174 protein-coding genes and 8 pseudogenes (1 of these 182 running past the window's edge) are annotated in these 230,686 nt (G+C 61.1%); 96 read left to right on the top strand and 86 right to left on the bottom strand.

Translation table 11 applies throughout. From position 1 onward, the window contains the following. Window positions 1-428: 428 nt before the first annotated feature. Window positions 429-743 (top strand): isochorismate lyase, encoded by a 315-nt coding sequence (locus ACLEJR_RS01420; RefSeq protein WP_440792409.1) that lies wholly within the window; start codon window positions 429-431, stop codon window positions 741-743. 130 nt (window positions 744-873) lie between these two features. Here ACLEJR_RS01420 and ACLEJR_RS01415 read toward each other — a convergent pair whose 3' ends face one another. The 5 genes from ACLEJR_RS01415 to ACLEJR_RS01395 all read right to left on the bottom strand — a co-directional run bounded on the left by ACLEJR_RS01415 (window position 874) and on the right by ACLEJR_RS01395 (window position 6,855). Further along, window positions 874-1,095 (bottom strand): formate dehydrogenase subunit delta, encoded by a 222-nt coding sequence (locus tag ACLEJR_RS01415; protein WP_440792407.1) that lies wholly within the window; start codon window positions 1,093-1,095, stop codon window positions 874-876. Next, entirely contained in the window at window positions 1,092-3,968 is a 2,877-nt protein-coding gene (gene fdhF, locus ACLEJR_RS01410; protein WP_440811682.1) for a formate dehydrogenase subunit alpha, read from the bottom strand. The genes ACLEJR_RS01415 and fdhF overlap by 4 nt, the downstream gene beginning before the upstream one ends. After that, window positions 3,965-5,524, bottom strand: a complete 1,560-nt coding sequence (locus tag ACLEJR_RS01405) for a formate dehydrogenase beta subunit (RefSeq protein ID WP_440811680.1) — start codon at window positions 5,522-5,524, stop codon at window positions 3,965-3,967. Before ACLEJR_RS01405 ends, fdhF begins: the two co-directional genes overlap by 4 nt. Then, window positions 5,518-6,000, bottom strand: a complete 483-nt coding sequence (locus tag ACLEJR_RS01400) for a formate dehydrogenase subunit gamma (RefSeq protein ID WP_238962161.1) — start codon at window positions 5,998-6,000, stop codon at window positions 5,518-5,520. The genes ACLEJR_RS01405 and ACLEJR_RS01400 overlap by 7 nt, the downstream gene beginning before the upstream one ends. Window positions 6,001-6,339: 339 nt before the next feature. Further along, window positions 6,340-6,855 carry a hypothetical protein gene (locus ACLEJR_RS01395; protein ID WP_440811677.1) on the bottom strand — a complete coding sequence of 172 codons (516 nt, stop codon included), beginning with the start codon at window positions 6,853-6,855 and terminating at the stop codon, window positions 6,340-6,342. A 327-nt stretch (window positions 6,856-7,182) separates the two neighbouring features. On the opposite strand from ACLEJR_RS01395, the gene ACLEJR_RS01390 reads away from it, so the two are divergent. Next, on the top strand, window positions 7,183-8,052 hold the full coding sequence (locus tag ACLEJR_RS01390) for an AraC family transcriptional regulator (protein WP_440811675.1): 870 nt from the start codon (window positions 7,183-7,185) through the stop codon (window positions 8,050-8,052). Window positions 8,053-8,087: 35 nt separating this feature from the next. Here the strand turns inward: ACLEJR_RS01390 and ACLEJR_RS01385 are convergent, their stop codons facing one another. The 3 genes from ACLEJR_RS01385 to ACLEJR_RS01375 all read right to left on the bottom strand — a co-directional run bounded on the left by ACLEJR_RS01385 (window position 8,088) and on the right by ACLEJR_RS01375 (window position 11,686). Beyond that, entirely contained in the window at window positions 8,088-8,915 is an 828-nt protein-coding gene (locus ACLEJR_RS01385; protein WP_440811673.1) for a gamma-glutamyl-gamma-aminobutyrate hydrolase family protein, read from the bottom strand. Window positions 8,916-9,128: 213 nt separating this feature from the next. Further along, window positions 9,129-9,509, bottom strand: coding sequence for a response regulator (locus ACLEJR_RS01380; protein WP_440792396.1), 381 nt, complete (start codon window positions 9,507-9,509; stop codon window positions 9,129-9,131). A gap of 2 nt (window positions 9,510-9,511) precedes the next feature. Continuing rightward, window positions 9,512-11,686, bottom strand: a complete 2,175-nt coding sequence (locus tag ACLEJR_RS01375) for a PAS domain-containing sensor histidine kinase (protein WP_440811672.1) — start codon at window positions 11,684-11,686, stop codon at window positions 9,512-9,514. A gap of 437 nt (window positions 11,687-12,123) precedes the next feature. Between ACLEJR_RS01375 and ACLEJR_RS01370 the strand changes: the two genes are divergently transcribed. Then, entirely contained in the window at window positions 12,124-13,476 is a 1,353-nt protein-coding gene (locus ACLEJR_RS01370) for a S8 family serine peptidase (protein WP_440811670.1), read from the top strand. 58 nt (window positions 13,477-13,534) lie between these two features. Here ACLEJR_RS01370 and ACLEJR_RS01365 read toward each other — a convergent pair whose 3' ends face one another. The 3 genes from ACLEJR_RS01365 to ACLEJR_RS01355 all read right to left on the bottom strand — a co-directional run bounded on the left by ACLEJR_RS01365 (window position 13,535) and on the right by ACLEJR_RS01355 (window position 16,549). Then, the gene (locus tag ACLEJR_RS01365; RefSeq protein ID WP_440811668.1) at window positions 13,535-14,365 is read right to left on the bottom strand and encodes an amidohydrolase family protein; all 831 of its coding nucleotides are present in this window, start codon (window positions 14,363-14,365) and stop codon (window positions 13,535-13,537) included. A gap of 27 nt (window positions 14,366-14,392) precedes the next feature. After that, a complete protein-coding gene (locus tag ACLEJR_RS01360) occupies window positions 14,393-15,682 on the bottom strand; it encodes an MFS transporter (protein ID WP_440811666.1) in 1,290 nt (429 codons plus the stop codon). 135 nt (window positions 15,683-15,817) lie between these two features. After that, on the bottom strand, window positions 15,818-16,549 hold the full coding sequence (locus ACLEJR_RS01355; RefSeq protein WP_440811664.1) for a GntR family transcriptional regulator: 732 nt from the start codon (window positions 16,547-16,549) through the stop codon (window positions 15,818-15,820). 265 nt (window positions 16,550-16,814) lie between these two features. Between ACLEJR_RS01355 and ACLEJR_RS01350 the strand changes: the two genes are divergently transcribed. Both ACLEJR_RS01350 and ACLEJR_RS01345 read left to right on the top strand, forming a co-directional pair. Beyond that, on the top strand, window positions 16,815-18,533 hold the full coding sequence (locus ACLEJR_RS01350) for an amidase (protein ID WP_440811661.1): 1,719 nt from the start codon (window positions 16,815-16,817) through the stop codon (window positions 18,531-18,533). Window positions 18,534-19,011: 478 nt separating this feature from the next. After that, entirely contained in the window at window positions 19,012-20,352 is a 1,341-nt protein-coding gene (locus ACLEJR_RS01345; RefSeq protein WP_440811658.1) for an OprD family porin, read from the top strand. Window positions 20,353-20,358: 6 nt separating this feature from the next. Here the strand turns inward: ACLEJR_RS01345 and ACLEJR_RS01340 are convergent, their stop codons facing one another. Beyond that, window positions 20,359-21,213, bottom strand: coding sequence for a LysR family transcriptional regulator (locus tag ACLEJR_RS01340; RefSeq protein WP_440792380.1), 855 nt, complete (start codon window positions 21,211-21,213; stop codon window positions 20,359-20,361). Between the two features lie 74 nt (window positions 21,214-21,287). Here ACLEJR_RS01340 and ACLEJR_RS01335 point away from each other — a divergent pair, with 74 nt between their 5' ends. Then, window positions 21,288-22,250 carry a DMT family transporter gene (locus tag ACLEJR_RS01335; protein WP_440811657.1) on the top strand — a complete coding sequence of 321 codons (963 nt, stop codon included), beginning with the start codon at window positions 21,288-21,290 and terminating at the stop codon, window positions 22,248-22,250. A gap of 4 nt (window positions 22,251-22,254) precedes the next feature. Here ACLEJR_RS01335 and ACLEJR_RS01330 read toward each other — a convergent pair whose 3' ends face one another. After that, on the bottom strand, window positions 22,255-23,187 hold the full coding sequence (locus ACLEJR_RS01330) for a LysR family transcriptional regulator (RefSeq protein WP_440811654.1): 933 nt from the start codon (window positions 23,185-23,187) through the stop codon (window positions 22,255-22,257). A gap of 138 nt (window positions 23,188-23,325) precedes the next feature. Here ACLEJR_RS01330 and ACLEJR_RS01325 point away from each other — a divergent pair, with 138 nt between their 5' ends. Further along, a complete protein-coding gene (locus tag ACLEJR_RS01325; RefSeq protein WP_440811651.1) occupies window positions 23,326-24,522 on the top strand; it encodes an MFS transporter in 1,197 nt (398 codons plus the stop codon). Here the strand turns inward: ACLEJR_RS01325 and ACLEJR_RS01320 are convergent. After that, entirely contained in the window at window positions 24,484-25,056 is a 573-nt protein-coding gene (locus ACLEJR_RS01320; protein WP_440811648.1) for a DUF488 domain-containing protein, read from the bottom strand. The two genes, ACLEJR_RS01325 and ACLEJR_RS01320, sit on opposite strands and share 39 nt — an antisense overlap. A 138-nt stretch (window positions 25,057-25,194) precedes the next feature. Then, window positions 25,195-25,542 carry a carboxymuconolactone decarboxylase family protein gene (locus ACLEJR_RS01315; RefSeq protein ID WP_440792373.1) on the bottom strand — a complete coding sequence of 116 codons (348 nt, stop codon included), beginning with the start codon at window positions 25,540-25,542 and terminating at the stop codon, window positions 25,195-25,197. A gap of 110 nt (window positions 25,543-25,652) precedes the next feature. Between ACLEJR_RS01315 and ACLEJR_RS01310 the strand changes: the two genes are divergently transcribed. Then, complete coding sequence (locus tag ACLEJR_RS01310; protein WP_440811645.1) at window positions 25,653-26,558, top strand: AraC family transcriptional regulator; 906 nt, start codon at window positions 25,653-25,655, stop codon at window positions 26,556-26,558. A gap of 9 nt (window positions 26,559-26,567) precedes the next feature. Here the strand turns inward: ACLEJR_RS01310 and ACLEJR_RS01305 are convergent, their stop codons facing one another. The 6 genes and pseudogenes from ACLEJR_RS01305 to ACLEJR_RS01280 all read right to left on the bottom strand — a co-directional run bounded on the left by ACLEJR_RS01305 (window position 26,568) and on the right by ACLEJR_RS01280 (window position 33,927). Further along, window positions 26,568-28,622, bottom strand: a complete 2,055-nt coding sequence (locus ACLEJR_RS01305; RefSeq protein WP_440811642.1) for a 2Fe-2S iron-sulfur cluster-binding protein — start codon at window positions 28,620-28,622, stop codon at window positions 26,568-26,570. A 207-nt stretch (window positions 28,623-28,829) separates the two neighbouring features. Next, window positions 28,830-29,303, bottom strand: a pseudogene (locus ACLEJR_RS01300) (methyl-accepting chemotaxis protein); the annotation flags it as partial. Between the two features lie 114 nt (window positions 29,304-29,417). Beyond that, window positions 29,418-30,095: pseudogene (locus tag ACLEJR_RS01295) on the bottom strand (PAS domain-containing protein); the annotation flags it as partial. A gap of 259 nt (window positions 30,096-30,354) precedes the next feature. Further along, a complete protein-coding gene (locus ACLEJR_RS01290; protein ID WP_440811640.1) occupies window positions 30,355-31,131 on the bottom strand; it encodes an EAL domain-containing protein in 777 nt (258 codons plus the stop codon). A 123-nt stretch (window positions 31,132-31,254) separates the two neighbouring features. Continuing rightward, the gene (locus tag ACLEJR_RS01285; RefSeq protein WP_440811637.1) at window positions 31,255-32,577 is read right to left on the bottom strand and encodes an APC family permease; all 1,323 of its coding nucleotides are present in this window, start codon (window positions 32,575-32,577) and stop codon (window positions 31,255-31,257) included. Between the two features lie 393 nt (window positions 32,578-32,970). Then, entirely contained in the window at window positions 32,971-33,927 is a 957-nt protein-coding gene (locus tag ACLEJR_RS01280) for a threonine dehydratase (protein WP_440811634.1), read from the bottom strand. A 96-nt stretch (window positions 33,928-34,023) separates the two neighbouring features. Here ACLEJR_RS01280 and ACLEJR_RS01275 point away from each other — a divergent pair, with 96 nt between their 5' ends. Then, window positions 34,024-34,821, top strand: coding sequence for a helix-turn-helix transcriptional regulator (locus ACLEJR_RS01275; protein ID WP_440811631.1), 798 nt, complete (start codon window positions 34,024-34,026; stop codon window positions 34,819-34,821). Between the two features lie 30 nt (window positions 34,822-34,851). On the opposite strand, the gene ACLEJR_RS01270 is transcribed toward ACLEJR_RS01275, so the two are convergent. Further along, complete coding sequence (locus tag ACLEJR_RS01270; protein WP_440792363.1) at window positions 34,852-35,448, bottom strand: TetR/AcrR family transcriptional regulator; 597 nt, start codon at window positions 35,446-35,448, stop codon at window positions 34,852-34,854. A 384-nt stretch (window positions 35,449-35,832) separates the two neighbouring features. Between ACLEJR_RS01270 and ACLEJR_RS01265 the strand changes: the two genes are divergently transcribed. From ACLEJR_RS01265 to ACLEJR_RS01210, 12 genes are all read left to right on the top strand, one after another. Continuing rightward, entirely contained in the window at window positions 35,833-36,846 is a 1,014-nt protein-coding gene (locus ACLEJR_RS01265; RefSeq protein ID WP_440811628.1) for an SDR family oxidoreductase, read from the top strand. Window positions 36,847-36,927: 81 nt separating this feature from the next. Further along, the gene (locus tag ACLEJR_RS01260; RefSeq protein ID WP_440811625.1) at window positions 36,928-38,430 is read left to right on the top strand and encodes a class I adenylate-forming enzyme family protein; all 1,503 of its coding nucleotides are present in this window, start codon (window positions 36,928-36,930) and stop codon (window positions 38,428-38,430) included. Then, the gene (locus ACLEJR_RS01255) at window positions 38,420-39,031 is read left to right on the top strand and encodes an HAD-IB family hydrolase (RefSeq protein ID WP_440792360.1); all 612 of its coding nucleotides are present in this window, start codon (window positions 38,420-38,422) and stop codon (window positions 39,029-39,031) included. The genes ACLEJR_RS01260 and ACLEJR_RS01255 overlap by 11 nt, the downstream gene beginning before the upstream one ends. Before the next feature lie 3 nt (window positions 39,032-39,034). Beyond that, a complete protein-coding gene (locus ACLEJR_RS01250; protein ID WP_440811622.1) occupies window positions 39,035-40,798 on the top strand; it encodes an FAD-dependent monooxygenase in 1,764 nt (587 codons plus the stop codon). Between the two features lie 130 nt (window positions 40,799-40,928). Then, complete coding sequence (locus ACLEJR_RS01245; protein WP_440811619.1) at window positions 40,929-42,011, top strand: acyl carrier protein; 1,083 nt, start codon at window positions 40,929-40,931, stop codon at window positions 42,009-42,011. A gap of 78 nt (window positions 42,012-42,089) precedes the next feature. After that, window positions 42,090-45,503: a beta-ketoacyl synthase N-terminal-like domain-containing protein gene (locus tag ACLEJR_RS01240; RefSeq protein WP_440811616.1), complete on the top strand. Its 3,414-nt coding sequence runs from the start codon at window positions 42,090-42,092 to the stop codon at window positions 45,501-45,503. A gap of 40 nt (window positions 45,504-45,543) precedes the next feature. Beyond that, window positions 45,544-46,020, top strand: coding sequence for an SRPBCC family protein (locus ACLEJR_RS01235; protein ID WP_440811613.1), 477 nt, complete (start codon window positions 45,544-45,546; stop codon window positions 46,018-46,020). Between the two features lie 65 nt (window positions 46,021-46,085). Beyond that, entirely contained in the window at window positions 46,086-46,784 is a 699-nt protein-coding gene (locus ACLEJR_RS01230; RefSeq protein WP_440811610.1) for an outer membrane protein, read from the top strand. A gap of 176 nt (window positions 46,785-46,960) precedes the next feature. Further along, a complete protein-coding gene (locus ACLEJR_RS01225; protein WP_440811608.1) occupies window positions 46,961-48,625 on the top strand; it encodes a diguanylate cyclase domain-containing protein in 1,665 nt (554 codons plus the stop codon). Window positions 48,626-48,854: 229 nt separating this feature from the next. Continuing rightward, on the top strand, window positions 48,855-50,561 hold the full coding sequence (locus ACLEJR_RS01220) for a molecular chaperone HscC (RefSeq protein WP_440811604.1): 1,707 nt from the start codon (window positions 48,855-48,857) through the stop codon (window positions 50,559-50,561). Continuing rightward, window positions 50,558-52,222, top strand: coding sequence for a J domain-containing protein (locus ACLEJR_RS01215; RefSeq protein ID WP_440811602.1), 1,665 nt, complete (start codon window positions 50,558-50,560; stop codon window positions 52,220-52,222). The genes ACLEJR_RS01220 and ACLEJR_RS01215 overlap by 4 nt, the downstream gene beginning before the upstream one ends. Continuing rightward, window positions 52,219-53,172 carry a DUF3829 domain-containing protein gene (locus ACLEJR_RS01210; protein WP_440811599.1) on the top strand — a complete coding sequence of 318 codons (954 nt, stop codon included), beginning with the start codon at window positions 52,219-52,221 and terminating at the stop codon, window positions 53,170-53,172. Before ACLEJR_RS01215 ends, ACLEJR_RS01210 begins: the two co-directional genes overlap by 4 nt. 176 nt (window positions 53,173-53,348) lie before the next feature. On the opposite strand, the gene ACLEJR_RS01205 is transcribed toward ACLEJR_RS01210, so the two are convergent. The 3 genes from ACLEJR_RS01205 to ACLEJR_RS01195 all read right to left on the bottom strand — a co-directional run bounded on the left by ACLEJR_RS01205 (window position 53,349) and on the right by ACLEJR_RS01195 (window position 56,778). Further along, complete coding sequence (locus ACLEJR_RS01205) at window positions 53,349-53,849, bottom strand: GNAT family N-acetyltransferase (RefSeq protein WP_440811596.1); 501 nt, start codon at window positions 53,847-53,849, stop codon at window positions 53,349-53,351. 567 nt (window positions 53,850-54,416) lie between these two features. Then, on the bottom strand, window positions 54,417-55,655 hold the full coding sequence (locus ACLEJR_RS01200; RefSeq protein ID WP_440811794.1) for a saccharopine dehydrogenase family protein: 1,239 nt from the start codon (window positions 55,653-55,655) through the stop codon (window positions 54,417-54,419). A 25-nt stretch (window positions 55,656-55,680) separates the two neighbouring features. Continuing rightward, the gene (locus ACLEJR_RS01195) at window positions 55,681-56,778 is read right to left on the bottom strand and encodes a carboxynorspermidine decarboxylase (RefSeq protein WP_440792339.1); all 1,098 of its coding nucleotides are present in this window, start codon (window positions 56,776-56,778) and stop codon (window positions 55,681-55,683) included. Between the two features lie 510 nt (window positions 56,779-57,288). Between ACLEJR_RS01195 and ACLEJR_RS01190 the strand changes: the two genes are divergently transcribed. After that, the gene (locus ACLEJR_RS01190; protein WP_440811594.1) at window positions 57,289-58,896 is read left to right on the top strand and encodes an inorganic phosphate transporter; all 1,608 of its coding nucleotides are present in this window, start codon (window positions 57,289-57,291) and stop codon (window positions 58,894-58,896) included. A 42-nt stretch (window positions 58,897-58,938) separates the two neighbouring features. Here ACLEJR_RS01190 and ACLEJR_RS01185 read toward each other — a convergent pair whose 3' ends face one another. Further along, on the bottom strand, window positions 58,939-59,862 hold the full coding sequence (locus ACLEJR_RS01185; protein WP_440792336.1) for a LysR family transcriptional regulator: 924 nt from the start codon (window positions 59,860-59,862) through the stop codon (window positions 58,939-58,941). 117 nt (window positions 59,863-59,979) lie between these two features. Here ACLEJR_RS01185 and ACLEJR_RS01180 point away from each other — a divergent pair, with 117 nt between their 5' ends. From ACLEJR_RS01180 to yghU, 5 genes are all read left to right on the top strand, one after another. Continuing rightward, window positions 59,980-60,975, top strand: a complete 996-nt coding sequence (locus ACLEJR_RS01180) for an aldo/keto reductase (RefSeq protein ID WP_440792335.1) — start codon at window positions 59,980-59,982, stop codon at window positions 60,973-60,975. A 117-nt stretch (window positions 60,976-61,092) separates the two neighbouring features. Beyond that, entirely contained in the window at window positions 61,093-61,851 is a 759-nt protein-coding gene (locus ACLEJR_RS01175) for a substrate-binding periplasmic protein (RefSeq protein ID WP_440792333.1), read from the top strand. A 1-nt stretch (window position 61,852) separates the two neighbouring features. After that, the gene (locus tag ACLEJR_RS01170; RefSeq protein WP_440811591.1) at window positions 61,853-63,196 is read left to right on the top strand and encodes a GGDEF domain-containing protein; all 1,344 of its coding nucleotides are present in this window, start codon (window positions 61,853-61,855) and stop codon (window positions 63,194-63,196) included. Between the two features lie 24 nt (window positions 63,197-63,220). Continuing rightward, a complete protein-coding gene (locus tag ACLEJR_RS01165) occupies window positions 63,221-63,955 on the top strand; it encodes a substrate-binding periplasmic protein (protein ID WP_440792329.1) in 735 nt (244 codons plus the stop codon). Between the two features lie 80 nt (window positions 63,956-64,035). Further along, window positions 64,036-64,875 carry a glutathione-dependent disulfide-bond oxidoreductase gene (gene yghU, locus ACLEJR_RS01160; protein WP_440811589.1) on the top strand — a complete coding sequence of 280 codons (840 nt, stop codon included), beginning with the start codon at window positions 64,036-64,038 and terminating at the stop codon, window positions 64,873-64,875. Window positions 64,876-65,066: 191 nt separating this feature from the next. Here the strand turns inward: yghU and ACLEJR_RS01155 are convergent, their stop codons facing one another. Further along, window positions 65,067-67,028 carry a methyl-accepting chemotaxis protein gene (locus ACLEJR_RS01155; protein ID WP_440811587.1) on the bottom strand — a complete coding sequence of 654 codons (1,962 nt, stop codon included), beginning with the start codon at window positions 67,026-67,028 and terminating at the stop codon, window positions 65,067-65,069. Between the two features lie 413 nt (window positions 67,029-67,441). On the opposite strand from ACLEJR_RS01155, the gene ACLEJR_RS01150 reads away from it, so the two are divergent. Then, a complete protein-coding gene (locus tag ACLEJR_RS01150) occupies window positions 67,442-68,431 on the top strand; it encodes an MBL fold metallo-hydrolase (RefSeq protein ID WP_440811584.1) in 990 nt (329 codons plus the stop codon). A 182-nt stretch (window positions 68,432-68,613) separates the two neighbouring features. Continuing rightward, window positions 68,614-69,840, top strand: a complete 1,227-nt coding sequence (locus ACLEJR_RS01145) for a zinc-dependent alcohol dehydrogenase (RefSeq protein ID WP_440792321.1) — start codon at window positions 68,614-68,616, stop codon at window positions 69,838-69,840. A 204-nt stretch (window positions 69,841-70,044) separates the two neighbouring features. Here ACLEJR_RS01145 and treA read toward each other — a convergent pair whose 3' ends face one another. The 4 genes and pseudogenes from treA to ACLEJR_RS01125 all read right to left on the bottom strand — a co-directional run bounded on the left by treA (window position 70,045) and on the right by ACLEJR_RS01125 (window position 73,190). Beyond that, on the bottom strand, window positions 70,045-71,676 hold the full coding sequence (gene treA / locus ACLEJR_RS01140; protein WP_440811581.1) for an alpha,alpha-trehalase TreA: 1,632 nt from the start codon (window positions 71,674-71,676) through the stop codon (window positions 70,045-70,047). 270 nt (window positions 71,677-71,946) lie between these two features. Continuing rightward, a complete protein-coding gene (locus ACLEJR_RS01135; RefSeq protein ID WP_440792317.1) occupies window positions 71,947-72,354 on the bottom strand; it encodes a VOC family protein in 408 nt (135 codons plus the stop codon). Window positions 72,355-72,388: 34 nt separating this feature from the next. Continuing rightward, window positions 72,389-72,472, bottom strand: a pseudogene (locus tag ACLEJR_RS01130) (YciI family protein); the annotation flags it as partial. A gap of 217 nt (window positions 72,473-72,689) precedes the next feature. Further along, the gene (locus tag ACLEJR_RS01125) at window positions 72,690-73,190 is read right to left on the bottom strand and encodes a winged helix-turn-helix transcriptional regulator (protein ID WP_440811791.1); all 501 of its coding nucleotides are present in this window, start codon (window positions 73,188-73,190) and stop codon (window positions 72,690-72,692) included. A gap of 201 nt (window positions 73,191-73,391) precedes the next feature. Between ACLEJR_RS01125 and ACLEJR_RS01120 the strand changes: the two genes are divergently transcribed. The 4 genes from ACLEJR_RS01120 to ACLEJR_RS01105 all read left to right on the top strand — a co-directional run bounded on the left by ACLEJR_RS01120 (window position 73,392) and on the right by ACLEJR_RS01105 (window position 76,013). Next, on the top strand, window positions 73,392-74,018 hold the full coding sequence (locus ACLEJR_RS01120; protein ID WP_440811580.1) for an isochorismatase family cysteine hydrolase: 627 nt from the start codon (window positions 73,392-73,394) through the stop codon (window positions 74,016-74,018). 11 nt (window positions 74,019-74,029) lie between these two features. After that, the gene (locus tag ACLEJR_RS01115; RefSeq protein WP_440811578.1) at window positions 74,030-75,223 is read left to right on the top strand and encodes an MFS transporter; all 1,194 of its coding nucleotides are present in this window, start codon (window positions 74,030-74,032) and stop codon (window positions 75,221-75,223) included. 92 nt (window positions 75,224-75,315) lie between these two features. Next, window positions 75,316-75,534: a tautomerase family protein gene (locus ACLEJR_RS01110; RefSeq protein WP_440792311.1), complete on the top strand. Its 219-nt coding sequence runs from the start codon at window positions 75,316-75,318 to the stop codon at window positions 75,532-75,534. Continuing rightward, the gene (locus ACLEJR_RS01105; protein ID WP_440811575.1) at window positions 75,531-76,013 is read left to right on the top strand and encodes a DoxX family protein; all 483 of its coding nucleotides are present in this window, start codon (window positions 75,531-75,533) and stop codon (window positions 76,011-76,013) included. The genes ACLEJR_RS01110 and ACLEJR_RS01105 overlap by 4 nt, the downstream gene beginning before the upstream one ends. 18 nt (window positions 76,014-76,031) lie before the next feature. On the opposite strand, the gene ACLEJR_RS01100 is transcribed toward ACLEJR_RS01105, so the two are convergent. The 5 genes from ACLEJR_RS01100 to ACLEJR_RS01080 form a co-directional block, all read right to left on the bottom strand. Next, window positions 76,032-77,774: an OPT family oligopeptide transporter gene (locus tag ACLEJR_RS01100; protein WP_440811572.1), complete on the bottom strand. Its 1,743-nt coding sequence runs from the start codon at window positions 77,772-77,774 to the stop codon at window positions 76,032-76,034. A 111-nt stretch (window positions 77,775-77,885) separates the two neighbouring features. Then, window positions 77,886-78,260: a fe2+ zn2+ uptake regulation protein gene (locus ACLEJR_RS01095; RefSeq protein WP_440811789.1), complete on the bottom strand. Its 375-nt coding sequence runs from the start codon at window positions 78,258-78,260 to the stop codon at window positions 77,886-77,888. 69 nt (window positions 78,261-78,329) lie between these two features. Further along, on the bottom strand, window positions 78,330-80,555 hold the full coding sequence (locus ACLEJR_RS01090) for a TonB-dependent receptor (RefSeq protein WP_440811570.1): 2,226 nt from the start codon (window positions 80,553-80,555) through the stop codon (window positions 78,330-78,332). 91 nt (window positions 80,556-80,646) lie between these two features. Then, on the bottom strand, window positions 80,647-81,054 hold the full coding sequence (locus ACLEJR_RS01085; protein WP_440811567.1) for a ParB N-terminal domain-containing protein: 408 nt from the start codon (window positions 81,052-81,054) through the stop codon (window positions 80,647-80,649). Between the two features lie 26 nt (window positions 81,055-81,080). Next, on the bottom strand, window positions 81,081-81,971 hold the full coding sequence (locus tag ACLEJR_RS01080; protein WP_440811565.1) for an HpcH/HpaI aldolase/citrate lyase family protein: 891 nt from the start codon (window positions 81,969-81,971) through the stop codon (window positions 81,081-81,083). Window positions 81,972-82,582: 611 nt separating this feature from the next. Here ACLEJR_RS01080 and ACLEJR_RS01075 point away from each other — a divergent pair. The 12 genes from ACLEJR_RS01075 to ACLEJR_RS01020 all read left to right on the top strand — a co-directional run bounded on the left by ACLEJR_RS01075 (window position 82,583) and on the right by ACLEJR_RS01020 (window position 97,711). Then, on the top strand, window positions 82,583-83,977 hold the full coding sequence (locus ACLEJR_RS01075; protein ID WP_440811563.1) for a Y4yA family PLP-dependent enzyme: 1,395 nt from the start codon (window positions 82,583-82,585) through the stop codon (window positions 83,975-83,977). 14 nt (window positions 83,978-83,991) lie between these two features. Continuing rightward, entirely contained in the window at window positions 83,992-85,035 is a 1,044-nt protein-coding gene (locus ACLEJR_RS01070; RefSeq protein ID WP_440811562.1) for a PLP-dependent cysteine synthase family protein, read from the top strand. A 28-nt stretch (window positions 85,036-85,063) separates the two neighbouring features. Beyond that, window positions 85,064-86,212, top strand: coding sequence for an NAD/NADP octopine/nopaline dehydrogenase family protein (locus ACLEJR_RS01065; protein WP_440811559.1), 1,149 nt, complete (start codon window positions 85,064-85,066; stop codon window positions 86,210-86,212). Between the two features lie 44 nt (window positions 86,213-86,256). Then, window positions 86,257-88,107: an IucA/IucC family protein gene (locus ACLEJR_RS01060; RefSeq protein WP_440811555.1), complete on the top strand. Its 1,851-nt coding sequence runs from the start codon at window positions 86,257-86,259 to the stop codon at window positions 88,105-88,107. A 16-nt stretch (window positions 88,108-88,123) separates the two neighbouring features. Beyond that, window positions 88,124-89,371 (top strand): MFS transporter, encoded by a 1,248-nt coding sequence (locus ACLEJR_RS01055; RefSeq protein WP_440811553.1) that lies wholly within the window; start codon window positions 88,124-88,126, stop codon window positions 89,369-89,371. A gap of 12 nt (window positions 89,372-89,383) precedes the next feature. Then, window positions 89,384-90,568, top strand: coding sequence for an aminotransferase class V-fold PLP-dependent enzyme (locus ACLEJR_RS01050; protein ID WP_440811550.1), 1,185 nt, complete (start codon window positions 89,384-89,386; stop codon window positions 90,566-90,568). 84 nt (window positions 90,569-90,652) lie between these two features. Beyond that, entirely contained in the window at window positions 90,653-91,168 is a 516-nt protein-coding gene (locus tag ACLEJR_RS01045; RefSeq protein WP_440811548.1) for a sigma-70 family RNA polymerase sigma factor, read from the top strand. Further along, window positions 91,169-92,146, top strand: coding sequence for a FecR domain-containing protein (locus ACLEJR_RS01040; protein ID WP_440811547.1), 978 nt, complete (start codon window positions 91,169-91,171; stop codon window positions 92,144-92,146). A 100-nt stretch (window positions 92,147-92,246) separates the two neighbouring features. Then, entirely contained in the window at window positions 92,247-94,658 is a 2,412-nt protein-coding gene (locus ACLEJR_RS01035; protein ID WP_440811544.1) for a TonB-dependent siderophore receptor, read from the top strand. Window positions 94,659-94,722: 64 nt separating this feature from the next. Continuing rightward, a complete protein-coding gene (locus tag ACLEJR_RS01030; RefSeq protein WP_440811541.1) occupies window positions 94,723-95,904 on the top strand; it encodes an ABC transporter substrate-binding protein in 1,182 nt (393 codons plus the stop codon). Continuing rightward, complete coding sequence (locus ACLEJR_RS01025; RefSeq protein ID WP_440811540.1) at window positions 95,901-96,962, top strand: FecCD family ABC transporter permease; 1,062 nt, start codon at window positions 95,901-95,903, stop codon at window positions 96,960-96,962. The genes ACLEJR_RS01030 and ACLEJR_RS01025 overlap by 4 nt, the downstream gene beginning before the upstream one ends. Beyond that, window positions 96,956-97,711: an ABC transporter ATP-binding protein gene (locus ACLEJR_RS01020; protein ID WP_440811537.1), complete on the top strand. Its 756-nt coding sequence runs from the start codon at window positions 96,956-96,958 to the stop codon at window positions 97,709-97,711. Before ACLEJR_RS01025 ends, ACLEJR_RS01020 begins: the two co-directional genes overlap by 7 nt. A gap of 121 nt (window positions 97,712-97,832) precedes the next feature. Here the strand turns inward: ACLEJR_RS01020 and ACLEJR_RS01015 are convergent, their stop codons facing one another. From ACLEJR_RS01015 to ACLEJR_RS00975, 9 genes are all read right to left on the bottom strand, one after another. Continuing rightward, complete coding sequence (locus ACLEJR_RS01015; protein ID WP_440792305.1) at window positions 97,833-98,846, bottom strand: GlxA family transcriptional regulator; 1,014 nt, start codon at window positions 98,844-98,846, stop codon at window positions 97,833-97,835. 17 nt (window positions 98,847-98,863) lie between these two features. Next, the gene (locus ACLEJR_RS01010; protein ID WP_440811535.1) at window positions 98,864-99,862 is read right to left on the bottom strand and encodes a 4-hydroxyproline epimerase; all 999 of its coding nucleotides are present in this window, start codon (window positions 99,860-99,862) and stop codon (window positions 98,864-98,866) included. A gap of 13 nt (window positions 99,863-99,875) precedes the next feature. Continuing rightward, window positions 99,876-100,712 carry an ABC transporter permease gene (locus tag ACLEJR_RS01005; protein ID WP_440792302.1) on the bottom strand — a complete coding sequence of 279 codons (837 nt, stop codon included), beginning with the start codon at window positions 100,710-100,712 and terminating at the stop codon, window positions 99,876-99,878. Beyond that, complete coding sequence (locus ACLEJR_RS01000) at window positions 100,709-101,557, bottom strand: ABC transporter permease (RefSeq protein ID WP_440811532.1); 849 nt, start codon at window positions 101,555-101,557, stop codon at window positions 100,709-100,711. Before ACLEJR_RS01000 ends, ACLEJR_RS01005 begins: the two co-directional genes overlap by 4 nt. After that, window positions 101,554-102,672 (bottom strand): quaternary amine ABC transporter ATP-binding protein, encoded by a 1,119-nt coding sequence (locus ACLEJR_RS00995; protein WP_440811530.1) that lies wholly within the window; start codon window positions 102,670-102,672, stop codon window positions 101,554-101,556. The genes ACLEJR_RS01000 and ACLEJR_RS00995 overlap by 4 nt, the downstream gene beginning before the upstream one ends. Before the next feature lie 74 nt (window positions 102,673-102,746). Further along, window positions 102,747-103,595 (bottom strand): glycine betaine ABC transporter substrate-binding protein, encoded by an 849-nt coding sequence (locus ACLEJR_RS00990; RefSeq protein WP_440811527.1) that lies wholly within the window; start codon window positions 103,593-103,595, stop codon window positions 102,747-102,749. Window positions 103,596-103,667: 72 nt separating this feature from the next. Continuing rightward, window positions 103,668-105,014: an NAD(P)/FAD-dependent oxidoreductase gene (locus ACLEJR_RS00985; protein WP_440792295.1), complete on the bottom strand. Its 1,347-nt coding sequence runs from the start codon at window positions 105,012-105,014 to the stop codon at window positions 103,668-103,670. Continuing rightward, window positions 105,011-106,528, bottom strand: coding sequence for an aldehyde dehydrogenase (locus tag ACLEJR_RS00980; RefSeq protein WP_440811525.1), 1,518 nt, complete (start codon window positions 106,526-106,528; stop codon window positions 105,011-105,013). The genes ACLEJR_RS00985 and ACLEJR_RS00980 overlap by 4 nt, the downstream gene beginning before the upstream one ends. Next, window positions 106,521-107,432, bottom strand: a complete 912-nt coding sequence (locus tag ACLEJR_RS00975) for a dihydrodipicolinate synthase family protein (protein WP_440811523.1) — start codon at window positions 107,430-107,432, stop codon at window positions 106,521-106,523. Before ACLEJR_RS00975 ends, ACLEJR_RS00980 begins: the two co-directional genes overlap by 8 nt. 126 nt (window positions 107,433-107,558) lie before the next feature. Between ACLEJR_RS00975 and ACLEJR_RS00970 the strand changes: the two genes are divergently transcribed. Next, window positions 107,559-107,828 (top strand): hypothetical protein, encoded by a 270-nt coding sequence (locus tag ACLEJR_RS00970; RefSeq protein WP_440811522.1) that lies wholly within the window; start codon window positions 107,559-107,561, stop codon window positions 107,826-107,828. Here the strand turns inward: ACLEJR_RS00970 and ACLEJR_RS00965 are convergent. Beyond that, window positions 107,818-108,774: a LysR family transcriptional regulator gene (locus tag ACLEJR_RS00965; protein ID WP_440811519.1), complete on the bottom strand. Its 957-nt coding sequence runs from the start codon at window positions 108,772-108,774 to the stop codon at window positions 107,818-107,820. The two genes, ACLEJR_RS00970 and ACLEJR_RS00965, sit on opposite strands and share 11 nt — an antisense overlap. A gap of 347 nt (window positions 108,775-109,121) precedes the next feature. Here ACLEJR_RS00965 and ACLEJR_RS00960 point away from each other — a divergent pair, with 347 nt between their 5' ends. Then, entirely contained in the window at window positions 109,122-110,825 is a 1,704-nt protein-coding gene (locus ACLEJR_RS00960) for an AMP-binding protein (protein WP_440811517.1), read from the top strand. A gap of 47 nt (window positions 110,826-110,872) precedes the next feature. Here the strand turns inward: ACLEJR_RS00960 and ACLEJR_RS00955 are convergent, their stop codons facing one another. From ACLEJR_RS00955 to ACLEJR_RS00930, 6 genes are all read right to left on the bottom strand, one after another. Continuing rightward, window positions 110,873-111,274 carry an ExbD/TolR family protein gene (locus ACLEJR_RS00955; protein ID WP_440811515.1) on the bottom strand — a complete coding sequence of 134 codons (402 nt, stop codon included), beginning with the start codon at window positions 111,272-111,274 and terminating at the stop codon, window positions 110,873-110,875. Between the two features lies 1 nt (window position 111,275). After that, window positions 111,276-112,001 carry a MotA/TolQ/ExbB proton channel family protein gene (locus ACLEJR_RS00950; protein WP_440811513.1) on the bottom strand — a complete coding sequence of 242 codons (726 nt, stop codon included), beginning with the start codon at window positions 111,999-112,001 and terminating at the stop codon, window positions 111,276-111,278. Between the two features lie 84 nt (window positions 112,002-112,085). Next, complete coding sequence (locus ACLEJR_RS00945; protein ID WP_440811511.1) at window positions 112,086-112,892, bottom strand: energy transducer TonB; 807 nt, start codon at window positions 112,890-112,892, stop codon at window positions 112,086-112,088. A gap of 46 nt (window positions 112,893-112,938) precedes the next feature. Further along, complete coding sequence (locus ACLEJR_RS00940) at window positions 112,939-113,985, bottom strand: ABC transporter substrate-binding protein (RefSeq protein WP_440811509.1); 1,047 nt, start codon at window positions 113,983-113,985, stop codon at window positions 112,939-112,941. Continuing rightward, the gene (locus ACLEJR_RS00935) at window positions 113,978-114,790 is read right to left on the bottom strand and encodes an ABC transporter ATP-binding protein (protein WP_440811507.1); all 813 of its coding nucleotides are present in this window, start codon (window positions 114,788-114,790) and stop codon (window positions 113,978-113,980) included. The genes ACLEJR_RS00940 and ACLEJR_RS00935 overlap by 8 nt, the downstream gene beginning before the upstream one ends. A 1-nt stretch (window position 114,791) precedes the next feature. Next, entirely contained in the window at window positions 114,792-115,673 is an 882-nt protein-coding gene (locus ACLEJR_RS00930) for an ABC transporter permease (protein WP_440811504.1), read from the bottom strand. A gap of 383 nt (window positions 115,674-116,056) precedes the next feature. Here ACLEJR_RS00930 and ACLEJR_RS00925 point away from each other — a divergent pair, with 383 nt between their 5' ends. Further along, the gene (locus ACLEJR_RS00925; RefSeq protein WP_440811502.1) at window positions 116,057-117,145 is read left to right on the top strand and encodes an LLM class flavin-dependent oxidoreductase; all 1,089 of its coding nucleotides are present in this window, start codon (window positions 116,057-116,059) and stop codon (window positions 117,143-117,145) included. Between the two features lie 195 nt (window positions 117,146-117,340). On the opposite strand, the gene ACLEJR_RS00920 is transcribed toward ACLEJR_RS00925, so the two are convergent. Both ACLEJR_RS00920 and ACLEJR_RS00915 read right to left on the bottom strand, forming a co-directional pair. Beyond that, complete coding sequence (locus tag ACLEJR_RS00920; protein WP_440811500.1) at window positions 117,341-118,135, bottom strand: class II aldolase/adducin family protein; 795 nt, start codon at window positions 118,133-118,135, stop codon at window positions 117,341-117,343. Window positions 118,136-118,239: 104 nt separating this feature from the next. Further along, window positions 118,240-119,145 (bottom strand): LysR family transcriptional regulator, encoded by a 906-nt coding sequence (locus ACLEJR_RS00915; protein WP_440811497.1) that lies wholly within the window; start codon window positions 119,143-119,145, stop codon window positions 118,240-118,242. Between the two features lie 220 nt (window positions 119,146-119,365). Here ACLEJR_RS00915 and ACLEJR_RS00910 point away from each other — a divergent pair, with 220 nt between their 5' ends. From ACLEJR_RS00910 to ACLEJR_RS00855, 12 genes are all read left to right on the top strand, one after another. Further along, complete coding sequence (locus tag ACLEJR_RS00910; RefSeq protein WP_440811494.1) at window positions 119,366-119,974, top strand: cysteine dioxygenase; 609 nt, start codon at window positions 119,366-119,368, stop codon at window positions 119,972-119,974. After that, a complete protein-coding gene (locus ACLEJR_RS00905; RefSeq protein WP_440811491.1) occupies window positions 119,971-121,554 on the top strand; it encodes a rhodanese-related sulfurtransferase in 1,584 nt (527 codons plus the stop codon). Before ACLEJR_RS00910 ends, ACLEJR_RS00905 begins: the two co-directional genes overlap by 4 nt. 95 nt (window positions 121,555-121,649) lie before the next feature. Next, window positions 121,650-122,603 (top strand): ABC transporter substrate-binding protein, encoded by a 954-nt coding sequence (locus tag ACLEJR_RS00900; protein ID WP_440811489.1) that lies wholly within the window; start codon window positions 121,650-121,652, stop codon window positions 122,601-122,603. A gap of 12 nt (window positions 122,604-122,615) precedes the next feature. Continuing rightward, window positions 122,616-123,968, top strand: a complete 1,353-nt coding sequence (locus ACLEJR_RS00895) for an LLM class flavin-dependent oxidoreductase (protein ID WP_440811486.1) — start codon at window positions 122,616-122,618, stop codon at window positions 123,966-123,968. A 13-nt stretch (window positions 123,969-123,981) separates the two neighbouring features. Beyond that, window positions 123,982-124,992, top strand: coding sequence for an ABC transporter substrate-binding protein (locus ACLEJR_RS00890; RefSeq protein ID WP_440811484.1), 1,011 nt, complete (start codon window positions 123,982-123,984; stop codon window positions 124,990-124,992). A gap of 60 nt (window positions 124,993-125,052) precedes the next feature. Then, window positions 125,053-126,240 carry an acyl-CoA dehydrogenase family protein gene (locus ACLEJR_RS00885; RefSeq protein WP_440811482.1) on the top strand — a complete coding sequence of 396 codons (1,188 nt, stop codon included), beginning with the start codon at window positions 125,053-125,055 and terminating at the stop codon, window positions 126,238-126,240. Continuing rightward, on the top strand, window positions 126,237-127,196 hold the full coding sequence (locus ACLEJR_RS00880; protein ID WP_440811480.1) for a D-isomer specific 2-hydroxyacid dehydrogenase family protein: 960 nt from the start codon (window positions 126,237-126,239) through the stop codon (window positions 127,194-127,196). Before ACLEJR_RS00885 ends, ACLEJR_RS00880 begins: the two co-directional genes overlap by 4 nt. Before the next feature lie 451 nt (window positions 127,197-127,647). Next, window positions 127,648-129,780, top strand: coding sequence for a TonB-dependent receptor (locus ACLEJR_RS00875; RefSeq protein WP_440811477.1), 2,133 nt, complete (start codon window positions 127,648-127,650; stop codon window positions 129,778-129,780). A 34-nt stretch (window positions 129,781-129,814) separates the two neighbouring features. After that, window positions 129,815-131,389, top strand: coding sequence for a flavin monoamine oxidase family protein (locus ACLEJR_RS00870; protein ID WP_440811474.1), 1,575 nt, complete (start codon window positions 129,815-129,817; stop codon window positions 131,387-131,389). 38 nt (window positions 131,390-131,427) lie between these two features. Then, entirely contained in the window at window positions 131,428-131,925 is a 498-nt protein-coding gene (locus ACLEJR_RS00865) for a RidA family protein (protein WP_440811472.1), read from the top strand. A gap of 36 nt (window positions 131,926-131,961) precedes the next feature. Then, window positions 131,962-134,463: a TonB-dependent receptor plug domain-containing protein gene (locus ACLEJR_RS00860; protein ID WP_440811469.1), complete on the top strand. Its 2,502-nt coding sequence runs from the start codon at window positions 131,962-131,964 to the stop codon at window positions 134,461-134,463. Between the two features lie 110 nt (window positions 134,464-134,573). After that, complete coding sequence (locus ACLEJR_RS00855) at window positions 134,574-135,551, top strand: aliphatic sulfonate ABC transporter substrate-binding protein (protein WP_440811467.1); 978 nt, start codon at window positions 134,574-134,576, stop codon at window positions 135,549-135,551. Between the two features lie 36 nt (window positions 135,552-135,587). On the opposite strand, the gene ACLEJR_RS00850 is transcribed toward ACLEJR_RS00855, so the two are convergent. After that, entirely contained in the window at window positions 135,588-136,466 is an 879-nt protein-coding gene (locus ACLEJR_RS00850; protein ID WP_440792283.1) for a LysR family transcriptional regulator, read from the bottom strand. Between the two features lie 182 nt (window positions 136,467-136,648). Here ACLEJR_RS00850 and ACLEJR_RS00845 point away from each other — a divergent pair, with 182 nt between their 5' ends. The 17 genes from ACLEJR_RS00845 (at window position 136,649) to ACLEJR_RS00765 (ending at window position 156,310) form a co-directional block, all read left to right on the top strand. Next, a complete protein-coding gene (locus tag ACLEJR_RS00845; protein WP_440792607.1) occupies window positions 136,649-137,779 on the top strand; it encodes a serine hydrolase domain-containing protein in 1,131 nt (376 codons plus the stop codon). Window positions 137,780-137,955: 176 nt separating this feature from the next. Beyond that, complete coding sequence (locus ACLEJR_RS00840; protein WP_440811465.1) at window positions 137,956-139,104, top strand: acyltransferase family protein; 1,149 nt, start codon at window positions 137,956-137,958, stop codon at window positions 139,102-139,104. A 27-nt stretch (window positions 139,105-139,131) separates the two neighbouring features. Continuing rightward, window positions 139,132-140,298 carry an efflux RND transporter periplasmic adaptor subunit gene (locus ACLEJR_RS00835; RefSeq protein WP_440792279.1) on the top strand — a complete coding sequence of 389 codons (1,167 nt, stop codon included), beginning with the start codon at window positions 139,132-139,134 and terminating at the stop codon, window positions 140,296-140,298. Beyond that, window positions 140,298-143,471, top strand: a complete 3,174-nt coding sequence (locus ACLEJR_RS00830) for an efflux RND transporter permease subunit (protein ID WP_440811463.1) — start codon at window positions 140,298-140,300, stop codon at window positions 143,469-143,471. Before ACLEJR_RS00835 ends, ACLEJR_RS00830 begins: the two co-directional genes overlap by 1 nt. Before the next feature lie 80 nt (window positions 143,472-143,551). Continuing rightward, on the top strand, window positions 143,552-144,553 hold the full coding sequence (locus ACLEJR_RS00825; protein WP_440811461.1) for a zinc-dependent alcohol dehydrogenase family protein: 1,002 nt from the start codon (window positions 143,552-143,554) through the stop codon (window positions 144,551-144,553). After that, window positions 144,550-145,740: an MFS transporter gene (locus ACLEJR_RS00820; protein WP_440811459.1), complete on the top strand. Its 1,191-nt coding sequence runs from the start codon at window positions 144,550-144,552 to the stop codon at window positions 145,738-145,740. The genes ACLEJR_RS00825 and ACLEJR_RS00820 overlap by 4 nt, the downstream gene beginning before the upstream one ends. 90 nt (window positions 145,741-145,830) lie before the next feature. After that, the gene (locus ACLEJR_RS00815) at window positions 145,831-146,751 is read left to right on the top strand and encodes a LysR family transcriptional regulator (RefSeq protein WP_440792271.1); all 921 of its coding nucleotides are present in this window, start codon (window positions 145,831-145,833) and stop codon (window positions 146,749-146,751) included. Between the two features lie 325 nt (window positions 146,752-147,076). Beyond that, on the top strand, window positions 147,077-148,099 hold the full coding sequence (locus tag ACLEJR_RS00810; protein ID WP_440811456.1) for an aldolase catalytic domain-containing protein: 1,023 nt from the start codon (window positions 147,077-147,079) through the stop codon (window positions 148,097-148,099). Continuing rightward, window positions 148,099-149,310 (top strand): isocitrate/isopropylmalate dehydrogenase family protein, encoded by a 1,212-nt coding sequence (locus ACLEJR_RS00805; protein WP_440811453.1) that lies wholly within the window; start codon window positions 148,099-148,101, stop codon window positions 149,308-149,310. The genes ACLEJR_RS00810 and ACLEJR_RS00805 overlap by 1 nt, the downstream gene beginning before the upstream one ends. Continuing rightward, the gene (locus ACLEJR_RS00800; RefSeq protein ID WP_440811450.1) at window positions 149,307-150,011 is read left to right on the top strand and encodes an RraA family protein; all 705 of its coding nucleotides are present in this window, start codon (window positions 149,307-149,309) and stop codon (window positions 150,009-150,011) included. The genes ACLEJR_RS00805 and ACLEJR_RS00800 overlap by 4 nt, the downstream gene beginning before the upstream one ends. Window positions 150,012-150,052: 41 nt before the next feature. Then, window positions 150,053-151,222 carry an LLM class flavin-dependent oxidoreductase gene (locus tag ACLEJR_RS00795; protein WP_440811448.1) on the top strand — a complete coding sequence of 390 codons (1,170 nt, stop codon included), beginning with the start codon at window positions 150,053-150,055 and terminating at the stop codon, window positions 151,220-151,222. Next, window positions 151,219-151,779 (top strand): flavin reductase family protein, encoded by a 561-nt coding sequence (locus tag ACLEJR_RS00790; RefSeq protein WP_440811446.1) that lies wholly within the window; start codon window positions 151,219-151,221, stop codon window positions 151,777-151,779. Before ACLEJR_RS00795 ends, ACLEJR_RS00790 begins: the two co-directional genes overlap by 4 nt. A 26-nt stretch (window positions 151,780-151,805) precedes the next feature. Further along, window positions 151,806-152,174, top strand: a complete 369-nt coding sequence (locus ACLEJR_RS00785) for an antibiotic biosynthesis monooxygenase family protein (RefSeq protein WP_440792259.1) — start codon at window positions 151,806-151,808, stop codon at window positions 152,172-152,174. Between the two features lie 63 nt (window positions 152,175-152,237). Further along, entirely contained in the window at window positions 152,238-153,227 is a 990-nt protein-coding gene (locus tag ACLEJR_RS00780) for an NAD(P)H-dependent flavin oxidoreductase (RefSeq protein ID WP_440792257.1), read from the top strand. 14 nt (window positions 153,228-153,241) lie between these two features. Continuing rightward, window positions 153,242-154,018, top strand: coding sequence for an alpha/beta hydrolase (locus ACLEJR_RS00775; protein WP_440811444.1), 777 nt, complete (start codon window positions 153,242-153,244; stop codon window positions 154,016-154,018). Next, on the top strand, window positions 154,015-154,887 hold the full coding sequence (locus tag ACLEJR_RS00770; protein ID WP_440792254.1) for a DUF6282 family protein: 873 nt from the start codon (window positions 154,015-154,017) through the stop codon (window positions 154,885-154,887). The genes ACLEJR_RS00775 and ACLEJR_RS00770 overlap by 4 nt, the downstream gene beginning before the upstream one ends. A gap of 214 nt (window positions 154,888-155,101) precedes the next feature. Continuing rightward, entirely contained in the window at window positions 155,102-156,310 is a 1,209-nt protein-coding gene (locus ACLEJR_RS00765) for a multidrug effflux MFS transporter (protein ID WP_440811441.1), read from the top strand. On the opposite strand, the gene ACLEJR_RS00760 is transcribed toward ACLEJR_RS00765, so the two are convergent. Next, window positions 156,302-157,243: a transcriptional regulator GcvA gene (locus tag ACLEJR_RS00760; RefSeq protein WP_440811439.1), complete on the bottom strand. Its 942-nt coding sequence runs from the start codon at window positions 157,241-157,243 to the stop codon at window positions 156,302-156,304. The two genes, ACLEJR_RS00765 and ACLEJR_RS00760, sit on opposite strands and share 9 nt — an antisense overlap. A gap of 124 nt (window positions 157,244-157,367) precedes the next feature. Between ACLEJR_RS00760 and gstA the strand changes: the two genes are divergently transcribed. The 8 genes and pseudogenes from gstA to ACLEJR_RS00720 all read left to right on the top strand — a co-directional run bounded on the left by gstA (window position 157,368) and on the right by ACLEJR_RS00720 (window position 165,276). Further along, window positions 157,368-157,979: a glutathione transferase GstA gene (gene gstA, locus ACLEJR_RS00755; RefSeq protein ID WP_440811437.1), complete on the top strand. Its 612-nt coding sequence runs from the start codon at window positions 157,368-157,370 to the stop codon at window positions 157,977-157,979. A 71-nt stretch (window positions 157,980-158,050) separates the two neighbouring features. Next, window positions 158,051-159,814, top strand: a complete 1,764-nt coding sequence (locus ACLEJR_RS00750) for a S8/S53 family peptidase (protein WP_440811435.1) — start codon at window positions 158,051-158,053, stop codon at window positions 159,812-159,814. Between the two features lie 215 nt (window positions 159,815-160,029). Beyond that, window positions 160,030-161,319 (top strand): MFS transporter, encoded by a 1,290-nt coding sequence (locus ACLEJR_RS00745; protein WP_440811432.1) that lies wholly within the window; start codon window positions 160,030-160,032, stop codon window positions 161,317-161,319. Window positions 161,320-161,418: 99 nt separating this feature from the next. Continuing rightward, a complete protein-coding gene (gene yfcF / locus ACLEJR_RS00740) occupies window positions 161,419-162,051 on the top strand; it encodes a glutathione transferase (RefSeq protein WP_440811430.1) in 633 nt (210 codons plus the stop codon). Window positions 162,052-162,186: 135 nt separating this feature from the next. Beyond that, a complete protein-coding gene (gene gcvA, locus ACLEJR_RS00735; RefSeq protein ID WP_440792242.1) occupies window positions 162,187-163,092 on the top strand; it encodes a transcriptional regulator GcvA in 906 nt (301 codons plus the stop codon). 76 nt (window positions 163,093-163,168) lie between these two features. Continuing rightward, a complete protein-coding gene (locus ACLEJR_RS00730) occupies window positions 163,169-163,996 on the top strand; it encodes an EamA family transporter (RefSeq protein ID WP_440792240.1) in 828 nt (275 codons plus the stop codon). A gap of 37 nt (window positions 163,997-164,033) precedes the next feature. Beyond that, the gene (locus ACLEJR_RS00725) at window positions 164,034-164,795 is read left to right on the top strand and encodes a glucose 1-dehydrogenase (RefSeq protein WP_440811428.1); all 762 of its coding nucleotides are present in this window, start codon (window positions 164,034-164,036) and stop codon (window positions 164,793-164,795) included. 90 nt (window positions 164,796-164,885) lie between these two features. Next, window positions 164,886-165,276 (top strand): annotated as a pseudogene (locus tag ACLEJR_RS00720) (ester cyclase). A gap of 229 nt (window positions 165,277-165,505) precedes the next feature. On the opposite strand, the gene ACLEJR_RS00715 reads toward ACLEJR_RS00720, so the two are convergent. Then, on the bottom strand, window positions 165,506-166,936 hold the full coding sequence (locus ACLEJR_RS00715; RefSeq protein WP_440811426.1) for a diaminobutyrate--2-oxoglutarate transaminase: 1,431 nt from the start codon (window positions 166,934-166,936) through the stop codon (window positions 165,506-165,508). Between the two features lie 37 nt (window positions 166,937-166,973). Further along, entirely contained in the window at window positions 166,974-167,189 is a 216-nt protein-coding gene (locus ACLEJR_RS00710; protein WP_440792232.1) for an MbtH family protein, read from the bottom strand. 199 nt (window positions 167,190-167,388) lie between these two features. Here ACLEJR_RS00710 and fhuF point away from each other — a divergent pair, with 199 nt between their 5' ends. Then, window positions 167,389-168,120, top strand: a complete 732-nt coding sequence (fhuF, locus tag ACLEJR_RS00705) for a siderophore-iron reductase FhuF (protein WP_440811423.1) — start codon at window positions 167,389-167,391, stop codon at window positions 168,118-168,120. A 7-nt stretch (window positions 168,121-168,127) separates the two neighbouring features. Here the strand turns inward: fhuF and ACLEJR_RS00700 are convergent, their stop codons facing one another. From ACLEJR_RS00700 to ACLEJR_RS00655, 10 genes are all read right to left on the bottom strand, one after another. Continuing rightward, a complete protein-coding gene (locus ACLEJR_RS00700; protein ID WP_440811420.1) occupies window positions 168,128-169,771 on the bottom strand; it encodes a cyclic peptide export ABC transporter in 1,644 nt (547 codons plus the stop codon). Next, the gene (locus ACLEJR_RS00695) at window positions 169,768-173,556 is read right to left on the bottom strand and encodes a non-ribosomal peptide synthetase (RefSeq protein WP_440811418.1); all 3,789 of its coding nucleotides are present in this window, start codon (window positions 173,554-173,556) and stop codon (window positions 169,768-169,770) included. The genes ACLEJR_RS00700 and ACLEJR_RS00695 overlap by 4 nt, the downstream gene beginning before the upstream one ends. After that, window positions 173,553-182,612, bottom strand: a complete 9,060-nt coding sequence (locus ACLEJR_RS00690) for an amino acid adenylation domain-containing protein (protein WP_440811416.1) — start codon at window positions 182,610-182,612, stop codon at window positions 173,553-173,555. The genes ACLEJR_RS00695 and ACLEJR_RS00690 overlap by 4 nt, the downstream gene beginning before the upstream one ends. Before the next feature lie 2 nt (window positions 182,613-182,614). Further along, window positions 182,615-192,079: an amino acid adenylation domain-containing protein gene (locus ACLEJR_RS00685; RefSeq protein ID WP_440811413.1), complete on the bottom strand. Its 9,465-nt coding sequence runs from the start codon at window positions 192,077-192,079 to the stop codon at window positions 182,615-182,617. A 67-nt stretch (window positions 192,080-192,146) separates the two neighbouring features. Then, on the bottom strand, window positions 192,147-196,964 hold the full coding sequence (locus ACLEJR_RS00680) for a condensation domain-containing protein (RefSeq protein WP_440811411.1): 4,818 nt from the start codon (window positions 196,962-196,964) through the stop codon (window positions 192,147-192,149). A gap of 70 nt (window positions 196,965-197,034) precedes the next feature. Further along, entirely contained in the window at window positions 197,035-197,988 is a 954-nt protein-coding gene (locus ACLEJR_RS00675; RefSeq protein ID WP_440792220.1) for a TauD/TfdA family dioxygenase, read from the bottom strand. Window positions 197,989-198,145: 157 nt separating this feature from the next. Continuing rightward, a complete protein-coding gene (locus tag ACLEJR_RS00670; protein ID WP_440811409.1) occupies window positions 198,146-199,120 on the bottom strand; it encodes an ABC transporter substrate-binding protein in 975 nt (324 codons plus the stop codon). A 15-nt stretch (window positions 199,121-199,135) separates the two neighbouring features. Beyond that, entirely contained in the window at window positions 199,136-200,182 is a 1,047-nt protein-coding gene (locus ACLEJR_RS00665; protein ID WP_440811407.1) for a FecCD family ABC transporter permease, read from the bottom strand. After that, entirely contained in the window at window positions 200,182-201,165 is a 984-nt protein-coding gene (locus tag ACLEJR_RS00660) for a FecCD family ABC transporter permease (protein WP_440792214.1), read from the bottom strand. Before ACLEJR_RS00660 ends, ACLEJR_RS00665 begins: the two co-directional genes overlap by 1 nt. Continuing rightward, the gene (locus ACLEJR_RS00655; protein WP_440811404.1) at window positions 201,162-201,965 is read right to left on the bottom strand and encodes an ABC transporter ATP-binding protein; all 804 of its coding nucleotides are present in this window, start codon (window positions 201,963-201,965) and stop codon (window positions 201,162-201,164) included. The genes ACLEJR_RS00660 and ACLEJR_RS00655 overlap by 4 nt, the downstream gene beginning before the upstream one ends. A gap of 288 nt (window positions 201,966-202,253) precedes the next feature. Here ACLEJR_RS00655 and ACLEJR_RS00650 point away from each other — a divergent pair, with 288 nt between their 5' ends. After that, window positions 202,254-204,482, top strand: a complete 2,229-nt coding sequence (locus ACLEJR_RS00650) for a TonB-dependent siderophore receptor (RefSeq protein ID WP_440811401.1) — start codon at window positions 202,254-202,256, stop codon at window positions 204,480-204,482. 147 nt (window positions 204,483-204,629) lie between these two features. Here the strand turns inward: ACLEJR_RS00650 and ACLEJR_RS00645 are convergent, their stop codons facing one another. From ACLEJR_RS00645 to ACLEJR_RS00630, 4 genes are all read right to left on the bottom strand, one after another. Beyond that, window positions 204,630-207,029, bottom strand: coding sequence for a TonB-dependent siderophore receptor (locus tag ACLEJR_RS00645; RefSeq protein ID WP_440811399.1), 2,400 nt, complete (start codon window positions 207,027-207,029; stop codon window positions 204,630-204,632). 126 nt (window positions 207,030-207,155) lie between these two features. After that, the gene (locus tag ACLEJR_RS00640) at window positions 207,156-208,082 is read right to left on the bottom strand and encodes a FecR family protein (RefSeq protein ID WP_440811397.1); all 927 of its coding nucleotides are present in this window, start codon (window positions 208,080-208,082) and stop codon (window positions 207,156-207,158) included. Beyond that, window positions 208,079-208,585 carry an RNA polymerase sigma factor gene (locus ACLEJR_RS00635; protein ID WP_440792205.1) on the bottom strand — a complete coding sequence of 169 codons (507 nt, stop codon included), beginning with the start codon at window positions 208,583-208,585 and terminating at the stop codon, window positions 208,079-208,081. The genes ACLEJR_RS00640 and ACLEJR_RS00635 overlap by 4 nt, the downstream gene beginning before the upstream one ends. 58 nt (window positions 208,586-208,643) lie before the next feature. Continuing rightward, window positions 208,644-209,579: a LysR family transcriptional regulator gene (locus ACLEJR_RS00630; protein ID WP_440811395.1), complete on the bottom strand. Its 936-nt coding sequence runs from the start codon at window positions 209,577-209,579 to the stop codon at window positions 208,644-208,646. A gap of 119 nt (window positions 209,580-209,698) precedes the next feature. On the opposite strand from ACLEJR_RS00630, the gene ACLEJR_RS00625 reads away from it, so the two are divergent. Next, a complete protein-coding gene (locus ACLEJR_RS00625; RefSeq protein ID WP_440811393.1) occupies window positions 209,699-210,439 on the top strand; it encodes an SDR family oxidoreductase in 741 nt (246 codons plus the stop codon). A 184-nt stretch (window positions 210,440-210,623) separates the two neighbouring features. Here the strand turns inward: ACLEJR_RS00625 and treS are convergent, their stop codons facing one another. Both treS and ACLEJR_RS00615 read right to left on the bottom strand, forming a co-directional pair. Beyond that, entirely contained in the window at window positions 210,624-212,690 is a 2,067-nt protein-coding gene (gene treS / locus ACLEJR_RS00620; protein ID WP_440811390.1) for a maltose alpha-D-glucosyltransferase, read from the bottom strand. Between the two features lie 177 nt (window positions 212,691-212,867). After that, a complete protein-coding gene (locus tag ACLEJR_RS00615; RefSeq protein ID WP_440811388.1) occupies window positions 212,868-213,695 on the bottom strand; it encodes an SDR family oxidoreductase in 828 nt (275 codons plus the stop codon). Between the two features lie 111 nt (window positions 213,696-213,806). Here ACLEJR_RS00615 and ACLEJR_RS00610 point away from each other — a divergent pair, with 111 nt between their 5' ends. Then, the gene (locus ACLEJR_RS00610; RefSeq protein ID WP_440811385.1) at window positions 213,807-214,721 is read left to right on the top strand and encodes a LysR family transcriptional regulator; all 915 of its coding nucleotides are present in this window, start codon (window positions 213,807-213,809) and stop codon (window positions 214,719-214,721) included. 870 nt (window positions 214,722-215,591) lie between these two features. After that, window positions 215,592-215,803: pseudogene (locus ACLEJR_RS00605) on the top strand (hypothetical protein). Between the two features lie 130 nt (window positions 215,804-215,933). Here the strand turns inward: ACLEJR_RS00605 and ACLEJR_RS00600 are convergent. Next, a complete protein-coding gene (locus ACLEJR_RS00600) occupies window positions 215,934-216,182 on the bottom strand; it encodes a hypothetical protein (protein ID WP_047738982.1) in 249 nt (82 codons plus the stop codon). A 135-nt stretch (window positions 216,183-216,317) separates the two neighbouring features. Here ACLEJR_RS00600 and ACLEJR_RS00595 point away from each other — a divergent pair. Next, window positions 216,318-216,431: pseudogene (locus tag ACLEJR_RS00595) on the top strand (IS30 family transposase); the annotation flags it as partial. 304 nt (window positions 216,432-216,735) lie between these two features. Here ACLEJR_RS00595 and ACLEJR_RS00590 read toward each other — a convergent pair. The 11 genes and pseudogenes from ACLEJR_RS00590 to ACLEJR_RS00540 form a co-directional block, all read right to left on the bottom strand. Continuing rightward, on the bottom strand, window positions 216,736-217,710 hold the full coding sequence (locus ACLEJR_RS00590) for a methyl-accepting chemotaxis protein (RefSeq protein ID WP_440811383.1): 975 nt from the start codon (window positions 217,708-217,710) through the stop codon (window positions 216,736-216,738). Window positions 217,711-217,718: 8 nt separating this feature from the next. Then, window positions 217,719-218,351 carry an MCP four helix bundle domain-containing protein gene (locus ACLEJR_RS00585; protein ID WP_440811381.1) on the bottom strand — a complete coding sequence of 211 codons (633 nt, stop codon included), beginning with the start codon at window positions 218,349-218,351 and terminating at the stop codon, window positions 217,719-217,721. A gap of 1,422 nt (window positions 218,352-219,773) precedes the next feature. Continuing rightward, window positions 219,774-220,760, bottom strand: coding sequence for a helix-turn-helix domain-containing protein (locus ACLEJR_RS00580; protein ID WP_080964361.1), 987 nt, complete (start codon window positions 220,758-220,760; stop codon window positions 219,774-219,776). A gap of 328 nt (window positions 220,761-221,088) precedes the next feature. Next, window positions 221,089-222,162, bottom strand: a complete 1,074-nt coding sequence (locus tag ACLEJR_RS00575; protein ID WP_144419457.1) for a polyamine ABC transporter substrate-binding protein — start codon at window positions 222,160-222,162, stop codon at window positions 221,089-221,091. Window positions 222,163-222,206: 44 nt separating this feature from the next. After that, on the bottom strand, window positions 222,207-222,548 hold the full coding sequence (locus tag ACLEJR_RS00570; RefSeq protein WP_047738985.1) for a cupin domain-containing protein: 342 nt from the start codon (window positions 222,546-222,548) through the stop codon (window positions 222,207-222,209). Beyond that, a complete protein-coding gene (locus tag ACLEJR_RS00565) occupies window positions 222,545-223,969 on the bottom strand; it encodes an NAD(P)/FAD-dependent oxidoreductase (RefSeq protein ID WP_047738986.1) in 1,425 nt (474 codons plus the stop codon). Before ACLEJR_RS00565 ends, ACLEJR_RS00570 begins: the two co-directional genes overlap by 4 nt. A 58-nt stretch (window positions 223,970-224,027) precedes the next feature. After that, on the bottom strand, window positions 224,028-224,828 hold the full coding sequence (locus tag ACLEJR_RS00560) for a helix-turn-helix domain-containing protein (protein WP_047738987.1): 801 nt from the start codon (window positions 224,826-224,828) through the stop codon (window positions 224,028-224,030). 136 nt (window positions 224,829-224,964) lie between these two features. Next, window positions 224,965-225,492: pseudogene (locus ACLEJR_RS00555) on the bottom strand (transposase). 53 nt (window positions 225,493-225,545) lie between these two features. Next, window positions 225,546-225,611, bottom strand: coding sequence for a hypothetical protein (locus tag ACLEJR_RS00550; protein WP_267886035.1), 66 nt, complete (start codon window positions 225,609-225,611; stop codon window positions 225,546-225,548). A gap of 28 nt (window positions 225,612-225,639) precedes the next feature. Beyond that, window positions 225,640-226,088, bottom strand: a pseudogene (locus tag ACLEJR_RS00545) (transposase). A gap of 166 nt (window positions 226,089-226,254) precedes the next feature. Next, window positions 226,255-227,085, bottom strand: coding sequence for a DMT family transporter (locus ACLEJR_RS00540; RefSeq protein ID WP_234407909.1), 831 nt, complete (start codon window positions 227,083-227,085; stop codon window positions 226,255-226,257). Window positions 227,086-227,357: 272 nt separating this feature from the next. On the opposite strand from ACLEJR_RS00540, the gene ACLEJR_RS00535 reads away from it, so the two are divergent. The 5 genes from ACLEJR_RS00535 to ACLEJR_RS00515 form a co-directional block, all read left to right on the top strand. Further along, the gene (locus tag ACLEJR_RS00535) at window positions 227,358-227,975 is read left to right on the top strand and encodes a TetR/AcrR family transcriptional regulator (RefSeq protein ID WP_047738989.1); all 618 of its coding nucleotides are present in this window, start codon (window positions 227,358-227,360) and stop codon (window positions 227,973-227,975) included. Between the two features lie 183 nt (window positions 227,976-228,158). Continuing rightward, window positions 228,159-229,466 (top strand): sulfite dehydrogenase, encoded by a 1,308-nt coding sequence (gene soxC, locus ACLEJR_RS00530; RefSeq protein WP_047738990.1) that lies wholly within the window; start codon window positions 228,159-228,161, stop codon window positions 229,464-229,466. Beyond that, window positions 229,453-230,028: a c-type cytochrome gene (locus ACLEJR_RS00525; RefSeq protein WP_047738991.1), complete on the top strand. Its 576-nt coding sequence runs from the start codon at window positions 229,453-229,455 to the stop codon at window positions 230,026-230,028. Before soxC ends, ACLEJR_RS00525 begins: the two co-directional genes overlap by 14 nt. A gap of 62 nt (window positions 230,029-230,090) precedes the next feature. Then, window positions 230,091-230,480, top strand: a complete 390-nt coding sequence (locus tag ACLEJR_RS00520) for a DUF2946 family protein (RefSeq protein ID WP_047738992.1) — start codon at window positions 230,091-230,093, stop codon at window positions 230,478-230,480. 71 nt (window positions 230,481-230,551) lie between these two features. Beyond that, window positions 230,552-230,686: the start of a TonB-dependent receptor gene (locus tag ACLEJR_RS00515; RefSeq protein WP_047738993.1), read on the top strand. It continues 2,016 nt past the right edge of the window; only the first 135 of its 2,151 coding nucleotides appear in the window; its start codon is at window positions 230,552-230,554; its stop codon lies off the right edge, out of view.

The raw sequence follows: 230,686 nt of genomic DNA, 5'->3' as shown, positions 1-230,686 counted from the left end.
ACATCAGGTTAACTGCGTCAACCTGATTACGACTGCTGCGCAGCCGAGCGGGAGCAAGCTCCCTCGCCACAGGGGTATATGGTCTCCCGAAAGTCTCGACGACAATCGGTGACAGAGACCTGGCCTTCTGAAAATCTCGTAGGAATTCTCCACCCGTGGCGAGGGAGCTTGCTCCCGCTGGGGTGCGTAGCAGCCCCAAACCGGTCGCCTTGTTTCCCCAGGCACACCGCGGGCCCCGGCTTTGCGTTGACTGCGTCACCGAGCGGGAGCAAGCTCCCTCGCCACGGGGATCGGGGGCGTCCTACAGGGGACGTGACCGACATGTTTGCCGTCATCGAACGCCGCGGCCTCGAAGACTAGCCCCTCGCCACAAAGCTCATACTTGCGCCGACCCACATCGGCCCGAATCAACATATGGAGAGATTCACATGGAAGTCCGTAACCCGCTGCAACCTTCGCAATGCACCAACATGGAGGACATTCGTGGCGAAATCGATGCTTTGGATAAAGCCGTTATCAAACTTCTGGGCAAACGCTTTCAGTACGTGCTGGCGGCCTCGAAGTTCAAGACCTCGGCCACTTCAGTGCGTGCGCCGGAACGTTTCAAGGCAATGCTGGCGACGCGCCGTGAGTGGGCCGAGGCCGAGGGCCTGAATCCGGATGCGGTCGAGAAGATGTACAGCGATCTGGTGAATCATTTCATTGCCGAGGAGATGAAGCACTGGGCTGCGCGTCAGCCCTGAAACAGGCGCACTCCCATTCTGGACCCCTACGTCACCGTCAATAACCAATAACTGAAACCACAAAGCCCCGACCAGCGTCCTCGTCGAAACGAGGGACGACGGCCGGGGCTTTATGCATCGATTGTGATGACTAGGAGGTTTCACCACCCTCCGTCAACGCCGCCAGCAACAGCGGATGCAACACCGCCTCTGGATGCTTCTGCTGCCAGGCCGACAATTCCCTGCGCATGCCCGGCGTCCAGAAGCTCTGGATGTGCTGGCGCACGCCCTTCACCGCCAGGGTGTTGTCCGGTTCGCTGGAGAAATACTGGGCGATCTGGTTGGCCATCTTGATCAGGCTTTCAGAACTCATCGGCACACCTCGGCTTTCTCCGCATGACGGCGTTCACGCAGCAGGCGCACTTGTTCATCACTGAATGCCTGATAGCGCTTCTGCCATTCGGAAGGCTGGCTGACCCGCACGATTTCCACGGCCGTTACCTTGTATTCCGGGCAGTTGGTGGCCCAGTCGGAGTTGTCGGTAGTGATCACGTTGGCCCCTGATTCGGGGAAGTGGAAGGTGGTGTACACCACCCCCGGCGCGACCCGCTCGGTGACTTTCGCCCGCAGTACGGTCTGCCCGGCGCGGCTGCCGATGCCGACCCAATCGCCATCGACGATGCCACGGTTCTCGGCGTCGGTCGGGTGGATTTCCAGGCGGTCTTCCTCATGCCAGGCCACGTTCTCGGTGCGCCGGGTCTGGGCGCCGACGTTGTACTGGCTGAGGATCCGGCCAGTGGTGAGCAACAGCGGATAGCGGTTGTTGACCTTCTCTTCGGTGGGCACGTAGCCGGTGAGCATGAAGCGTCCCTTGCCGCGTACGAATTGCTCGATGTGCATGGTCGGCGTGCCGTCCGGTGCGGCATCGTTGCATGGCCATTGCAGGCTGCCGTGGCGCTCCAGTTCGGCGTAGCTGACACGGGTGAAGGTCGGCGTCAGGCGGGCGATCTCGTCCATGATCTGTGATGGATGGCTGTAGTCCATCTTGTAACCCAAGGCGTCGGCCAGGGCGATGGTGGCTTCCCAGTCGGCCTTGCCGGCCAGGGGCTCCATCACCTTGCGTACCCGGGAGATCCGGCGCTCGGCGTTGGTAAAGGTGCCGTCTTTTTCCAGGAACGAGCTGCCCGGCAGAAACACGTGGGCGAACTTGGCCGTCTCGTTGAGGAAGATGTCCTGCACGATCACGCACTCCATGGCGCTCAGGGCTGCGGTCACGTGCTGGGTGTTGGGGTCGCTCTGGGCGATGTCCTCACCCTGGCAGTAAAGCGCCTTGAAGGTGCCGTCCAGCGCGGCCTCGAACATGTTCGGAATACGCAAGCCCGGGTCGGGCTGCAGGGTCACGTTCCAGGCCTGTTCGAACTGGGCGCGTACGGTTTCGTTGGAGATGTGCCGATAGCCAGGCAGTTCGTGGGGGAACGAGCCCATGTCGCACGAGCCCTGGACATTGTTCTGCCCGCGCAACGGGTTCACGCCGACACCTTCGCGACCGATGTTGCCGGTGGCCATGGCGAGGTTGGCAATGCCCATGACCGAGGTACTGCCCTGGCTGTGCTCGGTGACGCCGAGGCCGTAATAGATGGCTGCGTTACCGCCGGTGGCGTAGAGCCGGGCAGCAGCGCGGATCTGTTCGGCAGGCACGCCGCACACCGGGCCCAAGACCTCCGGTGAGTTTTCCGGCAGGCTGACGAAATCGCTCCAGCGGGCGAAATCCGCCGGTTCGCAGCGCTCGTCGACGAAGTCCTGCTTGACCAGTCCTTCAGTGACAATCACGTGGGCCAACGCGTTGAGCATCGCCACGTTCGTGCCGGGACGCAGTTGCAAGTGGAGCTCGGCGCGGGCATGCGGCGAATCCACCAGGTCGATGCGCCGTGGGTCGATGACAATCAGTCGCGCACCCTGACGCAAGCGGCGCTTGAGCTGCGAGCCGAACACCGGGTGAGCGTCGGTGGGGTTGGCGCCCATCACCAGGATCACGTCGGCCTTCATCACCGAGTCGAAGTTCTGGGTCCCGGCCGATTCGCCCAGGGTTTGCTTCAGGCCATAGCCGGTGGGCGAATGGCAGACGCGGGCGCAGGTGTCGACGTTGTTGTTGCCGAACGCGGTGCGCACCAGTTTCTGCACCAGGTAGGTTTCTTCGTTGGTGCAACGGCTAGAGGTAATGCCACCGATGGAATCGCGCCCGTACTTGAGCTGGATGCGCCGTAACTCGCTGGCCGCATAGGTGACCGCCTCGTCCCAACTGACCTCCTGCCACGGGTCGTTGATATGCTTGCGGATCATCGGCTTGGTGATGCGATCCGGGTGCGTGGCATAGCCCCAGGCGAAACGACCCTTGACGCAAGAGTGGCCGTGGTTGGCCTGGCCGTTCTTGTCCGGAACCATGCGTACCAATTGCTCGCCCTTCATTTCAGCGCGGAACGAGCAGCCGACACCGCAGTAGGCGCAGGTGGTGATGACACTGCGTTCCGGCTGGCCGATTTCCACTACGCTCTTGTCGATCAGCGTAGCGGTCGGGCAGGCCTGGACGCAGGCGCCGCAGGACACGCATTCGGAGTCGAGGAAGTTGTCACCGCCGGCTGCTGCCACACGGGAATCGAAACCGCGCCCGGTGATGGTCAGGGCGAAGGTGCCTTGGATCTCTTCACAGGCACGCACGCAGCGGCTACACACGATGCATTTGCTCGGGTCGTAGTCGAAATAGGGGTTGGAAACATCCTTGGTCTCGGCCAGGTGATTGGCGCCGTCGTAGCCGTAGCGCACCTCGCGCAGGCCGACCTGCCCCGCCACCGTCTGCAATTCGCAATTGCCGTTGGCCGGACAGGTCAGGCAGTCCAGTGGGTGGTCGGAGATGTACAGTTCCATCACATTGCGCCGCAGCGTGGCGAGCTTGGAGGTCTGGGTGCGGACCACCATGCCCTCGGTCACCGGCGTGGTGCAGGAGGCCGGGTAACCGCGCATGCCGTCGATCTCCACCAGGCACATGCGGCAGGAACCGAAGGCCTCCAGGCTGTCGGTGGCGCAGAGCTTGGGAATGGTGGTGCCGAGCAACGCGGCAGCACGCATCACCGAAGTGCCGGACGGGACCCTGATCTCCCGGCCGTCGATGGTCAGGTTGACCTGCACTTCGCTTTCGCGAGCGGGTGTGCCAAGGTCGATGTCAGTGCTGGGGTCGAAGATGTTGATCATTGGTCGGCCTCCGTGGTCGCCAGACCGAAATCGGCGGGAAAGTGCTTGAGGGCGCTGGCGACGGGGTATGAAGTCATCCCACCGAGGGCACAGAGCGAACCGTATTGCAGGGTGTCGCACAGGTCTTGCAGCAGCAGCGCCTGTTCCTGGCGAGCACTGGCATCGGTGCTGGCGATCAGACGATCCACCACTTCCACCCCACGGGTGGAACCGATCCGGCACGGTGTGCACTTGCCGCAGGATTCCTCGGCGCAGAACTGCAAGGCGAACCGGGCCATGTGGGCCATGTCCAGGCTGTCATCTGCCACCACCACACCGCCGTGACCGAGCATCGCGCCCATGGCGGCGAACGCTTCGTAGTCCAGCGGTGTGTCGAACTGCGAGGGAGGCACCCAGGCGCCCAACGGCCCTCCCACCTGCGCGGCCTTCAATGGCCGACCGCTGGCGGTGCCTGCGCCGTAACCTTCCACCAATTCGCGCAGGCTCAGGCCGAAAGCACGCTCCACGAGGCCAGCCTGACGGACATTGCCGGCCAGCTGGAACGGCATCGTCCCCAAGGAACGGCCCATGCCGAAATCACGATAGAACTGCGCGCCTTTTTCCAGGATCACCGGGACCGAGGCCAGGGTCACCACGTTGTGCACCAGGGTCGGCAAGCCAAACAGACCTTGCAACGCTGGCAGCGGTGGTTTGGCGCGGACCTCGCCGCGCTTGCCCTCCAACGATTGCAGCAGCGAGGTTTCCTCGCCACAGATGTAGGCACCCGCCCCCACCCGCACTTCCAGCTCGAAGCGGCGACCGCTGCCGCCCACGTCCGCGCCCAGGTAACCGGCGCTACGGGCGATGCCCAGGGCTTGGTTCAGGGTGCTGACGGCGGCCGGGTATTCCGAGCGCACGTAGATGTAGCCCATCGTCGCACCGACCGCGATGCCGGCGATGATCATGCCTTCGATCAGCAGGAACGGGTCGCCTTCCATCAACATCCGGTCGGCAAAGGTGCCGGAGTCGCCTTCATCGGCGTTGCACACCACATACTTCTGCGTCGCCACCGCGTCGCGCACGGTGCGCCACTTGATGCCCGCCGGAAACGCCGCGCCACCCCGACCGCGCAAGCCGGAATCGAGCACGCTGGTGACCACGTCCAGGCCATCCATCTGGATCGCCCGGGCCAGGCCCAGGAAGCCGCCCTTGGCCCGGTAATCATCCAACGACAGCGGCTGGGTGATGCCGGCGCGGGCGAACAGCAGGCGCTGTTGGCTCTTGAGATACGGGATTTCTTCCACCGGGCCCAAGGCCAGCGGATGGCTGCCGGGATCGCCCGCCAGAGCATCGAGCAGGCTCGGTACGTCTTGCGGCGTGACGGGACCGAAACCCAGGCGTACGCCGGCACTTTCAAACTCCAGCAGCGGTTCCAGCCAATAAAGGCCACGGGAACTGGTGCGACGCAGCTCCAGCGGCACTTGTCGACGTTCAGCTTCACCGGCCAGTGCCGCCGCCACCTTGTCTGCGCCCACGGCGCAGGCCACCGAATCACGAGGGATGCAGAGCGTCAGCATGAGCCCTCCTCCAGGCAACCGTTCACCAACTGGCGCAGGCGTTCCGGGGTCAGCCGTGCATGCAGCTCACCGTCCAGTTCAAGGGCCGGCGAACACACGCAGGCCCCCAGGCAATACACCGGCCGCAGGCTGATGCTGCCATCGGCGCTGGTGCCGTGATCGTCCAGGGATAAGTGTTCGCGCAATTGCGCCGCCAACCCTTCCGCACCCTTGCTCTGGCAGGACTCGGCCCGACACAGACGCAAGGTATGCCGCGCCGGCGGTGTGGTGCGGAAGTCGTGGTAGAAACTGATCACTCCGCGCACTTCAGCCTCGCTGAGGTTAAGGGCATGGGCGATTTCAGGGACGGCGGTGTCGGGCACATACCCGCAACCTTCCTGGATGGCATGCAGGATCGGCAACAAGGCACCCGGGGTGGCCTTCTCGCGTTCCAGCACGCTGTGAATCAGGGGCAGGTGAAGCGTCTCATCGAGCATAAGTGACCTCGGCATCTCGAACGCCACCGCCGCATAGCGGCAGCCGTCCGGAGTCTTGGCTGCGGCGCCCGGCCCACGTCACGGTAGCGTGGTTGATCCAGACGCCATTCCTGCTCTCCGGCCAAGCGTCTTGGCGCGCCTGGTCCGGGGCATCCTTACAGCTTGCCACTCCCCAAGGGTGGCGATTGCACGTGGACGACAGAACGTGTTCTGAAAGCGACTCGGGGTGAAATGTGAGCTTAGTTCAAATGATGCACCCACCTCATTTATCAGGATTACCAAGGTTCCCGGTGCTATGGACCCCGTACGGGCACGTATCGACCACAGCCGCTCCCAGTACTACTTCAACTCCACCAACCGAATCGACTGCGACCCATCCAGCGACAAGTGAATCGTCGCCGCTTTGCTAGGAAAATTCGGCGCATCGCTGTCGGTATTTTCCAGTACCGGAATATCGATCAAGGTCTGCTCGCCGGATGGATCGCTGACCAGCCTGGCATCCAGCTTGTCGATCGAACGCCAGCTGTCACCGCCGATGCGAATCACGTCGAGCAAGCTGAAATGCTGCACGCCCTCTTCGTTCTCTTCGGGGGTAAAAGCCGCCAGGTATTGGCTGTAATTATTGCCCATGCCGAAGCCTTCGATGGTGAATACGGCGAGCGTTACTTCGCTGTCCTCGCCGGTGTTCAGCGTCTGCACCAGTGTTGCTTCTGGGTAGCCGGTGGCGTAGCTGTCTTTCAGTAGCGCCACCAGATGCCCGACCTGTTCTTCCAGGGGTTTCGGAACGGGCGGCTCGGCGGCTTGGGTCAGGGTGCAGGCGAGGAACAGGCTGGCGGTCAGCAGGTGCAATTTCATGAGGGGAAAGTCCGAGGTACGGGAGGTCGGCGCGGATATTAGCGCATGAGCAGCATGGTTGATTAGCCTGTCGTTGCCTGAAGCAGCCTGCTCGCTAAGGAACGCAATGCTGTTCACTTGAGGTTTATCACATGTCGTGGCGAGGGAGCTTGCCCCCTCGCCACGGGGCGGTGTTGTCCTTAAGTAAAGAGTATTGCGGCAGTATCGGCATTTTCTACATCGCGCAATCTACTTTGATAGAAAAGAAAATTGAGCAAACGCGGCTAGGCACATTTATACCGTTATAGCCGACTCTATTGCGACCGTACTTCCAAGAGCCTTTCCCTGATGCCCGACATGCCGACCCACCTCGCTTACACCCAACGTTTCAATGCAGTGCTCGCCTACATCGAGGCTAACCTCGAAGGCGACCTGTCAGTGAAGACGCTTGGCGAGGTGGTGAATTTTTCGGCGTTTCACTTTCATCGGCAGTTCACGGCGTTCGTCGGCGTACCGGTTTCACGTTATGTGCAACTGATGCGATTGCGACGCGCAGCCCATCGCCTCGCGGCCGCGACTGATTACTCGGTACTGGATGCCGCAACCGATGCCGGCTTTGAAAGTCCCGAGGCATTCAGTCGGGCATTCCGGCGGGCATTCGGCATGACACCGAGTGCCTTTCGCAAGGCGCCGAACTGGCAGGTCTGGAACGCGGTGTTCACCATCCCTCACTTTTCCAGGACTATTACCATGCAACTACGAATCGTGGATTTCGCTGAAGTCCGGTTGGCAGCGCTTGAGCATTGCGGCCCGCCCGGCCTCGTCAATGAAAGTGTGCGCAGGTTCATTGAGTGGCGCATGCAGAGCGGGCAATCGCCGGTGGCGTCGAGCCGCAGCTTTGGTATTCCCTATGGCAACCCCGATACGACGCCGCCGGAGCATTTCCGCTTCGCCATCTGCGGCGAGATTCACGAGGCCGTGGCGCCGAATGAATTCGGCGTGCACGAGCGCGTCATTCCTGCCGGTCGTTGCGCTGTGGTGCGGCACACAGGGTCACCGGATCACATCGGCGAAACGATTTACCCGGTCTACCGCGACTGGCTGCCTGCCAGTGGAGAAGAACTGCGTGATCATCCACTGTTCTTCCATTACCTGAGCGTCTACCCCGAAACGCCACAGGATCAATGGCAAACCGATGTGTATGTTCCGCTGCAGTAGCGGCAGAACAGCCTGGGCTCGGGTCTGACGAGGCTCTACCCTGGATAGGCAACTCCACCACCACCTGCAACCATCGCAGCCCTGCGCTCCACCCGCTCCCGACAAGCCTCACCAAACGCCTGGAAAATCCTCAGATAGTCCGGATTGGCCGTCACCTGCCACTCCGGATGCCACTGCACGCCCAAGGCGAATGCCTTGCTGCCCTCCACAGAAAGCCCCTCCACCAACCCGTCTTCGGCCACGGCCTCGACACGCAAGCCATCGCCCACCCGAGCGATGCCCTGGCCGTGAACGGAGTTGACTTGAATAACGCCTGACAAGCCCAGTCGAGACAGTACGCCACCCGGTTGCACGGTCATGGCGTGGGTGCGGGCATACTGGTCTTCGACCGGTTCGTTACTGGGCGGCTCGTGCTCCGCGCCCGGGCCGTCGAGTTGCTGGTGGAGAGAGCCGCCAAAGGCGACGTTCATTTCCTGGAAGCCGCGGCAGATCCCGAGCACCGGCACGCCCGCCGCCACCGCAGCACGCCAGAGCGGCAACGCCAGTTGGTCGCGGGCCGGATCGTGTGACGTTCCCGGTGGGCTGGGAGGACCGTCGTAGTGATGGGGTTCGATATTCGAAGGAGAGCCGGTGAACAGCAGCCCGTCCAGGCTCTCCATGATCTCGGTCAGGTCGAGCAATTCCGGGAACACCGGCAAAATGAGTGGCAGCCCCTTGGCCGCGCTAGCCACCGCACTGGCATATTTGTCGTTACTGATTTGCACGGTGTGCGGACCGATCTGCCATGAACAGGCGATGATCCCGATCCTGGGCAGCCGTGACGCGCTGCAGGTTTTATCAACATCTATGTTGTTGGAATGCATGGCAGGCCCTTGGTGGCGTCGACAATTACCGTATGGATTGCGACGCGGGCCGGGTTGTTCATTCGGGATGATGGGCGTTCAGCCTAATACCTGACAGTTGAACCAGACTTCTGTGGGAGCGAGCCTGCTCGCGATCGCGGTGGGTCAGCTTGAAAGTGATGTTGACTGTGCCGCCGCTATGGCGGGCAGGCTCGTTCCCACAGGGGGGCTCTGTCACACGGCGTCGGTAACGGGTCCTTTCAGCGCCAAGCCGATCTTGTGCTGCAACTCGCCTTCGGAGAACGGCTTGTGCAATACCGGATACCCCGCAAACTCCGCTGGTACGCCGCTGGCGCCGTAGCCAGTGCTGAAGAGAAAGGCAATGCCACGACTGCGCAGGATCTGCGCCACAGGAAAAACCCGTTCGCCAGCCAGGTTGACGTCGAGGATGGCGAGGTCGATCTGCGCCGTGCTGGCTCGATCCTGCGCTGCGGCGAGTCGAGCAACCGAGGCGACGATTTCGCAGCCCAGATCCTCCAGCATTTCCTCGATCAGCATGGCAATCGCTCCTTCGTCCTCGACGACGAGCACCTGGACCCCGGCAAACGGCGTCATGCCTAGGCTCCGATCAGGAATGAGAGGTGGCAGCGAACGCCTTCCGGGGCAAAGATGAGTTCAAAACTGCCGTCCAGGTCGCGCTCGATGCAACGTTTCATCAGGCGGGAACCCAGCCCTTCCCGCTCCGGTTGCAATACCAGTGGCCCACCGCACTCCCGCCAATCCAGGGCGAACAGCGTACCGTCGGGCTGCGCGTGCAACTGCCAGGTGACGGACAGCGTACCCGTCTCCACGGACATCGCGCCGTACTTGAGCGCGTTGATCGCCAGTTCGTTGAGGGTCATCGTGAGGTTGAGCGCAACCCGGGTACCGATGTCGATGGACGGGCCCTCAACGACGATCCGCTGTGGATCACTGCCGAATACCGGCATCAGGATTTCCTGGGCCAGGGAATCCAGCGGCGTGTTGCCCCAGTGCCGGCGGGTCAACAGATCATGGGCGCGGGACAGCGCCAGGAGCCTGGCTTCGAAACGTTTGTAGCCGTCCTTTGCATCCTCTGCGTCCCGTGACGTCTGGACCGCCAGGGACTGTACGGTGGCGAGGGTGTTCTTGACCCGATGATTGAGTTCATCGATCAGGGTTTTCTGACGATTTTCAGCTTGCTTGCGCTCAGTGATGTCTACCAGCATGTTGATCGCCCCCACCAGATTTCCCTCGGCGTCATGCAAGGGCGTGGGATACGGAGCGAAAGGTACGCGGGTGCCGTCCGGGCGCTCGGCAATGGCTTCGACACCACGGATCGGCCGGTTTTCCTTCAAAGCCACCGCCATCGGACACTGATCGTGGGGCAGCGGCGTCTCGTCGGTGTTGAAGAGTTTCCAGGTCACGCACCACATGTCGCCCAGCGCCGGGGTACGGCCGGACAGTTCCACCGCTGCGCGGTTGTAGAACGTGATGCGGCCTTGCGCATCGGTCGTATACACCGCGGCGGGCAGCGCTTCGAGCAGGTTACGCATGTGCCGTTCGCTCTCGCGGACCTGCATTTCCATGCGCCGCGCCGCGGTCACATCCTGGATGACTCGCACGCCATAGCTAAACTGGCCGGCCGCATCCCTTACCGAGGAGCTGTGTACGTCCAGATAGAGGACCTGGCCATCGGGCTTCACGGCGCGCTTACGGAACACATAGCTGTCCATTTCGCCAGCGACCTGCCGAGCGTATGAAGCCGCGTCCTCACTGACGGATTCCGGATGAGTGTAGTCGAGGAAAGACATCGCCAGCAGTTCTTCCCGCGAGCGGCCGAGCATGTGGCACAGCGCATCGTTCACCCGCAGCAGATGACCGTTGGCATCGGCCTCGGCGATGCCGATGGTGGCGGCTTCATAGGTGGCCGCCAGGCGGTTATCGCTCTCCTGGCGGGCTGCCTCGGCGGCATGCATGCAAGTCACGTCAATGGTGAAGCAGCGCGTGTTGAACAGCTTGCCGGCTTCGAAACGGCCGTTGGAGGTGATGGTGACATGCTTGATCGAACCGTTCTTGGCCTTCAGGCGCGCCGGATAGCTTTCCAGGCAATCGCCGCTGCTCAACTTGTTGAGGATGTCACCGATCACCGGTTCGTCGGCATGGAATTCAGCGATGTGTCGGCCGATGTATTCGTCAGCCGAGTAGCCCAGCAGTGCCAGCTCGGCCTTGTTGGCGCGCAGGATGACGCCGTCGCCGCTGACAATGTGCAAGCCGACCGCGCTGTTTTCGAAAAAGTCTTCGAGGTCGGCGGTTTTGCGCCGCAGTTCCTCGGCCACGGCATGGTGTGCCGAGACGTCCTGGAAGCAGTTGATCGCGCCCTGGATAACACCATGCCGATCCCTGAGGGCGCGGATGTTCATCAGCGCGACGAACCGCGAACCGTCCGCGCGCTGGATGATGACTTCCTGGTTTCGCGCCGTGACACCGGTGCTGAGAGCCTGGGCGGTCGGGCACTGATCAAAGGCCAGGGGCGTGCCGTCCATCATGAACAGGCGATGGGAGCCGCAGAAGCGGTCGCCGTTTTCGCCGAGCACCGGTGTGCGTCCCCACAACCCGGCCGCCTCGCTGTTGTACCTGACAAGCCAGCCGTCGCGATCGCACAGGTACACCGCACCGGGAATGGCTTCGAGCGCGTTTTCGCCGATGGAAAACAGACTTTCGTATTCGCTCGGTGCCAGAGTTTCCCTGGGCAGCTCTTCAATGTTCGACATTGTCATCCTCAATCTTTCACGGCGCCGCAATGGAGTCTAGAGTCCATTTGCCTCCAGGAGTTCAGGAAGAACCCGGCGCCAGGCCCCTTGGGCCTTTAAAACCAAACAGAACTTGAGGCGCGTCCACCATTAACGCACGCATTAGCGGTGTCGGGTACTACAAGGCGTGTTCTTGCTACCACTGTATCAAATCCGACGGTGTATTGATGCTAGGGTGTGGTCAGCTTCCGGCGCTTGACGGCGGAAAACCATCCACTATTCTCAAAATCAGCCGATTCGAGCGCCCCAAGGGCATGAATGACGATAATGAGCGAGCAGTTGAGAGCAGCAGGTGCGCGACTGCTGTGGAACCGGAAGTCGGGCTGACTGAACATACCCAGCCTTGGTTGTAGTTTTCACAACAGCACTTCTCATGATAGCTCCATGGAGAGTGCGTGATGAACAAACCCTATAATTTGCTTGTGAAGTTCACTCCAGACAGTATTTCCAGTGTAGCCAATGGAAAGATATTGTTTGATGAAGCAGTAATCACCTCAAAGGAAGCGAGCTTTTTATCTCGTTTGGAATATCGCCATGCCATTCCGGATTTGGCAGAAACGGGCAAGATAAGCAATGAAGAAAACAGCATTGACTTTTCCCAATACAAAGGGCTCGTTTACATCAAAAACGCCCCCTCTCTGCCACTCGAAGAACTGCAGCGCCTCGCAACGATTTTGGAAGATATGGACATCGTAGAATATGTCGAGATTGAGCCAGTCGAGCCTGAGCTGGATCCAGCCGGGCCTGTCTCGACAACGTCAGGCGGATGCACGCCAGAAGGGCCCACGGATACAACTCCGGATTTTATTGATCGACAGGGTTATCTCCAAGGTGATTTGGGGTCAGATGTAATTGGCGTCGACGCCATGAATGCCTGGCGATTATATGAGGCTACAGGCAAAGGGATTAGATGTGCAGATATCGAAAACGGCCATTTTGCCTACGATCATGAAGATCTGGAGGGCGCTAATTTCGTAGAGCTCGTTCCAATGCCTGGTGAGAACACCAGTGACCACGGGACGGCGGTTGCGGGTGTCGTATTTGCTAGAAACAATGGGTTTGGCATGCTGGGAGTTGCCTATGACATTGATGTATTTTATGGGATTTCCCAAGGTCCTCTTGGTCGTGTTGGCGGTATCGCCGAGGGCCTGAGACATTTAAGAGCCGGAGACGTGTTTATATATGAAATACAAACTGGCGGCCGTGAAGATCGATTGGTACCCGCCGATTTTAATAGAGGTGTCTGGGACATAACCAAACAGGCCACTGATGCTGGAATCATTGTTGTCGCCGCCGCCGGTAATGGCAATGAAGACCTGGATCATCCGTTTTATGAGGAATATAGAAGTCGTGGGGACAACGCGAGCATTCTCGTCGGCGCTGGAACCCGCAGAGGCCGTAACCGCTTTACTTTCTCCACATATGGCAGCCCGGTACATCTACAGGGCTGGGGTGATGCCTCTGTAGCCACTTGCGGAGTGGGTGATCTTTATAATGAGGGACGGACGAAGACTTATACCTCAAATTTTGCAGCAACCTCTGCGGCCACGGCAGTTGTAGGCGCAGCTGTCATTGCGGTCCAGTCATGGTTTAAAAAAACCGGCACGGTATTACCCCCGAGACAGATGAGAGAGCTATTGATTCGGACGGGGACACCCCAAGGAACAGGTGGGCATATCGGTCCACTTCCCCATATCGTGAACGCCATCGCTTCACAGTCTGCGGTCGAACTGCCGGCGCCGGTGATCTAAAGAGGCCAGCGGCAGCCAACTCGATCGGATCTCGGCACCTCCTACACGCCTGCGCGCTTCAAAACTTGAAGAGCGCCTGGGGTGTCTGGACCGTTAACGCATGCATCAACGACGTCGAACATTCCAACGCACGCAGCTGGGCCATCACCGTCTCGAAACCGACATGTTGTTCATGCTGAGTGTGCGGCCAATCGCTGCCCCACACCAAGCGTTCGGGGCCGAAACTGCGCTCCAGCACCGCCAAGGAGGCGCGCGCGAATTCAAGGTTCCGAGAGGCCGTTGCGCCCAATCGATAGATACCGGACACCTTCATCCACACCTGTCCGCCCTGCCCTAGCGTCATCAATTGGGCAAAGCCAGGTTGATCCAGCCCCAGACGCGCATCCGGGCGACCGAAATGATCGACCACCACCTTGATGCCCAGTGGCAACAGCTGAGCCATCAACGCCGGCAAGTCCACCAGGTTGGCATGCAACTCGACATGCCAATCCAGTTCGGCGATGTGGCCCAACATGCCGGTCCAGGCGGCGTCACGAAAATCAGGCAAGGCCTGGCCCATCAGATTCAAGCGCACACCGACCACGCCCAACCGGGCCATGTCGTCGAGCTCAGCTCGGCTGACGTCTCGCTCCACCACCACGACGCCGCGCAACTGCTGCGGTGCTTGCCGTAGGGCGGCCAGCAGGTAGCGGTTATCGGTACCGAGAAAGCTCGGCTGTACCAACACGCCATGGCTCAAGCCATGAGCGTGCAAGTGGCTCAGGTATTGAGCGAGCGTGGCGTCATAGTCGGGTGTGTAGCGCCGGACAGCCGCCAGTTCCAGCTCACGACTGAACACGTGGGCGTGGCAGTCAACGCCGGTCATGGGCTTAGTACAGGTATCAAGCATGGGTTTCATCTATCGACAATAAGGAAATCAGGCTCGGGCGCTCTGGCTGTCACGCTCAACCACCGGTGCCGATGCAGCAGCGGCTTGCAGGCTACGCCCACGGGTTTCCGGCAGGCACAGCGCCGCGAGCACTGCCACGCCATAGGCGATCCCGGCATCGATGCCGATGGCCGAGCCCAGGGACATGGAATCACTCATGTGTCCTACCAGGAACGGGAACACCGCCGACAGCACTCGGCCGAAGTTGTAGCAGAACCCCACGCCGGCGCCGCGCACGTCTGCAGGGTACAACTCGTTGAACAGCGCCCCGAGGCTCGCCGGGATGCCCGCCGCGAAGAAACCCAGCGGGAAACCGAGGAACAGCATCTGGGTATTGGTCAGCGGCAGGAACACGTAACATTGCACGGTCACGACGCAGCACAACGCGTACAGCACGATGTTCTTGCGTCGGCCAATGCGGTCGATCAACAGGCCGCTGACCACGCAACCGCACCAGAAGGCGAAGATGATCACCGCCAGGTAACCGCCTGAGTTGAGCACCGACAGGTTGCGTTCGGTCTTGAGGAAAGTCGGCAGCCACGTCATCACCGCATGGTAGCCACCGTGTGCCCCCAACCCCAGCAATCCGCCGAACAAGGTCACGCGCAGCAGCTCGGGGCGGAAGATACCGCCAAGGGATTTGAAGAAGCTCTTGGGGATCACCTGGTCTTTTTGCAGGCGCTGGTAACTGTCGGGCTCCTCGACGTTGCGACGCACCCAGATAATCAGGAACGACGGCAACAGGCCCACGATGAACATCACGCGCCAAGCCATGTCCTGCGGCACGAATGAATAGATCAGGGTGAAAACCCCGACCGCCATCCCCCAACCCACCGCCCAGGCACTTTGCACCGTACCCATGACTTTGCCACGGTATTTGGGATTGATGGTTTCAGCCATCAGTACCGCGCCGGCGGCCCACTCGCCGCCGATCCCGAAACCCTGCAGGGCCTTGACGATCAACAGTTGGTGGAAGCCGGTGACAAAAGCCGACACAAAGGTGAAGAACGAGAACCAGAGAATCATCCATTGCAAGGTGCGCACCCGGCCGTAGCGGTCCGACAGGGTCCCGCCGACCCAGCCGCCCAACGCCGAGGTGACCAGCGTGACGCCGCTGATCAAGCCCGCATCACCCTTGGACAGGGCGAATGCGGCGATCAAGGCGGGGATCGCCAGGCCGAACATCTGGACTTCCAGCGCGTCGAGCGACCAGCCGCCGAAGCAGGCCCAGAACGTCTTGCGCTCACGCGCGGTGATTTGGCGATACCAGCTGAACATGATTTCTTATCCTTATTCGTCAAACGATAGGCAGCCGAGAGCGAACCGCGCCGCTACAGGGCCAGTGAAGGCAAACAAAACGATCAGGACAGCGGCGAGCAATGCGCCGCTGAACGTGCAGCTAATCCGGTCGTGTCAGCGGATTTCCACCTGGTAACGGAAGTGTTCGGCGTGCCCGCGGGAACGTCGCCACTCCAAGGGATTGCCGGCGTAATCACGGGCCAGGCGCTCGATCACCACCACCGGGCTGTTGACCGGCACCTGAAGCAATCTGGCGTGTATTTCATTCACCGATTCGGCGGTGAGGGTTTCTTCGGCATAGGCCACGACCTGCCCGCAAAGCTCTTCATAGATGGGGTAAAGCAGCGGCCCTTTCTGGTCCAGGTCGATCTCCAGCAGCGGCTGGAAGCGACCACGAGGCAACCAGATTTCTTCGGCGAGCACCGGCTCTACCTCCAGCAACCGCAATCGGACGATGCGTATCACCGGCGCATCGACCGGCAGCCCCAATGCCTGGGCCACCGCTGAAGGCGCGGCCACCGGCTCAATGGACAGAATGCGGCTCTGCGGCACCCGGCGCTCGCCGCAGGCGCTTTGAAAGCGAAAGAAACGGAACAACGATGACTGGAACTGCGGCCGGCGAATGAAGGTGCCGCGCCCCTGCTGACGCTCCAGGATGCCTTCGCTGACCAGCGCATCGACGGCCTTGCGCACCGTGCCGGTGGACAATTGATATTCGGCCGAGAGCGCGGCCTCGGTGGGAATCGCCTCCCCCGGGCGCCAGCGGTTATTGGCAATCTGTTCAGCCAACTGATCGCGTAGGCGCTGATAAAGCGGCAGGCGTGCATCACTGGGGAGCGAGTTCATTGACTTTATTCACCTTGTTATCTAGTCATATATATGAATATGGCGAGAAGTATTTGCTTGCATCGGGGCATTGTCAACAAATCGTGCAAGCCTGCTTGATTAACGGTCGCGACACATCACTGGACCGGAGACAGATAGACCCCTGGCCTGAGGGCGTAGTACAGTGCTCGAAAGCCGATAAATATCCACTTTGTGATGTCCCTGTGACAGGATCTGAATGTCAGGTGTCTTGCGTGGGTCATCCCTCTGCCGCGACGGTAACCGCATGATCGAAATCACCGAAGTCTCCATCGCCCAACTGCGGGCTGCGCTCGAGTCCGGCCAGACGACGGCGGTCGAATTGGTCCAGGCCTACCTTGCCAGGATCGACGCCTACGACGGTCCCGATACGCCCACAGCCCTGAACGCGGTGGTGGTGCGCAATCCTGAAGCCTTGAAAGAAGCGCAGGCGTCCGATGCGCGTCGGGCCAGCGGCCAGACCCTGGGCCCGCTCGATGGCATTCCCTATACGGCCAAGGACAGTTATCTGGTCAAGGGCCTCACTGCCGCTTCCGGAAGCCCGGCGTTCAAGGATCTGGTGGCGTACCGCGATGCGTTCACCATCGAGCGTCTGCGCGCCGCTGGCGCCATCTGCCTGGGCAAGACCAACATGCCGCCGATGGCCAATGGCGGCATGCAACGCGGGGTCTATGGCCGGGCGGAGAGCCCGTACAACGGTGACTATCTGACCGCCCCGTTTGCCTCGGGCTCCTCAAACGGTGCCGGCACGGCGACGGCCGCCAGTTTCGCCGCGTTCGGCCTGGCGGAAGAGACCTGGTCGAGCGGGCGCGGTCCGGCTTCGAACAACGGCTTGTGCGCCTACACGCCCTCACGCGGGGTGATTTCGGTGCGCGGCAACTGGCCGCTGACGCCGACCATGGACGTGGTGGTGCCCTACGCCCGGACCATGGCCGACCTGCTCGAAGTGCTGGATGTGGTGGTCGCGCACGATCCGGACACACGCGGCGACCTGTGGCGGATGCAACCTTGGGTGCCGATCCCGAGTGTAGACTCGGTTCGCCCGGCCTCGTATCCGAGCCTCGCTAGCCATCCAGGCGCTCTGGCCGGCATTCGCTTTGGCGTGCCACGGATGTACATCAATGCCGATCCCGAGGCAGGTACCTCTGAAGCTCCCGGCATCGGCGGCCCGACCGGACAGCGAATCGTCACCCGTGCCTCGGTGATCGATCTTTGGGAGCAGGCCCGTAAGACGCTTGAGGCCCACGGCGCCGAGGTGGTCGAGGTGGATTTCCCGTTGGTGTCCAACTGTGAAGGTGATCGACCCGGTGCGCCAACGGTGTTTACCCGGGGCCTGGTGTCCAAAGAGTTCCTGCACCATGAACTGTGGGACCTGTCGGCTTGGGCGTTCGACGACTTCCTGCGGGCCAACGGCGATCCGAAATTGAACCGCCTGGCGGATGTCGACGGACCGCAGATCTTTCCCCACGATCCGGGCACCCTGCCCAACCGCGAGGATGATCTTGCCGCCGGTATGGACGAATACGTGAAGATGGCCCAGCGCGGCATTACTCCTTGGGATCAGATCCCAACCCTGCCGGACGGACTGCTAGGCCTGGAGCAAACGCGTCGGATCGACCTGGAAGACTGGATGGATCGGCTTGGGCTCAACGCGGTGATCTTCCCGACCGTGGCCGATGTCGGACCGGCGGATGCGGATGTCAATCCGGTGTCTGCCGACATCGCCTGGAGCAACGGTATCTGGGTCGCCAATGGCAACCTTGCGATCCGCCACCTGGGCGTGCCCACCGTGACAGTGCCTATGGGCGTCATGGCGGACATTGGCATGCCGGTCGGCCTGACATTTGCCGGCCGAGCCTATGATGATTCGGCATTGCTGCGACTGGCTTCGGCGTTCGAGGCAACTGGGCCGAAACGCCAGATTCCACCGCGCACGCCACCGTTGTCGGCTGGGTCGGGTCGGTGATCTGATTCGTTCTTGGGGCTGCTTCGCAGCCCAGCGGGAGCAAGCTCCCTCGCCACAAGATCGGTACCTGTGCATCACCTCTGTGGCGGAGGGGATTTATCCCCGTCGGGCTGCGCAGCGGCCCCAAATGGCTAAACGCAACCTTTGCGCCCCCCAGCGTGGATGAGTCCTACCGCCACAGGATTTGCCCACCTCTCTGGCTTCGCGCCGAGGCTCAATACCAGTGCCTACACAAAACCCGTGGCGAGGGAGCTTGCTCCCGCTGGGCTGCGCAGCAGACCCAAAAGCTTGAACGCAGACAACCTGACGTCCCACAGAAACAGAGCCAAGGGCTGAACGCAATTAACAACGTTTAACTCACGCCCTCACCCTCCCGCCTCCAAGAATGACGCCCTCTGCTCAAATCTGTCTTCCACCACGGGAAGCTGCTGACCTCCCGTGGGGATGCAGCATTACCGTCTGACATGGATTTTCTGTCATGGCTCACGCTCGATACAGCCCCGCCACGCTCAGGCCATTCTGGCTCCTGGCCCTGCTCACCGGCAGCGCAACGTCAGCAATGGCGGCGCAACCAGCGAAAGAGATTCCCGGCTTTCTCGAAGACGCGAACCTGCAAGTCCTCAGCCGCAACTTCTACCTGAACAATGACTACCGCTCCCCCACGCCATCGGGCAAAAGCTACAAGGCGGAATGGGCCCAGGGGTTCATCGCCTCGTTCGAGTCCGGTTTCACCCCCGGCATCCTCGGCGTCGGCATCGATGCCCATGGTTTCCTGGGTTTGAAACTGGATGGCGGCAAAGGGCATTCCGGAACGGGACTGCTGCCGCTGGATGACGATGGGCGCGGTGAAAACAGCTACTCCAGCGCTGGCGGTGCGCTGAAGTTCAAGACCTCCAACACCACCCTGGCGGTCGGGGAAATGACTGTGGAGACCCCGGTATTCGACACCGCAGACAAGCGCCTGCAACCGGAGTACGCCAGTGGCCTGCTGCTGTCGAGCAAGGAACTGGCATGGCTCGACCTGCAAGCGGGTCACTTCAGCGCCTTCAAGAATCAGGACGCCTCGACCAGCCGCGGTGACTTTTCCGGCTATGGAGCCACGACACGCAACCACGACATCGATTTCATCGGCGCCGACCTGCTCAGCGGCCAGCCAGTCGGGGGAGCCGTCTACGCTTCCGAACTGAGCGACACCTGGCGCCAGTACTACGCCAATCTACACGGTACGGTCGGCAACCTGTTTCTCGACGGCAACCTCTACCACACCCGTGATCAAGGCAAGGCCGCCGCCGGGACCATCGACACCACCGCCTACAGTCTGTCCGGCAAATACAGGCTCGACGCCCAGGCGTTCACCCTGGCTTATCAAAAAATCAACGGCAGCACGCCTTTCGATTTCGTCGGTGGTGACTCGATCTACCTCGCCAACTCGATCAAATACGCCGACTTCAACGGCCCGGACGAACGCTCCTGGCAAGCGCGCTATGACCTCGACCTGGGTGCTTTGGGGATTCCCGGCCTGAGCTTCATGGCCCGCTATGTCACCGGACGCGGCATCGACGGCAGCCACGCCCCACAAGGCGGGGTCTACAACCCGTTCGATCCGGACAGTGGCACCTACCGACCGCAGCAAGGAGACGGCGGACGCCACTGGGAGCGCGACCTGGATCTGCATTACGTGGTGCAGTCCGGACCGGCCAAGGACTTGTCGCTGCAACTGTCCCACGTCACTCACCGAGCCAACGACGCCCAGGCCGGCGATGACATCGACCGGCTGTACGTGGTCATCCAGTACCCGCTCAAGTGGGGCCCGTTCTGAACCGGTCTACAGGCGAAAATATTGCTGCATGGCCTGGGCCAGCAGGTCCACCGCCTGTTCATTGTGTGAGTCTTGCGACCGTTGGAAGACCACCTCGTGTTCCGCGATGAAGGGCAACCCATCGAGGATCTGCATGGCCTCCGTCACCCGCGCACGGTCTATCAGGCTGATCGCCAGGCCCGCTTCGACGCACGCCTTGACCGCCTGGTTGGAAGGGCTTTCCAGGACGATGCGGGTTCGGCGGCCGCTTTGACGCAGTGACTCCATCATCACCTGCCGGTATGGACACTGCGTTGCGTGCACCGCCAACGGCAGCGGATCCATCCCGGCCAGGACAACATGGGCTGGCCCCACCCAGACCGGTCGGGTGGTAACCAACACCTGCGCCTCGGCGCTCGACGCGCTCTTCGGTTGGGTGATGACCGCCGCCTGGAGCTTGCCCCGCTGCACCAGATCACGCAGCGCGTAGCTGGGCGCCGTCTTGAGTTCCAGCACCACGTTTGGCCAGGCGCTCGTGAATATGGGCAGGATGTCGCGAATGACATGGTCGGCGTATTCATCCGGGACGCCCAGGGTCACGCGCCCTGCCAGGCGGGAACCCTGCAGGTCGGCCAGCACCCGGTCATGGGTAGCGAGCAGTTCCGTGGTCGAGGCCAGCAGGCGCCTGCCCAGCGTCGTAAGGGAAACCGATTGATTGTCCCGGTTCAGCAGACGGCCCCCGGCAACCCCTTCCAGGCGCTGTATGTGCACGCTCACCGCCGCCGGGCTCTTGTGCAGGAGCTGGGCCGCAGCGCTGAACTTGCCGATGCGTGCCACTGCGTGAAACGTCCGGATCAAGTCGATGTCGAGAATTGCCGTCATGATTCATCCTTTGTGAATGACTGCTGCAGGATATTTTGATTTATTAGACTACGCCGGTTTCGTAGCCTGGGGTCATGAACCTGCCCAACTGCACCACCCGACCTTCCCTTTCCTGGCGCCAATGGCATCAGGCCGTGCCACTGCCGCTACTTGAGGCGGCCTTGCTGCTGACCTGGAGTTCCGGCTTCGTCGGCGCGCGCTTTTCCATCGACTATGCGCCGCCATTGCTGGTGGTGTTCTGGCGCTGCGTGGTGATCACGTTGGTTCTGCTGCCCTTCGTTGCCCGTCAACTGCGGCGTACATCTGGAGTCGTGCTGCTGAAAAACGCCGGCATCGGCCTGCTTGCCATGGCTGGCTACCTGGCAGGCATCACCCAAGGGATCGCCCTGGGTGTGCCGGCGGGTGTGGCCGCGCTGGTGGCCGACCTCCTGCCACTGGGCATGGCGTTACTGGCGGCCGGTGTGCTCGGGCAGCGGCTGGCCTGGCAGGTATGGATCGGGCTGTTCATCGGCCTGGGCGGCGTTGCGCTGGTGACCCATGGGGCACTGGCATGGGGGCACGCGCCGTTATGGGCGTATGCCTTGCCATTGCTCGGCATGCTTTCGCTCGCCGTAGCGACGTTGTGGCAAAAGCAGCTAGCGACCACAGAAACCCTGGGCCTGCTGCCCAATCTCTGGCTGCAATGTTGCGTTTCAGGGGTAGCCTTCGCCGTGGTCGAAGGCACCCAGGGCAGCCTGGCGCCGGTTCTGAACACCGGCTTCGCGCTGAGCGTGCTGTGGACCGCCGGGCTGTCGACGATGGGCGGCTACGGACTCTACTGGCTGTGCTTGCGTCGTGCGAGCGCCACCCGGGTCGCCAGCGTCCTTTACCTCAGCCCGCCGATCACCATGCTCTGGGCCTGGGCGATGTTTGGTGAGCCCCTTTCATGGCAGATGGTGGTGGGCATGGCCGTTTCCGGCATGGGCATCTGGCTGGTCGTGCGCATGGAAGCCCGGCAAGCCCAGCGGCAAAAAAACCGGCGGCTGGAGGCAGCCTAAGCGTTCAGGATATTTCGCGATGCTCGAGCTCCCGAGTCAGATGGGTCGTCAACACTTCCAGTAAAACAGCGACCTTGGGCAACGTTTCACGCTGCTTCTGCCAGAGCAGGTTGATCGCCATACCATCGGTCGCCGAATCAGCAAGTACTTGCACCAGGGTCCCCTCCTCAAGTTGCCGCTGGATCAGCCATGAAGGTAACTGGGCAATCCCGCATCCTGACAGCACGGATATCACCAGGCCTTCTCCATCGCCCACGATCAATGTCGGAGTCATTTGTCTTCTGACGATTTCCCCTGGGCGGCTGCCGGCGAAATTCCACGAGCTGATTCTCCCGTCCGGCCAACCGTAGGCGATGCACTGGTGATGCTCCAGCTCCGACTCGGTGAGGGGAGCGCCATGTTCGGCGAGGTACAAGGGAGAAGCACAGAGCACATGCCACTCGCGGCCCAGGTGGCGGTGCCCCACCGTGTCCGGCCAGACACCCGTGCCTCCCAACGCAACGACGATGTCCACGCCCTCCTGGAGCGGATCGACGGAATGATCGGAAAATGAAATATGCGGCACCAACAACGGGTAATCCTGCAGGCAACGCAGAATGATGGGGAGCACCTGGGAACGGCCGAAGGCTCCCGGAAGGTGGAGTCGAACCCGGCCTCGTGGCTCGGTGTGCTCGGCATGCAGGGAAAGCTCGGCCTCTTCAAGGTCAGTCAGCACCCCGGTGCAAGTACGATAGAAAGCCGTTCCTGCGTCGGACAGCGAAACGCGTCGGGTCGTGCGTTCGAACAATCGAACCCCAAGCCGGCCCTCAAGGCGAGCAACGCTCTTGCTGACCGCAGACGCTGTCAGATTCAGGCGATCTGCGGCGATTCTGAAACTACCGGACTCGGCAACGCAGACGAATACATCGATGCCTTTCAGCCGTTCGGAGTCAAACATAGATGCCCTTCATTCATGAACTCATTTCCCCCAACCAATGAAAAAACATCATAAATCAGAATTTCATTCCTCAGTATGCTGCCGTCTCACATCTTCCGCGACGTCGCGGACCTGTCAAACCACCCGTAAGAGGCACGGATGCTCACCGCTCTTAAAAACTATCCCTCGACAGTCAATGTGTTGCTTTCAGCGTCTCTGGTCCTGACGCTGGCGCGGGCAATCACCCTGCCTTATCTGGTTATCTATTTGTCGGACCGCTTTGGGTTGAGCGTCGCCGACATTGGGCTGGTCATCGGCAGCACGTTGATCATCGGATCGTTGCTGAGCCTGTACGGCGGTTTCCTGGTGGACAATCTGTCCAGTTACCGGCTCATCCTGGTTTTCAGCGGGCTGTTCACAATGGGTTTCCTGGGCACATTCCTGGCCCGCGAAGTCTGGCTCTTCTACGGGAGCCTGGTGATGATCAATCTCGCCCATGCCGTCATCGATGTTGCCGTCAAGGCGGGATTTGGCGACCTGCTGCCCGTTGCCGAGCGCAGTGAAGCCTTCTCCATCAAGTACACATTGGGCAACATCGGTTATGCCGCTGGGCCATTGATGGGGGCAGGATTGGCCAGGCTGGATAGCAGCCTGCCTTTTCTGATGTCTGGCGCGCTGGGTGCAGCATTCTTTTTCAGCTACCTGCTCTGGGCCAACCGAGACTTGAGGGTTGTAAAAAAGAACAGCGCCCCTCTCCCGTTCCTGGCCGTCGGGAAGCTGCTGTCCCAAGACTACCGACTGGTGTGTTTTACCCTCGCAGGGTTACTCAGCGCGGTAGTCTTCGGCCAATTCACCGCTTATCTTTCACAATATCTGGTGGTCACTACCACGCCTGAATTTACCTACCGGATCATCAGCGCCATCGTCACCACAAATGCGCTGATGGTAATCAGCCTGCAGTACGCCATCGGCAGAAAGATTTCCCCGCGTCATCTCAACCTGTGGCTTGGCGCCGGGCTGAGCATGTTTCTCCTGGGCCTGGTCGGCTTCGCCCTTTCAGGTACGGTCATGATATGGATAATCTCGATGGCCGTTTTCACCCTCGGCGAGATCATCGTCATCCCCGCTGAATACATGCTCATCGATAACATCGCCCCCCATCATCTGCGAGGCGTGTATTACGCGACGCAAAACCTCGGTAACCTCGGCGCGGCATCCGGCCCGGTGCTGTGCGGCTTCGTATTGGCGACACAACCGCCACACTACATCTTCTACCTGCTCGCGCTGTTCACTATTGCCGGGGGCGGGTTTTATCTTTTAGGTGCCTGCCTGAGCGATCGTTTCGCCAGACAATGATCCTGGTGCGGGGTAAGCCAACTTCAGTCCAGCCACCTGCGCCGCAGGATTCAACACAGCCCTGTTCGACTTGTCTTTGTCCATGATGTGGATCACCTCGACACCGCGCAGCAACAGGTAGTCGGCGATGATCCGGCGATGACAGCGCCACCAGACCGCCTCGGCGCACATGATCGCGCAGCGCTGGGTCCGGCTCAGCTCCAGCAGCCGATCCAGGCCCTGCTCGAACTCCTCCGAGAGCGCGTAGTCGGCGTAATTGTGGAAGCTGCGATTGTCCCAGAAGGAATTGACTTCATCCGGGATCGTCCTGGACTTCTTGCGCAACCCGCCCAGCTGCGCGATCTGCTCGTGGTGCAGGCCGAACGGCGCCAGGTGCCGGGCAAGCGTATCAAGGTTGTATTGAGGATTGGTGCGGGACCGGGGAACGGTTCGCACATCGACGATCATCTGGACCCCGAAGCCTTTTACGATCTCGACGAACTGTTCGAGGGTCCGGGTTGAGTGACCGATCGTATAGACAATGAGATTTTCCATGGACAAGTATCCGAACAGAAGCCGCTGGTATAGGCGTTAGGTGATCTGTCCGGACAATGGTTCGACTGTTCTTCAGCGCGCAGCGGTCAGTTTCTCGAAGCCCCGGCACTGAAGGCCGGGGTATCGAGACAGGCTGCGTCAGGCCGGTTGTTTCAGTGTGTCGTAGGCCTCGAGCGAGCGCATCGAGTAGATATAGGCGGCGCCGGCGTTCAGAGAAATCGCAGTGGCCAGGGCCGCAGCCACTTCCTCGCGGCTCGCGCCGGCCTTGATCGCCGCGTCCGTGTGGGTGGCGATACAGCCGTCGCAGCGGGTGGTGACGGCGACCGCCAGCGCAATCAGTTCGCGGGTCTTGGCGTCCAACACGTTGTTCTCGCTGGCGGCTTCTCCCAGCGCCATGTAGGCCTTGACCATCTTGGGGTTGCTGCGGCCCAGAGCACCGAAGGCTTTCTGGATGGTGGGCAATAATTCGGACCAGTTATGGAACATGGCATTAACTCCTGAGTGGGTTGGGTGTACTGTTTCAACGCCCTCAGTTTTCCACTCCTGCACTGTACGGTTTTGTCCAATCCGCTCAGCTTTTTTTGCGAAACGCTCAAATGCATGCAATCGATAAACTCATCAGCCTGGCCAACGTCCGCGGTAGCCTGGATCTGCGCTGCCAGTTCCAAGGTGACTGGGCGCTGGACCATGAGCAACAGGCCTTGGGCGTTGCGCCCTATCACATCGTGCTCGCGGGAGAGTGCCGGGTGGAGTTTCCCGATGGGCAGCGCCTGCCGATGCGTGCCGGGGATATCCTGTTGCTGCCCCGCGGTGCCCGACATGTCATGCACAGCCCCGGTAAAACAGTCACCCCTGTCGTACCGCAGATCGTGACCGGTGGCGCCCTACCGATCCATCGCATCGGTGGCGCCAGCGTCGAGCTGGACATGCTGTGCGGGGCTTTGCACTTCAACCGTGCCTCGCTGCTGTTTGCGTCGCTGCCCGATTACCTGGTGATCCCCAGCGGCGCATTGCCGGCCAACGGCCCGTTGCCGGCGCTGGTGGAGGTGATTCGTGGGGAGGCGGACAATGACAAGGTGGGGGCCCGGTTCTTGCTCGATGCGCTGTCCCAGGCGTTGTTCACGCTGATGCTGCGCGCGCACCTGGCAAGCCATGGCCAGGGCACCGGCTCCCTGGCGTTGCTGGGCGACAAACGCCTGGGCCGCGCCTGGCAGGCGATGCTGGATGACCCCGCCCATGAGTGGACCATCGAGGGTCTGGCGGACATGGCGAGCATGTCACGGGCCAGTTTCATGCGGACATTCGTCAAGGTGGCCGGCGTCTCGCCGTGGGCGTTGCTGACACAACTGCGCATGGAGTTGGCGTTCAGCCTACTGAGCCACTCGCACCTGGGATTGAGCGATATCGCGGTGCAGGTCGGCTATCAATCCCAGGCCGCCTTCAGCAAGAAATTCAAGGAAGTCTATGGGGAGGCGCCGGGGAGAATCCGGCGCCGGATCTAGGCCCTGTATTCAGATGTCCAGCACCAGGGTTTCACTGCCCTCGGCCGGGACCGCACAGCAGATCAACACCTCACCTTCAGCGACAGGCTCGGCCGGTATGTTCAGATAATGCACCTGACCGCGACTCAGGCGGGTCTTGCAGGTGCCGCACGAACCGCCTCGGCAGCTGAACTCCGGGCTCAGTCCACGGGCCTCGGCCAATTCCAGCAGCGAGCCGGCGCCCGGTTCCCAGCGTGCTTCCTTGCCGGAGCTGGCGAACAACACCTTCACCGCTTCGCTCGCAGCCGGTACCTGTTGCGCCGCCGGTACGCTGACCTCGATGTCACGCACCAGGGTCGACGGGCCGAAAGTTTCGGCATGGATACGGTCGTCGGCGATGCGCAACTTGCGCAGCCCATCGTAAAGGGCCTGGGTGAAGCTGCCCGGACCACAGAGGTAGAAGTCGTAATCGTTGAGCGGCAGCAGGTTTTTGAGCAGTTCCACGTCGATCCGGCCCGCCAGATCGTACCCATCGCCAATAGCGGTTTTGACCGGCGGCTGGCTGACCACGCGCACCACCCGCAGTTTGTCGCCCGCGCGTGCTGCCAGTTCATCGATTTCATCACGAAACGCCAGCTCTTCTACCGTGCGCGCGCTTTGCACCAGCCAGACCGGGCGCATGCGGCTGATGCGTCGCCCTTGGTAAACCACTTCACGCAACATCGACAACAGCGGTGTGATACCCACACCTGCCGCCAGCAGGACCAAAGGCCGACGCTCGGTAGCCTGGACGGTGAAATGGCCTTGGGGCGCTCGGCCCTCGATCTCGTGCATCACCTGAATCCGGTCATGCAAGTGCGACGACACCAGCCCATCACGCTTGACGCTGATGCGCAGGAAATCATCCGACGGCGCGCTCGACACGCTGTAGGTACGAATCGAGGGCGCTTTCTGCCCGTCCAGCGCGACCCGCACCGGCAGGTGTTGCCCGGCGTCAAAGCGGGGCAAACCTGCGCCATCGGTTGCCTGCAAATAGAAAGAGCGAATGCTGGGGCTTTCGTCCACCACCCTCGCGACCTGCAGCGAACGCCAAGTGGTGCGCAGGGCTTCGGCTTGCAGGCGCTCCGTGGCCTGTTCCCAGCTGCCGGTCATCAATGAGTTGGGCGAGTCACCTTCTTGCTGGTCTTTCCAGCGCAGCGTGATGGCCGCCGGGCGGTAGACGATGCGCTGCGGGGTGAACCGCAACAGCCGCTCGGCGCCCTGGAACGCGGCGATCTGCGGGTCGTCCAGAATCACCTGCGCCGAACCGCTCATTTGCAACAGGTCACCGGTTTCGAAATCGATGAACACCAGCCCGGCCCGCGGGTTCAGCAGGATGTTACCCAGGGTATTGAAGAACAGGTTGCCGGAGAAATCCGGAACGGTCAGCGATCCGTCTTCATCCATGCGCACAAAGCCCGGTTTGCCGCCGCGATGGGAGGCGTCCACCTGCCGCTCGCCGTCGCGCTCCACGTAGGTGGCGATGTAGAAGGAATCGGCTGCGGTGACCAGCTTACGCACCAACGGATCGTTCGCTTCCAAATGACGAGGCGCACCGGCCTGTTCTTCGACAAAGTGGTACTGGCGCAAGTTGATGTAGCGCGGGCAGTTGCCATAGGCCTGGCGCACCGAAATCTCCAGCCCTGGCTCAAGCTGACGACGGACCACACCATTCATGCGGTTGCGCCGACGGGTGTGCAGCTCGATGCCGAGCATGCCGATGGCATCCCCTTCGCCCATGCCTTCCTGGGCCGGATCGTTGGGTTGCGGCTCGACGTTGATGTGCAGGATCTGCGGATCAGGCGAGCGCATGAAACCGGGCTGCCCCGTGCGCAAGGTGGCCCACACATCGCCCTGGCGATCCACCGCTCCCAGTACCACGAATGGCAACTGGGCATAGAAGTCGCGATGCTGGTCCGGCATCCAGGTACGCGCCAGTTGCCGCTGGCCGACGCCGGCCATCATCTCGACCGCGCCGACGGTGCGTTGCAAGGCCAGCTCCCCTTCGTGCCAGGGCGAGGTGTTTGCTTCCAGGGATTGGTCCATCAGATGCTCCTCGCGCCAGCAGGACGAGGGCCTGCGTCAGTGCGCCGTGGTTAGGGATGTTCCAGCACACCCTGGATCGGGTGTGCGTGTCGGTGGAGACATCTTCTTCCCAAAGCGACTGCGCAGGAATACATGCGCACTGCAATCCGCCCTTTCATTAAATGCAATGATGGACGCCATTGGTTGAGTGCTGATCCCCAGTCAGACTCACCCCACCCAGCCAATCGCCGTCTTCGGAATGACCTCGGACTCGTCAAGCTTGGACGCGAACATGCTCACCGCTTCCAGGGCATCGGTGGTCCCGGCCCGGATCTGCACGATGACCGACCCGGCCTGGTCCGCCAGGGTCACGCCACGCAGCGCGCCCTCGTGGGTGACGCTCATGCTGGCGACCGCCTCGCGGGTTTCGCTGAGGATCATGCCGATCATTTCGGCGATCTCCGAGGTCGAGCGGCTGGTACGGCCGGCCAGTTGCCGGACCTCATCGGCCACCACCGCGAACCCGCGCCCCTGATCGCCGGCCCGGGCGGCTTCGATGGCGGCGTTGAGGGCCAGCAAGTTGGTCTGGTCGGCAATGCCGCGAATGGTGTTGACGATGGCGGTGATTTCTTCCGAACGCGCGCCCAGTTGCCCGACCAATCGTGACGACGCGCCAATGTTGTCGGCGATCTGGCGCATTTCCCGGGCGGTCTGGTGGATGACCTGAGCGCCCTGCTCCGCGACGCGCTCGGTCTCGGCGGAGATGTGATAGGCCCGCGAGGCGCCGCGGGAGTCTTCCTCGAACTTCTCGACCCGCTCGGTGATGTCGCTGGCGAACTTGACGATCTTGCTCAACTTGCCCTCGGCGTCGTACACCGGGTTGTAGCTGGCTTCCAGCCACACCACCTTGCCGTTCTTGCCGATGCGCTTGAACTGTCCGCTGAAAAACTCGCCGGTATTGAGCCGGCGCCAAAAGTCCGCGTACTCGGAACTGTTGACCAGACTCGGCTCGCAGAACATCCGGTGATGCTTGCCCTTGAGTTCGGCCAACGAATAATTCATGACGCTGAGGAAATTGGCGTTGGCGGTGAGGATGTGCCCGCTCAGATCGAACTCGATCACGGCCATGGCACGGTCAAGCGCCGCCAGCCGGCCCCGGGTTTCCGCTTCACTGGCAACCTTGGCCGTGACGTCAAGGGCATACTTGACCACCTTCACCACACGGCCCTGCTCATCGACCACCGGGTTATAGCTGGCTTCAAGCCAGACATACTGGCCCTGCGCGCCGACGCGCTGGAACGTCCCGGAGACAAACTGGCCGGCCCGCAGTTGATTCCAGAATTCGCGATACTCGGCACTGGCCGCCAGCGCCGGGGTACAAAAATCGCGGTGGGACAGACTGGTCAATTGATCAGCCCGATAGCCCATCGTTTTCAGGAAATTATCGTTCGCTCGAAGCAGCTTGCCGTCGGGGCTGAATTCGACGACGGCCATCGACCGATCCAGAGCGCCCAGCAGTCCCTTGTATATGGCCAATTCGGCTGTCCTAGCCGTCAGTTCACTTTTTAGTGTGGTATTAAACATGACGAACCCTCTGCGAATCTGAGAATCACCGGACCTCTTAGGTTATCGGCACGCTGGCGAGGCGCTTAACGAAGCGGCGTAATCATGTTTCGAAGCTAGGATGGGGCGCTTGCGATCAGTCGGTTCTAAGAAACACAGTGGCGAAGAGTCGTCGTTGACCGTGACGCGGCTAGAAATTGCCAGGCGCGAGCCGGCCGATCTCAGGCCGCGCATAGAAATAGCCCTGCATCAGCTCGATACCCAGCGCCAGAAGTGCCGCGCTTTCTTCGCGGGTTTCGATGCCCTCCGCGATGACCTGGATTCCCAGGCGCTGCGCCACCAGGACAATGCCTTCGACGATTGCCTGCTTTACGGGATCCTGATCGATGCTGCGGGTCAGCGCCATATCGATCTTCAACACCTGGGGCTGGAACATGGCGAGCAGGTTGAGCCCTGAATAGCCCGAGCCGAAGTCGTCGATCGCGGTAGTAAAGCCCTGGCGATCGTATTCCACGAAAATCGACTTGAGATGCTCGGGATCGTCCACCCGCTCACCTTCCGTGACCTCGAACATCAATCGCTCGGGTGGAAAATTCGCCATCCGCGCCGCTTCCAGCGTGGCGCGGATGCACGTCTCGGCCCGGTAAACGGCTTTGGGCAGGAAATTAATGCTCAACAGACAATCGGCAATCTCCAGGATGCCCAGCCGGGCCGCTTCCTCGATGGCTTTTACACGACAGGCCTGGTCGAAACGGTAGCGGTTGCTGTCGTTCACCAGCCCCAGGATGTAGCCGGCTGACTCACCATTGAGACCTCTGACCAGAGCCTCGTAGGCAAACGTAGCGCCGGTGCGGACATTGAAGATCGGCTGGAAAGCCATGGTGAAGTCGAATCCCAGTGCCTGATGATCGCGGCACTCGGCGCAACCAATAGGCTGGAAGGTCTGGTGAGGGGAGCGTGCGGTCATGATCATATTCCGTGCGGTAACGGGACGTCCCTGCAGTTGCAAAGAACTTTAGCCAACGCTACTGAATCGGCAAATACCGGACTTTCTGAAGAGACCTGACCGTCGCACCCACCTCCACGGTCTCTAGTTCGGTTTTATCGCCACAGGCAGACTGATGCGGGTGCAGAAATACAGCAGCACCCCTACGAACACCAGGGCCGCACCGCGAAGCCAGGTTTCCAGGCTTTGCTGGCTGAGCAATACCAGGCAAGACACAATCGCAAGCACCGGTACCCAGCTGGGCACCCGGAAATGATCGCCCGCGCCGCTGTCGCGCCTCAATACCAGCACCGCCAGGTTGGTGCTCAGGAACACGAAAAGCAGCAGCAAGACGACGGTTTCGGCCAGCGTCGCGAGGGTGCCGGTCAAGGTCAGCGCAATGGAGACCAGCGTGGTGGCGATGATTGCGACCCAAGGCGTGCGCCGCTTGGGCAGCACCTTCGCCAGCGGCTGCGGCAAGAGACCCTGACAAGCCATGCCATAGGCGAGCCGACTGGCCATGATCATGGTGAGCAGCGCGCCGTTAGCCACCGCGATCAGTGCGATGAAGGCAAAGATGCGCGGTGAGATGTCCAGTCCTGATGCTCGGACGACTTCCAGCAGCGGCGCCGAGGTCGCCACCAGTTCTTCCATCGACAACACTGAGGAAGCAGCCACGCCCACGGCCATGTAGACCACCCCGGCGGTCAGCAACGCGCCGAATAAAGCCCTCGGATAGACGCGTCGCACATCTCGTATTTCCTCGGCCAGATTGGCCGACGTTTCGAAGCCGACAAACGAATAGAACGCAAGCAGTGCAGCGCCCAGTACCGCCAGCAATGGGCTGACACCCGGCTTGAATTGCAGCGCACTTTGCGGATGGGCATCGCCCGACTGGAAGAACCAGGCGGCGGCAATGATGACCAGCATCAGGCCCGACAGCTCGATGATCGTCATGACCAGATTCGCCCCCAGCGACTCCTTTATGCCGCGGGCATTGAGCAATGCGATGACCAATAGGAAAACCAGCGCCGCCACGTGGGGTGAAACGCTGATGAAGGGCGCGAGATAGTCGCCCGCAAACGCCAGGGAAAGACCGGCGGCGCTGGTAACGGCCGCGGCCAGCATGCAAAACCCGACCAAAAAGGAGATCAGGGGTGACTTGAATGCCTTTTCGGCAAACACCGAGGCCGCACCGGCTTGCGGGTATTTGGTCACTAGTTCTGCATACGAACCGGCAGTCAGCATCGCAAAGAACAGAGCGACCAACAGCGGCACCCAGATCGCACCGCCCACCTGCCCTGCTATCGTTCCGGCCAGCGCATAGACACCCGCCCCGAGCACATCGCCGAGGATGAACAGAAAAAGCATCGGCCCGGTCACGGCTCGTCGCAATGAAGGTCTGGAGGGCGTAGTGGTCGCAGTCATGTTCGGGCTCTGGCAGGGGGACTGATTCGCTGATTGCCATGCAAACGGCTATAGCGCTGAGCAGTGGAAAAAATCACCCGGCGAAAGTTCATAAATGTTACGGCCCCCAACCAACCCCTGTGGGAGCGGGCTTGCTCGCGAAGAGGGTCCGTCAGTCGACATCTCATTGCCTGACTACCGCTATCGCGAGCAGGCTCGCTCCCACATGGAGACAGTGTGTTGCCCACAGATCGTGCGTTCACCGCCAATCCCTGTGGGAGCGAGCCTGCTCGCGAAGAGGCCTTCCCAGTCGACATCTCATCGCCTGATACACCGTTATCGCGAGCAGGCTTTGCTCCCACGGATTGGGCACTGTCTGGCTGCCTTTTGTTTATCGATCGCCGCCAGCCACGGTTAACCGATCACTGCTGTATACACCGAACGATCCACATTGCCACCGGACAGAATCACCGCCACTCTTTTGCCCTGCATCGCTTCCCGCTCCTGCATCAGTGCGGCCAAGGCCGCTGCGCCGGCGCCTTCTGCGAGGTTATGGGTGTCGGTGTAGTAAACCCGCATGGCCTCGGCGATTTCCTGATCGCTAACCGACACGATCCGTGCCGCGCCGCCTTCATAGATGGCGAACGCCTCGGGAATCGGCCGGCGTACGGCCAGGCCATCAGCGAACGTATCCGCTGACGGGGTCTCGCACAGCGTACCCGCCTCGAACGATAGCTTCGCCGCCGCGGCCTCGGTGGACACCACGCCCACCACCTGCGTCTTGAGGCCCAACGCATCGCGGGCGGCAATGACCGCGCAGATGCCCGAGCCACAACCGATCGGCACGTAGACCGTGTGCAGGTCCGGCACCGCGTTGAACAGCTCCAGGGCATACGTCGCCACGCCCTTGACCAGTTCAGGGTGGAACGGCGGCACCAGGAACAGGCCGTGGACTTGAGCCAGGCGCGCAGCCTCTTCACGGGCCTCGTCGAAATCTCGCCCGTACTCGATCACTTCGCCGCCAAAACCGCGCATGGCGTTATTCTTTTCCGGCGAATTGCCTTTGGGTACGACGATCAGCGCTTTCAAACCCAGGGCACTGGCCGCCAGCGCCAGGCTCTGGCCATGGTTGCCACGGGTCGCCGTGACGATGCCCTGTGCCTGCGGATGCTCGCGCTTGAGCCAATGCATGAAGGTCACGCCGCCGCGGACCTTGAAAGCGCCGGTTGGCGTGTGGTTCTCGTGCTTGACCCACACCGTGCAACCGAGCCGTTCGGCCAGCAATGGCCAGGCGTACTGGGCGGTGGCGGGCATAACTTGGTATACGTGGCGGGCAGCCTCTTCGATCTCGTGGCGGGTCAGTCGGTGCATGATGGGCCTCCAGGTTTTTGCGCAGAGTCTAGCCAGAGGCCTCAAAGCCGGGCTTCCAGAAAACTGACCTGACTTTCAGCTGGGTTCTTCATTACTATGCCGTTCATGAGCCATCGAAACCGCCAACAGCCGATGCTTCCCGAACCGGTCCGCCGCATTGAGGCTGGCCCCTGGGCGATTGAGTTGCTACCCGGCAGCGCCTATGCCACCCGGTACGTAGCGAGCCAGTCGGCGATTGGCTTTGCCTTCGATAGCCAACGCGGCCTGCATGCCATAGGCAGCGATCGGGTGCATCCGTTCGAGGCCATGCCCAACGGCCTGGCGTTCGTTCCCATGGGCTGCGATGTGTTTTCCGAATCCCCCCAGGGCGGCGAGTACTTGCGTGTGATCCGCACCGACGCAACGGCGCTGGCGGGAACCCAGCCCTTCAACAATCGTATCGACGGCCAGGCCATGATCCTCGCACACCGCATGCGCGGCGCGCTGTTACGGGCATCGGTGGTGGACGATTGGGAAACCTGGGCCATTGCACTCGCTGAGCGGGTGACCGGGACGACAGCAAGTCCTCATGGAGCACTCAGCGGCAACCGGATGCGTCTGCTGGATGAGTTCATCGATGCGGGCCTCGACGGCCCTCTCGGTGTATCGGCCATGGCGCAACTGCTCGGATTGTCAGAAGGCTATTTCATGCGGGCCTTCAAGAACGCCACGGGAAAAAGTCCCCACAGCTACCTGATCGACCGCCGTCTCAGCAAGGCTCGCGCGCTGATGCGCGATTCGACCGCAGGATTGAGCGCAATCGCCCTCGCCTGCGGCTTCAGTTCCCAGGCGCATATGACGACAGTTTTCAAGCAGCGCCTGGGGGTCAGTCCCGGCGCGTTGCGCAGCTGCTGAATCAGGCTTTTATGGTTTGCCAGCCAGCATTCAAAGCGGCTCCGCAGTCTGGATAAGCGAGTTCAACACTAACTTTATTTCCGCCGCTGGATCTTTGTGCCCTTGCAGTATCAAGCCTTCCGACAAGGCAGTGAAAGTTCTCGCAAGCGCAGCGTCGGCCAAGGGCGGTTTCTTGCCGGCATGATTGAAGATGATGGCAATCAACTTGCCCAGGGCCACGCTGTTTTCTTCATGCAAGTCATAGTAATGCGCTGAAAATTCTTCATCGCGCAAGGCGATCAGCTGAAGTTCGGCGTCAAGAATTGCACAGCTGGTGTTGTTCTTGAGCGTGTCGATATAAGCATTCAAACCTTGGGCCAGTTGCTCGGAGGTATAGCCCGCGTTCAAGGTGGCGCTCAAACGGTCGATCTCGACGCGCTTGAATCGCTGAGTCAATTGCAAAAGCAGGTCGGACTTGCTTTCAAAGTTGGAAAAAAAAGCGCCTTTGGAAAAACCTGCCTCTTCGGAAATGACATTTACGCTGGCGGCATGAAAGCCTTTCTTGATCATCAGATCAGTGGCGGTATCGAACAGTTTATCTCTTGTTAGTTGCTGGCTCTCTTCTCGACCTAGTCTCTTTTTAATCACGCCCTCGGCTCCTTTGGCCAAATAAAAATACGCACTTGCAACTGCTTGCGACACATCGCCTAGTCACCGCACGGCATCGGCGTCGGACATCATATCTTATACTCGCCTCAGCCTAGTATTTACATTTTAAGTTTTAGGAAGTGCCATGTAATGGCCATGTAGCGGGAGTGCCAGATTGCTCCGCAGCTGCGAAGGACGCTCCCAGGCCCGAAAAGCGTGGCACCAGGCGAGCCTGACGAGACGATGTGAAATACCACTTGATTTTCAGATACCGAATGGTTTTTACTTGCGCCGTTGGTGGAGCCCAACGCCTGGTCAGGGTTGCGAGTCACGGATTCACAGCCTGTCGCAATGACCAGTCACCTCACAGGGAGCTGGATTTTGATGGAACATGCCTTCGTCACAGGCGCTACTGGCCTGCTCGGAAACAATGTCGTTCACGCGCTGCTGAAACGAAACATCAAGGTAACGGCGCTGGTTCGATCGGTGGACAAAGCCCGCAAGCAATTCGGCAACCTGCCGGTCGAGCTGGTCGAAGGCGACATGCTCGACGTCGACGCCTTCAGTCACGCCTTGCATGGCTGTGACGCGCTGTTTCATACGGCGGCCTATTTCCGCGACAGCTACAAGGGCGGCAAACATTGGCAGAAACTCTACGACACCAATGTCATTGGCACCGAGCGCCTGCTCCAGGCTGCCTATGACGCCGGCATCCGGCGCGCCGTCCATACCTCTTCCATTGCCGTCCTCAAGGGCAATAAAGATCAAGTGATCGACGAAACCATGTCCCGCAGTGAAGCAGAGGCTGACGATTACTACTTGAGCAAGATATTGTCCGAACAGAAGGTCCAGGCATTCCTGTCGCAACATCCGGACATGTTTGTCGCTATGGTGTTGCCGGGCTGGATGTTTGGTCCCGGAGACATCGGCCCTACTTCGTCAGGACAGTTCCTGCTGGATTTTGTCGGACAAAAACTGCCTGGCGTGCTGCCCGGGAGCTTTTCTGTCGTTGATGCCCGGGATGTCGCCGAGCATCAACTCGCGGCGATCACACGTGGCAGATCCGGAGAGCGCTACCTGGCGGCCGGTCGACACATGGACATGAAGAGCATTTTCCAGGCGCTGTCCAGCGTCAGTGGCGTAAAGGCACCGGAACGCAAAGTTCCACTGTTCATGCTGCGGATCATCGCCCTGCTCTACGAAGGTTATTATCGAATGACCAGGAAGCCGGTCCTGATCAGTACGTCTACGGTCAAGCTCATGGAACAGGAACAAGGCCGTACTCACTTCAGCCATAATAAAAGTTCGCGAGAACTGGAATGCAAATTCCGCCCGGTAACTGAAACACTCACCGATACGCTTAATTGGTATCGGAACAACAACTACATTGATGCTTGATTGAAACAATTCATATATAGCCTGCCTCTGTAGTACTTTTTTTGACTAGCCATACATCCAAGGATTGAGAGAGGTTGGTAAATGAAAGACCTTTTATATAAAGAAGGTTTTCTGCATCGCTTTGTCCATTTTTCGGAATCTGTTCCCGAACAGATTGCTATCCGCCATCTGGACGCCGAAGAAGAGACCGTCACTTACCGGCAATTGCGAATCAAGGCTGAAGAATACAACGGCGCCCTCGCGGCGCTGGACGTATCGCCAGGCGACAAGGTAGCGCTGGTCCTGCCCAATGGCGTGGCGTTCATCGCCTGTTATCTGGCGCTCATCGGGCGTGGCGCCATTCCGGTCATCCTGAACTACAAGCTGACGCCGTTCGAGATGACCAGCGTCGTGAGCATTGCCAGGCCGACGCTGGTGGTGACAACCGAAACGCTGCTTGAGCAACACGGCGAGACCTTCCAGGCGGCCTTGGTCCTGGACGCCGGCAGCGAGCGGGCATCTGCCCTGCCCGCCGATGCGACGGCGTTCTGCGCGCTGCCCCGTCAGACGGCTGCGTTGGAGCTGCCCGAAGGCAACCCGATCGTGTCGATGCAGTTCACCTATCGCGGCCTCGGCAAACCCCTGGCGGTGTGCCACCGGTACCTCGACCTGACGCAATCGAGCGATGGGCTGCATGAGCACTTCCATCCGCAGGGCGTTGGCTCGGTTCACTTGGTGACATTGCCGCTGTATGCCATCTTCGGGCTCTCGGTGATGATGGTGTTTCCGTTGAGCGTGGGTGCCACCCTGCTCATGACCAACACCCTGCTCAATCGCGACCTGGCAGAGGTCCTGTCGGAACATCAGGTGACCTTTGCCTGCCTGGTGCCCGACGTCATCCGCTACTTCAATACCCGCCTGGCCAAACGCAAAGGCGCGCTGTTGCCGCTGCATCCGCAACTGATGATCTACTCGGGCGGCAGCCACCTGCCGGCCGATGAAGCCGACAAGCTGGGCAAGTTGCTCGGCTGTGACCCGGTGCTGCAAGGCTACGGGCTGACCGAGAGCATGCCGGTGATCGTCCAGAGCTCGATTGCCAACGTGCACCGTGGCGCCATGGGCCTACCAATCAGCGGGGTGGAATTGCGGGTCGTCGACGCCCAGGGGCAGGACGTGGTGCCGGGCCGCATCGGCGAACTGCTGATCCGCGGTTCGATGGTGATCGAAGGCTACAGCGACGCCGAGGATGCCAACGCACGGTTCTTCCATGACGGCTGGTTCCACACCGGTGACCTGGTCTGGCGGGACGACGACGGGCATGTGTTTTTCTACTGCCAGCGCCTGCGGATTTCCAAGATCAAGGCGCAGATGGTCGACCTTACGGAAATCGAGTCCATTGCCCTGAAGCATCCCGATGTGGTCCGCGCCAAGGCTTACATCGTTCCCGATCACAAGGACGTCAACGTCCTGCACCTGTGCGTCGAGGGCCGCGCAAGCCTGACCCCGAACGCTATCGCCACGCTGCTCGCCCGGGACCTGTCGGGCTTCAAGCTGCCCAAGACCATCGAGATCGTCGCGCTCAAGGAAGAGAGTTATGCAAGCTGACCACACAAAACCGATACTGGCCGTGTTCGATTTCGACGGCACCTTGACCGACCGCCATACGTTCTGGCGCTACATGCGCTACATCGCCGGCACGCGCGCTTTCTGGCTCAGGATCATCCCGCTGTTGCCTAAGATGCTCAGCGTGATCATTGGCATCACACCGTTGATGCAAGCCCGGCTGGCGTTCATCGCCTGCTACCTGGGCGGACTATCGGTGGAACAGGAACGCGAACACGCCAAATACTTCATCAGCGAACTGCTGCCGCTCTGGCTCCGGCCCGAGGCCCTGCGTCGTCTGCAATGGCATCAATCCAAGGGCCACATCACGGCATTGGTCAGTAACTCACCGGAGAACTACCTGATCCCCTGGGGCAAGGCCGCCGGCTTCGACTATGTGTGCGGCACCCGCCTGGCCACGGCCAGGAACCGGCTGACCGGCGGCATATCGGGTACCAATTGCGTCGAAAGGGAAAAAGTCACGCGGCTCAAAGGCTGCCTGAGCAACCTCGATGACTTTTACATCTACGCCTACGGCGACTCATCGGGCGATGACGCGCTGCTCGGCATTGCCAACTCCCCGTTCTACAGAAACTGGTACTGACCGATGAACACTATGAGCACGCTGGCTCCCCAGCACTTCAAACGCCCCGGCAACTACCCGACCGTGATGATCGTAGGCGCGGGCCCGATCGGCCTGTCCCTGGCGATCATGTTGAAAAAATGGGGCGTGTCGTTTCGCATCATTGAAAAGAATGCCGGCCCTTCGACCGCGACCAAGGCCATGGCGATTCACTCGCGCACCCTGGAAATCTTTCGCGACCTGGGTGTGGCCGACCAGGCCGTCAGCGACGGCTTCACCATCAACCAGTTTTCGGTGCAGTCCAACGGCAAGCGAGTGTTGAACTACAACTTCTCCTACCTGGACGCCCCCTACCCGCTGCTCCTGAGCCTGCCCCAACCGCAGACCGAGAAGATTCTGCTCGAGCGACTCAATGAGTTGGGCGCAGAGGTGGAGTGGAACACCGAACTGGTCGATCTGGAAAACCAGCCGGGCTCGGTGCGCATGACGCTGCGCCACGTTGACGGCACTGCCGAAAGCTTCACCACACGCTGGGTGGCTGCCTGTGACGGCGCTCGCAGCAACATCCGAAAACGCCTGGACATGACCTTCGAGGGCTCGTCCTACGACCGCTTCTTCATGCTCGCCGACGCCGATATCCAGTGGTCTGGCAGCAAGGATGAGGGCGCGTTCTTCCTCGGGGCGCAGGACGGTTATGTGGCGGTGGCGCCCATCAGCGACCAGTCTCGCTATCGGCTGTTCATCGAGATGCCCTACAACCTGCCGCCCGAAGGTGAACGGCCTTTACTGAGCCTGGAGAATTTCCAGCGACTGTGCGAAGGACGCGGGCAGAAGATGACCTTGTCGAATATTTCCTCCACCACCATCGCCTCTTTCCAGCATCGCCGCGTGCAGACGATGCAGCAGGGATCGGTGTTCCTGGTGGGGGATGCGGCGCATATCGGCAGCCCGATTGGCGGGCAGTGGATGAACCTCGGGGTATCCGAGGCTTATAACCTGGCCTGGAAAATGGCCTACGTCGACCAGGGCCTGGCGGAGCCGTCCCTGCTGGAAAGCTACAACGAAGAACGCTACCCGGTGGCGCTCGAAGTGGAGAACACCGCCCATCGTTTGACGGGGTTGATCACCGTCAGGCAGCGCGCCCTGGTCTGGCTGCGGGACAACATTCTGCCCCTGCTGAGCAACCGCAAGAAAGTCCAGCGCAAACTGCCGTCGATGATTTCCGGCCATCAGTATCACTACGGCAAAAGTGACTACATCCAGGAATCGCTGACGAAAAAGCAACGCAGGAATTGGGACAGAAAAGGCCAGAAACCCGAATTTCAATCGCCCGTGCCCCGGGCCGGCCAACTGGCGCCCGATGTCGAACTGTGGCAGCTGCAAGGGCTGCCGCCGAAACGGCTGATCGACTTGTTCCATGGCACTTTCACGCTGTTGATTTTCAGCGCGGCCGACCAGTTCTCGCCCTTGCTGCCAGGCTATTACTCGCTGGCCGAATCGGTGGAAAAGGACTATCCGGCCATCAAGGCGTATTGCGTGATCGATGCCCTGAGCATTGATGGGCTGCCGGGCTGGCACTCGACGCTGCTGGACCCCGACTGGCGCCTGCATAAGCGTTACCACGCGCAACAAGGCACGCTGATGCTGGTCCGTCCCGATGGCTATATCGCCTTCCAGGGTGCAGATGCGATGACGCTCGTCACCTATCTGAATGTCAGGTCCGGACTGCTCAAGGGTGCAATTAAAACAACGTCTGCCGAGATCGACGCAGTGGAACTCCAACTTTAAGTCTCTTTGACGACTGCCCGTTTGAATTGACCCATTACAAGGCCCAGCCCCCGGGCCATGACTTTGATTTTTCCTGTCTTCTGATTTTTCCGTCCATGGAATTTCACTCGACTCTGGTTAGGAGAACCTCATGCGCTTGCAACTCAACGATGTTGTGCAGGAATTCATCGTGTCCAATGGAAAAATAGCCCACAGCTACTTTTCCCTCTCGGAAAAAATCATCGAATCATTGTGCGAATCCAACATCGCCAAGGAATCGATCCTGATGCGGCTGCTGGAGCAGGCCGAATCCGTCACCGCGCACTACTTCAATGCCCATCAACAGGTACTCGAAGGTGTCTACGCCCATGGCAACGAGGCTCCGGTCGACCGCGGCGTTGCGGTGCTGGAACCGGTGCTCACGGATACAGCAGTGCTGGCTGCCGCGCCGATCATTGAACAGACGCCGACGCTCGACTACGCCGGTTGGCTGCGTGCCGAACTCAGTTCGGTCACCGGCTTCAAACCGGAACAGATCGACTTCGATCAGAGCTTCGAAAGCCTGGGAATCGACTCCCTCGGACTGGTGGACCTGTTCGAATCCCTCGGCCAACACTTCCCGCAGAAAAAAGCCCTGACCTCCCAGTTGTTCGATGCGTCCACGCCCACGGTGCTGCTGGCGCGGCTCGAAGCCGATTCTCAAGCGCCTGCGGTGGACGTCCATGGCTGGGTACTTGAGCAACTGGCAGCGATCACCGGCTTTACCGCCGAGCAGATCGACCCGAGCCAGAGCTACGAAAGCCTGGGACTCGACTCGCTGGTGCAGTTGGACTTCCTCGAATCGGTTGTCGCAATGTGGCCGCAACTCAAGGCCAACGGCAGCGAACTGGCCAATGCGAAGTTCCCCCAGGCGACCATTGACCTGATCACCACAGCCTTGGCCAATCCCGCCCCGGTGGCGGCTCCGGTCGACGGGCAACAGGGCGCTGCAACGGACGCTCGGGAGCAGGACACCCACCCGCTGATCGGCGCCCTTTCGCCCTTGGTCGCCGACACGGCAGGGTCGATCGACATTCAGATGCCTTTCGCACAGCTGGGCCTCAACGGGTTCGCTCGCGAGACCCTTTGCCAATCCATGGCGCAGCAATGCGCAACCAGCGAGTTCGCCGGCGAAGCGCTGATGTCCCGTCGCACACCGCAGGATGCCATGGCCCTTCTGCAAAGGCTGAGTTGAGCGGGGCGCGGCAGATACAGGAAGGGAATCCGGGTGCTCGAACAGAGCACCCAGCATCAGGCGATCAGGAGACAAGGTATGAGTGGCGCAGTCACAACAGCGGATGATTTCTGCTTCAGCGCAATGGCCGGCGAATTTCCAGGAGCACCGTCTACGGACGCACTCTGGCATTTGTTGTCCCAGGGGCACAGAGCGCCCATCGAATCGATGCCTACGCGTTGGGAATTGGACAAGGCATCCATTTATTCGACCAAGGCCGGCGAAAAGGACCGCGTGTATCTGGACAGCGCGTTCTGCCTGGCCGATGAACCCTCGACACCCTCACGCCACGAAGGGCGACAGGTGGCCATTGGCAAGAAAGTGCTACGCACGCTGCTGGCTCAGCTTGCCGCCCAGGGCGCTGCGCTGACCACCGGCCGCACCGCGTTGGTGGTCGCGACGTCCTGGAGTGACGAGAGTTATTTCGCAACTGGCGCGAACGGACACGACGACGCGCTGCGCGGCTACACACCGGGCGAACAAGTGGCCGAGCTGGCTGCGGCGTTCGCCTTGGGCGGGCCGGCACTGTCGGTGGATACCGCTTGCAGCTCATTTCCCTACGCCATCGATATGGCCCAGGCGCTGGTCAACAGCGGCCAGGCGGATAACGCGATTGTCATGGCGCTCAACACCGTGCTGCCCCCAGCGCTATTCCTGGGTTTTTCACAGCTGACAGCTTTTTCCGCCCGGGCCCGGATGGAAGCGTTCGGCCAGGACGCCGACGGCATCGTACCGGGTGAATGCGCGGTGGCGTTCCTGGTGGAGCCCGTGGCGCACGCACTGGGCGCCCGGCGCGAGCCGCTGGGTATCGTCCGAGCGTTGGGGCTTTCCGCCGACGGTGCCGAAGGCTCGGTGTTCGCCCCAGGCAAAAAGGCGCAGTACTCGGCTTACCAACGTGCCTACGCGGATCTGGACCCAAGCGCTGTTGACTACATCGAGACCCACGGCACCGGCACGCCCTTGGGCGACGCCACCGAGCTGGCCTCGCTCGACAGCTTCTTCGGCCCGCACCGCAACGGCGCCAGCAAAATCACCATCGGTTCGATCAAATCGGTGATCGGCCATCCTTTGGCCGCCGCCGGAGGCGCTTCGCTGGCCAAGGCCTTGATGATTCTGCGACATAAAGGCATCCCGCCCCAACCCGACTACCTTCCCAGCGCGAAAGTCGACGCGACCTGCCTGAAGCTTGCCACTGAACAGGTGCAATCCCTGGCGGATCGGCAGTCAGCGATCCGGATCGGCATCTCCAGTTTCGGCTTCGGCGGCGCCAACGCGCATCTGGTGGTGGATGAATATCTTTCTGGCAACCACCCCGCCGCGCCCAGGGCCACCCCCGGTGTGCTGATGCTGGACCTTGCCGTTGTCGAGGCGGAAGCCGCGTTCGGCGGCCAAAAGGGCCTGGAGGCATTCGCGCAACAGCTCGACGAACCGCCAGAAGCGCCGGTGACCTTCCCTTACGGGCGCTTCGTCGATTACACCGTTGCCGCTACGCGACCTTTGCTGGGCAAATTCCTGGCGCAGGATCAGCTCATCGATATCGACGGTTACGGCATGGGGCCCAAGCCCTTGGCTCATGTCGATCCGTTCAAGCTGTTGATCACCGACCGGGTCAATCATCTGCTGCGACGCCTGCCAGATGTGGCGGGCTCCGCCGGCACGGCAATGGTCATGTGCTGCAACATGGGCGGCGAACGCTTCAGCAATGCCTACAGCAGCGCACAGCACTTCTATTCCCAGGGCCAAGGCAGGGCACCGGGCGTCGAGGTAAGTGACGTGGCGACAATGTTGCCGAATATGCTGTCCGGCTACCCGGCGCAGATTTTTGACTTCAAGGGTTTCCACCAGACCCTGGTCGGCAGCGCAGGCCTGTTCTGGCAAACCCTGCTGGCCTCCCGGCACTGGTTCGAGCAAGGCATCACCACGCTGTTGCTCGGTGCAGGCCGTTTTCTGAGCGCTGAAATCGAGGTCGAACGGGCGCGGCGCTCCACCACGTTGCAAGGGGAAGGCCTGGGCGTGGTTGCCCTGCGTCCTTACCAGGCGGACAGCAACGACCCACCGCTGCTGGTGATCCGTTCGGCGGTGCTCGCCCATGCCGCCAGCTCATTGGAAGAGGCCTGCCGACTGTCGGGTAACGCGCGCAGTCGGTACGCGAACGCCGAAGTCTGCGAGCTCAAACCCCAAGGGGCTCCGGCTAGCGGGTCGCTAGGGGAAATCACCGGCTACCTGGCAGAAGCCAGTGGTATCGATACCTTGTTGGCTGTGGCATTGAGAGGGCCGACTCACAGCGTGATCGAAGTGCGGGAAGGCGCCAAGGCAGTGATGTGGTTGTTTACCGAGAAGCTTCGCCAATGGACTCCTGCGGCGAACACCCCCACCTCTATCAAACACCCGTTCATGCTGCGCTTCGCCCATGGCGCGTCCCGAGCGTTGCAATCGGTCGCTACCGCGGTCCGAGAGGTCAGCCGGGCTCCCGAGCCGCGCCATGCCGGCGTTGATGTGCTGCAACTCAGCGACATGTTGACTAGTACGGTGCTTTCCGGGCTGCGTGTCCGGGTTCTCGCCATGGAAAGCCTGTTCGCCCTGCACCGCGGTAGCCAAGCCCAACGCCCGGCGCAGTGGCCGCGCCGAGCCCAAAACCAGGTCATCACCGACATCCAGCGCAGCGCCGGGTCACTGCGGGCGCGGTTACGGGTGGACGAAACGCATCCGTACTTCTTCGATCACCCGCTGGACCATATCCCCGGCATCCTGTTGCTTGAAGGCGTCTTGCAATTGATCGAGCTGGCGACGCCGCCCCTGAGCGGTCGGGTGGCCTATGTCAAAACCCTGAACATCAAGTTCCAGCAGTACGTGCAAAAAGACGCGCCGATCGAGCTGCATCTGCAGCAGGGTGACGACCCGCAGGTGTTCAACGCCAGGGTTACCCAAGGCGCAAAACTGATGTGTACCTGTGTGCTCGGCATGGCCTACAGCTCGGCATTCGAGACACAGCCGGCCGGTGACTTCCCGGCCACTCGCTGCCATGACAAAGCCTTGCTGCACAAGCATCGGGAAGAGAACGTGATCGTCAGCGACATCAGCAGCGTCGCCCAGGGTCTGAGCGTGGACACAGTGAGGCTGCCGGACGAGCACTTCTTCCGCGACGGGGATCCCGACCACTGTTCGATGGTGTATTTCCTGGAGGTCGCCCGCCAGTGCTACATGCAGATTGCCCATGGTCATTTGCGCATTCCCCTCGACACGCCCATGAACCTGCTGGCGCTGACGTTCACCCTGGAGCGTCCGATCCCGCGCAACAGTCCGTTGTCATTGGCCCCGCAAGCCGGCTTTGAAGCGCAACTGCAGTCATTCAAAACCAATCGTATCTATATCGACCTGTTCAACCGGGGCGAGAAGATTGGTCAAGCCACCATTACCGCCCAGGTGCTGAGCCAGTCAGCGCCAGCCGCCTGAGGCGACGAATGTGCCCCCTCACCTCAAACCAGGTGTCGCCATGAACGACGTAAAAGTGCAAGTCATAGTCAAGTCCCCGCCTTCGGAAATCTGGAAGATCTGGAGCGATTTTGCCCAGGCGCCCCTATGGGACACCGATGTGCGCCATTGCGAACTCGACGGCCCATTCATCGCCGGAACCCGCGGCAAGTGTGTGCTGCGCAATGGCCTGACCATGCCGTTGAAACTCCAGGCCGTGAACCTGCATGAGAGTTATCGCAACAGCGCGAGGCTGCTGTGGATCGACCTTGAGTTCGATCACCGGATGCGCCGGCTTTCCGCCGATGAAACCCAGGTCATCCACACTGCGCGGATCTGCGGCCCATTGAGTTTTTTGTACCGCGCACTGCTGCGCAAAGCACTGAGCGCAGCAATGACCAAGGCGCTGGACAACCTGTGCAGCCTGGCTGAGCAGCGCACCCATGCACAGGGCGCGACGAGCCCGGGGAAAAATTCTTCGCACCTGCACCTGGTGTGAACGCACCGCGCTCGCTGCGCAAATCTTTTGCTGACTTATCAATAACCGCCTTACATGGACCTAGCATGAACTTACAGAAAAGCACCCAGTATCTCGCGATGGGCATCGTCGGCCTGGGTGTCCTCGCACCAGCGATCAGCGTCGCCGACACGCTCGGCCCCTATGTCAGTGCCATGGGTGGCGTGAACTGGGTCGCCAGACAGGACTTGACCCAGAACGACCTCGACTTCGTCGAAATTCAGTACAACCAGCCGCTGCATTCGGGCTACGCCACCGGGCTGGCCGTGGGCTGGGGTTTCCCGGTCGGGCTGAGGCCGGAAGTGGAAGTCGCCTATCGCAGGAACACCCTGGACCAGTTCAATCACCGCGTCTACGAGGGCGGCGGCAGTATCCAGGGCAAAGGCAAGGAGGAAGCCAGCAGCATCATGGCCAACCTCTGGTATGACGTCACCAATCTGCCCGCTCCATTGAGCCGGCTCACCCCGTATGTGGGCGGTGGCCTGGGTTATGCGGTGCTGACCATCAGTGGCCTGGAAGCTGGCGGCGTCCAGTTCGGCGGGACCCATCGCGACACCGTCCCGGCCTATCAACTCGGTGCGGGGCTGGGCTATGAACTCTCCGAGCACTGGTCCATGTCCCTGGATTACCGGTATTTCAAGACCCGCGAAGCCCACTACGGCAATATCCAGGGCCTGCCCCAGGGTGACGTGAGCACCGAGTACAACGCGCAGTCCTTGATGCTTGGCCTGCGTTATTGGCTGTAATTACCACGATAAGCCGGCGCCTTGCCCTGCGGGGCGCCTGCCCTGGCTTGCCGACATAACCTCGGAGCGGTTGATTCGTTCGAATGCCCAGTACCCTAGACAGACAAATTCTGCGACCATAAACAAAAAAAACGCCAGGGAACTCAGGCCTTTCGATTACACCCTGGAACACCGTTATGTATTCCCTCCTCTTTCAAAGCCTACGGGCACGCTTTGCCATCGTCGTCGCGCTGGTCGTGCTGCTGCTCAGTTGCATCTTCGGCGCCGTGATCGGCGAATCCTCCATCTCCAGACTCAAGGAACAGACCGGACGTCAGCTGAGCGAGTACGCCTATTCAATGGTGGATCGTCTAGACCGCGACATGAGCAGCCGCGCCAAGGGACTGACCGTGCTGAGTCAGCTGGAGGCGTTGCGCAACACTGCCGATATCGATCAGGCACGGGCGCTGCTCGATCACCTCAGCGAGCAGTTTCCGAGCTATTCATGGATCGGCCTGACCGATGCCCAGGGCAAGGTGCTCGCTTCGACCGACGGCCTGCTGCTGGGCGCGGACATCTCGAAAAGGCCGGTGTTCAGCAACGCCCGCGAACAGACTTTCATCGGTGACGTGCACGAGGCGGTGATGCTCGCCAAGCTACTGCCCAACCCGTCCGGGGAAGCGATGAAGTTTGTCGACATCAGCATGCCGATCAACAATGACGCCGGGCAACTGACCGGCGTCCTTGCCGCGCACCTCTCCTGGGAATGGGCGGCCGAGGTTGGGCGTTCGTTGTTCGAACCGTTGCAAAAGCGCCTGCCGGGCCTGGAGTTTCTGGTCATCAGCAAGGACGGTACCGTGCTGCTTGGCCCCAAGGAGATGATCGGCAAACCCGTCGGAATCGCGTTGCATACCGGTGGCGGGCAGAGTGGGTCGGTAGAGCGCTGGCAGGACGGCCGTCTGTACCTGGCCGGTGCGGCACAAAGCGTCGGGGTCGATGGTTATCCGGGGCTGGGGTGGACCGTGATCACGCGCCAGCCTGCTGAAGCCGCCTTCGCCCAGGCCCATTCGCTACGCAACGAAATACTCTTGTGGGGCGGCATCCTGTCCATCGTGTTTGCGATCATCGGCTGGATTGTCGCAGGCATTCTCACAGGCCCGGTGAACCTCATTGCCGACGCGGCTGCTCGCCTCTCCGAAGGGGCCGATGTGAGCATCCCGCTGCTCAAGGGCGCCCGTGAAGTCGAAACACTGAGTATCGCGATCCGTCATCTGGTCGACAGCCTGACCCGTAAAGGTGGCCAGCTGGCGCTGGTCGAGGGCATCGCCTACCGCGACGTCGTCACCGGCCTGCCCAACCGGGCGGCGCTGGACAAGTACATCGAGGCGCTGGGCAGCGAAGTGCAGGCTCCACCTGAGTTCGGCGTCCTGTGCCTGGACCTCGACGGCTTTAAACCGGTCAATGATCGCTTCGGCCACGCCGTCGGTGATGAACTGCTTCGCGAGGTCGGCACCCGGCTGCTGTCGGCCGTACGCGAAGGCGACATTGCCGTGCGGCACGGCGGCGATGAGTTCGTGCTTCTGCTGCGCCTGCGGACAGGCGAATCCTTGGACAACCTACAGAGTGCAGCCCAACGAATCATCGCGAAGCTGGCCGAACCGGTGGTGCTGGCGGGAGAACCCATCAAGATCGGCTGCAGCATCGGTGCCACACTGTGGACCAGCGGCGATTTCACTGCCGCGCTGGCCCAGGCCGATGCGGCGCTCTACCGGGCCAAACGCGCCGGTAAGTCCCAAGCGATGTTTCATCAGTCCTCGGGGTCCACGGCCCCAGGTATCGAAGCCGAGGCCTTGGCGCCTTGACACGCCATGCCAGCGGCTGAAGAGAATGAGCAAAGATTTGTCACGGGCTGTCACAACCCAGGAAGCGCTGGTAGTTTCAGCCTGGCAATGGCATGCAGACGCCACATGACCGAATCACTGCAGCGCTGTGTGGCGAAAGATTTTCACGAATCCGCCGATACAGGCCTGATAAGCTGCGGGCTCGCAGGTGGCGCCTAGCAAAAAGCAACGATAGGGAGATTCAACGGACATGATTGTCGGCATTGATCTGGGGACCACCCACAGCCTGATCGCGGTATGGCGCGACGGCGCGGCACAGCTGGTCCCCAATGCGCTGGGCGAGTGGCTCACCCCCAGCGTGGTGGGCCTGGACGACGAAGGCCGGGTCATGGTCGGTCGTGCGGCGCTGGAGCGGTTACAGACTCATCCGCAGCTGACCGCCTCGCTGTTCAAACGTTATATGGGTAGCTCCCGTATCACCACCCTCGGCAATCGTGAGTTTCGCGCCGAAGAGCTTTCAGCGATGGTCCTGCGCAGCTTGCGCGAGGACGCCGAACGGCATTTCGGCGAACCGGTGGAAGAAGCCGTGATCAGCGTCCCGACCTATTTCAGCGACGCCCAGCGCAAGGCCACGCGCATTGCCGGTGAACTGGCGGGGTTCAAGGTCGAGCGGCTGATCAACGAACCCACCGCGGCCGCCCTCGCCTACGGCCTGCATCAGCGCGACAACGCCAGCACCTTCCTGGTTTTCGACCTTGGCGGCGGGACCTTCGACGTCTCCATCCTGGAACTGTTCGAAGGCGTCATGGAAGTGCGCGCCAGTGCCGGCGACAACTACCTGGGCGGGGAAGACTTCGACACGCTGTTGCTCCAGGATTTCGTCGCCGCTCAGGCCGTCAGCTCCGAAGGTCCGCTGGCCCTTAGCGACGCGCAGCTTTATGGGCGGCTGCGGCGTGAGGCCGAACGTGTGCGTAAAACCCTGGGCCATGACGCCAGCGCGATCTTCTCGGTACGCCAGGGCGAGCGTGAATGGCGTCGTGAATACACCCAGGCGGCGCTCACCGAGCTTTATGCACCCCTGTTCACTCGGCTTCGGGCCCCCATCGAGACCGCCCTGCGCGACGCAAGGATCCGCGCCAGCGAACTGGACGAAGTGTTGCTGGTGGGCGGCACCACGCGCATGCCGCTGGTGCGAAAGCTGGCGGCCAGTCTGTTCGGACGCTTCCCTTCGATCCAGCTCAACCCCGACGAAGCCGTGGCACTGGGCGCGGCGGTACAGGCCGGCTTGAAGAGTCGTGACGCGGCGCTCGAAGAAGTGGTCATGACCGACGTCTGTCCCTATTCCATGGGCGTCGAAATCGCCGTCGAATATGGCGGCACGCTCGAAGACGGCCACTATCTGCCGATCATCGAACGCAACTGCGTGGTGCCGGTGAGCAAGGTCAAGCGCGTGTACACCCTCAAGGATCAGCAGAAGGTCGTGCTGCTGAAGGTCTACCAGGGCGAAAGCCGGCGGATCAGCGAAAACATTCTTCTGGGCGAACTGGAGATTGCCGTGCCGCCGATGCCCGCCGGAGAAGTCAGCATCGACGTACGTTTCACCTACGACACCAACGGCCTGCTGGAGGCTGACGCGCAGATTGTCCAGACCGGGGAGCGACGCAATCTGGTGATCGCCAATAACGCCGGCGTGCTGGACAGCGCGCAGATCCAGCAGCGTCTCGAGGCTTTGCAAGCGTTGAAGATCCATCCACGGGACGAACAACCCAACACCTTGCTGATCGCCCGGCTCGAGCGCCTGTACCAGGAAAGCCGTGGCGACCTGCGCCAGCAGCTCGACGAGATGGCCACGCGCTTCGCCCGGGTGCTCGAGACCCAGGAGCTGCATGACATTCGCGAGTTACGGCTGCACATCAGCGCGCAACTCGACGCGCTGGAAGAAGGTGTCTGGCGATGAGCTGCTGGGAAGTCCTGGGCCTGCCGGCGGACGCCGACAAACGCAGCATCAAGCGCCAGTATGCGAACCTGCTCAAACAGCATCGGCCAGATGAAGATCCCGAGGGTTTCCAACGTTTGCGCGAGGCCTACGAGCAAGCCTTGGCCTGGGCCGATTGGCAACAGGAAGTGGTGGTCGAGGCTGAAGAATCGATTCCCGTCGATTGGCTTGAAACGCAGCCCGAGGCCCCGCGCCCGGAACCCAGGCCAGCAGAACCGCAAGGCCCGTCCCCGAGCCAACGCCTGGCGATGCAATGCCTGGAAGCGATCAGTGCGACCAACCTCGCCGACCGCGTGGCCCAAGCGCGCCTCTACGGATGCGAGCGAGACTTCGAACACGGCCTGCTCATGCATTGCCTGGCGCAGGAAGACAGCTACGCGCTGACTGAAGCCGCCATCGGACAGCTGCATTGGCTGACACCGTGGCAGCGCGAGGATCTACCCGTTGGCGCCACCGAGCAGTTGCGCAACAAGCTCATGGGGCTGGCATGGTCGCGCCTGACCGGAGCCTGCCACGACAACCAGCGCTTTCTCGATCTGGCCCGACAACTCGGTGCCAGCCCCTGGCTGCAGACGCTCGATGCGCGACAGTGGCTGAATCGATGCCTGGCCATGGCCTTGTTGCAGGCACCGCATTGGTCTGAAGCGCGGTTCGACGCGATCTGCGCGCAACAGGGCTGGAAGCAGACCGGCCATCACAGCCCCTGCCCCGAACCCTGGTGGAGCCAATTGCTCGCCCGTAGCCATTGCGCAACGTTCCTTGAGCAGCAGACGCGCCTCGCAACCACCGCCGACAGCAGCGACGCCAAGGCCGCGCGCATGTTGTTTGGCGGGCTCGACGAAGACGCCCGGGTGCGCCTGAGCATGACCTTCGGCGCGCAGGACTGGGCGGCCTGCGAGGCGCTGTACCGTACGGTTGAGAGTCGTCACCCGGAACTGCTTGAAGATCGACCCGAGCTGGCCCCGGACACCTGGCGCCCGCTGCGTCGGCAACCGCCGATCATGGCCGTGCCGCTGGCGATCCTGGGCGCCTCGACCTGGATGAGCTGGCAATTCGAATATCTACTCGGCGGGTCGTTCTTCAGCAGCGTACTCGACATGCTCATGCGTGCGTTGCTGCTGGGTGTGGTCGCCTGGGGGCTCAGCGCCTGCTGCAAGGTCCTGTGTCGGGGCGCCTGGCACCTGGACCAGTCGCTCCACGCTCGCTTCGGTCACTGGCTGAGTTTGCGCCGGCCCGCGCCATTGCCGATACGCGAAAGTCTCTGGGTCGGGCTGCTGGGTGGGCTCATTTATCTGGCGGGAGGAACGCTCGCCGCAGGGACGTACTTTGGCATCCTCGGTGCCTTGGCCGTCATGAGCCGGCGAAGGACCTCCGGACGCGGCCCGTCTGTGTTCGCCCGGCTCTATGAACGCATCCCTGGCGACGTGCTCATCGGCTTGTTCCTGGGCATGCTCGTGCCCCTTGTGCTATTGGGTAATGCCCTGGCCAGCAACGGCGCCCTCGCTGTAAACCAGGGCCTCCAGGCCTGGCCGCAGCGAACCTGCATCGCCCGCCAGCTGACACCCCCGTCCTGCCCTTCGGAACTGTCCACGTTACAGTGGCATAGCACGAGCCAACCATGATCAGCACCCGAGCCTTTTTCACTGCCGTTGTCGTTCTGCTGACAATGAGCTGGATGGTCCTGCGCTTGTCCGCGCCCGACCTTGATCGCGAAACACTGTCGCGCTGGTCCGAAGTCCAGGACATCAACACCTGCCTGATCGACGGTGCCGAGCTTCTTGAAGAGCGTTATGTCAGCTATCGCACCCTGGTTTCCCAACCCAGGGAAAAATGGCCGTTTGGCTGGTTCTTCCCCGGCTTCGGCATGGGCACAGGCAGTCTCACCCGACCGCAGGACGCCCAACCATCGCCGTGTAAACCCTGGCTTAGCCACCGTGATCCCGGCCTCAGTGCCCTGGCCAGGAACTACGTCCAGGCCTATAACCGCCTGCGCCCGGACGCCCTGGCTGTCGAGCAGTGGCTGGCAGAACGGCCGGCCGACCGGGATGATCGGGGCCTGGAAACACTCGACCGGACCTTTACCACGCATTTGCAGGATGTGCGCGCCCAGGCAGTACCGCTGCGCCAGGCGCTGGAACAGCCGCAACTGCAGGTTCGGCAAGAGCAATTGGCAGCCATCGAGAAACGTCTGGGACGCGATCAGCATTGGTACACGCTGCGTTTCATGATCGATGCCCGCCAAACCATCAATGCCCTGGATGCCATGACGGCAGGCACGCCCTTGACCCAAAAACAGTTGCTTGCCATGCAGCAAACCCTGGCGGCCACCTGGACGGACGCCGACTCTGCCGTACAGGCGCTACCCCGCCTACGCTCCGCCAACGGCGGCCCGCCCGTATGGAGCAAAATCAGCCTCGCTGCCAAGGAATGGATCGCCACCCTGGAACGCTTGCAGCGACACTGGGCGGCAAGAGCCGATGCCGCGCAGCTGAACCAGGACCTCGCGGCGGCACAAGCTGGATACGATGAGTTGCGCAGGCGCTATAACGCTGCGGTGCAGGGGCAGTATTGATCAGCCGGAAAACCTACCACAGAGATTACTTGCAGGCTTGCGAAGTGCCTCTGAAGAAAGACTTCCATGGGCTGCGTCCGTTGTTGTCGGTGCGGTGACTGGAGAAGTTCGGCACACCCGCGCCTGTTGAACGAAAGCTGGGGGTGACCCACCGCGAACCGGCCGGCCATTACAGGTCAGAGCGCAAGCACGAAACGGCATTCGCCTCTGGATGTATTGTCGTTGGCTAGCTGCTCAGGTACGAACCCGCACCGCTCGACAACCTTTCTCGAACCCGCGTTGCCCGGATACACATACGCCACCAACTGCGTCAGATCCCAGCGCTTGCGCGCTTCCTCGATCAGGCGCTTCAAGGCCAGCGTTGCCAACCCCTGCCCGCAGGCGCCTTGATCTATCCGATAGCCCACTTCCCCCGAGCCCTGCGGTGAGTTGATGTTTTTCAGATTTGCCCGACCGACGATCCTTGCGCCGCAATCCTCGATCACAAACGGATGCCAGGTCTGGGCGGCGAAATCAGCCAGATAGCTTTCGATGTGCGCTGTGACGCCTTCAAGCGAATAGAACGAAGGGTCGCGAGGGTCGATGTGAGATTCGAACCAGGTGCGGTTGTCGGCTTCGAATGCCAGTAGTGCCTGGGCATCGGTCATTTTCAGTTCGCGAATATTGATGGATTGCACTGGTGACCTCTCCTTGGGTTCCGATGGCAATCGTAAGGGCGAATGTGTGGCTATGGGAACAGTCGGCATCTCATTGGCTGTTCCACCGCCATCGCGAGCAGGCTCGCTCCCACAGGGGGATTGTGGCGGGTGCGGGATCCGTATGCACACCAGGATCACTGTGGGAGCGAGCCTGCTCGCGATGGCGGTGGGTCAGCCGAGCAGATGTTGGATTGGCTGCCGCTTTCGCGGGTAAACCCGCTCCCACAGGGGTTTTGTGGCGGATGCGAAATCTGTATGCACACCAGATTCATTGTGAGAGCGAGCCTGCTCGCGATGGCGGTGGGTCAGCCGAGCAGATGTTGAATTGGCTGCCGCTTTCGCGGGTAAACCCGCTCCCACAGGGGTTTTGTGGCGGATGCGAAATCTGTATGCACACCAGATCCATTGTGGGAGCGAGCCTGCTCGCGATGGCGGTGGGTCAGAGTCAGCCATAACGAAAATGCCCCGTACCTTTCGATACGGGGCATTTCCTGAGGTTTGCCAGGTCTTCACGCTGACGGCAAACCGCTCGGCATCAGTCGCTTATCAGCCGTTCCAGGGGCGGTCGCCCTGCTCGTCCTTGATGCGCGTCGGCAGGCCCATTACGTCCAATGCCTTAAGAAACGGCTCGGCCGGCAGCTCCTCGACGTTGACCATGCGTCGCACGTCCCACTCGCCACGGGCTACCAGCAGGGCTGCGGCGACTGGCGGTACGCCGGCGGTGTAGGAGATGCCCTGACTGTCGGTTTCGGCATAGGCCTCTTCGTGGTCGGCCACGTTGTAGATGAACATCTCCCGCGGCTGGCCGTCCTTGACACCCTTGACCAGGTCACCGATGCAGGTCTTGCCGGTGTAACCCGGCGCCAGCGAGCTCGGGTCAGGCAGCACGGCCTTGACCACTTTCAGCGGCACGACTTCCAGGCCTTCGGCGGTCTTGACCGGTTGCTCGGAGAGCAGGCCGAGGTTGCGCAGGACGGTGAACACATTGATGTAGTGTTCGCCAAAGCTCATCCAGAAACGCACGTTGGGCACGTCGAGGTTCTTGGACAGCGAATGCACTTCGTCATGGCCGGTGAGGTACAGGTTCTGCGAGCCCACGACCGGCAGGTCGTCGGTGCGCTTGACTTCGAACATGGTGTTGCTGGTCCACTGGCTGTCCTGCCAGCTCCACACCTGTCCGGTGAATTCACGGAAATTGATTTCCGGATCGAAATTCGTGGCGAAATACTTGCCGTGCGAACCGGCATTGACGTCGAGAATGTCGATCGAATTAATGCGGTCGAAATGCTGTTGCTGGGCCAGTGCCGCATAGGCATTGACCACGCCCGGGTCGAAACCCACGCCGAGGATGGCGGTGATGTTCTTCTCCTGGCACTCCTGCAGATGCTTCCACTCATAGTTGCCGTACCAAGGCGGCGTTTCGCAGACCTTGCCCGGTTCTTCGTGGATGGCGGTGTCCAGGTAGGCCACGCCGGTATCGATGCAGGCACGCAGCACCGACATGTTGAGGAAAGCGGAGCCGACGTTGATGACGATCTGCGACTCGGTCTCGCGAATCAGCGCCTTGGTCGCTTCGACATCCAGCGCGTTGAGCGCAAAAGCCTTGATGTCGGCGGGCTGCTTGAGGCTACCCTTGGCCTTGACGCTGTCGATGATGGCCTGGCATTTGGAGATGTTGCGCGACGCGATAGCAATACGACCGAGTTCGTCGTTGTGCTGCGCGCACTTGTGGGCCACCACCTTGGCGACACCTCCTGCACCAATGATAAGTACGTTCTTCTTCAATTTCTTCAAGTCTCCTTCCGCCAGCTCAAGAAAGGCTGGACAGATAGTCGTCGTAAACAAATTCGCGAACCACTTCGACGCTGCCGTCGAGTTGCTTCACTACGATGGACGGCATTTTCAGGCCGTTGAACCAGTTCTTCTTGACCATGGTGTAGCCTGCTGCGTCGATGAACGACAGCCGATCGCCGATGGACAGCGGACGATCGAATGGGTATTCGCCGAAAATATCTCCGGCCAGGCACGACTTGCCGCAAATCATGTAGGTGTGCTCGCCCTCGCTCGGCGCCAGCTTGGCGTTCAGGCGATAGATCAGCAGATCGAGCATGTGCGCCTCGATGGAGCTGTCCACCACGGCCAGGTGCTTGCCGTTGTAGAGCGTATCGAGCACGGTGACTTCCAGCGATGCGCTCTGGGTGATCGCCGCTTCACCCGGCTCCAGGTAGACCTGCACGCCATACTTTTGCGAGAACGCCTTGAGACGTGCGCAGAACGCGTCCAGCGCATAGCCCTCGCCAGTGAAGTGGATGCCGCCACCCAGGCTGACCCACTCGACCTTATGTAACAGGTGACCAAAGCGCTCTTCGATAGTGCCGAGCATTTGGTCGAACAGGCCGAAGTCGCCATTTTCGCAGTTGTTATGGAACATGAAGCCGGAGATCTGCTCGATGACCTGCTCGACCTTCACCGGGTCCCATTCACCCAGGCGGCTGAACGGACGCGCCGGGTCGGCCAGCAGGTAATCCGAACTGCTCACCTGCGGATTGACCCTCAGGCCACGGACCTTGCCGGCGGACGCCTCGGCGTAGCGCTGCAATTGGCCGATGGAGTTGAAGATGATCTTGTCGCAGTTGGCGAGCATCTCCTCGATCTCATCGTCGGCCCAGGCCACGCTGTAGGCGTGGGTCTCGCCGGCGAACTTCTGCCGACCGAGCTTGAGCTCGTAGAGCGACGACGAAGTGGTGCCGTCCATGTACTGCTGCATCAGGTCGAACACCGACCAGGTGGCGAAACACTTGAGTGCCAGCAAGGCCTTGGCCCCGGACTGCTCACGCACATAGGCGATCTTCTGCATGTTCGCCAGCAGTTTCTGTTTATCGATGAGGTAATACGGCGTTTTGATCATTTTCGCGGCCTCCGGCAAGGCGAGCCAAAAAAGGATGCGCATTGTGCCTTCACTGACTGCATATCGAAAGAGCGAAAAGCCCCGTTGGCGTAATCACCCCGATCCACGCGCAGGCTTCCGATAATCGGTTTACCCATTGTTCTTTAAAGAAAATGATCGAAGCCCGGCGAAGCAGGAAACCCAAGAGGCTTCGACGCGGGCACTTGAGAACCGGCTGACGATACCCTCTAACGACTACGACCAGAGCGCCGGGCAAGCCTGGCATCACTGCGATGACAGACGCATGACACTTTTATGTTCTTCAGAAAGCCGCCGTATATTGCGGAAACCGCTTTTGTGTCGAGATAGATCAACATTCGAGGCACAGGCAGACATGTGGCGGCATCTTCTGGAATAAAACGTTTTAGTAGTCACAAAACCGTCAGACGCAAGGGCGACCGTCAAGACTGTGTAACAAATTGCAACTAGGGTGAGTCGAGCCTCCAGAGCCCAATGAACCGGAGTCTGATCATGACCCACCCGACCCTGGCCCTGGACCCATCGAGTCCAGTCGCCCACCGTTCAAGACCGCAGCTCAATCGCAAGCCTAGCGTGTTCACCCTAGTGGTGTTCTTCGCCGTGCTGGGCAGCGGATTGCTGTTTACTGCCTACAGCCTGATGCACGACATGAACGAATTCGGCACGGTAGTCACCACCTGGACGCCGTTCCTGCTGCTGGGCGTGGCGCTGCTGATCGCCCTAGGCTTCGAGTTCGTCAACGGTTTCCACGACACCGCCAACGCGGTGGCCACGGTGATCTACACCAACTCCATGGCGCCGAACCTTGCAGTGGCCTGGTCGGGGTTCTTCAACTTCCTGGGAGTGCTGCTGTCCAGCGGCGCGGTGGCCTTCGGCATCATCGCGGAGCTGATCCTGCAGGTCGGCTCATCCGCCGGTTTCGCCATGATCTTCGCCCTGCTGATCGCCGCCACCCTGTGGAACCTTGGCACCTGGTGGCTGGGCTTGCCGGCCTCTTCGTCCCACACCCTGATCGGCTCGATCATCGGCGTCGGCGTCGCCAATGCCCTGATGCACGGTCGCGACGGCACCAGCGGCGTAGACTGGGTCCAGGCGAGCAAGATCGGCTACGCCTTGCTGTTATCGCCGCTGGTGGGCTTCGGTTGCGCCGCGCTGCTACTGCTGGCGCTGCGGGCCTTCGTCAAGAATCGCTCGCTGTACAAGGCCCCTGAAGGCAACACCCCGCCGCCATGGTGGATTCGCGGCATGCTGATCCTGACCTGCACCGGCGTCTCGTTCGCCCACGGCTCCAACGACGGTCAGAAAGGCATGGGGCTGATCATGTTGATCCTGGTCGGCACCCTGCCGATGGCCTATGCGCTGAACCGCACCATGCCGGCCGACCAGGCGCTGCAATTTGCCGCCGTGGCTGAAGTGACCCAGCAGGCCCTGGTGAAGCATTCACCCCAACCGGCACCGGCCAATCCTCGCGCGGTGCTGTCCAGCTTCATCAGCAGCAAGCAGGCCACGCCGCAACTGGTACCGGCCCTGGCCGCGCTGACCGGCAGCATCGGCGCCGAGGTCAAAGGCTACGGCTCGCTCGCCCGGGTGCCCGCCGAAGCCGTGGGCAACGTGCGTAACGACATGTACCTGACAAGCGAAACCATTCGCCTGATGGACAAGAACAAAGTCGGTCGTTTCGACGCCGATACCACCGATAAACTGCAACTGTTCAAGCAACAGATCGACATCTCGACGCGGTTCATTCCGCTGTGGGTGAAGATCGCGGTGGCGATTGCCCTCGGCCTGGGCACTATGGTCGGCTGGAAGCGCATCGTGGTGACGGTGGGTGAAAGGATCGGCAAGAGCCACCTGACCTACGCCCAGGGTGCTTCGGCAGAAACCGTGGCGATGATGACCATTGGCGCTGCCGACGTGTTCGGCTTGCCGGTCTCGACCACGCATGTGCTGTCCTCGGGCGTGGCCGGGACCATGGTCGCCAATGGCTCCGGTTTGCAGATGCGCACGATCCGCAATCTGGTGATGGCCTGGGTCCTGACACTGCCTGCGGCGATTCTGTTGTCCGGGAGTCTGTACTGGTTGTTTACCAAGTTGTTCTGAGTCTGTCGCTGCGAGGCTTCACGTCAGTGGGGGCCTCGTCGCTCACACCTTCGCCATCAACGTTGGCTGCACGTGCGCCACGCCATGCAGCAGTTCGATCAGCCAATCGATAAACACCCGCACCCGCGGCGATAGCTGTCGATGGGGCGGGTACACCGCCGAGATCGGCCAGGACGGCACGCGGTACTCCTCCAGCACGGGTATCAGCCGACCCTGGGCCAGTTGCCGTTGCACGTGATAGCGCGGCACCTGGATCAAGCCCAGACCCGCTTCGGCCGCCGCCACGTAGGCGTCGGCATTGTTGACTGTCAATGCGCCGGGCAGCTGCCACTCGCGCACCTGCCCCGCCACCTCGAATTCGAATGGGAAAAAGCGTCCGCTGCCGGCTGAAAACTGGATCATGCGATGCGCCTTCAGGTCCTCCAACTGCTGCGGGCTGCCCCAGCGCGCAAGGTAATCGGGGCTGGCGCAGGTCAACTGATGCAGTTTCACGATCGGCCGCGCCACCAGTGCCTGATCGACGATGTTGCCGGCACGGATCGCACAATCCACACCCTCGCGTTGCAGGTGAACCTGGCGGTCGTGAAAGCCCAGATCCAATTGCAATGCCGGATAGCGCCGATAGAACTCAGGCAGGCGTGGCACGATCCAGGCGCAACCGAAGGCGATGGGCATGTCCACTTTCAACGTGCCGCGCGGTTGACTGCGCTGCGCAGAAAGAGAGCTTTCCAGGTCATCGAGATCGTCGAGCAATTTCCCGCTGCGCTGGTAATACGCTTCACCATCGAGCGTTGCCCGCACCTGACGCGTGGTGCGTTGCAGCAGTTGCACACCGAGGTGAGCTTCCAGTTGCTGGATCAACAGACTGACAGTCGCCCGCGGCAGGCCCAGGTCATCGGCCGCCTTGCCGAAGCCGCCCAGTTCGACGATGCGCCTGAACACCTGCATGGCCTGTAATCGGTCCATCGACTCGCCCCCAACTATTTAGAAATCACGAATAGTTAAACCAATCATCGCGGCTTTATCCAGAAAAAGGCCTGATAGAGACTGATCGGGTATTCAATCGACTCAGGAGTCACTCGCATGAAGACCCGCCAACTCGGTCATCACGGCCCACACGTTTCCGCCATCGGCCTGGGCTGCATGGGCATGTCGGATTTCTACACCACCGGTGTGGATGAACATGAAGCCATCGCCACGCTCCACCGTGCGCTGGAACTGGGCGTGACACTGTTCGACACGGCCGACATGTACGGCCCACATACCAACGAAGAACTGCTCGGGCGCGCCCTGCGCGGCAAGCGTGACGGTATTTACCTGGCAAGCAAGTTCGGCCTGGTGCGCAGCAGCGATCCCCATGCCCGAGGCGTCAACGGGCGCCCCGAGTACGTCAGACAGGCAATCGACGGCAGCCTCAAGCGTCTGGAGACCGACTACCTGGACCTTTATTACCAGCATCGTATCGACCCTGACGTGCCGGTCGAAGAAACCATCGGCGCCATGGCCGAACTGGTCAAGGCCGGCAAAATCCGTCATATCGGCATTTCCGAAGCCAGCGCCCAGACCATCCAGCGGGCACAGGCCGTGCACCCGCTGGCGGCAGTGCAAAGCGAATATTCGTTGTGGACCCGCGATCCGGAACACAATGGCGTGCTCGATACCTGCCGACGCCTGGGCATCGCGTTCGTCGCGTACAGCCCACTGGGCCGAGGTTTCCTGACCGGCGCACTGAAGTCGGCGCAGGATTTTGCCGCCGATGACTATCGCCGATCCAACCCACGCTTCGAGGGTGACAATTTCAATCGCAACCTGGCACTGGTGGAACGGGTCAAGGCCCTGGCCGCCGCCAAGGGCGTCAGCGCCTCGCAACTGGCTTTGGGCTGGGTCCTGGCCCAAGGCGAACATATCATCCCGATCCCCGGCACCAAGCAGCGCCGATACCTGGAAAGCAACGTGGCGGCCATCGGGGTTGAGTTGAGCATGGGAGAGTTGGCTCAGCTCGATGAAATCTTCGCAGGCGAAGGCGCGGTCGCCGGTGATCGCTACCATGCCCAGACGATGACGCTGCTCGACGGCTGAGCGAACCGTCGGGCGCCGATATCGGTCCAGGCTCAAGCAGCGGGCAGTCCAGCCGATAGCCTTATGAATGACGGCCTCGAGCCTGGCCGGAATACGGTTGCATAGGGTTATTTATCGATGGTTTCGCTGCTTAATCGCCTCCTGACGTGGGGCGCCCTGACGCTCCTCGCCGCCAGCTCCTGCGCGGCGCATGAGCCATTGCGCATCGTGACCGAGGAACTGCCGCCGTTCAACATGACCCAGGACGGCAAAGTGACGGGCATGAGCACCGAAGTCGTGCAGGCCGTCCTCAAGGAGATCGGCGAGCAGGCACCGATCCAGCCCATGCCTTGGGCGCGTGCGTACGAACTGGCGCTCAACGAGAGCAATGTGCTGATTTATTCCATCGTCCGCACACCTGAGCGCGAATCGCTTTTCCACTGGGTCGGGGCCATCGCCTCGACCCAGTGGTATCTCTACTCCCTGGCCGACCGGCCGGTGAAACTCAACTCCCTGGCCGACGCCCACGGTCACCAGATCGCCACGGTCAACCAGGACGTGGGTGAGCAATACCTGGTCTCCAAGGGTTTTCGCATCGGCGAGGAACTGCAGTCGAGCACCCGCTATGAGCACAACTACCGCAAGCTCAAGGTCGACCATGTGGAGATGTGGATTTCCAACGAACTCAATGCGCTGTACCTGACCCGCCAGAATGGCGAGGATCCGGACAAAGTGCTGATCCGCTCGTTGCCGCTGCCCGAATTGAGCCGCGCAGACGGCTTCTACATGGCGTTCAGCCGCAAGACGCCGGTCGAGACGGTCGAGAAGTTCCGGGCAGGCTTGGAGGCCATCCGTCACAATGGCGTCTACGATGCCATCGTGCGCAAGTGGTTGTGACATGGACGGACGCTTGCGCGCGAACGCCTCCCAACGACCGCCGACCAGGGCATTCAGCTCCCTGGGGCGCCGCCTGGTCCTTGCAACGCTGTTGTTCTGCCTGATCTTCACCCTGACCATGGTCACATGGCGGACCTGGCTGGCCTGGGAAAGCAACCTGGCGGAAATGAACTCCGAGCTGGCCCTGATCGACCAGGTGTTCCAGAACACCCTCGCCCACGCGATCTGGGAAATGGATCGCGAATCCCTGAACCAGCAGATCACCAGCGTGGCGAGCGCCGCGCCAGTGGGACGCGTGGTGTTGAATATCCTCCGGCCGGGCCAGTTGCCGGAAGTCATCGAACTCAATCGATACCCGGCCGGACAATCGAGCGACGCGCCGGTGCTGCATCGCCAGTTGGTCGCGCAGCCCTACGCCGGTGCTCATGAAAAGGTCGGTGAGCTGATCATCGAAGGCGATAACCAACTGCTCTGGGAACGTCTCTGGGGTGAAGCGCGGAGTATTGTCATCACCCAGGTGATCCAGTCGCTGCTATTGGCCGGATTGGTCATGACCATGTTCAACCGGCTGGTGACCGTGCACGTAGTGCACATCGCCCACCACCTGGGGCAACTCGCTCCGCACACGCTCTCTCGCCACCTCAAGCTGCAGCGCGCCGCCTATCGCCAGGATGAACTGAGCCTGCTCGAATCCCAGGTCAACGAACTGCAAGACAACCTCAATGCACACCTGGCGCGCCAGCATTCGGATGAACTGGCCCTCGCCGCCAGCCGGGATCAGTTGGCTGAACTGGTCGAAGCACGTACTGCCGAACTCAAGGCGGCCAACCAGTCCCTGGAAGCCTTGTCGCGCCACGATGCCTTGACCGGTCTGGCGAACCGGCGCTACTTCGATGAATTGAAGGAAATCGAGTTCCGTCGGGCGATCCGTCACAAGACTCCGCTGGCCGTGCTCATGTGCGACGTCGATTTCTTCAAGATCTACAACGACACCTACGGCCACATTCAGGGTGACGAGTGCTTGAAGCAGATCGCCGAGACCCTGCGCAGCGTTTTCGGCCGCTCCGGCGAAGTCACCGCACGCATCGGGGGTGAGGAGTTCGTCGTAGTGCTGCCCAACGTTGACGCCGAACAAGCGTACGAAGCGGCCCAGCGGGTCCGCGCGAGCCTGGCCGAGCGGGAGCTGCCTCACAGCGGTTCGCAGATATCGCCTTTTGTCACCCTGAGCATTGGCGTGGCCGAGCTGGACCCGGACGCCATGGACCATTTCGACCAACTGCTGCAACGCGCGGACCAGGCGCTGTACCGGGCCAAACACCAAGGGCGCAACCGCGTTGCCCGATAAACCACCGCATCTTTCGAGGTCTGTATGTACGATCGTCTGAGGCTCTGCTCATGCTTGTTCCTGGCCATGATCTGCCTGAAGAGCCAGGCCGAGACAGTCGAAGTCGTGACTGAAGACTCCTTGTACGCGTTCATGCGCGAGGACAAGGTGGTCGGGCCAGGTACGCGCATCGCCGAGCAAACCTTGAAAAACGCAGGTCTGGCCGATTTCAGTGTGTCGCTCTACCCGTGGGCCCGGGCCTACGACAAAGCGCTGCATGAACCCAACGTGCTGATTTTCCCGCTGGACCGCACGCCGGCCCGGGAATCGTTGTTCAAATGGGTCGGCGAAATCCAACGGGTGGCGAGCAAGCTCTACAAACTGCGCGGGCGCAACGACATCGCCGTCAACAGTCTCGAAGACGCCAAGCAATACAGCATTGGTGTGGTGCGCAACGACGCCAAACAGATCTATCTGCAAGATCGCGGCTTTACCCGGCTGGTCATCTCGGCCAACAACCATGACAACTTTCAGAAACTCTTGAATCAGCAGGTGCAACTGGTGCCGATGCCTGAAAATACCGCACGCCTGTTGAGCGCCGATGCGCAGATGGATTTCGCTTCGCTGGAAGAAGTCTACATCCTCGACGAGCAGCCCCACCGGGTCTACTTGGCTTTCAGCCTGAACACGCCGGATGGGGTGGTCGCCAATGCCCGACGCGCCTTCGAACAGCTCAAGGCTGAAGGTGAAGTGGGGCGAATCATGGGCGAAAAGCGTTAAGCTCTGGGGCCCCGTAGTCCGCACCGTGGTTCGGTTTCGCGGTCTACCTGCCCTGACTCGCAAACGACGAGGAACGTCCCATGAGCAAAACGCCGTATGTTCCACCGAAGGTCTGGACACATGACGCCCCGTCTGGCGGCCAGTTCGCCAGCATCAACCGCCCGGTCGCCGGGCCGACCCACGACAAGCCATTGCCCACCGGCAAGCACCCCTTGCAGCTCTATTCGATGGGCACGCCCAATGGCGTCAAGGTCACCATATTGCTGGAAGAACTGCTGGCGCTGGGTCATGAGGGCGCCGAATACGACGCCTGGTTGATCCGCATCAGCGAGGGCGACCAGTTCTCCAGTGGCTTTGTCGAGGTCAACCCCAACTCCAAGATCCCGGCGCTTCTGGATCGCAGTGCCGAACCGCCGGTGCGGGTGTTCGAATCCGGTTCGATCCTGTTGTACCTGGCGGAAAAATTCGGTGCCTTGCTGCCCAGCGACCTGGCGGGTCGCACCGAAACGTTGAACTGGTTGTTCTGGCAGATGGGCTCGGCGCCCTACCTGGGTGGCGGCTTCGGACATTTCTACGCCTACGCGCCAGAAAAACTGGAATACCCCATCAACCGCTTCACCATGGAAACCAAGCGCCAACTCGATGTGTTGGATCGCCGTCTTGGCGAAAGCCGATACCTGGCCGGCAACAGCTACACCATTGCCGACATCGCAGTCTGGCCCTGGTACGGGCAACTGGTGCGCAACAATGTGTACTCAGCCGCCGAGTTCCTGGCAGCGCACGAGTACACCCATGTGCAGCGCTGGGCCGAAGAAATCGCCAAGCGCCCGGCGGTCATCCGTGGACAACGCGTCAATCGGACCTGGGGCGACGAGGCAAGCCAGGTGCCGGAGCGGCATGGGGCCGAGGATCTGGACTGATCCCCGTTCAGCCAACACAACTCCCGTGGCGAGGGAGCTTGCTCCGGCTGGGGTGCGAAGCGCCCCCCTGAGAAGCCGCTTGCGGTCCCCCTGATACTCCAACGGGCCGGATCCGGGACTGCTGCGCAGCCCAGCGGGAGCAAGCTCCCTCGCCACGGGGATTGTTAGTCACCGCAAATTACATCACCGCTTCAGGCCACCTTGAAGCGACTCACCAGTTGTTGTTGGTACTCCGCCAGGCGCGCCAGTTCCTGGCTGGTGATTGCGGTCTGCTCGGCGCCGGCGCTCACCTGGATAACCAGGTCGTTGATTTCGTTCACGTTGCGATTGATGTCTTCGGAAACCGCGCTCTGCTCTTCCGCAGCCGAGGCGATCTGGGTGTTGCGGTCGCTGATGCTGGCGACACCCTCGGCGATTTCCACCAACAGCTCACCGGCCCGCTCGACTCTGCTCGCACCGTCCTGGGCCTTGCCCAGGGTCTGTTGCATGGAAACGGCCGCCCGGTCCGAGCCCGCTTGCAGGTTGCTGATCATCTGTTGAATGTTGCCCGTGGACTCCTGGGTCTTCTGCGCCAGGGTCCGCACCTCCGAGGCCACTACCGCGAACCCACGGCCATGATCACCAGCCCGCGCTGCTTCAATGGCCGCGTTCAACGCCAACAGATTGGTTTGTTCGGCGATACCACGAATCACATCCAGCACCGAGGAGATGGCGTCGCTTTCCAGCTTGAGATCACCAATGATGAGCGCCGTTTCCTCAGCCTGCCCGGACAGCTGGCGAATCAGGCCAATGGTGCTCTCGATCTCTTCGCGACCTTGTTCAGTACTGCGGTTGACCTGCCGGGACATCTGCGCGGCATCGTTGGTACTGTGCGCCACATCGCGTACGGTCGCGCTCATCTGATTGATTGCGGTGGCGACCAGTTCGGTGCCTTGGCGCTGCTGCTCGACACTCTGGCTAGTCTGGACCGTAACCGTGGAAGACTCCTCCGCCGCGGTTGCCACCTGGGCCGTGGCATTGCCGATCTCCTGCACGACGACGCCGATTTCCTGCGCCATGCGATTGAGGTTGTGGGCGATCTGGCCGAATTCGTCCCGGCCTACATAGCTTGCCCGAGCGGTGAGGTCGCGTTGGGCCAGGCCATCGAGGGCTTGATTCACATCCCGGACCGCCAGATCGATCATGCGGATGATCAGACACGAGAGCACCGCGACAGCCGCCAGCGCCACGATCACTGCCGCGATCGTCAGCCATAACGCACGACTCGCCTCATCCCGCGCTTGCATCGCCAAGTGGCTGACGCTCTGGCCCAGGGCTTCTTCCACCTGGCTCATCAGGTCGATGCGTTGCGTGGAGAGTTCGAACCAGGCTTGCGGCTGGACGTCCAGGGGTTGTCCCAACGGCACCTCGAACGCCAGGCGCTGCAACTTGCCCACTTGGGCCGCAGCCGGCTTCTGCATCTGCTCGTCGAACTGGTGGAGCAAGGCAGGCGGGGCCTTGCGCCGGAACGCGTCGGAGTAAGCGGCAAATTCCCCCAGGTTGCGGCTGAAACGCGATAACAACGCCTCGTCAAAGTGCCCCTGGCTGAATACCAGGCCGAGCACGACCCGCTCCCGCCCGGCGCGCTCTTTCATCTCAATGAACTGATTGAGCGCACCGAGTGCATGAACAATGGAGGCGTTATCGATCGTGGCTTCCAGAGAGTGGGTGTAGCCGACAAGGGCCTGGATAATTTCGGTGTAGCGAACACCGGACTCAGTGCTGCTGATACTCAACTTATCGACCTGGGCACGGATGGCCGGCAGCTCGTTCAGTGCGCGCAGCACACTGGCCAATTCTTCGTTGCCCGGCTGCGCCAGCCTACGCACCACTTCGACCGAAGCGCTGGAGTCGTCGCGCATCCGAGCCATCCGCTCGCCCATGGCCTTGCCGTTGCTGCCCAGGAACACCCCGCTGGCACCGCGCTCGCGCTGGAGGGTGGTGATCAGTTGGCTCAACTTTTGTGCCTTGGCGCTGGCCGCTACCGTGGCATTCATATCCTGCAGCGTCTTGTAGTTATCGACCACAAAGACGCCAGCCAACGTCAGAAACCCCAGTAAGGGAAGGAGCAGGATCAGTAAAAGTTTCAGACGTAGCGGTGCATTCTTGAGCATCTGCGTTCAAGCCTCATTCCATTTCAATCGAATGTATTGACGCGTGAACTTGTTATGAGGTGATTGTATCCGCGCTGTTCCTGCCGGGATCTTAGCGCAATATCAAACCGCCATCACGACTAATATCGAAGCGCGCTCCGCTTACGCCGGTTGCGGACGGTAAATCCGCAATTGCCTTGATCTGGATCAATCGCGGACCATTTATTTGCGACGGTCTGCCGGCTCATCGGCCAGGCATTTTCATACCTTTTGCTAAGGATCATCACCCTAAAGCGCATTCGAACCATACCCCCGTATGGTATCGAACGCGTCGCGTCGGCCTGCAAACTGAACGCTCCAGGCCAGCCGCCGCCCTCACGTCGGTACGCGGTGTACGCCTGGAACTCTTGCCCCCATGCACTGGAGAACATCCCATGACAACACCTCAGGATTACCCCACCCAAAAAAGTGGTACACATCAGAACGGAAACAGTCAGCAGCCATTGAACGTGCGCCTGGACGCCCCAGTCGAGCGTGGTGACACGGGATTCGAGGAACTGGTGCCTTCGCGCTATGCGCTACGGATCGGTGAAATCGATGTGCTGGTGGTCAGCGATGGGGTATTGCCGCTGCCGACCACGACAATGTCCACCAACGCCGACCCGGCCGCCCGTGCCGCCTGGTTCAGGGAGATGTTCCTCGGACCGGACGCGTTCGATTGGGCGCTGAACGTATTGGTGGTGCGTAGCGGCGAGCAGACCATCCTGGTCGACGCGGGACTGGGCGGGCAGTTCGCCGGCTTCCCGAGGGCCGGGCAATTTCCCAAGCGCCTGGCCGCCGCCGGGATTGACCTGGCGTCCGTGACCGATGTGGTGATTACTCACATGCACATGGACCATATCGGCGGGCTGCTCGTCGATGAGGTGAAGAACCGGCTGCGTCCGGACCTGCGCATCCATGTGGCGGCTAAAGAGGTAGCGTTCTGGAAGTCGCCGGACTTCTCCAGGACCTCCATGCCCTCACCCGTGCCGGACGTCTTGCGCTCCACCGCCGAGCAGTTCATGAAGGCTTATGGCAGCAAGCTGCATACATTCGAGCAAACGTGCGAGGTGGCACCCGGTGTGGTCGCGCGGCTCACCGGCGGCCATACACCAGGGCACTGCGTGGTTCACGTGACATCCGGCAACGAGCGGTTGACGTTCGCCGGCGACGCGCTGTTCCCGGTCGCCTTCGATCATCCCGACTGGCACAACGGATTTGAACATGATCCCGAGGAATCGGTTCGTGTGCGGGTCCGTCTGATGCAGGAAGCGGCGGCGTCCGGCGAATTGCTGGTCGCCACTCACCTGCCCTTCCCGTCGGTGGGCCGCGTGGCGGTCGACGGCGATGCCTTCCGTTGGGTGGCGGCGTTCTGGGATTATTGAAGGCTCGCCAGACCTGGCCCAGCCGCCCTTCAGCACGGGGAAAGCGTCTCCTCGCGCTGAAGGGGCGGCCTGGGCAGTTGGAAAACAACCGTCAGTCCCGTGCCCCTGCGATCACGCTGAACTTCCTCCGGCCATGGCCCCTCTGCCCTTTATCATCACGCTATCGAGAGAGGCAGGACGTCATGAGAGCACTTACATATCACGGTGCACACAATGTGAAAGTCGATACGGTCCCTGACCCGATCCTGGTGGACAGCGACGACATCATTCTGCGGGTCACCGCAACGGCGATCTGCGGTTCCGACCTGCACCTTTATCGCGGGAAAATCCCCACCGTCGAGCACGGCGACATCTTCGGGCATGAGTTCATGGGCATCGTCGAAGATGCAGGTTCCGCGGTGACCGCCGTGCAACCGGGCGACCGTGTGGTGATTCCGTTCGTGATCGCCTGCGGCAGTTGCTTCTTCTGCCAGATGGACCTGTTCGCCGCCTGTGAAACCACCAACACCGGGCGCGGCGCGATCCTGAACAAGAAGGCGATCCCACCGGGGGCAGCGCTGTTCGGCTTCAGCCATTTATATGGCGGCGTACCCGGTGGACAAGCCGAATACGTGCGCGTACCCAAAGCCAATACCGGCCCCTTCAAAGTGCCGGGGACACTCTCGGATGAAAAGGTCCTGTTCCTCTCCGACATCTTGCCCACCGCGTTTCAAGCGGTCACCAATACCGGAATAGGCAATGGCTCGAGCATCGCGATCTACGGCGCCGGCCCGGTCGGCTTGTTGAGCGCCGCCTGCGCCAGGATGCTGGGCGCCGAGCAGATTTTCATGGTCGATCATCACCCCTACCGCCTGGCTTACGCGCAGAAAACCTATGGCGTGATCCCGATCAATTTCGATGAGGACGACGACCCCGCCGATACCATCATCCGCCAGACCAAAGGCATGCGGGGGGTGGACGGTGTGGTCGATGCGGTCGGCTTCGAAGCCAAGGGCAGCACCACCGAGACGGTACTGGCAACGCTCAAGCTCGAAGGCAGCAGCGGCAAGGCGCTGCGCCAGTGCATCGCAGCCGTCAGGCGCGGCGGCACCGTGAGCGTGCCTGGCGTCTATGCAGGCTTTATCCACGGTTTCCTGTTCGGTGATGCGTTCGACAAAGGCCTGACCTTCAAGATGGGCCAGACCCACGTGCAGCGTTACCTGCCCGAGTTGCTCGGGCACATCGAGACCGGGCGCCTGTCTCCGGAAGTGATCATCAGCCATCGCCTGTCACTGGAGCAGGCAGCCGAGGGCTACAAGATATTCGACAAGAAGCAGGAAGATTGCCGCAAGGTCATCCTGACGCCGGGCAACGATAGCGCCATTGCATTGCCTGAGGATGGCGGCCCGACTCCGGTGCCGGTGACTTGAGTTCGTTGTCTGGGAGTTGAGGGCGAGCGGGAACGTGCCGCCCTCATCGCGAGCAGGCTCGCTCCCACAGAGTTTCGTGGTGCCATACGAAACTGTTACTCGCCTCGGATCCCTTGTGGGAGCGAGCCTGCTCGCGATAGCGGTGGGTCAGTCACTCAGTGCTTGCTGATCCGACACGTTCGCGAACCAGGCCGCTCCTCCCAATCACTCCCCGGCCATGCGCTGCGGGACGCCGCCGGAGTATTTACTCATGAGTTTGAGCGTCACCCCGTTCGTCCAACCGAAGCCGTCTTGCAACTCATATTCGCCACCGCCCCCGCCATCGCCCTGGCCGGACAGGTCATATTTCTCCACCAGCTTGTTCTCCTTGCCGTAGAGGTCCTGAACCTGCTGCAAGAAACGACTGCCGATCTGTTGCGCCAACGCCGATTGCCCGTAGCGGTCCAGCCCCTCCACCGCCACCCATTGCAACGGGGCCCAACCATTGGGTTCGTCCCACTGCTGGCCGTTATTGACCTGAGTGGTGGCAATGCCCCCGGGACGCAACAGGCCCTCACGCACCGCATCGGCGGTGAGATTGGCGTGCTCGACCGAGGCAAGCCCGGCGTACAGCGGAAACAATGTGGCGGCACTTAACTGCTGGCGTTGCTGGTGCCGTTGCCAATCGTAATCCACATAGAAACCACCTTCGGCATTCCATAAGTGCTTCTCGATGGCCTGCTGACGGCGCTCGGCACGCTGCCCATAAGCCTGGACGCAAGGCGTGTTCCGCACCGTTTCACAAGCCTTGGCGATGGTGCGTTCCAGGTGATAGACCAGACTGTTCAGGTCCACCGGCACGATGGCCGTGGTGCGGATGGTCGCCAGGTTCTGTCCATCGCCCAACCAACGGGAACTGAAGTCCCAGCCACTCTCGGCGCCCGCACGCAGGTCGCGCCAGACTTCCTCCCTGGGTCGGCCCGAGGCCTGCTCGGCGGTCTTGACATCCTGCATCCAGGATTCCTGGCGCGGCGTCGGGTTGGCGTCCCAATAGCGATTGAGCACGCTCCCGTCGGCGAGCTTGACGGCATGTCTGGCTGCCTCGCCAGGCTTGAGGGTGCTGGCGCCGTCCATCCAGTAGGCGTATTCCTTCTGCAACTGTGGCAAGTAGCGCCCATAGGCCTGATCACCTTCGATATGCGCCTGCAACTCGACCATGTAGGCAAAGAACGGCGGTTGCGACCGGCTCAGGTAATACGTGCGGTTGCCGTTGGGAATGTGGCCGTAGGTATCGATCATGTAGGCAAAGTTGTCGGTCATCTGGCGGACCTGGGCTTTGTCTCCACTTCGTTCAAGCCCCAGCATGGTGAAGTAGGAATCCCAGTAATACATCTCGCGAAAACGCCCGCCGGGGACCACATAGGGCTGCGGCAAGGGCAGCAGGCTGCTGTACTGCGGCACCTCGCGGTAGGTGCGGCTCAATACCGGCCAGAGTTTATCGATGTGTTCTTCGATCGGCGCCCCAGGCTTCGGCGCCGGACTTTCGACCTCGCCGGACTCGATGAAATTGTCCTCCACAAAGGCCTTGAGATCGAAGCCCGCGTCGGCCCGCCGGGCCAGGTAGTCGGCGCGGATCTGCGCCGGCTCCCGTTTGGGCAGCGCATCCACGAAGTGCTTCTGGTCGGTGAACACCTGCTGGCGCTGCACCGCTTCAAACAGCTCGGGATAGGCTTGGTCGGGCGGTTGAGGGGTACGGGATTGAGCATCCTGGTAGCTCCAGGTCGCGGTGGGTTGGCTTGAACAGGCCGCGCAGAACACAGCGGCGAAAGAAAGACTGGTGAGATAGATCGGTCGCATCAGCGGCTCCATGTTGTCGTTCCTGACAGACAGGTGACAGGAGGCGATGGAGCTGGGTTCATTAAAATGAGTCGGATTTGGGGTGATCAGGTTATGCGCAGCGAAACCTGCGCTGCTGTCAGCGTACTCATAGCGCTCGCTGCAACGCGGCCACGCCACTACTGTCAGAGCTCACAGTTTTTAAGTGCTTAATGAAATAGCGCGGCGACAGGTTCGGCATAATCAGGTCAGGTCGCTGGTCTCGACTCCAGGCCAGCGACTAGCCGTCGACTACTTCACCCCTTCGCAATTCACCATCCAGGCAATCCCGAAGCGGTCTTCGAACATCGCGAAACGTTCCGCCCAGAAGGTTTTTGCCAACGGCATGTGCACCGAACCGCCGGCGCTCAAGCCTTGAAACAGACGCTCGGCTTCGGCCACGCTGTCGACATTGAGAGAAACGGATACGCCCTGCGGCTTGCGATACGGCTGGCCCGGCGGGCAGTCGGACGCCATCAGGCTGAAGTCGCCGACGGTCAGGCAAGTGTGCATGATCAGGTCGGCGTCCTTGGGCATGCCGACGTCTTCAGGTGCCTCGGCAAAGGTCATGGAAAACAGCTCGCCGCCCAGCACGCTCTGGTACAGCTCAAAGGCTTGCTTGCACTGACCGTCAAAGGTCAGGTAAGGGATGATTCTCATGGTGGGATCTCCTGTTGTCGGGTTTCACGATTGCGCCCATGGCGGTCAGCCGTTCTTCGCTCGGCAATTCTCCGGCGTCCGATTCGGGGCCGGCTTTGACGATTACCATAAAGCGCAAGGTCATATCTTCTCAGGGTCGATAAGCCGTCCTGGTTACGGCTGTATGGGTAATCGAACGGCCGAGGGGGAAATCGACAGCCTGGATTAATATTTTTCAGCCTGTCGGGGCGAAGTCCGTGTACAGGAACAGGCTCAGTCGCCCTGTTCCTTCACCAGACGGTGACGTGCGAGTAGCGGCGACGGTCGCGGTTTCGTATCGGACTGCGAGTGGCTGCTCACGACTTACGCTTGAACGCTTCCCGGCGGGCGGTACGCTCGCCCAGGAAACGTTGGCTGATCGTCGCCTCCAGGTCCCTGCGCTGCACAGGCACGCCGCAGTGCGGGCAGATACTGGCCAACCCGACGTCATGACCGCAGGCCCGGTGGACAAAATGCATCGCCAGTCCCTCGCCCTCCTCTTTGCACCAACCCTCGCCCCAGGCGCGCAATGCGTAGAGCACCGGGTAGAAGGCCCAGCCCTTTTCTGTCAATTGGTACTCATAGCGCATCGGCTTCTGATTATAGGGCCGGCGCTCGACCATACCGTCGGCTTCCAGTGCCTTCAGGCGCGAGGCCAACATCTGCGGCGTGGCACCGGTCTGGATCTGTATTTCTTCGAAACGCGTCGAGCCCATGTACAGCTCGCGCAGCACCAGGATCGTCCATTTGTTGCCGACTATGTCCACCGAGCGTGCCACCGGGCACACCGTCTCGCTCGTCTCATTGTGCATCGAAATCACCGGGCTCTCGTCAAGATCACTATTGTTTTCATAGTAGGGCTTCGAAATCCAGCCTGCGTTATAAAATCCTCTGTAGGCTACGTTTTTGTTGACACTATGATTTTCATATTTAATATGAAATGTATTAAGAGCGTCACCTCCCCGCGTCATCGGCGAGCAACGCACTTACCTCAAAACTGTCTCGACTGGAGCCTTGAAATGACTGAGCTTGCCTATGATCCGGCGCGCACCGGCCTGTTGCTGGTGGATCCCTACAACGATTTCCTCTCTGACGGCGGAAAGCTGTTCCCCTTGCTGAGCAACGTCGCCCGTGAGGTCAACCTGCTCGACAACCTGCGAAGCTGCGTCGCAACCGCCCGGGCCCAGGGCATCCAGGTATTCTATGTGCCGCATCGCCGCTGGCAGCCGGGGGACTATGACCATTGGGATCATCCGAATCCGACCCAACGTCTCATCCAGCAGCGCCATACCTTCGCCAAAGGCACCTGGGGCGGCGAATGGCATCCCGATTTCGTACCGCAGGACGGCGATGTCATCGTCCAGGAACACTGGGGCCAGAGCGGGTTCGCCAATACCGACCTCGATTTTCAACTCAAGCAGCAAGGCGTCAGCCATGTCATCGTCGTCGGGTTGCTGGCCAATACCTGTATCGAATCCACGGCACGCTTCGCCATGGAACTGGGCTACCACGTGACCCTGGTTCGTGATGCGACGGCGGCGTTCAGCCAGGAGATGATGCATGCCGCGCATACGCTCAATGGCCCCACGTACGCACACAATATCCTCGACACCGCCGGGCTCCTCCAGGCCCTGCAACCGCATTGAGGAGTCGGGCCATGACGTTAGCGCCGGGGCTACCTACCCGCCTGGTCACGATGATGGCGGTGGCCTGCGCCCTCGCCGTATCGACGCTCTATTACCATCAGCCGCTCCTGCCGCAGATGGCCGCCTCGTTCGGCCTGGCGCCGAGCCAGGCGGGCCTGATTGCCACGTTGACGCAACTGGGCTACGCACTGGGCCTGGTGCTGATTGTGCCGCTGGCCGATAGCCGTCAACCTCGCCGGCTTACCTCGCTGGTGGTGGTCGCGAATGCCATCGCGCTGCTCGGTTGCGCCGTCACGCCGGGTTTCGTGCTCCTTTGCGTGAGCAGTTTGCTGGTCGGCGTGACGGCCATTACCGCACAGATCATTATCCCGGTCTTCGCCGGCCTGGCCGCGCCTGACAAACGCGGTCAGATCGTCGGGACTCTGCTGGGTGGGCTCTCTGCCGGTCTGCTGGTGGCACGCACAGTCGGCGGCCTGCTCGGCGAACAACTGGGTTGGCGGGCCGTCTTCGCAGTGGCTGCACTGATCGACCTGCTGTTGCTGGTGATCATCGTCAGGCGCCTGCCGGTCGCGACACAGACCACCTCGACAGGCTACTGCACACTGTTGCGCTCGCTGGTCGGCCTGCTGAGAGAAGAACAGGTACTGCGCTTTTGCGCGGCGAGCGGCTTCTTCACCTTCGCGGCGTTCAGCGCCCTGTGGGCCACACTCGCGATTCTGCTGACGCAGCCGCCCTACCGCTTCGGGCCCGCCGTCATCGGCCTGTTTGGCCTGGCGACATTGCCGGGCATCGTCGTCTCGTCGCGCATTGGCGCAATGGTTGATCACCTGGGCGCTCGTGCAGTTGCATGCGCTGGCACGATGAGCCTGATCGTGGGTTACGTCTGCATCACTGGGACCGGGTCGGGCCTGGTCTGGCTGATCCCGGCCATGGTGCTGCTGGACCTCGGGAACCGTGCCAGCCTGATGGCCAACCAGTCCCGGGTGCAGGCGTTACGCGCCGATGCTCGTAGCCGACTCAACACGGTATTCATGAGTGCTTATTTCCTTGGAGGCGCAGCTGGCGCGGCACTGGCGAACTACGGCGTGCACCGGGCCGGCTGGCTTGGCCTCGCCGCGACAGGTGCCTTGCTCGCGCTCGCGGCTGCGACGATCAATGCCCGCTCGCCTCGTGAGTCGAGCGCATCGATTGTTTCGCAACGTTGAATACACATGGCAACCCAACGGCATTTATCTCACAGGTTTGAACAAGAAGAATGGGCTCCCAGGGCACGTCGCCCTTTCCAAGGAGTCATCCCATGCCGTTTGCCAATTACAAATTTCCCGAAGGCACCCTCGATCACGCGCGCAAAGAGGAGATCATCCATCGCACCACGCAAATGTTCGTCGAATACTTCGGCGAGCAGGTCCGCCCGTTCAGCATGGTGCTGGTCGAAGAAGTGGCCGACGGTGGCTGGGGGCGCGCCGATGAAACGCTGACGCTAGAGAAAATGGGCATCGTCAGGGATCGCAAATGATCACCCGGCAAGCGTCGGCGGTGCGCACACGCATCGTTGCCATGGGTGAACGGGCTAATCGGGCAGAGCCTTATCTGTATGCCCTGCTGCGGATCGTCTTCGCGGTCGTTCTACTGACCCACGGCCTGCCAAAGGCGCTCGGCACATCCCACGGGTCGATGGCTGACCCGATGGCCGGATCGATTCACCTGATCGACAGCGTGCTGGGACTGCCCTTTGCACCTCAACTGGCCTTTCTGGTCATGCTGCTGGAAACGGGGGGTGCGCTCCTGCTCGCCATTGGCCTGGGTACCCGGTGCGTCGCGCTGTTGATTGCCATGCAAATGGTTGCAATCAGTTATGCCCTCGGGCCGAACTGGCCGTGGATCGATCGAGGCATCGAGTTCGCGGTGCTGATGGGTTTTCTGGCGCTCTATATCGTCGCCCGCGGAGGTGGAGCCTTTTCATTGGACTCGCGTTTGGGTGGACGCCTGGGCTGACCACCCATTTGCTCGCCGTCAGCCGTTCCCGAGCATCTGCCACAACGACGCCCCTACCCCAGTAATGCTCTCCCCGGCGATCAACCCTGCGGCAGCAGTAATGGCAAAGCGCTCGGTCAGGCTTGGCCAGCGACAACTGACCAGCCAGGTGAGCACCGCGCCCAGGGCCATCATCAACGACACTGAGGCTGGCAGGACAAACGCCAGCCCCAGCGCCGCCGTACTGGGCAGGTAGCGTGTGCGATGGGCAGGCAAGAGGCTGTCGAGCATGCCCAGCAGCAGACCCGCCAGGGCGCCGATGAAAATCGCCCAGCGAATACTCACCGACAGCGAGTCCAGACCGTGGGTCAGGGTTTGCGCAACCGCTTTCCAAGTAGCGACCGCCGGAGCCGGCCACTCTTCGGTGAGCAGCATCGCCTGCGGGTCCGGAATCAGAGCCAGGTAGGCGAACACACCGACGATGCTGCCGATGAAAATCCCCAGGGTCTGCGCGACCAATTGCTTGCGCGGCGTAGCGCCAATGGCCCTGCCCACTTTGAAGTCATTCATCAAGTCCGTGCACTGCCCGGCCGAACCGCCGGCGGTGTTGGCGCTCATCAGGTTGATCGGCACCTGCCCCGGTGCAACGATGCCAAAGCTCAACTGCGAGAGCTGGCCAATGGCACCGATGGGCGGGATGCCCGTGGCGCCGACCACCCGGGCGGCCACGGCGGCCAGGCAGATCGCCAACGGTATGGTCAATAACGCCATCCACGGGTTGATGCCGAACAACAGCGCTTGCAGGCTCACCACCAACAGGATCGCCAGCAGGAATCCAGCGGCGGGTCCGAACTTGGGCATCACCCAGATCGCTCCGCCTCCAGCCCGGGTAGACCGGTGCAAGGCCCACAAACGGATCGCCAGCGAGGCCAACGTCGAGCAGACCATCAGGCTCACCCCGGGCCACAACAACCACTCCACCAAGGCCGCAAACTGCGGGCCGTTGCTACCCTCGGGCAACCGCACCAGCCCCTGCGCCAACAGCCACGGCGCCAGCCCGCCCCATGCCAGCACTGCACCAAGGAGCAGGGTCAGGCCGACGCGAATGCCGATGATTGCGCCAAACCCCACCAGCAGCAGCGAAGGGTCCGCCGTGAACGTCAGGCGCTCCAGCTGGGCGCTGGGCGACCAGCGCGGCAAGGCCCAGAGAAAACTGTCGATCCACTTGACCAGCGCCGACAGCAATGTGGTGCCGAGCAGCACTTTCAGACGCGTCGCCGCTTCACGACCGTGGTTATAAATGTGCAGCAGCGTCTCCAGGGTCGCCATGCCTTCGGGAAATTTCAGCGCCTCGTCATTGAGCAATGACGGACGTAAATACCAGGCGATCCAGATCCCCAGGAAGCTCACCGAGAACACCCAGGCGACCATCGGCAGCGCATCCAGCTGCTGACCGGTCAGCAAGGTATAGGCCGGAATAGGCGCCACCAGCCCACCGGAAATGATCGAAGCTGCCGCGGAGGCGACGGTCTGGTTGATGTTGCTTTCGTGCAGGGTCCAGGGCAGTCCGGTGCCCGAGCGCCTGGCCAGGCCTTGCCAGAGACCATAGCCGATCAACAAGGCGATGATAGACATATTGAACGACCAGCCGATCTTCAACCCGGCGTAGACGTTCGAGGGTGTCAGCAAAATACCGAGCACGATTCCGGTACACACCGCACGCGGGCTGAGCTCACGTTCGACAGGGCCATTGAGCGGGATCGGTGACGAGCTTGGCGGCATGCGAATTCCTTATCGGCAATTGAAACAGCACGGTCAGTCGACGCGGCGACTTAACAAGTGAGTGCTGTATCGAAGCAAGGTTCACATGACAGCCAAGACCTACGGAAGCCCTCAATCCGCCAGTTCGTGCGTCAGTCTCGCCCAGGCGTCAGCGGTGAAGCGGTAGCTCTTGTCGGCCTGGAAAACGATCAGGCCTTCTTCGCACAGCCGCTTGAGCACTTCCCGTACCCCGATGAAGGACAAATCGGCAGATGAGACTTGCACATACCCATACACACCGCGCACGCCAATGGCACGGCCTTCCAGCGTGGCAACCACCAGCGCATTGATCACCTTGAAGCGGATCAGACTGGTGCGCAGGCCATAGAAACGCAGCAACCGGCGAATGGGTTCGTTGGGAGTGCGCTCAGGATCAAAGGCCAATTGCCCGGTCGTTGCACCTGCCGGCCGGTTCGCGTTCAACGACGGGGTGCCTGGATTGTTCATCATGCGAATACTCCTTTTCAGACAATGCACAGCTTGGATGACCCCTGGCCGGGGTCACCTTGCATCCTTCTAGAAATCGACCGTGGCCGAGAGCTGTAACGTGCGCGGATAGCCTGGCGAGAAGGCGCCGTACGAGGCGACACCCGACCAGTATTCGCGGTCGAACACGTTCTGCACCGTGGCACGGAATGTCGTCGGCCGGCCTTCGATCTTCGTGGCATAACGGGCCCCCGCGTCGAAGCGGGTCCAGGCGTCCAGTTCCTGGGTGTTGGCCTGGTTCACGTACTGTCTGTCGGTGTAGATCGCCCCGCCGGTGAGGGTGAAGCCCTCCAGCCACGGCGTGTCCCATTCGGCCCAGACATTGGCTTGGACATCCGGCACACCCACCGGCTTGTTGCCACGATTGGCGGCCGTGGCCGAATCGGTCAGTTCGCCATCGAGTAGCGTCACCCCGCCCATCAGCCGGGTGCCGGGGGCCACTTCGCCGTAGATACTCAGCTCCATGCCACGGTTGCGTTGTTCGGCCTGCACCGAAAAGACATTGCCGACGCCTACTTCACCGCTGGGCTTTTCAATCTGGAACAACGCCAGGGTGGTCATGAATGTGCCGTGTTCGTACTTGACACCGATCTCGTGCTGCTTGGACTCGTAAGGCGCGAACGTTTCGCCGGCGTTGGCCGCGGTGCCCGGCGCAATGTCGCCTTTGCTCAAGCCTTCGACGTAGTTGTAGTACAACGACACGTCCTCCCAGGGCTTGACCACCACGCCCACCAAGGGCGTCGTGGCGCTGTCGTCATAGCGGGAGCTGACCGAACCGTTCGTACCGTAGTTGCGCGACTCGATATCCTGGCGCCGCAACCCGAGGGTCAACTGGAAGCGGTCGTCGAGCATCGACAAGGTGTCCGTCAGGGCGAAACCGCTCAGCTGCGATTCGGAAACCCGCAACACTTTCGGCGAACCGATGTACTGCTTCGGAACGTCCACCGGGTGATAGATGTTCGAGCGCACCTCGGTACCGTTGGTAATGCCACGGGACAACTCGTCCTGGTAACGCGTCGCCATCAAGGTCGTGGTATGGGTGACCGGGCCGGTGTCGAACACCCCGCGAATTCCCACATCGGCCGTCGAGCGGTCCACGTTGAATTTGTAGTGACCCGGCACGTTGGCGGTATCGCCGGCATTGTTGAGAATCCTCGGGACTTGGTCGGACATCCGGTCGACGTCGGACCGACCGCCGCCCGCGTGGGCGAAAACCGTGACCGAGTCATTCAGGTCGTATTCGCCACCCAGCAGGGCCGACTGTTCCCGCGTATCCGACCACCCCCAATCCTGCGACAGGTTAGTGCGACCGTTAGGCGCCGATGGAACATCCACACCGGGAGCAATCGTGAAGGGTCGCGAGGCGCCTTCGAAGCTTTCCTTCTGGCTGATGAAATCCAGGTTCAAGCGCAACCGATCGCCCTTGTAGTCGAGGGCGATCGCACCGATGTCGAGTGCGCGCTCCTGATTATCGACGGCGGTATCGCCACCTTGCAGGGTGCCGTTGAATCGAACGCCGAACTGGTTCTCCGTACCGAACCGGCGACTGATATCCAGGTGCCCGCCCAGTTCTGAGTCGGATGCGTAACTGGTGGTCACGCGAGTCAGGTCTTCATCCAACGCACGCTTGGGCACGATATTAATCACGCCACCTACCCCGCTGTTGGGTGAAATACCGTACATCAAGGCACCCGGCCCCTTGAGTACTTCGACCCGCTCGGCGTAGTCGGTGAACACCCGATAGTTGGGCGCCACACCATACACGCCGTCGTAGGCCAGCTCACCGAGGTTGCCCTCACCGATCGGAAAGCCACGGATGAAGAAGGAATCGACGATGCCCCCGGTCTGACCGGTGGAGCGCACCGAAGGATCACGCTGCAGCGCGTCGGCCACGGTCACGGTCTGCAGGTCGGCCATGGTCTTGGCGGTGTAGCTGGTCACGCTGAACGGCGTGTCCATCACATCCTTGTTGCCCATCATCCCCAGGCGAGCCCCGCGCGCGACCTGTCCGCCAACGAACTCCGCAGGCAGATCGCTCGGGCCGCTGTAGGTGCCGGTAATGGTAGTCTCATCGAGGATCAAACCCTGCGCCTTGCCGTCCGCCGAAACGGTGGAGTTTTTTTCGGCAACCGGTTGCTGCAACGGGGCTTGCGCCCAGGCGGTGGCACTTCCCGCGGCCATTACAAAACTCAGCGTGGCGGTACGAATCGCGAGTGATAACGCGCACTCACCGCAGGGTCGACGTGCAACAGACATGACGGAGGGATCCTTTCAGCAAGAGAAAATGGTAATCACTCCTATTGCCAGTCGACCTGCGGAAAAGTATCAACCTCAGGGATTTATTTTTTCAGCGCGGCTCGTACAAGCAGTCCAGAGGGATCGCCACCACCGGCAACGCCGGATCGAACGCGTGCCGGGTGGTCTTGTACGGGAACAGCTCGCCCCGGCCGATGGTGGTGAAAATCCGCTCCACCTCGAAGGCCTTGCCGGTCTGCCAGTGACGCACGCGCACCCGCGGGTCGGCGTAGTCGAGCTGAATGCAGGGCACGCGCTTCAAGCCCAGTTGCAGCGCGGCGTTGAGCCGGTGATTGCCGTCCATCACGATGCCTCGGGAACGCTCGACGATAATCGGCTCCAGCCAGTGCCCGGCGCGGATGATCGACTCGCGCAGCCACTGCACGCTGGCGGGATCGACCTGCTCCGATTGCAACACTTCACACAGGGGCCGCAGGGCAATGTGGTAATCCTGTTCCATGGTAGGTTCTCCTGTTCGACACCGAATCAGCATGCATCGGCCTTGGCGGGAACTGCGTACTGGCTGGCCACGTCCAGCAGCCGCTGTGCATGTTCGATGAGAGGCAGGTCCACCATCTGACCATCCACTTGCACCGCGTGGCTGCCGGCGGCAACGGCTTGCATCACCCGATCGGCCCACGCCAACTGGTGCGCGTCGGGCAAAAAGGCGCGTTGGACCGTGGTCAGCTGTCCGGGGTGGATGCAGAGCTTGGCGCCGAAACCCAGCGACCGGGCGTAATGCGCATCGTGCCTGACCACAGCAAGGTCGCTGATTGCCGGCGTCACGCCGTCGATCGGTGCCGGCAGACCGGCGGTTCGCGAGGCCAGCACGATGCGGTTACGGGCGAATAGAAACGCCTCCGGTACCTGGCTGCAGTTGATATCGAGGGAAAAATCCAGAGAACCGAATGCCAGGCGAGACACCCCGGCAATCGAGGCAATCGACTCGACCTGGTGCAGCCCCCTGGCGGTCTCGATGATGGCGACGATCTTGAGGTCAGGCTGCCACGCCAACAAGCGCTCGACCACTTCGCACAGCGCCTCGCTGTATTCCGCCTTGGGTAGGAAGACGCCCACGCAGCGCTCGGGGTAGCGCATGTCCGCGAGCCAGGTCATGTCCTGGGTGAAAAACCGGCTGCCCACACTGTTCAGCCGGATGTACCGCTGGCAGCAAACCCTCGGCCGACTCTCCTGCCAGGCCCAGATTGCAGCGCGGGCCGCTGCCTTGCTGTCAGGATGCACGGCGTCCTCGAGGTCGAGAATGATCGCATCCGGCGCGGCATCGACCGCCTTGACGAAGCGTTCCGGACGATTGCCGGGGACAAACAGGTAGCTGATGGGAAGCGTGGCGATGATGCGGGGACGTTCAATGCTCATGGGGCTCTCCTGGCGTGTTTCAGTCGTGGGTTGCGCAAAAAATTTCTTGGCCTGCGGACGGGAAAATCCCGCCCTCGGCACTGGCCTGTTTCAACAACCACCAACGCCTTGTTCATCAAGGCGTTAAGGTATTTTTTAAATACGGACGAACACCTACGAGCGCCTGTAAACAATCGCTTCGGCGCGTTGGGTCAGTCCGTAAATATTCAAAATATTTCCAAACCTTACTTGATAATCGTTCGCGTTAGCAATATGGTTCTGACCATCGAAAGATCACCGCACACGGATCAAGGGATGTTTTCGTAGTCACAGGAAGTGCACGGCAGTGATGTCATTTGAATACCAGCCTAGTGGTAACTATCAGGACGCATGCCATTAATAAATGGCCGCCTCCGCACGCCCGGACGAATCGTACGCAATGGGTCTGCCATGCAAGTTATTTGTGAATCATTTATTACGACTGACATGAAAAGCTTATCTTCAGGAGTTGCCTGGCATGCGCCACCAAAGCCTGGAATCGCTTGCACCTGAACAAAAGCTTGCACACAAAAATCGATAACGTTTAGTTATTGAATTATGAATGGCAACTCATTCGTCGCCAGGGGTTAACTATGCCAGATGAAATAACGCCGACAGTTAGCACCTCAATAAAAGTGCATCAACCTTCCCTGTTGGTGCCGTTGCTTGACCCGCTGCTGGAGCAATTCATTCAGGACCGTGCACCTGAACTTTTCGAATTGCTTTCAAACTACGGATCGCCGCTTAATCTGGTATGGCCTCATGCATTTGAAGCCAATGTCATGGCATTACAGGCTGTGCTGGGACGGTACGGTATCAAGCACGCGATTTTCTACGGAGCCAAAGCCAACAAGTCGCAATGCCTGCTCGCCGCAGCAGCGCAATCGGGCATCGGGGTCGATGTATCCAGCGTTCACGAACTGGATGCCGCACGACGAACCGGGATGCCAGGGGAACGTTTATGCGCAACAGGGCCGGCCAAGACCCTGGTTTTCCATCGGGCGCTGGTGGAGGCCGGATCATTGATTTGCCTGGATTCCCTGGAAGAATTCGCGCACCTCAGGGCGCTGCTCGAAACCCTGAAGACGCCGATAAACGCTAGGGTTCTGCTGCGTTATCGACCCCAGGGCTGCCCGACCAGCCGCTTCGGGATGGGCAAGGATGACGTGCTTGAATGCCTGCAACAGCTGACCCGCGAACGCCAGATGTTTCACCTTGAAGGCTTTCATTTCCATGTGAGTGGCTACGGCTATGAATCGCGGGTCGAAGCCTTTCGGGAGGTGACCGCCTTCGTCGATGCGGCCCGGGAAATGGGCCTGGACCCGACGACGATCGACATCGGCGGCGGTCTGCCCATTCGTTATATCCAGGCGCAGGCCTATGACCGTTTTCTGCAATACGAGAATAAGCCCGGTCACTATTACAACCACTCGGTGCCGGATTCCTTTTACCCCTATGGCAGTCATCTGAACGCCAGCGAGTGGTTGACATTGTTTCTTGAAGCCGACTATTCACCAGGGCGATCCATTGCTCGTTACTTGATCTCCAGCAATATCACTTTGGCCCTGGAGCCGGGACGTAGCTTGGTGGATCAGGCGGCCATTTCTGTATTCCGCGTCACCCGCACAAAAAAACTGGCAAACAACAAGACAGTCATCTTTGTCGAGGGCAGTAGTTTCAGTGCCTGCGAAACCTGGTTTGCCTCGGAATATCTGGTCGATCCGATATTAATCAGCCAGACGCAATCACCGCCTGTCCCGACTCAAGCTTATATAGCAGGCCATAGTTGCCTGGATGATGACGTCATTACCTACCGACTGATCAACTTCGCAACGCTGCCGCAAATGGGCGACTTATTGATCTATGCCAACACTGCCGGCTATCAGATGGACCTGCTGGAAAATGAATTCCATCGCCACCCCATGCCACGACGACTAATAGCGACCTGTAATTCGCAAGACCACTACGCCTTCTCACCCGACTATTAAAGGGAGTCACTTGAATGATACTTAACAAAGTCTCAGATCTGATTGGTAATACCCCGATGTTGGGCATTGATATCCCGGAGACAGATGCCAGGTTGTTACTCAAGATCGAAAAGAACAACCCCGGCGGCAGTATCAAGGACCGCATGGCCCGTAACATGGTGCTGGCCGCCCTCAAGTCCGGGCGCTTGAAGCCTGGCGGCGTAGTGGTCGAATCGTCCTCCGGCAACACCGGCATCGGGCTGGCCATGGCCGCTGTCGAATTCGGGCTGCATTTCATTGCCGTGGTGGATCACCACGCGGCCCAGGACAAAATCGCCGTCATGAAAGCGTTGGGCGCGGATGTTCGATTCGTGTCCGGTCACTATCGCGAGGATGAAGTCGCCGTGGTCGAGCGCCAGCGCATGGCCGCCGAGCTCGCGTCGCAGATTCCGGGGGCGGTGTTCATGAACCAGTCGGACAACGCCGCCAACGCGGGCGGCTACAGCGACTTTGTCCGCGAAACCATCGCCCAGGCCGAAGGCGTCATCGGCGCCTATGTCGGTTGTGTTGGCACCGGCGGCTCGATGACTGGCATTGCCCGCGGGTTGAAATTGCACAACCCCGATACCGTGACTGTCGCAGTGGAGCCTGCCGGTTCCATTGTCTTCGGCCACCCGGGCTACCCCTACTACCAATCCGGCACCGGGACGCCAGCCGGCGACACTGTGGGCCTGGTGCTGGACTACAGCTGCATTGACCTGGGCATTCAAGTCACCGATTCCCAGGCCTTTGAAACCGCACGCTACATCGCCCGCAACCTGGCGTTGCTGGTCGGCGGCTCGACCGGCGGCGCGATCTTCAAAGCGCTGGAGCTGATTCACAAAGGCGTGCTGACCGGCAATGTCGTGGTGCCGATTGCCGACGGCGGCGAAAAATACCTGCACACCGTATTCGACGACCAATGGTTGAAAGAGCGCGACCTGCTCGACCCCGACATTGCCGCGCAGCTTGACGCCTGGCTGGGCAAGACCCAGTGGCAGGAAACCTGCTCGGCTCCGCTGCAATTGAGCGTTGCCTGACCCCACCCTACACAGGAATGCCTATTAAATGAATGTGCTGAAAGTCGCCATCTGTGGCGGTGGCAGAACCGGTCACCTGAACGCCATCCTGTTCAAGCAACTCCCTGAGGTGCAGGTCTCGATACTCACCGGCAATCGGCAGGTCGTCGAGCACCATGTGCGTCAGGTGCCGATGCAGGCATTGATGCCAGACGGCTCGACACTGAGCGCCCAGGCGGACCGGGTGACCCACGACGCCAAGGCCGCCGTGGAGGATGCCGACATCGTCATCATCACGGTGCCAGCCCATGCGCGCGCGCAACTGCTCAAGAGCATCGGGCCGCATCTGAGTGCCGACAAACCGGTCTACATCGGCGCCATCCCGGGCTTTTGCGGCTTCGACTGGCTGGCCGAAGCCAGCCTGGCGCAGAAGCCGAACCTGGTGATCTGGGGCATGAAGGACGTCCCGCACACCGCCTTCGACCTCAAAGCCGGGCAGTCGGTGAAGATGGGCGGTGCCAAGAGCCAGTTGTACGTAGCCACTCATGCTCGGCAAACCCAGGCGTCGCGCCAACATCTGCAACAGATCCTCAGCCGGTTGTACGGCCCGTGTGTGTCGATGCTCGACGACTATCTGGAAATCACCCTGACACCCGGCAACCCGATCATGCACAGCTCGGTGATCTACGGCTTGATCGGTCCCTACGGCCAGTGGCATCGCAAGATCTTCCCGCAGCGCATGTGCTGGTGGACCGAGTGCCCGGAACTGGGCGCCTATTTTCTCGAGCGCATGGATGAGGAAAACCAGAACCTGTGCGCGGTCATCAGCCAGCGCCTGGGCGTGAACCTGTCTTCGGTCAAGTCCTTGAAGCAGGAGATTGTCGAGGCGTATGGCGAACAGATCCGCGACCAGAGCAGCATGCTGTCGATCCTGCGCACCAACCAGGCCTACAACAATATCCTCGCGCCGATGGTGCCGGCCGCCGACAACCGCCCCGGTTACGTGATCGAACGCGAAAGCCGGGCGTTCAACGAAGACGTCGCCTACGGCCTGGTGCTGCTGGTGGAAATGGCCAAGCGCCTCGAACTCAAAGTCCCCTACATCGAGGAAGTCTTGCGCTGGAGTGTTTGCTACATGCAAGGCCTGCGTGATTCAGCGCTGGATTATTTCCCCAGCCATTGGCCGCGCAGCGCATGAATCGCCCTGATCCTTCTTTATCTACCGACGAGCAGACCGCTGATATGGATGATTTCAATACCCTGATTGCCTTCTCCCGGAAAAACGCCCTGCGACGCCTGGTTCGCTGCTTGTTCGCCGAGAACATCCTGGACCGCAAGGCGCTGGATTTTTCCGCCGACGGTACCCAGGCCACCTACCCGCTGAAGAACTCGCGCGATCGACTGTTTTTCTCGCACATCACCCTGGCGCCCGCCGATACGCTGATCAATGACGGTAACGTGATCCTGATGACCGCTGAAGGCCTGCACCAGGTCGTTCACAGCCACCACGACCTGTTGGACATCCTGCGCGACAGCTTCGACTTCGAACCAAGCGAGGAGGGTGTGGCCGGGCTCAAGTCGGACATGGAAAACAGCCTGATGAATGATGCCCACGCCCGCCAGCATCGCCAGCAATGGAATGTCCGGCTGGCCGAGGCCGCCCGCAGCCACGGGCTCGACAGCCTGACCGACTATCTTCGCCAGCATGCCAGCACCAAGGACGCCGCCATCTTGCTGGACCAGTGGGGTTCGCTGGAGGGGCATCCGTACTACCCGACCTGGAAATCACGTCCAGGCCTGAGCGACGCCGAGGTCGAACACCTGTCCCCTGAATTCAATGCCCAGGTGCCACTGCGCATCGCGGCGTTGCGTGCGGACATGGCCAAGAGCGAGAGCATGCCCCACGTGACCAGCTATCAAAGTTGGTTCGCCAGCAACTTCCCGGCGCAATGGGAGCAATGGAAAACCGCACTCAACGACAAGGGGCGGGATGAACGCCAGTGGCTGCCGCTGCCGATCCACTCCTGGCATCTACAGGCCTACGTGCTCAAGAACTTTGCCGCCGAAATCGAAGAAGGCATCCTGATCACGGACGGCCCGGATATCCAGACGCTGCCGACCATGTCTTACCGAACCATGATGCCGGCGCTGGAAGACACCGCGCCCTTGATCAAATTGCCGATCGCCGTGTGGATGACCAGCGAGCTGCGCAGCCTGCAAGCCAAGTCGATCCACATGGGGCCACGCATCAGTACGGTGATCACGAAAATCCTGGCCGTCGAGAACGGCTTTGATCAGCAACTGGAAATCTTTCCGGAGGAGATCGGCGTGCGCTATCGCAACGCGATTACCCAGGACGACGCGCCCGGCCGGCACCTGTCGGTGGTGTTCCGTGCCAGTCGGCAAGCGTTCGATCGCCAGGACGAGTGCCTGCCCATCACTGTGGCCTCGCTGTTCACTCGCCTGCCCGGTAACGGCCGTCCACTGTTCACCGAGCTGATCGAGCGCGACGGCGCTCGCCCCGGCACCGAAGCGCTCGAGGACTGGTTCCGCCAGTACGCCAGGGTGGTCACCCATCCGGTGGTTGCGATCTACCTGCTGTACGGCATCGGCCTGGAGGCGCACCAGCAGAACACCATGGTGCTGTTTTCCCCTGACGGCAAAGCGCGTAGTCTGCTGATCCGCGACTTTGGCGATGGCAGGACCTACGCGCCGCTGCTGGAAGAACGTGGCTACAGCTTGCAGCCCCACGTACAGCCGGGCATCTTGCCCACCGTGTTCGTGGACGATATCGAGCCGGTGCGGATGTTCGTACTGGATGCGGCGTTCCTCACCCATCTGCACGAAGTCGCCCTCTGGCTGACCCGGGAGTACGAGCTGGGCGATACCCGCCTGTGGCGCGTGCTGCGTGAAGAAACCGAAGCAGCCTTCGACGCCGTGCGCGAACGTGTCGCCGGGCCGCTGTGGGAGGTCGAGCGCAAGGCGTTCATCGAAGAACCGTGGCCAACCCGGTCACTGCTGCGCATGCATCTGCTGCAATACTCCAACTATCGTTTGCAGCACACGCTGGCCAACCCGCTTGCAACCGTTTAACCACTGAGGCTGTGTCATGTCCCACGCAGGTCCCATCCAGGGTTCGAATGTAAGAATCCTGATTTATCTTCTGTTCGCGATCCAACTCATCTCCATGGGCGCGATGGAAATGAGCGGACCGTTCTGGCCCGTCCACCTGCGTGGGCTGACGTCCTCGGAGTCGGTATTCAGCTTCGCCAGCATCGCCGTATACGTCGGGCCGATGCTGGGCATCATCCTGACCAGTGCCTTCTGGGGGCGTATCGGTGACCGCTACGGCCATAAGCTGATGATGATCCGCGCCCTCGCGGGCCTGTCGTTGACCCAGCTCGGGCTGGCGCTGTCCGGAGACATCTGGGTCATCCTGCTCCTGCGATTCCTGCAAGGCGCCTTTGCCGGGTACATCGCACCGGCACAGGCCTACGGGGTGAGCATCGAAGCCCCTTCACGGCGGGCACGGTTGTTCGCGATCCTGCAAATCTCCACCAACGTCGGCTCCTTGCTCGGCGCGGTGGTGGGCGGATTGATCCTCGATTACGCCACTTTCTTCTGGATCAACATCATCGCCTCGGCACTGTGCGCTGTCTGCACCGTGGTGGCCGCTGTCACGCTGCCGGATGTGCCGCCGGTGAAGAAGGCCCCCACCGCCAACGCCAATGCGTCGACGAGTCGCGCCGCCAGTGTCTGGCAAACATCGCCGCTGCTGTCGTTGCTCTGCGTCATGGGTATTGTGTTGCTGGCACGGATGCTGCCACAGACCTCGTTCTCGTTGTATGTAAGCTCGGTGTTCGAGGTCAGCAACTCGGTCGTCGGCCTGTGCTACGGGTTGCTGGCCATGGGGTTTATCCTGTCCGCCACCGCCTGGTCGCGCTACTTCGAGCACCTGAACCAGCAGGACACCCTGCAACGCATGACCTATGTGGTGCTGGGCTGCATTGTCCTTACGGCCATCGCCGGAGTCACGCGTAACGCCGTGGTGTTCGTTGTCGTGTACTTTGTCTGGGGCGTGCTGCTGGGTGCTACTACACCGGTGCTGATGGCGCTGATTTCGAAAGCCGCCGACAGTTCGCAACAGGGCCATGTGCTGGGCATCGCCCAGGGCACCGCACAGTTCGCCTCCATCGCCGGCATTTCTACCGGAGGCCTGCTCAGCCAGGTCTACGGTTTGCAATACACTTATCTGTTCGTGTGCCTGGCTTACGGGCTGGCGCTGCTCTGTGTAGTCGCCTTGCGTTATTGGCCTTCGGGCCTGCAACCGAGCCGGGTGCCGCCCGCGGACCGTTAAGGAGCGTGCCGATTGAACATTGAACAACTGCGCGCCGATACCCCGGCGGTCGAGCACCTGATCCACTTCAACAACGCCGGCGCCGCGCTGATGCCCCGGGCCGTCGTCGACACCGTAGTCGCTCACTTGCAACGGGAGGCCCGGCTGGGCGGTTACGAAGCAGCCGCCCAGCAGTCCTCGGCGCTGGACAACGTCTACCGCTCCATCGGCCGCCTGATCAACGCTCAGCCCGATGAAATCGCCGTCATCGAAAACGCCACCCGCGCCTGGGATATGGCGTTCTATTCGCTGCCGCTGCGGGCCGGGGATGTCATCCTCACCTCCAACACCGAATATGCCGGCAACTACATCCCCTATCTGCAACTCAAGCAGCAGCGCGACATCGAAATCCAGGTGATTCCCAACGATGATCAAGGCCAGATTTCCCTGTCGGCGCTCAAGGCCCTGCTGGAGGATGAGCGGGTTGCGTTGGTCTCCCTGCCGGTGATTGCCACTAACGGCGGCCCGGTCCAGCCCATCGAACAGATCGGAGCGTTGGCGCGGGCCGCCGGCGTGTTGTTTCTACTCGACGCCTGCCAAGGTGTCGGACAAATGCCGATTGATGTGCAGAAGGTCGGCTGTCACATGCTCGCCGCGACCAGCCGCAAATACCTTCGCGGCCCCAGGGGCATGGGCTTTCTATACATCGAAAATTCCTTGTGCCAGAACCTCGAACCGGCGTTCCTCGACTTGCACGCCGCATCCTTGCAGACACCGGACAGCTTCAGCATCCGCGGCGATGCCAGGCGATTCGAAAACTGGGAGTGCAACGTGGCGGCGAAGCTGGGTCTGGGGGCAGCTGCGGATTACGCGCTGGCGCAAGGCCTCGAACCGATGTGGCAGCGCATCCAGCATTTGGCGGGCCATCTGCGTGAATGCCTGGCCTTGATTCCCGGTGTCACCGTGCAGGACCTGGGGGCGCTCAAATCGGGAATCGTCACCTTCACCCATCACCGCATCAACTCGATGCAAGTCCAACAGTGGCTGGCCACCCAGGCGCAAAGGATCAATGTCAGCACCTCGACATTCAGCTCGACGATGCTCGATATGCAACAGCGTGGACTGCCGGCGGTCAATCGAGCTTCAGTCCACGCCTACAACACCGAAGCGGAAATCGAGGCAGTGGTCTCCGCACTGGCTCGCATGCCAGTGGCGTGAGACAGGTTGGAGAATCACCCTTGCGCCACAGCCGGGTTGTCAATTAGCATTGGGAATACTTCTCAATTGCAAAAAACTGCAGCCATGAGTGAAACCCTGCCAGCGAACAACGACCATCATCTGCGCATGATCGAGGCGCTATATGCCGGCCATCATGGCTGGCTGTACGCCACGCTGAAGAAAAAACTGGGTAATGCCATGGACGCGGCGGATCTGGCGCAGGATACGTTCACCCGCATCCTGGCCTCCCAGGTCACCGCCATCGAGCAGCCGCGGGCCTACCTGAGTTGCGTCGCCAAAGGCATCCTCATCAACTGGTACCAACGCAAGGCACTGGAACGCGCCTACCTCGAAGCCCTGGCACACGTCCCGGCCCAGGAAGTGCCTTCGCCTGAAACGCGCTTCATGGTCCTGGAAACCCTGCACGAAATCGACGCGATGCTCGACGCCCTGCCACCGCTGGTCAAGCGCGCCTTCCTGCTGTCGCAGATCGGTGGCCTGAAGTACAACGACATCGCCGAGCAACTGGACGTCTCGCTGATCACGGTCAAGCGCTACATGAAACAGGCATTCGTGCAATGCCTGTTGCTGGTGGAATGAATGCTGACTCGCCGTCAGGAGCCGCCGCTCGACCCCAAGGTCCTCGAAGAGGCTGCCGAGTGGTTGATGCGCTTGAGCGAGGGCGATCTGAGCAGCACCGAACAGGCCGAGTGGGAGTGCTGGAAAGTCAGCAGCCCCGAACGCGGCCGGGCCTGGTCTCGCGCTCAGTTGTTGCAAAGCAAGCTCGGCGGCCTGCCGCCGTCGCTGGCGATGTCGACGCTGGACCGCCCAAGCAACCCCGAACGTCGCATCGCCCTCGGCAAACTGGCGATGCTGCTGGCGATGGTTCCCGCTGGCTGGGGCAGCTGGAAACTGGCCCAATCGCAACAGTGGTCGGCCGACTACCGCACCGCGGTCGGCCAGCGCCGCGAACTGATCCTGGCCGACGGATCACGTCTCACGCTCAATACCGCCACAGCGGTCGACGTGCTGTTCGACGTCAACCAGCGGCTGATCAAATTGCGCGAAGGGGAACTCCTGGTGCAAACCGCGCCGGATGCCTCGGCGCAGGCTCGCCCCTTCAGGGTCAGCAGCCAGGACGGATTCATGCAAGCCCTGGGTACCCGCTTTACTGTTCGCCGGACGCAGTCACGCACTCAACTGGCAGTCCTCGACGGCGCGGTGCGGGTGACATTGGCGGACAATCGCCAGAGCGCCCCGATCATCGTCAATGCCGGGCAGCGCATCGATTTTGGCGCTCAAGCCTTCGGCCAACTGAACCCCACGGACCCTAACGTGGGGGCCTGGACCCAAGGCATGTTGATGGCCGACAAGATGCGCCTGGCGGACTTTGTCGCCGAGCTGGCGCGCTATCGCCCAGGCTTCGTGCGTTGCGACCCGACCATTGCCGAGCTGCGCGTTTCCGGCGCGTTCCCCATCAGCGACACCCAGCGCAGCCTCAACATGCTGGTACAAACCTACCCGGTACGGGTCAGTGGCCGCCTGAATGGTTATTGGGTGACGCTCTCTCCCGCCTGACCTGCGGAAAAACAAATGCCTGGGCAGGTGATACTTTTTCCGGTTTCAACTGGCTAGCAAAGGAATAACCCTTTCATCTTGCCCATAGGGTCACCCATCCATGCTTGTTGCACGGCCCCTGCGTCCGGATCGTCCACCCAAGCCCGCCATTCGCAGTGTGCTGTTCAGCCTGGTCCTGGGTGCGGCCGGCGGATCGTTCGCCTGGGCCGACCCCTTGAAGCTGGAGGCCGTCGCTGTGCGCACTTACGATATTCCCCCTGGACCGCTGGGCACCGCCCTGTCGAGCTTTGCCGTGGATGCCGGCATTGCCTTGTCGTTCCAGCCCTCTATCACGGAGGGCCTGCTGAGCCCGGGGCTGTCAGGCACCTATCCAGCCCAGCAAGCCCTCACCCGCCTGCTGGGCGACAGCGGCGTGACGATGCTTGCCCGCGATGACGGCAGCTACACGCTCGCGCTACGCCAGTTGTCGCTGCCAGAGATCAACGTGGCAGCCCCCGGCCGGCGGCCCGGCGACCTCCCCCCGGTCTACCCCGGTGAACAGGTCGCCCGAGGTGCACGCCTTGGCCTTTTGGGCAACACCGACGTAATGGACGCGCCATTGAGCATCAACAGCTACACCTCGACGCTGATCAGGGACCAGCAGGCAGTCACCGTTGGCGACGTGCTGGAGCGTGACCCGTCAGTGCGCTCCACCGGGCAGACCGGCGGGATCGTCGACTCGTTCTTCATCCGCGGCTTTCCGGTGGGCGAAGGCAACCTCGGTGAACTGGCTTTCGACGGGGTGTACGGCGTGGCGTCCAATTACCGCGTGTTCACCGAGTACGCCGAGCGTGTCGAACTGGTCAAGGGTCCGGGGGCGCTGCTCTATGGCATGTCGCCCAACAATGCTGTCGGCGGTGTGATCAACCTGGTCCCCAAGCGTGCCCTCGACGAAGACCTGACCCGGTTCACCACCCGTTATGCCATGAACTCGCAGCTGGGCGGGCACCTCGACCTCAGCCGGCGCTTTGGCGAGGAGCGACAGTTCGGCCTGCGGTTCAACACCAGTACCCAACAAGGCGATACGGCAATCGACAAGCAGACCCGGGACGTCGGGATCGGCGCCCTGTCCCTCGATTATCGGGGCGAACGCCTGCGCGCCACCCTGGACCTGATCAACCAGGAGGAAAAATTCGATGCGGCGTCCCGGCCGTTCCTGATCGCACCGGGGGTGCAGATCCCCTCTGCCGCCAACGGACGCACCAGTGTCAGCCAGGATTGGGGTTGGTCCAGGACACGAGACAAATCGGCGCTGCTCGGCGGTGAGTACGACCTCAGCGACAGCCTGACGGTCTTCGCCCATGCCGGCGGTGGCCGATCCGATGTGGAGCGCCTGTCCGACCAGACCCCGACCCTCATCAACGAGGCCGGCGACACATCGTCGACGCCCGGTTACTACAAGTTCAAGGTCCGGCGTTACACCGTCGACGCAGGGGCACGCCTGGCCTTCGACACCGGGCCGGTGAGCCACAGCGGCGTCCTGCAAGTCACCCGCTATCGCGATGAGCTGTCGCGAGGAATCACTTCCGGGCCCGCCATCCTGTCGAATATCTACCACCCGGTCGATCGTCCCCGTCCGGTCATCGCCGAGCCGGCTACGCCGAAAGTCTCCGAGAGCGAGCTGTCGGGCGTGGCGCTCGCCGACACCCTGTCGGTGCTCGACGAACGCCTGAAAGTGACCGTCGGTCTGCGCAGGCAGAGCATAAAGTCGGATAACTACAATGCGGCCGGCGGGGCCACCACGGCCTACGACAAAAGCGCTACGACGCCGCTGTTCGGTGTCGTAGCCAGGCCCTGGGAGCATGTCTCGCTCTACTACAACTACGTCGAAGGCCTGGGCAAGGGCGACGTCGCGCCGTCCGCCGCGTCGAATGCCGGCGAAATCTTTTCCCCGTACCGCTCGCGGCAGCAGGAAGTCGGAATCAAGCTCGACTACGGCAGTTTCATGTCGACCCTCGCGCTGTTCCAGATCAAGAAGCCCAGCGGCGAGTTGGCTTCCGGCGTGTTTTCGGTACAAGGCCAACAGCGCAACCGCGGCGTGGAATGGACGATGTCGGGGGAGCTGGCTCCAGGCACCCGTCTGCTCGGTGGCGTCACCCTGCTGGATGGCGAACTGACCCGGTCCGGGGTCGCGGCCAACCGCGGCAACCGACCGGTAGGCGTGCCGAAAGTCCAGGCCAACCTCTGGGCCGAGTGGGACACTCCCGCCATCGATGGCCTGACGCTGACCAGTGGCGTGATCCATACCGCCAGCCAATACGTCGACCAGGCCAATACCCAGGCGCTGGATGCCTGGACCCGCCTGGACGTCGGGGCGCGTTATGCCACGCGTATAGCAGAGCGGCCCACCACCTTTCGCGCCAGCGTACAGAACGTGTTCGATCACGAGTATTGGTCCGGTGTTGCCTCTTATGGCGCGTTTTCCCAGGGCTCGCCACGCACGTTGTTGTTATCTGCCACCGTTGATTTCTGAAACGTCCGGCCCGGGACGGCGCGTGTCGCCGATGCCGGGCCGGACCTTTGCAAAGGCCTGAACCATGGTTACCGTTTTTCGCCGTCGACCCGCCCTCTGCGCGCTTATCTGCGCCGGACTGCTTTCGCTGATATTTCTGGCGCCGCGCGGTGCGCTCGCCGCTGAAGCGAACCCGGCCCTGAGCACCGTGACCGACCTGCTCGGGCGCAAGGTCCAGGTCCACCTGCCTGTGCGCCGCGTCATCCTCGGTGAGGGCCGCCAGTTGTATCTGGTGGCGGCGCTGGATACGCAAAATCCCATCGAGCGCATCGTCGGCTGGCGCAAGGACCTGATCCAGTCCGATCCGGACACCTATGGCGCCTACCTGCGGGCCTTCCCTGCCATCGCCAGAATCCCCACGTTCGGCGGATTCGAAGACGGCACCTTCGACATCGAGCAGGCGATTTCCCAGCACCCTGACGTGATCATTCTCAATATCGAAGCCCAGCATGCCACCGAAGATGCACGCTACATCGAAAAACTCGACGCCCTGGGAATTCCGGTGGTCTACGTCGACTTTCGCAACAACCCGATGCAGAACACCGAGCCGACCATGCGCCTGTTCGGCCAGTTGTTCGGCAAAGAGCAGCGGGCCGAAGACTTCATCGAGTTTCGCAAACAGCAGATCCGCCGCGTCACCGACGTCATAGAAGCCCGCCGCCCGGCCCGACCCGACGTATTCATCGAACGCATCGGCGGCTACACCGATGATTGCTGCCTGAGTTTCGGCAACGAGAACTTCGGCCTGTTCGTCGAAATGGCCGGCGGCCACAACATCGCCAAAAACATCATTCCCACTACCTTCGGCCAGTTGAACGCCGAGCAGGTGATCGTCGCCAACCCGGACCAGGTTGTGGTCACCAGCGCCAATTGGGAAGCCTTCGCGCCTGGCGGCCATTGGGTCGGCGTCGGTCCGGGCGCGGACATGACCCTGGCGCGAAAAAAACTCGCCTGGTACACCCGACGCCCCGCCTATGCCGGCATCAAGGCCCAGGATAACCAGGCGTTCCACGCGATCTGGCACCAGTTCTACAACAGTCCCTATCAGTTCGTGGCCATCCAGCAGCTTGCGAAATGGTTCCACCCGACGCTCTTTGCCGACCTGGATCCGGATGCGGCGTTCCGTGAACTGCACGAGCGCTTCCTGCCGGTGCCCTATGAGTCGGGCTACTTCGTCAGCCTGGGCGAGAAGGACGTCAAACAATGACCTCAATGAACGAAGCCCTGGTGCTGCAACGGGACGCCTACCGGCGCCTGGTCCTGCGCAAACGCCTGATCCTCGCCACCCTGGTGCTGTTGCTGCTGTGCAGCGTCCTGCTGGACCTGGCCCTCGGCCCGGCAAGCTACAGCCTCGATGAAGTCCTGGGCGCGCTGTTTTCCCCGCAAAGCGCTTCGCCGCAAGTTCGGGTAGTGATGTGGGACATCCGCCTGCCGGTGGCGTTGATGGCCGTTGCGGTGGGCGCGGCGCTGTCCCTGGCCGGGGCACAAATGCAGACGATCCTCAACAATCCGCTGGCCAGTCCGTTCACTCTGGGCATTTCCGCCGCCGCCGGGTTTGGCGCGGCCATGGGCCTGGCTTTCGGCGTGGCGTTGTTCCCGCTGGCGGCGCAATACATGGTGCCGGTGAACGCGTTCATCATGGCGATGCTCTCGGCGCTGCTGATCCACTTCCTGAGCATGCGCCGCGGTGTCACTGCCGAGACCATCGTGTTGCTGGGCATCGCCCTGGTGTTCACCTTCAATGCACTGTTGGCGCTGGTGCAGTTCTTCGCCACCGAGCAAGCCGTCGCGGCCGTGGTGTTCTGGACCATGGGCAGCCTGACCAAGGCCACCTGGCCAAAGCTGGGGGTGATTTGCCTGGTGATCCTCGTCACCCTGCCGATCTTCGCCAGGCGCGCCTGGGCCCTGACCGCTCTGCGCCTGGGCGATGACAAGGCCGCCAGTTTCGGCATCAACGTGCGCAGCCTGCGCTTTCAGACGCTGATCATGGTCAGCCTGCTGGCCTCTTTCCCGGTGGCCTTCGTCGGCACCATCGGCTTCATCGGGCTGGTGGGGCCGCACATCGCCCGCATGCTGATCGGCGAAGACCAGCGGTTCTTCCTGCCGGCCTCCTTGCTGACCGGCGCGCTGATCCTGTCCGCCAGCTCGGTGGTCAGCAAGACCCTGATCCCCGGGGCGATCTTTCCCATCGGCGTGGTCACCTCGCTGATCGGCGTACCCTTTTTCATATCTCTGATCCTTGGCGGGAAGAAAAACTCATGGTGAAGCTCCAGTTGGAGAATCTTGGCGCCGGCTATGGCCAGCGCACCGTCATCGAAGGCGTCACCACGACCACTTTCCTGGGCGGTGAGGTGGTCGCAGTCGTCGGCCCCAACGCGGCGGGTAAATCCACCTTGTTCAAACGCATGGCCGGACTGATCGATGGCCCGGGAAAGGTAATCATGCAGGATTCGCAAAAGGGCCCCGCAGGCATCAGCTACATGCCCCAGGGCCTGAATGCCAGCGCACGGTTGACGGTCTACGAATCGGTCCTGCTGGCGCGCAAACAACTGACGCCGGGCTGGGTCGTCCACGATGAAGAGCTGCGGCTGGTGGATGAGATCCTGGAGGCACTGGGCATCACCCCCCTGTCCTTTCGCAACCTCGGCGAACTCAGCGGCGGCCAACAGCAATTGGTATCCATCGCCCAGACCCTGGTGCGCGAACCGGAAATCCTGCTGATGGATGAGCCGACCAGCGCCCTGGACATGCATCGACAAGTCCAGGTGCTGAACTTCATGCGTGCCCTGGCGCGCAAACGCGAAGTCATCGTGTTCATCGCCATCCATGACCTGAACCAGGCCCTGCGCTTCGCCGACCAGGTGCTGGTCATCGCCGAAGGCACCACCCAAGGCAGTGGCCCGAGCAATGAAGTGATCAGCGAATCGATGCTGCGCAAGGTCTACAAGGTCGAGGCGCGGATCGAAAAGTGCAGCCGTGGGCAGGCGCATATTCTGATCGACGATATTGTCTGATTCCTCAGGGGATTCGCCGGGCGACCAGTGGCTTCAGTTTCTCTACACCCCTTCCGTCTCGGAAAATCACGTTGCCGTAAACCCTGCTCCCGGACTTGAATGGCCTCGTCACCCGGTCGGCTCACCTGATCCACCGTCTCTCCCTCGAGGGACGGTAGCCGAAGTACGCGCTGTAGCACTTGCTGAAATGGCTGGGTGAGACAAACCCGCACGCTACCAGGACCTCGGTTTGGGAGAGTTCGGTGTGCTGCAACAGCCGCCGTGCTTCGGTGATCCGTAGTTCCAGGTAGTAACGCTGGGGCGGCGTGCCCAATTGTTCTTTGAACAGCCGCTCCAGCTGACGCCGCGAGCGCCCGACGAAGAGCGCCAGTTCATCGATCTCCAGCGGTTCTTCCAGGTTCGCTTCCATGAGCGAAATGACTTCACGCAATGGCGCGCTGACGCTGACCAATGGCGAAACCTTTATCCGTCGATAGCGCGACTCCTCGAACGACAGAATGTCTTCGATGCCTTCCACCAAGGCCTTGCCATGCAGCCCGCCGATCCAGTTCAGCGCCATCTGGAAAGCGCCTGCCGGGCTCGACGCCGTGAGTCGATCGTTGTCGATGACCTGGGCTTCGCTGGTCACTTGGGTCGCTTTGGCGAGTTCCGCCAGGGCCGGTCGATGCTCGGGATGGATGGCGCACCGGTAGCCGTCGAGCAGCCCGGCAACGCCCAAAAACCACGAACCGTTCCACAAGCCCGCCAGGTTGATACCGCGTGCGGCGGCGCCGCGCAGCCATGCAATCAGGTCATCATCGGCCTTGAGTGCCGTGCGATAACCGCCACAGATCACCAACAGGTCCAGCCCTTCCAGCGCATCCTGGGCCAACACCGCGTCGGGACGAATCACCAGCCCCAGGTCACTGACGATCTCTGCGCCGTCGAGGCCGAAGGTAGTGGTCGAAAACAGACCCGGACGCAGCAGGTTCGCGGTGACGAGGGTGTCCAGGACCTGCGTGAACGCCGGCAGCGAAAAATGCTCGAGCAGCAGAAAGCCTGCGCGTGTTTGCCGCGCAGGCACTGTCCTGTCTTCTTGCAGGAAACGCAGGTTTTTACCTTTCATCACGCCACTGAACTGACGTCGTGTGTTCACACCCTGCTCCGTCTCGCTCAAGCCAACTGGAATCCGTGGGCGAGCGGATCTTTATCGTCGACGAAAATCGTGTTGTGGCCGATGATTTCCGCCCAGCCGCCCACGCTGGGGTGGATGCCCTGGAAACCGGCGACCGGCACCGCCGCCTCGACCTTGCCTTCGAATATCGTGCCGATGAGGCTCTCATGGCGGTAGATCTCGCCGACCCGCAGGCGCCCTTTGCCAAACAACTGGGCCATTCTCGCCGAGGTTCCGGTTCCGCCCGGGGAACGGTCGATGCCCTTGTCGCCGTAGAACACCGCGCAACGACCATGGGCGCTGCTGTTTTTCGGTTTGTCGCACCAGATGACGTGATGCACGCCACTGATCCGATCATTTTCCGGGTGGACCGGATGACTGACATCCGCCAGAGCCGTGCGTAATTTCTGGCTCAAGGCAATGATCTCGGCCGTCGTTTGCCCCTCGAGCCCGGCCCAGCAGGCCTGCGGCTCCACCACGGCATAAAAGTTACCGCCAAAGGCGATGTCCAGCGTGAAGGTGCCAACGCCTGGCACCTCGACCTGGACATCGGAGCTGTGCAGGTAACTGGGCACATTGAACAACCGTACGGATTCCACTGACTCGCCCTGCATCGTGTAGTCGACAACCACACGACCGGCCGGCGTTTCGACTGCCAGTCTGCCCGGCTCACGAGGACTGACCAGCCCTTCTTCGATCACCACGGTGCTGAAGCCAAGGGTGCCTGCGCCACACATTGGCAGGCAGCCGCTCACTTCGATAAACAGCGCGCCAACGTCACAGTCCCCGCGGGACGGTGGGTAAAGGATCACGCCGGACATGATGTCGTGCCCCCGTGGCTCGAACATCAGCGCCGTGCGGACCCAGTCATGATCGCGGACGAACATCTCCCGTCGCTCGGCCATGGGCACCGAAGGCAGCAAAGGAGCGCCCCCCGCCACCACCCGGACCGGGTTGCCGCACGCATGGGCATCGATACAGAAAAAACTGCGTCTCATGGCAACTCCCTGTTCAAACCAGTCTACGAGGCGAATGGCGCTGCAACGCACCACGCGACAGCCGATCCAGCAGCAACGCCACCGCAACAATCGCCAGGCCCGCGCGCAAGCCCAGCCCCATTTCCATTCGCGTGAGGCCCCGCGTCACTTCGGCGCCCAATCCACCTGCCCCCACCAGCCCTGCCAGCACCACCATCGCCAGCGACAGCAGGATGCATTGGTTGAGACCCACCAGAAGGGTCGGCGCCGCCGTCGGCAACTCGATCTTGAACAGGATGTCTCGCGGTGACGCGCCTGAAGCCTGGCCGAGTTCCAGCAAGTCCTTGGGCAGTTGCTTGAACGCCAGGGTGGTCAACCTGAGCATCGGCGGGATGCCGTAGACAATCGTCGCGATGATCGCCGGTACGCGCCCCAGGCTGAACAACATGACCGCAGGAATCAGGTAAACCCAGGGCGGCACCGTTTGCATGATGTTCAGCACCGGCAGCAGCGCCGCGTCGACGCGCTTGACCCGCGCCGCCAGAACGCCCAACGGGAACGCGATGGCGACCGAGATCAGCACCGCCACCGCCACCAGGGCGATGGTCTGCATCGAGGCGCTCCAGAGCCCGGAAAACAAACAGAAGGCCAGCATCGCTGCGGCATAGGCCGCGACCTTCTTGTTGGCGAACACCACGGCGGCGATTACCACCAGGCCAATCAGCACGTAAGGATGGGGAGCGAGCAACAGGCTTTCCACAGCACCCAGGACGGTCTCGATGACCTTGCTGATGACCACGAACAATCCGTGGAAGTTGGCATTGAGCCAATCGACGACAGGGGCCAGAAATGCGCCAGGAGAAAAGTTCATGGTTGCTCCCCGTTGGTTGATCGCACGGCGCTTTGCGCCAGTCGGTCGAGAATCATGGTCAGGATCACAATAGCGATGGCCGCGTTGATGGACTTGGCGATATCCAGCGTGCGAACCGCACCGTAGATCGATTCACCCAGCCCGCCGGAGCCGACGATACCGGCGATCACCACCATCCCGAACGCCATCATCAGGCTCTGGTTCACGCCGGCCATGATGCTGGGCAGCGCGAACGGCAGGCGGATCTTGTAGAACATCTGCCAACCGGTCACGCCGCTGGCATCGCCCAGCTCGATGAATGCCTTGGGCGTCATGCGGATACCCAGCGACGTCAGGCGCAGCGCCGGCGGTACCGCGACGATGAACGTCGCCAGCAGCGCGGTCGCCGGGCCATACCCCAGCAGGGCAATGGCCGGCAGCAGGTAGATATAGGGCGGCATCGTCTGGACCAGGTCCAGGCATGGATCGACGACCCGATCGATCGACGGCGCCAACCCCGCCAGCACGCCCAGGGGGATCGCCACCAGCAAGGCCAGGAACGTCGCGGTCAGGACCAGCGCCAGGGTGCTCACCGTTTCCGTCCACAAGCCGATAAAGGCACAGAACAGCAACGCCAGCCCGGACAACAGTGCGAACTGCCGGCCAACGGCGCGCCAGCCGAGCAATGCGATCAGCAGCGCGATGACATAGGACGGGGGCGATGCAATGCACCACAGCACGCCTTTATACACGCCGGCCAGCGCCGCATTCACCGCGTTGAATACAAACTCACCGTTGTCTGCAAGCCAGCCCAGCCCGGCGTCTATCGCCGCGTCGAACTGGCTGGAAAAGTCGGGCGTGCTCATGGGGATGTCTCCGCCAATGCGCTGCTCGAACGTTCAGTGAATTCGTTTGGAATACCCTGGACGCCGCGCAGCAGGTCACGCGGCGTGACAACGCCGACCACCGCGCCGGCTTCGACCACGGCCAGCGCATCGCGCTCGGACTTCATCGTCAGACCGATCAACTCGTTGATGTCGGCATTGAGGGTGGTCTTGAGCAACCTGGAAATATCACAGCCGGGATTCGCCGCCCGATATGACTCCACCGGCGTCATCACCGAATGGGCCTTGACCAGGTGCAGGCGCGAGATGCCCGCAACGAACTCCGCGACGTAGTCGTCCGCCGGATTGAGGACGATTTCTTCTGCGGTGCCGACCTGAATGATGACCCCGTCCTTCATGATCGCGATGCGATCACCAATGCGGATCGCTTCATCCAGGTCGTGGGTGATGAATACCGCTGACTTTCCAAGCTCCTTGGTCAACTGGCGGAACTCGTCCTGCAGTTGCCGACGGATCAACGGATCGAGCGCGCTGAACGGCTCGTCCATCAAAATGACTTCGGGATCCGCCGTAATCGCCCGGGCGAGCCCGACGCGTTGCTGCATGCCGCCTGACAGCTCGCTCGGGTAACGCGAAGCCCAGTCGGTGAGCCCGACCTTGGCCAGGGCACGCTCGGCGACCTTGTAGCGCTCTGCCTTGCCGACACCCTGGACCTCCAGGCCGAAGGCGGTGTTTTCCAGCACGGTCCGGTTGGGCAACAACGCCACGCTCTGGAACACCATGCCGATGTTGCGCGCCCGCACATCGCGCAACTGCGCCGGGGTCAACGAGGAAAGGTCCTTGCCTTTGACCAGCACCTTCCCTGCGCTGGGTGTGATCAGCTTGTTGAGCAGCCTGATCAGCGTGGATTTGCCACTGCCGGACAACCCCATGATGCAGAAGATCTCTGCACGACGAACCTGAAGAGTGACGTCAGAGACGCCCACCACGCAGCTGTAGTCTTGCAGGACCCGGGTCTTGCTCAGGCCCCGCTCGACCACGGCCTGCATGGCCGCCGGAGCCCTGGGGCCGAAAATCTTCCAGACTGCCTGGCAATCTATCAGTACTTCGTTGGTGTCGATATGAGCCGTTGTCATTTGGTAACCCATCGAGCCAGTGTTGCTGGCTTCTCTCATTGAACGAAAGGCGGCAGTGGCAAACTACTTACGTCTTAATTCTTGATATTGGCCCAGCGCTTCATCAGCTCGGCATGGCTGTCGGTCCAACCCTTGACCGCTTCGTCCATAGTCTTGCCGTCCTTGACCTCGGTGTTGATCCGGGTGATGTCGGCCAGGGGAACATAGACTCCTGCCATCACCTCACGGGCGTGAGGGAACGCTTCGGAGAAGCCCTTGTGGCCGACCCAGTAGTAACCTTGTGCCGGAGGGAACACACCTTTGGGATCCTTGAGGAACTTGAGGTCATATTTCTGCGCCATCCACGACGGTTCCCAGACGGTGACCGCCACCCACTCCTTGCGGTCCACCGCCGATTTCAGCGCTGCGGTCATCGCTGCGGTGCTGCCTTCGAGCAACTTGAGCTTGAGGCCGTAGCTGCTCACCGCATTGGTGGCATCGCTCATCAGACCCGAACCCGGCTCGATGCCGATGATCTTGTTGCTGAACTTGTCGGCGTTATCGTTAAGTTGGTCGATGGAATCGATGTCCACGTATTTCGGTACGGCGATGCCCTGGTAGAGACCGAACGAAACCGGCGAGAGTTTTTCAAGACGGTTCTTGTTCTTGTTCCAGTAGTCGTAGGCCGCATAGTCGGTCTGCGACGCCAGCACCTGAATGTCGCCTTTGGTCAGTGCGGCATACGCAATGCCCCACTCCGAGAACTCCACGACCTTCACGGTGTAGCCGGAATTTTCCAGGGCCTTTTTAGTAATGCCTGTGATGGGCGTCAGGTCTTCCCACGACAACGTCCCCATGGTGATCGTCTTTTCTTCCGCCTGGGCGGACATGCTCATCAAGCCCACCATTGCGATGGCGCACAGCGCCTTCCACATTCTTTTCATGGTCTTCCTCATCTACATGTCAACAGAGAGTGATGGCTTGCGGGGACCGAAAGCCGTTGTGGTACAGGGCAGTCAACCTTCTCGACCGGCTCTGAGGGCTTGCCAGCGGATGACCGAGCCGACCCCCAGGTTGGTTATTATTCTGGGCGGGAGCCTGCTGGGCTCGGGGCTGCGGCTGAAGGTCTCGAGGAACCTTGAATCCGTACCGGTTGCCAGCTCAGCGGCCATGACACCGGCCAAGGTACTTTTCACGGTACCCAGGCCGTTTTCACAGCACGCCGAAAACAGGTTCTGCTCCACCTCTCCAAACGCCGGGGCACTGTTGCGGCTCAAGCACAAACGGCCAGCCCAACTGAACTCCAGCGGTGTCGATTTCAATTCAGGGAAACGCGCGTCCAGGGAATGCCGTTGCTCCTGGGCCACTTGGGCGACACGCTTGAGCGAGACCTGGATACTGGGGTCGTAAGTGAATCGGGTGCGGATGACGATACGCGAGAGCCCGTTGGCGCTGATTTTTCGCACGGTGGCCCCCATCGGATCGGCGGGCAACAATGCCCACCGGGCGCGACCGGTGACTTCCCGATCAAACTCAGCATGGCTGTAGGCCGCGGTCATCGAGGCGTAGGTGAACACGTGCAACAGGCGCCCCTGAAAGTGCCCGAAATCCTCGACATGGCCGTTGACCGCCAGGATCACTTTGCCGGCGCTGACCCGACCGCGATGGGACCGGGCCAACCAACTGCTGCCCTGCCTGGACAACTCGATCACGGGGGAGCGTTCGAACAGGCTGATTTTGTCAGCCAGGCCCTGGGCCAGGTCCCTGATGTACTGCGCCGGTTGAATCATCACCGCGCCCGGCGTATGGAGCCCGCCGTGGTAATAATTCGAGCCGGTGATCTCGCGCATCTGGGCCGCGTCGAGCAGCTCGTACTGTTCGCCAATGCCTTGCAGGGACTTGGCGTAGTTGAGGTTCAGCTTCATGCCCCGTTCGGTGGCCGCCGCATTGATCTTGCCGGACGGATCGAACGTTTCGGCGGTCATGCCGTATTCCTGCGCCGCTTGCGCTGCAAACCCGATGGCGAAACGGTTCTGGGCGATCTCAAGCGCCGTGGCGGACTCTCCGGCCACCGAATACTCCCCCGATGACAGGCTGTGAGGAACGTCGATCATAAAGCCGGAGTTGCGCCCGGCCGGCCCTTTGGCGATCTCCAGGGCGTCTACCACGACGATGGAGTCCTGGGGACGCAACTGAGACAGCCGGCGTGCGGCTGAAAGGCCGGCAAACCCGGCACCGATGATCAACCAGTCCGCCGTGACATCGCCATCAAGCATGCGCACCGGCGTGACACGCGTCGAAATGGCTTCCCACCCGGAAACCCCGGTGTCCACCGGCAGGCGCTTGATGGAATGGCGGCTCATTTTACGGTCTCGTCCACAGAGCGATCGGACACGTCGATCCAGATGGTTTTCAGCTCCGTGTACTGGTCATGGGCGAAAACGGACTTGTCCCGACCACCGAAACCGGACTCCTTGTAACCACCGAACGGCGTGGAAGCATCGCCTTCGCCGAAGCAATTGACGGTGACGATTCCGGCGCGGATTTCCCGAGACAGCCTGATCGCTTTGCGCAGGCTGGCGGTATAGACCGACGCCGCCAGGCCGTATACCGAGTCGTTCGCCAGCGCCACCGCTTCGGCGATCGAACTGAAAGTCGTGACCGATAGCACGGGACCGAAGATTTCTTCCTGGAACAGCCGGCTCTCGCGATCGACTCCGACGAAAACGGTGGGCTGGACGAAGGCATCGCCCTCGGTTTCACCGCCATAGGCCACTTCCAGTTTTCCGGCGGTGGCGTACTCAAGGTACGACTTCACCTTTTCGAAGTGTTCCGGGCTGACCAGTGCACCAACGCGATTGTGCGGGTCCAGCGGGTCGCCCATCTTCCATTCACGGATGTAAGCGCCCATGCGTTCGAGCAACTCGTCCTTGACCGACTCATGCACCAGCAGGCGTGAAGTCGCCGAGCAGTTCTCGCCCATGTTCCAGAACGCGCCATTAACCACTTGTTCTGCCACCAGGTCGAGGTCTTCGGCATCGTCCATGACCACGGCCGGATTCTTGCCGCCGCATTCGAGCACGATGCGCTTGAGGTTCGAGTCCGCGGCGTAGCGCAGGAAACGCCGGCCGGTGGCTGTCGAGCCGGTGAAGCTGACCATGTCGACATCCTTGTGCAAGCCGATCGGCTCGCCGACTTCCTTCCCGGTGCCGGTGACGATGTTCAGCACACCGGCCGGCACGCCCGCTTCATGGGCCAGTTCGGCGACCCGCAATGTGGTCAGGCTGGTTTGCTCGGCGGGCTTGACGATGACTGAGCAACCGGCGGCCAGCGCCGGGCCGATTTTCCAGGCCAACATCAGCAGCGGGAAATTCCACGGCAGGACGCAACCGACCACGCCGATCGGCTCGCGCACCACCAGGGCCAGCGCGCCACTGCCGACGGGGGCGGTGTTGTCGTAAATCTTGTCGATCAACTCGGCGTGCCAGCGCAACGTATGGACAGTGTCCGGCACATCCACCAACTGGCACTCGCGCACTGGCTTGCCGCTGTCCAGGCTTTCCAGGACCGCCAGTTCATGGCTGTTGATCTCCAACAACTTGGCAAACTTCAACAGCACGGCCTTTCGCTCACCGGGCGGCAGCGACCGCCAGCGACCATCGTCAAAAGCCTCCTTGGCTTTGCTGACGGCGAAATTCACATCGTCTGCATTGCAGGCGGCGACTTCGGCAAGCACCTCCCCCGTGGCGGGGTTGAGGGTGGTAAAGGTATTGCCCGAAATCGCGGGTTTGAACGAACCATCGATGAACGCGTTCGACGCAAACGTCATCGATTTGGCAATGGCCGCATATTCGACCGCAGTCAGTAAATCACGCATGGTTGGCTCCCGAGGTGATGTGGGCGACGGTGCGCTTCACATTGGCGATAACGGTCTGAAGGCCGCGCTGGTCGTCTGAATTCAACGGCCGTAGCGGCGCACGTACATCGCCTACTTTGAGCCCATTCAATTCGCAACCGAACTTGATGGATTGAACGAACTTCCCGCCATCCAGCGCATTCATCAAGGGCATCATCGCGGACATGATCTGGCGACCCTTATCGAAGTTCTTTTCAATCACGCAGGCCTCATATAGCGCGATGTGTTCTTTGGGTAGAAAGTTGGAACCCGCGCACACCCAACTTCTTGCGCCCCAGGCAAAGAACTCCAGTGCCTGATCATCCCAGCCGCAGGAAAGTGCAATATGTGGAAACTCACGGACAAGCAAATGGACACGCCCCATATCACCGGAACTTTCCTTGATCGCGATAACATTTTTTGATTTGCCGACGCGCGCCAGGTATTCCTCGTTCATTTGTACGCACATCCGTCCCGGATAGTTGTACAACATGATCGGCATATTGGCCGCACGGTCGATGGTCAACGCATGGATCGCGTTTTCCTGGTCGGTCGGAAGTGCATAAGGCGGGGTAGTCACCAAGATGGCGTCGGCCTTGATGGCCTTGGCGTCCTGGGCAAACAACACGGCGTCTTCGGTTCGGATCGCACCAGTACCGATGATCAGTTGCACACGCTCGTTAATGACGTCCTTGGCGTGAGCGGCAAGTTTCAGACGCTCTTCTGCGGTTTGCGCATAATACTCACCCGTAGAGCCGCCAATAATGATTCCATGGACTTTCGCCTCTACCAGATATTCCAGGACTTCTGAAAATACCTTCCAGTCGATGTCACCACCTGGTTTATGCGGCGTGACGGCGGGTGTATAAATGCCTTCGAATCTCAAGACGATTTCTCCGAATATGAGTGACCGGAAGTTTCAACAATCAGTAAGCCCTGCGAACTTTGCGCCAGAGAATCTGGCCCATCATGTCATCGGAACAGATGATTATCCGTTGGCAAGATTCTTTCGATGCAGGCTGGATGGATTCATGCAGCTTTCAATATTTTCAGACCGTATCTATCCCAATTGGCAGTGACGACGGCTTCTTATTTTAAAACCTACGACTATGGCAATCGTAAGTTCAAGATCTTATTTAAACTAACGCCGGTTATTGCTTGCGGCTTGGATCAAGATTACGTCGCGCCCTTGCGCCTCGACAAGAAACCTTTACGCCGATCAATGCATAACAAAATGTTATCAATCGAGCCGTGGTGGCGTGCAACGGGTGCTACTGGCTGAATTGGGATAGCAGCCAGTCTCTGAGACGACAGCAGGCATCATCGCTCTGGCGGTCTTCCCTGAAGGTCAGGTAATGCTGGCTTTCCTTGAGCACCATCTCGTCGGGGACCGGACGCACCAGCGTGCCGTTTTCAATCAGGTGCGCGACCAGGTGATTCCAGCCGAGCGCCACGCCCTGATGAGTCAGCACCATGCTGATGATCAGGTTGTAGTCATTGGCATTGAGTACGTGCGGGCTGTCATGGGGACGCTCGTCCATGACGATACGGTGGAACGCAAGCCAGACGCCCCAGTCGACGTGCTCGGCGACCTGGGCGCGGCCATAGGGGCTCAGGTTCAACAGAACGCCATCGCGCAAGGCCTCCAGGCTCGACAACTCAGGATGGTCGGCCTGGTATCGGGGCGTGCAGACGGGGTAAATGATGTCGTGAAACAACGGATAGCTGCGATAGCCATCCTGGATCCTGGCCATCTTGGTGATGAATATGTCGGGCTTGATCCCAGGCTCCATCGACAGGAAATTCTGGGTGGTGATGAGATTCAGGTCGATGTCGGGATTCTGCGAGAAAAACGTTGGCAACCTCGCTGACAACCACAGTGCGGAGAACGCCGGGGAACAGCAAAGCGTCAGGATCTTCTTGCCGGAGTTTTTCGTGCGGATGCGCTCGGCCGCTTGTGAAATATTGACGAAAGACATCTGGGCCGCGTCGAAGAAAATCACGCCGGCCTCGGTCAACTCCACTGCCCGGCCGACCCGCTTGAAGAGATTGACCCCAAGATAACCCTCCAGCTCACGAATCTGTCGGCTGATCGCGGCCTGGGTGACGCACAGGGCTTCCGCCGCACGGGTAAAGCTCTGGTATTTGGCAGCCGCTACGAACGACTTTACCGCTTTGAGAGACGGCATTTTCAGCAGCGTCATGTCGGGTTCGATGTGCTTGACCATAGCCTGATGTAGTTGATTCCGGTTGGAGGCCCGCGGGCCTGCATAGAAGAGGAGTGACCGTCAGTTTGCGGCGCTGGGCCGAGATTAGCGGAAAACACCCGGCTGGCTATAGCCCCATCAGCGATCGGGCGCAGGCAACGACAGCCTTTAACCTGGCTACTCGATGCCGTGAAAGAACCTGCATGAAGGCCGGCTTACCTGATTCGGCATCGCGTGTTTTTGCATGTTGATCAGGCTTTTCTGCCAATACTTATCGAAAAAAAGCCACCCTATACTCGTGCTCAGGCTGGCGTGACCAGCGCCGTTTCCAAGCCAGCAAGCCCCCACAATAACAATCAGGGCGAACCATGAATAACAACAGCCAACCCTTCCTCGCCGCTCGCGATTTCCTGCTGGCCCACCGTACCGATTACGCCACCGCCGTGCGGGATTTCCGCTGGCCGCAGCTGAGCGAGTTCAACTGGGCGCTGGATTACTTCGACGCCATGGCCCAGGGCAATGATGCCAATGCCCTGTGGATCGTCGAAGAAGACGGCAGCGAACAGCGCTACAGCTTCCAGCAATTGGCCACGCGCTCCAACCAAGTGGCGAACCACCTGCGCGCCCTCGGCGTGCGGCGCGGCGAGCGCATCCTGCTGATGCTCGGCAACGATATCGCCCTGTGGGAGACCATGCTGGCCGCGTTCAAGCTCGGCGCCGTGGTCATCCCCGCCACCGCCCTGCTCACCGCCGAAGACCTGGGTGACCGTATCGAACGCGGTCGGGTAAGCCACCTGGTGGTCGGCAGCGCCCATGTCGACAAGTTTGTCGGACTGGGCGACGGCTGCAGCCGCGTCTGCGTCGGTCCATCCTGCACCGGCTGGGTCTCCCACAGTGCTGCCAATGAATACCCGGAGCACTTCGAAGCCGAGGGCAGCACCCTGGCCACCGACCCGATGCTGCTGTACTTCACCTCCGGCACCACTTCCAAGCCGAAAATGGTGCTGCACAGTCACCAGAGCTACCCGGTCGGCCATCTGTCGACCATGTACTGGATCGGCCTGAAGCCCGGTGACCTGCACCTGAACATTTCCTCACCCGGCTGGGCCAAGCACGCCTGGAGTTGCCTGTTCGCGCCGTGGAACGCCGGCGCCTGCATCTTCATTCACAACGTCGCGCGCTTCAGCGCCCCGGTGCTGCTTGCCACCCTGGAGCGCTACGGCGTCACCAGCCTGTGCGCCCCGCCCACCGTGTGGCGCATGTTGATCCAGGAGGACCTGACCGGGATCAAGGACCGCCTGCGCCTGCGGGAACTGGTGGGCGCCGGTGAGCCGCTCAACCCGGAAATCATCGAGCAGATCCAGCACGCCTGGGGCCTGCCGCTGCGTGACGGATTCGGTCAGTCAGAGACCACCGCCCTGGTCGGCAACACGCCCGGCCAGGTGCTCAAGCCCGGTTCCATGGGGCGCCCATTGCCGGGCTACCAGGTGACCCTGCTCGACCCCGATGGCCTTCCAGGTGATGAAGGCGAAGTCGCCCTGCCGCTCGACGTGCGTCCCCTTGGCCTGATGCTCTGCTACGAAGACAGTCCGGAAAAAACCGCCGAAGTGATGCGCGACGGTTACTACCGCACCGGCGACACCGCGCAGATTGATGAAGACGGCTACATCACCTTCGTCGGCCGTGCCGACGACGTGTTCAAGGCTTCCGACTATCGCATCAGCCCGTTTGAACTGGAGAGCGCGCTGATCGAGCATCCAGCGGTGATGGAAGTGGCCGTGGTGCCCAGCCCCGACCCGGTGCGCCTGGCCGTGCCCAAGGCGTTCCTGATCCTGGCCCACGGCGAACCCGGCAGTGCGGAACTGGCCGGCAACATTCTCGCCTTCGCCCGTGAGCACCTGGCGCCCTACAAGCGAGTGCGGCGCATCGAGTTCGTCACCGAACTGCCCAAGACCATCTCTGGGAAAATCCGCCGGGTGGAACTGCGGCAGATGGAAGCGCAACGCCGCCAGAGCGGGACACGCGGCGCGCAAGAGCACTTCGAAGAAGACTTCCCACAGCTCAAGGGCTGAATCCGGGTGGTAGCCCTGTGGGGGCAAAGCTTGCTCCCACAGGGTCTCTATTTCGCAGTGATCACCGACAACTTGGTAATCCCCGCTCGCTCGATGGAGGCCATCGCCCTGGCCACTTCACCGTAATTCACCCCATTGTCCGCCTGCAGTTGAACCCGCAGCTCAGGATTCTTGCCTTTGGCCGCCTGCAAGTTGGATTCAAGCAGGTCCGCCTGGATCTCGTCCTTGTTGATGAACACCTTGCCCTTGTCATCGATGCTCACCACCAGCGGGTCCTTCTGTTCCACCGGCGCCACCGACTCGGTCTTGGGCAGGTTGATCGGGATGGCATTAGTCAGCAGCGGCGCGGTGACGATGAACACCACCAGCAGCACCAACATGACGTCCACCAGGGGCGTGACGTTGATCTCGCTGAGCACTTCATCACTGTCTTGTGTGGAGAAGGCCATATCAGGACGCCTCCTTGACTTTCTGGCCGGCAACCGTCGCGCCGGACTTGTTCAGCGCCGGGTGTTGCAACACGCGGAAGGCGTTTTTCTGCGCCAGGCTATAGAAGTCGTGGGCGAAGTCGTCCAGGTCAGCGGCGGTCAGCTTCAGGCGACGCAGGAAATAGTTGTACACCAGCACCGCCGGCACCGCGACGGCAATCCCGACGCCGGTGGCGACCAGGGCTGCACCGATCGGGCCGGCGACGGTTTCCAGGCTCGCGGAGCCAGCGGCGCTGATGCCTTTGAGTGCCGACATGATGCCCCAGACGGTGCCGAACAGACCAATGAAGGGCGACGTACTGCCGATGCTGGCAAGGATCGCCAGGCCGCTTTCCAGGGCGCGCCGCTCGCGCACGATCTGCTGGCGCAAAGCACGCTCCAGGCGATCCTGGTGATTGATCGCCTGGCTCAGGTCCGCCGCGTGGGTGCTTTCCGGCACCTGGATTGCCGCATAACCGGCCAGCGCCACCCGAGCCGCCGCGCCCGGTTGGCTCTGGGTCAATTCGGCGGCGGAATCGAGGCTGGAAGCGGCCCAGAAGTGCTTGTGGAACTTGCGGTCCTGGGTCTTGAGCCGGGTGAATTGCACACCCTTGAGCAAGGCCAGCCCCCAGGTCGCGACGGAAAAAACAATCAGCAGCCAGATGACGGCGTGCTCGATGGATTCGAAAGGTGATGCGATCAAGTTCATGGTCAGGCTCTCCAACAAGGCATTCGGATCGGTTGTAGCGATGCGCCTTTTTCAGGTGGCCCGCGTCTATTCGGTTAAGTCGAGTTACTTGATCTTGAAGTCGATGGGTACGCTGACCCACCCGTCCAGGGCGACGTCGCCTTGCTTGGCCGGGACGAAACTCCAGCGCTTGACCGCTGCCACGGCAGCGTCATCGAGTTGATCGCGGCCACTGCTTTTCTGGATCTGGATTTCCCCAGGCTTGCCGCTGGGCAGGACGTGGACCCGCAGCAACACCGTGCCTTCCCAGCCGCGGCGCATCGCCAGCGAAGGGTATTCGGGCGCCGGGTTTTTCAGGTAGCCGGCACTGGCCGACGGCGGGCTCACCGGTTTGGGCGCAGGTGGTGCGGGTGGCGCGGCAACCGGTTGCACCGGCGCAGGGACCACCGGCGGTTGCTCCACCGGCTTGGCGACCGGTTTGGGCACGGGTTTGACCACCGGCCTGGGTTTGGGAATCGGTTTGGGTGGCGGTGGCTTGACGGCCAGCTCATCCTCCACCGGCGGCGGTGGCTCGACCACAGGCGGCGGGAGCGGCTCGGGCGGCACAGGTTCCACCACGGGCGGCGCGGGCTGGGAGAATTCGATGGTCATCGGCGGGATTTCCGGCGGCACCACGGGCAGCACCAGTGCCGGCGCCTGGTTGACCCAGATAATCACCGCGCCGTGCAACACCAGCGCGAACACCCCCAGCAAGACGCCTTCCCGGCGAGTCAGCACGCGTTTAGGGGTGGTGTGCAACCGCGACAGCGCCAGCGGCTCCCGGAAGATACGGCCAAGATCCAGCAATTCACCGCTCGGTAGTGGGCGCTGGAATACCTCCAGGGCTCGGGTGGTGCTCTGAGCATTGCCCATTGATCGACTCCTGTGAATGTCCAAATTGAGCAGGCGGGCGCCGGGGCTAACGCGTCGCCTCCGATTGCGTCAGGGCCAGAGGCGACCGGGAAAATACCTGGTCGTCCGTCAGCGCCTTGACGTCGACCCGATGGGGAAAGATCTTTTTCTCCACGAACAGATCGTCGACCTGTTGCAAGGCCTGGATATCTCGCGCCTCGACCGGAACCAGCGATTCATCGCCCCACTTGCGCAACGTCTTCGAGACGTCCAGGGGGATGTCGTTGACCTTGGCAAAAACCCGGGCGTACTCGTCGGAGTTGTCCTGCGCCCATTCGAACGCCTTGGCAAACCGCCCCAGCACATCGCTCAGGGCTCTGCGCTTGAGCGGGTCGCCCAGGACTTCGTCAGAGGCGGTGATAAACGTCAGCCCCGAATTGATCCCTTCGCCGGTAATCAGCACCCGGGCGCCCTTCTGCTCGGCGAATGCCTGGTACACACCGAACGTCGCCCAGGCTTCGATTTGCCCGGCGTTGAACGCCGGCAAGGCATCGGTCGGTAGCACGAAGCCCACGTTGACGTCCTTTTCCTCCACTCCGGCGTTGGCCAGGGCACGGATCAACAGATACTGGGCAATGCTGCCTCGGGCCGACGACACCACGACGTTACGCCCCTTCAAGTCGGCGACGCTACGGATCGTGGAGTCCGGCGGGACCAGGATCGCGATCCCGCGGGACTGGCCGCGCCGCGCCGCGACGATCCGCAGCGGCGTGCCTCCAGTTGCCGCTGCAAGCACCGGCGTGTCACCGGCCGGCGCCAGGTCGACAGCCCCGGCGCGCAAGGCTTCGAACAACGGCGCGGCGCCCTGGAAATTCGCCCACTGCACCTTGTACTCGATGCCTTCCAACGCGTTCGACGCCTCCACCACCGTGCGCAGGCCCTTGGCCTGGTCGCCCAATACCAGCGTCACGCCCGACAGGTCGGAAGGCTTGGCGGATGAGGTTTTCGCATCGCCGCTTTGACCACAGCCAGCGAGCAACAGCGCCGCGCCGGACAACAACACCGCCGTGGTTTTCCAGAAACGTCCTGGCGTCCTTATCGAAAGATCAGCCATGGGCAAACCGCCGGACAGTGCCGTTCGATGCCTGGCGCGAAGTCCCGGCTGTGGGAGTCGCCGACTCCACCGCTTCGACCCCCAGCAAACTCAACAGGCGCGCACGGATCTGCTGGAAGCCTTCCTGGCCGGTGTCCCGGGCCCTGGGCAGATCAATCGTCAGTTGCTCGGCGATCTTGCCGTTGGCCAGCACAATGACCCGGTCGGCCAGCAGGATGGCCTCGTCCACATCATGGGTGACCAACAGCACGGCCGGTGTGTGCTTGCGCCACAGGTCGATGATCAACCGATGCATGCGAATCCGGGTCAAGGCATCGAGTGCGGCGAACGGCTCATCCAGCAACAACAGCTTGGGCTCGCGTACCAGGCCACGGGCCAGTGCTACTCGCTGGGCTTCGCCGCCGGAAAGTGTCGCCGGGTAAGCGTCCAGGCGATGGGCCAGGCCGACTTCGGTCAAGGCGTCCACCGCCCGGGCCTTGGCATCGGGAATTCGCAGGCCGAGCACGACGTTCTTCCAGGCCCGCTTCCACGGCATCAGCCGGGGCTCCTGGAACACCGCCGCCCGCGCTTTGGGCACTCGCAGTTGGCCGCTGTCGATGCTGTCCAGACCCGCCAGGCTGCGCAGCAGGGTGGTCTTGCCCGAACCGCTGGCGCCCAGCAGCGCAACGAATTCCCCCGGCGCGATGTCCAGGTCCAGACCGTCGATGACCCGCTGCTGGCCGAATTGACGCACCACATTACGCAGTTGCACCGGCGCTACTGATTCGGTGGTTTTGGACGCTTGCACAAGATCGATGCTCGACATATCAGTTCCTCACAAAAGTTGGGCGCCAGGCCAGGGCGAATCGCTCCAGCGTGCGGATCAGTCCGTCGATCAACAGGCCCAGGACGCTATAGATAAGGAGGCAGATCACGATAACGTCGGTGCGCATGAAATCCCGCGCATCGCTGGCCAGATAGCCGATACCGGCAGTGGTGTTGATTTGCTCGACGAACACCAGCGCCAGCCAGGAAATCCCCAGGGAATAGCGCAGGCCGACAAAGAACGAGGGCAAGGCGCCCGGCAGGATCACGTGCCAGATCAGTTCGCGACGACTCAGGCCCAGGGTGTTGGCGGCTTCGATCAGCTTGGGGTCGATATTGCGAATGCCGGCGAACAGGTTCAGGTACACCGGGAACGTGGTACCGATGACGATCAGCGCGATCTTGGTGAATTCGCCGATGCCGAACCAGAGAATGAACAGTGGCACCAGGGCCAACGATGGGATGGTGCGCAGCATTTGCATCGGCGAATCGAGCACCACTTCGCCGCGTTTCGACAGGCCACTGATCAGCGCCGCGACCACGCCGATGGAAACGCCAATGCTCAGCCCCACGAGCGCCCGTTGCAGCGAAACCAACAGGTGCTTGCCGAGCTCCCCGGAAACGATCATGGCCCAGAGCGTACCGCCGATCTGCGACGGGGCGGCGATGATCCGCTGCGGGATCAGGCCCCAGCGCGACGCCAGTTCCCATAACAACAGCAACACGATCGGGCTGACCAAGCGCAACAGGGCCTCCGGCGTGCGCCATTGACGCAACCAGTCGGGGGCCAATCTCGACAGTCCCTGCCCGGCTGCGCCTGGTCGAACGGTCTTGTCGATGGAGAATGAGCTGCTGCTCTGCGTCTCGAATGTCTTTTCGTTCATTCAGGCTTCCTTCCTCATACAGAACATGGCCGAAGGCGCCATGCATCAGCTTCGATTTCATGCTATTCGCATAAAAAATCGGCGTGAAATTCTTTTTGGGAATAAACTAATATGATTAAAAATCAGATATCAAAAACACTAGATAAATAATCTGCATAGTAAAGGAGCCCGACCATCTCCCATTACGGGCCCAAGATCGCCATGCTAGAAATGCATACTAATGATCATACCTGCTTCAATACATGAGCACCTTTCATAATTAACTTAGAACAAATGGTCATTTCACAAGCTTTCCCCACTGCGCCTACCTTGCGTCATCACAAACCGACCCCACGCCCGGCGGAGGCTTGAAGCACGCTTGTTCAATGAAAAAAGGACTCACCATGACTGTTGAATTCATCGGCTTCATCGGCGGCCATCACGCCTCAGAAATCCACCCGCGCAGCGGCCCTACCCTGCAGCCGGAGTACGTGGAGAAAGTCGCTCGCGCCCATGAGGAAGCCGGCTTCGACCGGGCGTTGATCGCTTTTCATTCCAATAGCCCGGATAGCACCCTGATCGCTTCCCACGCCGCCAGCGTGACCAGGAAATTGAAGTTCCTGATTGCTCATCGACCGGGATTCACCGCGCCGACCGTGGCCGCCCGCCAGTTCATCACTCTGGACGTGTTCAATGGCGGACGCACCGCCGTGCACATCATCACCGGTGGTGACGACCGCGAGTTGCGGGCCGATGGCAGCCACATCGGCAAGGACGAGCGCTATGCGCGTACCGATGAATACCTGGACGTTGTGCGTCAGGAATGGACCAGCGAGAAGCCCTTCGATTACCAGGGCACGTATTACCAGTTGGAGGGTGCGTATGCGGATGTGAAGTCGCCGCAGCAACCCCATATTCCGCTGTACTTTGGCGGCTCGTCGGCAGCGGCCATTGCGGTGGCGGGCAAGCACGCCGATGTCTATGCGCTGTGGGGCGAAACCTATGAGCAGGTGCGCGACGTGGTGGCCCAGGTCCGCGCCGAGGCCGCCAAACATGGTCGCAGCGTTCGCTTCAGCCTGTCGTTGCGGCCGATTCTGGCGGACACCGAAGAGCAGGCCTGGGAACGCGCCGACCGGATCCTGCAACAGGCCACCGCCCTGGCCGAGCAGAATGGCTTCGTTCGCCGCGAACCACCCAACGAAGGCTCGCGTCGCCTGCTGGCGGCGGCAGCCCAGGGTTCGCGCCTGGACAAGCGCCTATGGACCGGCATCGCCGGCCTGCTCGGCGCCCAAGGTAATTCGACCTCATTGGTGGGCACACCGGAACAAGTCGCCGATGCCCTGCTCGACTACTACGACCTGGGCATCACCACCTTCCTGATCCGCGGCTTCGATCCCCTTGAAGACGCCATCGACTATGGCAAGCGCCTGATCCCCCTGACCCGCCAGTTGATCGCCGAACGCGAACGCCAGGCGGCGGCGAAAGTGGCTTAGCCGCGACGAACCTGCAAGATGCCGATCGGACCTGCTCGCGGTAGCGTCAGGTCCGTTGGCATTTGTGCCGGATGTACTGCCGCCATCGCGAGCAGGCTCGCTCCCACAGGGGTTATCGGGTGTATGCAAGATCTGCATCACCACCGATCCCTTGTGGGAGCGAGCCTGCTCGCGATAGCGGTCAACCTGAAGGACTCAGTCCTTGTAGCCGACGTCGGTTCTTTCCAGTTGCCGGATCAGGGCATTCCAATGCCGTTCAACGCCGGGCCCGTCGCCGCTCTTGAAGGCCTGGGCCTGGGTTTCGACCTTGGCCACTACCTCGGCCGGTGGAAAGATCAGCTCGGCATTACCCGCGGCCTGCGCGGCAATCTGAATGTTGCAGGCACGCTCCAGGCTTTGCAGCTGCTGGAAGGCATGCTCGACGCTGACACCCGCGGTCAATAAACCATGGTTGCGCAGGATCAACACACTCTTATCGCCAAGATCCGCCACCAGCCGCTCGCGCTCATCCAGATCAAGGGCAATGCCCTCATAACCGTGATAAGCCACCCGCCCGGAAAAGGCGATGGAATGCTGGGAAATCGGCAACAGTCCGTCGCGCTGGGCAGAGACAGCGATCCCATCACGGGTATGGGTGTGCAACACGGCTTGCAGATCGGGCCGCGCTCCATGGATCGCGCTATGGATCACATACCCGGCGTAGTTGATGCCCAACCCTGTCGGGTCGTCGACGATGGTGCCGTCGATGTCGACCTTGACCAGGTTGGAGGCGGTGATTTCGTCGAACAGCAACCCGAAGGCATTGATCAGGAAATGCTCGTCAGGCCCTGGCACACGCGCCGAAAAATGCGTGTAGATGTGGTCGGTCCATTTGAACAGAGCCGCCAGCCGATAGGCCGCGGCCAGTTTGACCCGCACCTCCCACTCTTCGGCACTGACGCGCTGGCGGACATTTTTCGAAACGCTGGTTAACGGGCTGACGCTACTCATGGCAAAACTTCCTGGATGGCCTCAAGGATCTGGCGCCAGCCTAGGGGAAGCCCAAAAATAATAAAAAGCACATTTTAATCTAAGCTAATTATTATTCTTTTTTATTATGCAGCGCTCTTGATCTTCTGCAGCGAGCCGGCTACCAGCTTGCCGAAAGCATCCACCGGCCCCTGCAGATTGCCAAGGAAATGCGGGTAGATCAGCCACAGGTCCATCACCGGCTTGAAATCCTTGAGCGGCATGGCCGCCAGTTGATCACGGTGAACGCTGCGCTCCAGCAGCGGACGCGGCACCAGGCCGAGGCCCAGCCCATCGGCCACCAGGCCCAGTTGCAATTCAGTGCCAAAGGTTTCCAGGTTGACCCGCAGCGCCAGGCCCTGGTCCGACAGGGTTCGTTGTAGCCCGGCGCGGAAGCCGCAGCCATCCGGATTGAGAATCCAGCCATTCTGGTAGACATCAGCCAGTTTGCAGGGGCGCTTGGGCAATTGAGTCTTGGCACAGACCACCACCAGCTCCATCTTGCCGATGGACTCCCCGACGATATTGTCCGGAAAGACCTTGCCCGCAGGAAACAAAGCCGCCGCCGCATCCAACTCGCCGCGCTCGATCTTGCCCACCAACTGGCTGCCCCAGCCGGTGGCCACTTGGGCGCGTAGTTCAGGATATTCGACGCGCAGATGCTTGAGCGCATCGAGCAGCACCACATCACCGATTGTCTGGGGCACCCCCAGGCGCAACAACCCGGTGGGCGGCGCGTCGGTGGCCACCAGTTCGCGCAAGGCATCCATTTCCCGCAGGATCAACCGGCACTGCTCGTAGACTCGGGTCCCGATCACCGTGGGTTTGAGTGGCTTGGTGTTACGGTCGAACAGCTCTACACCCAAGGCCTGTTCAAAGTTCTGCACGCGCCGCGTGATCGCCGGTTGCGTCAGTTGCAGCGTCTCGGCGGCATGGCTGATGGACTGGCAACGAATCACTTCGACAAAGGCGTCAATATCGTCAATTTTCATTTGGCCCGCACATAGAGAACAGTCAATAAGATGTCTTAAAAGCATAGTGCCATTGTTGAAATCTGGATAGCCCGGCCGGGTTATCGATAACATCTAACGCTAGACGGACCAGATCTAAATTCCTTTGAGCTATAACCTAATCATTAAAAAATAGCATATTAACCAAGATCATTATGCTTAAATCCAGACATCGACTTTTCAACACGATGATGGAATCGCCATGACCCAGGCCCGACACCCGGAGAGACTCAGAGCATTCATAGGCGCCCTGGCGGAACTGATCGACGGCAACCCCCGTGAAGGCGACGTGCTGCATCGTGGGGGCAAGCTGCTTGCCCAGTTGGTCAGCCACGACGATTGGCTGCCCGAAGACTTTGCCCAACCCGACCCCGAGCGCTATCAGCAATACCTGCTGCATGCCGATTCGCGGCAGCGCTTCAGCGTGGTCAGTTTTGTCTGGGGACCGGGCCAACGCACGCCGATCCACGACCATCGCGTCTGGGGCCTGATCGGGATGTTGCGCGGCGCGGAATATTCCCAGGGTTTTGCCCGCCATCCCGACGGCCACCTGGTGCCCGAGGGCCCGCGGATACAGCTGTCGCCGGGCCAGGTCGAAGCGGTCTCACCGAAGATCGGCGACATCCATCAGGTCAGCAATGCCTTCGATGACCAGGTGTCCATCAGCATTCATGTCTATGGCGCCAACATCGGTGCCGTACGCCGTGCGGTGTACCAGCCCGACGGCAGCGAGAAGCTGTTCATCTCCGGTTATTCCAACGCCTTCCTCCCCAATATCTGGGACCTGTCCAAAGAGAGCCAAGCCTTATGAGCACCGCACCTACTCGCTCCTATTCCGAGATTCGCCAGGCGTTGCTGAACCGAGAGGAGCTGGCCCTCGTCGATGTCCGCGAAGAAGCGCCCTTTGCCGAAGGCCATCCGCTGTTCGCGGCCAACATCCCGCTGTCCAAAATCGAACTTGAGGTGTACTCGCGTATTCCCAGGCGCGATACGCCAGTCACCGTCTACGACAATGGAGAAGGCCTGGCGCAGATCGCGGCGCAGCGCTTGCAGGACCTGGGCTACGTCAATGTCAGCGTGCTGGAAGGTGGTTTGCAGGGCTGGCGCAGCGCCGGCGGCGAGCTGTTCATCGACGTCAACGTGCCGAGCAAGGCCTTTGGCGAGCTGGTAGAGAGCCAGCGCCATACACCGTCATTGGCGGCCGAAGAGGTCCAGGCGCTGCTCGACAGCGAGGCCGACGTGGTGGTGCTCGACGCCAGGCGTTTCGATGAATACCAGACCATGAGCATTCCCGGCGGCATCAGCGTACCCGGCGCAGAGCTGGTATTGCGCGCCCGGGAGCTGGCGCCGGACCCGGCGACCCGCATCATCGTCAACTGCGCCGGACGCACCCGCAGCATCATCGGCACCCAGTCGCTGATCAACGCCGGCATCGCCAACCCGGTGTCCGCCCTGCGCAATGGCACCATTGGCTGGACCCTGGCCGGTCAGACGCTGGAGCACGGCCAGTCGCGCCGATTCGCACCGACCAGCGACGAACACCGAGCCATCGCCGCCAGCGACGCCCGCCGCGTTGCCGACAAAGCCCTGGTCGGGCGTGCCACCCTCGCTGACTTGCAGCGCTGGCAACAGGAACCGAGCCGCACCACTTACCTGTTCGACGTGCGCACCCCGGAAGAATTCGAAGCCGGCCACCTGCCCGGCTCCCGCTCGACACCGGGCGGACAACTGGTGCAGGAAACCGATCACTTCGCCAGTGTGCGTGGCGCGCGCCTGGTGCTGGTGGATGACGATGGCGTGCGCGCCAACATGTCGGCCTCCTGGCTCGCGCAACTGGGCTGGGAGGTGCATGTCCTGGATGATCTGCAAGCGGCGCATTTCACTGAACAAGGCCCGTGGAAGGCACCTGTTCCCGCGCCGCGCCAGGCCGAGGAAATCAGCCCGGATACCCTTGCCCAATGGTTGGCGGAGGGTGACACCGCTCTGTTGGATTTCACCAGCAGCGCCAACTACGTCAAGCGCCACATTCCGGGTGCGTGGTGGGTGTTGCGTGGACAGTTGAGCGAGGCGCTGAGCAAGGTTCCATCGGCACAGCGCTATGTACTGACCTGCGGCAGTAGCCAGTTGGCGCGGCTGGCCGTGGCCGAGGTCGAGGCGCTGACCGGCAAAGCCGTGTTTCTGCTGCGCGATGGCACGGCCGCGTGGGTCGCCGCGCAACGGCCGCTGGAACACGGTGAAACCCGCCTGGCCTCGCCGCGCATCGACCGCTATCGCCGGCCCTACGAGGGCACGGATAACCCACGGGAGGCGATGCAGGCCTACCTGGATTGGGAATACGGCCTCGTGGACCAGCTGGCCCGCGACGGCACCCATGGATTCTTTGTGATCTGAACGCCAACGGGGTCGGCTGACCGACCCCGTCTACACCAGCCGACCCCTTCTCCAGGCGGAGGCGACTGAACACGACACTGAGCCTGGAGACCGCGATGCGCCTGACCCTGCCCCTACTGTTGATTGCCCTTGTCTTTGGCACAGCCCACGCTGGTGATTTGCAGCCGCTGCGGGTCGCCAATCAGAAATCCACCATCAAGGCCCTGCTGGAAGTGTCCGGCGAGCTCAAGGATGTACCTTACGAGATCCAATTCTCCGAATTTCCCGCTGCCGCACCGCTGGGTGAAGCACTGAATGCCGGTGCGGTGGACATCGGCGCCCTGGGCGATGCGCCCTACGTGTTCGCCCTCGGCGCCGGGGCATCGCTCAAGGTCGTCAGCATCATTCATGCTCAAGGGCGCAATACCACCGCGATTCTGGTGCCCAAGGGCTCGCCGATCAAAGAGGTCCATGACCTCAAGGGCAAGCGCATCGTTACCACGCGCGGCTCAATCGGACATTACCTGGCAATCAAGGCCCTGCGCAGCGTAGGGCTGCAAACCCAGGACGTGCAGTTCGTCTTCCTCTTACCCAGTGAGTCGCGCCTGGTTCTGGATAACGGCACAGCGGACGCCTGGTCCACCTGGGACCCCTTCACCACCGTGGTCACCGCCCAAAGCCAGGCAAGGGTTCTGGTGAGCGGCAGCAACCTGCTGAGCAATCATCTGTACCTGGCCGCCACCAGTCAGGCCATTGTCGATAAACGCCAGCAATTGGACGACTTCGTCGCCCGGCTCGACAGGGCATACCGCTGGAGCAACGAACACCCCAACGAGTACGCCGCGGCCCAGGCGCGCATCACTGGCCTGCCCCTTGAGGTGCATCTGGCCGTGGCCCATGCGACCCACATGCAACCCGTGCAAATCGACGAGGCGGTGATCCGTGGACTGCAAGCCACCGCCGACATTTATCAGGAAGAGGGCTTGTTGACCCGTCACATCGACGTTTCCCAAGGCTTCGACACCAGCTTCAACGGTCTGCGCACACCCCTTACCCAAGTCTCGCGCTAAAGGAGTAGAACCATGAGCAAACAACGGCAACTGAAACTCGGTGCGATGGTCCATGGCGTCGGCCACGGCTGGGGCGAATGGCGCCACCCGCAGGCGCAACCTGACGCCAGCACCCACTTTGGTTTTTACAAGCAGCAGGCGCAGTTGGCCGAAGCCGCGAAGTTCGATTTCGTGTTCATCGCCGACAGCCTGCACATCCATGAAAAATCCAGCCCGCACTACCTCAACCGCTTCGAACCGCTGACGATCCTTTCGGCCCTGGCCGCGACCACAGAACACATCGGCCTGGTGGCGACCGTCACGGTCAGCTACACCGAACCGTTCCAGGTCGCCCGCCAGTTCGCTTCGTTGGACCACATCAGTGGCGGTCGCGCCGGGTGGAACGTGGTCACCTCGTGGCTCAGTGGCACCGCCGACAACTTCGGCAAGGCCGAGCATCCACCCCATGCCGTGCGCTACCGCATCGCCAAGGAACACGTGAATGTGGTGAAAGGTTTGTGGGACTCCTGGGAAGACGATGCCTTCGCCTATGACAAGCAAAGCGGCGAGTTTTTCACGCCGGGCAAACTGCATGCGCTGGAACACAAGGGTGAGTTTTTCTCGGTAAAAGGCCCGCTCAATATTGCCCGCTCGCGGCAAGGCCAGCCGGTGATTTTCCAGGCCGGCACCTCGGAGGATGGGCGTAACTTCGCCGCGGAAAATTCCGACGCGATCTTCGTCGGTGCCGAAGGCTTCGACGAAGCCCGCGCCTACTATCAGGATCTGAAAAAACGCGCCGAAGGCTTTGGGCGCGATGCCGCCGCGCTGTCGATCCTGCCCGGCATTCGCCCGATCGTCGGGCGCGACGAAGCCGAAGTCGAAGATCGCTATCAGCAAGCGGTGGCGCTGGTGACCATCGAAGATGCGATTGTCGCCCTCGGTCGGCCGTTCAACGACCATGACTTCAGCCAGTACCCGCTGGACGCGCCGTTCCCCGAGCTTGGCGATCTCGGCTCCAACAGCCAGAAAGGCGGTTCGGAACGAATCAAGCAACTGGCCAGGGACGAGGGGCTGACCTTGCGCGAAGTCGCCCTGCGTTTCTCCCGGCCACGGCGCGATTTTGTCGGTACACCTGAGCAGGTTGCCGATGCCATCGAGCAGTGGTTCGAAGGCGGCGCGGCCGACGGTTTCATCATCAATTCGTTGTTGCCGGACGGCCTGCAATATTTCACCGAACGGGTGGTACCGGTCCTGCAACAACGCGGGCTGTTTCGCGATGAGTACAGCGGCAACACCCTGCGGGACAACCTGGGATTGCCATTCCCGATCAATCGGTACGCAACCACGACCGCGACGACTGACGAGCCCCGCGAGGCGGTAGCGTGAGCGAGGACCGACCATGATGAATAACTTACCGTCCGGCCGGATCAACCGTCGCGATTTCCTGGCGGCCAGCTCGATCGCCCTCGGTGCGTTGGGGCTGTCTTCGCTCGGCTTGGCCCCCCGTGCGTTCGCGCAAGACGCCAAGCTCTCGGACCTGACGCTGGCCGTCGCCACCTACCGTGGCCAGGACTCGTATTTCACCGAAGACGCCGGCACCGGCAACACGCCTTACAAGGTCGAGTACGCGGAGTTTGCTGGCGGCAACCTGATCGTCGAAGCGCTGGCCTCGGGCAGCCTGGACGTCGGCGGCATGAGCGAGATACCGCCGATCTTCTCCATCCAGAGCCATCGCCAACCGCGCCTGGTGGCCGTGCTGCAAGGCGACGTGAACAATCAGGTGATCCTGATTCCCAAGGAGTCACCGCTCGATTCCGTCGGGCAGTTGCGCGGGAAGCGGGTCGGCTACGTGCGCTCCACCACGTCGCACTACTTTCTGATCAAGGCCCTGAAGGAACAGGGCCTGACCATGAACGACATCACGGCGGTAGCGCTCACCCCCCAAGACGGCTTTACCGCCTTTCAAAGCGGCCAGCTCGATGCATGGGTGATCTACGGGGTGTTCATCCAGTTGGCGAAGTTCCGCAGCGGCGCCCGGGTCTTGAAAACCGCCCTGGGCTATCTCTCCGGCAACTACTTGATCGCCGCACGCCCCGCCGCGCTGGAGGACCCGTTGCGCAAGCAGGCGATCCAGGACTACATCCAGCGCCAGGCGCGCACCTGGGAATGGATCAACAACAACCCCGAGCCGTGGGCCGCCAAGTCGGCGCAACTGCTGGGCGTCGACAAGGCCGTGTTCCTGGACATGCACAACAGCCGCAGCCAACCGACGAAAATCATTGAAGTGAACGAACAGGCCATCGCCTCGCAACAGGAGGTCGCCGACCTGTTCTTCGAGGCCGGTGTGTTGAGCGAACGGCTGGATGTCAGCCCGTTATGGGACCGTAACTTCCGCCTGCTGCCGCTGTGAGCGCAACACCCTCCCAGCGGCAAGCAGTGGTACTCACCTTTTTGATCGAGTGAACTCACCATGAGTCGTTCCTCTTCACTTTCGCCGTTGCTGCAATCGGTCGATGTCGCCGACTTCGACTCGTTGCTTGAACGCCTCGGCAAACAACTGGCGGCCACGGCTCACGTCTATGACGAGAGCGGCGACTTCCCCCAGGCCAACTTCAAGCTGCTGCACGAACACGGGCTGGTGGCCCTGACGGTGCCCAAGGCCCTGGGCGGCGGCGGTGCCAGCCTGGCGCAGGCGCGCCAGGTCATCAGCGCCGTCGCCAAGGGCGAGCCCTCCACTGCGCTGATCCTGGTGATGCAGTACCTCCAGCATTCGCGTCTGCAAGACAGCCGCACCTGGCCCGAAGCATTGCGCCTGCGGGTGGCCCGTGACGCCGTACGCGACGGCGCGTTGATCAATGCCCTGCGCGTCGAGCCAGACCTGGGCACCCCGGCCCGTGGCGGCCTGCCGGCGACGATTGCCCGGCGCACCTCCGAGGGCTGGCGCATCAGCGGGCGCAAGATCTACTCCACCGGCAGCCACGGCCTGACCTGGTTCAGTGTCTGGGCCCGCAGCACCGATGAAGACCCTTTGGTGGGCGCCTGGCTGGTCCACAAGGACACGCCCGGCATCAGCATCATCGAGGACTGGGACCACCTGGGCATGCGCGCCACTTGCAGTCATGAGGTGGTGTTCGACAATGTGCTGGTGCCGCTGAATCACGCGGTCAGCGTCAGTCCGTGGAGCGCACCACAACCCGAGCTCGACGCCGACGGTTTCCTGTGGATGTCGGTGTTGCTCTCGGCGGTTTACGACGGCGTCGCCCAAGCCGCGCGGGACTGGCTGGTGGGCTGGCTGGAACAGCGCAAGCCGTCCAATCTCGGCGCCGCGTTGTCGACCCTGCCACGCTTCCAGGAAACCGTCGGCCACATCGACACGCTGCTGTTCGCCAACCGCAGCCTGCTGGATGCCGCCACCACAGGGCTCACCCCGGCCAGCCACGCCGCGCAGCTGAAGTACCTGGTGACCGGCAACGCCATCCGCGCTGTCGAGCTGGCCATCGAGGCGTCCGGCAATCCCGGCCTGTCACGCCACAATCCGCTGCAACGGCATTACCGCGACGTGCTCTGCAGTCGCGTCCACACCCCACAAAACGACGCCGTGCTGCAAGGCGTCGGCAAAGCCGTGTTTGCCCAACGCCAGAATAAGGACGCCCCATGAGCCGCCTCGTGATTGCCAGCCAGCTGGATAAAGACTTCAACGATGTGATTCGCCAACGCCTGGAGCACACGCACCCTGGCATCGAGGTGCGCGATGTACCGGGCGGCGTGCCCAGCGACCTGGCGGCTGACGTCGGGGTGTTGCTGGCCCGGCCGATCAACGTCCGCGGCTACGAGGCACCGCAGACGCCGCCGCCGGGTTGGCCCTACGGCTTGAAGTGGGTGCAGGTGGTGTCGTCGGGGATCGACTTCTACCCCAAATGGCTGTTCGACGGCCCGCCGGTGAGCACCTCCCGGGGCAGCGCCGCGGAGAATATCGCCGAGTTCGCCCTCGCGGCGATTTTCGCTGCGGCCAAGCATCTGCCAGACATCTGGGTGCATGACGCGCAATGGAATTTCACCGCCCTGACGCCGCTCAAGGACAGCACCCTGGGGCTCCTCGGCTTTGGTGCGATAGGCCACAGCCTGGCTACCAAGGCGCGTGCGCTGGGGATCAAGGTGGTGGCGCTGCGTCAGAGCCAGGCGCCATTCGAGGTCGAGGGTGTCGAAGCCGCACGGGATATCCATGAGCTGTTTTCCCGATCCGATCACTTGGTGCTGGCCGCGCCCCTGACCGATGCCACACGGCATATCGTCAACGGCGCGGTGCTCGCCAGTGCCAAACCGGGCCTGCACCTGATCAACATTGCCCGAGGCGGTCTGCTTGACCACGGGGCTTTGCTTGAAGCCCTGGACAGCGGGCGCATCGGCCTCGCTTCTCTGGACGTCACCGAGCCAGAGCCGTTACCGGATGGGCACCCGCTCTACCGCCACCCGAAAGTGCGCCTGTCGCCCCATACCTCGGCGATCTCCAGCAACAGTCGCTACGAAATTGCCGACAGCTTCCTGGCCAATCTTGAACACTTCCTCGCGGGATCGACGCTGGAGAACCTGGCGAACGTACAGCGTGGGTACTGATCCCGTCCTTCTGCACTGACACACAACTCTCCTGTGGGAGCGAGCCTGCTCGCGATGACGTCGGTACATTCCGCACCGATGGTGATTGGAACGACGCATCGCGAGCAGGCTCGCTCCCACAGGTTTTATGTGCAGCGTGCCAATACAGCATCAGCTTTACGCATTTAAACAACAAACTTAATGTCCTATTTTTATAATTAGCTTATAGCCAATCGGACTTTTACAGCCCTCGTTTATACCCATACTGTTACAACCATCACCGACCCCTGACCAGGTGGAGGCCCTCGAAACTGCGTGTTTTCTGGCCGACACCACTCCACGGTCAATTGCTACACCCAAACCCGAAATCGGCCCAAGCCACCGCCGCCATGACTGTCAAGCCATGCCTACGGCAACGCTTTGCCTGAAAAAAAGATCACGCCAACACCGCACTGACAACCTGGGGTCCACCATGCACGATACCTTCACTTCAAACCGCCTGGCGCTGGCCGTATCGCTGGCCCTGTTCGGGTTGGCGGCCCAAGCCGACGAGAGCACCAGGGAAGGTGCGCTGCCCGTGGTCACGGTCACTGCTGAACACCGCAGCGAAGATCTGCAAAAAGCCCCGCTGGCGATTTCGGCGTTCGATGAGAATGCCCTGGAAGACAAGCAGATAAAGAGCATCCGCGACCTGTCCGGGCAGGTGCCGAACCTGACCCTCAGCCGCCAGTCGATCTCCTACAGCGCACAGACCTACGGCATTCGTGGCATTGGCGAAACCGACCCGATCCAGGAGTCGGCGGTGGCGGTCTATGCCGATGACCTGTACATCCCGCGGGCGATTTCCTCGATGCTCGACTTCAACGATGTCGAGCGCGTCGAAGTCTTGCGCGGCCCCCAGGGCACGCTGTACGGGCGTAACAGCAGCGCCGGCGCGATCCGTGTGATCACCCGCGATCCGACCCAGGAAACCCGTGGTTTCTTCGAACTCGGCGCCGGCAATTACAACGCGCAGAACGGCCGGCTGTTGATCAGCGGCCCGCTGGTGGACAACACCTTGTTCGGCAGTTTTTCCGCGATTCGCTTGACCCGCGACGGCACGGTTTCCAACCCCACCCGCGGCGAGCACGTGAACAACGTCGACTTGCAGTCCTACCGTGGCAAGCTGCGCTTCAACCCGATTGATTCGCCGTGGGATGTGCAGCTGACGTTGGCCGGCACCTTCGACCGTGGCGACACCACCAGCTACACGCCATTCGATGCAGACGGGCACTTCGACAAGTTCAAGAGCTACAGCAGCCTCAACCCGAAAAACCGTCTCGACCAGGGCAGTTCGGTGCTGCGGGCGATCTACGCCATCGACGATCATCTGAACTTCAAATCAGTGACCGCCTACTCGGCCTTCAACCAGCCCGTGGACTACGACAACTCAGGACAGGCGGCGCTGATCCAGAACAACCTGATCACCTATAACCAGGATTACGCGACCCAGGAATTCCAGCTCAACGGCGACTACGACGACTTCAGCTTCAGCACCGGTCTGTACCTGTACCGGGAGAAGTTCGACGCCGAGCGGGACAACCTGACCTACTCGGTTGCCCGAAACCGGGTGATTGGCCAAGGCCAGTACAGCACCACCAGCACCGAAAGCTACGCGTTGTATGGCCAGGGCAGCTACAAGGTCACGCAACAACTGTCGCTGATCGCCGGGCTGCGGTTCACCCGCGAACACAAGAACTTCGACTACACCAACTACGCGATCACCACCAACCGGGACATCACCGGCACCAACTTCAGCGCCGACTCGAGCAAATCCTGGCAGTCCACCAGCCCGAAACTCGGTTTCGAGTACGCCTGGACACCGCACCTGAACCAATATGCCTATGTCGCCAAAGGCTTCAAGGCCGGCGGCTACGACAACCGCGCGCCGACCCGGGCCGCCGCCGAGCAGGCGTTTTCGCCGGAAGACGTGACCACCTGGGAAACCGGCTTCAAGGGCGACTTCTTCGACCGGCGCCTGCGCGCCAACCTCGCGCTGTTCTACAACGACTACAAGGATCTGCAAACCAACGCCTATGACCCAGCCTTGGGTGTCAGCCTGCGGACCAACGTCGGCCAGGCTCACACCTACGGGGTCGAGCTGGAAACCCTCAGTGCCCTGACCAACGACCTGCAACTGACCTTCAACCTTGGCTACCTGCAAAGCCAGTACGACGACTTTGAAAACGCAGGCGGTGCCGGGGTCGATGCCAACGGCCAGCAACTGGTGTACTCACCGCGCTGGAACACCAGTGTCGGCCTCAACTACACCATCCCCGCCGGCTTGCCCGGCACTTGGCTGGCCGGCACCGATGCGCAGTTCCAGACCAAGTCCTACGCCAACGCCTTGAACGACGACGTCCAGGAAATTCCCCAGCAGACCTTCTGGAACGCCAACACCCGCTACATCTCCGGCGACGGTCACTGGACCACCACCCTGTCAGTGAAAAACCTGTTGGATCGCGCCTACCCGCAAGCGGTCGGCTACGTCCCGTCCAGCGGCGCCCGCTATTACTCGCTCAACGACCCGCGAACCCTCTTGCTGTCCGTGCGCTACGACCTCTGACCCGCTGATAGGCAAACATGCCAAGGAGCACTTTATGGCTTTCACTCGCAGGCAAATGATTTCCCGGATTGCCGCTGTCGGCGGTTATTCCGCCGCCGTCGGCGCCCTCGGTGCGCTGGGGCTCACGCCTCAGGCCGTCGCGTCGACGTTCGCGCCGTTGCAGTTGGGCAGCAGTGGCAAAGGCAAACAGGTGGTGGTGATCGGCGCCGGCATTTCCGGCCTCGTCAGCGCCTATGAGTTGCGCAAGGCCGGCTTCAGCGTGATCGTTCTCGAAGCCCGCGAGCGGGTGGGTGGGCGCAACTGGACCCTGCGGCGTGGCACCCGGGTCGAGTTCGACGACGGCATCAGCCAGACCGTGGATTTCGATGACGGGCAGTTCTTCAACGCCGGCCCTGCGCGGATTCCCAGCCATCACCAGACCATCCTCGGCTACTGCCGCGAATTGGGCGTGGAGCTGCAAGTGCTGGTCAACAGCAGCCGTAACGCACTGGCCCTGCCGGACACTCGTCAAACGGCCTTCCAGTTGCGCCAGGCCGTCAACGACACCCGTGGGCAGCTGTCCGAACTGCTGGCCCGCACCGTCAGCCGCAATGCCCTGGACCAGGACCTGAGCGCGGACGACCGGCAGGCCTTGTTGAATTTCCTCAAGGTCTATGGCGACCTCAATGCCGATTTCCAATACAAGGGATCGGTGCGCTCGGGCTACAACCGCATCCCCGGCGCGGGCGATCAGACCGGGATCACCCGCGCACCGTTGGAGTTGCAGACGCTGCTCAATCCCAAGCTCTGGGGCGCATTGGTGTTTGATGAAATTCCCGAGTTTTCCTCGACCATGTTCCAACCGGTGGGCGGCATGGATCGGATCCCCTATGCGTTCTATGAACAGCTCAAGGATTCGATTCGCTTCCATGCCGAAGTCAGCGACATCCAGACCTCGGAGCAAGGCAGTCGCGTCACCTACCGGGACCGGCAGAGCGGTCAAACCCAAACGCTGCAGGCCGATTACGCCATTGTCACGGTGCCCCTGCCACTGCTGGCGAAGCTGCCAAGCAACTTCAGCGCCCCGTTCAAACAAGCGATCCTCAGCGCGCAAAGCGATCAGGCGAACAAAGTCGCCTGGCAATCACCGCGTTTCTGGGAAACCGACTTCAACATCTTCGGCGGGCTGTCGTACCTGGATCATGAAGTCAAAGGCCTGTGGTACCCCAGTGATCGCCTGAACAGCGCCCAAGGCATCCTGGTCGCGGCGTACAACACCAGCGAGGTGGCGCAGTCCTTCAGCCAGAAATCCCTGGCCGAGCAGTTCGCCTCCTCCCGCCAGGCTGTCGAGCTGTTGCACCCCGGTCACAGCGCCAAGTTGCAGAAGCCGGTGGCGATCAACTGGTCCAAGGTGCCGTTCAGCAAAGGCCCGTGGATCGTCAACGATGAGGTGGGCGAGCAGGCCTACCGGATTCTCAACCAACCCCAGGGCCGTACCTACCTGGCCAGCGACGCCCTCGCCCATGGCGGCGTCGGCATCTGGCAAAACACCGCGGCCGACTCGGCGCGGCGCATCGTTTCGCTGATCGGTCGACATGCCGAGCGCCAGCAACCGGGCGTTGCCGCCTGATTCATTTCGCCTGTTTCATTTCGATAAGGGACCTGCCGATGAAAACCCTCACTTTGCTCACAGGACTGCTCATGACCGCCACCGCATTCGCCAGCCAGGCCGACGAGATCAAGCGCATCGCCCTGCCCAACTCCAACTTTCCGATTTCCCTGGCCGTTTCGGTGCCGGCCCAGACCGACCTGTTGTTCGTCAGCGGCCTGCTCGCCGACCTGCATGACCCGCAAGCGCCGAAAGACTCGTTCGCCGCTTATGGCGATACCGCGACCCAGACCACCTCGATCCTCAACAAGCTCAAGGGCGTGTTGCAGAGCCAAGGCCTGGACCTGGGGGATGTGGTGCAGTTGCGGGTGTTCCTGGTGGGCGATCCAGCCAAGGGCGGCAAGCTCGATTTCGCCGGGTTGCAGCAAGGCTATTCGCCGTTCTTCGGCAGCGCCGAACAGCCGAACAAGCCCGCCCGCACCGCCGTGCAAGTGGTCGCCTTGCCGCTGCCCGGTGGCCTGGTGGAAATCGAAGCCGTCGCCGCTCGCAAGCCGTGACACGGACCTCTGCCGACCTCCAGGAGTTGCTTTCTCATGCACAATGACTCAACTGCCCCACGTGCCGGGCGCCTCGCCGTGCCTGTCTATCGCCCACTACTGCTGCCGCTGTCGATTGCCTGTGGCCTCGCTTCGTTCAATCCTGAAGCGGCAGAAGGCGGCTCGCCGACCCTCGACACCGTGGTGGTCACCGGCAACCGTGGCGCCGCACAACGCACCGTCACCACCAGCCCGACGCCCATCGATGTGGTAACGGGCGAACAGCTGCGGGCCGTGGGCAAACCCAGCCTGCTGGAAGCGCTGAGCAAGTTCATTCCTTCCTTCAACCTGCCCGACCGCGCCGGTTGGGACGCCAGCGGCGTGGTGCGCTCGGCCACCCTGCGCGGGCTGACCGCGTCCCATGTATTGGTGCTGGTGAACGGCAAGCGCCGGCACACCAGCGCCACGTTGAACATCAATGGCATCAACAGCGGTGCAGCGCCCAGCGACCTCGACCTGATCCCGGTGGCGTCCATCGACCACATCGAGGTGTTGCGCGACGGTGCGGCGGCGCAGTACGGCTCGGATGCGATCTCCGGGGTGATCAATATCATCCTCAAGCAAACCACCGGCGGCAGCTCCGACACCACCCTCGGCCAAGGCTACGACGGCAAGCGCGGGACCGCCCAGGAGGCGCTCAATTACGGCTTCCAGATTGGCGAAGCCGGTGTACTCAATGTCTCGTTCGACACCCGCTACCAGGAGCGCGACAACAAGGCCGGCAGCAACGGCTACAGCGTCCATTACTACCCGCAGGCCGACGGCTCCCCCGATCCACGGGAGGCCGATGCCAGCCACCACACCTATAAGGGCTACGGCCTGCCCCGCAGCCAACTGGCAGACGTCGGCTACAACCTCGATCTGCCGCTGAACGACGCCGTGACGCTCTACTCGTTCTCCACGCTCGCCACCCGGGAGAACAACGACGGCCAGAACTTCCGCCTGCCCAGCGGCCGTAACACCATCACCACCGGTCCCAACGGCTACCCCGACGGCTACAGCCCTTACTGGCTGGTCAACGAGACCGATTTCCAGTCCGCGTTCGGCGCCAAGGGCGATGACTTCGGTGGTTGGGCCTGGGACTTGAGCAGCACCTACGGGCGCAACTACGCCAAACAGCGCACCTACAACAACCAGAACCCGTCACTGGGGGAAAACACGCCGAACAAGTTCACTTCCGGCATCTACATCGCCGATCAGTTGACCAGCAACCTGGACCTGAAAAACGGCTATGAAATCGGCCTGGCGAAACCGCTGGATGTGGCCTTCGGTTTCGAACACCGTCGTGAAAGCTACGAAACCCGCGCCGGCTCCGAGGCTTCCTACATTGACGGTGGCTATGTGTTCCCGGTCGGCCACCCGCGAGCCGGGGAGCGCCCCGATCCGGGCGCGCAAGTCACCAACGGGATCACCCCCGAGGACGCGCAGAAAGTCAGCCGCAACAGCGTCGCCAGCTACATCGACCTGGGTTTCTATCCCGTCGAACAGTGGTACCTCGGCGTGGCCGCGCGGTATGAGCATTACAACGAAGGCGTCGGCGGCACCCGCAGCGGCAAGCTCAGCACCCGCTACGAATTCAACCCGGTATTCTCGGTGCGCGGCACCGTCAGCAACGGCTTCCGCGCCCCGTCCCTGGCCAACCAGATCTTCACTGCCCGCTCGACAGGCTTCGACACCATCAACGGGGTCTACCAGGCCTATAACTATGCGGTCCTGCCGGTGGATTCGGCAGGAGCCCAAGCCCTCGGGGCCGAGTCGCTGAAACCCGAGCGCTCGACCAACTTCAGCCTCGGCTTCGCCCTGACGCCCAGTGAAGACCTGAGCCTGACGGTGGATGGCTATGTGATCAACCTGCGCGACCGCCTGGTCCTCAGCGAACGCTTCCAGGGCCCGGGCATCGCCGCCCTGCTCGACAGCATCGGCGTACCGGCCACCGCCGGGGCGCAGTACTTCACCAACGGCGCCAATACCCGGACCTCCGGCGTGGATGTGGTGGGTAACTATCGACAAAACCTGGAGCGTTACGGCTCGGTGCGATGGACTGCGGCGCTGAACTACAACCATACGAAGATTCTCAGCGTTAACGATACGCCCTCGCAGCTGACCTCCCTGGGGGATTTCCAACTGCTCGGGCGCCAATCGCGAGCGCTGATCACCAAGACCTCCCCTAGCAGCAAGATGATCTTTTCCGCCGACTGGGCCATTAATGATTTCGACGTCAATCTTCGACTGACCCGCTATGGCACCTACACCGAGGTCAACAGCTCGAGTGACTCGAGCCTGGATCGCGAGTACTCGGCCAAATGGATCACCGACCTCGACGTGGCCTACGCGATCAATAAACAACTGACCGTCGCCGTCGGCGCGCAAAACCTGTTCGACAAATACCCGGATCACATCGGCGTCAGCAACTCCTCGTTCGGCGATAACTGGGGCAGCTATTCACCCTTCGGCTTTACCGGCGGTTACTACTACACCCGCCTGCAATACGCGTTCTGATACCAACGGGTGGCGCCTAAGCTAATGCTCAAAAAGTATTTATAAAAAGGTTTTTAGAACAATAGGATTCACCAAGCTTTCTCATTCTTCTTCTCCATTTCGAGTGTGCCATGTCGAAACTCATCAAGAACCTTGGGGCGATCGTGCGTCGCCCAACCCTGGCCGGCATGATCGCCGTCCTGGCTTTGTCCTTTATCACCCTGCCGGCCCAGGCCCGCGAGACGCTGCGCATCGGCTATCAGAAATCGTCGACTCTGATCAGCCTGCTCAAGACCCAGGGCAAGCTGGACAAAGCCCTGGCCGCCGCGAACATCGACGTGAGCTGGCATGAGTTCCCCAGTGGCCTGCCACTGCTGGAGGCGCTGAACGTCGGCAACATCGACGTCAGCGCCGACGTGGCGGACACCGTGCCGATCTTCGCCCAGGCCGCCCAGGCCAGGCTGACCTACTTCGCCCAGGAAGCGCCCTCGCCCTCGGCCCAGGCCATCGTGGTACACAAGGACTCGCCGCTACGACAACTGGCGGATCTCAAGGGCAAGAAAGTCGCGGTCACCAAAGCCGCAGGCGCTCACTACCTGCTGATCGCCGCGCTGAACAAGGCCGGCCTGAAATTCTCCGACATCGAACCGGCGTACCTGACGCCCGCCGACGGCCGGGCCGCGTTCGAAAACCAGAAGGTCGACGCCTGGGTCACCTGGGAACCCTTCCTCAGCGGCGTGCAACGACAGCTACCGACCCGAACCCTGGCCGACGGCAATGGCCTGGCCAGTTACAAGCGGTATTACCTGACCAGTACGAGCTATGCCAAGGCGCATCCCGAGGTGCTCAGGCGGGTCTATGAACAACTGCACGAAGCCGGGACCTGGATCAAGAATCACCCCCGCGATGCGGCTCAGGTCCTGGGCCCGCTCTGGGGCAATCTCGACGTGGAAACCGTCGAGGCGGCCAACGCCCACCGTAGCTATCAGGTGCAGCCGGTATTCGCCGATCAGTTAGGTGAGCAACAGAAGATTGCCGATGCTTTTTTTGCCGCGGGATTGCTGCCCAAGGCGGTGAATACCCAAGATGTGGAGATCTGGGCACCTTGAGACGATGCCAGACCGAACCCCACACCGCTTCCACGCTCACATATGCAACGAGATGAAATCCACGAAGCAGCGCAGCTTAGGGATGATGAACCGGTTCGGCGGCCACAGGACACTGAAGTGGATGGTACGGGTCACTTCCTCGGTCAGTACGGCCTGCAGGTCGCCGGATTCAATGGCCTGCTTGACGGCGAATTCAGGCAGGCAGGCGATGCCACGCCCTTCCATGGCCGCGTTCAAGAGCATGTCGATGTTGTTGCAGACCATCACCGCCTTAAGATCCTGCGTACCATTGGCGGCGTTGTCCGGCAGCGGCCAGCGCTCCAGCTTTCCGGTAGACGGCACGCGATAGAGAAGGCAGTCATGGCGGCTCAGGTCGCCAGCATCCGCAGGGACGCCTTGGGTCTGGAAGTAGGCCGGCGCCCCCACCAGCAAAAAGCGAAAAGCCCCCAGCCGACGCGCCACCAGGCGCGAGTCGTTCAACTCGCCGGTCCTGACCACCGCGTCGAAACCCTCTTCTACCACATCAACCAGGCGATCGCTGAAATCCAGTTCCAGGTGAATGTCCGGGTAGCGCTTGGCAAATCGCGACAGCAAGGTGAACAGGAACTGCCCGGCCAACGGCAGGCTCACGCGCAACTTACCCCGAGGCTCACTGCTGTTGCTCGACAGCTCGAGCTCCGCCGCTTCCAGCTCGTTGAGCACCCGCTGGCACCGGCTCAGGAAAAGCGTGCCTTCTGCCGTCAGGTTGATGCTTCGCGTGCTGCGGTGGAAGAGCCTGACGCCCAGGCGCTGCTCCAGGCGCGCGATGCTTTTACCCACGGCCGAGGACGACACGCCCAGTTGTCGTCCCGCCGCTACAAAGCTGCGGGTTTCGGCCACTTGCACGAAAACCGAGATTCCGCTGAGGTTATCCACGCACTCTCCTTGAGTTCCGCGCGTTGAATTGCGGAACGAAACGTCCGATGTGTCCGGAATTCTAGCCTCTGTTTCCCCTCACGTCTGCGACCTAGCATGACGGCGTCTACTACCAGCAGGGAATCGGGATCATGACCGTCAAAGCGTCCATTGTTTTATCCAGTGCAGTTGCCACCGAACCTATGCAGGCGCGAATCGACGCCGCCTTGAACAGCGCGCTCGAGGACAAACGCCTCGTGGGGGCCGTGGTGATGGTTGCCCGGCGTGGTGAAATCATCTATCGCCAGGCCGCGGGGCTGGCCGACCGGGAGGCTGGCATCCCCATGCGCACCGATGCCTTGTTCCGACTCTCTTCGGTCACCAAACCCATCACCTCGGCAGCCGCCCTGGCCTTGGTTGCCCAAGGCCGTATTGGCCTGGACGACCCCATCGCCCGCTGGCTGCCGGAATTCCAGCCAACCCTGGCGGACGGCACCCGTGTTGCGATCAGCGTACGCCAGTTGCTCAGCCATACCGCGGGCCTGGGTTACGGTTTCCTCGAAGCCCCAGGTGGCGGAGCGTATGCGCGGGCCGGTGTATGCGATGGGCTGGAAAACGCACCGCTGACCCTCGATGAAAATATCCGCCGGCTGGCGAGCGCACCGCTGCTGTATCGTCCAGGCACCGATTGGGGCTATTCGATTGCCACCGACGTGTTGGGTGCGCTGATCGCACGGGTGTGTGAAACCAGCCTGAGCGAGGCTGTCGAGCGCCTGGTCTGCGAGCCGCTGGGGCTGACCGACACCCGCTTCCGCGTTGTGGATCACGCTCGCCTGACGGCCGCCTACCTCAATGACGACCCCGCTCCACGGCGAATGAAAGGGGTTGAGGTGGTAGAGGTTTTCGAAAACACCGCCGGCATCCGGATGGACGCTGATCGAGCGCTGGATGACAGCGCCTATGACTCCGGCGGCTCCGGGATGATCGGCTCCGCTGAAGAGTTTCTCACGCTGCTCGAAACCCTGCGCCAGGGCGGCGGCGCACTGATGCCGGCCAGCCTGGCCAAGGAAATGGGCACCGTGCAGACCGGCAGCCTGGAACTGGCCAACTGGCCAGGCCGTGGCTTCGGCCTGGGGTTCACCGTGTTGACCGATCCGCAAGCGGCACAGGCGCCGGAGTCCGTCGGCACCTGGCGCCTGGGCGGGGCCTTTGGTCATTCGTGGTTCGTCGATCCAGCGCAGCAACTGTCCGTTGTAGCGTTCACCAACACCGCCTTCGAAGGCATGTTCGGCCAATTCACCGTGGATCTGTGCAACGCCGTCTACGGCGTCTGAAGCCTCCAATCCAGTGCTGCGAAAGGAGACATGACGGATAGGACCGGCTCGCAAGCCGGCCTCGATGAGAATGCAGCTTGAGTTGTTCAGTTTTGCCTTGGCTATCTGCCCTCTGGAAACGATCAGGCACGTCGATCCCGACCGTGCCGCGGATCTTTATTGAAAGGTATCGACTCATGACGCATTCACAGCTGTATCACAACCACGCCAACGTGCGCCTGGACTCCCTCACCGGGTTTCGATTCGTCGCCGCTGCATCGGTGTTTTTCTTTCACGCTTCATTGACGAAAATCATCGGCTTCAACCCATTCGCCGACCAAGATGTCATCGCCGTCTTCCAGCGATTATTCAGCGTGGGAGGCTGGCTCGGCGTGTCGTTCTTCTTCGTGCTCAGTGGTTTTGTCATCACCTGGTCGGCACGTCGGAACGACACCCTGGGCGCGTTCTGGCGGCGGCGCCTGGTCAAGATCTACCCCAACCACCTGGTGACCTTTGTCCTGGCGATGATTCTGTTCGCCGTACCGCTGACGGCCGTCAGTGCCTGGTTGCCCAACCTGCTGTTGATTCACGCCTGGGTTCCGGACATGTCGGTTTTCCTGAGTGTCAACGGCCCCTCCTGGTCGCTGTGCTGCGAGCTGGTCTTTTACCTGGCGTTTCCCTTCCTGCTACGCGCATTGTGGAGGATCCCCCAGGACCGGCTTTGGCTGACCGCTGGCCTGGCAGTGGGTGCAATGGCTGCGACCCAGTGGTTGATCGCCCGATTCGTCAACGGTACACCGCAGATTGCCGAGTACCCGATCTCCCTCAATCAGTGGTGGCTGGCTTATTACTTTCCACCGCTGCGACTGTTCGAGTTCGTGCTCGGCATGTTGATGGCGCGCATCCTGATGGCTGGACGCTGGCCGGGCATCCCGGTCGCACCGGCACTGGCCTTGATGGCAATCGCTTACTACGCTGCCGGCGAAGTACCTTTCATCTACAGCCTGTCGCTGACGACCGTCATTCCAATCGCCCTTCTGATCACCAGCCTGGCTGCCACCGATGTCGCGCAACGCCGATCCTGGTTCCGCCACCCTGTGATGGTCTGGCTGGGTGAGGTTTCGTTCGGTTTCTACATGATCCATCTGTTGATCATGATGTGCGTGACTTCTTTCATTGATGGGCAGCGGTTCGCCGTCGTCCCGGCCGCGCTGATTCTTGCCGCAACCTTTTGCCTGTCGCTGGTGGGTGGCTGGATGCTGTTCGCGTTCGTGGAGCGACCGGCCATGCGCCGCTGGGGCAAGGCCCATCGCCTCGAACAGCCCGTGGTCGCCTCTCAAATCTGAGCTCTCCATTAAGAAGGGATTCTTACCATGTCATCGTTTATTCAAAGATTGTCCGGCGTACCGGCGTGGGCGCTTGGCGTGATCGCACTGACGGCACTCGCGGGATTCGCAATCAGCGTGCGCTCGCCTGCCGTCCAGGCCAGGACCGAGCCCGCCCCATTGCCCCAGGTGCAAGTCATGCCAGCGCTCAAGCGCGATGTGGTCGACTGGCAAAGCTACACCGGTCGGCTGGTTGCAACCGATACTGTGGTCATCAAGCCTTTAGTGGCGGGCACGCTGATGAGCGTGCATTTCAAGGATGGAGCACTGCTGCGCAAAGGCGACCTGATGTTCCAGATTGACCCGCGTCCTTACGCGGCGACTCTGCAACAAGCCCAGGCCGCGCTGGTGGCCGCCCGATCCATGAGCCTGTTCGCCCAGAAAGAGCTGGAGCGCTATGAGCACCTGATAACCAGCAACGCCATCGCCAAAACCGACCTCGACAAGCGCGTACAGAGCGCCAATGAGGCCCAGGCGCGAGTCAACGAAGCCCAGGCACGGGTCGAGCTGGCCCGGCTCGATCTGGAACACACCCGTATCCTGGCGCCATTCGATGGCCGGGCCTCACGCGTCGAGGTGACGCCGGGAAATATTGTCGATGTCGGAGAGCGCTCGACGGCCCTGACGAATCTGGTATCGATCTCCCCGATCTACGCTGACTTCGATGTGGATGAGCAAACGTTCCTGCGCTATCTGGGAAACCGCCCGGCCGGCGACCCGGTGCAGGTCATGTTGGGCCTGGCCCATGAAGAGGGTTATCCCCGCCAGGGGACCCTGACTTCACTGGACAACCGGCTGGACACCCGATCGGCCACCATTCGGGTCAGGGCCAGTTTTGATAACAGCAACGGGGAATTGCGTCCGGGGCTGTTTGCACGGGTTCTGCTGCAAGGCAGCGCCAGCCGCCCCGCCACGCTGGTGGAAGACAGCGCCATCGGCACCGATCAAGACAAGAAATATGTGCTGGTGGTGGACGCCGAGGGCCGCGTCCAGTATCGGCAAGTCAAGCCTGGCATCCGCCAGGGCGCGTTGCGCGTCATTGACCAGGGGCTCGAGCCCCAGGAACAGGTGGTCATCAGTGGGCTGCACCTGGCAATGCCGGGCACCCAGGTCGCGCCAGTACCGGCGCCGTCACAACCACAGGCGCAACAATGATGAATATTTCCGGATTCTTCATCCAGCGCCCGATTTTCTCGGGCGTCCTGAGCGCCCTGGTATTGCTCGCAGGCCTGCTTTCGCTCGCGCGCCTGCCGGTGTCCGAATACCCGGATGTGGTGCCGCCCCTGATCGTGGTGAATGCACAGTATCCCGGGGCCAATCCCAAGGTCGTGGCTGAAAGCGTCGCTGCTCCGCTGGAGGAGCGCATCAATGGCGTGGAAGGCATGTTGTACATGCAGTCGCAGGCCAACAGCGATGGCACACTGGCGATCAATGTGACATTCGCCTTGGGCACCGATCCGGACAAAGCCCAGCAGCTGGTGCAGAATCGCGTCTCGGAAGCGCTGCCGCGACTGCCGGCCGATGTGCTGAGCCTGGGGGTCACCACCAGCAAATCCTCCTCGACCCAGACCCTGGCGATCCACCTCGTATCGCCCAATAACGAATACGACGCCAATTACCTGCGCAACTACGGCATCCTCAACATCAAAAGCCAGCTCGAACGCATCCCCGGCGTGGGCGAGGTGCGGATCTGGGGTGGTGGCGACTATGCCATGCGTGTCTGGATCGACCCCGACAAAGTGGTCCAGCGTGGGCTCACCGCCGGTGAAGTGGTCGAGGCGATCCGTGAGCAGAACATCCAGGTTGCAGCGGGTGTCATCGGCGCATCGCCCATGCAGGCCGGGGTCTCGCTGCAGCTTTCGGTCAATGCCCAGGGCCGGCTGAAGACCGAGCAGGAGTTCGGCGATATTGTCATCAAGACGGTGCCTGATGGGGGCGTGACGTACCTGCGCGATGTCGCCCGCATCGAACTGGCAGCCTCGACCTATGCCCTTCGCTCGCTGGTGGACGGACAGCCTGCGGTGGGCTTCGGGGTGTTCCAGATGGCCGGTGGCAATGCGCTGGATATTTCCAGGCAAGCCCGTGAAATCATGGCCCAGGCCAAGGTCGATATGCCGACCGGGGTCGACTACAAGATCGTTTTCGATCCGACCCAATTCGTTCGCTCAAGCATCCAGGCCGTCATCAGCACCCTGTTCGAAGCCATCGTGCTGGTCGTGCTGGTGGTCATCGTGTTCCTGCAAACCTGGCGGGCCTCGGTGATTCCGCTGCTGGCGGTGCCGATATCGATCGTGGGGACACTCGCGTTCCTGCTGGCGTTCGGTTTCTCCATCAATGCCTTGTCGTTGTTCGGGCTGGTGCTGGCAATCGGCATCGTGGTCGACGATGCCATCGTGGTGGTGGAGAACGTTGAACGTAACATCGCCCAGGGACTATCACCGCAACAGGCGACCCACAAGGCAATGGCCGAGGTCAGCAAGCCGATCATCGCCATCACCCTCACGCTGGTCTGCGTGTTCATCCCGTTGGCGTTCATGCCCGGTCTCTCCGGCGGCTTCTATCGCCAGTTCGCCCTGACCATTGCCATCTCCACGGTGATTTCGGCGTTCAATTCACTGACCTTGTCGCCGGCGCTCTGCGCCCTGCTGCTCAAACCACACGGTGCGCCCAAGGATGTACTGGAGCGTGGGATCAACAAGGCGCTGGGAAGATTTTTCAACGGGTTCAACCGCCGCTCACGCCAGGCCGAGGAGCGCTATGGCGCTGGTGTGCAGAGCGTCCTCGCCCACAAAGGCAGGACACTCGCGCTGTTTGGCGTACTGCTTGGCGCATGCGCCTGGCTCAGCCATAGCCTGCCGACCGGGTTCGTGCCGGCCCAGGACAAGGAGTTTCTGGTCGGTTTCGCTCAACTGCCTGCGGGGGCCTCGCTGGATCGCACCGAGCAGATCATCCAGCAGATGAACGACATCGCCCTCAAGCATCCAGGTGTCGCCCATACCCTCGAGTTTCCGGGAATGTCAGTCAACGGCCTGATGAACTCCTCCAGCTCAGGCATCATCTTCGTGATTCTCAAGCCGTTCGACGAGCGCCCTGGCAAAGCCCTCGGGGCCAATCAGATTGCGGCCGACCTCAACACGCAATTCCGTGGCATCAGCCAATCCTTCACGGCGGTATTCCCTCCTCCGCCGGTCCTGGGGCTGGGGACGCTTGGTGGTTTCAAACTGCAGATCGAGGACCGCGCAAGCGTCGGCTATGTGGCCCTCGATACGGCGGTCAAGGCGTTCATGGCCGAAGCCGCCAAGGCACCGGAACTGGGGCCGCTGTTCTCCAGTTATCAAATCAACGTGCCGCAGCTGGACGTCGATCTGGACCGGGTCAAAGCCAAGCAACTCGGTGTCTCGGTGACGGAAATCTTCGAGACACTGCAGATTTACCTGGGCTCCTTGTACGTCAACGACTTCAATCTGTTCGGTCGTGTCTACCAGGTCCGCGCGCAGGCCGACGCACCGTTCAGGGCCAACTCCGAAGACATCATGCGCTTCAAGGTCCGCAATACCTACGGTGACATGGTCCCCCTCTCCACGCTGCTGTCGGTGAACCCGAGCTACGGGCCGGAGATGGTGGTGCATTACAACGCGTTCACTGCGGCAGACGTCAACGGTGCCCCCGCCCCTGGCTATTCCTCAGGCCAGGCAGAGGCCGCCATCGAGCGCATCGCCCGGCAGACCCTGCCCCAGGGTGTGCGCATGGAGTGGACTGAGCTGACCTACCAACAGCGCCTGGCAGGTGACGCGACCGTCTGGGTATTGGCCGTGAGTACCTTGCTGGTGTTTCTGGTACTGGCGGCGTTGTATGAAAGCCTTTTACTGCCTCTGGCGGTGATTCTGATCGTGCCGATGGGTGTGCTCTCGGCGTTGGCAGGCGTCTGGCTGACAGGCGGCGACAACAATATCTTCACCCAGATCGGCCTGATGGTGCTGGTGGGCCTGGCGTCGAAGAATGCGATTCTGATCGTCGAGTTCGCCAGGGATCTCGAACATCAGGGTCATGACCCACTGACAGCCGCCTGGGAGGCCAGCAAGCTGCGGTTGCGTCCGATCCTGATGACCTCGATCGCGTTCGTCATGGGCGTGGTTCCCCTGGTGGTCTCCACCGGAGCAGGGGCCGAGATGCGCCAGGCAATGGGCGTGGCAGTGTTTTTCGGGATGCTGGGGGTGACCTTGTTCGGACTGCTCTTCACCCCGCTCTTCTACGTGCTCGTACGCAGCCTCGGTCGCCGGCTGACTCTGCGGCGCCCGCTGCCCATTGCGGACACATATATCCGTTAACACCGGAACTACAGCGCGTTTTTCTACATTGAGCGCGCCTCTAGACTGCGGTCTTACCTACCCTTTTTGTGAGAAATGCCATGACACGCGTCATTCGCTTCTATGAATATGGGGATCCGGCGGTTCTACGGATCGAAGATCTACCTGCGGCTCAACCAGGACCTGACGAAGTGCGCATCCGCGTGCGGGCCATCGGGCTCAATCGTGCCGAATCGATGTTCCGTCGCGGTCAATACCTGGAACAGGCCATCTTCCCGAGCCGGTTGGGTTATGAAGCAGCCGGGGTGATCGAAGTGGTGGGTGAGGCGGTACGCGACTTTCAGGTCGGCGATCAAGTCAGTCTCGTACCGCCTTCGAGCATCGCCCAGTGGGGTACCTACGCCGAACAGGCCGTCGTGCCGGCGGCCATGCTGGTCAGGCATCCCGACAGCCTCAGCATGGAACAGGCCGCAGGCGTCTGGATGCAATACTTGACTGCCTGGGGCGCCCTGTTGCCTGTCGCCCGTCTGGCCGCAGGGGACTTCCTGCTCGTAACCGCCGCCTCCAGCAGTGTCGGCCTGGCGGCCATCCAGATTGCCAACCGGGTCGGAGCCATTCCCATCGCGGTGACAAGTGGCGAACAAAAGGTGCGCAAACTGTTGGCCGCCGGCGCCGCCCATGTGATCGTCAGCGACGAAGAAGAGCTGGTAACGCGAGTAGCGCAAATCACGTCCGGTAACGGCGTCAAGGTGGTGTTCGACCCCGTTGGCGGCCCGGCCATCGAACAGTTGGCAGAGGCCACGCGTCGCGGCGGGATCATCATCGAATACGGAGCCCTGAGCAGCGAACCCTCGCCCTTCCCGTTGTTCACGGTGCTGGGAAAAAGTCTCACGCTGCGAGGTTACCTGCTGCATGAAATCGTCAATGACCCGGCACTGTTCGCCGAGGGCAAGGCGTATGTCTCAAGCGGCCTGGAAGACGGCAGCCTGTCCCCGATAATCGCCAGGACATTCGCTTTCGAAGACATCGTCCAGGCCCATCAGTACCTGGAGGCAGGCGAGCAGTTTGGCAAGGTCATCGTCAGCCTGGAGGACCGGCCATGAAAATGTTCAATCCGCTGTTTTTCATCGCGCTGGGACTATTCGGCGTCTATACCATCGAGTTCGGAGTGGTCGGCATCCTGCCGGTGATCATCGAACGCTACAGCGTCAGCGCATCACAAGCCGGCTACCTGGTGGGGTTGTTTGCCCTGATCATTGCGTTGTTCGGGCCGTTCATGGTTCTGCTGCTCTCGCGCTACAACCGTAAGCGGATCCTGACCGTTTCGCTGTTCATCTTTGCGGGCAGCAGCGCGCTGTCAGCCTACGCGCCCAACTATGAAACACTGGCGATCCTGCGGATCATCCCGGCATTCTTCCATCCGGTGTATTTCTCGCTGGCGTTCGTCGCGGCGGTCTCTCTCTACCCCAAGGACCAGGCAACGCAAGCCACGGCCAAGGCTTTCGTGGGCACCAGCATGGGCATGGTTCTGGGTGTACCCATCACCACCTGGATCGCCGCACGCTTTTCCTACGAGGCGGCCTTCCTGTTCTGCACGGCGGTCAATGTGATCGCCGGCCTGGGCATCATCGCCCGTCTGCCCGACACCTTCGCCGGACAGCGGACACCCTACGGTGAACAATTGGCGATTCTGCGCAAGCCTACCCTGTGGCTCAACATCGCCGCCTCCACGCTGATCTTCGGCGCGATGTTTTCGGTGTACTCCTACAGTGCCGAATACCTCTCGCGCGAAGCCGGCATGAGTGGCGAGGTGATCAGTGTCATGTTGATCCTGTTCGGCGTGGGGGGTGTCGCCGGTAACCTGCTGGCGGGTCGGTTGTTATCCAGGAACAAGGTAGGCACCACGCTGATGCATCCCATCATGCTGGGCGCGGCGTATCTGATCCTGCACTTCTTTGCCAGCCCGGACATCCTGCCGATGGTATTGATCGTGGTCCTCTGGGGGGCCACTCACACCAGTGGCCTGATCGTGACGCAAGTCTGGCTGACATCCGAGGCTCCGGAAGCTCCGGAGTTCGTCACCGGACTGTATATCTCATTCATCAACCTGGGCGTAACGCTCGGCGCTACGGCCGGCGGATGGTTCCTGGAGCGCATGGGAATGGCAGGGACGATCGTCAGCGGGCTGATCTTCTGCGCATTGGCGGCCGCGATGATTGTCACCAAGGTGGTCGTCTACGGCAGCCGACAACCGGATCTTGAGCCAGAACCCCAGGCAGTTTTGCACTAGAGTGGATAATCGGAGGCCGTGGCAACGCCACGGTCTTTCTCGGATACAACGGAGTTTCTATCGGTAAAGACCCCTGGACGGAGTGACTATATGGATCTTAGCAGCACGTCATTTGCAGACACGAAATCTGTCGAGTTCCCGGTGGACAGTACCCAGTTCGACTGGGAAAACCTGCGCTATTTCATCGCGTTTGCGAGGATACGCTCCCTGGCCGCTGCAGCGCGCTCGTTGAATGTCGAGCACGCCACGGTCTCCCGCCGGATAGCAGCCCTTGAAACCGCACTGAAAATACGCCTGGTGGACCGCCGCAGCCACCGATACGAACTGACCGAAAACGGCGAGCGTATCGCCCAGCTGGGCAACCGCATGCAGGAAAACGCCTGCGCCCTCAGTCGTGCCGTCTGCGCGATCCGCACCGACCGGGTCGCGGATATCACCCTCAGTGCCCCACCTCACCTGACCACGCATTTCATCGCACCCCATCTCGGCCGGCTACGTGAACAGTGCCCGGACGTCAACGTGCGCATCTTGTCCAACCCTCGGATGGCCTCCATGGCCAGGCGTGAAGCCGACATTGCGATCAGCGTCGGACGACCGACCGAGACCGACCTGGTCATCCGTAAAATCGGCACCCTGGATTTTGGCTTTTTCGGTGCCGACGCCTACCTGAAGGATCGTGCCGCGTCGGCCTATGAGTTCATTGCTCACGACGATGAACAGGAACTCTCCCAACAGCGCATCTGGCTGGAAAATGTCGCCGGGCAACGGCCAGTGGTGCTGAGGGTGAAATCATTTGATGTGCAGGCCGAGGCGGCCAAGGCCGGTGCAGGCGTCGCGTTGCTGCCGGTGTTCATGGCCGACGCTCAGAGCGGGCTGATCAGGGTCGAAATTGAAGAACAGCCCTTGCGCGCCGAGTTGTGGCTGGTGGTTCACCGCGACATGCGAAACGCACCCGGGATCCGCGCAATGATGGACTTTTTGATTAATTGTTTTGCCCAACAGCATCGATAAACCCGCACGTAACGTGACTGGTGAATTTTTTAACATCTGCCGGTAAAAACAACCCGTTTACAATTTGTAGGCTATTAGCCAATATCAAACAAGGTCAGGCGAGCGAGTCTTCGCTCTAACACCATGACCCGTAGAAAAGTCCGCATCTGTAATATCCTTATAATAATAATCCCTCTGCCTTTACGAGAAAAAACGCTGTCCCTGATGACAGTATCGTTTCACGTACTCGGCTGCGCTAGACATTACTATTCTTGGTTGCCTCTGTTATTCGAAGTAAAAGCGGCACACTTGCGTGCCTTCGAAACATGATAAAGGGACTGTATTCATGAGCCAGATTAAGATTATCGATGTCACGCTTCGGGACGGTGGGTACCGTAACAACTTCAACTTCACGGTTGATTATGCCCAGTCTGCAATTTCACAAATGATTGACGCCGGCATCCCCTATTGCGAGATCGGATACCGTAACGGTTCCTTCCTGCGCAAACAGGAGCACGGGCTGACGAGCGCCGTTGATGCGCATTACCTGAGGGCGCTGCATGACGCCGCGGGGGGTCGAATCGATCTGTGCGTGATGGTGCATCCACACAATGTAGATGCCAGCGATTTCGAGCTTTTGCGTGAGCACGCAGTCTCGATGATCCGGGTCTGCCTGCGTCGTGACCGCCTGGAAGACGGCCTGGCGACGGTGGCGCTGGCCAAGGCCTACGGCTTTCAGGTCAGCGCCAATATCACCCATGTCACCACCCTGGGGCCCGGGGAGATTTCCGACATGAGCCTGCGAGCCGAAAATGCCGGTGCCGACCTGCTGGTGTTCGCCGACTCCAATGGCAACATGATCCCGGCCGATGTCGACCGGTTGATCACACGAATCTCCAGCCGGGTCCTCATTCCCCTGGGTTTCCATGCCCACAACAACCTGTCCCTGGCCCTTTCCAACTCCATTGCCGCCATGGATGCGGGGGCCGAGTACATAGACGCTTCCATCTGTGGCATGGGCAAGGGCGCCGGTAACCTGCACCTGGGTGTGTTTGTCGCTTACCTGCACCGGGCAGGCATTCGTAACGACTATGACCTGGTCAGCGCCTTGCATCTGTCTCAGCTCACCGCCGACAACGTACCGGCCAGCAGCCTTCCCCTATCGCTGACGGACGTCATGATGGGCACCTACAACATGCCGTTCGACGTGCAAAAGCGCCTTGATGAAATCATCGAGGCGCACAGCCCGGCGTCAACTTTCCATGCTTTGCAAATACTGCATGAACAGTTCAGTCGCAAGCCCGAAAAACCGATCAAGCGATTGACGACGCCCCATGCACCATCGCTGGTAAGTGGAGGAAGCCTGTGATGAACAAGCGCCAACAAATATGTGTATTGGCGGGAGATGGCATTGGTGTCGAAGTCACTGAAGCGGTCTTACCTCTATTCGACGCGCTCAAACTTCCCATTGACCTCAAGTTTGGAGAGATCGGCTGGAGCTGCTGGAAAAGCCAAGGCAACTGCATTCCAGATACCACCTGGAAACTGATCGGCGAAAGTAACGCATCCTTGTTGGGCGCCATTACCAGCAAACCTCTGCGCGAAGCGGAAGCCGAACTTGTGCCGACACTAAGAGGCACTGGCCTGGTTTATGTTTCGCCGGTAATTCAACTTCGACAAAAGCTCGGGTTATTTGCCAACGTGCGTCCGGTCACGGATGTACTGGGCGATAACCGCTATCGGTTTTCAGTGATCCGCGAGAACACTGAAGGACTCTATGCGGGGCTGGACTTCGCCAGCATTCCACAGGCCTTCGAGCCGATACTGGCCGAGCGCGAACGCCAGGGAGCGCCATGGTCGCGGCAGGGGTTGGCGGACGCGACCATGACCGTCCGCCTGCAAACCCGCGCAGGGCTTGAGCGGCTGTTCCGGTTTGCCTTCGAGCATGCGCGCCAGCAAGGCTACGAGCGCGTTACGCTGGCCGACAAACCCAACGTGCTGCGTTACAGCGGCGCCTTTGCGCGGGAAATCCTCGAGTCGGTCGCAGCGGACTTCCCCGATATCCAATGCAACATCGATAACGTCGACGCCGTCGCGTTGTGGATGGTTCGACGCCCCGAGCGTTTCGGCGTGATCGTGGCCGAGAACATGTTCGGTGACATTCTTTCAGACCTCGGTGCGGGGGTCATGGGCGGGCTGGGCCTGGCGCCCAGTGCCAACATCGGCGCCCAGGGCGCCTACTTCGAACCGGTGCATGGCAGCGCTCCAACTTATGCCGGGCAGCACAAAGCCAACCCGAGCGCGATGTTCCTGTCGGTGGCACTGATGCTCGAACACCTGGGGCATGCGCAAGCCGCCCAGGCGATTCGCAAAGCCGTCAGCCAGGTCGCCCGTAGCGATTGCCGCACCTATGACCTGGGCGGGACGGCCGGCACCTTTGAGGTGGCCGCGGCCATCATTCGCCAAACCCTGGAGTGGGCCGCACGGTCTGGCGCAGCGACAGACCACCTGCAGCAGAACCATGTCCTGCAACAGCAGGCCCTGGAAAAGCCAGCCCTGGAAAAAGGAACTCACGCATGAAGGCGATCACCTCAACCGCTGCGCCCGACAACGCACTGCTCAAAGCCTGTGAAGCGCTCGACACGGCCAGCCTGTCCGACGCTCTCGACAGCCTGGGCCTGGCCGGTGGCCTGGCGGGCATCAACCAGCAGGTCCCCGGAACACGCTGCGTGGGCTTTGCCTACACGGTGCTGTACGAGCCGGTGCAGGAGCGGAACGGCTTCAAGACCGCCGCCAATTACATCGATGACGTACCGCCCGATGCCGTCATTGTCTCCAGCAATCCCGGGCGCACCGACTGCACGACCTGGGGGGACATCCTCACCCATGTGGCGGTCAGCAAGCGGATCCGCGGCACGCTGATCGACGGCGCCGCCCGGGATATCGATACGGTCCAGCGCCTCAACTACCCGTTGTTCAGCCGGGCGCGCTTCATGCAGTCGGCAAAAAACCGGGTGCAGCTCAAGGCCACTCAGGTTCCCGTACAGATCGGTGGCGTCACGGTTTCCCCGGGTGACCTGGTGGTCTGCGACAGCAGCGGTTGCCTGACGATACCCGCTGACAAGGCCGAACAGGTCATCCAGCGTGCCCAGGCAGTGGAGCAGACGGAGCGGGACATCATCCAGAGCGTGAACGACGGCTACACCCTGGAACAGGCCCGCGCCCTGCACCGCTACGACCAGCCGTGGCTGTCGGCTCGGGAAAAGCAGGCCAACGCTTGAGTTGCGATTCATTCCATTCATTTGAGAAGAGTACTCACGACATGAACACTGCAAACGTGTCCGTTCGCAAGCCCAACCCGGTGCGCGAGAGCAAGAACAAGATCAAACTCGGCGTCTTCGGCTTCAACATCGAAGGCGGCTGCACACTCACCACCGTCCCGGAGCGCCATCGCGCGGCCGACTGGCAAAGCAACCTGGCAATCGCCACCCTGGCCGACCGTGCCGGCCTGGAGCTGCTGCTGCCTGTGGGGCGGTGGCGCGGCTGGGAAGGTGCCAGCAATCCGATGGGCGTGTCCTACGAAACCTACACCTGGGCGGCGGCCCTGGCTTCGGTCACCGACCAGATCGCCCTGTTCACCACTTCGCACCTGTCGACTGTCCATCCACTGTTCGCCGCCAAGCAGGCGGCCACCATCGACCATATCAGCGGCGGCCGTTTCGGATTGAACATGATTTGCGGCTGGTTCGGCCAGGAAATGGGCATGTTCAACGGTCACCAGCGTGACCACGACAAGCGCTATGACCATGCCGATGAATGGATCGACATTGCAAAGTCGGCCTGGCAAGCCAACGGCTATTTCGACTATGAGGGTGAGTTCTTCAACGTCAAACAGGGCTACTCCGAACCCAAGCCGATCAACAGACCGTTCCTGATGAACGCCGGGGGTTCGCCACGGGGCCGGCAGTTCTGCGCCAAGCATTGCGACGCCGCATTCCTGATCCTCAAGCACGAAGACGATGACGACACCATCCGCGCACAGATCAATGCCTACCGCGACCTGGCTCGCCTGGAGCATGGCCGTGAACTGCAAATCTGGGTGTATGCCTATGTGGTACACGAGGACACTTTGGAGCAGGCCCACAAGCAGCTCGATTACTACGTGAACCAGCATGGCGATGATGCCGCGCTGGATAATGTGACCCGCGAAATCGGTGTACAGAGCGGGATGTTCAACGATGCCGCCGATGCCGAACGCTTCCGCTTCCACTTCAAGGCGGGATTCGCCGGAGTGCCGCTGGTAGGCACCTCGGAAATGATCGTCGAGCAGATGCAGCGCTGGTCCGACCTGGGCGTGGACGGCATCAACCTGACCTGGCTGGACTATCAGAGCGGACTCAAGCGTTTCGTCAAGCAAGTCTTGCCGTTGATGGAGCAGGCAGGACAACGGGCTCCCCATAACCCGGGCAGGATCATGGAGGCCGTGGCATGAACGGATATTCTCAGGCCCTGGGCTCCACGGCCAAAGTCACGGTCCTGACCGCGCCTGTCGATGGCGAGTCCGTCGAGCTTGCAGACCAGTTTAAAAATGCCATGCGCAGGCTGACTTCAAGCGTTGCAATCATCGCCAGCCGCGATGGAGATGCCCCGGTGGGCATGGTCGCGACGGCGGTGATATCGGTGAGCACCACGCCACCGGCGCTGCTGATCTGCGTCAATCGCTCCGCCAGCCTCCATGGCCCGCTCATGCTGACCGGACGCTTCAGCGTGAACCTGTTGAGTGCCGTCCATAGCGACCTGGTGCCGGTCTTCGCGGGACAGGTCAAAGGGCCCGAACGTTTCGCCCATGGGCAATGGGAGGACATCCAGGGCTTGCCCTGCCTGGCCGATGCGCAATCGAGCCTGATCTGCACCCTGGACAAGCGCATCGACTATGGCAGCCATGACGTAATCATCGGTCGCGTCGAAGCGGTCCAGTTCGCCGAACCTATCAATCCATTGCTTTGGGAAAACGGCAGTCCGGCGATTTCCACCCGGCTGACGCAATGATTCGCACAATGACCCAGGAGATGCTCATGACTCAGATCGAACAATTCCCGACACCGCAACCCGGCGAAGAGCAGGCCATTTTTCTCGTCAATGTGGTCCATGTGAACCCCGGCCAACAGGATGCGGCGCTCGCCGTACTGCGCGATACCGTCCAGTACGTGGCCCGAACCTACCCGGCCTTCCAGTGGAGCCGCCTGTTCAAGAGTCTCGACGGGAAAACCGTCATCAACCAGGCACAGTGGAGCAGCAAGGATGCCTTTGACTCGCTGTTTCATGATGAAGCGTTCATGTCCCGGTATTCGGGCCTCAAGGAAACCGGCACCTGGGAGTTTCACCTGTACCAGGTGAGCGATTTCATTCCCCAGGCACTGACCGCAACGCTCATCGCCGACTGAGTGTAAAACGCCGATGCTGGCGGGCCCTGGCCGGCCCTCCAGCGCGAATACAGGAGTATCGATATGGCTGACCTCAACACGCGTCTCACACAGAGTTTGAATATTCTGCACCCGGTCGTACTGGCCCCCATGGGCGGTGCCTCGGGCGCGAAACTGGCGGGAGCGGTATCGAAGGCGGGCGGGTTGGGACTGGTCGGCGCGAGCTACGGCGACGAGCAATGGATGCGCACCGAGCTGGCCCCCATGCGCGACCTGAAACAGCCGTGGGGCGTCGGCCTGGTGATGTTCACCGTGGCTCGGAACATGGCACTGCTGGACCTGGCGCTGGAATACGGTCCACGCGTCGTCGCCCTGTCGTTTGGCGATCCACGGACATTCATCCCGATCATTCATCGGGCCGGTGCGAAAGCCATCGTGCAGATCCATGAACTGGATCAAGCCAGCGCCGCCCTCGATGCCGGGGCCGACGCGTTGATCGTACAAGGCGCCGAGGCCGGCGGGCACAGCCTGCGCCGTGGCCTGATGCCGTTACTGCCCGCCGTGCAGGATCGGGTGGGTGAAAAAATACCGCTGATAGCCGCCGGCGGCATCGCTGATGGTCGCGGCATGGCAGCCGCAATGATCCTGGGCGCGGACGGGGTGATGCTCGGTACGCGGTTCCTGGCGTCGGACGAAGCCTTGCCTTCGGCAGCGTTCAAGAAACGCCTGATCGAATCCGGCACAGCGGATACCGTGCGTACCCGGATTTTCGATCTGGTACGCGGTATCGAGTGGCCTGAGCACTACAGTGGCCGCGCCATTGCCAACCGTTTCTCGCAGGCATGGCTGGGTCGCGACGAAGCGCTCAGGGACGCGCCCGACGCTGTACGCCAGGACTACGCCAAGGCGGTGCTCGCGGACGACCTGGACAACCGGGCCATCTGGGCGGGTGAAGTGCTCGACCTGGTGGGCAATATCAAGCCGGCACGCCAGATCGTCGAGGACCTCCTTCGCGAAACCACGCAGATCCTGCGCAACAGCCAGCGGCTGCTGGCCCTCGACAAAATCGCTTGATGGAGCCAATCGCTATGCACGCATCCAATGCAATCAGCCGCCAGTGGGGTACCGGCGAGCAACTGGCGGTCGTCATGTCCCCCGTCATGCCCGTGTGGGATGACGGCCAATTCTTCCAACCCATGATCGACCCTTTGGTGAAGGCCGGCTTCCGAGTGATCGTGTTCGACACGCTGTCATTGTTGGCCCAGGAAGGTGAGACGCTGGAGGCTTTTTCGCAACGCTGGCAGCAAGTGTTACTGCCCTTGGGCCAGATCGATCTGCTCGTAGGCTCGGCGTTGGGGGGGGCGGTGGTTCAGGCGTTGCTCGGCAAAGCCCTCGGTGCACGCGTCGACAAAGTGCTGCTGCTTTCATCACCCGCCCTGGCCGACGGGATCATGGATGGTCGATTGGGAAAAATGGCTGACCTGGCATTGCTGGGAGACGTCGAGCAAGCCTTGCATTTACTGGATCAACTGGTCCAGCCGGCCACCCGCATACGCCCTTGCGCACCGATCGAAGTCGACCAGGCCAGCGCTGCCAGCCAGGCCAGGCGATTGCACCTGGGATTCCGACTGCTCAACCGTCTCGATCTGAGGCAGGCCAGCCATGGCTTCAGCGGTGCGCTGTTGACTGTCTATGGAGAACAATCCCAACTGGTACGTGGCATCAACGTCCACATAAACGAGCGGGCTCGCCACTACCGGCTCCCCATACCCGACGGAGGCATGCGCCCGCTGGTCGACGCGCCGGCAATGGTGCTTCGTAACGTGCGCGACCGCCTGGGCATTGCCCTGGAGGCCGCCGCATGAACCACACGCCCAGGCTGCTGGAGGCCGACTTCATTGACGTGCATTACCATGCCGGTCCCGACGCCTACCTGCGGCGCCATGGCGTCATGGAGACCGGCCGCCGCTATGCTGCGGTGAACGGTTGGGTGGTGCTGAAAAATCATCTGGGGTGCACCGCATCCCAGGCGTGGGAGGCCCGTCAGGAGGGGCTTCCCGTTTCCGGCTCGGTGGTGCTGAACGAAATTGCCGGCGGCATTGATTTCAGGGTCGTGCAGCGCTCGCTGTGTCATCACGCAGACAGCGACGCCAGGCTGATCGTCCACCTGCCGACCGTGACGGGTCGCACTCATCAGTCGCGTCTCAAACGCAGCAGCGGTCACTGGATCCTGGACAAATACCCTATCGCGCCCCTTACCGTCAGCCAGGACGGGCGCTTGAGCCCACGGACGCTGGATGTGTTGCGAATGGCCAGGGACTATCCCATCGTCATTTCGACAGGCCATGCCGATGCTCATGAAGTGCGTCTGTTGATCGACGCTGCGGTACAACTGGATGTGCCGAGGCTGATGCTCAACCAGCCGGCCAACCCGCTGACCGGTCTGGATGCCAATGCCCTGCTGGAACTGGCCCAAGCTCCGATGGTTTACACCGAACAGACCGCCCTGACCTATTTGCTCGGCTATCAACCGTGGGAAGACTTTACTCAGGTTCTGCGCAGCGTACCCAGGGCGCTCTACAGTTCCGACCTGGGCCAGACCTCCCAACCTGATATTGAACAATGGCAGGTGGACAGCTTGCTGTGGTTCGAACGCATGGCGTTGGGCGCCCAGCGAGTACTTGAAGTCACGCAAGGCAATGCACGTCAGCTGTTGCAACTGGAGCCGCAGTGAGCGGCTCCCTCTTCCCGGATGATTGAGTATTTCCCGCACCGCCGCCACTGGCGACGCGATCACTGAATATTGAACTTGACGAATTACATGATGACCATCATATTCCCCTCAAAATATTACATTCATCATATCTCGGCAGCCCTGCCGGCCCCAGACCATCGGCCGCCCTGAAGCAAGGCCGCAGTGCCTGGAAAAATTCCAAAGGTGCGAATCCATGACCACAGCCGTTGCTAACACCCAGGCCCAAGCCGTCCAGCCACTGACCGGGCGAATCGTCGCGTTGCTCGCGGGCCTGGCGGCGATCGGCATGCTCTCCACCAACATCATCCTCCCCGCCTTTCCGCTCATCGGCGAAGCCTTGGGGGTGAGTGCTCGCGAAATGGGCCTGACACTGTCCAGCTACTTCATCACCTTCGCCTTGGGCCAGTTGATCGTCGGGCCGCTCGCTGATCGCTATGGACGCCAGAAGCTGGTGCTGGGCGGGCTGGCGATTTTTGTGGTCGGTACGGTGATCGGAGGACTCGCCACCAGCCTTGAGGTGCTGATCGCAGGACGCGTCGTCCAGGCCCTGGGCGTGTGCGCGGCTTCGGTGCTGTCACGCGCGATTGCCCGGGACCTGTTTGAAGGCGAGGCACTGGCTCGGGCCTTGTCGCTGACCATGATCGCCACCGCCGCCGCACCGGGGTTTTCTCCCCTGGCGGGCAGCCTGTTGTCCGTCACGCTGGGCTGGCGGGCGATCTTCATCCTCGTGGGACTGGCCGCGGTGGTGCTGGCATTTTTTTATGTCCGGGGGCTGGGTGAGACTCATCCGGCTGATCGCCGGGCGCCGCATTCGGCCACAAGCGTAGTACTCGCCTATGCCAGATTGGCGCGAGACAGTCGCTTCATTCTGCCGGCCCTGTCGATGAGCCTGTTGCTGAGCGGGCTGTTCGCCTCGTTCGCCGCCGCGCCCGCCATCCTGATGAAAGGAATCGGTCTGACTTCGTTACAGACCGGTCTCTATTTTGCTTCGACGGTATTTGTCGTGTTCGCCGCCGGGATGGCCGCGCCGCGCCTGGCCCACCGCCACGGTGCCGGCGCCATCACGATCCTGGGCATCGCCTGCGCCATGGCCGGCGGCGGCCTGCTGCTCGCCGGGTCGGCCGATCCGAGCCTTGGCTGGTACGCCATTTCGATGGTCACCTTCCTGTGGGGCATGGGGCTGGCGAACCCGCTCGGCACGGCAATCGCCATGGGGCCATTCGGTAAAGAGGCCGGAATGGCTTCCGCGCTGCTCGGTTTTATCTCCATGGGTGCGGCCGCACTGACCACCTGGCTGGCTTCAGTACTGACCTTTGCACCGGTCACAACGCTGGGCGGTATTCAATTGATCGCTTGCCTGGTGGCGATGGTCTTGTTTCTTCTACGAGGTCGTTCAGGCTGACCCACCGCCATGGCGAGCAAGCTCGGCTCCCAAAGGAGGTGTGGTGTCTACCTGTTCCATTAACCAGGTCCGGAAGGCCTCCACGCTGCGCGAGCCGGCATGCTCAAGCGGCGTCACCAGATAGAAGCCCAGATCGGACTTCAGCTTTAAATCGAAAGGCACCACCAACCTGCCCGCCTTCAGGTCTTCATCGACGTAAGTCGAGCGCCCGATGCAGACGCCCAAGCCATCGATCGCCGCCTGGACGGCCATCATCGCCAGATCGAAAGTCAGGCGCGAGCCCTCGGCCAACGCCTGCGGTTGACCCGCTGCGTCCAGCCACAGGCTCCAGTCATCAGCCGTCATCCCGCTGACCTGCAACAATTTGTGGCGGGCCAGGTCAGCCGGCGTTTGCAACGGGTCGCAGCCGTCCAGTAAGCGCGGGCTGCACACCGGGAATATTTCATCGGACATCAGCCGGTCGGCACGCAACCCCGGCCAATCACCACGACCGTAACGAATGGCGGCATCGATGCCGGCCTTGCGAAAGTCCGCCAACTCGGTAGAGGACGTGACGCGTACGTCGATATCCGCAAACGCCTCTTGAAACGACCCCAGCCTGGGCAACAGCCATTTGGAGGCCAGGGAAACCAAAGTGCTGATCGTCAACGTGCGCTTCTCACGGCGTCGCAACAAGCTTTCGGTCGAATGTCGCAGCGCGTTGAAGGCCGAGCGTACCCCCGGCAAATAGGCCTGCCCTTCCTGGGTCAGGCTCAAACCGTCCTTGGCCCGCAGGAACAGGCGAACGCCGAGTTCGTCTTCGAGCCGTCTGATCTGGTGGCTGATCGCGGTCTGAGTGACGTTCAGCTCTTGTGCGGCCTGGGTGAAACTCATATGCCGGGCTGCGCACTCGAACGCTTTCAAGCCATTGAGGGAAGGAATTCTGACGGTCATCGGGGCCAGGGGCGCTCATGAGATTCTGTCATACCGTAGCACCCGAAATGTCCTTTGCGAAAGGCACCGGCGCTCGCGGATGCTAGCGGCGCGTCTTCATCCCCCAAGCAAGGACTACACGGAAATGAAACTGTACTTCGCCCCACTGACCTGCTCTTTGTCACCGCATATCGTGCTGCGAGAACTGGGCACTGCCTTCGAGTTGGTCCGCGTGGACAACAAGACCAAGCAAACCGCCGATGGCCAGGACTTTCTCGACCTCAACCCCAAAGGCTACGTCGCCGCACTGGTGCTGGACGACGGCAAGGTGCTGACCGAGGGGCCGGCCATTGTCCAGTATCTGGCGGACCTCGTCCCAGGCAACACACTGGCGCCGGCGAATGGCACATGGGAGCGGGTTCGGCTGCAAGAGTGGCTGAACTTCATCGCCACAGAGATTCACAGCGGTTGCGCGCCGCTGTTCAATACCGATATCCCGGAGCCCACCAAAGCCGTCTTCAAACAGAAACTGTTCAAGCGCCTCGACTACCTGACTGAATCGCTGCGACACCAGGATTACCTGATGAACACCTTCGGCCTGGCCGACAGTTATTTGTTCAGCGTCCTGAAGTGGCTGCCGTTCTTCGATATCGATATCAAGGGCTGGGCCGCGCTGGCGTCGTTCATGGCGCGGATCGAGATGCGCCCCAGTGTCCAGGCTGCCATTGCGGCAGAAGAGGCCACGCTACCGGTCTGATGCCGTCCCGCTGAACGAAGCGCGCGCTACGGCGGTCCGAACAACTGGACCCTTTGGCAAGAAACCCGACCATGCCGCTACGCCCTATTGCTCTTGCAACATTGCTCGCTCTGACTAGCCACGGCGCAATCGCCGCCCAGGAGCCACTGCGCCTGGAAAGCCTGAAACGTTGTGGCGACCTGCTGCAGAGCCAGCACCAGCAATGGTGCCTGACTGTTCGCGGGTTGGGTGCTGCAACGCCGCAACTGAAACTTGGGAGCAAGGCCCTGCCCGCCGATGCCGTCCAGCGCGATGGGCAAAACCTGCGGTTGCGCCTGGACTTCACCGATTATCAAAGCGGTCCGCTGTGGCTGGAGGACGGAGCGCGCCAAAGCAATGCCGCCTGGCTGACGTTGCGCAACAGTCATGTGGTGGCCGCCGGGCCGGATGAAGTGGCGAAGAACATGGACGGCCTGACCACTTACGTCAACCTGGTCAGCCTGTTGATCGAGGAAAACCACGACGGCCGCCAGGAGGCCGAACGCCTGGCCGAGAAGTACGGGGCCAAGGTGGTCGGCAGTATCGCGCCACTGAATCTCTATCAGCTGCGCTTGCCGGCCACGGACCTGATGCAACGCGATGCGCTGGTGCTGCGCCTGGGCAGCGAAACCAGCGTGGACGCCGTGGTGATCGAAGAATCCGCCGCTGAAGAAACCGAGCAGGCAGCTGCCCCGCAAGAGCCGAAGAAACCGGCCCCGGACTCCGATGAATGGGCCGCGAACCGTTTTCTCGATGGGGTGAACTACTACCTGCGACGCATCCCCGGCCGGCAGGACCCCATCCGCCCGCAACCGGTGCGCATCGGCCTGATCGAGCGTGACGTTGATTTCGACACGGCGGATTTTGCCGACTATGTCGGAGCATGTTCGGCCCCGCGCACCTGTGTCTATGCCCGCGATGCGGACAAACCGGACAACCACGGCACCACCGTCGCCGGCATCCTCGCCGCTCGGTGGAACGACGGCGGCAACAGCGGTTTGCTCCGTGGCCTGGACCCGGCAAGCGGTGGCTTCGAGGTGATCGTCGAACGCAACTCCGATGCCGGCATCACCGCCAACATCGCCGCCTCGGTCAACCTGGTGGAAGACGGTGTACGCGTGCTCAACTGGAGCTGGGGCATTCATCGTGTCGGCGCGAAGAACGTCAAGGGCGATGAAGTGGATTCCCTGCTGCGCTCAGGCATCGCCATGGGCGGCTACGAGGAATTGTTGGAGGAATTCTTTCTCTGGCTGCGCAAGGAACATCCCGACGTGGTGGTGGTGAATTCCGCCGGCAACGGTTCGTCGTTCTCAGGCACCGATGAATACCGCCTGCCCTCCTCCTTCATCACGGAACAACTGCTGGTGGTCGGCGGCCACCAGCGCAGCGAACGGGCCGGGATCGCTGTCGACGACCCGGCCTATGCGGTCAAGCGCAGCTCCTCGAACATCGACATGCGCGTCGACATCACCGCCGCCGCGTGCACCCACGCCTCGACAACCGAAGCCGGCCAGGACGGTGCCGTGCATTGCGGCACCTCCTATGCCACGCCGATGGTCACCGGCCTGGTTGCGGCGATGCTCTCCATCAACCCGCAATTGCAGCCCGAGCAATTGCGCATGCTGCTACGCCGCAGCGCCATGACCATCGGCGACAATCACGACTTCGAACGAATGGACGCCGAAGACCTCACCGCGCCCATACTGCCATCGGAGCGCAACTACCAGCTCAACGACAAGGACGTGGGCCGTTCGGCGCGGCTGGACATGTACAAGGCGCTGGATCTGGCGGAGCAGAGCCGTCGGCGCGTGCGTTGATTGAGCTATATCGCCGACCATAACCTCCAGGAACGTCCACCCCGAGCAGCATTACAACCGGCTCCGCTGACCGTGGGTTCTTTTTGGATCCGGTGTTCCTGTATCGAGTGGCAAGCCGGTCGCTGCTCGATTTTCGACATCCACAGTTCGACGCTCCTCGAAGTGTAAGGCCCGCTGGGAATTTAACCTGCGGGCCGACATGGAGGAGATAGCAAATGAAACACCGCCGTTTTTTTGGAAAAACCGTACTGGCCTGCACATTCATCCTGGCGATGATCGGCTGGGGAGTCGGTTTCTACGGGCCACCGGTCTACATGCAAGCGGTGATGGAGCGCACCGGTTGGCCTATCGCCCAGGTCTCGACTGCCGTCACCTTGCACTTTCTCAGCGGCACGGTGGTCATTGCCAACCTGCCACGGCTTTACGCACGCTTCGGCATCCCAGCCATCACCCTGCTGGGCAGTATTGTCCTGGGCATCGGCGTGAATACCTGGGCCCAGGCCAACCAGCTATGGGTGCTGTACGCCGGTGCGGTTTGCTCCGGTTTCGGCTGGGTAACGCTGGGCGCCACGGCGGTCAATACCTTGATTGCGCCGTGGTACGTCAAGGAGAGGCCCAAGGCCCTGGGCAAGGCCTACAACGGTGCGAGCATGGGCGGCGTGATCTTTTCGCCGCTGTGGGTGTTGCTGATCGAGCGTTTCGGCTTTGCCATGGCGGCGCTGGTGATCAGCGTCATCGCCGTGCTGCTGATCGGCGCCTTCGCCCTCCTGGTTTTCAACAAAAGCCCGCAGCGCCTGGGGCAGCATCCTGACAATGCCGGACAGCCGGAACCCGCGCCGATCAGCCCCAGCGCCACGCCGTGGACCGCGATGCAGACATTCAAATCGTCAAGCTTCCGCAGCCTGGCGACCGGGATGTCCCTGGGGTTGTTCGCCCAGATCGGCCTTATCGCACACTTATATTCGATCCTGGCGGGACGCATCGGCGCGCATGACGCCGCGCTCGCCATGGGCCTGGCCACCGCCAGCGCCATGGGCGGACGCTACGTGGCCGCTCGCCTGATGACCCAAGGTGCCAACCGCCGGCATCTGGCCTGTCTCGGTTATGCCATCCAGCTGCTGGGCACACTGATGCTCCTCGGCCTGGCGTTTCACCCGAGCGTGGCCTGGATCGCCGTGGTGCTGATTGGGTCGGGAATTGGTAACGCCACCTCATTGCCGCCATTGATCGCGCAGGTCGAGTTCAGTCGTGAACACACCGCCCGGGTGATTGCGCTGATGGTCGCGATCAGCCAGGCCACCTATGCCTTTGCCCCGGCTTTCTTCGGCCTGGTGCGCGCAGGCTTCAGCGATCCGGATCATGCCGTCGCGGCTGTTGTAACGGGGGCGGTCGTTGTGCAGGTGCTTGCCATTCTGGCGTTCTATCGAAGGGGGGCCGTTCGGTTGCTCAAAGGTTCCGTCGCGGTATCGGCGAGTAGCCCTAGGCATAACAGCGATGCAGCCTGAGCGCTATTCCGACCAGGAATACGCCCATGAAAAAGCTGAATTGTATTTATCGCGCCGGAACTCGTAGCGTGTGTGCTTCATACATAAGGAGATGAACCCGTGACCGATTCCCGCCTGCGCCTGTACGTTGACGCCCAGTTCAGCAGCCCCTATGCCATGTCGGTGTTCGTGGCACTTCGTGAAAAAGGCATCGAATTCGAGATCAGCCCGATTGACCTCGATGCGTCCGAAAACCTGGCGCAGGACTATGCCAGCCTTTCGTTGACCCAACGAGTGCCCACGCTCGTGCACGGCGACTTCGCCCTGTCTGAATCGTCGGCGATCACCGAGTACCTGGAAGAGGCCTTCCCTTCGATCCCGGTTTATCCGCAGGATCGATTCCAACGTGCCAAGGCGCGCCAGGTGCAGGCATGGTTGCGCAGTGACCTGCTGCCGATTCGGCAGGAGCGTTCGACATTGGTGGTGTTCTACGGGGTCAAATCGGCGCCCTTGTCGCCAACGGCCGAGTCGGCGGCGCGCAAGCTGGTCGGCGCCGCCCAGGCGCTGCTGGTCGACAGCCCCGAGTACCTGTTCGGCCAATGGTCGATTGCCGACGTTGACCTGGCGTTGATGCTCAACCGCTTGATACTCAACGGCGACGCCGTGCCCGCCGCGCTGGTGGAATACGCACAGCGCCAGTGGCAACGGCCTACGGTGCAAGAGTGGGTCAAGCTGCAACGTCCTGCGCTGTAGAAAGCGCGCTGCGGTAACCCACCTGCATTTCAACATCGGCTTTCGGCGGCTGATCTCTCATCCCGTGCCCGAGATGTTCTAACATGAGCTGGCGTTCATGCCACGAACTTCCGTTGACTCGCCGGGATACCCTTCATGAGAGACCTGCCGCCCACCGCTACCTTGCGCGCCTTTGAAGTGGCGACCCGACACACGACCTTTACCGCTGCGGCCCAGGAACTGCACGTCACCCAGAGCGCGGTGAGCCACCAGCTCAAGCATCTTGAGGCGCTCTGGGGCCTGCAATTGTTCGAGCGCGGCAGATCATTGAGCCTCACGGCAGCAGGGGCCACGCTGGCGCCCATCGTGCGGGAATTCTTCATGAGCCTGGAGGCAACCCTGAATGATCTGCGCGAGCAGAAAGACCGGGTTCGTCTGGAAGTCAGCACGACCTATTCCTTCGCCCTGAAATGGCTGCTGCCACGCTTGCCCGGCCTCTCCCGGCAGCATCCCGAGCTGTTGGTTTCGCTGGACACCACGGACAGGATCATCCACTTCTCCGAGACCCAGGCCGATGTCGCGATCCGGCTCGGCAAGGGCGTTTACCCAGGCCTGTATTCGGAGTTCCTGTTCGGCGAACAGGTGTTTCCAGTGGCAAGCCCCGATCTGCTGCAGCGCTTCGGGACACCTGCCAGCCCTGCCGAATTGTTGCACTACCCGTTGCTGACCCGCGACGGCGCCGAGCTGGTGCCGAAATGGGAGGTCTGGTTTCAAAACGTTGGGCTGGAATTCCTGCCACTCAAGGACAGCGTCAGGTTCGGCGACACCAACATGACGGTCGAGGCTGCCCTGCTCGGCCAAGGCGTCGCCTTGGTGCGCAGCGGGCACGTTGAAGCGGAAATCAGCGACGGCCGTCTGGTGCGGCTGTTCGATGTGCCGTTCCCCTCACCGCTTGCCTACTATTTCGTCTGTCCGAAAGGCATCGAATCGCAGCCGCACATCGTCAGTTTTCGTCAATGGTTGATGAGCGAGGCGCTGAAAGCCCAACAGTCTTACGCTTGATGCATGAGGATCTGCTCATGCAACGATGAGGAGACTTCGCTGTAGTTCCGGGCACCGGGTTGCTTAACATCAGCCCATGCCTATTCATATCACTCTGCTGGTTCTTTTCGCTGCCCTGCTGCACGCCGGCTGGAATGCACTGCTGCGTGGCGGCGCCGATCGGCTATGGTCGATGACGATGATGTGCGTCGCAGTCGCCTTCGCCAGTGTCGTTGCAGCCGCCTTCATGGTCGCGCCAGCACCCGCCAGCTGGGGTTATGCGGCGCTTTCGGCGGTGCTGCATGTCGGCTACAACCTGTTTCTGGTGCGCAGCTATCGGATCGGCGACCTGGGGCAGACCTATCCGATTGCCCGGGGCTCGTCACCGGTGTTGATCACCCTGGGCGCCGCAGTCTTTGCCGGCGAAAGCATTGCCCCCGGCACCTTACTGGGGATCGCGCTGGTGTCAGGCGCAATCATTTCCCTGGCTTTCAGAAGTCGCAAATTGGCGGTGCCCAGCCTGCCCTACGCACTGGGGACCGGCTGTTTCATCGCGGCCTACAGCGTCACCGACGGCATCGGCACCCGACTCTCCGGCGCGCCGCTGGCCTACACCGTATGGATGTGCGCGTTGTGGGGCGCGCTGATGCCGCTGGTGTACATCGGCCTGCGCGACGCCCGCAGCCTATTTTCCATTCGACCCGGCATGTCGACCGCCCTGGCCGGCGGGCTGGTCTCCCTGCTGGCTTATGGAATCATCATCTACGCCATGAACGAAGCGCCCCTGGGCGCGGTGTCGGCATTGCGCGAAACCAGCGTGTTGTTTGCGGCGGTGATTGGCTACCTGTTCCTCGGCGAACCACTCACCGCCCGCCGGATCCTGGCGTGCGCAGTGATTGCCAGCGGCATCCTTATCATTGGCTGACACGGCTGATTCCCCACCGTTACAGGAGGTTCCCTCGATGGATAACGTCTCACAGGCACCGCTGATTCTGATCACCGGCGGCAGTCGCGGAGTGGGTGCCGCCACCGCACGCCTGGCGGCCGCAGAAGGCTATGACGTCGCGATCAGCTACGTGACCAACGAACCCGCAGCGCTGGCGGTGGCGGCGGATGTCGAGGCGTTGGGTCGTCGGGCGTTGGCGATGCGGGCCGACAGCGCCGACCCCGAGCAAGTCGCCGGCTTGTTCGCGGCCATCGACCGCTCGTTCGGGCGCATCGACGTACTGGTCAATAACGCCGGGGTACTGGCACGTCAGTCACGCCTGGAGGACCTCGACCTGGAGCGCATGCAGCGTATCTTTGCGGTCAATGCCATCGGCCCGATGCTCTGCGCCCAGCAGGCGCTCAAGCGCATGTCCTACCGACATAACGGTCCGGGCGGAGTGGTGATCAATGTCTCCTCGGCGTCGGCACGGCTTGGCAGCCCCAATGAATACATCGACTACGCAGCGTCAAAGGGCGCCCTGGAGACGTTCACCATCGGCTTGGCAAAGGAAGTGGCTCGGGAAGGCATACGCGTCAACTGCGTGCGCCCCGGTCACATCTATACCGAGATGCATGCCAGCGGCGGCGAGCCTGGGCGGGTCGATCGCGTCAAGGACTCGATCCCCATGGGCCGGGGTGGGCAGCCGGAGGAAGTGGCGCGGGCCATTCTGTGGCTGGCCAGTGCTGAGGCGTCGTTCGTGACCGGGACGTTTCTTGATGTGACGGGGGGTAAATGAGTTTTGCCCGCGCCTTCACCACTCGACAAATCGAAGATCTCACGGCGCGACTAAACTCTGCGAACAGACACAAAGCGGAGAATCGTTCTTATGCCTTCGGATCTTGCCGATCGTTACAACGACTACATTGCCTGCCTGAATGCACAGGATTGGGAAAACCTCGGCCATTTTGTCCATCAGGATGTGGTTCACAACGCCAGACCATTGGGACTGCATGGCTATCGAAGCATGCTGGAAGCGAACTATCGGGAAATTCCCGACCTGCGCTTTGAAATCCAATGCCTGGTAACCGACCAAGGTGGCGGCTCGCCTGGTATACAATTGCACACCGGTGGGTGAATTCATGGGCCTTGCTGTGAACGGAGCGAAAATCTCTTTCGCGGAAAACGTTTTCTATGCGTTCAAGGACGGCAGGATCCATGAGGTCTGGTCGGTCATCGACAAGGACGCGATTGAAGCTCAGCTCCAATCTGCGCAGTGACGCTCGGGGCTTAAAGCAAAGCCCCGATGAGTCGAAATGCTGTCACTCAAGAAAGTAGATGAACCTGTGGCGAGGGAGCTTGCTCCCGCTTGAGTGCGCAGCACTCACAAAAAATGGGGCGCTACGCAGCCCAGCGGGAGCAAGCTCCCTCGCCACGGGTTCAGTGGTTTCCTTGAGTGACAGTATTACGACTCATCGGGACATTGGCTTCACACCTTATCGCCCTGCTTCAGGCAATGTGCAGCGTCCGTCCCTTGACCTCTTCCAGAGCATTGGCCAAGGCAACCTCGAAGCGTTCGACCAGTAGGTCGACTTCTTCAGGCTGGATAATCAATGGCGGCAGGAATCGCACCACGGCACCATGGCGTCCTCCCAGTTCCAGGATGACTCCAAGGCGCAGGCACTGGCGCTGGATAGCCTGGGCCAGGGCCGTGTCCCCGGCCGGTACGCGATTGTCGCTCGGTTTGTCGCTGACGATCTCCACGCCCACCATCAGGCCCCGGCCACGCACATCGCCCAGGCATGCGTAATCGCCTTGCAGCCGACGCAGTTGCGTCATCAGTCGTTGCCCCATCACATCGGCGTGCCCAGGCAAGTCTTCACTGATGATGTGGCGCAGCGTCGCCGCCCCCGCCGCCATCGCCATCTGATTGCCACGGAAGGTGCCGGCATGGGCGCCTGGTTTCCAGGTATCGAACTCTTCGCGGTACAGCATCACGGCCAACGGCAACCCTCCGCCGATGGCTTTGGACAACACGAGAATGTCCGGTTCGATATCCGCATGCTCGAAGGCGAACAGCTTGCCGGTACGGCCCAGGCCGGTCTGTACTTCATCGATGATCAGTGCCACGCCAAACTTGCGGGTCAGTTGGCGCAGCCCTTGAAGCCAGCGGATCGGCGCTGCAATCACACCGCCCTCGCCCTGCACGATTTCGACCACCACGGCTGCGGGTGGCAAGACACCCGACTCCGGGTCACCGAGCAACTGCTCGATAAAATGCAGGCCTGCATCGATACCGGCTTCGCCGCCGATGCCGAACGGGCAACGGTAGTCGTAGGGGTATGGCAGGAACTGCACGTCAGCCATCATCGAACCCAAAGCCTGTTTCGGCCCCAGGTTGCCCATCAGGCTCAATGTTCCAAGCGTCATGCCGTGATAGCCGCCGGAGAACGAGAGGATCGGTTTACGTCCGGTGGCCGTCCTGGCCAGTTTCAATGCCGCTTCGATGCCATCGGCACCGGTCGGGCCGCAAAACTGAATGCGACCATGACGGGCAAAGTTTTCCGGCAGCGCGTTGAACAGGTCTTCGACGAAACGATCCTTGACCGGCGTCGTGAGGTCCAGGGTATGCAAGGGCAAGCCCGAGTCGAGCGTTTGCCGCATGGCCGCAATGGCGACCGGGTGATTGTGCCCCAGCGCCAGCGTCCCCGCCCCCGCCAGGCAATCCATGAACAGTTGCCCCTGGGTGTCGCGGACATACAGGCCATGGGCCTCTTGCAGCGCCAACGGAATACGTCGCGGATAAGACCGGGCATTCGACTCACGGGCCGCCTGGCGTTGCAGGTACGGGTTGGTGTTCAGTTCACGCGGCGCTTGCTGGCGAAACTGTTCCAGCGTGAAGGTTGCGCTGGAAGATAGACGGGGCTGGACGCTTTCCATATTGAATCCCTGAGTGAAGAAACTCTGTCGCGGGCGATCAGCCCTGTCCTTGTTCCTGCATGGCCTGGCGCAAGCTCAGCGGGCGCATGTCGGTCCAGACCTTTTCGATATGGTCCAGGCACTCTTGCTTGCTGCCTTTGACGTCGAGCGCGCGCCAACCGTCGGGCACACTTCGATAATCCGGCCAGATTGAGTATTGCTCCTGCTCGTTGACTACAACCAGAAAACGGGTATCCGGGCTGTCCACACTCATTGCTTACTCCTTGGGGTATGACGGGAGGATCCTACGATACAATACTAATGGTAGCGATTCTCATTAATATTTTTAAAGATGTACCTGTTTCTCAAAATTCGTCTCGACGATGAACAGTCGCAAGACCGCAACGCCCTGTTTATACTTCGAGCCCTTCTGAACGATAACCGCTCTCAATTCGCGGTCCACGGATGAGTCGATGATTCCCAGCCTTGCCCCGCTGTTCACCGGTCCGCTGACCGACCACGGTGAAAAGCTGCAACTGCGCAGCCATCCTCGAACGGATGTGCCGGCAAGCAGGTTCTTCCAGCCGGGGCATTTCAATGCTTTCGTCGACGAGTTGCAGGCGCGGTACAAGACCGATGAGCGCCTGGCCCTGGTTTCGCTGTGGTCCAAGTGGTACTTCAGCACGTTCCTGGCACCGGTGATGGCGGCCAATCTGCTCCAGCACTGGGACTTGCCATTGACGCTCGCCGACACCGGACTCCAACTGAACGACGATGCCAGGCCACAGGCATTGCACTTGCCTCATGCCGGCCATCCTTTACCTCCCGGCACCGCCTTCGAAAGATTCCATACCCTGATCGAGGAGCATCTGGCGCCCGTCATCGAAACCCTGGTCAGTGCCTCCCGGGCATCGCCCCGGCTGTTCTGGAGCAATGCCGGCAATACTTTCGAGTTCGTCACCAGCCGTATCGACCTGCATCCGCTGGCCAACGCCCACAGCACCGCACCGGCCCGAGAGATCCTGAACGCTCGCCTGCGCCCCGACGGGCGACGCAATCCCTTGTTCGCCCCGGTGCATTACCAGGATATCGGCGAGGACGAGCCGCAGCGCCTCAGGCGCATCTGCTGCATTCGCTACCGCCTTCCCGGCGTCGGCTATTGCAGCAGTTGCCCCCTCGATGAGTGCAAGGAGCAGTCCGTTTGACGGCCCCCTATTTCGCCAGCTGGAAAGGGTTTTCCGCCGTTCGGTCATAGTCCACCAGATGGCCGTAATCGAGACGATAGACCCGGTCGGCCACGTCGAAATAACGGTCATCATGGGTGATCGCAATCACCGTCTTGCCGGCCGCCTTCAGTTCGGGTAGCAGCTCGTTGTAGAACACATGGCGGAACACCGGATCCTGGTCGGCCGCCCACTCGTCGAGCAAGAACACTTCCCGGCCTTCCATCATCAGCAACAACAGCGCCAGGCGCTTGCGCTGTCCTTGGGAGAGCGCCGTGGTCGACAGCCGCCCGGCGGCGAACTGGACTTTATGGGCCAGTCCCAGGCGGTCCAGATAGTGGTCCACCCGAGCCTCGAGCCCGTCATGATCACCCGCCTCGCCCAGCACATCGGCGAACAGGTAGAAGTCGGCGAAAATGGCCGCGAAATGCTCGCGGTGCCACTCGCTGGTGCTGGCATCGAGGACCACGCCATTCAGCGCAACCTTCCCCGAAGTGGGTTCGTAGAGTCCCGTCAGCAGCTTGGCCAGGGTCGATTTACCGCTGCCATTGCCGCCGACGATGAAAATCAACTCCCCGCGACGAATCGACAGGTCGATCGGCCCCAGCTCGAAGGCGAACTCGTCACTCTGTCCTGGATAGCGATAGCGCACGTTCGACAGGCGCAACTCGCCGAAGGGCTCTGCCGCTTGCGCAAGGGTCTTGAACTGCACCGTCTCGCCCAGCGCCAGGGCATCGATGGCCTGCAAGGCGACATGACCACGAATAACCGCAGGAATGGCGTCCAGGATCATCGAGATCGGCGTGCGCAGAAACATGATCGCCAGCACGTAGCCCACCACCACCTGCTGGCTGAGCAACCCAAGCCCCTGACCGAGAAAGAACAGCGTGCCGATGAGCACGAACACCAACAGTGTCGTCCAGTTCAGGTTCACCGCCCACAGCGTGTCGGCACGTACCGACGCATCCAGCGAGGCCCGGGCAATGGGTTCGAGCTTGCGCTCATAGAGCAGGTGCCGGCGTTCCCGGCTCAGACCCAACTCGCAGCGGCCCTGGATGGCGGCCTCGAATTGCTCGGTCAACTGGTCGTCCTGGCGACGTACCGCCTGCATCAAGGCCTTGACCTTGCGCCCGAGCAGCACATCGAGCCCCACCCCCAGTGCAATCACACCGAGAGTCAGGACAAAGAACGGCACGCTCAACCACGCCATGTAGGCAAGCCCGGCCAGCAGCAACAGGCCGTTGTACAGCGAGATCGGCAGTTGCTTGAACGCCGTGGCGACGGTGGTCACGTCCTTGGTCAGCGCGTTGTAGATACGCGGGCTGCCCAGCCGCTCGATGCGTTCGAGTGCAGTGCCCAACACCTTGCCCACCAGCCGCAGGCGCAACTGGTAAACCAGGCGATGCCCGATCTGCACCAGCAACCATTGCGACGTGATACCACTGAGGAACAACAGGATCAGCAAGCCACCGAACAGCAGCAAACCGCGGCCGATATCGTCCAGGCCGTGCTCCAGGCTGCGGTTGATGTAGCCGATCAGGCCGATACTGGTGGCCGCGCTCAAGGCGCTGCTCAGAATCGCCAGCAGAATGCGCCATCGAGCGTCATGCAGCAGTTCTTTCAATAGGATCATGGGGCAGACACCACCTTGGCAGAGGTTTGCAACAGTAAAGGCAGCAGGCTTTCGACCAATCGCGGCTCCCCGAGCATCTCGTGATGACCCACGTCCAGCGTCCACTGGCGAACAGCCTGCCGAGTATACGCTTGCCACGAGGCCAGCAAGTCGGCATGGGCGTTGCCGCGCCAGAGCCATAGCGGTACGTCGACAGTGGGTAAGTCCTGTTCATACAAGCGCGTTTTGATCGCCCGATACTGCGCTAATAGCCTGAGCAAATCCGCATCGGCGGCGTCCCATTGCAGATGCGCACGCACCTGGGCATCGTCGAGCAAGCGGGCAACTCCCTCGGCGTAGTCATGCCCGGCCAACAGGCCCGTCAAACGTTCGCGCAGCGATTCGCCCATGGGCTGGGCATGGCTGCGGCAGTAGAAAGCGAAATCGGCAATCAACTGGCCCGCCTCATCGCCCTCGCCGGCCAGGCTGCGCTGCGCATCGTGATCGAGTACCACCAGCCCTTCGACGTTAAAGCCGTTGGCCTGGAGATGGGGAATCAGCAGCAACGCCAGGCGCGACGCCAGGCTCCAGCCCAGCAGCACCAACGGGCGCTGTTTCAGCTGCACGGGGATGCTCGCCACGTACTGGTGCAGCAACGCGTCCATGTCGCCCTCGCCCCAACCCTTTTCCAGGGCGGCCAGGCCAAACACCGCGACGTTGCTGTCGAGGTTGTCCAGCAGCGGCTGATACGCCTGCAGATGCCCTTGCGCGCCGTGCACCAGCAGCAAGGCCGGCGCATGCCCATCCGCGTCCTGCAAGACTTTCCAAGGGCCGCCGCTGTCATGCTTGCCCAGCCCTTGGACCAGGTCACGCACGGTATGCCGTTCGAACAACAGGTTGGTCGGCAACTCGAGCGACAGGCGCTCGCGGATCAGCGAGACCACTTTGATCGCCGCCAGGGAATGCCCACCGACATTGAAGAAGTGGTCGGTCACGCCCAGTTCGTCAACGCCGAGCACCTCGCACCAGATAGCCAGGATCGCGGTTTCCAGCTCACCGACAGGTGCCACACGGGTACTCCGCAAGCGCTGCCTGGCGCGTTCGAGCAGGCTCTTGCGATCCAGCTTGCCATTGCTGTTCAGTGGCAGCGCCTTGAGCGCAAGGATAGCGCTGGGCAGCATGTAGTCCGGTAGCTGGCGAGCCAGGGCGGCACCCAGATGATCGTTGGTCTGCAACACGACCTCGTCCCTGACCACGAACGCCAGCAAGCGGGCATGGTCGGCTTCACCGTCCAGTAAGACAGCGGCCTGCAATACGCCCGGCTGGGCCAACAGCGCCTGTTCGATTTCCGCCAGCTCCAGGCGGAACCCGCGGATCTTCACCTGCTGATCGTTGCGTCCCAGCACACGCAGCGCACCATCGGCCTGGCACAAGGCAAGGTCGCCGGTGCGATACAGGCGGCTGCCGCTGAGCGGATCGACACCGAAGGCACTGCTGCCGAAACCGCCCACATAACCGCGGCCGACGCTGGCGCCGCTGATGCACAACTCCCCGGCCTGACCAGGTGGCACCGGTCGTTGCTGCTCATCGAGCAGGTGGATACGGTTATCGCCCAAGACTTGATTCAAGGCACTGCCACTCACGCCCTGGTCGATATCGATCGCCCGCCACAAGACCCCCACGGTGGTCTCCGTCGGACCGTAATGGTTGTACAGGCGACAGGCTGGTTTCGCTTGGGCCAGACGACTGAGCAAATGCTCGCTGATCGGCTCTCCGCCCAACACCAGAACCCGGCTTGGAAGAACAGCGCTGGTCGCGTGTTCGCCCATCAGGGCTTCAAGGTGCGAAGGGACAATCTTGAGCACGTCCAACGGGTGACGCTGAAGCTCCTCGGCGAATGCCCGCGCATCCGTCACGGTGGACTGTTCCAGCAGATGCACGCAACCGCCCTGCAACCAGGCCGGAAACAGCACGGTATTGCCGAGGTCCGCCAGCAGCGAGGAGACCAGGCCATAGTGCCCGCCCTCGGGTAACTGCAGCGCGCGGGTCACCTGCGTGACGTAATGGCGCAACTGACCTTGCTCGATCTGCACACCCTTGGGCTTGCCGCTGGTGCCCGAGGTATAGAGTACGTAGGCCAGGTCTTGCGCGGTGCCCTGCACCGGCGTATCGAACACTGGCCCGATGGACGCCTGCGACCAGCACAGCGTATCGACCGAAGTATCGGGCAGCAGCCCTTCCAGGTGCAGCAACAGGGCCGGTCGGGCATCGTCGACAATGCCGGCCAGACGCAGGGGGGGTTGTTGCGGATCGAGGGGCAAATAGGCCGCACCGGCCTTGAAGCAGGCCAGCATCGCGATCAACATCTGCGCCCCACGCGGCAAGTACAGGCCGACCACCTGCTCGCGGCCGACGCCGGCCTGACGCAGGCTGCCGGCCACACGGTCGCTCAGGGCATCTAGCTCGGCATAGGAGAAGATTTGCTCGGCATAGCGTAGCGCCGGCCGATCCGGTTGTGTCCGTGCGTGTTCGCGCACGGTGGCGACGATATCGAGATCCGGCGCCAGCGCGGGACGGGGCGGCACCGCCGACAGTTCCTCGGGCAAGTGGCAATCGAGGCGATGGATGAGTTCGTTGGGCGATTCCATCAATTGCTCGAGCCAATGGCCGAAGCGCTTGAGCAACACTTGCATCTGGTTTTCCCGGTACAGACCCTCATCGTAGGCCAGCACCAGCTCTGCGCGGCCCTGGGCATCGAGCGTCAGCTGCAATTGCAGTTCGACGGGACTGTCGAAGGACAGGACCTGCACATCTTGCAGCGACGCTGCGGACAGGACACGCAGCCCAGCCTGGAAGCTGGCGCGCCAGTCGGGCAATAACTGGGCCTGGCCCACATATTCCTGCCAGGCCACTGCGTTTTCCAGTTGCCGTGCCAATGGCCGCGCCAGGTTGATCCAAGTGCTGTGCTCCGACATCCGCACCGTCATCGGCAGGGTCTGCTCGAACAGCCCGTAGGCACCCGATAGCTCTTCATAGTCATCACGAGGATCGTGCTGCAGACCCAACTGGCCGTCCGGCTGGCCATTGAGCCTGCCCAGCAATGCACCCCAGGCGGCCAGGACCAGTGGCTCGACCGCAAGGTCTTCGCGTTCGGCCAGGGCCTTCAACGCCGCCGGCAGTGCCGGCGCCAGCATCAGCCGGACAATGGCAGAATTGCCGCTGGCGATGCCATAGCGTTCGATCAATCGCATGCCCGGCACGTCCTGCAAGGCCTGGTTGCGCCAGAACTGCACGCCCTGCTCGGCATCTTCATCCAATTGCAGGCCGTTGATCCATTCGACGTATTCGCCGTATTGCATGGGTTCGGCGTCCAACGGCGCGGCGCGCCCCAGCAATTGTTCCTGCAACTGGATCAGGCTGCGCTGATCCAGCGAATACACCGGCACCGCCAAAAGCAGCCAATCGTCGAGCAGCCAGGCCAATACATCGGGCTGCTCCGTCAGGCAATGCCGCTGGGCGTCGCGCAGCCATGTCTGCTCATTGTGCTGTTCATTCGAGCGCCCCTGACGCCAGTCCAGGCGCAGCTCGAACGGCTCGACCACGCGCTGGCGCAAGCCCGTGGCGCCGACCGGGCGCTGATAGCGCAGGCGCAACGCTTGATGCTGCCGGAGACAATCACGCAGGCGTTGCTCGACGTTGCCTTCGGGCACGCCCGTCAGTTGCATCCGAACCCAGCGCCAGGCTTGCGGATTGGCCTGGGCCAGTTGCTTTTGTTGGGGTGAAAGCGTGAGTCCGAGGTCCATCATGATTTCATCCCTGCGTGTGTCTGTTCAGTTTGCGCCGGCGCAGCCATCACCTGGTCACGACCGTAAATCTCCCCCATGGCCACCACGATTTTGCGCTCGCCTTCGAACGGGTCCCGGGCGTGTGCCGCCATCATGTTATCGAGCATGACTACATCCCCCTGCTGCCAATCGAAACGCACGGCACAACGCTCGTAAGCCGTGTTGATCGCCTCGATAGCCTCCGGTTCAAGTTCCGAACCGTCACCGTAGAACACCTGCCGGGGCATCGAGGCTTCACCGTCGCGTAGAAACTGCTCGCGCACATCGGCGTCGAGAAAGGCCGGGTGATAAAGCTGGATCTGGTTGAAGAAACTCTCCTCGCCCGTCAGCGGGTGCAGGATGACCGCCGGGCACACCTGGCGGGTGTGCAGGTCGTTGGCCCCGCGCCACTGGAATTGGATGTTGCTCTCACGGCAGATCCGTTCGACGTCGGCCCGCTCTTCAGTCTGGAAGAAATGCTGCCAGCTGACGTCCAGGCTGGTACTGAAATTACGCACGTACATCAGCTGTTTGCGCCGCAGGTTCGCTTGCAGCCAGGCCGGCAGTTCCCGGTAAACCTGGCGGCTGTCGACAATCGGGGTCGCGCCACCCGACGTGGCCGGGATCTGGCAGTAGAACCATTGCCGACGCGGCCAGCGATGCTGATGGGCACTCTCGTTGTGGAACAGGATCATCCGGTCCTTGGGATAGGGCGTGGATTTGTAGATGTTCTTGCCACCCTCTTCCTTCGGCAGGTCACCGTATTGACCATACAGCTGCGGGCACAGGGCCTGGCAGAACGCTTCGAAAGCCGCCGGCGTCGGCAGATCGAAACCACGGAAGACAATGCCACCGTGTTCGAGCAACCAGTTCTCGACCTTATCGCGGTTGGCTTGCGCCCAGATGGCAGGCGCCAGTTCGCGGTCACGCAGTTGAATCGACAAGGGGAACTTGGAGCCTTCGCGCAGCGGTCGGGCTTCGAAGGGCTCGCGAGTGACAGGCGACCCGCTCTGGCGCATCTTGCCCAATTTGCTCATTTTGCGTTGCAGCGGATTGTCCGTGGACATGACGGCGGCTCCTCCAGGAGTCTTGATCAAGGTATCGATTGGGTTGTCGGGCGCACCGAGGGCCATGTCCAGCAGCGATTGGAAGGCATCGCGCAGGCGTTCGACCGTGGCCTGGCGAAACAGGCTGGTGCGATATACCCAGCGCAGGTTGATCGTGTCGCCGTCTTCGCTGGCGAACAGGGCCATGTCGAACTTGGAATGGTGCTGCTCGCCCGTCAGCGGCTCGACCTGCAAATGGCCGAGCTGGCGTTGTTGGCGCGGCGTGTTGTCGAGCACGAACAAGGTCTGCAACAGCGGATGGACATTCGCCACCCGTGGCAGCTCCAGGCATTCGACGACACGCTCGAACGGCGTGTCCTGCCAGCCGAACGCTTGCAGGCACACCTCCCGGACCTGCTGCGCTTGTTCGCGGAAACTCAGCTCCGGTTGCAGGCGGATGCGCAAGGCCAGCAGATTGACGAAGAAGCCGATCAGCGATTCGGTGGCAGGATGCTCGCGGTTGGCGACGTCCGTCCCGATGACCAGGTCGCGCCCTTGGGTTTCGCGCTGCAACACGGCGGCATAGCACGTCAGCAGCAGCATGAACGGTGACGTTGCGCTCTCTTGCGCAAACGCCTTCACCCGACCCACCGTGGCCGCCGACAACTGGAAGTCCAGCGCCGCCCCGGTGCCGCTGTCGCGCTCCGGGCGTGGGAAATCGAACGGCAGCGGCACTTGCGCAGGAATGCCAGCCAGGGCCTGTCGCCAGAACGCCAGTCCTTCACGCTGACGCCGCTGTACCTCTGGCGAACCTTGCCATACCGCGTAGTCCACGTATTGGATCGCCAGTTCATCCTGCGGCGGCAGCACACCTGTGCTGTAGGCCTCATAACCCTGGATCAGCTCATCGACCAGCACGGCGCCGGACCAGCCGTCCGAAGCAATGTGGTGCATGACCAGTTGCAGCACATGATCCTGCTCGCCGAGGCGGTACAGGACCGCCCGCAGCGGTGCCTCGCGGGAGAGGTCGAACGGTCGCAGCGCAACATCGCGAGCATCGACCGGCCACTGTGCCGCGCTCGACACGATCACTTGCAACGTTACCGACAGCTGTTCGTGGATCCGCTGGTACAACTCACCGCCACGCTGGTGATACGTGGTGCGCAAGATCCCATGGCGTTCCACCAACCGATGCAATGCACGCTCCAGGGCGTGGCAGTCCAGTGGTCCGTGCAAGCGCACGTTGCTGCTCATGTTGAAGCTGCTGTCAGCCAGGTCCAGCTGCTGCATCAACCAGACCCGTTGTTGCGCCGAGGACAACGGTTGATCCATCTGTCGGTCGACGCGGCGGATCTGCAACGAAGCCAGGTCCAGGCGAGGCGCAAGGCCCTCGATACGCTGTGCCAGGTCCGCCAGTACAGGCGTTTCGAACAGCCAGCGCAAGGGCACTTCAAGGCCTTGCTCACGCAAACGCGCACGCACTTGGGCCGCCATCAGCGAATGCCCGCCCAACTGGAAAAAATGCCCATCGGCAGGGATCTGCGGTTGGTTCAAAACCGCTCCCCAGACCTCGGCCAGTAATGTTTCGCTGGCCGTCAGCGCGCGCTGGATGACGCCTGCACCGCTGACCTCCAATCGGACCCGTGGCAGTTGTTTGCGATCCACCTTGCCGTTGGTATTGAGGGGCAGTTGTTCCAGCGCCTGCAAATGCGTCGGCAACATGTACGCCGGCAAACGGGCCTGCAAATAGTTGCGGATCGCGGTGTCGTCCGGTGGGTTAGCGGTACTGGCGACCCAGAAAGCGGCCAGATGCTCGCCTTGCACGGCCACGACCGCCTGCACTACATCGGGATGACTGAGGAGCACGGCCTCGATCTCCCCCAGCTCGATGCGATAACCGCGCAATTTGATCTGGTCATCGGTGCGACCCAGGTAATACAGCTGCCCATCGGGCTGCCAGCGCGCCAGATCACCGGTGCGGTACAACCGCCCGCCCTCGCGGCTGAACGGATCGGCAATGAAACGCTCGGCGGTCAACCCCGGTTGCCCGGCATAACCACGGGCCAGGCCGTCACCGGCGATATAAAGCTCACCCACACAACCGGGCGGCACTTCGCACAGGTGCTCATCCAGGACGTAGCAACGGGTGTTGAGCAACGGCCGGCCAATCGGGGCAACGGGCGATTGCAGGGCATCGATGGGCGTCTGGGTCGACCACACGGTGGTTTCCGTCGGGCCGTAGACGTTGACGAGATGGGCCACGCATTGCCTGAGTTCGGCTGCCATCTCAGCCGCCAATGCCTCACCACCGGCCAGGGCCACACGCCCGGCCAGTACCTGGCGATCGCCTTGCAACAGCATCGCCCAGGTGGCCGGTGTGGCCTGGATGAGATCCACGGCCTGGTCCTGGATCAGGTTTGCGAGCAACACGGGGTCCTGCCGCTCTTCATCATCGGCCAGCACCACCGTGCCGCCGCGCACCAGCGGCAGGCACAGCTCCAGACCGCAAATGTCGAAGGTCACGGTGGTCAGGGCCAGGTAGCGCTGCACATTATCCAGCGGCAGCGCCTGCTCCATGGCCAGCAGGAAGTTGGCGAAGCTGCCTCGACTGATCTGCACGCCCTTGGGTTGTCCGGTCGAGCCCGAGGTGTAGAGGGTATAAGCCAATTGCTCGAGGGTTGTCGCCAGGCCCGGGGATTTTGTGTAGGTGGGCGTCGAAAATTGTGACAACGGCAGGTCTGCCCACAGGCAGCTGCGCAAGTGCCCGGGCAAGTCTGCGGACAGCGTGTCGCAGAGCAGCAATTGCGGCCGCGCCCGAGTGAGAATCTGTGCCTGCCGTGCCGCTGGATGAGCGGGGTCGAGCGGCAGGTAGCTTGCGCCGGCCTTCTGGATGCCCAACAGGCACACCAGTAACCTTTCGTCTCGCGGCAGGCAGAAAGCGACCGTCGACTCCTGCCCGATGCCCTGCGCCAGCAACCAGTGAGCCAGGCGATTGGCTTGGGCATCCAGCGCCGCGTAGCTCACGCGGCGCCCGGCGCAGCACACCGCGATACGCTCAGGGTGAACGGCAGCCTGCACTTCAAAGCGCGTGACAAAATCCGCTTCGCCATCCAGATGCGCGGACGTGCCTGCGGTGGCCAGGGTTGCGACTGAGCCCAAAGGCACTTCCAGCAAGGGCTGCGCAAGATCGAGGCTGGCCAGGCTGGTGAGCAGGCCCTGGTAATCCTCCGCCAGTCGTTGGCTGGTGCCGGGGCGCACCAGGGCGGTCGCGTACTCGACAATCAAACCGGTGCGCGCATCGGCTCCACGGCCTCGGCTAAACACATTGAACGTCAGGTCGAACTTGGCGCTTACCACACCGTCCGGCAGCGCCAGCGGCTCCACTTGGATGCCCGGCAGGCTGAGGCTGCGCGCATCACGGTGGTCAGCCTGATAGTTGAACATCGCCTGGAACACCGGCGTGCGGTCCAGGCTACGCTCGACGTTCAGCATGTCCAGCAATTGCTCGAACGGCAGCGCCTGATGGGCCAGATCACTGGCCAACCGCCCGTTCAGGTCGTGGATAAAGGATTGCAGGCTTTGCCGGGCATCGATCTGCACCCGGTGCGCCAGCGTGTTGACGAACAAGCCGACCAGTGCCTGGCTCTCAGCCGATTCGCGCCCGGCCACAGGCAAGCCAAGGGCAAAATCAGTGCGCCCGGCATGACGCCAAAGCAGCAGTTGGTAAGCGGCGAAATACAGCACGAACGGCGTGACACCCATTGCTCTGGCCCGGGCATCGATAGCCGCACTCAACGAGCAGGGGAAGGCAAATTCGGCGCGGGCACCGGAGTAGGCCTGCGTTGTGGGGCGGGCGCAGTGGTCCGGCAACTCCAGCGGCTCGTTGCCCAGACCTTGCAAGCGTTGTTGCCAATACGCCAGCAGCTGACTGCCCTGCTCTCCTTCCAGAGCTCGCCGCTGTGCTTCGATCAATGGCAGTAATCCGATGGTGGCGGGCGTGTCCTGGTTCTGGTCTTGGTTCTGATCCTGGTACAGCCGCGCAAAATCCTCGACCAGCAGGCCCATGGACCAGCCGTCCACGGCAATGTGGTGCACATTGAAGAGCAAGCGGTAATCACCCGGTGCCACACAGAACAGGTCGATTGCCAGCAACGGTCCCTGTCCCAGGTCGAAAACCCGCTTGGCGGCACCGGCGATGGTTGCTACCTGCTGCGACTCATCCTGGTCCTTGAGGTCATGCACATTGAAAATGGCAGAGGCCGTCTCATCCAGGCGCTGCCAGACTTGCCCGTGCGCTTCGAAGAACCTGCAACGCAGAGCCTCATGGCGCGAGACCAGGGCCTGGCAAGCGCGTTGCAGACGAGGCACATCCAGCTCACCGCGCAAGGCCAGCAACTGCGTAACGTTGTAGGCCGTCGCGGTCGGATCGAGTTGTTGCATGAACCACACCCGCTGCTGGGCATGGGACAGGGCACGCGACGGCTCCGTGGTTTCGATCTCCTGCTTCGGTGCAACGGTCGGCGAGGCTGCGCCAGCCAGTACCCCGGCCAGTTGCCGGGCGGTCGGATTTTCCAGCAACTGCCGGGGCATCAGGCGCAGCTCGGCCTGACGCAGGCGCGCGATCAATTGCAGGCTGAGGATCGAATCCCCGCCCTCGGCAAAGAAGTCCGCGTCCGGCCCCAGGCCAGGGTGTTCGAGCAACTCGCGAAAGGCCGTGAGAACGGTCAGCAACACCGGATCCTGCCGACCCTCGATGCACAGGGCCATGGCCGCCAGGGTGGGGTGTTGCAGGACGTCGCGCGGTTGCAGCTTGAGCCCTTCACGCGAAGCCAGGCCGATCAATTGCAAACTCAGGATCGAATCGCCGCCCAGGGCAAAGAAATCATCCTCGCGCCCGACGTGCGTGCAGCCGAGGACTTGACACCACAACTGCGCCAGGCGCTGTTCCGTGGCACCGCTGGGTGGCCGAGCGGCGGTATCGGCGGACGCCTGCTCGGCCGGCTCCGGCAAGGCACGTCTATCGAGCTTGCCATTGGCCGTCAGCGGCAACGCCTCCAGCACGCACCAATGACCGGGCACCATGTGTTCAGGCAATTGACGCTTGGCCTCGGCTTGCAGGCTCGCCAAGGCGTCGGTGGCCAGGGCCGGACTGAGGTACGCCACCAGTTGCGTGCGCCCTTTGACCTCGCATGCTAGCACCACCCCTTCGCGAACATGCGGTTGAGCCTTGAGCCAGGCGCTGACTTCGCCCGGCTCCACGCGGAAACCACGGATCTTGACCTGATCGTCCCCACGCCCGAGGAACACCAGGTTTCCATTGCGATCCAGGCGAACCCGGTCACCACTGCGATAGAAGCGTTGGCCTTGGGCGGTGGAGCCGAATAACTGGGCGCTCAGTTCAGGTTGGCCGAGGTACCCCTGGGCCACCTGAGGACCACCGATCAGCAATTCGCCGGCGACGCCCAGCGGCACCGATACATCGTTGCCGTCGACGATGCGCAGTTGGCAGTCCGATAACGGCTGGCCCAAGGGCAGGTACGGACCTGGGTCCGGCGAATCGAGCGAGCGGATTTCTCCGCAGATCACACCCACCGTGGTTTCCGACGGTCCGTAGTGGTTGAAGATACGCAGTTGCGGGGCCAGTTCGCGCACCCGTGCGAACAAGGTGTGATCGAAACCCTCACCGCCCAGGATCAACACATCCCTGGGCAACACACGTCGGGCATCGTCCAGCGCCAGCAGACCGCGCAAGTGCGAAGGCGCGATCTTCAGGCAATCCACCGGTTGCTCGTCAAGAAAGTCAGCCCAGCCGGGCGGATCGAAGGTCAACGAGGCCGGCGGCAGGATCAACGGATCACCGGCATTCAGCGCAGCGAACACGCACGTCAGCCCGAGGTCCGCCGCCACGGTCGCCAATGTCGCCCAGCGGCTGCCCGGCTTCGCTTGCAAGCGTTGACCGACCGCGCTGGCGTAATGCGCCAGGTTGCCGTGGGTGACCAGCACGCCTTTGGGCTGGCCGGTCGAACCGGAGGTATAAATCAGATAGGCCGGCAAGTGCGGCTGGCTGAGGCTCTCGCCCAGGTCCTCGCTGGCCTCGGCACGCAAGTCAGCGGCACCAAGCACCAGACGAGCCATCTGAATGCCGGTTTCCGGGGCCTCGGCCAAAGTCACCCAAAGGCTTGCGGCACTGTCCTGCAATAACTGCGCGAGTCGCTGCGGCGGTTGTGCCGGGTCGAGAAACAGGCAGACCGCGCCTCGTTGCCAGCACGCCAGCGTCGCCAGCAGTTGTTCCGCGCAACGCGGCATGCACAGCGCAACCACCTGCCCCGGACCCACGCCCTGCCCGGCCAGTCGCGAGGCCAACGCACGGCTCGCGGCACCGAGCGTGGCGTAGTCGATGGTTTCGTTGGCGCTGCACAGCGCCGCCGCGGTCGGCGTATGCGCGGCCCAATGCAGCACCTGCCGGTCCAGCGGTAAGGGCATCACGCCCAACGCCGGGCCACACAGTTCACTTGGCGGCGAAACCAGCGGGAACTCGGCCAGGCGGCGCTGGGGATGACTCGCCGCCTCTTCGAAAATCGCCAACAAGTCGTCGAGCATCTGCTCGACCGTCGCCGCGTCGAACAATTCGTCGCTGTATTCCAACTCGCAGCGCAAGCCCGCGTCAGCGGTGCGCACCAGGCGCAGCGTGAGGTCGAAGCGTGCATGACGCTGCGGCGGATCAAGGACTTCAACCGCGACACCCGGCAATGTCAGGGTGCGGCTTTCAGGCAAGTCCACCTGAACGAACATGACCTGGAACAGCGGACTCGAGCGCGGGCGCTCAAGGTTCTCGAGCACTTTTTCAAAAGGCAGCTGCTGATGATCGAAAGCCGCTGCGACGGTGTCACGGGTGCGCAGCAGCGCGGTGGTGAAGTCCGGGTTGTCGTGCAGGCGCTGACGGATCACCAGGGTATTGAGCAAAGGCCCGATCAGCGGTACCAACTCCGGACGGTCACGGTGCGCGACCGAGGTGCCCAGGCACAGGTCGCTCTCGCCACTGTAGCGCGACAGCAGGCAGCTGAAAGCCGTCAGGCCATAGATGTACAGCGTCACCCCATGACTGCGGATAGCCGCTTCGACCGCCGTCGTCAGCTGCGCAGACAGCGTGCGAGCCAGCACCGCGCCGCTGTGGCGACGTTGCGCGGGCGCCGGGCGTGGCCGATCCAGGGGCAACGCCAATGGTGCGGGCGCATCGCCCAACTGTGCACGCCAGAAATCGATGTGCTGGCGGCAGCTTTCGCTGTCCAGCCATTCCTGTTCCCAAGCGGCGTAGTCGGCGTACTGGATGCTCAGTTCAGGCTGCCGGGCCGGCTCATCCACTGCCAGCGCCCGGTACGCCTCGGCCAGTTCCAGGGTCAGTTGCTGGGCCGACCAGGCGTCGTAGGCCACATGGTGGATGGTGAAGAACAACCAGGTCGACCGCTCCTGCGCATCGCTGAACGCTTGCCAGCGCCAAGGTGCCGACTGGCTGAGGTCAAAGGGCTCGGCCAGTTGCCGGGCGTACTCATCGGCGCACCACTGCTCGTACTCGCCGGCAGCCAGGCTCAGTGGCTCGACGTCTGGCAGAGTGACTGTTTGCGGCTCGCACTGGGACTGCAATTGTCCGTCCGAGTCGGTCGTATAACGGGTGCGCAGTATCTGGTGACGGTCGGTCAACTGTTGCATGGCCTGTTGCAAGCGCTCGCCATCGAGGCGACCGTCGAAACGCAGCACCGAGCACAGATTGTAAAGCGCCCGGCTGCTCAGGGCCTCCGCCGACAAGAAACGCCGCTGCGCCTGAGCCAGCGGCAAGCGCCCCGCTTCAGCGAGCACGGCGGGTACGATCGGCAGGCGCCAGCTATCGATGCCCTTCTCGGCCAGGCGCTGGCGAAAAATTTTCTTCTTGTCCGCAGGCAAGGAAGCCAGTCGCTGCGCAATCTCCAGGAACGCTTGTTGCGTCATCGCACTCATCCTTACTCTTCCATCTCTGATAACAGGCGCTGCATTTCGTCCAGGGCCTGGTCCGTCGACGGCCCCTGGGGTTTCTCGATCTGCTCGGCAAGGCCGGCAATCGTCGGGTTGTGGAACAGGCTGCGCAGCTCGATCCTGATACCGAAACGGCTCTCGACCTGGGTCATCAAGCGCATCGCCAACAGCGAATGCCCACCCAACTCGAAGAAACTGTTGAACACCCCGACCTGCGGCAATTCGAGCAGGTCCTGCCAGATTTCGGCCAGTTGCTGCTCCAGCTCGGTGCGCGGCGCCACGCCCTGTATCGTCACCGGCTGCGGCGCCGGCAACGCCTTGCGGTCGATCTTGCCGTTGGCATTGAGGGCCAGGCGTGGCTGGGTGATGAAACCCGCCGGGATCATATAGCCCGGCAACAGGCCTTCCAGGTGCCGACGCAGTTCTGCCTGGTCGATGGGGCTCGGCGCTTGCAGCCAGGCGAACAGGCTCTGACTGCGCGAGTCGATCATCACCACCGCCTCCTCCACGCCCGGATAACGACGCAGCAGCGACTCGATCTCGCCGGGCTCGATGCGGAACCCACGCACCTTGACCTGGAAATCGCTGCGACCAACGTAGGCCAGTCGTCCGTCATCGCGCCGCCGTACCAGGTCGCCGGTGCGATACATGCGGCTACCCGGTTCACTGGCATACGGGTCGGGCAGATAGACCGCGGCCGTGGTGGCGGCGGCATGCTGGTAACCACGGGTCACCCCGGCGCCGGCGATATACAGTTCACCCGTGGTGCCCAGTGGAACCGGACGGAGCATTTCATCGAGCACGTAGCAACGCGTGTTGAGCAGCGGCGAACCAATGTCGGCCACGCCGGACGGCACCTCTTGCAGCGTCTGCGTCGTCGACCAGACCGTGGTTTCGGTCGGACCATAGGCGTTGATCAGCACCACGCCGCGGCTGCGCAGCTCGGTTACCAGCTCAGCGGCAACCGCCTCGCCACCGATCAACCCGCGCACGGCTGGCCAGTCGGCCTGGGCGGTTTCCAACAGGATCTGCCAACCGGCGGGAGTCGCCTGGAACACGGTCGCGCGGCGCAGCAAGGCAAACAGCTGGTGACCATCAACGACTTGCTCGCGACGGGCCAGCAGGATCGCCGCGCCATTGACCAGCGGCAGGAACAGCTCCGGCTTGCACATATCGAACGCATAAGTGGTGCTGGCCAGCCAGACATCCGCAGCGCCCAGTGGCAATTGCCGATCGAGAGCGGCCAGCAGGTTGCTCAGATTCCCGCGTGTGACCTGCACGCCTTTGGGTGTACCGGTCGAGCCCGAGGTGTAGATCACATAAGCGCGTTGCTCCGGGTGGGTCGGCAGCACCGGGTTGTCGGTACTGCACGCCTCCAGCGCCAACTGATCGAGCCAGACGTTGTCGACACCGCCCAGCACATCGCCGCACAGGCTTTCGCTGAGCACCAGGGCCGGACGGGCGTGCTCGATGATGAAGCGCAGACGATCCGCCGGGTGTTGTGGGTCCAGCGGCAGGTAAGCCGCGCCGGCCTTGTGGATGGCCAGCAGTGCCGGCAGCAACCAGCGGCCCCGGGTCAAGCAGACGGCAATCAGATCGTCCGTGCCGACGCCCCGTGCACGCAACCAATGGGCCAGGCGATTACTGAGGGCGTTTAGCTGGACATAGCTCAGTTGCTGGTCCTGACAGTCGACCGCCAACGCCTCGGGCGTCAGCGCCGCTTGACGCTCGAAGCGGGCAATCAGGTCCGCTTCGCGGGGCAAGGCCTCCGCCGTCTGGTTCCATGGACGCAGGGCCAGGGCATGATCGGTATTGGCCAGGTCGACGTCCCAGAGGCGCGCCTGGGCGTTTTCCAGCATGCCTTCGAGCAGGTGCAAGTACTCGTCTGCATAGCGTTGCGCTGTCCGATCCAGGAACAGGTCGGTGTTGTATTCCAGCACGCATTGCCAGTCATCACCGTACTGCTCGATGTGCAAGCCGATATCCACCAGGGCACTGTCGCTTTCCACGTCCAGCCGCTGCGTCGGCAGGCCGGCGAAATGCTGATCGCCCGCTGCCGCATCGCGCTGGATCAGGTTGAACAACGCCTGAAACAGTGGTGTGTGGCTGAGGTCGCGGCGCACATTCAACGCTTCTACCAATCGTTCGAACGGGACGTCCGCATGCTGCTGGGCAGCCAGGTGAGTGGCTTGCAGTTGCTGCCAGAACTGTTCGACCGGCTGCTGGGCATCGATGTGACTGCGCAACACTTGGGTGGTCGCGAAGTAACCGATCAGGTTATCGGTGTGGGCCTGATGGCGATGGGCGACCGGCAGGCCGATCCAGATTTCGCGCTGGCCCGAGTGCCTGGCCAGGAGGATTTTCCAGGCCGCCAGCAACGGCGCGAACGCGGTCAGCCCGTGGCGTTGCGCGGTATCACGCAGACGCTGGACCAAGGTTGCCGGCAGGCTGAAGCGCAGGCGCCGGCCGTTGTAGCCTTGCTCGGCGGGACGTGGCATATCGGTGGGCAGGTTCAGCACCGGCGGCTCCCCTTCCAGGGTTCGCCGCCAGTATTCGAGCTGCGATTCGATACGCGCCTGACCTGCCGGACTTTGCCAACTGGCGGCGATGTCCGAGAACTGCAACGGCAGCGGCGGTAGGCTGGCGCTGCGCTCTTGCAGCAATGCCTGATAGATCAGTTGCAGCTCATTGAAGAAAATTTCCAGCGAACGGGCATCGGCAATGATGTGGTGCAAAGTGACCTGCAACACATTGACGTCCTGGCCCTGATACACACACACCCGCCACAGCGGCGGCGCCGACAGGTCAAAGGGACGTTGTGCTTCCTGGCTCAGTTTCAGCGCGAAATCCGCGGACTGTTCGTCCATCTCCAGCGGTTCGAAGCTCAACGGCACCGCCGTGGATTGCTCGACAGACTGCCGGGCGCCATCGGAGGTTTCGCTGAATACCGTCCGCAGGCTGTGCTGGCGGTTGCTCAACTGCGTCAACGCCTGCTCCAGCAACGCCGGTTGCAGGGCACCCTCCAGGCGCAGGGCGAGGGACAAATGGTAGGCCTGGGTATCGCCTTGCAAGCGATCCAGGAACCACAGGCGCTGCTGAGTGAAATGCAGCGGTGCCAAGGGCTCCTTGAAAGGACGCAGGACGCCCTCGGCTTCAATGTTCGTCGCCGCCACCTGCGCCGCAAAATCGCGCAGCACCGGCTGCTCGAACAGGGTGCGCAATGCCAGGCGCCGGCCATGCTGTTCGGCAATTCGCGCCACCAGGCGCGCCGCCAGCAACGAATGGCCGCCCAGGGCAAAGAAATTGTCGTGCGCGCCAACGTCGGTGCAGCCCAGCAGTTCCTCCCAGAGCCTGGCCACCTCCCGCTCACATTCGCTCGAAAGCGTGCCGCGCTGTCCGTCGCGTTGTTGCGGTGCCGGCAACGCCTTGCGATCAACCTTGCCGCTCGGGCTCAAAGGCAGGGTGTCCAGGCGAACGAATTGGCTTGGTAGCATGTAGTCCGGCAGTTGGGCGGCGAGCGCCTCGCGCAGCATGGTTTCATCCAGCGCGTCGCCTGCGTAGTAACCCACCAGGCTGGCGGTTTCACCGCTGCCCAGCAGCACGACGGCCGCTTCGCGAACGCCGGGGATACGCGCCAGCAGCGCTTCGATTTCACCCAGCTCGATCCGGAAACCGCGCAGCTTGACCTGGAAATCCAGCCGTCCCAGGTAGTCGAGGCTGCCATGGCTGTTGCGTCGGACCCGGTCACCGGTGCGGTACATGCGGGCACCCGGCACGAACGGATCCGGCAGGAACGCCGCCGCGGTCAGTCGTGCCGCCGCGAAGTAGCCCCGACCGAGGTTCGCCCCAGCCAGGTACAGCTCACCGGGCACCCCGACGGCCACTGGCTGCAAATCGGCATCCAGAACATACGCGGCGGTATTGGCGACCGGATGCCCGATCGGCACTTCGACGCCAGCATCCTCGCCACCGCTGCGCACTTCAAAGGTACTGTAGACCGTCGCTTCTGTCGGCCCGTAACCGTTGATGACCCTGGCGCCCCTGCCCTCGATGGCTTCGGCCAGCGCACAAGGCAAGGCTTCTCCGCCGGAAATCGCACGCACGCCTTGCCAACTGCGCGAGGTATGCGCCACCAGCATTCGCCAGGTCGCGGGAGTGGCCTGCATGATCGTCGGCTGCCCGGTCATCAACAGTTGATCGATCGCCTGCGGATCACGTGCCTGTTCGCGATCGGCCAACAGGATGCTGGCGCCGTGTGCCAGCGGCAGCAGCAATTCGACAATGGCAATATCGAAGGTCGCGGTGGTCAATGCCAGGACCCGGTCCCGAGCCGTCATCGGCACGGCCTGCTCCACGGCCAGCATCAGGTTCATCAGGTTGCCCCGGCTGATCGCCACGCCCTTGGGCTGGCCGGTGGAACCGGAGGTATACAGCACGTAGGCGAGCTGATCCTGCGCCACTGCCGGGGCCTTGTAGCGGTCTGTGGTGCTCAGGGCATCGATGTCCAGCAACGCCACGTCGCTGTTCCACTGCGCCAATAGCGCCAGGCTCGCGCCGGTGCCCAGGCACAGTTTGGGTTGCGCCGCCTCGAAGATGTAGCGGCCACGTTCCGGCGGGGTGTCCTCGGCCAACGGCACGTAGGCAGCACCGGCCTTGAGAATCGCCAGCAGCGCCATGGGCAGGCGGGCGTCGCGGGGCAAGCTGAGGGCGACACGATCCTCGATACCCACGCCATGGGCTTGCAAGGCTGCCGCCAATCGCTCGGCAGCCTGGTCCAGCTGGGCGTAGCTCAGACGCTCAGCACCGGCCACTAAGGCCGTCGCGTCCGGTTGACGGGCGACCTGATGCGCAAAGGCCTGGAGAATATCCTGGTGACCCGTAACGCCGGGTCCGTCGATACGGGCCAGGGAGGGTTCAGCACACTGCCACGCCAACTCACCCAACGCCCTTTCTGGCTGCGCGATCAACGCATCGAGCATTGCCAGGTACTGCTCGGCCATCGCTTGGGCGGTTTCTTCGCGGAACAGGTCGCTGCTGTATTGCAGGCTCAGGCTGATGCCGTGTTCGCTGTCCCGCACGTCCAGGTGCAGATCACACAAGGCGCTGTCCGGACGGTTGTCCAACGGCTCGGCGATCACATCGGTCAGTTCAAAACGCTCCAGGGCATTGCCCGGGAAGTAGTTGAACATGGCCTGGAACAACGGGTTGTAGCTCACCTGCCGCACGACGCCGAGCTGCTCGATCAGGTAGTCGAATGGCAGGTCCTGATGGGACTGAACCGACACGGACAGCGCTTGCAGTTCGCTCATCAGTTGCAGCAGGCTGCGCTCGCCCGACAGTTTCTTGCGATACACCAGCGTGTTGACGAAGCAACCGACCAGGGGCTGGAGTACCCCGTGGTGCCGGTTGGCCACGGGAACGCCGACGAGGATGTCGTCCGCGCCGCCGCGGCTGCGCAACAGCAACTGGAACGCGGTGAGCATCGGGATGAAATTGCTCCAGCCGTGGCGGGCACTGAACGCACGCAAGCGTGCCGTCAGGGCGTCGGACAAGCGCCGCTCGACACGCCCACCGGCTTGGCTCGCCTGGGCGGGACGGGGAAAATCGGCCGCGAGCTCCAGCACCGGCAGTTCGCCAGCCAACTGCTCGCGCCAGAACGCCAGTTCCTGTACGCACGCCTTGCTGTTCATCCACTGGTGTTGCCAGAGGGCATAGTCGGCGTACTGCATCGACGGCGCCGGCAATGCTGTCTCAAGCCCTTGTCGCCGGTTGCGGTACTGCTTGCACACCTCATCGATGATCAACTGCAAGGACCAGCCATCGGCCACGATGTGATGGCAGTTCAACGACAAGACAAAGGCATCCGGGGCCAGCCGATAGAGCCTGGCGCGCAGCAACGGAGCCGTTTCCAGCGAGAACGGCGTCATCGCATCCTGACGCAGCAGATCGTGCAGCCCTTCTTCGTTCGGCACGTCGACCAAAGGCAACTCAAGCTCGGTGCGGGCCAGGATCAGTTGGCTCGGTCCTTCGGCCTGGTTGATAAACCCGGTGCGCAGCACTTCGTGTCGATCAACCACAGCCTGCAACGCAGCCTGCAGGTCGGCAATGTGCAACTCGCCGGTCAGGCGAACGGCGCCTGCCAGGTTATAGGCGGGGCTATGGGGATCCAACTGTTGCAGGAACCACAGACGCTGCTGGGCAAACGACAGCGGCAGCTTGTCAGGGCGTGGCAACAGCCCCGGCGATGCGTTCACGGTGCCGGTCTGGTTTTCCAGCCAATCGGCCATGGCAGCGATGGTCGGGCGCTCGAACACTACGCGCAGGGGCAAATCCTTGCCCGTGAGTTTGCCGATCAGCCCGATCAGTTGAGTGGCCAGCAGCGAATGACCGCCCAGCTCGAAGAAGTTGTCCTCGACACCGACCTGACCAAGCCCCAGCACGCTTTGCCAGGCCTCGACCATCTGGCCTTGCAGCTCGCTGCTGGGCGCAACGTAGCGGGCCTGACTCTGGGCGGCGAAATCCGGGGCGGGCAAGGATTTTCGATCGATCTTGCCGTTGCCGTTGAGTGGGAAGCGCTCCAGGAACACAAATGCGCCGGGCGTCATGTAGGGCGGAAGATGGCCAAGCACATGCTCGCGCAAGGCCTCGATGCTCACCTGTGTATCGCTCACCACGTAGGCCACCAGCACCTTGGCGCGCTGCTGGTCGTCACGCGCCACGACCACCGCTTCCCGGACGCCGGGGTAATGGCTCAGGCAGGCTTCGATTTCGTCCAGTTCGATGCGGTGTCCGCGGATCTTGACCTGATGGTCGGTACGACCAACGTATTCAAGATCGCCATTGGGCAGGAAGCGCGCCAGGTCTCCGGTGCGATAGAGACGCGAACCGTCGTTGGCAATCGGGTCCGGCAGGAACACCGCCGCCGTGCGCGCCGGGTCTGCCATGTAGCCGCGTCCGACGCCGACACCGGCGACGAAAATCTCCCCCACCGCACCGGCCGGTATGGGTTGCAGGTCGGCATCGAGCAGGTATAAGCGGTTGTTCAGGGTGGCGCGACCGATGGGCACGTTGATGCGTTGTTCCGGCAACCGTTCGAGCAGCGGATGGAACGCTACGTCATCGGAGCATTCGGCGGGCCCGTAGGCGTTCATCAATGGAATGGCGGGATAGCGGTCGAACCAACGACGCGCCAGGGCCGGCGGGAGCGCCTCGCCGGTGGCCAGCACCCAGCGCAGTTGCGAGCGTTCGAGCCCCGCGTCGAGCAGGCTCTGCATCAACGACGGCACGGCTTCGAGGATGCTGATGCCATGCCGTTCGATGGCCGACGCCAGCGCATCGGGATCCTGCACGATGCAATCGCCGAGGATCACCGTGCGAGCCCCCAGCACCAGGCCGGCCAGGGTTTGCCAGACAGAAATGTCGAAGCATTGCGGCGCGGTCTGGGCAATGACATCGGATGCATCGAGCCCCAGCCCCGGCAGCTTGCCGAGGATGTTGTTGAGCATGCCCGCGTGCGCCACCATCGCCCCTTTGGGCGTGCCGGTGGAGCCGGAGGTGAAGATGCAATAGGCCAACGAGAGGTCGTGGACCGCAAGGTTCAGGTCTTCATCGCTGTAGCTGTTCAGTACCGCAGAATCGTAGAGCACTGCTTTGGGACGTTGTTCGAGCAGCGCCACAGCCTCCCGCGCCAGCTCGCCCAACCCCGCGCCGTGGACCAGCAACGGCGTTCGACTCTGGCGCAGGACCTGGGCCAAGCGCTGGGGTGGATTGCGCGGGTCGAGCGGCAGCCAACCGGCACCGGCCTTGAGGACGGCAAGGATCATCACCACCAAGTCCAGGCCACGCTCGTCGAACACCGCGATCAAGTCACCAGCGTTGACACCCTGGGCGCGCAGGTGCCGGGCCAGACGGTTGGCGGCGCGGTTCAACTGATCGAACGTCAGGCTGTTGTCGCCGTGAACCATGGCAATGCGCTCGGGCGTCAGGCGAACCTGTTGCTGCAGTCGCTCGATGTACAAGGGTTGCAGCAGCTGTTCGTCGGCCGCCAGGCCTCCACCGGCCCAGACCTGATGCTGGTGCGCGATTTCACGCTCATCGAGCATCGCCAGGTGGTGCAGCGGTGTTTCTGGATGAGCCTGCAAGGCCGAACAGATGTTCAGCAGCAAGGTGCGGAAGTGGCGCAGCATCTGCTCGATTTCTTCGCGCAGGTACCAGTCGGTCTGATAGGTCAATTGCAGGTGCAGGCGCTCACCCGGAACGATCACCACCGTGATGGGATAGTTGGTGTGGGTGCGATTGGCCATGTCGCTGATCAGGTAGTCCAGTTGCCCCTGACGCAAGTCGGCGGCAATGGGCGCGTTCTCGAACACGAACAGACTCTGGAACAGGTCCTGGCGCTGCACTTCGCTCCAGCGCTGGATCTCGGCCAGGGACACGCTTTCGTGTTCGCGCAGGCTCAGGTTCTCGGTCTGCAAGGCCTTCAACCATGGACCCAACGCGTCATCCGGACGCACGTTCCAACGCAGTGGCAAACTGTTGATGAACAGGCCGACGATACTTTCCATGCCTTGCAGGTGAACCGGCCGACCGGCGACGGTGATGCCGAACACCAGGTCGCGATCCCCGCTGTAGCGCGCCAACAGCAAAGCCCAGGCCCCCTGCACCAGGGTGTTGAGGGTGATGCCGTGCCGGGCCGCCGCGCTCTGCAGGTCGAGGGTCTGCTCGAGCGTCAGGTGTTCGACGCAGTCTTCAACGGGCTCCGCAGCCCCCTGGATCCTGCCGACATGCCCGAAGCCAAACTCGTTGGGGGTGTCGAACCCCGCCAGGCGTTGTTGCCAGAATGCCTGGTGGTCCTGCGGCTTCTGGGTTTCCAGCCAGCGAATGAAATCGCGATACGGACGCGGCGCCGGCAGGTTCAGGCGACGGCCCTCCTGAGCGGCACGGTAGCCGTTGAGGAAGTCCATCATGATGATCGAGAAGCACCAGGCGTCCATCAGGATGTGGTGGTAGCTGCGCACGAATTGATAGGTGTCGGGGGCCAGCTTGTACAGCCTGACTCGCATCAGCGGCGCCTTGGTAAAGTCCAGTCCCTGGGTCCGCTCTTCGCTGAGCAGTTGTTCCAGGCGCTCCTGTTGCTCGCCTTCGCTCAGATGCGACCAGTCCTCATAGGTGATCGGCAATTCGACCTGCTTGTGCACAACTTGCATCGGACGCTTTTGCTGCTTCCAGACAAAGGAAGTGCGCAGCAATTCATGGCGCTCCACCACCTGCGCCCAGGCCTGACGGAACGCTGCCAGATCAAGATTCGGCATGACCATGACATGACGGTATTGCAGCAGGTACATGCCTTTGCCAGGGTGCAGCAGACTGTGGAACAGCAGTCCCTGCTGCATGGGCGCCAGCGGATAAATCGATTCGATATTGCGCGAAAGTGCTTTGACCTTGTCGTTCATGCTGACGGTATCCGAACCTGTGTGGATGCGTGTATGTATGCCTGTATGTACGGGCACGCAGGGGTAATCACTGCTCGAGCTGTTCGAGCAGGCCCAGGAACTCATCGTCGGACAAACCTGAGTCAGCGAAGTCCGAAGCCGTGGCGCGACCCACCGTGGGCGCCAGGCAGTGCTCCAGCAAGGCGGCGAGGCGCTGCTGGAACTGCTGGGCCAACTCACGAACCAATACCGTCTCGTGGATCTGCGGGTCGTAACGCCATTCGATGTGCAGCCGGCCTTCGTTCACCAGTGCCGTGACGTCCAGCAGATGCGTGCGCCGGGTGCTGTCGGCGCGCATGCCTGGGCAGATCGGTCGAGCCAATCGCCAGAGACTGGATGCCTCCAGCCACTGTTCAACCCGTCCCAGGTAGTTGAAGGTCAACAGCGAGGCCGCTCCCAGGCCGTGGGCCGGGTCGAGGCGCAGCAATCCGTAGCCCAGGCCCTGTTCCGGCAGGCGGCGCAGGGCCTCCTTGGCCGCGATGATCGAGCGCTCGGGGTCCCACGAGGTGTCAATAGCCAGCGGATAGCGACTGGTGTGCCAACCAATCGAACGGGACAGATCGGGGCCTTGCTCCCAGCCTGTGCGACCGTGGCTTTCCATTTCCAGGGTGACTCGCTCGCGTCCCTGCCATTGCCCGAGGGTCCCGGCCAGGGCGGCCACCAGCAGATCCTGGACTTGCGTGCCGTAGGCGGCATGGCAATCGCCCAATAACAACCGGGTCTGCTCGACGCTCAATTGCGCCTCCAGCGTTCGGCTCTCACCGTACACACTGACCTGTTCGGCCACGGCGCCCTCAGCGGCCAACTGCTCACGCCAGTAATCCACCTGCGCCAACACTTCAGGGTCACCCCGGTGGCGCTGCAACGCCTCGCTCCACACGTGGAAACCTGCCGTGACGGCGGGCAGAACCGCACCCGGTTGCAGGTACAGGCTCTCCAACTCGTGCAACAGAACCTGCCAGGACACCGCATCGACCAGCAGGTGATGGGCCGTGCAGAGCAACTCCCGGCTCTGGGTGAAATACACCCAGCGGATCAAGGGTGCCTGGGTCAGGTCCCAGCCTTGCTGCGAACGTTGCAGCAGGGCCTCGGTCAAGGGCTCTTCCTCCACTCGGAACAGGGCTTTGACCTGGTCCTGGGAAAAAACTTGATAGCGTTGCTGCCAGCCCTGCGGGGATGCTTCAAACGTCAGGCGCAGGCTGGCGTGGCGTTCAAGCAACGTGCCCAGGGCTCGGGTAAACCGTTGCTGATCCAGTGGCTCGTGCAAGGCCAGCAGCAACGACTGGTTCCAGTGTTCAGCCAGGTTCTGTCCCTGGAAAAAGAACCAGTCCTGGATGGGCGTCAAGGCGAACGCGGTGGTGGGCTCGGGCGAGTGGCTCGCAGGCTGCTCGGCCGTCGCGCCAAGGTCCACCACCTGCCCGGCCCAACCGCGCACGGTGGGAAATTCGAAGATCTGTTTGGGCTTGAGCTGCAGGCCCTGTTGTTTGGCCCGGGCGATGATCTGCAAACTCAGGATCGAGTCGCCGCCGACCGAGAAGAAGTTGTCGTCGACCTGCAGATCCGAGTTGTTGAGAATCTCCCGGGCGATCTCCAGCAGGCGCAGCTCCAGGGTGCGCTGTGGTGTCTGCACCACCCGCGCCAGAGCACGCACCGTCTGCTCGGCGAACAATTGCTTGGGCGTCATCAGGATCTGTTGCTGGCGCGCCAGGGCGATGATTTGCAAGCCGAGAATGGAATCGCCGCCCAGGGCGAAGAAGTTGTCATCGGGCCCGACCTCGGGGTTGCCGAGCATGGAACGCCAGATGTCCAGCAATGTGGTTTCCACGACATTCAAGGGCTGATCGTCCGACGGCCCTGTCCCATGGGCCGGTGCCGTCGCTTGCTCAGCCAGGCGCAACAACGCCTGACGGTCGACCTTGCCGTTGGGCAACAAGGCGAAAGCGTCGAGGCAGTGCCATTGCGCCGGCTGCATGTAATCCGGCAGTTGCCGTTGCAGGTTTGCCTGGATATCGGCCAGCGCAGCAGGCGACGCAACCAGGAAGGCGACCAGTCGATTGCCCGACAACGGCGTCGGGCAGTTCAGTACCCTGACGTCGCTGACCTGCGGCATGGCGCGCAATTGCGCCGCGACCTCGGCTGGCTCCACCCGGTAGCCGCGGATCTTGACCTGCTCATCGAGGCGACCGAGAAACTCCATCTGCCCCAGGTGATTGAGCCGTACCCGGTCACCGGTGCGATAACCGTGCTGACCAAAACGTGCACGGTCGGCGTCGCTGGCACTCAGATAACCCAGGGCCACGGTCGCGCCCTGAACGTACAGTTCGCCACTGACGCCAGCCGGCAACAGGGCACCGTCAGGGGCCCGCACGCTCACCTGGACATTGGCCAGTGGCCGTCCCAGCGGTGCGGCGCCACTGGCATCCACCTCATGGGTCAACACCCCGACCGTGGTTTCGCTGGGGCCATAGTGGTTGACGATGCGCAAATCGGCTTTCAACGCGCGCAAACGTGTCACCAGATCGTGGCCCAGGGCTTCGCCACCGACCACCAGGCACTGTCGTGGCAACAACCGCTGCGGGTCCTTGGCGATCAACAAGGCATTGAGGTGCGACGGCACGATCTTCAACAGATCCACGGGTTGGTGCGCAAGGACGGCAGCCAGCTCTTCGGCATCGAAGGCCAGCTCTTCGGCCAGCAGGCGCAGGCAGCGACCGCTCAGCAGCGCCCCGAACAATGCCGTATGACCCAGGTCCGTCGCGCAACTGGCCAGACTGGCCAGGCTCGCATCCTCCGGCAGGCCCAAGCGCTCAAGGCAACCGGTCACATAATGAATCAGGTTGCCCTGACTGACCTCGACACCCTTGGGCCGCCCACTGGAGCCCGAGGTATAGACCACGTAGGCCGCGAAATCCGCCGCCAGGGAAGTCCGCAAAGGCGACTCACTGAACAACGGCACAGGCGGCAATGCCAACCATCGAACCTGCCCGGGCAACCACTCGGGGCGCTCGCCCTCACTGATCCAGACCTTGGGCATGGCGCCCTGGCAGATCTCCTGCAAACGCGACGCCGGCCATTGCGGATCGAGCGCCAGGTAGGTCGCGCCGCATTGCCAGGCTGCGAGCATGTGCATCACCAGCTCACGACTGCGCGGCAAGCACAAGGCGATGCGCTCGCCGGCCAGGCTCGAATCCTTCTGCATACGTTCGCCGCGGGCGACCACGGCACGTCCCAGATCGGCATAGCTGAGCGTACCCTGTTCATCCTGCAGGGCAATCGACTGCGGCTTGCGCCCACACTGTGCGGTGAACGCCTGCCAGGCATTGCTGAAGGGAACCGGCACGTCCTCGCCTTTGAGCAATGACTGTTGCTCGGGCGCCAGCCAGTCGAGCTCGGCAAACGGCACCTGGGGCTGTTCGATCGCCGCCAGGGCCAGGGCGACGAACTGATCGCGATAGCGTTCGATCGTTTCGCGGCGATACAACGCCTTACTGTAGCGCCACCGGCAGAGAAATCCCTCCTCTTCGTCGATGATCACCATGTTCAATTCGTGGGCCGCGCCTCGCTGCTCCGACAGCAAGCGGTCGACGTACTGCTCGAACGGCGCAATGCGTTCCTTGTTCAGCGTGAACATGTGTTGGAACAGCGGCGCCCTGCCCGCTTGGCGCGGCAGGTCCAATTGTTTGACCAGCCGCGAGAACGGATAGTGGCGGTGCCGCAGGGCGTCCTTGACGGTGGCGTCGACCTGCCTGGCCCAGTCGCCGCTGGACAAGTCCCGACGCAGCCGGCAGCGGATGGGCAGCGGGTTGACCAGGTACCCCGGCAGGCTGACGTGTTCACGGCGCAAGCGCCAACCGCTGGGTGTCCCCAAAACGAAGTCGTCCTGGCCCGACAGCACGCCGAGAAATTGCTGGAACAGCGAGAACCACAACACATACGGCGTCACTCCCCACGCTCGGGCGACGGCGCGAAACCGTGCCGTCGTGGCCGGATCGAAGCGGACCGACAGCTCCCCGCCCTTGAAGGCCTGGTTGCTGCCATAGGGAAAATCGGTGGGCAACTCCAGGGTTGGGGCTTCGGCCAGCTGTGCCTGCCACCATGCCAGCTCCACGGGCTCGGCTGCCTCACTGCGAATGTGCAAGTCGCTGCAATAGTCGCGGTAGGCGTCAGGGTTCACAGCGGGCAGCGGCTGATCCTGGAGCAGCGCGAACAGCTCATTGAGCACGATGTAGAACGTGGCCAGGTCCGCCGCGATGTGATGAATCACCAGCAGCACGCTGTGCTCGACACGACCGTCGCGCGCGTTGCTGAAGAGGACTACCCGACTGACATCTCCGTCTTCCAGTTTGAAGGGAAGATCGGCCGCCTCGGTGATACGTTGCTGCAGCGTCTGCGCGTCTGCGTCCTGCAATGCCACGCACTGCAACGGCTGGACACGCTCGCGGTGGCTCCATTGCAGCAAGTCACCGTTGCGCTCGGCATAGGGCGTGCACAACAACGGGTAGCGCTGCTGTACGGTTGCCCAGGCGTCTTGCAGGCGTTGGGGCAAATCGGGAGTAACGAACCCTGGTTTGAGCCGTCCGGCATAGGCAATGTTGTAGGCGCAGCTGTCGGGCTCCAGGCGCTGGAGAAACCAGAGCGCCTGCTCGTTGTCCGTCAACGGTCGGGCATCGAAATAGTCGGGGTGGCGTTGCAGCCATTGCTGCACCTCGGCGTCGTGTGCGCTCAGCTGGGCGTCGAGCTCTTCATCCAGCGCACCTGGCGAACGGTGCGTAACGATCAAACGACCTTCGGCTATCGATAGGCGAATTCCACGCAGCCAGCAGCGATGCATCAGGCGATCGAGCATTTGATGTCCTTCATTGTGCTTGTTCGAAATAGGCCGCCCATTGCGGCGGCTTTCTGAAAGGAAGCGGCGATCAGCTTGCCGAGGCCGGCTCCGCCATGGCGACCACGACCTTGCGCGCCCCCTGGAAGGTTGCGCGACCGTGAGCGACCAGCATGTTGTCGAGCATCAAGACATCACCCGCCTGCCAGGGGAAGCTCACCTGACAGCGCTGCAAGACTTCGCGGATGTGCTCCAGCGCGTGCAATTCAATCGGCGAGCCGTCGCCATAGAACACGTTACGCGGCACACCCTGCTCACCGACGATGGAGATCAATGTCTCGCGTACCGGCGCCGCAAGGTTGGAAATATGGAACAGATGCGCCTGATTGAACCACACCCACTCCCCCGTCACCGGGTGCTGGGCCACGGCCTGGCAGACCTGGCGAGTGGAAAGCTCACCGTCGTCTTTCCACTGGAATTGGATGTTGCTGGCACGACAGTAACGCTCGACCTGCGAGCGGTCCTCGGTGCTGAAAGCCTGCTGCCAGGGAAGGTCCAGGCCGTTGCCGTAGTTGCGCACATACATCAGGCGCTTCTCGGCAAAGCGCTGACGGATAGCGGGGTCGATCTGCTGGTAGACGAGACGGCTGTCGGCAATGGGCGTTTCACCGCCGACCGGCGAGGCCTGCACGCAATGGAACCAGATCTTCATCGGCCAGTTCAGCGAATAAGACTGCTCATTGTGCAGCGGGATAACCTGATGGGCCGGGTACTCGGTGGAGGTGTACACCCGGTTGTTGAGCTTGGTGCGCGGAGTGGAGGCATAGTCGTAGGTCAGCAGTTCATGACCGAAGCTGCGAGCGAATTCCTCGAAGTCCGCTTCATCCCTGAAGGCGAAACCGCGAAACAGGATACCCCCCGCACGAGGCAGCTCGGACTCCACCGCCTGCAGTATCTGCGCTCGACTGGCTTGCCAGGCAGCGCCTGCCAGCGGTGCCTGGAAGATGAACGGCAAGGTTTGCTCGTTACCCGGTACAACATCCATGGTTTGAACCTGTGCACGCACCAAACCGCTTTCCATATAAGCTCCCAGCCATTGCGATCAGCGAATATTTTTTTCGAGAGCATAAACTAATACAAACGACTCACAGTCGCAATAGAGAATCATTGTCATTAGTATTGATCGCATCGCCAGGATCAGCTTATTTGCCCTGCAGTACGTTCTCCCGTTCAGCGATATGCGACATCAGCAGGTAAGCGGAACCCAGCAGGCCCTGCATGGTATCGGCATAGCGGCTGCGATTGAGGTACAGGAACTGGCGGTTTTTCACGGCAAACTGGTTCTTCCATTGGGGAGACTGACGAAACGCCGCGGTGCTGGCTTCCGAGTCGAGCAGCTCTTCATAGGTGTCGATGATGAAATCACTGTCGAAGTCGCCAATTCGCTCCAGGCTGTAAGGCACGTTCTGCCGCGCCTCACGGTAAGCCGGGACACGCCCCAGGCCAAAATCGGCAATGACGTCGTCCATGCCGCCGCGGCCGATCAGTTGGAAGCCATCGCTATAGACTTCCAGCGTCGTGACCGTGATGCGTGAAGGATCCTTGACGCGCTTCTTGAACTCGCTGACGACCCACTGATATTCATCGAGCATTTCTTCATAGCGCTGCTGCTTGCCGACCAGCTCGGCGAGCTCCTTGGCATAAGTCTTGATGTCGGTTTCCCGGGCAGGCAACAGCACGACCGGTGCGATCTTGCTGAGCTTGTCCTTGATGTCAGCGTGATACGACAATCCTACGATCAAGTCAGGCTTCAACGCTGCGATAGCCTCCAGGTCGGGCGACTGGTGCGAGCCGATATACTGGATGCCCGTTGTATTGAACCGTTGCTGCGTCCCGCGAAACAGCACATCCGAGAACAGTTTCTTGCGCCCCGTCGAACCACAGGGCTTGACCCCCAGTTCGAACAATTGGGCCGTCAGGCTGAAGTCATGCAAGGACACAATGCAGTGCGGAGCGACAGGCACCTCAACCCGACCAAACCTGTTCTGGAATACTTTGGTTTCAGCGGCGCTGGCCGGTGCGACCACCAATGCCAACGGCACGCACAGCATGCCGGCCACACTTCGAAAAAAACCTTTCACCCGTTCCCGCACGCACTTACCTCCAGACAATTTCAATGAACAACGCCGCGCTCAGCGGCTGCGCTGGCGCGCCAGCAACATAATCAAATAAGGAGCTCCGATGATTGCGACCACCAGTCCCGCAGGCAACTGCAAAGGCGGGAGAAGCCCCCTGCCCAAGGTATCGCCGGCCAGTACCAACAGTGCGCCAACCAAGGCCGACAAAGGGATCAATGCGCCATGACGGTCGCCGGCCATTTGCCGCGCCAGGTGGGGAGCCACCAGCCCGACAAACGTCATGGTGCCGACGTTGGCCACCGCTGCCGCCGTCAACATGACACTGCACAGCAGCAAGGCCATCATGACCCAGGTGACATTCAGGCCGCGGCTCAGGGCGACTTTTTCGCCCAACTGCAACAGGTTCAACTGCCGATGGCAGAACAGCAACGGCAGCCCCGCCAGCATCAGCCAACCGCCCAGGCTATGGACCTGGGCCCATCCGGCCCGGTGCAGGCTGCCGCCCAGCCACATCAGAGCCGACTCCACCTGATCGATATTGCCGTAGGTGATCAGCAGATCGGCCACCGCACTGAGCATAGCGGTAAGCCCAACGCCCACCAGGATCAGGCGCAACGGCGAAATACCCTGGCGCCAGGACAGCAGCGCCACGAAGAAAGCCACCGCCAAGCCGCCCGCCAGCGCTGCCAATGGATAGAATTCCAAGGGAAGCAGCGTCGGCCAGAGCACGATAATCAGCAACATGGTGACACTGGCGCCCGACTCCACGCCCACCAGGCCCGGTGCTGCCAGTGGGTTACGAGTCAACGACTGCATCAACAGACCGGCCAGGGACATTGCGGCGCCGGCCAGGATCGCCAGCAGGACGCGGGGCAGCCGCAGCTCCCAGAGCAGATTGCGGGTCATCGGATCGACCTGCTCGGGCGTCAGCAGCGCTTGCCATGCCTGGGCAACATCCAGTGAATAACTGCCGACGGTCAATGCATACGAGGCCAAGGCAACAACGGCCGCCATCAGCACCAGCACGGAAATCAGATCGATCGGCCGGGCCACCCAAGGCAATAACGGATAGGTTCGGGGCAAGGTCAACCCAGCTCGCATCATCGGACCTTCCTCAAGACCAGCGCGACAAAGATGGGACCGCCGATCAGTGCGGTGACGATGCCGGTGTTGAGCTCGAACGGACGCACCACGGTCCTTGCGGCGATATCCGCCAGAATCAGCAGCAATGCCCCCAACAAAGGGGCGGCCAACAACAGGCGGCGGTAGTCATCGCCAAACAACAACCGCGCCGCATGCGGCACCACCAGCCCCACGAACCCGATAGGCCCCGCCAAGGCCACTGCGCCCCCGGACAGCAGCACCACCGATGCCAGGCCGAGCACGCGCATTTTCAATAGATTGACCCCCATGCCCGCAGCCGCCTGAGGCCCCAGGCGATGAGCATTCAAAGCACGGACGTTGACCAGGCACAGGCACATGCCCAGCAAGACGTAAGGCCAGACCCAGGTCTGCATCGAGCCCCCGGTCACGCCGATGGAACCGGTCAGCCAGCGACGCAGGCTGTCGAGCCCCTGCTGGTCGAGCAATAACAGGATCGAGGTGATTGCGCTGAACAACGCCGCGATCATCGCCCCGGACAATGTCAGTCGAATCGGGTTGTGCCCCCGCCCCGCCAGCATCAGGACACCGATGGAAGCCACCAGTGCGCCCGCGAAGGCAAACAGGGGAATCATCGACAGATCGTTGCCCGGTACCACCAGCAGGCCGAACACGACGAACAACGCAGCCCCACTGTTGATGCCGAGAATGCCCGGGTCGGCCAGCGGATTGTCACCCACCGCTTGCATGATGACCCCGGCGAGTCCCAGGCTGGCGCCCACCAGCATCGCGACCAGCAGGCGCGGCAAGCGGCTGCCGCGAATGACACTCTGGTCGGGATTGTCTGGCGCATAGGCGACCAAGGCCTGCCAGGCCTCCTGCCAGGGGATGTCCTTCGCGCCGACGGCCAGATGCAGCAGCGCCGTCAGGGCAATCGCCACCAGCAAACCCAACCAGACCGGTAACCGCAGACCGTGAATCACATCGCCTCCCGCACGGCCAGCGGCGGGCTTCGATGGGTCTGGGGCACGCACAACGGATCACCGGAATAAGGGTCGGTAATAATATGCGCATCCAGATCGAACACTGCCTTGAGATTTTCCCGAGTGAATACCTCGGCCGGCGCGCCCTGGGCGACCAAGCGCCCTTCGCGCATCATCACCAGATGGTCGGCATAACGCGCGGCCTGGTTCAGATCGTGAAGTACCGCGACGATGGTTTTGCCCTGGTCGCGCAGATCGACCAGCAATTCAAGCAACGTGATCTGATGGGCGATGTCGAGAAATGTTGTGGGCTCATCCAGCAGAATCACCGGGGTATCCTGGGCCAGCGTCATGGCGATCCAGCAGCGTTGCAATTGTCCACCTGACAAGGTGGCCAGCGAACGATCGAGCAACGGACCGATACCGGCCAGGTCTATGGCGCGGTCAATGGCCTGTTGATCCTGCTCGGACCATTGGCGCCACCAGCTCTGCCAGGGAAAACGGCCCTGCATCACCAGCTCACGCACGCTCATGCCGGCCGGCGAGGTGGTGCGCTGGGGTAATAACGCCATGCGTTGCGCCAGCGCCCGACGCGAATGCTGCCCCAAGGGCTTGCCTGAAAGCTGCACGCTGCCGGCACTCGGCCGCAGCATATGGGCAAGCACGTTCAATAACGTGGTCTTGCCGCAGCCATTGGCGCCGATCAAGGCCGTGAAGCGGCCTTCGGGAATTTCCAGGCTCACGCCGTTGAGAATCTGCTGTTCGCCATAGCTCAGCCGCACATCGGTGGCTTTCAGCATGACCGTCCCTCCATGCCCGAAAAGGCCTGACGAATGGGTTATCGAGCTGCCTCCCGCAGCGCTTGTCGTCCTTTAACACGATAGGTAATCAGCTGGAGGGCCCTAAGTGGGCGACAGGATATGTCGAAATAAATTAAATGCCTACAAGCCTGACAATACTAATGCAAACCTTTATCATTTACAGCTAACATATGGCCAGTAGACACCAACCCTGAAGGTCTGCCTGGCACAACGGAACCAGGGCACAAGGCTCCCTAAGAGCAAACAATAAACTCAAGGACTTCGTCGATGCTCGGAAAAAAAATAACACTTGGCAGCGAAAAACGTTACGGCGTGCGTCATCCAGCCTTTCACATGAGCACCCTTGCGCTGGCTTTGGGGAGCATTTTCTCAGCGCAGGCGATGGCCGCACAGCAGGACGCTTCCGATAAGGGCACGACGGTCCAGCTGGGCGAAATCAACATCAATGCCGCCGCCATTGAGAACCCGACAGGCCCGTTGGCCGGTAAAGTCGCCTTGCGCAATACCAGCGCGACCAAGACCAACGCGGCGATCACCGAAACGCCGCAATCGTTGTCCGTGGTGACCGCCGATGAAATGCGCGATCGCAAATCGGACACCATGGCCGATGCCCTGAGCTACACACCGGGCTTCACCAGCCAGCCCAGCAGCTTCAATCGCACGTCCGATCGGTTCCGCATCCGTGGCTTCGACGTTGAATCCGCCACCGGCGGCTCGTTGCGCGACGGCTTGCGCCTGCAAAACAACTCCTATGACGGCGTTCAGGAACCCTATGGCATGGAGCGCGTGGAAGTGATCCGCGGCGCGGCCTCGGTCCTGTACGGGCAGCTGTCACCCGGTGGATTCGTCAACGGCGTCAGCAAGCGCCCGACCGACACACCGCTTCATGAATTGGGCCTGCAATACGGCAATCATGACCGCAAACAACTGACAGGCGACTTCAGCGGCCCGCTCGGTGACAGCGAGACCCTCAGCTATCGCCTGACGATGCTCAAGCGCGACAGTGACACCCAACAGGATCATATCAACGACGACAAAACCTACATCGCGCCGGCCCTGACCTGGCGCCCCGATGAAGATACGTCGCTGACCTTGCTGTCCTTCTATCAAAAGAGCGACACCCGCTTCTCCGCCCCCCTGCCCTATCAACTCGTCAAGGGTGTCGGCAACGGCCCGTTCACCATCGGCCGCCACGATTTCATCGGCGAGCCTGACTACGACGATATGAATGGCGAGATGTCCGCCATCGGCTACGAATTCGAACACCGTTTCGACGAGCACACCCGCATCAGCAACAAGCTGCGTTACTACGAAGCGGATGTGAAATGGAAATACCTGCAGGCCCAGACAAGTGCCGCGGCGATCAATGCCGCCGCTACCACAGGCGTTCTGGGTCGTCAGTACAGCGATCGCCATGAGCGCTCCCGAGCCCTGGCCAGCGACACCAACATCGAAACCCGCTGGGACATCGGCGGCGTGGAAAATACCTTCCTTGTGGGTGCCGACACCTACGACGCCTCATATGATTCACATAACTTCCGAGACACCCGTCCCTTTACCAACACGCCCCCGATCAATATCGGTGACTACAACTACGGGCAGCCGGTAGTGGTGGACAAGCGCCAGAGCCGTGATCGCGGTTCGCAGATCGATACCTTGCAGACAGGCGTCTACCTGCAAGACCAGATCAAGTTCGACGATCATTGGTTGCTGCTGCTCGGCGGCCGACATGACTGGGCCGACCAGGACCAGAAAGGCTTTGCCACCGGCCAGAAGCTCGATCAGAGCAACGAGGCCACCACTTGGCGTGCGGGCCTTGTGTACCAGGCAGATAACGGCCTGGCACCGTACATCAGCTACAGCGAGTCGTTCTTCCCCGTCGCGGTGTCCGAAGCGCCTGGTCAGACGTTCGATCCTACCGAAGGCAAGCAGTACGAAGTCGGCATCCGCTACCAGCCCCCTGGCAGCAACATGCTGCTGAGCGCGGCCGTCTATGAATTGACCCAGGAGAACGTGCTGAAGTTTGATCTGGGTGGCAACGCTTCTCAAATTGGCGAGCAGCGCTCCCGTGGCCTGGAACTGGAAGCCAAGGCAGACGTGACACCTCAACTGAGTGTCATTGCGACCTACGCCTACACCGATGCGCGCATCACCAAAAGCGCGATCCAGAGCGAAGTAGGCCAGCGCAGCGAAGACACGCCTTACCACCAGGCCGCCGTATGGGCCGACTACAACTTCGCCTTGTTCGGTTTGCCGCAGCTGAAAGTGGGTGGCGGCGCTCGCTACAAGGGCACGACCCAGGCTTCAGGCATCGATTCGCAAATGCCGGCCTATACCCTGTTCGACGCCATGGCCAGCTACCAGATCGACAAGAACTGGGATGTTTCCGTCAACGCAAACAACGTGACCAATAAGAAATACACCTACTGTGAATTTGCCATTTGCCGTTACGGTGACGAACGCGAGCTGGTGACGTCCGTCAACTTCCGGTGGTAAGGCGTCCTTCAGCCTCGAATTGATGCGCTGCAAAACCTGTGGGAGCAAAGCTTGCTCGCGATAGCGGAAGTCCAGTCGACACAGTTGTAGACTGAGCTGCCCCAATCGCGAGCAAGCTTTGCTCCCACGGGCTTGTGGCGAGCAGTATCAGAAATCAACAGTGGCCGATACTTTCAGGGTGCGCGGTGCACCTTGGGTCAGATAGCCTCCGTTGGCCGAGGCCCAGTAATTCTCGTCGGCAACGTTCTCCAGCATCGCGTTGAAGGTCAGGGCACGGCCCTCCATTTTCGTTCGATAGCGTGCACCCAGGTCAACGCGCGTCCAGGCAGGGATGCTGTATTCGTTGGCGCTGTCGACGAACTGGCCGCCAGTGCGCAATAGCAGTCCGTTCAGGCTTAGCCCGGTGAAGCCGGGCACATCCCAGTCGGCGCCCAGATTGAACTGAAACAGCGGCACACCCACCGCCTGGTTGCCATCATCGCGACCGCCAGCGGTGCCGCGCAGCTCGGCTTTGGTCCAGGTGGCGCCGCTCAGCAGACGCAAGCCGTCCAGTGGCTCTCCGAACACGCTCAGCTCCACACCGCGATTGCGCTGTTCGGCGTCCACCCGGTAGTAGCCGTCGCCGCCAAGCACGCCCTGCGGTTGCTCGATACGGAACAGAGCGAGGCTGCCGCCGAAGGTCCCCCAGTCGAGCTTGGCGCCCACCTCAGTCTGCTTGGAGCGATAGGGTGCGAACATCTCACCGTTGTTCAGCGCAGCGACCGGCGCAGTGGGCCCCTGCTGCAGGGACTCGACGCGGTTGGCATAGAGCGACAGGTACTCGGTGGGCTTGATCACCAGGCCGTAGGCCGGCGTGGTGATGCTTTCCTGATAGTTGGCAGTGCGGGCACCGTTGGCCGCGCTCCAGGCATCAGAACCGATGGACTGCCGACGCAAGCCCAGTGTCAGCAGCACACGATCGTCGAGCAAGCCCAGGGTGTCGGACACCGCCAGGCTGCGGTTCTGCACCTTGGCGACGGTGTCCGGGTCGTGGATGTCTCCGGAGACGCTGGTGGCCGGCGGTTCGGCGACGGGCTGGCCCTCATACAGATTGCCGAAGCCACGGCTGCCCGCCGCGGTGGATTCGAAAGCGTTGCGCTTCTCCTGCCAGATGCCGTTGGCGGCCAGATTGATGCGGTGGCTGACCGGCCCGCTCATGAGTTCACCGCGCAGCCCCGTGACAGCGCTCAGGGTCTCCTGGTCCAGCGGCGAGTAGAGGCGGCCGATACGTGCGTCGCCATTTCTGCCGTAGACGTAGTTGGAGGCGTAGACACCGTTCTCCCGCGTGTATTTGCCGCCTGCACTCAGGTAGGCGGTCCAGGTGGGCGACAGGTCGTATTCGGCGCTGAACATGCCATAGGTGTCTTCGAGCTGCGACCAGCTCCAGGGTTGCGCGTAGTTATGGTCGGAGTCGGGCGCCGACGGCGTCTTGCCGTTGAGTGTGCTGGTAGGCCCTGTCGTGGTCAGATAGACCACCGAACGCCCTTCGTTGACCCGTTGCTTCTGGTAACCGACATCCGCAGACAGTCGCAGACGATCACCGCGATAGTCCAGACCGAGGGTGGCCAGACTGAAGCGCGAGTGTTCATCGTCCACCGCTGTCTCGCCCTCGCGCTGGGCCAGGTTCAGCCTCACGCCGAAGCGGTTGTCCTCGCCGAAGCGCTGGCCCAGGTCGAGGTGCCCGCCCACGCGGCTGTCGCTGGCATAGTCCAGAGTGGCGCTGCGGGTGGGAGTGTCCTCGGCACGCTTGGACACCACGTTGATCGCCCCGCCGACGCCGCTGCCCGACGGCGATACGCCATTGACGAAGGCGTTCGCCCCTTTGAACACTTCGACCCGCTCGACCGATTCGGTGGAGATGATCTGCCGGGGCAGAATGCCGTACAGCCCGTTGAAGGCAATGTCGTCGCTGAACAGCTGAAACCCGCGTACGACGAATACCTGGGAGAAGTTGCCGAAGCCGAACGACTGACGCACGCCCGGATCGCTGGCCAACACATCGGCCAGGGTCTGCGCCTGGCGCTTCTCGATCAACTCGGAGGTGTAGCTGGAGAACGCGAAAGGTACATCCTGCATGTCCTGGTTGCCCAGCACGCCGATGCGGGCGCCCCGCGCCGCTTCGCCACCGGCGTATTCGGCCGGCAGGTCGACACGGCCTTCGGCGATTCCCCCGATATTGATCGGACCCAGCTCCAACACGCCCTGCTCGGGCAGCGGCACCAGGGTGAAGGTGCCGTCGTTACCGGCCTGGAAGGTCAACCCGCTGCCCTCCAGCAACCGCTGCAAGCCGTCAGCCACCGAATAATCGCCCTTGAGCGCCGGCACCATGCCGCTGCCACGGGTCAGGCCGGCGTCATAAAGCAGACGCACGTCGGCCTGCTCGGCAAAATCGGTGAGCGCCGCGTCGAGCCGCTGGGCAGGCACGTCGAGCTCGACGGCTTGCGCCTTCACAACAGTCATGGCCAGGGGAAGAACGGCTAGCGCCGCAAGGAGGGAAGTCGACCGCATGCTGATGTCCTTGGGTATCAATACGAAGAAGTCGCATTTGCAGGTACGGAAGACGAAGGCGGCGATGATTTCTGAACCATCGCCGCCTAAATATTTTCTTTTTTCTTGAAGGTCCAGGCGCGGCCCTTAGCGGCGTGACGTGACCAGAATCAACCCCGGCAGGCGCACCAGACGCACCGGCAAGGTGCTTTCCACCGCACTCAGTACCGCCTGTGGATCGTCCAGAGCGAATACACCGGTCACCTGTAGGCCGCGAGCAGCTTCGTCGACAAACAGCACCCGCGCAGACTGGCTGCGCTCAAGCTCGGCGAACACCTGCTCCAGAGGTCGGTCGCGGAAGACGAGCTTGCCGCGTTGCCAGCCCAGGCGCTGGCGCGCATCCAATGCCTGCGGCGCCTGTAGCGCTCCGCCGCGCCACTGTATCTGCTGGCCGCCGACCACCGACAGCGGCTCGCGCCCCTCGCTGGAGGCCAACACTCGGCCCTCGGTGACCGCGAGGTCAACACCGCCCTCCTCCAGGCGCACGTCAAAGCGCGTGCCGGTGACACGGATGCGTGCCTCGCCGGCCCTGACAATGAACGGCCGGGCCGGGTCATGGGCGACCTGGAAATCCGCCTCACCGCGGTACAGCCTGACCTCGCGGCGACCGTCGACAAACTGCCAGTCCAGCGCCGAATCGCCGTTGAGCGTCAACAGCGAACCGTCCGCCAGACGCAACTCACGCACCTCGCCCGGTTGGGTACTGACATCGGCATACAGGCCGATCCAGGTGCCGCGCGGTAGCCACAGGGCGAGCAGCAGCATCGCGGCGCAGGCCAGCGGAGCCATCCAGCGTCGATGGCGACGCATCACCCGTACCTGAGGCTGCTCCGCCGGACGTTCTATCTGACCGAGCAACGACCACAATCCTTGTACCTCACGCAGCGCCTGCTCATGCTCGGGCGCCGCCTCGCACCAGGCTTGCGCGGCATCGCGATCAGCAGCGGTGGCGCGGCCAGAATGCAGCAGCACCTGCCATTGCCGGGCCTGGTCGAGAAGCGAAGGTTGAGTCACGGCTGCGGGTCCATCTGCTGCTGGCAGTGTTCGAGGGCTTTCAGAATATAGCGTCCGGCCATGCTTTCCGAGACACCCAGGCGCTCGCCGATTTCACGCTGGGTCAGCCCGTCCAGGCGATTCCACAGCAATGCCTGGCGCAGGTGGGGCGGCAACCCCTGGACGACGCGCTGCAGTCGCTCCAGACGCTCGGCGTCGCTCGCGGCACGCTCCGGATCTGGATCGGCGCTGACCAACTCGATGGATATCTGCTCTTCGATGGGGCGGGCTTTTTGCTGTCGGCGATAGTCAATGATCAAGTTGCGCGCGATGCGATAGAGGAAGGCACGAAGATTACCGATCTCCTTTCCTGACTCCCGCCGGCGAAAGCGCAACCACGTCTCCTGGCGCAGGTCGGCCGCCAGCTCTTCGCACTTCACTTGCCGCGTGAGGAAGCGCAGCAGTTCGCTCGAATGGTTCTCGAACTGGCCGTCAGCAGAATGAGGATCGGGTGGCCGGGACACGCAAGCGACTCAAGCGAGGAGGAATCGCGAGAATATATCAAATGATAATGACTTTCAATTAGTCACCTGCCAGGACCTGGCTGATGACTTCTTCCCAGGGTGGCGTCGCAGGGAACAGCTCAATCAGAAACGCGATGAATGCCTTTACGTTCGGGCTACCTCGACGGCTTTGCGGCCATAAAGCCGTGATGACGAATCGCTCCGCGGTAAATTGTGGAAGGATCGGCACCAGTTCGCCCCGACGCACATACGGCGCGGCCACGTAATGCGGTGAGATACCGATACCGCCGCCTGCAGCCATTACCGCCGCTACCGCATCGCTGACATCAACGGTAAACGCTGAATCGGGCGCCAGCTCAAGCTGCTTGTTATCTGCCTCATAAGGCCATTTCAAACTCTGCCCTGTGCTCTGGTAACGAAAATTCACGCATTCATGAGCTGCGAGATCTTCGGCCGTCAACGGGACGCCTTTGCGCTTGAGGTAATGAGGTGATGCAAACGCACCGATTCGGTGGGGTCCCAGGGGCCTGGAAACCAGACGCGAATCGGTCAGGTTGCCGACACGGAGGGCGACATCGATTCCTTGCTCGACGATATCCGAATACTGGTCTCCGAGCCTCAGGTCGATGGCCAGACGCGGATATTGCTCACGGAACCTGGGCAGTGCGGGCGCAAGAATGTTCAAACCGATCGGCAACGGAGCCGTGACTTTCAGGACACCGGAAGGCTCGGCTCGGGAAGCGACGGCTGCCTGATCAATGTCTTCGACTTCTCGCAGAATCCGCAGTGCACGCTCATACAGGTCGCGTCCCTCCGGTGTAAGGATCAACGACCGCGTCGTGCGGGTAAACAGCATCAGCCCAAAATGTTCCTCAAGCCTTTGCACGCTTTTACTCACCGCAGAGGGTGAAACCGAGAGTGCTCGCGCAGCCGCCGTGTAGCTGCCCAGCGAGGCCGCTCGTGCAAAGGCGATAAGCCCGGTTAGACGATCCAATCCAATTTGTGCCTTCATGGCATTAGTAAAGCGACTTTCCCCCTGATTATCAACCCGCCTTCATGACAGTAGTCTTTCCCCATCGAACGCCATACAGGTGTTCCAGACGGAGACTTCTCATGAACATCAGCCAAGCACTGCCCTCCTCCCTCGCCGACAAAACGGTGATCATTTTCGGCGGCACTTCCGGCATCGGGCTTGCTGCTGCGGTACAGGCGAAAGCCGCTGGCGCCAGGGTCATCGTGATCGGCTCAAACGCCGCGCGTGCCGAACAAGCAGCCATCGAGCACGGCCTGGACGGCTGGCGCGCCGCGGACGTGACCGACAGCCAGGCGGTCGAAACCGCGTTGGCCGATATTCCCCAGGTTGATCACCTCGTTCTGCTCGCCGGAACATTCGTTGCCGGCACGGTGTTGACGGCGGATCTCGACTACCTGCGCCGCGCCTTCGATGAACGTATCTGGGCGTCGATCAATGCGATTCGGGTGCTCGGTGAAAGGCTGGCAAAAGACGGCTCGATCACGTTCATTTCCGGCTCCCTGGCAGATCGACCGAACGCTTACGGCACCGCCGTGCTCGCAGCCGCATCGGCGGCAATGGAAGCCCTGGCTCGCGGTCTGGCTCTGGAACTGGCGCCAGTGCGTGTCAACACATTGTCTCCCGGCCCGATCAATACACCGATTTTCGACAAGGCACTGGGCGCGGGGCGTGACGCGTTCGTCGCCTCTCTGGAACAGATCCTGCCCTTGCATCGCCTCGGCACCGCCGATGAAGCGGGCGCAGCGGCGGTGTTCTTGATGAGCAACACCTTCATGAACGGCGCCGTACTCAACATCGATGGCGGCGCCCGCCTGGTTTGACGCTACCTCACCTGAGAGCCTGATCATGACCACGCTATTTGATTCCCTGCGCCTCGGCGCGCTTGGGTCGTCCCCACCCAACAAGATGACGCGCGCAAAACCGGCGCGGCATTGAAACAGGAATGTCTCTAGCGTTCAGAACACCGCGAGGTGGTTGAGCGATCAACCCCTCGCTTTCCCCGCCTTAAATCATCGGTGAGGTGCTCACCACCCGCAACGCCAACCCTTCGAACGCATCCAGCGTAATGGTGAATTCGCCCTCAGGCGTGAGATCACCTTCGACCCGTTCATTGATGATGTCGACCACCGGCCCGGGCGCGATGTCAGGCAGGTGCAAGGTTTCAGTGATCGGCTCCGAACCGAAGTTCAGCGCGGTGATTTGCGTACCTTTGCCGGCCGGCAATTCGTGAACCATGATCAGCAGTCCCGGGTGCTCGACGTCCGGAATCAGAATCTGGCGACTGGAGGCAATGTCATAGGCACGGCGCGCCGCGAGGATCCTGCGCAGTTGCGAGGCGAACGAATCCGGATCTTTCAACTGGCTGGGCAAGCTGCCGTACAGGGACTTCGGACGCGGCATCTGGCCGGCCGACAATGCCGCATCAGGGTTGAGGTCCACCAGATCGTAGGCACCGCGATGAATCCAGCGGGTGTCGCCGTCGCCCATCAGATGCTCGACCTGTTCGGCCGGCAACGGCAACGCGCCGACCAGGTCCCAGCCAGACAAGGCGAATACGCCGGGCTGCATCGCGTTATACATCACCAGTAGCAGATGAACCTGGCGAATCTGCTGGACATCTGCCGCCGTAATGGCGCCGAGATCGCGAATCCCCAACGCCGCCGTGATGATGCTCGCGGTGGTGCAGGACACACCGTTGGTGACGAATTTCAGATTGTAGGGCGCGTGCTCTCCAGTGAGGCGCTCGTACATCTGCTCGCGGATGTGCTCGCGCAGAATGCTGCCGGGAAAGGTCTGTCCCTGGTAGAGATAAGTGTCGTGCGCGTGCAGGGTCCAGAAGTGCACCAGCTCCAGGGTCAATTCATCATGATTCTGCAACGCATGAATCAGCGATCCCGGATCGATGCCGAGGCTGTGCATCTGCCGCAGCATCAATCGCAGGAATTCGGCATCGCCCATCAGCAAGGCGTGTTGATAGGCCGGTCGGGTGATGAAGTCGTAGGAGAGATCCGCTCCGCCATGGGACATGGCGGCGATATCGTCTACGGTCAGGTTCAGTTCCTGGAAACTGAAGCCGCCGGCCTTGCGAATCGCTCCAGCGAGCAATTGGTTTCCGGTGATCGATAGCGGATGGCTCTCGGACCAGGCGGTACCCTCCAGCTTGCGTTCCACACCAAGAAATCCGTTGGCGTCCAGACGCAGGATTTTTGCCCCCGAGACATCGATGGCATGCAGCGCGTCCCCGATGACCATCTGCTGAGCGGCAAAGGTCGGGTCCAGCCAGTTCAGCGACGGTTGCCCTTCCTTGAAGTAATGCAGATAGACCCAACGGCGCGGCTTGCCGTCAACGCCCACCACCACCGGCGTCGCACTCCAATCGGTTTCCTTGACCCCTGGCTCGAAAAAGATCACCCGTTGCAGCTGTCCGACGATGTAATGCTTATCCCGCAGAACGTCGACCTGCTGCGGGGTGAGGTTCTGTGCATCGCGCCCCTCGGCAATGTCGGGCAGCAGCGGCCAATCCTCCTCGCGGATTTCCACCATGTGGTAGAGCCCCGGATAATCTTCATACGCCATCTCGGCCAAACGGAAATCCGCGCCTTTGCCGGTATGAGACGGGATGACATCCTCAATGACGACCGCATTGTGCGCGGCGGCCATTCGGGTCAATGCCTGCAACTGCGCCTCGGTGCCCAACTGCGGGTCGATGTCGAAACTGATGCGATCGAAATTTCCGTCAATCGTCGGGGTGTATTCAGTGCCGCAAAGACCTCCAGCGCGTTTCAACGGCCCATTGTGAATGCCCTGAATACCGATCCTCGACAACGCATGCCACAGGGCTTCATCCCCCAGCGCTTCCAGCACAGTGCCATTTTCACGAGTAATAATGGACGCCGGATACGCGGTGAACCATACCGAGGATAATGCCGAGGCGTCACGAGGCCGAGTATGCGCGTATGGCTGCTGCCACAATCGACCTTGCCCCGAGTAGAGCTTGGCGCGCTTCCTCGCGGCACCGAGCATCGATTGTTCAACCAGCCAGTCGACATGATTTTTCTCAGTTGCCGTCATGGAAACAATCACCTCTGTCATGAAAAATGCAGTCGCCCTTCTCCAACCGAGGCGCTGTCCGTTTTCATATGAGGCCATCACGCGACAATCGTTGCATCGAATCAGGAGAGCCTGCGAGGCGCAATCCGCGAGTCCAGAGCCAGGTCCAATCGGTTGCGACTCTTTCCTGAACGGAACTCACTCGATCTCGGTACTCATTGCAATTGCCTTGTACTGTTCCAGCTCAGCCACTCGCTGGCTCAGTGCTGCGTGGACCCGTTCATAAGCACCGCTGCCCAACAGCAGACGTTTTGGCGCCGGTTCGGCTTCGGCGATATCCAGTATGGCCTTGGCCATTTTCTGCGGATCTCCCGTCAAGGGAAAAGCACCACTGGCGATCGCTCTACGCACCTCGCCGGCAGGCGTCTGTTCGTATTCCGCCATCACTGGAGGGCTGACCAAGGCCCTGCCAAAGTTCGTACGAGTCGGGCCTGGTTCTACAAGGGTGAACTGAATGCCGAAAGGTGCAACCTCCTGCGCGACTGATTCGACAAACCCCTCGATGCCCCATTTGCTGGCGTGATAAAGGCTGAAGTTTGGATAAGCCAGTTGGCCTCCCTCCGACGATACTTGCAGAATTCGACCGCCCCCTTGGCGACGGAGAAAAGGCAGGCAAGCGCGAATCAGCTGGATTGAGCCGACCAGGTTAGTTTGCAATTGCTGATCGATTTGTTCGTCACTGCATTCCTCCGCGGCGCCGAATAATGCGTATCCTGCGCTGCTTACCACGACATCAATGCGCTCCAATTCAGTGAATGCACGGTTAACGACATTGCGAATGGCGAACGTATCGTTCACATCCAGCGCCGCTGTCCACAGCTGTTCGCCGTAGCGCTCTTTCAAGTGGCTGAGTGCTTGAAGATCACGCAACGTAGCCGCCACGCGATCCCCTCGCTCCAGCAATTGTTCTACTACCGCCAAGCCAATGCCGGACGAACTGCCAGTGATTAACCAGGTTTTATTCATCGAGGTCTTCTCCTTAGAGCGAGCCAGGAAGGCTTGCGAGGATCTAACGCTACGCGCCTTGGATTGCTGATACTATCCAGCAGAATGAGGATGACCTAATGAAAAATAGCCATGAATGAACTCCCTCTGTCACTCTCTGATGTACGTGCGCTGGCGCTGATTGTTGGTCACCGAAGCTTCCGCAAAGCGGCGGATGAGCTGGGTTTGTCTGCTTCCACGCTTAGCCATTTGATGAGAACCCTCGAAGCAAGGCTCGGGATTCGTTTGCTTAATCGCACAACGCGCAGCGTCGCTCCGACGGCGGCGGGGGAGCGCCTGCTGAGCAGATTGAACCCGGTGTTGCGCGAGTTTGCGCTGGCTGTAGATGAAGTTAATAAGTATCGGGATCTTCCAAGCGGCACCCTGCGCATAAACGCAAGCGATCAGGCTGCCCGTGTTCTGATGGAGTGTGCCCTGCCGACATTCCTGCAACGTTTCCCGCAGATGTCGGTCGATCTTGTCACCGATGGTCGCCTGGTTGATGTCGTAGCCAACGGTTTCGACGCGGGCATCCGCTTGGGTGAGTCAATACCTCAAGACATGATCGCCGTCCCGATAGGCCCGGATATCCGATTTGTAACCGTCGCTTCCCCGCAATACCTCAAGACTCATCCATACCCATTGACCCCAGATGATCTGCTACAACATCAGTGCATCGGCATCCGAATGCCGAGTGGCAAGCCTTATCGATGGGAGTTTGAAAAACACGGGCAGTCATTGGTAATCGATCCCAAAGGACAGCTGACCCTCGATAACCCGGAAATTATGGCCGAAGCCGCCATTTCCGGACTCGGCATCGCCTACGTGCAAGAGCGCATAGCCGCGCGAGCTTTGGCCGACGCCCGACTGGTGAAGGTTCTGGAAGACTGGTGCCCGCCGATTCCAGGACTGTTTCTATACTACCCGGGACATCGCCATATCCCATCCGGGTTGCAGGCATTCATCGAAGTCCTGAGGGAATGCACCACAGCTAATGTTGAAGAATGATACTCAGGGCTTTCTGCCATTGCCTTCAGACACCTATCGTTAGGGCTAGGTCGATGGCTTGGCACACGGATACTCAAGGTACTCGCCGTTCAGTCAATCGTCATGGCAGCGGCGACCACAACTGATTACAAATGCCAAGGCCCACGCCTTCACCATAAAAACTTCAGACATAAAAAAAGCCACTCATCTGAGTGGCTTTTTTTGTGAATCCTGGAGCGGGAAACGAGACTCGTATCTGGTGTCCGACTCGTTGAAATCTAAGGGGTTTCTTTTATTGACGAAGCAGGAAAAGACTTAATTCTGGACTTGTTTTTGAGAACTATCAAGGGTCAAGAGACCGGGATTTCGGGCTCTGCCATTTCCTCCGACCCATAGCCAACCGGACGGGAGGCGTCCCGTCTGGAAAGTTACTCAATGCTTCTTGGATGCCAGATGGGTCGTGAAGCTGCTCCCGCTGTAGCGCCTCTATGGGCTCAAAGAGCCTTGATCTTGGAACTGTATCAACCAAAGCCGCACACCATCATCAATTCGCTGACGTTGCCACCCGCCGTCTGGGTGAGCGCTCAGTGGGCTGCTTTCGGCCGATTGTGTTGAAAAAGTCGACCCGGTTTGGCTAGCCATGCATCGAGTGGTGAAAATGCCTTTTCTGCACGCCGCTGCGTCAAATTTGAGTCCTAAACCTTCTGCGAAAAAATACAGATTTCAATCTCAGGCGCGTACTTTTCTGTCACGGAAATCGAAACCGACTTTTTTAACAGTATCGGCCGATTGCTGCCACTGAGTCTCAGCAAGTACTCTCTCGGCCTATCGCCCTTTGGTTTCCGTCCCTTCCGCTGCTACGCTCATGAGTCCTCGATTGGAGTCGAAACAATGCCCACCGAATATTCACTTTCTGATGTTCTCGAGCGGCTGTACCAAAATCAGCTCGCCTTGGAGGCCGCGGTGATGGAGCTGACCTTGAAGGTAAAAGATCAAGGTGCAGCAGAGATTGGTGCCAACATCCGAGGTGCACTTCACACCATCGGAGAAATGCCGGACACATCAAGCAGGGCTTGGCTAAGCTGAGAACCCAGGGTCACTGATTTAACGGCCCATGCGATGGCGAGCTTGGCGGTTATCCTGCGCAGCATAAAGGCTGGACTCGCCGAAGCGTCAGAACTCCCGCGCGCTGCGCGGCGACATCGTGAAGATACGGGCGCCCTCAATTTTTCGTTATGAAAGGCGACGCACCTTGATAATCATGTCCGAAGCTACCTTATGCTTGGGCTTGGCCGCTCGAATAACCTTGTGCTGATCATCGGCCATTGTTTCAACGAGCATGCCATTACTGATTTCCATCACACTGAGTCCGGCCGCCAGCGTATTGATATAGGCCGCCTTAATCGCGCCTTTCGCCATGGCTGGAATTTTCTCTTCCAGCCGGCTCACCAGTTCATCATTTAACATCTGCTTGACGTCCATAACGAACTCCGCATTTTAGGCCAGCAGCCAGCCATCATGTTATTGCTGCGTGATCCGGGACAAGCACCGTCCGCCCCTAAAACGCACAGAAGACCTATTTGTTGACCGTCGATGCGTCTCCTTGGACGAAGTCCGTCGGGAGTAAAGGTCTTCTGTGCTGACTCGCATAGCCCATGGCAGTGAGGCACAAACGAAAATACAGAGGGTTTTTCTGCGCCAATATTCCCGAAAGGTACCGATCTGTCTCGATAGAGTGCCCAAGAGATCCCAATTCAACAATCCAGTGTTGCGGCGGCCGCTTGAATCCGCCGACGTCCAGCCACTTGTGATAGGCGCATGCGGCTACGACGCAGCGCCACTACCTGACCGGCCTCATGGTGCACTGGCTGTTCCCAGATAGCTCTACGTTCGGCACTTATTACGCCTGAGCATGGCCACCTGTTCGCAGGCTGCGGGATAGTCAATGAATCGTTTCCGGCAATGAATATAAGGAATCAGTTAAGCGCGCTCGCTGGGAGAATGCATCGCGCCCCTCACCTCGCTAAAAACTTTTTTAAATTTTAAATCTTTTGACTAAATGGTTAAGATTTACTGCCAACTCAGACAACTCGCCGCTGGCAACTGAAGTTTGGTGCGAGCCCGCTGCGGACTGGATAGATAAATCGCGAATACTTACCAAACTACTATCAATCTGTCTTGCAACTTGAGACTGCTGTTCGGCGGCAGTCGCTATTTGCACGTTGCGCTCATTAATGTGCTCGATTGACTCGGTAATTTCGGCCAGAGCCAACCCGGCGGAACGAGCCAAAGCGAGCGTGTTGGTAGCTTGCAGACTAGTCTGCTCCATTGCCATTACGGCTTCATTTGAGCCTGTCTGGATTGTCGAAATCATTTGCTCGATCTCACTGGTGGACTCTTGAGTCCGGTGAGCTAGTGCGCGCACTTCATCAGCAACGACTGCAAATCCACGACCCGCCTCACCCGCACGAGCCGCTTCGATTGCAGCATTAAGCGCGAGAAGATTTGTCTGCTGGGCTACGGCACGGATCACGTCGAGCACCTTACTTATATCTGTGGCCTTTATAGCCAAGCCTTTCACACTAGCGGATGTAGACTCTACACTGCCGACCATCATGTTAATGGCATCGACTGTGTCATCTACTTTGACCCTTCCATCCATAGCGGTTCTGCTGGTTTGCGATGCAGCAGTTGAGGCCCCTGCTGCATTGCCAGCAACTTCATCGACAGCTGAACTCATTTCTGTAATAGCGGTCGCAGCCATTTCAATTTCATTATTCTGACGCATCAACCCTCTGGAAGCTTCTTCCGTCACAGCATGCATTTCCTCAGACGTCGCGGCTAACTGGCTGGATGAATCGCTGATCTGAATAATCGTATCACGCAAGTTCCCTTGCATGGTCGATAAAGCTGCAACAAGACGCCCCATCTCATCACGTGCTTGAACTTTTATCTCGTTACTGAAATCGTTAGCCGCAATACGCTCGGCAATCAACAATGATTCTCGCATAGGCAGTGTCAAGCTTCGAGTGTACATCCAGGCAAGCAAAACAGTTGCCAACAGCGACAACGTGATAAAACAAACACCATTGTCACGGTTTGATTGTAAGCAGCGTCTGCCGCTTCCCCGGCAGCCTTCGCTTTGGCATCATTACTATCTCTAAGCGCCTCGACACTTGAAGCAACTTTAAGAGCGGCGTTTCGAACTTCCTCATCCCCGTATTTTATGGCGCTCGCATAATCGCCAGCAGCAATAAAACTGAGATATTGCTTTTGCAAAAGCTCAAATTCGGCAACAGACTTTCCCAAAGAAGCAAGGACGACCTGACCTTGTGGAGTAACAACCAACCCGGCCAGCTCCGAAAGATACTTCCTAATAAGCCCCTGTGACTCTACAACCTCCTTCAAGCTAATAGACCTCACCAACTCCGACTCTGCGGCGTTGCGCAATTTACTATTACTGTTACGTACGCTCATAAACTCACGATCCAGCAAGCCCAACACCTTAAAACTAGGGACGATGTTTTCCTCAACTTTTTTCTCCGCTTCGCTCAGCGTGGAAGTCTGCCTTAAGGCAAACATTCCAAAGCAAAAAATCAATGCGCAAAAAATACCAAAACAAAGAGCGGAACGTGATGCAAGATTGAGCATTCGCAAGTTCATGGTGGATGTCTCGCTAGGGGTAGCAATGGGTAAAATAGGCAAAACAGCAAACTTTCAGTGATATCCGGCAACTTCTTAAACTCGAAGTACAATGAATCCGAGAGCCCATCAGAACTTAGCCAACTCCACCGACTACCTATTATTAATTTAGCAACAAAATTTCACGCAATACCGCTTACAAAAGTGTCATGGCAGATTTGTCATTTCAGCTCACCACCCAGTTGAACATAATTAGCCAACGTTCAGAAATCCTGCATACGTAAATAACTAGCCCCTGCTACCCTTCGTCCTTTCTCTGCAACTGGGATAAACAGAACAATCTATACAATTTTAGAGCTCCCAGATTCAGATCATTATCATGTAAACATTTTTGTAGCAAAGATGAGGGTGGCGGGAGCTCATCTGCATGGCAAACCGCATCGCAGATATCCTCGATATAAATTCCCGGAACAAATTGCCTGATTCTAGCGTTCAATTTACACAATGAAACCCGCAACTCCCTCGTCAAACATTCGGCGTCTGAAGGATTCAAGCTGCTCACTCTCAGCCCAAAGGACTCTGAATCTTTGGCTTTATTTAGGTCACCAGAATGAGCGGGAGCCTTTAAAAACAACCCAACAACCATGCGCACAGAAAACTGCAAGGAATAACACTCGCTAATTAATATTTCAGAGAGCTCATACTCACTTGAATAATTCATTTTAGAAGAATCATTTGACATAACCACATATCACCTGCTTGAGCACTGACACCCCAGTTAATACCTATGTTCGCTTTCTCGCGCTGTCAATAATCTTTAACAGACCGACTTCGATACCGCAGTAACATATTAATCGATGGTAAACAGCTTCAATATCTTGCTGACAATTGACTAGTATGGAATTTAACGAAGTGCATGAAGCCATTTTAGAATCTCTTGCTAAAATATCGCATAGCCTCTTATTCACTGATCGAAGCTCATCCAGGTCCGACCCAAGCCGGCCAGTAGTAGTAAGCATCGCAAGTTCTATCTTATTGGTCAGCTGGATCACGGAGAGCTCTAACAAATTTAATTGAGCAAGCAGGCAAACAATGCCGTTGACATCATCGGGCGCGTTCGCTATAGCAGCCCTTATGTTAGCTATTTCAGCTCTATTCGAGCGAAGCTGTACAGCAATAGACCTGTGATTAAATATATGCTTATCGGCCTCAGCAAGATACCGGTCAATTTTTCTCTTGTAATTGCAAACCAAGCTGCTTAGTAGTAAATCATTCATACTAGAAACTTCGATGACTGAGCGGAAGCACAGGATTTACTATTTACTCATATTTCCTTATAGCTGCATAGGCCAGGACATCAACTCTTCGTTTTTCTCAATAAAATTTCGTTTTTTTAGGGTCTTGTGGAAATGAATTAAAAATAAATAGACATCACGACTTATCGATAACCAAGTCTCCTTTATTCATGTACTGAGTCTGAAAAGGGGTATTACCATATTTGTCCTTATAGTACCTAGCAAACAAATCAAGATCAGAAAAGCCCCACCGAAGCCCTATCTGCTGCCATCCCGTACGCTCGTCCTCGCTGATAAGATCGTTGTGAGCGCAAGCTAGGCGTAGGTCCCTGAGATAGTGCATTGGCGAAACATTCTTATGCAATCTGAAACCTAGCTGCAAGTTCCTCACGCTCGTATGCGCATAGGTAGCAACATCACTAATCAAGATATCTTCGCACGCATGAGCGTGCATATATTCAATCGCCCTACCGATATGCCTAGGTATAAGTGGCTCAGATTTTCTCGTCCTATTTTCGTGGTAATTATTAGGAATCAGCTCTAACAATGTAGAGACGAGCGCTTGCTTTAGATAGCTCATAGCTAAAGGCGATCGTTGAGCCTGACGTAAGTCCATTCCATTCTTTATACACGATAAAAGGGAGTTGATCATTGACCAAATTTTTTTATCGTTTTGCAGCAGAGACTGAAACTCTAACCGATCATTACGTTGTATGCCTCGTGAAGATCGCAGTTCACGATCGAAGACTTTAGCATCAATCATTATTGTATCGGTAGACGTACCCCGTGCGAACTGACCCTGCACAAGCATCGAACTGTCTACAACGCACAACTGCTGAGAAGATTTAATAACACCGTGCTTGTTCATCTCCCAAGTCGATTCACCTCTGTGCGTATAACAAACAAAATATACGTCTGTGTTATTTTGCTTTTCAAATCCCCAGCCGGAAGCGCTGGCGGTGGAGCATATGAAACATTCGCCAAGACTGTAAGTTATTTTCTTATAGTCCAATGCTCCACCACCCAAAAACCTAAGCGCGGGTGAAAGCCCACAGTTATTATAATAATGCCAAAGCGAGCTCTCGTCCTTAAGATGCACTTTCGAAATGGATAAATCATTCATTATGGCACCTGATATTAAGCCAGCAGTATCACCTGCGCGGTTAAAATTCGTATTAGTCACCGTCCCTCTCCGAGAGTTTACTTTCAGCCATTCCAATGGTCTGTACAATTTTGCGCCATGCGAACAGCCGGCGAAGTTAGTATCTATTGAAACAAACAAGCACGGCGCATTGGTCTAACAGCCTGAAGCGAATACAACCTCTTCGATGATATAAGTCAGGTTCACACCGTTATCATTCAAATATCGAATGCGTTCGCTGCAAAGGCATGCTTTCCCCTGCAGATTTCTCACCGATGATGCGGGTTGCCGGTATTATCGGCGACTGACTTCATTGACCGTTTTTAACTCGACTCCAGATACGCGTGCGCAACCGGTCAGCCTCCAGCGGCATCGCTTCAAGCACGAAGAGCTTTTTCATAACGCTTTCAGGCGGATAAACCATCGGGTCGTTGAAGACAGCACTGTCGACTATGTCGTTAGCAGCTACGTTGCCATTGGCATAGTGCACGTGGTTACTAATGTCGGCTATGACGTTGGGCTCTAATAGGTAATTCAAAAACGCGTAACCGGCCGTTTCATTTGGAGCATCGGCAGGCATCGCGACCATGTCGAACCACATAGGTGAGCCTTCCTTGGGGATGGCGTAAGCAATCTGCTGGCCGTTCCCGGCCTCATTAGCCCGCGCTGCGGCCTGCATCACATCGCCGGAAAAGCCCACCACCAGACACACGTCACCCGTTGCAAGGTCGCTGGTGTACTTGGAGTTGTGGAAGTAGCTTACATAGGGGCGCACCTTGAGTAGCAGCTCCTGTGCCTTCTTGTAGTCGGCCTTGACATTGCTGTGATGCGGCAAACCAAGGTAGTTCAAGGCGATGGGAAGGATCTCGGGACCATTGTCGAGCATCGCCACGCCGCACTGGGCGAGTTTCTTCATGTTTTCCGGCTTGAACACGATGTCCCACGAGTCTATCGGTACATCACCCAGGACCGCTTTGACCTTGGCCACGTTGTAGCCGATGCCGGTGCTGCCCCACAGGTAGGGAAAACCGTAGCGGTTACCGGGGTCATTGGCCTCCAGAACCTTCATCAGCGTCGGGTTGAGGTTGTGCCAGTTCGGGAGTTTGCTGCGGTCCAACGGTTTGAGTGCGCCGGCCGTGATCTGCCGGGCCATGAAGTGGTTGGATGGAAACACCACGTCATACCCTGAATGGCCGGCCATCAGTTTGACGTCGAGCACCTCGTTGCTGTCGTACAGGTCATATTGAGTCGGGTGCCCGGTCTGGGCGGTAAAGTTTTGCAGGGTATCTGGAGCGATGTAGCTGCTCCAGTTGTAGATCCTGACGGTGTCTGCTGCCTGAGCGGTAGACGCGATCAACAGTAACGGAAAGATCGACTTCAACATGCGAGACCTCAACCTTTGTTCTAGGCGTTATGGATGAAGGCAGTTCAGAAAATCAGTACGTAGCTCTTGCGAACGGTTTCTTGTACATCCCAGATTCCCGTCGTGTTCGCAGGGAACATCAACGCGTCGCCGGCCTGGATATGAAGGGTCTCGCCACCGTCCGGGGTAAAGGTGCAACGCCCCTGAATGAAGTGGCAGAACTCCTGTTGCACGATCTGGCGCCGCCAGCGGCCGGGGGTGCATTCCCACACGCCGGCCTCAACGCCGTCGTCGCGTTCGACGCATGCCGTGGCAACCTGTGAAAGCGGCTCGCCCAGCGGTACACCAACAGCGCCAGGCTCACCGAGAGGCAAACGGGCGGTGTCGCGAAAATGATCGATCTTCATGCAAACGGCTCCTTGGACTTCATCAGACGTTCCATGCAACCGGCCAAGCCTTCAGCCATCCGGCGACGCCAGCGTGGCGCATGGAGGTTGGCCAATACCTGATCCTCGTGAACGAAGCTCTGGATAATGGCGTTGTAACCCAGCCAACGCAGAGGCTCGGGCTCCCATCGTGGCAACGAGTCCAGGGGACGATCACCCAACACCCAGGGTTGGCGAGTCAGTTCGTTGTCTTGGCCCAGAATCAACGCCGCCACGGTTCGGCCGCCCAGGTTGCTGGCGCCTACCCCTTCGCCTCCGTAGCCACCCGCCAGTGCGATCCGCTGGCGACGGTCGGCGAGCATGTGCGGGTGAAAGGACCGGGCGACCCCCAGATTTCCGCCCCAGGCATGGGTCAGGCGCACATTGCGCAGGATCGGAAAGAGTTCACTAAACAGGTGTTGCCGCAATGCTCGTTCGGCCTGAGTGAGGTTGAAGTCACTGCGCAGGCGACCGCCAAAGCGATAGCCACCGCGGGCGCCAAACACCAGGCGATCATCTCGGCTGCGCTGACCGTAGGTGACTTGGCGGCTGTTTTCGCTGAACGCCTGGCCACGGGTCAGGCCGATTTCGGCCCACACATCGGCCGGGAGTGGCTCAGTCGCGACGATCAGGCTTTGCGCGGCCAGTTGATGTTTGTTCAACGGGGGCAGGGTGCTGGCATAACCTTCGACCGCCGGCACCACCCAATCGGCGCTTACCCGACCGTGCTCGGTTCGAACCTGGCCTGGCTTCCAGTCGAGCACCGCGCTTTGCTCGAAAATGCGTACACCCATCCGTTCGACGGCGTCGGCCAGCCCCCGCACCAACCGTGCCGGCTGGATGGTCGCGCAGTGAGGTGAATACAGGGCGCCGCACGCCTGGGCCACATTGAGTTGTTCACGCATGGCCTGAGGACTCAACCAGCGGTAGTCGTCTTCACCCAGGCCTTGCGCACGGGCGACGTCGAGTTGTTCGCGCAGGCGCCGTTCTTGCTCGGGATAACGCGCCGCACAGTACAGCACGCCGCCTTTGCGCAGTTCGCAATCAATGCCTTCGAGGTGGCACACCCGCGCTACCTCGTCGGGGATTCCACGCAGCAGTCGGTAGCCCGCGTGGCGTTGCGCGGCAGGTAATGGCCCCAGGAGCCGGTCTTCGCCCAGCAGGTTGCCCATCAACCAGCCGCCATTGCGACCGGAGGCGCCGTAGCCGGCAATCTGTGCTTCAACGATGACGATGTTCAGGTGCGGTGCTTGCTGTTTTAGGTAATAGGCCGTCCAGAGGCCGCTGTAACCGGCGCCGATAATCACAACGTCTGCTTGCAGATCCTGATACAACGCCGGGCGCGGCGTCAGCGCCTCGCCGAGTTCCTCCATCCACAAACTCACACCACCCCAGCCAGACATCCCCATGCTCCATCGGTTGTTTGTCGACAGAGATTAATGCGCTGCGACAGGGGCTGTGTTATCTGCGGGCACGCACGCAATTGGCTTTCAACCACGCCTTGGGCGTGCAGCCGGTATGACTTCGGAAGGCCTTGTAGAACGCCGAGGTGGAGTTGAATCCGGCACTCACCGCAAGGGCCTCGATGGGCGCGTTTTCACCGTGATTGACGAGGCGCTCAAGCAGGTAGGCCAGCCGTGCTTGGGTCACGTAGCGATAGAAACTTTGTCCCAGCACTTGGTTCAGCAGGTAAGACAGCTGATTACGGCTGTACCCGGTAGCGCTGGCAATCCGTGCAAGATCCAGATCCGGGTCGAGGAAGGGCTGCTGGCGGGTAAAGTAATCGGCCAAGTCTCGCGCCATGAACGTCAGCTGGCGCGCCGAGAGACCCAGTTTACTGATGGCGGGGGCGTGGCGCCCAGTCTGGGGCTCGCTGTCGCGCACCAGCGAGGCATATTCGTTTATACGGAGGATCAGGCCATCACATACCGTGATGGCTTCACTGGTGCGAAAAACCACCCGCTCGCCACTGCCTTTCAGAGCCGTCTGGTACTGGATGAATGCGGTACAGCCATCTGCACGGATGCGGTCGTTGTGTTCAAGATACTCATCGGGATGACGCGGCAACGTGCTGGTGATGTAAGCGCGCAACTCGGTCAGACCCATGCTGCGGTTCTGGAAAAAATCGTTGTACTGCACTTGCGGGTGATAAATCGCGAGAATCGCCTCCAAGTCGCGGCGTTTCCACGCCATGTGGTAACGCAGCACCACTTCGAGGGTCAGCGCTGTCTGTTCGGCGGTATCTGGCGGAATGAGGAGCATGGTCTGACGGGCCTGATGACTGGACCGCACCAGTCTAGTGCTTGAACGGCTGAGTGAACAAATACAGGCAGGCCCGAGACTGTCAGATTTTTTGTGTGCGGGCCGGTAACGGCCTGCCGTTAGGCAGGCTGTGCTTTTACCGGGTCGGCCTGATAAATCGATCTCCGTACAGAATCGCAAATTGATTCATCGCACTCTTCCAGTTATGGGCTGCAGAGCCCCAGTTTGCAGTGATATTGCACAGCCCGAGCCAGATCAGTTTGGTTGCCGCATCGCCGGTCGGGAAGTGGCCGCGAGTCTTGATGAATTTTCGTAGCTGAGCATTGATGCTCTCGATAGCGTTGGTTGTGCAGACCACTTTTCGGATCGCTGGCGGGAAAAACGAAAAATGGAATCACTCGATCCCAGGCACGCCGCCAAGCCGCCACTACCGTCGGATATTGCTTGCCCCAGGCCCGGTTTCGAACGCATCCAGCGCTTGCTCAGCCGCTTCGGCGGTGACTGCTTGGTAGATCGGTTTAAGCGCCTTGGCCAGCCCAGGGCGCTTATCCCAAGCTGCGTACTCGAGGCTGTTGCGGATCAGGTGAACGATGCAAGTTTGCAGTGTTGTGGCTGGAAAGACCGCGCCAAGGGCTTCTGGCATGCCTTTAAGGCCATCTGTCACGGCAATCAGTACATCTTCAACACCGCGAGTTTTGAGGTCGTTGAAACCTTCATTCAGAACTTCGCGCCCTCGGTATTTTCGATCCATATGCCAAGAATCGCGCGCGTTCTGTCAGGCAAAACACCCAGCGCCAGATAAATCGCCTTGTTACGGACAAGGCCTTCTTCGCGATTTTGACCCGCAGCGCATCAAAAAAATGACCGGATACATGGGCTCAAGCGGTCGCTGTTGCCACGCACCAATTTCTTCCATGGCCTCGTCAGGGACCGAGCTGATGAAATCATGCGAAACCTCTGTGCCGTATTGCTCAGAGGGAAAAGCACGGATCTCACGCACCGTCATGCCTCGGGCATACATGGCGATGATCTTGTCATCGAGAAACTGCCATCCCGGTCGCGGGGAATATCCAGCCGCAGCGGGCCATCGCCGGTCAGTACGGTTCTTCCACTCTTGCCATCGCGCTGATTGGTCTCATCCTCTGGGCGCTGCGCGCCCGGAGGATAGCCCAAGTGATGGCCGAGTTTGGCGTTCAAGGCCCGTTCAATCAAGGCTTTCTTGAATACCGCTGAGGCGTCCTCGATAGCTTCCGCTGTCATCAACCCCTGGCCGAACTGCTCAAGCAGCTCTTTGGGATTTTGGGCAGGTCACGCAGGGGTTTCTTCTTGGTTGGCATACATGCACCTCTTACCCATGTTATGCCCGAACACAAAATTTCTGACACCCCCGCAGGCCCAGGCGTACCTGATTGAGCGAGCTGAGCCTCTAGCTGCCTGTAGCGCTGCCATATTTGCCGCCCAGCACCAACGCAACACCACCCAGCACAGCGACGGATGCCAACACCATCCTTACGCTCAGGCTTTCCCCCAGAAAAACGATACCAGCCAGCGAAGCCAGGATGGGTACGCTCAACTGCCATGTCGCTGCCTGAAACGAGGCAAGATGACGTACCGCGACGTACCAGGCCGCGTAACCGACGCCTGACGCCAGCGCTCCGGAAAGAACGGCATAAAGTATCCCCAGCGGATCCCAACGCAGCCCTAACAGAAACGGTAAGCTTGCAATCAGGACCAGTGGAATGGAGCGGATAAAATTGCCGGCAGTGGTCGCAAGAGGATCGGCGACACCCTTGCCGAGTAGTGAATAAACTCCCCAGGCCAGCCCCGATAGCAACATCGTGAGCGCACTCAGGGGATCGGGTGCTGCCGCGCCTGGAAGCAGCAGACTGACAAGGCCAATGAGCGCCAACACAAACCCAACGATCGCCAGCCCGTGCATCCGCTCGCCTTTGAACAAGCCGTACAGAACCATGCTCAGTTGAACCGCGCCAAACAACAGCAACGCCCCCGTCCCGGTCTCCAAATGATGGTATGCGAAAGAAAAAGCGAAGACGTAGATGAACAAGGCTGTGGCGCCTTTCCAACTGCCCTTGATGGAAGTCGTGGATCGCCTGACGACGCACATCAGCCATAGCACCAAGGCCCCGCTAACCAGCCGGACAACGCTGAAACTCGCAGCATCGACGTCGGTGTGCTTTAGCGCCAGGCGGCACAGCAGTGAGTTCGCGGCAAAGGCAATCATGGCGAAACAGATCATCACAATCAGCCTTGCCGAGGCTGATGGATTGGACGTTCGGGTGAAGTGTCTGCTCGTTGTCATGGTCGGTCCGAATGCCTTGGTAGGCTCCTAGAACTTTCGACGCCACCGCGCCCGTTGGAAACGTTCGACTATAGCGAGCTTATAAAGGCGCCTGTACCGATCGGTCAATACAATTTTTTTCCTACGACCATGGGATGAGCGTCTCTCGCATGTATCCTTCAGTGCGAGCCCATGGGTATGATTGACCCTCAACCGGTTGGAATTGACTCATGGGAAAAAAGAACGCCGTCGTCGCTGCCGAACCTGCTGAAACAAGCACCAAGGAACGGATCCTGAAAATCGCTGCACAGTTATTTTCAACGCGCGGGTTTCACGCGACCGGCATGGCTGAGTTGGAAAAAGCCACTGGCCTGGCTCGAGGCGCACTGTATTACCACATCGGCAGCAAGGAAGAATTGCTGTTCGAAATCACCAGCCGGTACCTGCGAGTGCTCATCGCAGAAGGCACGCCTCTGTGCGAGAGCGATTTGACTGCGGAAGATAAATTTCGCCATCTCTCGGCCATCGTGATGCGCACGATTGTCTCCCACCTGGCCGAAATGACGGTGTGTTTTCGCGAAGTGTATTCGGTCATTGGCGAGCGCCAGACCGAGTTGCTCGACCTGCACCGGCAATATGAAAAACTCTGGTCGCAGATCCTCAAGGCTGGCGTGAGCGAGGGGACCTTTCGCACATCCGACTCGTTGGCCGTGAAGGCTATCCTTGGTATTCATCACTACAGCTACTTGTGGATCAAGCCTGGAGGCCCTCGCTCCCCGGAATCCATCGCGACGTTTTTCTGTGACACCCTCCTGCCCGGACTGAAGGTTGAGCCGCGCCCCGCTTGACTGTCATCAACGGCGCTTCAGATGCGCCGCCTCCCTGGACCTCCTCCGCTTTTACGTTCCCTCGCCATGGTTGCCCTTGCGACTGGACCAGGCGTACTTTTCGTCCTACGCTGACCATAGACCGACCGATCGGTCTGTAGATGTACTGTTGCGTCGTTCCGACAAAAACAAGAGGGAAAAACAATGACAAAAAAGTCCATGATCCCCGCCAAGCAAGACATGCCTCAAACAGCTTTGGCTCGCAGGGATTTCCTGATTAAAAGCGGGGCCATTATCGGTACTGCTGCGTTTGCTCTGGGTGACAGCGACCTGGTCAACGGGGAGACGACCAACATCGCCCCGCCTGATCCGAGCCAGCTTCTTGAAGTCCCACAATGGACCCGCAGTCTTGGCGCTCCCACGGCAAGCCCTTATGGCAAACCTTCAACATTCGAAACCAAAGCGGTCAGGAATCTATATCCCGGCCTGAAGGACACGATGTCCGCCTACAGCACCTCGCCACTTCAGGAGTTGGACGGCATCATCACCCCGAACGGCCTTTTTTATGAGCGCCACCATGCGGGCGTCCCACAAATCGATCCGGCGCAACATCGGCTGGTGATTCACGGCCTCACCGAAACAGCCTTGATCTTTACCATGGACGAGATACGCCAATTCCCCGCCGTTTCTCGAGTGCACTTCATGGAGTGCTCGGGCAACCCATCGTTTCTCCCACCCTGGGGCAAAACCGCAGCAGAAGTCAGCGGCCTGGTGAGTTGCGCTGAATGGACAGGCGTTACTTTGAAAACCCTGCTGGATGAAGCCGGGCTTAAGCCTCAAGCCAAGTGGATCATCGCCGAAGGGGCCGATGGCGCGGCAATGACACGCAGTATTCCCATCGAGAAATGCCTCGACGATGTGCTGGTGGTCTACAGCCAGAACGGCGAGCGCCTGAGGCCGGAACAGGGCTACCCGCTTCGCCTGTTTGTCCCCGGGTACGAGGGCAATACCCACATCAAATGGCTGCGCCGACTCCACGTCACCGACGCGCCCGCCTACAGCCGGGAAGAAACCGCCAAATACACCGACTTGATGGCGGACGGCAAGGCTCGGAAGTTTTCCTTTGTCATGGAATGCAAATCGCTGGTGACCTACCCTTCCGGCACCCAGAAACTGACGCGCAAGGGCCTGCATGAGATGCGTGGCATTGCCTGGAGCGGCCACGGCAAAATCACCCGGGTCGATGTTTCCGTCGATGGCGGCGATAACTGGACACAAGCCAGGTTACAGGAGCCCATTCTGACCATGGCCCTTACCGTCTTCAGGGCGCCTTTCGAATGGAACGGCCAGGAATTGATGATCATGAGCCGCGCTATCGACGAGACCGGATACGTTCAGCCGATGCTGGACCAGTTGATCAATGAACGTGGCAAGGTCTCTTTCTACCACAACAATTCGGTGCAACCGTGGCGCGTGTCCAGCACTGGGGAGGTGACCAATGGACGGGCTTAAAGGTGGGTCGTTATTCATCGGTTTGCTTTGCGCCTTTGCGCTGACTCATGCCTCGGCACAATCCCGATACGGTTTGGGCACCAAGGCTACCGAAGCGCAGATCGCTAGCTGGAACATCGATGTAGCACCCGACGGCAAGGGCTTGCCTCCAGGACGCGCGACGGTGGCAGACGGGGAAAAGGTCTACATGAACAGCTGCGTCAGCTGTCATGGCGTGAAGCTTGAAGGCGGCATTGGTCCTGCATTGGCGGGGGGCAAAGGAACGCTGACGACTGACAAACCGCTCAAGACAGTCGGCAGCTATTGGCCTTATGCAACGACACTTTTCGACTACATCCGCAGAGCCATGCCCTTCCAGGCGCCACAGTCATTGTCCAACGAACAGGTCTATGCAGTGACCGGCTACATCCTGCACATGAACAAGCTGCTGGACGCCAACGCGACCGTGGAAGCGGCGACCTTGGCGGATGTAAAGATGCCGAATCGAGACGGTTTTTTTACCGATGACAGACCGGACAGCAAGGCTGTTGCGTGTATGTCGGACTGTTTAAAAGCCCACTGACGGATCAAAAAATGTAGAATCCGCTCGCCGGAAAACCGTTCCCTTCTCCACGAGCTTTGCTGATGAAGCTGGCCAGCCGCGAAAAATCGATGATTGCCTGGGTGCTGTATTTCAGCGTCCTGTTCGCGTCGTTGCTGTGCGCGATGGGCCATGGACAAATGGCCGGCTTGCGATTGAGCGGTCTGGACGGCGGACTGTTTTGCTCTACAGACGGCGGCGCGGTACTCGAAAGCCCGCACGACGTGCCCGCCCCTTCACTGCCCGTCGAAGCTGATTGCGTCATTGCCAGCCTGTTCGGCGCGATCCTGCTGGCAGCGTTTTTCGGGCTGCTCGCCCTGCTTGCCGGCGAGCCAGCCAGGCCCTTGCCCGCACAACCGACCCGCTGCTTACCCAGGCAGCGCTGGCCCCTGATCAATCCTCGCGCCTCCCCAGACCTGCTTCCCTCGCCTTGACATCATCACCACTTGCCGCTGCATGACGCGCGGTCGGTGTGTGCTCATCGAATTAAGACAGGAAGCTTTTCATGTTTCGCTTGACTACTTTGGCGCTGCTCGCGGGCAGCACCTGCGCGTGGGCGCAAGACACGACTCTGAACTTACCCGCCAGCTATATCAACGCCTCGGCCGACCAGCCGAAACCGGCCACCAGCCTGGACCTG

Source organism: Pseudomonas sp. SMN5, from assembly GCF_052041925.1.
GTDB lineage: Bacteria > Pseudomonadota > Gammaproteobacteria > Pseudomonadales > Pseudomonadaceae > Aquipseudomonas.
The sequence above is the reverse complement of the archived record's forward strand: the minus strand, read 5'-3'. Positions and strand labels throughout refer to the sequence as shown.

What these genes read in the sequence shown, in the direction of transcription:
- gcvA (WP_440792242.1), top strand. Translation starts at nt 162,187, where the DNA reads ATGAGAGACCTGCCGCCCACCGCTACCTTGCGCGCCTTTGAAGTGGCG.
- ACLEJR_RS01310 (WP_440811645.1), top strand. Translation starts at nt 25,653, where the DNA reads ATGCATGCAATCGATAAACTCATCAGCCTGGCCAACGTCCGCGGTAGC.
- ACLEJR_RS00565 (WP_047738986.1), bottom strand. Translation starts at nt 223,969, where the DNA reads ATGTCTGGCTGGGGTGGTGTGAGTTTGTGGATGGAGGAACTCGGCGAG.
- ACLEJR_RS00890 (WP_440811484.1), top strand. Translation starts at nt 123,982, where the DNA reads ATGATGAATAACTTACCGTCCGGCCGGATCAACCGTCGCGATTTCCTG.
- ACLEJR_RS00805 (WP_440811453.1), top strand. Translation starts at nt 148,099, where the DNA reads ATGAACAAGCGCCAACAAATATGTGTATTGGCGGGAGATGGCATTGGT.
- yghU (WP_440811589.1), top strand. Translation starts at nt 64,036, where the DNA reads ATGAGCAAAACGCCGTATGTTCCACCGAAGGTCTGGACACATGACGCC.
- ACLEJR_RS00690 (WP_440811416.1), bottom strand. Translation starts at nt 182,612, where the DNA reads ATGAGTGCGATGACGCAACAAGCGTTCCTGGAGATTGCGCAGCGACTG.
- ACLEJR_RS00895 (WP_440811486.1), top strand. Translation starts at nt 122,616, where the DNA reads ATGAGCAAACAACGGCAACTGAAACTCGGTGCGATGGTCCATGGCGTC.
- ACLEJR_RS01395 (WP_440811677.1), bottom strand. Translation starts at nt 6,855, where the DNA reads ATGAAATTGCACCTGCTGACCGCCAGCCTGTTCCTCGCCTGCACCCTG.
- ACLEJR_RS01145 (WP_440792321.1), top strand. Translation starts at nt 68,614, where the DNA reads ATGAGAGCACTTACATATCACGGTGCACACAATGTGAAAGTCGATACG.
- ACLEJR_RS00855 (WP_440811467.1), top strand. Translation starts at nt 134,574, where the DNA reads ATGTCGAAACTCATCAAGAACCTTGGGGCGATCGTGCGTCGCCCAACC.
- ACLEJR_RS01210 (WP_440811599.1), top strand. Translation starts at nt 52,219, where the DNA reads ATGATCAGCACCCGAGCCTTTTTCACTGCCGTTGTCGTTCTGCTGACA.
- ACLEJR_RS00835 (WP_440792279.1), top strand. Translation starts at nt 139,132, where the DNA reads ATGTCATCGTTTATTCAAAGATTGTCCGGCGTACCGGCGTGGGCGCTT.
- ACLEJR_RS00570 (WP_047738985.1), bottom strand. Translation starts at nt 222,548, where the DNA reads ATGAAGATCGATCATTTTCGCGACACCGCCCGTTTGCCTCTCGGTGAG.
- ACLEJR_RS01175 (WP_440792333.1), top strand. Translation starts at nt 61,093, where the DNA reads ATGGTTTCGCTGCTTAATCGCCTCCTGACGTGGGGCGCCCTGACGCTC.
- ACLEJR_RS01190 (WP_440811594.1), top strand. Translation starts at nt 57,289, where the DNA reads ATGACCCACCCGACCCTGGCCCTGGACCCATCGAGTCCAGTCGCCCAC.
- ACLEJR_RS00585 (WP_440811381.1), bottom strand. Translation starts at nt 218,351, where the DNA reads ATGCTCAATCTTGCATCACGTTCCGCTCTTTGTTTTGGTATTTTTTGC.
- ACLEJR_RS00830 (WP_440811463.1), top strand. Translation starts at nt 140,298, where the DNA reads ATGAATATTTCCGGATTCTTCATCCAGCGCCCGATTTTCTCGGGCGTC.
- ACLEJR_RS00980 (WP_440811525.1), bottom strand. Translation starts at nt 106,528, where the DNA reads ATGCGTGATTTACTGACTGCGGTCGAATATGCGGCCATTGCCAAATCG.
- ACLEJR_RS00825 (WP_440811461.1), top strand. Translation starts at nt 143,552, where the DNA reads ATGACACGCGTCATTCGCTTCTATGAATATGGGGATCCGGCGGTTCTA.
- ACLEJR_RS00610 (WP_440811385.1), top strand. Translation starts at nt 213,807, where the DNA reads ATGAATGAACTCCCTCTGTCACTCTCTGATGTACGTGCGCTGGCGCTG.
- fhuF (WP_440811423.1), top strand. Translation starts at nt 167,389, where the DNA reads ATGATTCCCAGCCTTGCCCCGCTGTTCACCGGTCCGCTGACCGACCAC.
- ACLEJR_RS00985 (WP_440792295.1), bottom strand. Translation starts at nt 105,014, where the DNA reads ATGAGCCGCCATTCCATCAAGCGCCTGCCGGTGGACACCGGGGTTTCC.
- ACLEJR_RS01020 (WP_440811537.1), top strand. Translation starts at nt 96,956, where the DNA reads ATGGTGAAGCTCCAGTTGGAGAATCTTGGCGCCGGCTATGGCCAGCGC.
- ACLEJR_RS01045 (WP_440811548.1), top strand. Translation starts at nt 90,653, where the DNA reads ATGAGTGAAACCCTGCCAGCGAACAACGACCATCATCTGCGCATGATC.
- ACLEJR_RS01245 (WP_440811619.1), top strand. Translation starts at nt 40,929, where the DNA reads ATGCGCTTGCAACTCAACGATGTTGTGCAGGAATTCATCGTGTCCAAT.
- ACLEJR_RS00970 (WP_440811522.1), top strand. Translation starts at nt 107,559, where the DNA reads ATGCAGGCTGGATGGATTCATGCAGCTTTCAATATTTTCAGACCGTAT.
- ACLEJR_RS01215 (WP_440811602.1), top strand. Translation starts at nt 50,558, where the DNA reads ATGAGCTGCTGGGAAGTCCTGGGCCTGCCGGCGGACGCCGACAAACGC.
- ACLEJR_RS00920 (WP_440811500.1), bottom strand. Translation starts at nt 118,135, where the DNA reads ATGAGTAGCGTCAGCCCGTTAACCAGCGTTTCGAAAAATGTCCGCCAG.
- fdhF (WP_440811682.1), bottom strand. Translation starts at nt 3,968, where the DNA reads ATGATCAACATCTTCGACCCCAGCACTGACATCGACCTTGGCACACCC.
- ACLEJR_RS00580 (WP_080964361.1), bottom strand. Translation starts at nt 220,760, where the DNA reads ATGAATGATTTATCCATTTCGAAAGTGCATCTTAAGGACGAGAGCTCG.
- gstA (WP_440811437.1), top strand. Translation starts at nt 157,368, where the DNA reads ATGAAACTGTACTTCGCCCCACTGACCTGCTCTTTGTCACCGCATATC.
- ACLEJR_RS00870 (WP_440811474.1), top strand. Translation starts at nt 129,815, where the DNA reads ATGGCTTTCACTCGCAGGCAAATGATTTCCCGGATTGCCGCTGTCGGC.
- ACLEJR_RS00655 (WP_440811404.1), bottom strand. Translation starts at nt 201,965, where the DNA reads ATGCTGAAAGCCACCGATGTGCGGCTGAGCTATGGCGAACAGCAGATT.
- ACLEJR_RS01100 (WP_440811572.1), bottom strand. Translation starts at nt 77,774, where the DNA reads ATGCCGCCAAGCTCGTCACCGATCCCGCTCAATGGCCCTGTCGAACGT.
- ACLEJR_RS00645 (WP_440811399.1), bottom strand. Translation starts at nt 207,029, where the DNA reads ATGCGGTCGACTTCCCTCCTTGCGGCGCTAGCCGTTCTTCCCCTGGCC.
- ACLEJR_RS01085 (WP_440811567.1), bottom strand. Translation starts at nt 81,054, where the DNA reads ATGGAACAGGATTACCACATTGCCCTGCGGCCCCTGTGTGAAGTGTTG.
- ACLEJR_RS00780 (WP_440792257.1), top strand. Translation starts at nt 152,238, where the DNA reads ATGGCTGACCTCAACACGCGTCTCACACAGAGTTTGAATATTCTGCAC.
- ACLEJR_RS00910 (WP_440811494.1), top strand. Translation starts at nt 119,366, where the DNA reads ATGACCCAGGCCCGACACCCGGAGAGACTCAGAGCATTCATAGGCGCC.
- ACLEJR_RS00820 (WP_440811459.1), top strand. Translation starts at nt 144,550, where the DNA reads ATGAAAATGTTCAATCCGCTGTTTTTCATCGCGCTGGGACTATTCGGC.
- ACLEJR_RS00795 (WP_440811448.1), top strand. Translation starts at nt 150,053, where the DNA reads ATGAACACTGCAAACGTGTCCGTTCGCAAGCCCAACCCGGTGCGCGAG.
- ACLEJR_RS01035 (WP_440811544.1), top strand. Translation starts at nt 92,247, where the DNA reads ATGCTTGTTGCACGGCCCCTGCGTCCGGATCGTCCACCCAAGCCCGCC.
- ACLEJR_RS01345 (WP_440811658.1), top strand. Translation starts at nt 19,012, where the DNA reads ATGGCTCACGCTCGATACAGCCCCGCCACGCTCAGGCCATTCTGGCTC.
- ACLEJR_RS00815 (WP_440792271.1), top strand. Translation starts at nt 145,831, where the DNA reads ATGGATCTTAGCAGCACGTCATTTGCAGACACGAAATCTGTCGAGTTC.
- ACLEJR_RS01335 (WP_440811657.1), top strand. Translation starts at nt 21,288, where the DNA reads ATGAACCTGCCCAACTGCACCACCCGACCTTCCCTTTCCTGGCGCCAA.
- ACLEJR_RS00715 (WP_440811426.1), bottom strand. Translation starts at nt 166,936, where the DNA reads ATGGAAAGCGTCCAGCCCCGTCTATCTTCCAGCGCAACCTTCACGCTG.
- ACLEJR_RS01260 (WP_440811625.1), top strand. Translation starts at nt 36,928, where the DNA reads ATGAAAGACCTTTTATATAAAGAAGGTTTTCTGCATCGCTTTGTCCAT.
- ACLEJR_RS01070 (WP_440811562.1), top strand. Translation starts at nt 83,992, where the DNA reads ATGATACTTAACAAAGTCTCAGATCTGATTGGTAATACCCCGATGTTG.
- ACLEJR_RS01120 (WP_440811580.1), top strand. Translation starts at nt 73,392, where the DNA reads ATGACTGAGCTTGCCTATGATCCGGCGCGCACCGGCCTGTTGCTGGTG.
- ACLEJR_RS00750 (WP_440811435.1), top strand. Translation starts at nt 158,051, where the DNA reads ATGCCGCTACGCCCTATTGCTCTTGCAACATTGCTCGCTCTGACTAGC.
- ACLEJR_RS01400 (WP_238962161.1), bottom strand. Translation starts at nt 6,000, where the DNA reads ATGCTCGATGAGACGCTTCACCTGCCCCTGATTCACAGCGTGCTGGAA.
- ACLEJR_RS00540 (WP_234407909.1), bottom strand. Translation starts at nt 227,085, where the DNA reads ATGATCTGTTTCGCCATGATTGCCTTTGCCGCGAACTCACTGCTGTGC.
- ACLEJR_RS00995 (WP_440811530.1), bottom strand. Translation starts at nt 102,672, where the DNA reads ATGACAACGGCTCATATCGACACCAACGAAGTACTGATAGATTGCCAG.
- ACLEJR_RS01275 (WP_440811631.1), top strand. Translation starts at nt 34,024, where the DNA reads ATGCCGTTCATGAGCCATCGAAACCGCCAACAGCCGATGCTTCCCGAA.
- treA (WP_440811581.1), bottom strand. Translation starts at nt 71,676, where the DNA reads ATGCGACCGATCTATCTCACCAGTCTTTCTTTCGCCGCTGTGTTCTGC.
- ACLEJR_RS00685 (WP_440811413.1), bottom strand. Translation starts at nt 192,079, where the DNA reads ATGAACGACAAGGTCAAAGCACTTTCGCGCAATATCGAATCGATTTAT.
- ACLEJR_RS00960 (WP_440811517.1), top strand. Translation starts at nt 109,122, where the DNA reads ATGAATAACAACAGCCAACCCTTCCTCGCCGCTCGCGATTTCCTGCTG.
- ACLEJR_RS00800 (WP_440811450.1), top strand. Translation starts at nt 149,307, where the DNA reads ATGAAGGCGATCACCTCAACCGCTGCGCCCGACAACGCACTGCTCAAA.
- ACLEJR_RS01225 (WP_440811608.1), top strand. Translation starts at nt 46,961, where the DNA reads ATGTATTCCCTCCTCTTTCAAAGCCTACGGGCACGCTTTGCCATCGTC.
- ACLEJR_RS01080 (WP_440811565.1), bottom strand. Translation starts at nt 81,971, where the DNA reads ATGAGCATTGAACGTCCCCGCATCATCGCCACGCTTCCCATCAGCTAC.
- ACLEJR_RS00990 (WP_440811527.1), bottom strand. Translation starts at nt 103,595, where the DNA reads ATGAAAAGAATGTGGAAGGCGCTGTGCGCCATCGCAATGGTGGGCTTG.
- ACLEJR_RS01250 (WP_440811622.1), top strand. Translation starts at nt 39,035, where the DNA reads ATGAACACTATGAGCACGCTGGCTCCCCAGCACTTCAAACGCCCCGGC.
- ACLEJR_RS00700 (WP_440811420.1), bottom strand. Translation starts at nt 169,771, where the DNA reads ATGATCCTATTGAAAGAACTGCTGCATGACGCTCGATGGCGCATTCTG.
- ACLEJR_RS00875 (WP_440811477.1), top strand. Translation starts at nt 127,648, where the DNA reads ATGCACGATACCTTCACTTCAAACCGCCTGGCGCTGGCCGTATCGCTG.
- ACLEJR_RS00940 (WP_440811509.1), bottom strand. Translation starts at nt 113,985, where the DNA reads ATGGCTGATCTTTCGATAAGGACGCCAGGACGTTTCTGGAAAACCACG.
- ACLEJR_RS00650 (WP_440811401.1), top strand. Translation starts at nt 202,254, where the DNA reads ATGCTCGGAAAAAAAATAACACTTGGCAGCGAAAAACGTTACGGCGTG.
- ACLEJR_RS00600 (WP_047738982.1), bottom strand. Translation starts at nt 216,182, where the DNA reads ATGGACGTCAAGCAGATGTTAAATGATGAACTGGTGAGCCGGCTGGAA.
- ACLEJR_RS01360 (WP_440811666.1), bottom strand. Translation starts at nt 15,682, where the DNA reads ATGTTCAGCTGGTATCGCCAAATCACCGCGCGTGAGCGCAAGACGTTC.
- ACLEJR_RS00900 (WP_440811489.1), top strand. Translation starts at nt 121,650, where the DNA reads ATGCGCCTGACCCTGCCCCTACTGTTGATTGCCCTTGTCTTTGGCACA.
- ACLEJR_RS01155 (WP_440811587.1), bottom strand. Translation starts at nt 67,028, where the DNA reads ATGCTCAAGAATGCACCGCTACGTCTGAAACTTTTACTGATCCTGCTC.
- ACLEJR_RS01340 (WP_440792380.1), bottom strand. Translation starts at nt 21,213, where the DNA reads ATGACGGCAATTCTCGACATCGACTTGATCCGGACGTTTCACGCAGTG.
- ACLEJR_RS01370 (WP_440811670.1), top strand. Translation starts at nt 12,124, where the DNA reads ATGAACAAACCCTATAATTTGCTTGTGAAGTTCACTCCAGACAGTATT.
- ACLEJR_RS01315 (WP_440792373.1), bottom strand. Translation starts at nt 25,542, where the DNA reads ATGTTCCATAACTGGTCCGAATTATTGCCCACCATCCAGAAAGCCTTC.
- ACLEJR_RS00730 (WP_440792240.1), top strand. Translation starts at nt 163,169, where the DNA reads ATGCCTATTCATATCACTCTGCTGGTTCTTTTCGCTGCCCTGCTGCAC.
- ACLEJR_RS01235 (WP_440811613.1), top strand. Translation starts at nt 45,544, where the DNA reads ATGAACGACGTAAAAGTGCAAGTCATAGTCAAGTCCCCGCCTTCGGAA.
- ACLEJR_RS01230 (WP_440811610.1), top strand. Translation starts at nt 46,086, where the DNA reads ATGAACTTACAGAAAAGCACCCAGTATCTCGCGATGGGCATCGTCGGC.
- ACLEJR_RS01180 (WP_440792335.1), top strand. Translation starts at nt 59,980, where the DNA reads ATGAAGACCCGCCAACTCGGTCATCACGGCCCACACGTTTCCGCCATC.
- ACLEJR_RS01385 (WP_440811673.1), bottom strand. Translation starts at nt 8,915, where the DNA reads ATGCATTCCAACAACATAGATGTTGATAAAACCTGCAGCGCGTCACGG.
- ACLEJR_RS00710 (WP_440792232.1), bottom strand. Translation starts at nt 167,189, where the DNA reads ATGAGTGTGGACAGCCCGGATACCCGTTTTCTGGTTGTAGTCAACGAG.
- ACLEJR_RS01075 (WP_440811563.1), top strand. Translation starts at nt 82,583, where the DNA reads ATGCCAGATGAAATAACGCCGACAGTTAGCACCTCAATAAAAGTGCAT.
- ACLEJR_RS01065 (WP_440811559.1), top strand. Translation starts at nt 85,064, where the DNA reads ATGAATGTGCTGAAAGTCGCCATCTGTGGCGGTGGCAGAACCGGTCAC.
- ACLEJR_RS01405 (WP_440811680.1), bottom strand. Translation starts at nt 5,524, where the DNA reads ATGCTGACGCTCTGCATCCCTCGTGATTCGGTGGCCTGCGCCGTGGGC.
- ACLEJR_RS00745 (WP_440811432.1), top strand. Translation starts at nt 160,030, where the DNA reads ATGAAACACCGCCGTTTTTTTGGAAAAACCGTACTGGCCTGCACATTC.
- ACLEJR_RS01220 (WP_440811604.1), top strand. Translation starts at nt 48,855, where the DNA reads ATGATTGTCGGCATTGATCTGGGGACCACCCACAGCCTGATCGCGGTA.
- ACLEJR_RS00535 (WP_047738989.1), top strand. Translation starts at nt 227,358, where the DNA reads ATGGGAAAAAAGAACGCCGTCGTCGCTGCCGAACCTGCTGAAACAAGC.
- ACLEJR_RS01185 (WP_440792336.1), bottom strand. Translation starts at nt 59,862, where the DNA reads ATGGACCGATTACAGGCCATGCAGGTGTTCAGGCGCATCGTCGAACTG.
- ACLEJR_RS01415 (WP_440792407.1), bottom strand. Translation starts at nt 1,095, where the DNA reads ATGAGTTCTGAAAGCCTGATCAAGATGGCCAACCAGATCGCCCAGTAT.
- ACLEJR_RS00790 (WP_440811446.1), top strand. Translation starts at nt 151,219, where the DNA reads ATGAACGGATATTCTCAGGCCCTGGGCTCCACGGCCAAAGTCACGGTC.
- ACLEJR_RS01115 (WP_440811578.1), top strand. Translation starts at nt 74,030, where the DNA reads ATGACGTTAGCGCCGGGGCTACCTACCCGCCTGGTCACGATGATGGCG.
- ACLEJR_RS01350 (WP_440811661.1), top strand. Translation starts at nt 16,815, where the DNA reads ATGATCGAAATCACCGAAGTCTCCATCGCCCAACTGCGGGCTGCGCTC.
- ACLEJR_RS00880 (WP_440811480.1), top strand. Translation starts at nt 126,237, where the DNA reads ATGAGCCGCCTCGTGATTGCCAGCCAGCTGGATAAAGACTTCAACGAT.
- ACLEJR_RS01165 (WP_440792329.1), top strand. Translation starts at nt 63,221, where the DNA reads ATGTACGATCGTCTGAGGCTCTGCTCATGCTTGTTCCTGGCCATGATC.
- ACLEJR_RS01170 (WP_440811591.1), top strand. Translation starts at nt 61,853, where the DNA reads ATGGACGGACGCTTGCGCGCGAACGCCTCCCAACGACCGCCGACCAGG.
- ACLEJR_RS01055 (WP_440811553.1), top strand. Translation starts at nt 88,124, where the DNA reads ATGTCCCACGCAGGTCCCATCCAGGGTTCGAATGTAAGAATCCTGATT.
- ACLEJR_RS00840 (WP_440811465.1), top strand. Translation starts at nt 137,956, where the DNA reads ATGACGCATTCACAGCTGTATCACAACCACGCCAACGTGCGCCTGGAC.
- ACLEJR_RS01330 (WP_440811654.1), bottom strand. Translation starts at nt 23,187, where the DNA reads ATGTTTGACTCCGAACGGCTGAAAGGCATCGATGTATTCGTCTGCGTT.
- ACLEJR_RS00775 (WP_440811444.1), top strand. Translation starts at nt 153,242, where the DNA reads ATGCACGCATCCAATGCAATCAGCCGCCAGTGGGGTACCGGCGAGCAA.
- ACLEJR_RS00930 (WP_440811504.1), bottom strand. Translation starts at nt 115,673, where the DNA reads ATGAACGAAAAGACATTCGAGACGCAGAGCAGCAGCTCATTCTCCATC.
- ACLEJR_RS00560 (WP_047738987.1), bottom strand. Translation starts at nt 224,828, where the DNA reads ATGCTCCTCATTCCGCCAGATACCGCCGAACAGACAGCGCTGACCCTC.
- ACLEJR_RS01060 (WP_440811555.1), top strand. Translation starts at nt 86,257, where the DNA reads ATGGATGATTTCAATACCCTGATTGCCTTCTCCCGGAAAAACGCCCTG.
- ACLEJR_RS01005 (WP_440792302.1), bottom strand. Translation starts at nt 100,712, where the DNA reads ATGAACTTTTCTCCTGGCGCATTTCTGGCCCCTGTCGTCGATTGGCTC.
- ACLEJR_RS01290 (WP_440811640.1), bottom strand. Translation starts at nt 31,131, where the DNA reads ATGACCGCACGCTCCCCTCACCAGACCTTCCAGCCTATTGGTTGCGCC.
- ACLEJR_RS01030 (WP_440811541.1), top strand. Translation starts at nt 94,723, where the DNA reads ATGGTTACCGTTTTTCGCCGTCGACCCGCCCTCTGCGCGCTTATCTGC.
- ACLEJR_RS01355 (WP_440811664.1), bottom strand. Translation starts at nt 16,549, where the DNA reads ATGAACTCGCTCCCCAGTGATGCACGCCTGCCGCTTTATCAGCGCCTA.
- ACLEJR_RS00925 (WP_440811502.1), top strand. Translation starts at nt 116,057, where the DNA reads ATGACTGTTGAATTCATCGGCTTCATCGGCGGCCATCACGCCTCAGAA.
- ACLEJR_RS01305 (WP_440811642.1), bottom strand. Translation starts at nt 28,622, where the DNA reads ATGGACCAATCCCTGGAAGCAAACACCTCGCCCTGGCACGAAGGGGAG.
- ACLEJR_RS01195 (WP_440792339.1), bottom strand. Translation starts at nt 56,778, where the DNA reads ATGATCAAAACGCCGTATTACCTCATCGATAAACAGAAACTGCTGGCG.
- ACLEJR_RS00665 (WP_440811407.1), bottom strand. Translation starts at nt 200,182, where the DNA reads ATGCGAGCTGGGTTGACCTTGCCCCGAACCTATCCGTTATTGCCTTGG.
- ACLEJR_RS00865 (WP_440811472.1), top strand. Translation starts at nt 131,428, where the DNA reads ATGAAAACCCTCACTTTGCTCACAGGACTGCTCATGACCGCCACCGCA.
- ACLEJR_RS01240 (WP_440811616.1), top strand. Translation starts at nt 42,090, where the DNA reads ATGAGTGGCGCAGTCACAACAGCGGATGATTTCTGCTTCAGCGCAATG.
- ACLEJR_RS00785 (WP_440792259.1), top strand. Translation starts at nt 151,806, where the DNA reads ATGACTCAGATCGAACAATTCCCGACACCGCAACCCGGCGAAGAGCAG.
- ACLEJR_RS01095 (WP_440811789.1), bottom strand. Translation starts at nt 78,260, where the DNA reads ATGAACAATCCAGGCACCCCGTCGTTGAACGCGAACCGGCCGGCAGGT.
- ACLEJR_RS01025 (WP_440811540.1), top strand. Translation starts at nt 95,901, where the DNA reads ATGACCTCAATGAACGAAGCCCTGGTGCTGCAACGGGACGCCTACCGG.
- ACLEJR_RS01040 (WP_440811547.1), top strand. Translation starts at nt 91,169, where the DNA reads ATGCTGACTCGCCGTCAGGAGCCGCCGCTCGACCCCAAGGTCCTCGAA.
- ACLEJR_RS00935 (WP_440811507.1), bottom strand. Translation starts at nt 114,790, where the DNA reads ATGTCGAGCATCGATCTTGTGCAAGCGTCCAAAACCACCGAATCAGTA.
- ACLEJR_RS01390 (WP_440811675.1), top strand. Translation starts at nt 7,183, where the DNA reads ATGCCCGACATGCCGACCCACCTCGCTTACACCCAACGTTTCAATGCA.
- ACLEJR_RS01365 (WP_440811668.1), bottom strand. Translation starts at nt 14,365, where the DNA reads ATGCTTGATACCTGTACTAAGCCCATGACCGGCGTTGACTGCCACGCC.
- ACLEJR_RS01380 (WP_440792396.1), bottom strand. Translation starts at nt 9,509, where the DNA reads ATGACGCCGTTTGCCGGGGTCCAGGTGCTCGTCGTCGAGGACGAAGGA.
- ACLEJR_RS00915 (WP_440811497.1), bottom strand. Translation starts at nt 119,145, where the DNA reads ATGAAAATTGACGATATTGACGCCTTTGTCGAAGTGATTCGTTGCCAG.
- ACLEJR_RS01105 (WP_440811575.1), top strand. Translation starts at nt 75,531, where the DNA reads ATGATCACCCGGCAAGCGTCGGCGGTGCGCACACGCATCGTTGCCATG.
- soxC (WP_047738990.1), top strand. Translation starts at nt 228,159, where the DNA reads ATGACAAAAAAGTCCATGATCCCCGCCAAGCAAGACATGCCTCAAACA.
- ACLEJR_RS01280 (WP_440811634.1), bottom strand. Translation starts at nt 33,927, where the DNA reads ATGCACCGACTGACCCGCCACGAGATCGAAGAGGCTGCCCGCCACGTA.
- ACLEJR_RS01420 (WP_440792409.1), top strand. Translation starts at nt 429, where the DNA reads ATGGAAGTCCGTAACCCGCTGCAACCTTCGCAATGCACCAACATGGAG.
- ACLEJR_RS01000 (WP_440811532.1), bottom strand. Translation starts at nt 101,557, where the DNA reads ATGAGCACGCCCGACTTTTCCAGCCAGTTCGACGCGGCGATAGACGCC.
- ACLEJR_RS00965 (WP_440811519.1), bottom strand. Translation starts at nt 108,774, where the DNA reads ATGGTCAAGCACATCGAACCCGACATGACGCTGCTGAAAATGCCGTCT.
- ACLEJR_RS00810 (WP_440811456.1), top strand. Translation starts at nt 147,077, where the DNA reads ATGAGCCAGATTAAGATTATCGATGTCACGCTTCGGGACGGTGGGTAC.
- ACLEJR_RS01325 (WP_440811651.1), top strand. Translation starts at nt 23,326, where the DNA reads ATGCTCACCGCTCTTAAAAACTATCCCTCGACAGTCAATGTGTTGCTT.
- ACLEJR_RS01320 (WP_440811648.1), bottom strand. Translation starts at nt 25,056, where the DNA reads ATGGAAAATCTCATTGTCTATACGATCGGTCACTCAACCCGGACCCTC.
- ACLEJR_RS01110 (WP_440792311.1), top strand. Translation starts at nt 75,316, where the DNA reads ATGCCGTTTGCCAATTACAAATTTCCCGAAGGCACCCTCGATCACGCG.
- ACLEJR_RS00845 (WP_440792607.1), top strand. Translation starts at nt 136,649, where the DNA reads ATGCAGGCGCGAATCGACGCCGCCTTGAACAGCGCGCTCGAGGACAAA.
- ACLEJR_RS01255 (WP_440792360.1), top strand. Translation starts at nt 38,420, where the DNA reads ATGCAAGCTGACCACACAAAACCGATACTGGCCGTGTTCGATTTCGAC.
- ACLEJR_RS00625 (WP_440811393.1), top strand. Translation starts at nt 209,699, where the DNA reads ATGAACATCAGCCAAGCACTGCCCTCCTCCCTCGCCGACAAAACGGTG.
- ACLEJR_RS01010 (WP_440811535.1), bottom strand. Translation starts at nt 99,862, where the DNA reads ATGAGACGCAGTTTTTTCTGTATCGATGCCCATGCGTGCGGCAACCCG.
- ACLEJR_RS00765 (WP_440811441.1), top strand. Translation starts at nt 155,102, where the DNA reads ATGACCACAGCCGTTGCTAACACCCAGGCCCAAGCCGTCCAGCCACTG.
- ACLEJR_RS00675 (WP_440792220.1), bottom strand. Translation starts at nt 197,988, where the DNA reads ATGGATGTTGTACCGGGTAACGAGCAAACCTTGCCGTTCATCTTCCAG.
- ACLEJR_RS00885 (WP_440811482.1), top strand. Translation starts at nt 125,053, where the DNA reads ATGAGTCGTTCCTCTTCACTTTCGCCGTTGCTGCAATCGGTCGATGTC.
- ACLEJR_RS00770 (WP_440792254.1), top strand. Translation starts at nt 154,015, where the DNA reads ATGAACCACACGCCCAGGCTGCTGGAGGCCGACTTCATTGACGTGCAT.
- ACLEJR_RS00520 (WP_047738992.1), top strand. Translation starts at nt 230,091, where the DNA reads ATGAAGCTGGCCAGCCGCGAAAAATCGATGATTGCCTGGGTGCTGTAT.
- ACLEJR_RS01090 (WP_440811570.1), bottom strand. Translation starts at nt 80,555, where the DNA reads ATGTCTGTTGCACGTCGACCCTGCGGTGAGTGCGCGTTATCACTCGCG.
- ACLEJR_RS01375 (WP_440811672.1), bottom strand. Translation starts at nt 11,686, where the DNA reads ATGTCGAACATTGAAGAGCTGCCCAGGGAAACTCTGGCACCGAGCGAA.
- ACLEJR_RS00575 (WP_144419457.1), bottom strand. Translation starts at nt 222,162, where the DNA reads ATGTTGAAGTCGATCTTTCCGTTACTGTTGATCGCGTCTACCGCTCAG.
- ACLEJR_RS00725 (WP_440811428.1), top strand. Translation starts at nt 164,034, where the DNA reads ATGGATAACGTCTCACAGGCACCGCTGATTCTGATCACCGGCGGCAGT.
- ACLEJR_RS00680 (WP_440811411.1), bottom strand. Translation starts at nt 196,964, where the DNA reads ATGCTCGATCGCCTGATGCATCGCTGCTGGCTGCGTGGAATTCGCCTA.
- ACLEJR_RS00950 (WP_440811513.1), bottom strand. Translation starts at nt 112,001, where the DNA reads ATGAACTTGATCGCATCACCTTTCGAATCCATCGAGCACGCCGTCATC.
- ACLEJR_RS00760 (WP_440811439.1), bottom strand. Translation starts at nt 157,243, where the DNA reads ATGACCGTCAGAATTCCTTCCCTCAATGGCTTGAAAGCGTTCGAGTGC.
- ACLEJR_RS00955 (WP_440811515.1), bottom strand. Translation starts at nt 111,274, where the DNA reads ATGGCCTTCTCCACACAAGACAGTGATGAAGTGCTCAGCGAGATCAAC.
- ACLEJR_RS01265 (WP_440811628.1), top strand. Translation starts at nt 35,833, where the DNA reads ATGGAACATGCCTTCGTCACAGGCGCTACTGGCCTGCTCGGAAACAAT.
- ACLEJR_RS01135 (WP_440792317.1), bottom strand. Translation starts at nt 72,354, where the DNA reads ATGAGAATCATCCCTTACCTGACCTTTGACGGTCAGTGCAAGCAAGCC.
- ACLEJR_RS00590 (WP_440811383.1), bottom strand. Translation starts at nt 217,710, where the DNA reads ATGCGAGAATCATTGTTGATTGCCGAGCGTATTGCGGCTAACGATTTC.
- ACLEJR_RS00615 (WP_440811388.1), bottom strand. Translation starts at nt 213,695, where the DNA reads ATGAATAAAACCTGGTTAATCACTGGCAGTTCGTCCGGCATTGGCTTG.
- ACLEJR_RS00905 (WP_440811491.1), top strand. Translation starts at nt 119,971, where the DNA reads ATGAGCACCGCACCTACTCGCTCCTATTCCGAGATTCGCCAGGCGTTG.
- ACLEJR_RS01285 (WP_440811637.1), bottom strand. Translation starts at nt 32,577, where the DNA reads ATGACTGCGACCACTACGCCCTCCAGACCTTCATTGCGACGAGCCGTG.
- ACLEJR_RS00695 (WP_440811418.1), bottom strand. Translation starts at nt 173,556, where the DNA reads ATGATGGACCTCGGACTCACGCTTTCACCCCAACAAAAGCAACTGGCC.
- treS (WP_440811390.1), bottom strand. Translation starts at nt 212,690, where the DNA reads ATGACGGCAACTGAGAAAAATCATGTCGACTGGCTGGTTGAACAATCG.
- ACLEJR_RS00525 (WP_047738991.1), top strand. Translation starts at nt 229,453, where the DNA reads ATGGACGGGCTTAAAGGTGGGTCGTTATTCATCGGTTTGCTTTGCGCC.
- ACLEJR_RS00860 (WP_440811469.1), top strand. Translation starts at nt 131,962, where the DNA reads ATGCACAATGACTCAACTGCCCCACGTGCCGGGCGCCTCGCCGTGCCT.
- ACLEJR_RS01150 (WP_440811584.1), top strand. Translation starts at nt 67,442, where the DNA reads ATGACAACACCTCAGGATTACCCCACCCAAAAAAGTGGTACACATCAG.
- ACLEJR_RS00945 (WP_440811511.1), bottom strand. Translation starts at nt 112,892, where the DNA reads ATGGGCAATGCTCAGAGCACCACCCGAGCCCTGGAGGTATTCCAGCGC.